This window comes from Allosphingosinicella deserti (assembly GCF_003012735.1).
In the GTDB taxonomy this organism is placed as follows: Bacteria; Pseudomonadota; Alphaproteobacteria; order Sphingomonadales; family Sphingomonadaceae; genus Allosphingosinicella; species Allosphingosinicella deserti.
The window spans coordinates 1-198,530 of the sequence record NZ_PXYI01000010.1 but is presented as its reverse complement, the minus strand read 5'-3'; the positions used below and the strand labels follow the sequence as shown (position 1 = coordinate 198,530).

Below are 198,530 nucleotides of genomic sequence, written 5' to 3'. Positions count from 1 at the left end.
CTCGCGAAGATCATTTGAATAAGGCCGCGTCATCCATGCTGGCCTCCTTCCAGCCAGCACCTTGAATCACGATCCAGGCCCTTTGGGAATCCCCTGCCAGATTCACAGAAAAATGATCATGCTCTAGTGCAGCCGTTCAAATCCACCCGGAACGGAGGAGGAGAACCGCTCGCGTCACCGAGTGGTGAGGGAGCCCCGCCCGGTCCCGAGGTGCAGACGCACATTGGGCCTTCGAACCTCCTCCACCGCCTCTTAGGAGGTTCCCCTCCCCGCCAAGTGGAAGGACTCGGGCTCCACCCATGCGCCGTTCTGAAACACGATCCGGTAGGCGTCGGGGTCTTCAAAGGTGACACCGTCGCGGTCCCAATAGGGATTGAACGACGCGATCGCCGCGTGGCCGGCGGCCTTCATCGCGGCCACGGCGGCGTTCCACTCTGCCCGATCCGGAAAATAGAGGACGAGCAGATTGTCCTGGGTCGGGGCACGGCCGGCAGGATAGCCTGTGCATCGGGTGAATTCGAGATGCCAGGCCGCGCCTGGCCGGCCAAGCATCACTCCGTCAAAGCCCTCATGATCCTCGAACCTGCCGAGAATCCGCAGACCCGCGGCCTGATAGAAGGCGACGATGGCATCGAGCCGATCGGTCGGACGCGAGACGCGGAGAACAGGCGCCGCAGCCGAAGTGACGGTCCGGTCATCGCTGCCGGCCGGCGCCGTCCCGTCGCGGGTCGAAGGATCGTTAGCCGTCGTGGCTGGCGATCCATTCCTCGACGACCGGCGCGATCTGGCCACGCCACTTGCTGCCGTTGAAGATCCCGTAATGGCCGACGCCCTTGGCGAGATGGTATTTCTTCTCGCGGGCTGGAAGCTTCACGGCGATGTCGAGCGCCGCTTTGGTCTGTCCGATACCGGAGATGTCGTCGCGCTCGCCTTCGACAGCGAGCAGGCCGATGTCGGTGATCGCCGCGGGGTCGACCCGGCGGCCGCGGTGCATCATCTCGCCCTTGGGCAACAGATGACGCTGGAAGACGACATCGATGGTCTGGAGGTAGAATTCGGCGGTCATGTCGCAGACCGAGCGATATTCCTCGTAGAAGGCCTTGGTCGCATCGGCGCTCTCGCCGTCACCCTCGACGAGGTGCTTGAACAATTCCCAGTGGCTGGTGAGATGGTTGCCGAGGTTCATCGTCATGAAACCGGCAAGCTGCAGGAAACCCGGATAGACCTGTCGCCCGTTGCCCGGATAAAGATAGGGCACGGTGGCGATGACGTTACGCTGGAACCAGGCATAAGGACGCTGGGTGGCGAGCGTGTTGACCGCGGTCGGCGCCTCGCGCGTGTCGATCGGCCCACCCATCAAAGTGAGCGTGCGCGGACGGCACGGATGCTTGTCTTCGCTCATCACGGCCGCGGCCGCGTAGCAGGGGACCGACGGCTGGCAGACGGCGAGCATGTGCGCGCCGGGGCCGATATGTTCCAGGAATTCGATGATGTAATCGACATAATCGTCGAGATCGAAGCGCCCGTCCTCGGCCGGCACCAGCTTCGCATCCCGCCAATCGGTGATGTAGACGTCGTGGCCGGGGAGCATGCGCTCGACCGTACCCCGCAGCAAGGTGGCGTAGTGGCCCGACATCGGCGCCACGATCAGCAGCCGCGGGCCGCCCTCAACGCCTTCACGAACGAAGCGTTTCAGCTGCCCGAACGGCTTTCGGAAGACGACATCCTCGTGAACCGCGACGGTTTTACCGTCGACCAACGTGGTTTCAAAGCCGAAGGCCGGCTTGCCGCGTGGAGCGGAAGCATGGGCGAAGACATCGAGCGCGGAGGCGACGATGGGTCCCATGTGGCTATAGGCGAACGGATTGGCAGGGTTCTGCATCCAGCCGGCGCCGATATTGGCGAGCGTGCTGGCTCCGGCGAGCAGCGACCGCTGCATTTCATAGGCGTCGTAGAGCATTTCGTCTCCAAGATGGGCCGCCCGAGAGGGGGCGTCAATCGCTAACAATTATTCCTGGTAAACCAACGGTATGGCCGAAGGCTCCGGCGGTGCGGTTGAGCGCGGCCCTCTGCACTGCTACGCGCGCCCCATGGCAGACGACAGCGCCCCCACCCCACGCAAGCTTTCCAACCTGGTGGTGATCTGGCGCTTCACCGGCCGCTACAAGGGCCAGGTCGTCGGCGCGCTCGCCGCCTTGCTCGTCGCCGCGGCCGCGACGCTCGCCATTCCCAACGCCTTCCGCCTGATCATCGATCGCGGCTTCAACAGCATCGGCGGCGATATCGGCCGCTGGTTCCAGTACCTCCTCGGTGTTGTGGTGGTGATGGCGATCGCCACCGCCTTCCGCTTCTATTTCGTCTCCTGGCTCGGCGAACGTGTCGTCGCCGATGTCCGCACGGCCGTGCAGCGCAATCTGCTGCGCCTCGCCCCGAGCTTCTTCGAAGAGAACCGTCCCTCCGAAATCGCATCGCGGCTCACGGCCGATACCACCATTATAGAACAGGTTGTCGGCACGACCATTTCGGTGGCGCTTCGCAATATCGTTATGGGTATCGGCGGCATCGCCTATTTGTTCGCCCTTGCCCCCAAGCTCGCGGCGTTGCTGATCTTCGGCATCCCAGTGGTGATCCTGCCGATCGTGTTCCTCGGCCGCCGGGTGCGAAAGGTCTCGCGCGAGAGTCAGGATCGGGTCGCCGAGGTCGGCGCCATGGCCGTCGAAGTGCTCGGTGCGATGAAGATCGTTCAGGCGTTCGGGCAGGAGGCGCGCGAGGCACAGCGCTTCCAGCAGATCGTCGACAGCGTGTTCGATACGGCGCGGCGGCGTATCCGCCTGCGGGCGGTGATGACTGCGATGGTGATCGCGCTCATCTTCGGCGCAATCACCCTGGTGATGTGGCAGGGCGCGCTCGACGTTCAGGCCGGACGCATTTCGGGCGGCACGATCGCCGCCTTCGTGCTGACCGGGGGCCTGGTCGCAGGCGCGTTCGGCGCATTGACCGAAGTCTATGGCGATCTGCTTCGCGGCGCCGGCGCCGCCGGCCGGCTGGCCGAGTTGCTGCGCGAGGAGCCGGCGATCGCACCGCCGGCGCAGCCGCGTGCGCTGCCGAAGCCGGCCCGCGGCGAGCTCGAGTTCCGGAACGTCCACTTTCGCTATCCTACCCGCACCGACATCAGCGCGCTCGCCGATTTCACGCTCACCGTCCGCCAGGGCGAGACGGTGGCGATCGTCGGCCCGTCGGGGGCAGGCAAATCGACGCTGTTCCAGCTTGCCCAGCGTTTCTACGATCCGGAGAGCGGAAGCGTCCTGCTCGACGGGATCGCGCTTCCGGATCTCGACCCCGCGGAGATAAGGGGCGCCATGGCGCTGGTGCCCCAGGAGACGGTGATCTTCGCCGCCTCGGCCCGGGACAATCTTCGCTACGGCCGCTGGCAGGCCGGCGACGACGAGCTCTGGGCGGCGGCCGAGGCGGCGAATGCCGCGACCTTCCTGCGAGCGCTGCCCGACGGGCTAGACACCTATATGGGCGAAGGCGGCGCCCGCCTCTCGGGCGGTCAGCGCCAGCGCGTCGCAATCGCGCGTGCCATCCTGCGCGACGCACCGCTTCTGCTGCTCGACGAGGCGACCTCCGCTCTCGACGCGGAAAGCGAGCGGCTGGTCCAGTCGTCGATCGAGCGGCTGATGGAGCATCGCACCACGATGGTTATCGCCCACCGCCTCGCCACTGTCCGCGCAGCCGACCGCATCATCGTCATGGAGGGCGGCCGCATCGTCGAGGAAGGCAATCACGACAGCCTGCTCGCCTCCGGCGGCCTCTACGCCCGCCTCGCACGGCTGCAGTTCGAGGGGCTTGCCGCCTGAGGCGTAGTGCCCCGCTGGCGGAGCGCCGGACGCTACGATCGCACGGTGCAGTCTGCACCGTGATCTTCCACGCACGACGCAGGTCGGCCGCGCGGGAAAGACGGAATAGACAGGGGATTGGATCCGGTGGGCGGTGGGTATCCTCTCGGCCAGCTGGGCCCGTAAGCGAGCCCTTGGCAGTCCTGAGTGGCGCGGACGCGTTCGAGCCTGATCATTTTGGATGACGTCCAGCTCGGGCTAGAGATGGCAGTGAGGCTTCACGTCGGGCCGAAAGCATCGGCAAGCGCTGATCCAGCCTCATCCAGTCACTTTCGGGAAGAGCTCGGGCCGGCGCCGCCTCGCCCCCCCCCCCGCGCCACGGTCGATACTCCTCCACCCGCGCAGCATATCAGACGGTTTCCACGCTGCGGCGCGTCGAGAGTGCATTTTGCGAATCACGACACCAGCCGCCGCGCCGAACGGGTGCTCCAAACGAAAAGGGCGGCCCCGCGGGACCGCCCTCTCCTGTTCTGCCGATCGGCTGTCGCTCAGAAGGCCTGGTAATAGGCCTCGTTGCCGACGAAACCCATCTTCTCGACGCTCGCCTGCTTGGTCACGGCCAGGACCTCGTCGACCAGCTCGTAGCGGGCCTGCGGATCCGGCTGCAGGTGCAGCTCGGGGATCGGGTTCATGGTCTGCGAGATATCGAGATACTGGCGCAGACGCACCTGATCCACCGTTTCTCCATTCCACAGGATCGCGCCCTGGGGCGTGATCACGATCTTGTTCTTCACCGGATCCACGGGCGGCGGCTCGTTGGTCGGCTGATCGACCGGAAGGTCCAGCTTCACCGCGTGCGTCTGGATCGGAATGGTGATGATGAACATGATCAGGAGAACCAACATCACGTCGATAAGCGGCGTGGTGTTGATATCCATCATCGGCTCGTCGGAATCGGCGTCGCCAACTGCCATTGCCATTGTCGTTACTCCTGATCTCTACTTACAGCCGGGTTACCGCGCCACCCGGCGGCGGCTCGGAGATGAAGCCGACACGGGCGAAACCGGCGCGCTGCATCGTGAACACGGCGCCGCCGATGCACTTGTACGGCGTGTTGACGTCGCCGCGGATGTGCGCCTCGGGCATGTTCTCTTCGGTGATCGCCTCGGGACCGCCGGCCTTCTTGACCTCGTCCTCGAGCTTCTTTGCGGCTCTCTCGAGCAGCTCCTGGGCGTTCACCTTCTGCAGGCCCCAATAGACCTCGCAGGTGTCGCCTGGGCCGCCACGCACCGAGAGCGAGACGTTTTCCGGCTTGGTGGTCGTCGCCTCGTAGCGAACCTTGGGCAGCGCGACCGGGACGGTCTGGATCACGACGGGAACCGTGATCAGGAAGATGATGAGAAGCACCAGCATGACGTCGACGAGCGGCGTCGTGTTGATGTCGGACATCGGGGTTTCATCGCCGCCTTCGCCGCCGACACTCATGGCCATTGCTTATTTCCTACTCTGTCTCAAAGCCTGCAGCGAAATCAGAGGGTGTCGGCGGAGCGAACGGGCCGTCCGCTCCGCCAATCAGCCCTTAGACCTTCTTGAGGCCCGGGGTGGTGGTGCCCGTCGCGCTGCCGGTCGCGGTCGAGCCCGCCTTCGTGGCGCCGGCGGCAGCCGTGGCGGCAGCCGGACGGCTCGCAACGGCCGGACGAACCGCGCCGCCCGACATCATGTAGCCGTGGAGGTCGTTCGCGAAGCGGGCGAGTTCCTCGACGATCGCCTTGTTGCGGCGCTGCAGCCAGTTGTAGGCAAGCACGGCCGGAACGGCGACGGCGAGACCGAGCGCGGTCATGATCAGAGCTTCACCGACCGGGCCGGCAACGGCGTCGATCGAGGCCTGACCGGCGGCGCCGATCTTGATGAGCGCGCGGTAAATACCGATAACCGTACCGAACAGGCCGACGAACGGAGCGGTCGAACCGACGGTTGCAAGCAGCGCGAGGCCGGTGCTGAGACGCGAGGTGATCGCACCCTGGCTGCGGCTGAGCGAGTTTAGCATCCAGTCGTGCTGGTCGATCGGGTCGGTCAGCTTGTCATGCTGCTCGAGCGCCAGGATGCCGTCGTCTACGATCTGACGATAGGCACTGTTCTTCTCGAGCTTGCTGGCGCCTTCGCGCAGATTGGCGGCCTGCCAGAACGAGGTGCGCGCGCGCTTGCCCTGATTGATGATCTTCTGCTGCTCGAACAGCTTCACGAAGAGGACGTACCAGGACGCCGCCGACATGATCACGAGGATGAAGAAGGTTGCGTAGGCGATCGTGCCGCCCTGCTCAAGCGCGGCCAGAAGGCCATACGGGTTGTCGCCGCCATGGGCTGCTGCTGGTTGGGCCATGATTGTAGCTTTCCTCTCGATTGGACTGAATTGGCGTGTGTAGGACGTTTACTGCAAGCGCCAGGTAATCGGCGGACTGGTGATCGTGTCGGCGGTCGCCGCACCGGTCTGGTCCTTGGCCGGCGTGAAGCGCGCGCGGCTCCTCAGGATCCGGCAAGTGGCCGAGTCCAGCGAAGACGAACCGCTCGACTGCGACACTTCGCACGACGTCACCCTGCCGTTGGCACCCACTCCGAGTCGGACTCGGACGGTCCCTTCCTCTTCGGCGCGGATGGCCGCGGCCGGATAGTCGGTGTCCGTGATCAGACCCGCGAGGCTGCCCTTGGCCGTGGCAGCCTGCACCACCTTGGGTGCGGGCGGCGGCGGCGGCGGCGGCGCCGGGGGTGCCGGCGGTGCCGGGGTAGCGATCGGTGTGATCACCTGTACCGGCGGCGGCACGTTCTGGGAGACCACCGGTGGCGGCGGGCTCGGCAGCCGCACCAGCGGCGGCGGGCTCACGACCGGCGGCGGCGGCGTTTCAACCGGCACGTCCGGCGGCGGGGGCGGCGGCTCTTCCTCGGGGGGCGGCGGCTCCTCGACGTTGAATGTCTTAAGGTCCTGCGCCACCTTCTTCGCGACCTTGAAGGCAAGGCCCGTGACGAAGGCGTAGCCGAGAAGAGCATGGAGTAGCGCAACGATCACGATCGCCGCGATCCGCCCCGAGCTCATCTTGTTGTCAGCATATGCCATTAACCAGCCACACTCCCTCTCTCAAACGGTTCCGGGGCCTAATCGTTAAGAACGCGTAACACCCCTCATCGGGTCCATTGATGTTTCAACATATCATCCGATATCGGGGTGTCTCTATCGTGTCCCAAACGCCTACGCAATCCTCCTGTGCTGCAGCGCCGAAATCGGGAAAAATGGCTGAAATCCGGCATTCATGTGGCTAGAGCTAAGGAGAATGGGGCATTTGCTTGCGGAGCGAGAATGAAAATTTACCTTCTTAATTACGCTACCGGCGTTGCCGGAGCGCTGCTCCTGAGCCTTGCTTCGGCGGCTGATTCGCAGGCGCCGCAGTCCGTTGCGACGGCCGTTCCCACCTATGCGGACCTCGCGGATCTCGCCCTTTCGGCACCAATCGCGGCCCATGTCCGGCTCGCCGATTCGACCCCGCTAAAAGGGGAGCAGGCTGTCGGGGTGAAGCCCAATTTGGCACGTTTCTACATTGAGGCGAGCATCGTATCGCTGATCCGCAGCCCCGAAGGCGTGCCGGCGCGGGTGCGTTACGTCGTCGACCTGCCACGGGATCCCAAAGGCAAGCCTCCGAAGCTTCGCAAGGGCACCGAGTTCCTCCTGTTCGCGCTGCCGGTCGCGGGCCGGCCGGGCGAAATCCGGCTTGCCGCTCCCGATGCGCAAATCTCGTACGTTCAGGCCCGGGCCGATCAGGTCCGCGCAATCCTGAAGGAGGCAGTGCAGCCGGGTGCAGCGCCGCAGATCACCGGGATCGGGCGCGCTTTTCACGTCCCCGGGGCGATTCCGGGCGAAAGCGAGACGCAGGTTTTCCTGCTGACGGCGGAGAACGAGCCCGTCTCCCTCACCGTGTTGCGGCGCCCGGGCGAGATGCCGCAATGGGCGGTGGCGCTGAGCGAGATCGTCGACGATTCCGCCGGCCCGCCGAAGCGGGACACTCTGTTATGGTATCGGCTCGCCTGCACCCTGCCGCGCGCGCTGCCGGCGCAGAGCATGGCCGAGGCCGAAGCAGCGGGCGTCGCCGCCATTCAGGGGGATTACCGCTATATCCTTTCGCAGCTCGGTCCGTGCGCACGGAACCGGGCGCGGCGCTGAACCGACGTCTCAGAAAGAGGCGATCTCGACCCCGACGCCGGCGCAATCCGGATAGATGTCGGGCTTGCGAGTCGACACGCGCAGCCCGGTAACCCCGCGGCGCGCGGCGACGAGGTCGTAGATCGCGCGCGCCAGCGTTTCCTGAAGATTGAACCGCTGGGCGCCGACGAGGATCGCTATCTCACTGCGCAGGCAATCATAATCCCACGCATCCTCGACCGCGTCGCTGGTCGGGAAGCAGGCGTCCTCGAGCCACACTTCCACCGTGATCGACAGGCGTTGAGGCGTCCCGATCTCGAATTCGTGGAAGCCGATATCGGCCGGCAGGACATAATCCTCGAGCACGATCTTGCGGGTTTTCGGCGCCAGCCGCTCGGGAACGAGACCTTCCAGCCTCGGGCGATCGTTCATTCTTCGGTCTCCAGGAACTGGACGTCGCGGGCAAGGCCGAGAAAGCGCTGCCCGCCGTCCAGCGTGATCGTTTGTCCTGTGAAGGTCGGCGTTGCCACGATGAAGCGCAAGGCGGCGACGATCTCCTCCACATGCACGCCGCGCTTCAGCGCGTTGAGCGTGTGGACGGCGGCGAAATTTTCACGGCTCTGCGGCCCCGACACCAGGGTCACCGACGGCGCGATCCCGCACACCCGGATACCGCGGCCCGCCCATGTCCGCGCGGTAAGCTCCGTCAGGGTGGCGAGGCCCCCCTTGGAGATAGTGTAGCTGAAGAAATCCGGGTTCGGCCCCTCGAGCTTCGCATCGAGCAGATTGACGATCAGGCCGCAGCCGCAGACGCGTCCGGCGAAGGCCTGGGACAGCAAGGCAGGCGCGCGAAGATTGACGTCGAGATGCCGATCCCACTGGGCGACGGTGAAATCATCACCGCTGTCATACGAGAATAGCGACGCATTGTTGACCAGCAGCCGCACCGGAGGGAGCGCTTCCGCGGCGGCGAAGATCGTCGCAACCGCTGCGGGATTGCCAAGCTCCGCCTCGACCACCGCGGCGTTGCCGATTTCGCCGGCAAGCGCGTCCGCCTCGGCCCGCGACCGGTTGCAGTGGATCAGGACATGCCAACCATCTTCGGAAAGCGCGCGGACGAGCGCCGCGCCGATCCTCTTGGCGCCGCCGGTGACGATCGCCGTACGGGGTTCCTGGAACTCGTGCGTCATGCTGAGGACCGTTAGGCGCGGCTCCGGCGAGCAGCAAGGCTTGCCGCTCCGGCGCCGCTTCGCCTAACGCGGGAGGATGCCGATGCCGCCCCCCTTGCCGGATTTGTCCAGTCTGTCGCTCGCCGACATCGCGAGGCTCGCCGAAGAGAAGAAGCTGCCGCCGGTGCATCTGTGGAACCCGGATCATTGCGGCGACAGCGAGATGCGAATCGCGCGCGACGGAACCTGGTACCACCAGGGCAGCCCGATTGGGCGCCCGGCGATGGTGCGGCTCTTCTCGACCATCCTGCGGCGCGAGCAGGACGGCAGCTTCGTCCTGGTTACACCTGTCGAGAAGCTTGCGATCGCGGTCGACGAGGCGCCGTTCGCCGCCGTGGAGCTTAAAACGGAGGGCACCGGCGCGGCCCGAAGCCTCGGCTTCCGTCTCAACACCGGCGATGTCGTGATCGCGAGTGCCGATCACCCGCTGCACTTCGAGGGCGGCAGCGAGGGACCCCGCCCCTACCTCGAAGTACGGCCGGGGCTCGACGCGCTTCTCACCAGGCCGGTCTATTACGAGCTCGTCGAAATCGCTCTTGCCGAGGGGGCCGAGCCGCTCGGGCTGTGGAGCGGCAAGGCGTTCTTCGCGCTGGAAGCCGGCGCATGAGTCTCGCCGAGCGGCTGCGCGACGCGCTCGATCAGGGCCGAGGCCGCACCCCTGTGCTTCTCGAAGGAGACGTGCTGGAGGATACCGGCCTGCCGATCGTGCCTGCCGCCGTGCTGGTGCCGATCGTCGACAGGCCCGAACCGACGGTGATCCTTACCGAGCGGCCGAAGACGATGCGCAAGCATCCCGGCCAGATCAGTTTTCCGGGCGGGCGCCGCGAACCTTCGGACGAAAGCCTGATCGCCGCCGCGCTTCGCGAGGCGGAAGAGGAAATCGGGCTGGCGCCGGCCGATGTGGACGTCATCGGCATCGCCGACGTCTACCGGACGATCACCGGCTTCGAAGTCACTCCGGTTGTCGGAGTCGTGCCGCCGGGGCTTGCCCTGAGGCCCGACCCCGGCGAAGTGGCGGGCATGTTCGAAGCCCCTTTGCACTTCCTCCTCGATCCCGATCGCCAGATCATCCGTACCGTCGAGTTTCAGGGCAGCGAGCGTTCCTATTACGAGATCATCTGGGACGGGCGGCGGATCTGGGGCGCGACGGCGGCGATGATCGTCAATCTCAGCCGCCGCCTGGAGCTCGCGGCATGAAGCTTCCCGACGTGGAGACCAGCGCCGGGACGCGGCGCCTGCTCGAGACGCTGGGATCGAAGCAGGGCCAGACCCGCTATGTCGGCGGGTGGGTGCGCGATACGCTGCTCGGACTGCCGGTCAGCGACATGGACCTGGCGACCCGCCATCGGCCCGAGGACGTCATTGCCCTGCTTCGCAAGGCCGGCATCAAGGCGGTGCCGACCGGGCTCGCCCACGGCACGATCACCGCGGTGGTCGAGAGCCGGCCGATCGAAGTCACAACCTTGCGCCGGGACGTTGCCACCGACGGGCGGCGCGCGACGATCGCCTACACCGACGACTGGGTGGAGGATGCGGCCAGGCGCGATTTTACCATCAATGCGCTCTCCGCCGATCCGGAAACCGGCGAGGTTCACGATTATTTCGGCGGCGAGGCCGATCTCGAGGGCGGCCTGGTGCGCTTCATCGGGGATCCGCTGATCCGGATCGCCGAGGACCATCTGAGAATCCTTCGCTTCTTCCGCTTCCACGCCCGCTTCGGCCGCGGTGCGCCGGATGAGGCCGCCCTGGACGCCTGCACGACACGCGCCAACGATCTGATGGCGCTGTCGCGCGAACGGATCGCCGACGAGGTCACCAAGCTGCTGTCGCTGGTTGCTCCGGCGGGTGCGATCCGTCTGATGATCGAGCGCGGCATCCTGAAGCCGGTGCTGCCGGAGATCGTCGACTGGGCGCCTCTCGAACGGCTGATCGCGCGCGAAGCACAAGCGGGACTGGCAGGCGATCCGATCCGTCGCTTCGCCGCACTGCTTCCCGCCGATCCCGACGTCGCCGGCGCGGTCGGCGCCCGGCTGCGGCTGTCGAACAAGGCGGTGAAGCGGCTCGTCTCCGCGGCGTCGCGTCAGATCGAGGCGTCGCCTGAGATACTCGCCTACCGGATCGGTCGCGAAGAGGCGGTCGACAGGCTGCTTCTCGGTGACGGCGATCCGGCGGCCGCGACGGGCCTGCTGGGGTGGGAGCGTCCGCAGCTCCGGGTCAGCGGTGGCACGCTCATCCGCATGGGGCTGGCGCCGGGACCGATCGTCGCGGCGACGATGGAAGACATGAAGCGGCTGTGGGCCGAGGCCGGCTTTCCCGGCGATGCCGATGCGCAAGCCCGGCTTGCCGAGCAGGCGGTGGCTCAGGCGCTGCGCGCCAGCCAGTAATCGAGCACCGCTTCAGGCGGCAGCGGACGGGCGAAGTAGAAGCCCTGGCCGTGGGTGCAGCCGAGGCGGGTCAGCGCCTTTGCGAGTTCCGGCGAATCGATCCCCTCGGCGGTCGTGTCCATCCCGAGCGCATCGGCGAGCGACAGGATCGCCCGAACGATGGCGATCGAATCGCCGTCGCCGAGCATCGCCGAGACGAAGCTCCGATCGATCTTCAGCACATCGATGGGCAAGCGCTGAAGATAGGCGAGCGAGGTATAGCCGGTGCCGAAATCGTCCATCGCAACCCGGGCACTGAGACCCTTCAGGTCTTCGAGGACCTGGGTCGCCCGGCGCGGATCCTGGATGATCGCGCTTTCGGTGAGCTCGAGGGTCAGCCGTTCGCCGCCGAGGCCGCTGGCCGCAAGCGCCGATGCGACGCAGGAGGCAACGTCGTCGCGGGCGACCTGGATCGGGGAGAGATTGACGCTGACCGAGAGCGGCAGCGTCCGGCCGACCTTCCGGTCCCAGCCCGCCAAGGTCTCGATCGCTTCTTCGAGCGCCCAGCGGCCGAGCGGGACGATGAGGCCGGATTCTTCCGCCACGGGGATGAATTCGACCGGCGAGATCGCGCCGCGCCGGCCGTTGTTCCAGCGGGCAAGCGCCTCGAAGCCGGAGACGCCGCCGGTCTTGAGATCGATCAGCGGCTGAAAGGCGAGCTCGAGCTCCCGGCCTTCGATGGCGCGGCGCAGTTCGGTCTCGATGCTGAACCGGCGCCGGGCGGCGCGCGCCTGATTCGGCTCGTAAAACCGCACCGCGCCCGTCGCCTTGGCGCGCTTCAGCGCGAACTGGGCGTTGCGCAGCACTTCCTCGGCAAGCTCCTCGGAGCCGCCGAGCAAGGCGCAGCCGATCGCGCAATCAACACGAATCTCAAGCTCGGACAGCTTGAACGGTGCGGAGAGGGCGGCGCGTATCCGTTCCGCGGCCTGAGTCGCGTCCTCGAGCCCCTTGTCGAGCCTGAGCAGCAGTCCAAACTCGTCGCCGCCGGTGCGGGCGAGGAAATCACCCCCGCGCAAGGACGAGAACAGGCGTCGCGCGAACGCGATCAGCAGTTCGTCGCCAGCGATCGAGCCGACACATTCGTTCACCCGGCTGAAGCGAGTCATGTCGACGACCAGCACGGCGTGGTTGCCCGGCAGGAAGGCCGGATCCTCAAGCACCTTCTCTACCCGCTCGTTGAAGGCGAGGCGATTTGGCAGTCCGGTAAGGCTGTCGCGCAGCATCTCCGCACGCAGGCTTCGCTCGGTCTCGACCTGGGCGGTGCGATCGATCAGCGAGACGAGACAGCGTGTGCCGAGCTGCGGGAACAATGTCAGCCGGGCCAGCCGTACGACGAAGTGGCGTGCCCCGACGACGCGGCCGTCGCTGCTCTCGAACTGGCGTGATTCCTCCTTGCTCTTTAGGAATTGCACGATCGTGTCGGCAAGGCCGCTGCCGTTGACGATGTCGGCCTCGGTCGCCGCCCGGCTGCGAGTGACGGCAGTCCAGCCGACAAGATCGGTGAACGGCTCGTTGGCGACATCCACCCACAGGAGGTCGGGTTCGTCCAGCCGGAAGATGGCCGCCGCGATCGGCAGGGCGTCGAGATATTCCTGACGGACGGCCGCGCGCAGAGACGCCTCGGCGTCCTCCGGCACCGCCGACGCGGCGATGGCTCTCTGACTCTGCACGGCTGCGGCAGCGGCTCTCATGCGGCTGCGATACCGGGGGAGAATTAACAGCCGGTTGACTAACCTCGCACCGCGCCACGATCGACCCAGGGTAAACATCCGGATCGGAGGTTACCCGGTGTCAGCAATGGCGGGAGCGGGTCAGGCCTGGAACTTGTTGTCCCGGGGGAAGCCGACCGGCGGCATCCGCCCACCCGCGCCACGCGCCGTGCGCCATGGTGACAGATCGGTCTCGGTGCGGGTGCGGCCGCTCGAGCCTCCCATGCCCCAGCTGAGGCCGTCGGCGAAGCGGAACGTCTTGGCGTCCGACAAGCCGCCGTCGCGGTAACGCTGGAGCTGCACGCCCTGGCCGCGGCCCATGTCCGGCAATTCGCCGATCGGAAAGACGATCATCTTGCGATTCTCGCCAACCACGGCGACATAATCGTCCTCCGCCGCGACCGGCTGGACGATGACCAGCCGGGCACCGGTTCGGACGTTGACCACCTGCTTGCCCTTGCGGGTTTCGGCGATGGCACCGGCGGCGGAGGTCAGAAATCCGCGGCCGTCCGATGTCGCCAGCAGCAGCTTTTCGCCGGACGTCGCCGGCAGCAAGGCGGCGATTTCGCCTTCGCCCTCGATATCGACCATCAGCCGCACCGGCTCGCCGAAGCCGCGGCCGCCCGGCAATTTGTCGGCGGCGAGCGTGTAGAACCGCCCGGTGCTCGACGCGAGCAGGATCTTGTCGGTGGTCTGGGCGTGGAAGAAGAAGCGCGGGCCGTCGCCTTCCTTGAACTTCATCGCATCCGGGTTGGAAAGGTCGACATGACCCTTCATCGCCCGGATCCAGCCGCGCTGCGACATGATCACGGTGATCGGCTCGCGCTCGATCATCGCCTCGAGGGGGATCTCCCGCGCCAGCGCCGCTTCCTCGATCAGGGTGCGGCGGCGGCCGAGCTCGGTATCCGGGCCGTACCGGGCGCGCAAGGCGGTGAGATCCTTCTGCAGGCGCCTGCGCTGCAGCAAAGGCGATCCGACCAGCTTGATCAGCTGATCGCGCTCCTTCTCCAGCGTCTCGCGCTCGCCGCGAATCTGCATTTCCTCGAGCTTGCGCAACGAGCGCAGGCGCATGTTGAGGATCGCTTCGGCCTGACGATCGGTAAGCTCGAACTCGGCGATCATCACCGCCTTGGGTTCGTCCTCCTCGCGGATGATCTGGATGACCCGATCGAGATTGAGATAGGCGGCGAGATAGCCGACCAGCAGTTCGACGCGATCCTCGATCTTGGCGATGCGGTGCTGCGAACGGCGGACGAGCACCTCGAACTGATGGGCGAGCCAGGACGAGATCACTTCCTTGAGGCCCATCACCCGCGGGGTATGATGAGCATCGAGGACGTTCATGTTGAGCGGGATCTTCACCTCGAGATCGGTGAGCCGGTAGAGGCTCTCCAGCAGCATCTGCGGATCGACGGTGCGGCTGCGCGGCTCGAGCACGATCCGGATCTGCTCGTCGGATTCGTCACGGACGTCGGCGAGGATCGGCAGCTTCTTGTCGGAGATAAGGGCCGCGATCTGCTCGATCAGCTTCGATTTCGGAACCTGGAACGGGATTTCGGTGATCACCACCGTCCACGTGCCGCGGCCCTGATCCTCGGTCGTCCAGCGCGCGCGAACGCGGAAGCTGCCGCGGCCGGTGCGATAGGCGAGCGCGATCGCCTCGCCACTGTCGACGATCACGCCCCCGGTCGGAAAATCGGGGCCCGAGACGAAGTCCATCAGCGCCGAAGGCTCGGCCTGGGGGTTGTCGATCAGGTGGATGGCGGCGTCGACCACCTCGGCCAGATTGTGCGGCGGGATCGAGGTCGCCATGCCCACCGCGATGCCGCTTGCCCCGTTGGCGAGCAGGTTAGGGAACAGGCCGGGAAAGACTTCCGGCTCTTCTTCCTCGCCATTGTAGGTCGGACGGTAATCGACGGTGCCCTCGTCGAGCCCTGCCATCAGATCGTTGGCTGCCTGAGTCAGCCGCGCCTCGGTATAACGCATCGCCGCGGCGTTATCGCCGTCGACATTGCCGAAATTGCCCTGACCGTCGACCAGCGGATAGCGCAGCGAAAAGGTCTGGGCGAGGCGAACCATCGCGTCGTAGACCGACTGATCGCCGTGCGGATGATATTTGCCGATGACGTCGCCGACGACGCGCGCGCATTTCTTGTAGCCGGACGCGGGATCAAGCCGCAGCAGCCGCATCGCCCAGAGCAGCCGCCGATGCACCGGCTTCAGCCCGTCGCGCACATCCGGAAGCGACCGCGCCGTGATCGTCGACAGTGCGTAGACCAGGTAACGCTGCGACAGCGCCTTGTCGAACGGGGTATTCTCGATCGGATCAATATCGTTGAGCGTGTCGGACATGGACGGGAGATAGCAACAGGCGGGTGCCGATGCGAGCCGCTATTGCCGGTTCTCTACCGGGTAGGTAGAGTAAAGAAGAAGCGGGAGGAGACGAAGGATGCGCAAGGCTTTCCCTGTGGTCGCGGCTCTTCTTCTGGTCGGCTGCGGCGGCCAAGAGACATCCGGGTCCGCGCCAAGCCAGGACGCGTTCGGCGCCGACGCCGACAACCAGCTTACCGCGACGGCGCCGCCCGAGGTCGGCCCCACCGCTGCGCCGGGCGTGGCCTTCAATTATCGTTATGCGTTCCGGCTTCCCGGCCTGCGCATCAGCGCTGTGCAGGAGCAGCACGCCGCCGCCTGCGAGAAGCTTGGCGTCAGCCGCTGCCGGATCACCGGCATGCATTATGCGCAGAACGGACCCGATGAGATCGAGGCGCAGCTCGCCTTCAGGCTCGATCCGGCCCTGGCCCGTGCTTTCGGCCGGGAGGGCATCGCGGTCGTCGCCCGGGCGAGCGGCGAACTGCGCAGCGCGGACATCACCGGCACCGACGTGGGCGCCGAGATCGAGGCGGGCAACCGGCAGGGCTCGGATATCGGCGACGAACTCGCCAGGATCGAGCAGCAATTGGCGCGTCCCGGGCTGAGCGCGCGCGAACGGACGGAGCTTCAGCAGCAGGCGCAGGCGCTCCGCCAATCGGCGCGGACGAACCAGAATCAGCAGACCGATCGGAGGGCGCAGCTTGCGACCACCCCGATGGTCTACGATTATCAGGCCGGCGACACCGGCGGGCCGATCGCCCGCGCGATGCGCGATTCCGCGAAGATGTTCGAACGCAGTCTCGCCTCGATGATCGTGGTCATTCTGACCTTGCTGCCGTGGATCGTGCTGGCATTGCTGATCTGGCTGCTTCTGCGCTGGATCAATCGGCGCTTCCTCGGCGGCGCGTTGATCGCAGCACCCGGCCCGAAGACTAATCCTCCGGAAGCGTGAAATCCTCGGCCGGCCCGACGGCGGCTTCGGAGGCGACGGCTCGCTCGAGCCAGGCACGGAATGCGCGGATCTTGGGCCGGGCGCGCTTGTGCTCGGGGTAGACGAGCCAGATCGGACTGCGTTCGTAGGCGACCGCGTCGAACAGGCGGACGAGCCGTCCGCTCGCGAGTTCGGCTTTCCAGAAGAGCGGTGTCAGTAGGGCAACGCCCTGCCCGGCGAGCGCCGCATTGCCTTCGGCGACCTGGGAATCGAGGCGTATCCCCCGGCGCGTCTCGCCATCCGGCTCGCTGAGACCCGCCACCCGCATCCACTCGCTCCACAAGGGATCGTCCGCGGTCAGCCGCTGCACCCGCAGCAGATCCCTGGGCGACTCGATGCCGTGCTGCGCCTTGAAATCGGGGCTGCACATCGGCGTGCCCGGTAACCGCATCAGGAAATGCTGGCAGAGGCCTGGCCAGGGCCCGACGCCGATGCGGATGGCGACGTCGGCGGCGTCGCGCGCGAAATCGACATAGGCGTTTGAGGTTTGCAGGCGGACCGCAAGCTCGGGCCGCTCGATCTGGAACGTGCCGAGCCGCGGTGCCAGCCAGTTCGATGCCAGGGTTTGCGGCGTGCTGATCGTCAGCACCCCGTCATCTTCCTGCGTCACGCTCTCGAAGGCTTCGGAAATCTCGTCGAAGGCGGCGGAAACCAGAGGAGCGACCTTCCGGCCCGGCTCGCTGAGCGTCACCCGCCGCTTCGACCGGACGAACAACGGCAGCCCCAGCCGCTCCTCGAGGAGGCGGATCTGATAGCTCACGGCCGCCTGAGTCATGCCGAGCTCGGCCGCGGCCTGGGTGAAGTTCTCGTGCCGCGCCGCGGCTTCGAAGACGCGAACGGCGGCGAGCGGCGGAAGGTGGCGCATGACGCTCATGATAAGGTGAGCTTATCAACCATGTCCAGCCTTTCGTTGGCGCAACAATGTCGAAGGCGCCATTCTGCTCCTGCAGCCGGACGTTCCGGCCCTCTGCCAGACGAGGAGAAGGACGATGCGGGATCGCTACGAAGCCGAGATGTGGCTCGCCCATCACGATCAGTTTTCCGAATGGTTTGAAGGCGTTCTGACCAGCGCCGGAAGGGCGCTCCGCCACCGGGTCCGATCGATTGGCGGCACTGGGCCGCAGCTGCTCGCCGCCGGGGCCGCGTCGAGCCTGGCGATGCTGACCTTCGCCGCACTGAGCGCCTGAGCGCGTCCACACCCATTCCAGCACCGAAGGAGAAGACGATGTCCAAACCGACCGAATCCGCCGGCCTGCTCGGCTGGCTCCGCCGCAGCCTGGAGGCGATCGATCTCGTCTTCTGCAAGCTCAACCGAATCCAGTTCGACGCCCCTTGGCGGCGCCAGCACGGCCGCTGCTGAGTTTGGGATGCAGGGTGCGGCGGGCACAGGTCCCCGCCTGCCGCATCCGGCACCGGTCGCCCGCCGCCGCACCTGCCTCTCGGCGGCGGCGGGCCCGGATTGCAGCTTGAACACATTGTACCGGGAGCACATCTCATCGGGACACTCGGGAACTGGCGCCCCCGGCTTCCATTCGCCATGAAGGCGCATGGTCCTTTCCCCGAAACCGCTTGCCGCCGCATTCGCGTTCGCGCTAGCCGCCTGCGCGGTGAACGACACGGCGCCCTCCGATCCTGCACCGCCCGCCGCGCTGATGACGTGGCCGGACCTGTTCGCGCGGGAGCGGCCCTCGCCCACGGCATCGATCCAATATGGCGACGACCAGATGCAGGCCGTCGATCTGTGGCTTCCCGCCGGATCTGGTCCCCACCCGGTCGTGCTGATGGTTCATGGCGGCTGCTGGCAGACCGAGATCGCCGATCGCCGGATCATGAACTGGATCGCCGAGGATTTGCGCGTTCGCGGGATCGCCGTCTGGAACATCGATTATCGCGGAGTCGACCGCGCGGGAGGCGGCTATCCCGGCACCTTCCTCGATGCGGCCGCGGCGGCGGACGCGCTCCGGACCCATGCGGACGAATATCGGCTCGATCTCGGCCGGGTGGTGGCGGTCGGCCATTCCGCCGGCGGCCATCTTGCCTTGTGGTTGGCGGGGCGACGGCGCCTCCCCCCGCGGAGCCCGCTGCGGACCGCCGGCGATCCGATCGCCATCTCCACTGCGATCAGTCTCGGCGGTTTGCCGGATCTCGAGGAAGCCGCGCGTCCGCCGGGAAGCGGCTGCGGCACGGAGGTGATCGGCAAGCTGACCGGCGGCCATTATGAGGACAGCTCGGTCCCGCGGCTCGCTCCGCTCGGGGTGCGGCAAGTGCTGGTCAACGGGCTCCAGGACGGCATAATCCCGTCTGTTTATGCAGAAGCTTATGCCGGTCAGATGCGCCGGAGCGGCGACGACGTCGAAGTACGGATGGTCGATCGCACCGGCCATGTCGAGCTGATCGTCCCCGATAGCGCGGCGTGGAAGGTCACCGTCGGCGAGATCGAGAAGGCGCTCGGCCGGTGAGCGTCGGCCTGGACGACGTGCGCGCACGCGACGCGGCCGACCCGCTGCGCGCGTACCGTGACCGGTTCGTTGTCCCCGAAGGCCTGATCTATCTCGACGGCAATTCGCTCGGCGTGCTGCCGCGGGCGACGATCGCCCGCCAGCGGGCGGTGGTGACGGAGGAATGGGGCACCAGCCTGATCCGCAGCTGGAACGATCATGGCTGGATCGACGCGCCCCAGCGTGTCGGTGCCAAGATCGCGCGCCTGATCGGCGCCAGGCCGCATGAGGTGATCGTTGCCGACAGCGTCTCGGTGAACCTGTTCAAGCTGATCGTCTCGGCCGCCACGCTTTCGCCCGAACGTCCGGTGCTGCTGTCCGAATCGGGCAATTTCCACACCGATCTCCACATCGCGTCCGGGGCGGCCGAGCTCGTGCCCGGCATGCGGCTTGAAGTCGTCCAGCGGGCGCAGCTGAACGAACGGATCGGCAGCGACACCAACCTGCTCCTGCTGACGCACGTCCATTTCAAGGCCGGGTACCGTTTCGACATGGCCGAGGTGACGGCGCGCGCGCACGCCGCGGGCGCCCGCACATTGTGGGATCTATCGCATAGCGTCGGCGCGGTGCCGCTCCACCTCAATCGTGACGGGGCCGAGCTCGCGGTCGGCTGCGGCTACAAATATCTGAACGGCGGGCCGGGCGCGCCTGCCTTCCTTTACGTTGCCGAACATCTGCAGGATCGGCTCGTCTCCCCGCTGCGCGGATGGATGGGCCATGCTGCGCCCTTCGCCTTCACCGACGATTATGTTCCGGCACCCGGCATCACGCGGTTTCTCGCGGGGACACCCTCGATCCTGGCACTCTCGGGACTCGAGAGCGGCGTGGACGCGTTCGACGGCGTCGAGATGGACGCGCTGTGGGCAAAGTCGATCGCCCTCTTCGACCTGTTCGCCGCCCGTGTTGCCGAACGCTGTCCCGAACTCATCTGCATCTCGCCGGCCGAACCCGAGCATCGCGGAAGCCACATTTCGTTCCGCCATCCTCATGCCTTCGAGATCTGCCAGGCACTGATTGCCGACGGCGTGATCGGCGATTTCCGGGCACCTGACGTGATCCGCTTCGGCCTGACCCCGCTCTACCTCGGTCATGAGGACGTCTGGCAAGCGGTCGAGCGCATGCGCACCATCCTGGAGAGCGGCCGCTGGCGCGAGGAACGATTCGCCGTACGCGGCAAGGTCACCTGATCGGCCGACACGGGCGGCATAAAACCCCTTGTGTGTTATGCGAATAAGACACATCCTTTCGTTGCGCGCCGCGATTCGCTGAAGCCGCGGCCGGAACCGTGGAAGGGTTATTGATGACCAAGTCCGTTCTGCTTGCCGCCGCCGCCTTGTCGATCACGGCCGCGAACACCGCCGCTGTTGCCCAGGACTCCGTTCCGCTGATCCCGCGCGAGAAGATCTTCGGCAATCCGAGCCGCATCGCCGGTCGGCTTTCACCCGACGGCAAGTGGCTGAGCTGGATCGCTCCGCGCGACGGCGTGCTCAACATCCATGTTGCGCCCGTGAGCGATCCCGCTGCCGCGAAGCCGCTCACCAACGAACGTCAAAGGCCGATTCGCCAATATTTCTGGTCGCCCGACAGCCGGCAGATCCTGTTCATCAACGACAAGGGCGGCGACGAGAATTTCCTGCTCTACGGAGTCGATGTCGTCAGCGGGGCGCAGCGCACCCTCACGCCCTTCGAAAAGACACGGGTGCAGGTGCTCGGCACGTCCAACGCGGTGAAGGACCGCATTCTCGTCGGAATCAACAATCGCGATCCGCGCTGGCACGACGTCCACAGCCTTGATCTTGCCACGGCGAAGCTGGTTCCGGTGCTGATCAACAAGGGAGAATATTCGGGCTTCCTGGCGGACGAGCAGCTTCAGATCCGTGCTGCGACCAAGGCGCGCGGGGATGGCGGCAGCGAATTCCATCGGGTCACCAACAATGTCGTCGAAGCGACGCCGTTCGAGCAGGTTACCCACGAGGATAGCCAGACGACCGCCCCGGCCGGCTTCACCAAGGACGGCAAGATCCTCTACTGGCTCGACAGCCGCGGCCGCGACACTGCGGCCCTGATCGCCCAGGATGTGTCCAGCGGCAGGAAGAGCGTCGTGGCGGAAAATGCCAAGGCCGACATCAGCAGCGCCCTCAGCAATCCGGCAACCGGGAGGGTGGAGGCCTACGCGGTCAATTATCTCAAGACCGAATGGACGCCGCTCGACCCGAAGGTCAAGACCGACCTCGATTTCCTGAAGACCCGCCTCAAGGGCGAATTCGCCGTCGTCTCTCGCACCGATGCGGACGACCGCTGGATCGTCGCCGACGATCCCGTCGTCGCGCCGGCGACTGCCCACCTCTATGATCGCAAGGCGAAGTCGCTGACGAAGCTCTATACGACCCGCCCGGAACTCGAGGGCGCCCCGCTCGCGGCCATGCATCCGCGCGAGATCAAGACCCGGGACGGGCTCACCATGGTCTCGTACCTGACGCTTCCGCCGGGTTCGGACAAGGACGGCGACGGGAGGCCCGAGAAGCCGGTGCCGCTCGTTCTGCTGGTGCACGGCGGCCCCTGGGGGCGCGACGCCTACGGCTATAGCGGCACCCATCAATGGCTCGCCAATCGCGGTTATGCCGTGCTCTCCGCCAATTTTCGTGCCTCGACCGGGTTCGGCAAGAAATTCATCTCCGCCGGCGATCTGCAATGGGGCACCAAGATGCACGACGACCTGATCGACGCGGTCGACTGGGCGGTAGCCGGCGGCGTCACCAGCGCCGACAAGGTCGCCATCATGGGCGGATCCTATGGCGGCTACGCCACGCTGGCCGGGCTTGCCTTCACCCCGGACAAGTTCGCCTGCGGCGTGGACATCGTCGGCCCGTCCAACCTCCAGACGCTGCTGCAGACCATTCCCCCTTACTGGACGGCACTGCGCACCCAATTCTACAAGAGGATGGGCGATCCGACGACTGCCGAAGGGCTCGCGCTGCTCAAGGAGCGCTCGCCGCTCTACAAGGCCGATCGGATCAGCAAGCCTCTGCTGATCGGCCAGGGCGCCAACGATCCGCGGGTCAACGTCAAGGAATCGGAGCAGATCGTCGAGGCGATGAAGGCGAAGAACATCCCCGTCACCTACGTCGTCTTCCCCGACGAAGGGCACGGCTTCGCCCGGCCCGTCAACAATATCGCCTTCAACGCGGTCGCCGAGAATTTCCTGGCGAAATGCCTCGGCGGGCGGGCCGAGCCGATCGGCGACACCCTCAAGGCCTCGACCGCACAGGTTCAGCACGGTGCGGAATTCGCGCCCGGCCTCGCCGACGCGCTGGCCGCGAGATAGGGGCCGTAAGCCTCCCCGACGCGATGCCGGGGAGGACGTTTCCGGCGAATTGCACCGCTTCCCCCCATCCGCTATAGGGCACGCCTCCGCCCCGCCCGCGCGCTCCGACAGGGAGACGCTGCGTCCGGGGCGCACCTTTTTCAGCCGGAGCGCACCACATGTCCCGCCGCCGTCAGATCTACGAAGGCAAGGCCAAGATCCTTTACGAGGGCCCCGAGCCCGGCACGCTGATCCAGTATTTCAAGGACGATGCGACCGCCTTCAACGCGCAGAAAAAGGGCACGATCTCGGGCAAGGGCGTGCTCAACAACCGCATCTCCGAGCACGTCTTCACCCTGCTCGGGACTATCGGCGTGCCGACCCACTTCATTCGCCGGCTCAACATGCGCGAGCAATTGATCCGCCAGGTCGAGATCATCCCGATCGAGGTGGTGGTGCGCAACGTCGCCGCCGGATCGCTGTCCAAGCGCCTCGGCATCGAGGAAGGCACCCAGCTGCCGCGGACGATCATCGAATATTATTACAAGGACGACGCGCTTGGCGATCCTCTGATCGCCGACGAGCATATCGCCTGCTTCGGCTGGGCGAGTCAGGAAGAGATGAACGACATCGCCGACATGGCGGTGCGCGTGAACGATTTCCTCTGCGGCCTGTTCGCCGCGATCGGTATCCGACTGGTCGACTTCAAGCTCGAGTTCGGCCGTATCTGGGAAAACGATTACGCACGCGTGATCCTTGCCGACGAGATCAGCCCCGACGGCTGCCGTCTCTGGGACATGCAGACCAACGAGAAGCTGGACAAGGACCGCTTCCGCCGCGATCTCGGCGGCGAAGCCGAAGCCTATCAGGAAGTCGCCCGGCGCCTCGGCCTGCTTCCGGAAGGCGAGAACAGCGTGCTCGATCTCGACCAGCACCGCCAGAAGCGCGGCAAGTAACGGAGAACGCCTTGGGCGCTGCTCGGGGCGGTGGCGACGAATAGGCCTGTCGCGACAATCCTGGACACTGCAGGGTCTCCGGACCACCTCCACCACTCGCTTCGCGAGCGGATCCCCTCCCTGGTCAGGGAGGATCTCAATCGAGCCGATGCGCACAAGCGCGCAGCGACAAAAAAAGGCCCCGCCGGTTTCCGACGGGGCCTTTGGCCTTTTGGCTCTCTCCTGAAGGGTTATTCGGCCTTGGCCGGGCCACCGATCGCGACGTTCGACACGCGACGCTGCACCGACTGAAGATAATCGGACGACTGCATGAACGGGATCGGGTTGACGGCCTTGCCGTCGATGCGGACTTCGTAATGGAGGTGGCTGCCGGTCGATCGTCCGGTCGAGCCCATCAGCGCGATCAGGTCGCCGCGCTTCACGCGCTGACCGGCAGCGACCATCGACTTGGAAAGGTGGCCGTAGCGGGTCTGAATGCCCCGGCCATGGTCGATCTCGACGAGATTGCCGTAGCCGCCATTATGATATTCAGCGCGCCCAACGATACCGTCGGCGGTGGCGTAAATCGGGGTGCCGATCGGGCCGGCGAGATCGATGCCGGCGTGCATCGCGGCACGGCCCTTGAACGGATCGGAGCGGACGCCGTAGCCGGAGGTGAAGCGCGTTCCCTTCACCGGCTCGAGCGACGGGATGGCGATCATGCCCTGCTCCAGGCTGTCGAGCTGCTTCCAGCTCATGAACAGCGCCTTGAAGTTCGGATCGGCGCGATTGCCGTCGATCGCCTCGTAGGGGCCGCCGACGCCGTTTTGATCCTGAAGACGGGCCGGATCGAGGCCGAGGCTGCGAACTTCGTGCGCGGTGATCTGGAACCGCTTCTGCGCGGCTTCCTTGATCGCGGCGACATCGGCCTGCATCGCGCGGACTTCGCGCTCCATGCGAACGATCTCGGCGCTCGACCGAACCGGCTCTGCTGCACCGAATTCGGCGGAGGCGAGCTGCGCGGCGGCGAACGCCGACCAGGACAGAGTGAGGGTGGCCGCAAACGCGGCGGACAACTGAACCCCGGCACCGACACGCACGCGGCGGAGCGTCGCACCGTCGTGGAAGAAAATGTCCCGCGAACGGAAGAGCTTGCGGAACTTGTTCCCCCAGCCGGCGTTGTTTGTCTTAGTCAGCACAGATCGGTCCCCGGAACGGTTGACCTCTACGAAGGCCGGCCGTCCAATTTCGCGTTCAAAACCAAAGCGCAGGGCGTGCTGCCCGGCCTCGTTACGTCAAGGAAGCTGCCCACCCCGCGACGTGTGGCCGGAGACTGTTAAACATAACCTTTCACCGCAAGAGCGGAGTAGAAATCCCGGGATAGACCGGCTTGACCGCGCGCTGAGTCGTTGAACGGCGGCTTCAGAACGCCGCGAAAGTGGGTGCGCACCAGTCGTTGCCAATGCGGAACGATGGCGAATCCCTGCGATTCACAGCCCTCTTCGAACCACTTTGTGCCGGCCCCGACATGCCGGATTTCATCCGTATATATACGGAGAAGAATGGCCGCGGAGCGCTCGTCCCCGGCAGCTCGGAAGCGCTCCACCGTCGCCGGGGTGACGTCCAGCCCCCGTGCCTCCAGCACCATCGGAACCACGGCGAGGCGGGCGAGCGCATCCTTGGCTGTGGCTTCCGCAGCTTCCCACAGACCGTCATGGGCCGGCATCGATCCGTAGGACGCGCCGAGGACTTTCAGCCGCCGGTCGAGCAAAGCGAAATGCATCGCTTCGTCGGCCCCCACCCCGATCCAGTCGTCGACGAAGTCGCGCGGGAACGCAGCGCCGAAACGGCCGACGATGTCGAAGGCGAGATCGATGGCGCCGAACTCGATATGGGCGAGCGCATGCAGCATTGCGACCCGCCCCCGCTCCGAGCCGCCCTTGCCGCGCTTCGGCATCTGCGAGGCCGGCAGCAGCTCCGGCCTTTCCGGCCGCGCCGGCCGATCCGGCATCGGCACGTCGAAGGCGTGCGCCAGCCGCCCGCGCCGCCAGGCGCGCGCCGTCTCGCGCGCCGCCCGCACCTTGTCGCGCGGCTTGGCGGCAAGCAGGACGGCGCGGCAGGCCTCGGCGATGCTGGTGTCGGTCATTTCAGCGGCCTAGCGCGGCGGCGGGCGGCCGTCATCCCCGCCAGGTCCTTGTCAGGCAGCCTGTTGCCGAACCGGCGCCGGTCGCAGCAGGATGTTGGCCAGAATCCGGTTGCCGAGGGGCGTGAGGATCGATTCCGGGTGGAATTGCAGGCCGGTCTGCAACGCCGCATCATCGCTGATCGCCATCGCCATGCCCTCTGTCTCGGCATGCACCGTGAAGCGACCGGGGATGTTGCGAGTGCACAGCGAATGGTAGCGGCCGATCTGTACCGGCCCGTCGATGCCCTCGAACGGCCCCTGACCGTCATGAACCAGCACCGACGTCTTGCCGTGCACCGGCGCCGGCGCCCGATCGACGTCCCCGCCGGCTTCAAGCACCATGGCCTGATGGCCGAGACAGACCCCGAGCACAGGCACGCGGCCCTTGGCGAGCGCGAGCAATTCCAGGCAGCAACCCGCATCCTCGGGGCGGCCCGGACCGGGCGACAGAATAAGATGCGATCCACTCTGCTCCGCGGCGGCGAGCGCATCGGCGGCGGGGATGCTGTTTCGCAGCACCCGAACCTTGGCGCCGAGGCGCTCGATCGCCTCCACGAGGTTGAAGGTGAAGCTGTCGAGATTGTCGATCATCAGCACGGACGCGGTCATTGGCTCTTCTCCGGGGCGCCGAGCGCCGAAAGGATGGCGGAGGCTTTCCGCCGGGTCTCGTCCGCTTCCTTTTGCGGATCGCTGTCGTGGACGACGCCGGCCCCGGCCCGGACATAAGCGACGCCGTCTTTCACCACCGCCGAACGGATAACGACGCCGGTGTCCATCAGGCCCTCGCCGTTGAGCCAGCCGATCGCGCCGCCATAGGGCCCGCGCTTGGTCCGTTCGGTGAGGCGCAGCAGCTCCGTCGCCTTGATCTTGGGCGCGCCCGAGAGGGTGCCGACGTTGAGACAGGCCTGGAGGGCGTGGAGCGCATCGTAGCCGATCGCCAGCGCACCCTTGACCGAGGAGACGAGGTGCATGACCCGGGCATAGCGCTCGACCGTCATCAGTTTGGCAACGCGGCGCGTGCCGGGGATGCTGACGCGTGCGACATCGTTGCGGGCGAGATCGACCAGCATCATATGCTCGGCGATCTCCTTCTGGTCGAGTCGGAGATCGGCCTCCATGCGATCGTCCTCGTCGGCATCGGCGCCCCGCGGCCGGGTTCCGGCGATCGGCTTGACCTCGACCATCGGCCATTTCTCCTCGCGGACGATGCGCACCGACGTCTCGGGCGAAGCGCCGAACAAGAGATGCTCCGGCGCTGCCATGAAGAACATGTAGGGCGACCGGTCGAGCCGGCGCACCGCCGCGAACGCCGCGATCGGATCCGCGCAGGGCGCGCGGAAGGTGCGCGACGGCACGATCTGATAGACGTCGCCCGCGAGGATGTGCTCCTTCATCCGCGCCACCACCGCGCCATAGGCTTGGTCGTCGAGATCGGTCTGTGCGGCCGCCGGATCGCTCCGCTGCGCCGGAGCGACCTCGTCGAGCGGCCGCTCGCACCGCGCGGCGAGCGACGCCAGCCGCTCGGAGGCGCCGAAATGCGCACGCGTGGTCTCTTCCGGATCCTCGGATCCGAAAGCGGTGCAGACGAGCCGCGGCGCCAGCCCCTGTTCGTAGACGATCAGGCTTTCGGCCAGCCAGAAGATGAAATCGGGAAAGCCGAGCCGATCGTCGGCCGGGGCCGGCAGATCCTCGAACAGATCGACATGATCGAAGGCCACGGTGCCGAGCAGCGCCAGGGTAAACGGCTCCTCGGGAGTCTCGCTGCGGGTGCCGGTCGACAGCGCACGCAGCACGTCGAACGGCGAGGCGGCGAGCAGACGAGCTTCGGCATCGTCGCCCGCCGGCGGCGCGAAGCGCAGCACCAGCCGCCGCTCGCCGCGCTCGGCGACACAGTGGCCGAAGCCGCGTTCCAGCGTGGCGAGGACGAGCGCTCCGCCGGGGGTGAGCGCTTCGATCAGCACCCGTTGGCCGCGGCATTCCACCCGAACCGCCGCCTGATCCATGATCAGGGTCGGACCGGCGAGCGTTTCGAGCAGCATGGTGTCGGTGCGGGCGCCGCGATCGCTAAGCGCGGCGTAGAGCGACAGCGGATCGGGCGAGCGATGAAGCCGACGGGTGAGCGCCTTGGCACTGCCGCCGGATAGCGGAGCAACGCTCACTGGATCTGCCTTCCGACGGCGGTCGCGATCGGTGCGAGGCTCGCCATCAGTCGCTCGAACCCTTCGGGATACAGCGACTGAGCACCGTCGGACCACGCCACCGCGGGATTTTCGTGCATCTCCACGAGGATACCGTCGGCGCCGCACGCCGCCGCAGCGAGGGCCATCGGAATGACGAAATCGCGCACCCCGGTGCCGTGCGACGGATCGACCAGGACCGGGAGATGCGTCTTCTGCTTGATGAACGGGATCGCGTTGAGATCGAGCGTGTTGCGCGTCGCGGTCTCGAACGTACGGATGCCACGCTCGCACAGGATCACCTGGTCGTTGCCCTCGGCCAGCAGATACTCGGCGGCGAGCAGCAGATCCTCGACCTTCGCAGCCATGCCGCGCTTCAGCACCACCGGCTTCTTCGAGCGGCCGACCGCCTTCAGCAGCGAGAAATTCTGCATGTTGCGGGCGCCGATCTGGAGGGCATCGGCATATTCGGCGACGATTTCGACGTCCGCCGTTTCCATGACTTCGGTGACCACCGGCATGTCGAACTCGTCACCGGTGGCGCGAAGCAGTTTCAGACCTTCGACCCCGTGCCCCTGAAAGGCATAGGGGCTGGTGCGCGGCTTGTAGGCTCCGGCGCGGATGCCGTGCGCGCCGGCCGCCTTGGCGGCACGTGCCGTGTTGCGCATCTGACTTTCGGTCTCGACCGCGCACGGCCCGGCGATGACGGTGAAGCCGCGCCCACCGACCGCGACCCTGCCGAGCCGCACGATCGTGTCGTGGGCCTGCATTTCCCGGCTGACCAATTTGTAGGGGGCGAGAATCGGCTTCAGCGATTCGACCATGGGATGGCCTTCGAGCGCGAGCTCGGCGAGCACCCGCTCGTCGCCGAGCGCCCCGAGGACGACTCGCTCGCTGCCCGGCATGTGGAGCGGCTTCAGCCCCTTCGCTTCGATCTGCGCGAGCAGCTCCTGCGCGGTTTCGGGGGAAGCTTCCGGCTTGAGAACGATGATCATCGATGGTTTTTCCGTGTTTGAAGGTCAAAAAAAAGCCCGCCTTGTGGGCGGGCCTCGGATCGGGTCTCACAGGAAGATCGATGTCTTCCGCCTACTCCGTCGACGGGCGCGCCAAATCAGTCTGCGAGGGCCAGCGCCACCACAGACCGAGGGTCGAACCGAAAGACAGAGCGGAATTGCCGGTCATTACGTGACGATAGCTAAACCGCCTTGGCAGAAGGGTCAACAGCGCTGTGCGCGTCAGACTCGGTTCATCGGGCCTGGCGCAGAGCGTTCAGCACTCGAGATTTGACAAAAGCCGCTTCCAAGGTCAGGTTCACACGATGATCGGCACTGCGCACATTCCGGCAACGAAGGCCTCGGCATCCGCCGCGCCCTCTGCCTGCGCGTCCGTCTACGCTTATTATTATCGCCCGGGGACGGGACCGATTTGACGCGCTGATCGCACCAGCGACGCTTCAATCGACCCCGTCCGGACATTCCGGGCGGGGTCTTTCTTTTTGCACGAGGAAGACCGCAGATGTTCAAGGATTTCACCGAAACCGCGCCGCCGTCGCCGGCCCCGCCTGCGGGCGCCGCCGCAGACTGGACGGTGCCGCAGCATTGGGACCGCTTCACCGCCGGCGACCATGCGACCTGGGACATCCTGTTCGCGCGCCAGCAGGAGATGCTCCACGGCCGCGCTGTCCGCGCGTTCGAGGAAGGGCTCGACGTGCTGCACCTGTCGCGGCCCGGCATTCCCGAATTCGGCGAGCTTAGCGACCGCCTCCGCGCGCGGACGGGCTGGACCGTGGTTTCGGTGCCGGGGCTCGTTCCGGACGACATCTTCTTCGAGCATCTTGCCAATCGCCGCTTTCCGGCCGGTAATTTCATCCGCAGCCGCGCCCAGCTCGATTACCTCGAAGAGCCGGACGTCTTCCACGACGTGTTCGGTCACGTTCCATTGCTCGCCCTCCCCGCGGTCGCCGACTTCATGCAGGCGCTCGGATCGAAAGGCCTGGAGGCGATCGCCAAGGGCGCGCTGCACCGCCTTGCCAGGCTTTATTGGTACACGGTCGAGTTCGGGCTGGCACGCGAGGATGGCGCATTGCGCATCTTCGGCGCCGGCATCCTGTCGAGCTTCGGCGAGTCCCGCTTCAGTCTCGACAGTGCCGAGCCGAAGCGGCGTCCGTTCGTGCTCCCGGAGGTGCTGCGCACCACCTATCGCAGCGACTCCTTCCAGACCGGCTATTTCGTCGTCGACAGCTTCGAGGCCCTGCTCGACGCCGTCCTGCGCGCGGATCTCGGCTCCTTGTACCGTGAAGCCGAGAGCTTGCCCGACCTCGATCCGGCCCGTCCGTGACGATCAGCCGAAGCTGCGCTTGAAGCGCAGATAGCCGGTGACGTGCGCGTTGCGCTCGCGGAATTCGAGCTCGTACGGATCGGGGTTGGAGCGATCCGGGGCGAAGAACAGGCGGGAGCGCGTGCCCGGCCGGTTGAACACATTGTCCGCGCCGAGGGTGATCGTCGTCGCCGGGTCCGGACGATATTCGACATAAGCGTTGATGAACGGGTCCCGCCCGTTCGGCGCGTCGATCTCGTCGCGCCAGTAATAAGGCTCCCGCGGGCTGCCGGCGTACGTCACGCTCCAGGCGTATTTTCCGAGGTCCTGGCGGAAGGTGAGATCGTAGGTCCAGCTGGTGAATCCCGAGAATCGCCGGTTGCGATGGGTGTACGGATCTTCGACGGAGGTGTCCTGCAGCCGATAATTCCAGGTCATGCGGCCGCCCTTGATGCCGATGCCGGCGAGCGGGACGTCGACCGTCGTTTTGACGAAGGCCTGGCGCCCGGTGCCGAGATTGCCCGGCGCATCGAACCCCTCGGGCGTAGGCACCCGGTCCTGGACCTTCTCGATTCGATTGTAGCCGAGTTCGATCTTTGCGAGACCGTCGCCGAAGATCGTGCGTTCGACGGTGAGCAGGCCTTCCCAGGCGCGTTGCGGTACGAGATCGGCATTGCCGGCATTGACCCGGTCGTTGGTCAGTTCGGCCGAGCTGATGAAATCTTCGAAATCGAGCTGCGCGACGGTGCGGATCAGCGAGAGCTGGGCATGCCACGCGCCCTTGGGCCGCCAGTCGAGCACGAATTTCGGCTTCAGGAAACGCAGGGTGCGCTCCGCCTCGGTATCGCCCCGCACCGTCAGCCGCGACGCTTCGAACGTGAAGCCGAAATCGAGCCGAAGCGTCGGAGACAGGCTGCGGCCGGCATTATAGAAGGCCTCGCCGCGCCATTCCTTGACCACCGCCTGATCGATTGGAAGGTCGACGCGGGTGCGGCCGCCGCTTTCGTCGACTTCAAACAAATTGACGTCGCTGTCGAGGCTGTTGAGCACGCCTTCGACGCCTGCCTCTACGTTCCAGCCCCCGGCATTCTGGGTCGACCAGACCAGCCGTGCGAGCGTCTCGTTGCTCTGGCTTTCGACCGTCTGCTCGTAGCCGCCGATCACCTCGCTCTTGATCCGGTTGAACGAGAATTCGTCCTCGTCCCGGTGAACCCGGGTGGCGAGGCCGATCAGCTTGATCGCCCCGCCCCACAGCGGCCGCGTGATGTCGCCGCCGAGCTCGAACTCGCGGGTGCGATAGTCCTGGCTGAGCCGGTCGTCCCGCACCGGCCCGTCGAGAGGGAAAACGTCGTTGGTCTGATCGAGTTCGAACCGTTCCTTTTCCGCACGGAAATTCAAATGCGCGACACGATTGACGCCGCCCTGATGCTCCCACGATCCGGACACGAAGCCCTCGCGCTCGGTGATGTCGTTGACCTTGCGGCGGCGCTCGGTAACGACGCCGCTCGAAAAGGCCGTCACGGTATCAGTGCCTTCTTCGGGCGTATGGGCGTTGTTATAGCCAGCCGACAGGTTGAAACTGGACGCGCCGCGGCGATAGAGCGCGGAGACGCTCCCTTCCGGTGTGACCTGTCCGGTGTAATCGCGCCGCGCGGTGGCCGTCACCGTTCCGGCGAGGCCGCCTGCGGACGTGAGGATCAGGTTCAGCACCTGCGCACGACCGGAGAATTCCGACCCGAACAGATCGCCGGTGCCGACTTCGACCCGGGCGACGCGATTCGCGGGAATTCGAGCGAGGATCGTCTCCAGCGTGTCGCTCTTCGAGCTCGGGCGATTGCCGTTGATGACGACGTTGCCCGCCGCCTGGCCGAACCCACGGACCTCCTGACTGCCGAGATCGAGGGTGAAGCCCGGCACCCGGCGCACGATCTCCAGCGCGCTCGATGGGGAATATTGGGTGAAGTAGGCCGCTTCGTAGACGGTGCGCCCACCCGCGCCGGCCTGCTGCGCCGCCACGGGCATGGCCGCGCCCAAGAGCCACGCCGCCGCCAACAGCCTCGCCTTCGTCCCCACGTCCTGCTCCCCTTCTCGCGGCTGCCCTTACACGATTGCTCGCGATGTCGCTGTCCCGCCCTTGCGCAAGATGCGTGCCACCTGCCTCAAGGCGGCGGCAGCCCGGATCGTGCGGCCGTTGCGTCCGCTTCCGGACGGCGGCTGTCCGATAGCGGACGCGCTTCAGCCCTGAAAGGCGGCGAGCACCTCGGCGATCATCGGCTGCTCGCCGAGCGTCTCGTAGCGCGGCGAGAAATGAAAGGGCTCAACCCGCCGCACTCCGGCTCTGCGGGCGATTTCGCCCGCGGCCGTCGTCGTAAGGTGCGCCCGCTGCTGCGCCTGTTCGCCATCCTGGGCCGAAAAGCGGCTTTCGATGAACAACGTGTCCGCGTCCTTGACAAGCTCTGCAATGTCGGAGCGATTGCGCGGCGTGTCGGCGACATCGGTGACGTAGGCGATCGTCTGCCCCGCGGTGACGCTCAGAAGATCCCGCAAGCGTCCGAGCGGCTCGGTGCAGCCATCGGGGAGTCGGATCGGCTGGTCGTCCGCGGCGCCTTCGAGCACCGCCTGCTTCAGCGCCTGCAGCCACGGACCGGTCGCAAGCCCCCGCGCCTCCAGCCGGTTGCGCCAGATGTTGACGTGCGTCGGCTCCCGCACCGCATAGCCGACCGACGGTCCGTGATGCTCCAGGATCCGGGCGCGAACGGTGAACCCGTCACAAGCGGCCACCACGCCGGCTTCCGCTTCGTCCACGTCCAATGGCTCGCGCGCGAAAGCACGCTTGAAGCGAAAGCGCGCCGCCTGCCTTTCGCCGCCGTCGTGAAGTTCGATGACGTCGAAGACCAGATCGCTTTCGTAGCGCTCGACCAGATCCCATTCGTAGGAGAGCAATTTGTGCTCGACCCGTTCGGCAAAGCCGCGCGGACCCACCATCGCCACCCGTTTCTCCCGCCCGACCAGCGCCCGCAGCAGCGCATCGAAGCCGATGAAATGATCGATATGGGCGTGGGTGACGAAGACGTGGGTCACGCGCAGCAGATCTCGCGCCGGCAGCCGCGACAGATCGCCCAGATCGAACAGCAACGCCTCCCGGCGGTGGAGCAGTTCGACGAACAGGCCGGGATCGCCGAACCGAGGGTTGATCAGCCGCGGATGGAAATTCGGCCGCATGCGCGAAGCCGCCGACGCTGCCCGTCAGGGAAGCGCGCGCGCCGCCTCGAGCACCTCGTCCGCGTGGCCGGGAACCTTAACCTTGCGCCAGACCTTCTGCACCTTGCCGTCGCGGTCGATCAGGAAGGTGGCGCGGTCGATCCCCATATATTTGCGGCCGTACATCGATTTCTCGATCCAGGTGCCGAACGCTTCGCAGACCGAGCCGTCGGCGTCGGTGGCGAGCTGGACCTTGAGATCGTATTTGTCGATGAACTTGGCGTGCTTCTTGGCATCGTCCTTGGAGATACCGAGGACCCAGGTATTCGCGTCCTCGAACGCGTCGGCAAGCGCGCTGAACGCCTGCGCCTCGGCGGTGCAGCCGGACGTATCGTCCTTGGGATAGAAATAGAGGACGAGCTTCTGGCTGCGGAAATCGGCCGGGCTGATCTCCTTGCCCTCGACGCTGACCAGCGTCACGTCCGGAACCAGATCGCCTTCGTTCACCATCGAATGTGCCCTTCCATCAGTCCTCCGCCGGAGCGGCGGCGGCGGAGACGCTCCGCCAAAGTTCCGAGACGCTCTGCCGCGCCTGCTCATGCGCTGCAAGCAGCGCATCCCAATCGGCCAGCCCGCAGGCCCGCGCGACCAGCGGCCGTGACGCCCCGGCCGGCTCCGCCGAATTTGGCGAGACCAGGCGGAACATCACCAGCATCGAGATCAGCAGGCGCAGGCAGTCCTCGGTCTCGACCGGGACCGAGCCAGCATCGCGAAGTGCTGCGATCGCGACTTCGAGATGCGGATCGAGCCCTATGCCGGTACGGAGCTGAAGCGTGTGGATCGCGAATTCCAGATCGACGAGCCCGCCCGCCCCGAGCTTGATGTCGAACGGCCCGCCGGAGCGCTTGTGCAGCGCGATGTCCCGGCGCATGCGCACCGCCTCGGCGGTGACCTGGGCGGCATCGCGGGGCAGCCGCAAGGTACGGTCGATCACCGCCTTGAGCTCCGCGCGCGCCGCCGCCGAACCGTAAATCGGACGCGCGCGCAGCAAGGCGAGATGCTCCCAGGTCCAGGCTTGTTCGCGCTGATAGCGTTCGAAGCTTTCGACGCTGACCGCGAGCAATCCGTCCTGGCCCGACGGCCGCAGCCGCGTATCGACCTCGTAGAGCGGCCCCGCCGCGGTCGGCACGCTCAGCGCGGCAGTCACCCGCGGCGCGAGGCGGTTGAAATAATCCGTGGCGCGAAGCGGCTTCTCGCCGTCGGATTCCGCCTCGTGCGTGCCGCTGAACAGATACACCAGATCGAGATCGGACGCATGGGTCAGCGCCTCGCCGCCGAACCGTCCCAGCGCAAGGATCAGCAGCTCCGATCCGGGCACCTTGCCGTGCCGCTTTTCGAATTCGGCGATCGTCGCATCGGCGAGGACGTTGAGCGCCGCCTCGGCCACCCGCGCATAGCCTTCGGTGATGTCGAGCGGCTGGCTGCGGCCCGTGACGAGCTGGACGCCGAGCGCGAAGCGTCGTTCGTTGACCAGCCGCCGCACGCGATCGAGGATCATCTGATAATCCTCGCCCTTGCGCTCGAACTGGACGAACTCGCCGATCTGGTCGGCGAGCGGCGGTGGCAGATCGAAGGCGGAGGCGTCGATCAGCCCGTCGAGCAATTCGGGACGGCGGGCGAGCTGATCGGCCAGGGTCGGGGCATGGCTGAGGATCTCGGCCAAGTGCGCGGTGAGGCCAGGCCGCGCCTGCAGCAAGCGATAGAAATTCACTCCGCTTGGCAGCCGCTCTAGGACATCCTCGAACCGATTCATCGCGCGCATCGGATCGGGCGCCCTCGCAAAGGCTTCGAGCAGCAACGGCAGCATCGCCTCGAACGCCTCGCGCGCCGGCGCGGTGCGCAGCGAGCGCGCCTTCCCCGAGCGCCAGCGTTCCACCCGCATCCGCGCTTCCCCCGGCGCCGCGAAGCCGATCTCGGCCAGCCTTGTCTCGAGCGCTTCCGGGATAAGCGGCAAATGCTCTTCCTGATCGCCCGCCATCGCCGTGTAGGCGGCGGCGACCCGATCGACATGGGGACGAAGCGCGTCGAGAAGCAGCCCCCCATCCTCGAGTCCATGGAGGCGCGCCACAGTATCGAGCGCGGCAGGATCGGTGGGCAGGCTGTGGGTCTGGCGATCGTCGACCATCTGCAGGCGATGCTCGATCGTGCGGAACAGCCGGTAGGCATCGGCCATGTTCAGCGCCTCCTCGCCCGAGATCCGCCCGTCGGCCGCGAGCGCCGCAAGTGCGTCGAGGGTCGCCCGGGCACGCAACGCGGGGTCGCGCCCGCCGTGGATCAACTGATGTATCTGGGCGAAGAATTCCACTTCGCGAATTCCGCCGCGGCCACGCTTCAGATCGTAACCCGGCCCGAATTTCTGCCCCTGCGAATAATGGTCGCGGATCCTGCGCGTGATCGACTGGAGCTCTCCGATCGCACCGAAATCGAGCGACCGCCGCCACACGAAGGGATGAATGGCCTCCAGGAAATAGCGGCCGAGCGCGGCGTCGCCCGCGGCATGCCTGGCGCGGATGAAGGCGGCACGCTCCCACGGCAGCGCGCTTGATTCGTAGTAGGAGATCGCGGCGTCGACCGGCAGCGCGATGGGCGTGACCTCCGACGAGGGGCGCAGGCGCAGATCGACGCGGAAGACATAGCCTTCGCCGTCGCGCTTCTGGATCAGTTCGAGCACCCGCTGGCCGATCCGCACCGCCCCCTGCCCGGCCTCTTCGCGCGGCTTGAGCGGCAGGGTCGTGGGATCGAACAGGAACAGCGGGTCGATATCGGACGAATAATTGAGCTCGCGACTGCCATGCTTGCCGAGCCCGATGATCGTGAAGCCGCGCGGCTCGGCGTCCGGCGTACGCTCCAGGATCGCCGCCTCGACGGCACGATGCAGCGTGCGATCGGCGAGATCCGAGAGTTCGGTGACGAGGGCTTCGAACGGTATCAGCCCAGCAAGATCACCAATGGCCAACGCCGCGGCCAGCGCGCTTCGCTCTCGCCGAAGCGCTGCGGCGAGATTCGGCGCTTCGGCACCGGCAGCACGCGCACGATTCAGCGCCTGTTCGAGTTCTCCGGCCTCCAGTGCCTCGGCGATCGCCGGGAACCGATCGAGCTGCAGCCGCAGAAAGGGCGAGCAGGCCCGGGCACGTGCCAATGCCCCGTCGATCGCCACCTTTGCCTCCGTGTTGTTCAAGCCACAATCCAGATCAGTTCCGTTGGGGGTGCGCAATGTTTGCAACTCTGCTCGCTTCCGGGCGTTCTCAGGTCGTGAATACAATGAATCCGAGACATGAAGCCATGGTCCATGCTTCCGAACGGCGCTTTGTGAAGGTCGCGCCGCCGACTGTTCATGCCGGCGTCGGCAGTGCGCTCCGTCAGGCTTTTGCGATGGACGGAGAAGTCCGGTCGCTCAAGACGTTCGAGGATCTGCTCGCCCGCCTCGACGACGATTGAGGCCGACGCGCGGTGAATCGCTGAACCCCTCCGGCGGTTCCGGAGGGGTTTGTTTTTGCGCGCGATAGATTTCAGCCGCCGGGTCTGTTCTTGCGGATGATCGCCACGAGGATCAACGCGAACGCCGCCAGCCGGAACAGATAGAGCCAGCTCCGCTCCTCCACCGGAATGTTCGCAAGGGCGAGCGCGGCCTGCCCGACGCCGAGCAGGAAGAAGGCGGCGGCGAACGACAGGAACAGACTGTCCGCGGTCTTCTTCCAGAATCGCAGGAAGAACAGGCCAGCGAGGAAGAAGCCGAAGGTCGCGGCCCCGGCGAGGAAATTGAGGATCGTCATCTCATTCCTCCTCCAGATCCCAGACAAACCCGAACAGCAGGATCGAAACCGCGGCGACGGCCAGCAATTGCCGGGCTATCCGCAGATCCACGTCCCTGAGGATCAGGAGATCGAACACCACAACCAGATTGTTGGCCGCCAGAAGCAGGAAGCAGAGCGCGCTCCACAGAAGCAGCCGCGCGCCGCTCTGCCGATAGGAGCGAATCAGCAGCCAGGCGCAAGCGGCACTGGTCGCGAAGCACAGCAGATAGACGATCGCCGGGAAGACCTCGTACATGGTCAATCCTTCCTGAGCCGGAACGCGTCGGCGAAAGCGGCGAGACCGCCGGTAGAGGCCGCCACGATCATCCGCCGCACGGCATCGGGACGGCGCGCGTAAAGGGCCTCCGTCGCTTCGACGAGCGCAGCAAGATCGTCCGACACCGGCCCGTAAGCGACGGCACCGTCATCCTCCTCGATCACCAGTCCGGCCGCGGACAACCACTCGACGCTCTGGCTGACCACCAGATCGCTTCCCCTGAGCGCCGATACCACCTCTGCATGGGTCCACCGCCTTGAATCCCGCTTCACCAGGAGAAGCAGCTCGAGCGACCAGACCGAGCGGAAGCTCGACCGGATGAAACGCGATAGTTCGTCCCGTGAGGCCATGTAAGCGGGACCCGTCCTTCTGCCGCCGCACTGGGGAACCCGTTAGTCGCCTTTTCCGAGGGCTGGCAATGCCTGCTTAAGGATTGACAGGGCATGGGAAAATTCTGGAAGCCATGCTGGCATCCTCTGCTATGTAGATCGCTGCCATCGCCGACCGGGGGGCCGGTGCAACATTCCACGGGGGGAACGACGCTGAACATGGAGCTCTGAGTGAACGCCGAACCCTGCCGCGAATCCCTCGACCGCCGCCAACTCGTCACCGCGCTCCGCAGCCTTCGCCGCGGCGATTTCTCGGTGCGCCTGCCCGAGGATCTCTCTGGCGTCGATAGCGAGATCGCGACCCTGTTCAACGAGGTCGTGTCGATCAACCAGGAGATGACGCACGAGTTCGAGCGTCTCAGCCAGGTCGTCGGCAAGGAAGGCAAGATTACCCAGCGCGGCGCCGTTCGCAGCGCCACCGGGGGCTGGGAAACTGCGATCCGATCGGTCAACGAGCTGATCGAGGACATGGTCCAGCCGACCGCCGAAGTCGCCCGAGTCATCGGCGCCGTCGCCAAGGGCGATCTGTCGCAATCGATGACGGTCGAGATCGACGGCCGCCCGCTGCGGGGCGAATTCCTGCGCATCGGCAAGATCGTCAACACCATGGTGGAGCAGCTCGCCTCGTTCGCGTCCGAAGTGACGCGCGTGGCGCGCGAGGTCGGCACCGAAGGCAAGCTCGGCGGCCAGGCCAATGTGAAGGGCGTCGCCGGCACCTGGAAGGACCTTACCGACAACGTCAACGCGATGGCGACCAACCTGACCGGGCAGGTCCGCAACATCGCCGAGGTGACCACCGCCGTGGCCTCGGGCGATCTTTCCAAGAAGATCACCGTGGAGGTGAAGGGCGAGATCCTCGAACTGAAGAACACCATCAACACGATGGTCGATCAGCTCAATGCCTTCGCCTCGGAAGTGACCCGCGTCGCGCGCGAGGTCGGCACCGAAGGAAAGCTCGGCGGCCAGGCGCAGGTGCCCGGAGTCGCCGGCACCTGGGCGGATCTCACCGACAACGTCAACCTGATGGCCGCGAACCTCACCGGTCAGGTGCGCAACATCGCCGAAGTGACCACCGCGGTGGCGCGCGGCGACTTGTCCAAGAAGATCACCGTCGACGTGAAGGGCGAGATCCTCGAGCTCAAGAACACCATCAACACCATGGTGGATCAGCTCAACGGCTTCGCGTCCGAAGTGACCCGCGTGGCCCGCGAAGTTGGCACCGAGGGCAAGCTCGGCGGACAGGCACAGGTGCCGGGCGTCGGCGGAACCTGGAAGGATCTGACCGACAACGTGAATCTGATGGCCGACAATCTCACCGGCCAGGTCCGCAACATCGCGGAGGTGACCACCGCCGTCGCCAGCGGCGATCTTTCCAAGAAGATCACCGTCGACGTGAAGGGCGAGATCCTCGAGCTCAAGAACACCATCAATACCATGGTCGACCAGCTCAACGGCTTCGCGTCCGAAGTGACCCGCGTGGCGCGCGAGGTCGGCACCGAAGGCAAGCTCGGCGGCCAGGCGCAGGTGCCTGGGGTCGCCGGCACATGGGCCGATCTCACCGACAACGTCAATCTTATGGCCGCCAACCTCACCGGCCAGGTCCGCAACATCGCCGAAGTGACCACCGCCGTGGCGCGCGGCGACTTGTCCAAGAAGATCACCGTCGAGGTGAAGGGCGAGATCCTGGAACTCAAGAACACCATCAACACCATGGTGGACCAGCTCAACGGCTTCGCGTCCGAAGTGACCCGCGTGGCGCGCGAGGTCGGCTCGGAAGGCAAGCTCGGCGGCCAGGCGCAGGTCGAAGGCGTCGCCGGCACCTGGAAGGATCTCACCGACAACGTGAATCTGATGGCCGGCAACCTTACCGGCCAGGTCCGCAACATCGCCGAGGTGACCACCGCCGTTGCGCGCGGCGACTTGTCGAAGAAGATCACCGTCGACGTGAAGGGCGAGATCCTCGAGCTCAAGAACACCATCAACGTGATGGTCGACCAGCTCAATTCGTTCGCATCGGAAGTGACCCGCGTGGCCCGCGAAGTCGGCTCGGAAGGAAAGCTCGGCGGCCAGGCGCAGGTGGAAGGCGTCGGCGGCACCTGGAAGGATCTCACCGACAACGTCAACGCCATGGCCGCGAACCTCACCGGCCAGGTCCGCAACATCGCCGAAGTGACGACCGCCGTGGCATTGGGCGATCTGTCCAAGAAGATTACCGTCGACGTGAAGGGCGAGATTCTCGAGCTCAAGAACACCATCAACACGATGGTCGATCAGCTCAACGGCTTCGCCTCCGAAGTGACGCGCGTGGCGCGCGAGGTCGGCACCGAAGGCAAGCTCGGCGGCCAGGCGCAGGTGCGCGGCGTCGCCGGCACCTGGAAGGATCTGACCGACAACGTCAATCTGATGGCCGCCAACCTCACCGGCCAGGTGCGCAACATCGCCGACGTGACCACCGCCGTGGCGCGGGGCGACTTGTCCAAGAAGATCACCGTGGACGTGAAGGGCGAGATTCTCGCGCTCAAGGACACGATCAACGTCATGGTCGATCAGCTCAACTCGTTCGCATCGGAAGTGACCCGCGTGGCCCGCGAAGTCGGAACCGAGGGCAAATTGGGCGGCCAGGCGCAGGTGCCGGGCGTCGGCGGAACCTGGAAGGATCTGACCGACAACGTCAATTTGATGGCGACCAACCTCACCAACCAGGTGCGCGGCATCGCTGACGTCGTCACCGCGGTGGCGCAGGGCAACCTCCGCCGCAAGCTGACCGTGGACGCCAAGGGCGAAATCGCCGCGCTGGCCGAGACAATCAACTTCATGATCGAGACCCTGTCGACCTTCGGTGACCAGGTGACCAACATGGCCCGCGAGGTCGGCATCGAAGGCCGGCTCGGCGGCCAGGCGCGCGTGCCCGGCGCCGCCGGCCTGTGGCGCGATCTCACCGACAACGTGAACCAGCTCGCCGCCAACCTGACCAACCAGGTGCGTTCGATCGCCGACGTGGCGACCGCCGTGACCAAGGGCGATCTTACCCGATCCATCGCGGTGGAAGCCTCGGGCGAGATGGCGGCGCTCAAGGACACGATCAACGAGATGATCCGCAACCTCAAGGATCAGACGCTCAAGAATGCCGAGCAGGATTGGCTCAAGACCAACCTCGCCCGCTTCTCACGCATGCTCCAGGGCGAGCGCGATCTCACCACCGTGTCGAACCTGATCATGTCCGAGCTCGCACCCCTGGTGAACGCCCAATATGGCGTGTTCTACGTCACCAAGCGCGAGGAAGAAGAAGCCAAGATGGAGCTTGTCGCCAGCTACGGCGCCGAGAATAGCGACGAGCTGAAGCGCGAGTTCAAGCTGCGCGAAGGCCTGGTCGGCCAGGCCGCCGCGGACAAGCGCCCGATCGTGCTCAAGGAAGTGCCGGGCGAATTCATCCGCATCGGCTCCGGCCTCGGCCACGCCAAGCCGGCCAGCGTCGCCATCCTGCCCGCTCTGTTCGAAGACGAGGTGAAGGCGGTGATCGAGCTTGCCTCGTTCAGCGACTTCAACGAGACCCACCAGAGCTTCCTCGATCAGCTGATGGAATCCGTCGGCATCGTGTTGAACACGATCGCCGCGACCATGCGCACCGAGGGCCTTCTCAAGCAGTCGCAGCTGCTCACTCAGGAGCTGCAGGCGCGCCAGACCGAACTCACCACCAAGCAGGAAGAGCTGCACGCCACCAACGAGGAGCTTCAGGAAAAGGCGCAGCTGCTCGAGAACGAGAAGAAGCAGGTCGAGGCCAAGAACATCGAGATCGAGATGGCCCGCCGCGCGGTGGAGGAGAAGGCCGAGCAGCTCGCCCTCACCTCCAAGTACAAGTCCGAATTCCTGGCGAACATGTCGCACGAGCTCCGGACGCCGCTCAACTCGCTGCTCATCCTGTCTAAGCTGCTGGCCGACAACCCGCAGGGCAACCTCAACGAGAAACAGACCGATTTCGCTCGCACCATCCACTCCGCCGGCTCGGATCTGCTCAGCCTGATCAACGACATCCTCGATCTGTCGAAGATCGAATCCGGTACGGTGTCGATCGAGGTCGGCGAGATGCCGATGAGCACGTTGAAACAGCATATGGAGCGGACCTTCCGCCAGCTCGCCGCCGACAAGAACCTCGACTTCAACGTCGATTTCGACGGCAGCCTGCCGTCGACGATCCGCACCGACGAGAAGAGGCTGCAGCAGATCGTGCTCAACCTCCTTTCCAACGCCTTCAAGTTCACCGCGCAGGGCAGCGTCACCCTTGCGGTCAAGGCTGCGAAGAGCGGCTGGAGCCCCAACCACCCGGTTCTCCGCGGTGCCGACAAGGCGATCTCGATCGCCGTCACCGACACCGGAATCGGCATCCCCGAGGACAAGCAAAAGCTGATCTTCGAAGCGTTCCAGCAGGCCGACGGCACCACCAGCCGCAAATATGGCGGCACCGGTCTCGGCCTCTCGATCAGCCGCGAGATCGCGCGCCTGCTCGGCGGCGAGCTTCAGGTGCGGTCGAAGCCCGGCGAAGGATCGACCTTCACCCTGTTCATCCCGATGCAGGCGGTGGCGCCGAATGTCGCCATCGCCGGGACCACCAGCGCCCGCTACGACAACAGCGGCGCGATGGTTCCGAGCGCCCTTCCCGCCGGCTTCGAGGTCAGCGACGATCGCGATTCGCTTGGCGAGGATCCGTTCGTGCTGATCGTCGAAGACGACGCGACTTTCGCGTCGATCCTGCTCGATCTCGCTCGTTCGGCCGGCCTCAAGGGGGTGGTGTCGACCGCCGGCGCGGGAACCCTGGCGATGGCGCGCAAGCTGCAACCCGATGCCATCACCCTCGATCTCGGGCTCTCCGACATCGACGGTTTCGTGTTGCTCGATTTGCTGAAGCACGATTCGCAGACCAGCCATGTGCCGATCCACGTCATCTCCGGTGCGGACAAGTTGAGTTCGGTGATCGACATGGGGGCGTTCGGGATCACCGAGAAGCCGGCCGATCAGGAAGCTCTCGCCCAGGTGTTCCGCGATCTTTCGGCGCATATCCGCACGGCGACTCCGATGCTCGAGATCCTGACCGATGAGGCACCGTCTTCGCGTGCCGTCTCGACTGCGCGCGCGGTTCCGGAACTCGCCGGCGCCAAGATCCTCATCGTCGACGACGACATCCGCAACATCTACTCGCTGACGAGCGTGCTGGAGAGCTACGACGTCGAGGTCCTCCACGCCGAGCGCGGCAAGGACGGCATCGTCATCCTGGAGCAGACGCCCGGGATCGACATCGCGCTGATCGACATCATGATGCCGGAGATGGACGGCTATGAGACCATGCAGCAGATCCGCAGGCGCCCGGCGCTGGCGGAAGTGCCGCTGATCGCCGTGACGGCCAAGGCGATGAAGGGCGACCGGCAAAAATGTCTCGACGCCGGCGCGTCCGACTATATTGCGAAGCCGGTCGATATCGATCTGTTGCTGGCGCTGCTTCGCGTCTGGATCGCGCGCTCGCGTGAAAACGTGCGGCCGGCCGGTGCCGACAGCCTGAACCCGGCGGAGTAGGATGAGCGTACGCATCTCCATCGGTTCCCCGGAGCCATTGCCGGCAAACGGCACGATTCTGCCCGGCGAGGAGCCGGCGGAGCGACCGCGTGTCCTCGTCGTCGACGACGACGAGCGCAACCTGCTCGCCGTCCGCACCGTGCTCGAGGATGTCGGCGAGATCGTCGAGGCCCGTTCCGGCGAGGAGGCGCTGCGGCACCTCCTCAAGGGCGATTTCGCGGTCATCCTGCTGGACGTCTACATGCCCGGCATCGACGGTTATGAAACGGCGCAGATCATCCGCAGCCGCGAGCAGACCAAGCGCATCCCGATCGTCTTCCTCTCGGCCGTGAACAAGGAAAACGAGCACCTCATCCGCGGCTATTCGATGGGCGCGGTCGATTACGTCTTCAAACCGGTCGATCCGGTCGTCTTGCGCTCCAAGGTGGCGGTGTTCGTCGATCTGTTCGCGATGCGAAAGGAGATCCAGCGCAAGGCGCGGCAGGAGCAGGCTTTGCTCGACGCCAATCTGCGCGCCAATGCCGAACGGCTTCGGGTCGAGCAGGAGCTCCGGCTTGCCGAGCAGCGTCAGGCCGCGATCATCCAGTCGCTGCCGATCGCGCTCTATCTCGAGGCGCTCGATGCGGCACCGCGCCGGCCGAAGTTTGTCGCGGGCAATTTCTCGGCATTGACGGGCTACCAGTTCGAAGAGCTGGAGAACAACCCGGGGCTCTGGATCGAGCGGCTTCATCCCGATGATCGCGATCGGGTCGTCGCCGCAATCTCTGGACGGCCGAATGGGCGTTCGCTGGCCGTCGAATATCGCTGGCAGTGCGCCGACGGCCAGTATCGTCACTTCCTCGACCAGGCAGTGCTGCTGCGCGGCCCCGAAGGCGCGCCGATGGAATATGCCGGCACCCTGCTCGACGTTACCGACCGCAAGGAGCTGGAAAGCCAGCTGGTCCAGGCGCGCAAGATGGATGCGATCGGCAAGTTGACCGGCGGCATCGCCCACGATTTCAACAATCTGCTGGCCGCCGTCCTCGGTGGGCTCGGTCTGATCGAGCGCCGCGTTCCCCTCGCGGAGGACCATCTTAAGATCCTGACGATGACCAAGCGTGCCGCCGAGCAGGGCTCCGACCTAGTCGGCCGTCTGCTCGCCTTTGCCCGTCGCCAGCAGCTTGAACCAGCGTGCATCGAAATCGAAAGGCTGGCCGAGGCGGTGACCGACCTCCTCGCCCACACGCTCGGCGGCCTCGTCGAGCTCGAATGGACAATGACCGACGATCTCTGGTGCGCGTTTGCGGACCAGGCGCAGCTCGAGCTCGCGTTGATGAATCTGATCATCAACGCTCGCGATGCAATGCCGGACGGCGGCACTATCTCGGTGCGTGCCGCCAATCGGATCACGTCGGCCGACCCGGACCACGGCCTCGCCCCCGGCGAATATGTTGTGCTGACGGTCTCCGACACCGGCTGCGGAATCACGCCCGAACTGCTTGAGCAGGTGATGGAGCCGTTCTTCACCACCAAAGAGGTCGGCAAGGGCACGGGCCTTGGCCTGTCGATGGTCTACGGGTTCGCCAAGCAATCCGGAGGTGCCTTTCGCATGGAGAGCGAGGTCGGTGTCGGCACCCGCGCTGAAATCTGGTTGCCGCGCGCCGCCGCCGAACGAATGTCCGCGGCTGACGATGGTCAGCACCGTACTGGCACCGAGAAGGCATCGAAGGCCTTGCGCATTCTGCTGATCGACGATCATGAGGGAGTTCGGGCCACCACCTCCGCCCTTTTGACTGATTTCGGACACCGGGTAGTCGAGGCCGCCGATGGCCGCGACGTCCTGGCTTTGCTCGACGAAAGCGGCGCAGACTATGATCTGCTGATCACCGATTACGCGATGCCGCATGTCTCCGGTGCCGAGGTCATACGCCAGGTTCGGGAGCGTCGGCCGGATCTGCCGGCGATCATCATCACCGGCTATGCCGACGCGCAATCGATCGCCAAGCGGCCGGACAATGTGCTGGTGCTATCGAAGCCGTTCACGCCGGATCAGCTCAGTAACGCGGTCGCAGGAACGATCGCCGGCGGCCCCCTTGTCGCAGCGCAGCCGATCGCCACGCACTCCTGAAAAGTGAAAAGCCCCAGCCCTTGTGAGGGCCGGGGCTGGTGGTGATCAGTGGGTGGGGGAGGTCCTGATCACCCGGGGGGGACTGGCTGAACGAAGCTTCTCAAAGAGGGTTCCAACGGGAACACCCCATCTGTGCCTTCCTTCGACTACGCGAGGAAGCTAAGATTTGGTCCGAATCGGAGGACAAGAGCCGAGCAAGGTGACCACGGAAAGTCGGAAAGAACTGCGCGCGCGGCAAGCCCGCGAGGTCGAGCAGAGCCAACGCGAACTGCGCGAAAGCATTGAAAAGACGCAGCAGCTTCTCGATCAGTCGGAAGACATGCTGAACCGCCATCGGCGCGAACGCGAAGGCGAAGACTGAGTCTCCACTTCGGACGAGATCGTTCGCCGTTGCACTGCCTCAATAGGCGACGGAGCGTAGCGGAACACGGAGGATTGTCTCGTGTCGCTCGTCCTCCACCTCGATCCAGCCGTGCTGGGGCAGGTCTTCGGCGAGCAGTTGCTTGCGAACGATGGCGCGCGCGGCGCGCAGCGCTTCCTGATGCGCAGCCCCTTGATCACGACAATATTCGCCCACCACGTCGGTGGCCTCGAAACGATCACAGCAGACGTTGAAATAATAACGCGGCACATGCTGCTCAACGCGCGGACGTGCCAAGTTCTCCATCACGCGTCGGCTACGGGCTTTGGACTGGGTACCGAGCGGATACGGATCGACACGCATGCGTCTTCGTTGGCAGATGAGACGGCAGCGGAACATCGTTCCGGCCCTACCAAACAAGGAAGATGCTCGATGACGCTGACGGCGATCGCCCTCAACTGCAGTCTCAAGCCACGCACCGACGAGGATTCGTCGACCGACAAGATGATCGGCTTGATCGCTTCGGCGCTCGCCCGCCACGAGGTAACCTTGACCGAAACCATCCGCCTCGTCGATCACGACGTGAAGCCCGGCGTCGAATCCGACGCCGGCGAGGGCGATGCCTGGCCCGACATCCGTCGCCGCATTCTCGCCGCCGACATCCTGATCTTCGGCACGCCGATCTGGCTCGGACAGATGTCGAGCGTCGCCAAGCGCGCGCTCGAGCGAATGGACGCCTTCTTGAGCGAAACCGACGACCAGGGCCGTACCCCGAGTTCCGGCAAGGTCGCGGTCGCCGCGATCGTCGGCAACGAGGACGGCGCCCATCGCATCACCGCGGATCTCTTCCAGGCTCTGAACGACGTCGGCTGGACGATCCCGGCCGCCGGCGCCTGCTACTGGGTCGGCGAGGCAATGGCGAAGACCGACTTCAAGGATCTGCCCGAAGTCCCAGAGGCTGTCGCCTCGACGGCCGCGATGCTGGCGTCGAACGCGGCGCATCTTGCGGGGTTGCTCAAGGGAATGCCGTATCCAGGCTCTTGAGCAGCACAGCCGAGATCAGATCACCACGACTCCGGCCTCGCCGAACTGCCGCTCCGCCTCGTCCACGGTCGTTCGCCCCTCGCCCGCAGGCATCGCGATCGCGCGGGTGAGGTTCTTGGCGATCGATGCGGCGAATCCCTCACGAACCGCATCGAGCGCGGAGTAAGCCACGCAGAAATCGTAGGCCAAGCCGACGAAGATGCAGCGATCGACCTTTTTGTCGCGTAAATATCCGGCGAGGCCGGTCGCAGTACGGCGATCGTTTTCGTAAAAGGCCGAATAGGAGTCGACGCCGGGATTATAGCCCTTGCGCAGGATCAAATGCGCCCGGTCGACGGCGCTTTTCAGCGCGGGATGAAAATCGGCTCCGGCCGTCGCCTGCACGCAATGATCGGGCCACAGCACCTGATTTCCGTAGGGCATCTCGGCCGTCCCGAACGGCACCCCGCCAGGATGGTTGCTGGCGAAGGATGTGTGCGTGCGCGGATGCCAATCCTGCGTGATCACGACCAGCGCGAAGCGATCGGCGAGCGTTGCGATGCCTGCCATGATCTCGTCGCCGCCGGCGACCGCGAGCGCACCTCCGGGGCAGAAATCGTTCTGCGGATCGACGACTACAAGCGCGTCGGTCGGGCGGACGTCTAGATCGATCACATAAGCTTCCTTGTTGGTCCAGGCTCCGCTTAGCGGCCCCGCGCGAGCCCCGCCAGCAGTGTACGCACTACCCCTTAGAGTAGATTTCCGCGCTTACCCGTTAACGGCTGAAAAGGCATCTAGCACCTCATCGGGAGTGATCGACCAGCCGGGTCGGGCTCCTCCAGAAACAAGTCGATCCCAGAGGTGCAAGATGCGTATACTTGTTGTCGAGCCCGATGCCGTGATGCGTAACCGTATCGAATTGTCGATGCGCGCCGAGGGATTCAATGTCGAGGCGGTCGCCGATGGCGAAGACGCTCTCGATCTCGCCCGCTCCTTCGAATTCAGCGTGATCGTCACCGAACTCAACCTCACCGATCTTCACGGGTTCGATCTGATCAAGAAGATCCGCGGCGCCAAGGTCAAGACCCCCATCCTGGTGCTGAGCGCGGTCGAGGCGACCGACGCCAAGGTCTCGGCCTTCGGTCATGGCGCCGACGATTATGTCGTGAAGCCGTTCCATCGCAGCGAGCTCGCCGCGCGCCTCCGCGCCCTGGTTCGCCGCTCGTCGGGCCATGCCGACCGCACCGTTCGCGTCGGCGGTCTTGCCATCGACCTCGACGGCAAGACGGTCGAGCTCGACGGCGCCCGCGTCGATCTCACTGCCAAGGAATATTCGGTGCTCGAGCTGCTGGCCCTGCGCCAAGGCCGCCCGATCACCAAGGAAACCTTCCTCGATCACGTGTACGGCCACATGGATGAGCCGATCAGCAAGGTGATCGACGTCTACATCTGCCGCCTGCGCAAGAAGCTCTCGGTTTCGACCAGCGGCGAAAGCTATATCGGCACCCTGCGCGGCCGCGGCTATGTGCTGCGCGAGCCGGAGCAGGAGCACCGGCTCCTCGCCGCCTGACCGGCCTTTCGGGGCACGCCGCAGCCGGCACGCCCCCGATCCTCGACCTCATCCGGCCGCTTCCGGCGGCCCGCCCTCAGAGGGAAATTTGACATGTTCGACATCGATCCTCGTCCGAATCCCCAGCTCTGCCCGCGCATCTGCGTGATCGGAGTCGGCGGCGCCGGCGGCAATGCCGTCGCCAACATGGTCCGCGGCGGCGCCGAGGGCGTCGATTTCGTCGTCGCGAACACCGATGCCCAAGCGCTGAACGTGTCTCCGGCCGACACCCGCATCCAGCTGGGTCGCGGCGCCACCCAGGGGCTCGGTGCCGGTGCCCAAGCGGAAGTCGGCCGCAAAGCTGCCGAGGAATCGCTCGACGAGATCGAGGATGCGCTGGAAGGTGCCCATATGTGCTTCGTCGCCGCCGGCATGGGTGGCGGCACCGGCACCGGGGCCGCCCCGGTGATCGCGGCAGCCGCCCGCGCCAAGGGCATCCTCACCGTCGGTGTGGTCACCAAGCCGTTCGCGTTCGAAGGCCGTAAGCGCAGCCAGGCCGCCGAGCAGGGGCTCGCCGAGCTCAAGAAGAATGTCGACACGCTGATCGTCATTCCCAACCAGAATCTGTTCCGCGTCGCCAGCCCCGACACCACCTTCCGCGATGCGTTCCGAATGGCCGACGAAGTGCTCGAGCATGGCGTTCGCAGCATCACCGATCTCATCATGACGCCGGGCGTGATCAATCTCGATTTCGCCGACATCCGCGCGATCATGTCGTGGATGGGCAAGGCGATGCTCGGCACCGGCGAAGCCAGCGGTCCGCACCGCGCGATCGAAGCCGCGGAAGCAGCGATCGCCAACCCGTTGCTGGACGGCGCGATCGACGGCGCCAAGGGCCTGATCATCTCGATCACGGGCGGTGACGACATGCGCCTGATGGAGATCGACGAAGCCGCCAACCACATCAAGAACGTCGTCGATCCCGATGCCGACATCATCTGGGGCTCCTCCTTCCTCCCCGAGCTCGAGGGCCGGATCCGGGTTTCCATCGTCGCCACCGGCATCGAAGCCGCAATTGTGCAGGCCGATGCCGCACCGGAATGCGCCTCCGATCACACGCCTACCAAGAGCTTCGTTCCCGCCAGGCCGGCGCCGGCACCGGCGCCCAAAGCGGTGCAGCCGGCGCCCCAGCCGCAACCCGCGCCCGCTTCGCGCGCCGTCCAAGCCCCTGCCGCCCAAGTGGCGCCGCTTGAGGAGGCTCATCCTGTTTCGGCCGCTCCGACGGCGCCGGCACAGCAGACGTCCGTGTTCGCACCGCCGGCGCATCGTCCGCTGACCCCCGCCGGACCTGCTGCCCCCGGGATCATCCGCGAGGCGGAAGCCCAGCGCGTGTGGGTCACTCCGGGCAAGATCGCTGCGCCCGCATCGCGACTCGATCCGAAGGAAGAGGGACGCGGCGCCAGCCTGTTCGAGCGGATGGCCGGTCTCGCCCGCGGCGGACGCCGGGTCTCGCCGGAGCCGGCGTCGGCGGCCGAAGAACCTGGCGTCTACCGCCGGAGGCCGCTGGTCCGGCAACAGGCTCTTTGAACAGACTTTGACGCTACGTCACTGCGATCAGAGCGGAAATTCGTTTCAGCCTGAAACGCCGCAGCTCAGGAATCTCTGGCACATTGCCCGCGACGCCGCTTATGGTTGAGCCGAGATTCACAATCGGCTTGCGGGGGGCAAGGTGCCGTTTTTCGAAAGCGTCGACGCTGGACGTCGGCTGACGATCGCCCTGCGCGCTCTTCGGAGCGCGCAGGGCGACGCCGGTTCCGGGGAGCACGTCCAGGAGCACATCTCCGCCGCCATCGATGCGCTGACCGAGCTCGAGCAATCGGCGGAGTCGCGCAGTGATCATCTCGCCTTTCTGTGGGAGCATAGTCCGCAGATCTGCTGGATCGCCGACGGTGAAGAGCGCGTCGTGAGCATCAGCAAGAGCTGGCACGAACTTACCGGGCGGCCCGACGAAGAGGCGCTCGGCAGCGGCTGGCAGAACTTCATCCACCCGGAAGATGCCGATCACTATCTGGCGGCGGCCCGCAAGGCCCGCCGGACGGGCGGCAACTACGATGTCCGGTTTCGCGGTTTGCGGAAAGACGGACGCCACCGCTGGCTTCGCACCCGCGGCTTCACCCGGCAGGACGAGACCGGACGCACCGTCTACACCTACGGCTTCACCGAAGACGTGGAAGATCAGGTCAATGCCGAGGCGCGGCTGCGCAGGCTGGTGGAGCGCTCTCGGCTCGCCTCTCTCGCCACCAACGACCTCATCTACGATCTCGACGTCCCGAGCGGCACGATCACGTGGAACGACGCCATCCGGGAATATTGTGGCGAACCCGCTCAGGCGTCGCTGGCGTGGTGGGGGCGGGCGATCCATCCTGACGACCGCGCCCACATCACCGAGAGCCTGGACGCGTTCCTTGCGTCGACATGCGGCGATCGCTGGCAAGCGGAATACAGACTTCGGAGGCTCGATGGTGCGTTTTCGCATGTCTACGAGCGCGGCTATCTGGTCCGCGGCGAGGATGGCGTTGCCGCAAGGATGATCGGTGCAATCACCGACCTCACGCCGCGCATCGAGGCCGAAGCCCGGGTGAAGCAGCTTCAGTCCGAGCTGATCCACGTCTCGCGCCTCAGCGCGATGGGTGCAATGGCGGCGACTCTCGCCCACGAGCTCAATCAGCCGCTCGCCGCGGCCAACAACTGGATCGGAGTCGGCCGCCTGCTGGTGCAGCGCGCGCCCGAGATCGCCGATGAGGCAGGTGAGGCATTGGAAGAGGCGCGATCATCGATCCTCCGAGCCGGCGAGATCATCCGGCGCATTCGATCGATGCTCTGGCGCGGCAACGAGAATCGCGAAATCCACGATCTTCGCGACATTGTCGATGAAAGCCTTCGGATCGCCCTGATTGGCACCAGCAGCTCCGGCATCGAATGCCGGCGCGAGCTTGAAAGCGCGCCGGTGCGCGTCGACCGCATCCAGATCGAGCAGGTGATCCTCAATCTGGTGCGCAACGGGATCGACGCAATGGCGGATCAGCCGCGCCGAGAGCTCCTCATCGCGGTCGTGCCGCACGGGACATCCGCCGAGGTCCGGGTTTCCGACACCGGCACCGGGATCGATCCGGATTTCGAGGAAAAGCTCTTCACGCCCTTCGAGACCAGCAAGAAAGCGGGCCTGGGCGTCGGCCTGTCGATCTCCCGCACCATCGTCGAGGCGCATGGCGGCAAGATCCGCGCGATACCGAACGAGGGCGGGGGCACGACCTTCGCCTTCACCTTGCCGCTTGCGCGTTGAAGCAGCGTCTCGACCAACGGAGAATGGACCGCGTCGGTCCTGCGGAAACCGGAAGTATTCAGCCACGTGTAGGTACGACTACCTAACGTGAATTACCGCAATCGAAGCAAGTAGCCGGTGGCCTTATTGAGCCGCCAGCCCGGGCGATCGTGATCGGCACCGGCCCTTTTTCCATCTCGATACACGGTCCGGTCTGCCATGCGCCTTTCCCAAACTCACGGCTCCGTGAGCCCGCACGAACTTTCCCGAGGCGTCGACCGACTGATGGCCGACGCGGCGTTCGCGACCATCGTCGGCACGCTCAACAGCGGCGTCGTCCTGGTTGCCTACGCGCTGTTTCTCGGCGCGTCGCCGACCGTGATCGGGATCCTCGCGGCCATTCCGTTCCTCTGCCAATTGCTCCAGGCACCGGCCATCCTGCTGGTGGAGCGCGCCAGCTCGCGACGCCTGATTTCGATCGGCGCGCTGTTCGTCGCACGCCTCGCTTTGCCGCTGATGGCCGCTCTGGCGTTCCTGCCGGACAAGAATGTGGCATTGGCCCTGCTCGTCATCGGCGAGACGGTGCATTGCGCCTTCAACTCGGTGGCCGGATGCTCGTGGAACAGCTGGATTCGCGACCTCGTGCCGTCAGAGACGCTCGGCAAGTTCTTCGCGCGGCGCACCGTGTGGGCGACCCTGCTCGGCGCTGCCGGCACCGCCGCGGCCGCCGGCGCGCTGGAACTCGCCAGCCGCGGCTATGCCGCCGCCGGCACAGTCTTCTTCGGCCTCTATGCGGCGGGCTTCCTGTCGAGCCTGATCAGCACCTGGCAGCTTGCCCAGGTACCCGAAACCAGGATGGTCCGCCCGGCGCATCGGCGCAGCCTCAAGACGTTGCTCGCCAAGCCGCTCAAGGATTCCAATTTCCGGCGGATCATCCGCTTCCTTGCGACGTGGCAGTTCGCGGTCAACTTCGCGCTGCCCTTCTTCACCGTCTACCTCGTCGAGCAGGCAGGCTACACCGCCGGTTTCGTCCTCGTGCTCAGCATCGTCAGCCAGCTCGCCAATCTGCTGGTTCTGCGCGGCTGGGGCGAGCTGTCCGACCGCTTCGCCAACAAGACCGTGCTCGCCGTCGCCGCACCGGGCTTCATCGCCTGCATCGCGTCGATGGCGCTGGTGCCCGAGCTCGATGCCGGTGCCCGCTCCGCCTATCTGATCGTCCTTCATGTGCTGATGGGCATGGCCTCGGCCGGGGTCGCGCTCGCCTCGAGCGCGATTACCATGAAGGCGGCGCCGCAGGGGGAAGCGCACGTCTATATGGCGACGAGTTCGCTGATCACCTCCGCCGCCGCCGGCGCGGCGCCGCTGATCGGGGGTCTGTTCGCCACGTTCTTCGCCCAGCGTGGACTGGACTTCGGCCTCACCTGGACGAGCCCCGACGGCGTCGCTCAAGTCGTCGCCTTGTCCTTCAGCTGGTGGCAATTCTATTTCCTGATCTCCGCGGCCATGGGGGCTCTCGCGCTGCGCCGCCTTTCGGCGGTGACCGAGCAGGGCGCCGTGCAGCCCCGCGAGATGATCGTGCACGTGTTGAACAGCGCACGGCGCGGCATCCGCAACGCCTCCCCGGTCGCAGGGCTGCGCGCCAGCGTCGCCTTCCCAGCCGCGGCTCTGATCGAGGCGCGGCGGCGTACCCCGATGCGCGAGGTCCGCGCACCCGGCCGCGTCCCGTCACGCACCGCAACGGCTGTCGCCCGCCGCTTCATCCGGCAAAAGCGCGCCGCGGCCAGACTTGCCCGCGCCTGATCGCGCGGGTCAAACGCGGCTCCTCGGATTGCCGTAATCGCGTTCGATCGCCGATGCAGCAGACAGCAGAAAAGGCGGCGAAGACTTGCTCCGCCGCCTTTCTTTAAACTTCTGATCGGACGGAACGGCCGATCAGAAGTCGACGGTCAGATCGAAGCCGGCATAAACGGTGTCGCCGGTATCCGGAGCATTGGGGGCATCGCGCAGGAACTTGCCCTTGGCCAGATACGCGACTGCCGTGTCGAGGCGGATCACCTTGGGCTTCAGCCAATAGCGGACGCGCGCTTCGGCCTGGGTGCCGGCATAGGTGCCGGTGTTCCCGGTGCGATCACGGACGCCGGTGACGCCGAAGCTGTCGGTGCTGGAATCGAGCCACAAGCCACGCGTCATCAGTCCGAGATCGAGCCGCTTGGTCGGCGCCGCCTCGACCCGAACACCGCCCGAGATGAGGTTGGCGCGGTTGACCGGACCGTAGAGGCCGACGGGGCCGAAATCGGTGCGGCGGGAGCCGAACAACGGATCGAAGCGGGTGTAAGTGTTGGGATTGGCGGTGTCGCCGCTCGCCTGATCATAATGAACCGAAACGCGCGGAGACCAGGCGCCGGCGAAGCTCTTGCCGAGCTCGGCGTGCACGAACCAGGCCGAGACGTCGAGAAAGCGGATGTCGGTCGGGGACTTGGTCGCGTGGACTTCGCCGAGTTGATAGGCGCCTTCCAGATCCCAATCGATCGTCGAGGTCTTGGGCGCACGGGAGAAACGCATGCCGGGCGTGAACAGGTGGCGATCGATCGTCGGACGCTTTTCGGAATCGGTTTCCCACAGGCGGTAGCCGTAGAATTCGACACTGCCGCCGAGCACGTTCGCCTTGGTGAAGCTGGCGCCGAAAAATTGGAGATCCATCGTTTCCGGATCCCATTTCACGCGATTGTGACGGATGTCGTGAAGCGTGGTCGGCTCGCGCAGATCCGGCATCGACCAGAAGGCAATCAGGCGGTCGCCGCCGGCGCTCTTCCAGTCGACATTGATACCCGTATAGGTCGGCACGCGATTGCCCGCGCCATAGGAATCGAGCAGGCGCTTGGAGCCGATTGCGAGCGTGTAGCGCCCCGCGGTGACGAGGCCTTTGGAGCCCTGTCCGAGCCTGTCGTCGAACTCGACGGCGACATAGGCTTGGCCGAGCTCGAGCGGATTGATCTCGGCGGTGCCGACGGAGCTGTTATCGGCCTGGCCGTAGCCGCGGGCGTCGATCACCTCGGCGCCGAAGCGGACCGGGCCGGCGTCATATTCCGCGAACAGAGTGCTGCGGAACGACTGGAAGAAGTCGTTCTCCGCGACGTTCGGACGAAACTGCCCATCGATCACCTCGGTGCGACTGCGAAAACTGCCGCGGATCTTCCAGGCGTCTCCGGCGCCGATCGCGTCCTGCAGAGGACCGGCATTGGCCGCCAGCGGCTGGCCGAGAAGAAGTGCAGCCCCCGAAGCGGCTATGCAGAAGCGCGCAGTGATCATCGTGGTCGTCCCTGAACTGGTTTGACCTGATTATAGGATCACTGCGGCTCCCGATCGGTGATTATAGAGCGTACTGTGGTATACCTTACGCTGCCTGCAAGTTTTCGTTCGCCAAACCGTCGATGATTGCGCGGTTGACACTGATGAGGTCTTCAATGCTGTCGCGACCTGCGACGACTTCGCTGGTGTAGCGGTCGACCCAAAGCGCGATCGAGATGATGCTCGCACGAAGTTCCGTCGGCAGCTTGTTGCCCGGCGCCGCGCACAGCGACGAGAAGGTGCTCCAGGCCTGGCGATTGCGGTGAAGGGAAGGAACCAGCGCAGCGCCGTTCAAGCCGGCATCGCGGGCGTGGATCATCTCTCCGGTGATCTGGCTCATCAGACGATATTCCTGCGCGCGCGGGGTTTCGGCGATCGTACGCACGCGGCGATAGGCGTCGAGCGACATTGATTACTCCTCGGGTCGTTTCCCCCCCATCATAGGATGGTCGCGGCAACCGACGGTTTTGCCCGGCAAATTTTTCCGGTGGCCACCGGCGCGCACGCACCGGCTCCTATAATGCGACCATGTATGCGGTGTGAGCGGGCCGGGCGCGGCCCGGCAGCCGCGTGCCCGCTTCCGTCCGCCGCCGCTGAATTAAGCACTTTTACGTGCGCAAGCGCCTGGGAGCCTCGGCGGAAATGAAGGGTGCGACGGCAGACCGGAAGATTTCCGGCGCATCGAACCCGGAGCGGCTGTCCCGCTCTATAAAGTAAAACAGTCAAGCTCCTGATCGGACCTTCAATGTTAAATGGTATCGGTTTCGTCGTCATTCTCGTCTGCGTGTTCGGAAGTTTCATCATTTCCGGCGGCAAGATGGACATCGTGCTGCACGCGCTGCCGCACGAAATGATGGCCATTGCGGGCGCCTCGGTGGGTGCCTTCCTCGTCGCCAATTCCGGCGGCACCGCGAAGAGCGCCCTTGCGGGCATCAAGCGCTCGTTCAAGGGCGGGCGCTGGAACGAGGGCGACTATCGCGACCTGCTCGCTCTGCTGTTCGGCTTGCTGACCACCTTCAGGAAGGGCGGCGCCACCGGCATCGAGAAGCATCTCGACGAACCGGCCGAAAGCCCGCTCTTCTCCAAATATCCGCGCCTGCTCGCCGATCACCACCTGATCGAGTTCATCTGCGACTATCTGCGGATGATGACCGTCAACTTCGAGGATCCGCACCAGATCGCCGAAGCGATGGAGAACGACATCGATCGGCACCATCACGAGGAGCTGCTGCCGCAACACGCCCTGCAGACGATGGCAGACGGCCTGCCGGCGATCGGCATCGTCGCCGCGGTGCTCGGCGTCATCAAGACGATGGGCTCGATCGATCAGCCGACCGAGATCCTCGGCGCGATGATCGGCGGCGCGCTCGTCGGCACCTTCCTCGGCGTGCTTCTGTCCTACTGCTTCGTCGGCCCGCTCGCCTCGAAGCTGAAGGAGACGATCGACTCCGATTGCCATCCCTATCAACTCGTGAAGACGGCGATCGTCGGTTACGCCCAGGGTATCCCGACGCAGGTCGCGATCGAGATCGCCCGGCGCATGACCCCCTCGCATCACGCCCCCACTTTCCAGCAGCTCGAGAGCGCTCTCGACGAGGCCAAGGATGAACTCAATGCTATCCCAATTTGACGCTGACGCCGGGGGACCGGTGAGCCTTCCGCCCCACGGATCGACCGTGTTGGCCGAGGATCTGCGCGTACAGCTCGTGCTCGCTTCGGATGTCGACGGCGATATCGTGATCGACGGCAGCGACGTGGAGAGTATCGGCCAGGCCGTCCTCCAGCTGCTGATCGCCGCCAAGGCCGAAGCCGAGCGCAACGGCCAGACCTTCACCATCGCCAATCCGAGCGAGGCGCTCCGCCGGCGAATTTCAGCTTGCGGCCTGAGCGATCATTTCGGGCTCGAAGAAGAGGACCAGGTTCAATGAGCAAACTCATTCTGACGGTGGACGACAGTGCGAGCATGCGCATGCTGCTCAAGACGTCGCTGACCGCCCAGGGCTTCGCCATCGAGGGCGCCAATGACGGCGTCCACGGGCTCGAGCGGATCCAGGAGGTCAATCCGGACCTGCTGATCACCGACATCAACATGCCGAAGATGGACGGCTTCGGGTTGATCGAGGAAGTGCGCAAGCTGCCGCAGTTCCGCGGTCTTCCGATCCTCGTTCTTTCCACCGAATTCTCGGACGAGAAGAAGGCGCGTGCCCGTGAGGCCGGCGCCACGGGCTGGATCACCAAGCCCTTCGATCCGACCAAGCTGGGGGCGGCGATCCGCCGGGTGTGCCCGTGAGCGACGAACTCGACGAAATCCAGGCGATCTTCTTCGAAGAATGCGCCGAAGGCCTCGCTACGGCTGAGGAAGGTCTGTCCGCAATGGCGGCCGGCGACGTGTCCTCCGAGGTCATCGCCGGCGTGTTCCGCGCCGTTCACTCGATCAAGGGTGGATCGGGCGCGTTCGGTCACGCGGCTCTGCTCGCCTTCTCGCACCGCTTCGAGAACGTCCTCGACGAAGTACGCGGCGGCAAAATCGAGCCGACGCCAGAAGTCACCAAGACGATGCTCGCCGCCTTCGACCTGCTCTCCGATCACGTCGCGGCCGCACAGGGCCAGGCCGGCCTCCCGAACGACGCCGAGATGCTCGCCGAACTCGACCGCATCCTCGAGACCAAGGGCGCGAGCGCCGGCGGTGCGGCGCCTGCCGCCGCGGCGCCTGCGCCGGTCGCTGCCGCAGCCCCCGCGGCCGACGAAATGGGCTTCGTTCCCGTCGTCGTCGAACTCGAGGATTTCGATGCCGATCCGTTCGGCTTCGAGCCGGTCGGCGTGAGCCTCGAGGACTTCGATGCACCGGCGCCGACGCTGGGCGGCTGGATCATTCGCTTCCGTCCGTCGCGCGCGGCGATGGCAAACGGCGCCGAGCCGATGTTCGTCATCCGCGAGCTCGAGGAATCCGGCGCGCGCGTGATCGACGTCGACAGCTCGGCTCTGCCCGATCTGCGCGATCTCGATCCGGAAGAAGGCTATCTGCAGTGGACCCTGTCGATGCCGGCCGAAATCGAAGAGAGTGTCATTCGTGACTGCTTCGACTTCGTGGCACCGGATTCGGTGATCGAGATCGAGCGCGAGGCACAGCCCGAGCCCGCTCCGGTGATCGAGGAAGCCCCGGCACCGATCGCCGAGGCCCCGGTCGTCGAGGCGGCGATCGCCGAAACCGTGGCTGCTACCCCGGTCGCTGCGCCGGCTCCGGCCGCCGCACCGAAGGCAGCAGCGCCTGCGGCCGAAGGCAAGGCGCACGAAGCCGCCCAGACCATCCGCGTCGATCTGCTCAAACTAGACCTGTTGCTCAACCTGGTCGGGGAGCTCGTCATCCGCGGCTCGATCCTCAACGACCGGTTGTCGCCGCGCGATCAGGAGCGGGTCGAGCTTCCGGAACTCGCGCGTCTGACCCGCGAGATCCAGGACAATGTCATGTCGCTGCGTGCGCAGCCGATCCGGCAGGCCTTCTCCCGCGTGCCGCGCATGCTGCGCGATCTCGCCACCGAGACCGGCAAGCAGGTAATCCTTGAGACGACCGGCGAGATGACCGAAGTCGACAAGGGTGTGATCGAGAAGATCGGCGATCCGCTCACCCACATGATCCGCAACGCGGTCGATCACGGCGTGGAAAGTCCGGCCGAGCGCATCGCTGTCGGCAAATCGCCCGAGGGCACGATCCGGCTGTCGGCGGAGCAGAAGGGTGCTCGCATCTTCGTCCGCGTCTCCGACGACGGACGGGGCATCAACCGCGAGCGGGTTCGCGCCAAGGCGGTCGAAAAGGGCATCATCTCGGCCGACGCAATCCTCTCCAACGAGGAAATCGATCAGCTGATCTGCGCCCCCGGCTTCTCGACCGCGGAGACGATCTCGAACATCTCCGGACGCGGCGTCGGAATGGACGTGGTGCGCAGCAACGTCGAAGCGCTCGGCGGCCGTGTCGAGATCCACTCGACGCCGGGCGAAGGCACCACCTTCACCATGGCGCTGCCGCTCACGCTTGCGATCCTCGACGGAATGATCGTTCGCTTCGCCGAACAGCGTTACGTCCTGCCGCTCGCCAACGTGATCGAAGCGGTGCGGCCGGAAGCCGGCCAGGTGCAGCCGATGACTCCGACGTCGGAAGTGATCGAACTGCGCGGCTCCTACCTGCCGGTGAAGCGCCTCAGCGAAATGTTCGGCCTTGCCGCCAATGATCCTCGCGACCCCGAGGACTCGCTGGTGATCATCGTCGACAGCGAAGCCGGCAACGTCGGCCTGATGGTCGACGCGATCGACGACCGCCGCGAGGTGGTGATCAAGAGCCTCGACGAGAACCTCCATCCGATCCGCGGGATCGGCGGGGCGACCATCCTTGGTGACGGATCGATCGCGCTCATCCTCGACATCGATGCCCTGCTTGCGGGCACCAGCCACAACAACACGAAATATGCTCCGAAAGGAATTGCAGCATGACCCCCACCAACGTTGAAGCGATCGCTGCAGCCGATCGCAAGATCGTTACCTTCATCCTCGGCAAGCAGGTGTTCGGCATCGACATGAAGGCGCTGATCGAGATCCGCGAATGGGAAGAGCCGACGCCGCTGCCGAGCGTCCCGCACTTCATCCGCGGCGTCACCAACCTGCGCGGCACCGTCGTGCCGGTGGTCGGCCTGTCCGAGCGGCTGGGCTGGGAGCCGAGCGTGCTTCACTCGCGCTCGTGCATCCTGGTCGTCAACATCTCGGGCAAGCGTGCCGGCTTCCTGGTCGATCACGTCGCCGACATCATCCCGATCAGCGACTCCGACATCCAGCCGGCGCCGGATGTCGAAGTCGGCGAGCAGGGAATCATTTCCGGCCTCGTCCAGGTTCCCAACAAGATCCAGGCCGGCGACGAAGCCGCGACCGAGAGCGGCACGATGGTGCTGCTGCTCGATCTGGAAGCGCTGAACGTCACCCGTCATCTGGATCTCGCGGCGTGAGCCTGTCCGGAGCCCAGGCCGTTTCCCGTCCGGGGGCTCCGGACGCGAACGGTGCCGGCGAACTCGGTGCAAGCGAGTTCGCCGCGATCGCGGCGATCATGCAGAGCGACGCGCGGATCCATCTCGCGCCGGGCAAGACGACATTGGTCCATTCGCGGCTCAGCAAGCGCGTGCGCAAGCACGGCCTGCAGACCTTCAAGGACTATGTGGAGCTGGTCCATTCGGATCCGGAGGAGCGGCGTGCGATGGTGGTGGCGCTCACCACCAATCACACCCACTTCTTCCGCGAGAACCACCATTTCGACCATCTGAAGGCAACCGCGATGCCGTGGCTGCAGCGCCAGGCCTCGACCAAGCCGGTCAGGATCTGGTCGGCGGGCTGCTCGAGCGGCGAGGAAGTCTACACGATCGCGATGTGCCTGCGCGGCCCGGACCGGGCGTCGGGAGCATGGATCGACCGCGCGGACGTCAAGCTGCTCGCCACCGATCTGTCGCCGCTGGTCGTCGAGACGGCGCGGCGCGGCGTCTATTCGGCAAGCACCGTACAGCCGATCCCGGCGCCGTACCGGTCGTCGTGGATCCGGCCGGAAGGCGCGGATTTCGTGGTCGCCGACGAGATCAAGAAGATGGTGACAGCCCGCGTGCTCAACCTCTTCGAGCCGTGGCCGATGCGCCAGAAATATGACGTGATCTTCTGCCGGAACGTCATGATCTACTTCGACGACGAAGCGAAGGCGGAGCTCGAGGCGCGCTTCGTCGACATGCTGGTGCCGGGCGGATACCTCTACATCGGCCATTCGGAGCGCCTGATCGGCGCCGCCGCGGCGCGGATGAAGCCGGCCGGGCACACCATCTACATCAAGGAAAGCTGAGCCATGTCGGCCCCCATTCGTGTCCTGATCGTCGACGACAGTCCGTCGATGCGGGCCGCGCTCGACCGCATCATGAGCCGCGATCCCGATATCGAGGTGATCGGCCACGCGCCCGAGCCGCACGCCGCGCGTCAGATGATCAAGGATCTCAATCCGGACGTCATCACGCTCGACATCGAGATGCCCGGGATGGACGGTCTGTCCTTCCTGGAAAAGATCATGCGGCTGCGGCCGATGCCGGTGGTGATGTGCTCGACGCTCACCGCCCGCGGCGCCGAAGCGACGATCGAGGCGCTGCGCCTCGGCGCGGTCGACTGCATCCAGAAGCCGAGCGGCAATGCGCAGGAGATGGCGCAGAATGCGGCCTTGCTCTGCGCAACGGTGAAGACCGCCGCCGGCTCGACCGTGCGCCGGGTCGAAGCGCCGACGATCAAGGCGGCGGCATCGACCGCCGCTCTCAACCGCGACGTCGTGATTGCCGTCGGATCGTCCACCGGCGGAGTCGAGGCGCTGTTCCAGGTGATCGGCTCGATGCCGGTCGACGCTCCGCCGATGCTGGTCGTCCAGCATATGCCGGCCGCGTTCACCGGCGGCTTTGCGGCGCGTCTCAACCGCGAGTGTCAAATTAACGTCGTCGAGGCGCGCCACGGCATGCCTGTGGAGCGTGGGACCGTCTATATTGCTCCTGGGGGCGAGAGCCACATGGAGCTCGTCGGAATTGGCGATCGTCGGATCCGGCTTACCCGGGCGGATCCGGTCACCGGTCATCGTCCGTCGGTCGACGTGCTGTTCCACTCCGTCGCGAAACTGGGTCACGCGGCCGTCGGCGCCATCCTGACCGGGATGGGCAGCGACGGTGCGGCAGGGCTGCTTGCGATGCGCCAGGCCGGTGCTCGTACGCTGGGCCAGAATGCCGCCACCTGCGTGGTTTACGGTATGCCGCGTGCCGCTTTCGAAAGAGGCGCCGTGGAACGAGAGGTAAGTTTGTCAGCAATGCCCGAGGCCATCCTCGCGGCATGCAGAAAGTAAGGTTGGAGCGAAATGCCAGCAGCGTCTGCAATTAAGGTTATGGTGGTCGACGATCAGGCGAGCATGCGCGCGATGATCCGGCGCGCGCTCCAGGATCTCGGCTTCAAGGATGTCCGCGACAAAGCGGGCCCTGTGGAGGCCCTGTCGGCCGTCCGCAGCGACCGCGTTCACCTGATCATCTCGGATTACAACATGCCGGACATGGACGGCCTGCAGTTCCTCGAGCAGGTCCGCAAGGATCCGGTGATCGGGAAGACCGTGTTCATCATGCTCACCGGCTCGGCCGACAAGGAGATCGTCCAGAAGGCCGCGGCCCTCGGCGTCAACAATTATGTCGTCAAGCCGTTCGCCCCGGCCGCCCTCAAGGAAAAGATCGAGCGCGTCTTCGGCGAGCTGACCTGAGCCATGAAGCGCCTTCCGATCATCCAAGGCGAATATCAGGTGGTGGCCGAGCCGGACGTGATGATCACGACCCTGCTCGGCTCCTGCATCGCCGTCTGCCTTCAGGACCGGCTGGCGAAGGTCGGGGGCATGAATCACTTTCTTCTCGCCGAGCCGTCGGGTGGTCGGCAGCTCAGCGCGGCGGACATGCAATGCTACGGCATTCACGCGATGGAGCTGCTGATCAACGAGATGATGAAGCGGGGCGCGATCCGATCGCGGATGAGCGCGCAGCTTTACGGCGGCGCCAACGTGGTGAGCGGTCTCGGCGCGCCGATCGGCACCAACAACGCCGCCTTCGCCCGGCGCTTCCTGGAAGTCGAAGGGATCGCCGTCGGCCACACCGACGTCGGCGGGCGCCAGGCGCGCAAGGTCGAATTCCTGCCGTATCTCGGCAAGGCGCGCTGCACTTATGTCGGCGACGCCGCGCCCGTCGCGCCGCCGATGCCGGTCGCTGCCGTTGCCGGCGGTGACCTCGAACTGTTCTGATCGCCGGGCCGATGTGCCTGAGGAGCCACGAAATGACCGTTGAAGACATCGAGCACCTCCGCGCCCTCAAGGCAGCTCTTGCCGAAGAGATTCGCGACGTGCGCCGGCTGATCGAGCAGATCGCCGAGGTCGTCGTCGCGGACGAGCAGTTCGCGATGGCCAATATCGATCAGCTGCAGGCTTTCGACATGGCCATCCAGCGCGCGGACGAAAGCGCCGACATGCTGGAACGCCTCTCCAACGGCGCCCCGGCCGGTTCGGCGGTCGACGCCGTCCGCCTCGGCTGCGTACAGGATCGCCTGCGGGCCGCGCTGAAGAAGGCGGCCTGACATGGCCAGCCGCAGGAATGAACCCGTCATCGTTATCCGCAAGGTCAAGAAGGGCGGCGCCGCTGCGCACCATGGCGGTGCGTGGAAGGTCGCCTATGCCGACTTCGTGACCGCGATGATGGCGTTCTTCATGCTCCTGTGGCTGCTGTCGACGCCCGACAAGGACAAGCTGAAGGGCCTCGCCGAATATTTCACGCCCGAGGAGCCGACCGCGACCGGGACCACCGGCGATGCCGGCGGCGGCGGACGCTCTCAGCGATCCCAGGCCGAGAGCCAGGATACCAACGGCAAGCCGACCGTCGAGGTCGCGACCGCAGGCACCGCCCGCGGCGGCGCCGCCAACGTGCCTGATTCCTCGATGCGGGTGATCGCAGCCGAGCTCCGCGTGGTGCTCGATTCGATCCCGGCCAAGGAGGCCAAGGACGCGGTGAAGCTCGAAACCAGCCGCGACGGACTGCGCATCAACCTGACCGACACGGCCAACCGGCCGATGTTCAAGGGCGCCACCGCCGAGCTCAACGATTACGCCCGCAACATGCTCGGACAGATCGCCCGGCGCCTGGTCAAATCCGGCGCAAGGATCGCGATCGAGGGCCATACCGACTCGATCGGCGGCCAGAGCGACCTCAACTGGCGCCTGTCCGGAGACCGTGCCCAGGCCGCGCGTTCGGCGATGATCTCCGCCGGCCTCACGCCCGATCGCTTCTCGGAAGTGGTCGCGCTCGCCGGATCGCAGCCGATCTACCCCGATCAACCGGATCGCGCGGAAAACCGCCGGATCACGATCGTGGTCCTCGCCGAGCCGCCGGCCCTGCCGCAAGACGTCAACTTTCAGTTCTAAGGTAACGCGCAATGCGCAAGCTTATCCTCATGCTCTCGGTGGCCCTGGCCGGCCTCGGCGTCGGCGGCGGCGCCGCTTATGCAACGTCGATGTTCCTCGCCCCACCGGCACCGGCAGACATTGCGGGTCCCGCAGCGTTCGTACCGGCGGGCAAGATTCTTGCGCCCCTGGTCCAGAAGGACGGACGCCTTTCGGGCTATGTTTCCTTCACCGTCGAGCTCGAGGTTGGCGCCGATACGGCCGAGGATGTCCAGGCGCGGCTTCCGCTGCTGCTCAACGCCGTCAACATGCGCACCTACAAGACTCCGATGGCGGCAGGCCCGGACGGCCTGCTCCCCAATATCGGCACCTTTCGCAAGGTGGTGATGGAGGCCGCCGACGAAGCGTTCGGCAAGGGCGTGGTGCGGCGCGCCGCGATCACCCAGGCGAACCCGGTCTGATGCTCAATCCCACCCATCCCGACCAGCCCGGCGGCGATGCGGACGAGGGCCGGGTGCATGTCCGGCGCGAAGGCCGCGTTGCGACCGTGATGCTGGTCGCCCGGCTGGTCAGCGATCGCCGCGACCAGCTTTGCCGCGTGCGCAACATCTCGGCCAACGGCCTCAAGGTCAACACCGCCTTCCCGCTTGCGGTCGGCGAGGAGATCCGCATCGAGCTGCGCAACGGCCGTGCCGTCGCGGGCAAGATCGTGTGGTCGGCCCCGCCCTTCGCCGGGATGCATTTCGACCGGACCTACGACGTCGAGGACCTGCTGTCCTCGATGCCCCCCGACGGCAATTCGCACGTGTCACGGCTGCCGCGGGTGCAGATCAACCATCCCGTTCTGATCCATGCCGGCCCCAAGATGCTCGGCGCCTCGATCGTCGATCTGTCGCAGGGCGGCGCCAAGCTTCGCCTGCGTGCAGCGCTCGAGCGGGGCCAGCAAGTCTCGCTCTCGGTGACCGGCCTCGGCGCCGTCAAGGCGACCGTGCGCTGGACTCGTGACGACGAAGCGGGGCTCGCCTTCCACGAGACCATCCCCTTCGACACCTTGTCCCGCTGGTTGTCCGAACGCGAACTGGGGTGATCCCGCGGGCCAGGGCAGGAGACGAAGAGGGGCGATCCGCACGTGCGGACCGCCCCTTTTTCAATCTGGTCCGGGCAGTGCCGGGTCAGCCGGTGCCGAAACTCTTCACCAGCGAGCCGGCAACCAGGGCCCAGCCGTCGATCAGCACGAAGAAGATGATCTTCATCGGCAGCGAGATCGTAGCCGGCGGCAGCATCATCATGCCCATCGCCATCAGCACCGCAGAGACCGCCAGATCGATGATCAGGAAGGGCAGCAGCAGCATGAAGCCGATTTCGAACGCACGGCGCAATTCCGAGATCATGAAGGCGGGCATCAACGTGGTCAGCGGGATCTCCGCGCGGCTGGCGGGGGGCTTGCCGGAAAGCTCGACGAACAACTGAACGTCGTCGTTGCGGACGTGCTTCAGCATGAATTCCTTGAACGGCGCCGACGTCCGCTCGAACGCCTGGGTCTCGTTGATCCGACCCTCATTGTACGGCGTGATCCCCTTGTCCCAAGCCACCTGCATGGTCGGCGCCATGACGAAGAAGGACAGGAACAAGGCCAGGCTGATGATCACCGGGTTGGGCGGCACGCCCGGCGCGCCGATGCCGGTGCGCAGCAGCGACAGCGCAACGACGATGCGGGTGAACGACGTCACCGTCATGAGGATGCCCGGCGCGAGGCTGAGCACCGTCAGCATCATAACGAGCTGGATGGCGCGGCCCGAGACCGAACCGCCTTCCCCCAGATTGACGCTCGCCGTCTGCGCGTAAAGTACCGCAGGCGTGGCGAGGGCGGCGGCGAAGGCCGCCAGCCTCAAGATCTTGCGCATTGGCTTTTGGCCTTTGTTCAGGCGGCCGCTTTGGCCGGATCAATGGTGGCAGCCGCCGACACGGGCTCGACGACGGTGCGCCCGTCGGGCGCGGTAACTTTGAGGCGGACCGGCTGGCGCTTCGGCTTCGGCGTGGCGATCAGCGCCTCCTCCGCCATCGGCAGCGGCTTGTCGCTCTTGACCAGCGCAGCCTTGGCCTTGGTGCCGGCGGCGCTGACCATGTCGACCAGGGTGGCGAAATCCTCCGCAACCTTGGCAGGCTTGGCCGCAGTCTTCGCGGGGACGCGGCGGGCGGCAACCGATTTGGCGGCCGGCTTGGCGGCGGGCTCAGCGGCAGGCGCGGCGCTCTCGACGAGCGCTTCCGCAGTGTCGGCGTCCTCGCGGACGATGCCGCTTTCGAGCACGATCTCGCCGCCGGGGCCGATCATCACCAGATGCTCGCGATCGTCGCGGCGCACCAGGACGATCGAGCGCTTGGCATCGATTCCGATCCGCTCGACCAGCGCGAGGCGCTTCATGCCGCGGTCGCCGATCTGGCCCGGAAGCACGATATTGTAGCGACGCACGGCCCACAGCGCACCGCCGAGTAGGCCGAGAACGGTGCCGAGTGCGGCGATCGTGCGCAGGAAGGACAGCAGATCCATGCTCAGCGGCTCTTCTTCTTGACGACTTCGCTGACCTCGAGCGACATCTGATCGCCGTCGACGGTGATCTTGCCGCGCGCGACCAGCTGGTTGTTCACATAGACTTCGGTCGGATCCTCATGGCCTTGGCTCAGCGGGATCATCGCGCCGCGGCTCATCTTCAGGATCTGGCGGATCGGCAGCTTGGCCGATCCCAGAACGATCTCGAGCTCGACCTTGATACCCTCGACAGCGGACATGCGTCATTCTCCTTCTTGCCCCCATCATAGGAGCGGATCGGGAGGCGGTTGGGCTCAGGTAGGAAAAAATTGCCTATCCGATTTTTCGCCGATCCGACGTCGCTAGGAAAAACTTGCCTATAAGATGGTGGGAGGCGGCAACGCCCCTTTCCGCCACGGAGACTTCAATGGATCTCAAGAACAGTGTCGAGGTTTCGGCCTCCGGTCTGCGCGCCCAGTCGCTGCGGATGCGGATCATCGCCGAGAACCTCGCCAACGCAGACAGCGTCGCGACGACGCCCGGCGGCCAACCCTATCGGCGCCGTGTCGCCACCTTCGAATCCGAGGTCGATCGCGCCTCGGGCGCGCAGGGTGTCAGCATCCGCTCCATCGAAGGCGACAAGAGCGCCTTCCAGCGCGTCTACCAGCCGGGCAACCCGGCCGCGGACGCTACCGGTTACGTGCTGAGGCCGAACGTCAATTCGCTCGTCGAGAGCGCCGACATGAAGGCCGCCCAGCGCGCCTACGAAGCCAATCTGAACGCCATCGAAGCCGCCAAGGGCATGACGATGCGCACCATCGATCTACTGAAATAAGGAACGACACCATGTCCATCGGAGCGCTCGACGCAACCTCGGCCTATGGCCGCATCCTCGGCACCGGCAAGACCGGCGGCAGCGCCGGCCTTGGCGGAACGGAAGAATCCGGCGAGACCAAGGGCGGTTTCGGCAGCATGGTCGAAAGCATGATCACCGACGCCGCGGGCTCGATGCGCACGGCCGAGGCCGCAAGCGCCAAGCAGGTCGCCGGCAAGGGCGATCTCATCGACGTGGTGACCGCGATCGGCGCCGCCGAAATGGCGCTCGACACCGTCGTCGCCGTCCGCGACAAGGTGGTCGGCGCCTATAGCGACATCATGCGGATGCAGATCTGACGATGAACGCGCTCGACGCCATGGAGCTGGCGAAAGCCGCCCTGATCCTCGTCCTCACCATCGCCGGGCCGATGCTGATCGCATCGTTGATCGTCGGCGTGGCAATCGGCCTGTTCCAGGCGTTGACCCAGATCCAGGAAACCACCCTCACGTTCGTGCCCAAGCTGCTCGTGATCGGCTGCGTCATGCTGCTTTCGCTGCCGATGATCGGCTCGGCGATGTCGAACTTCACGGCGCAGCTTTCGGCGCGGATCGTTTCCGGCTGATCCCGTGCAAAATCTCCCGGCCGATGCGACGGCCTTCCTGATCCTGTTCGCCCGCGTCGGCGCGGTGCTGATGCTCCTTCCGGTCTTTTCGGAGGAATCGGTGCCGCCCCGCGCCCGGCTGATGATCGCCCTAGGCCTCTCCGTCGGCATGTGGCCGATCATCTCGCCCAAGGTGTCGGCCGTCGCCGGCGCCGCCGAGGCGCTGCCGGCGATCATCATCGCCGAGGTGATGGTCGGCCTGGCCCTGGGGATGATCGTCAAGATCATGTTCAGCGCGGTCTCCATCGCCGGCGCGATCGTCAGCATGCAGGTCGGCCTGTCCTCCGCGCTGATCAACGATCCGGCGATGGGCGGCATGTCGCCGGTGCTGGGACGCTTCGTCGCGGTTGCCGCCGCCGTGGTCTGCATGTCGATGGGCGTGCACCATCTCTGGATCGCATCGATCGTCAAATCCTATGGCGCGTTCCCGATCGGCGGGCTGCCGCCGGCCGAGGATTTCGCCCGGCTCGCCGTGCAGACGACGACCAACGCGATGGCTTTGGCGATGAGCCTTGCCGCGCCGCTGATCGTCTACGGGATCATTTTCAACGTCTCGCTCGGCCTTGCCGCTCGGGTCGCACCGTCGATCCAGGTCTTCTTTATCGCCCAGCCGCTCAACCTGCTGCTGGGCATCGCGCTTTTCGCCGGCACGCTCGGCATCTTCCTCACCACTTTCGCCGAGACGATGGCGACGTGGATGCGGGCCAGTTGGGGCTGAGCGATGTCGGACGCACCGGACCAGGATCAGAAAACCCACGATCCAACAGGGAAGAAGCTCGACGAGGCCCGCGAAAAGGGCGACGTGCCGATGGCGTCGGAGATGCGCCACGCGGCCATGTTCATCGGCGCGGTGGTCATGCTCGGCGGCCTCGGTGCGATCAGTCTCCACGCGCTCGGCAAGATCTGTGTTCGCATCTGGGGGGGCGCCGACACGCTACGGCTGGAGCCCGAAGGCGCGCAAGGCCTGTTCACCGGACTCAGCCTGCAAATGGTGAGCGCACTCACCCCGGTGTTCGCCTTTCTGGTCGGCATGGCCGTGCTCGGCGGATTGATGCAGGGGCGTCCGACCATCGCCTGGGCGCGGGTCAGCTTCAAATGGTCCAAGCTCAACCCGATGGCGGGTTTTGGCCGCGTCTTCGGCAAGCAGGCGCTCGTCGAATTCCTGAAATCGCTCATCAAGATCATCGTCGTCGTCGGAATCGCGGTCATGGTCGTCTGGCCGAAGGCGATCGCGCTCGATCAGCTGATCGGCTCCGGGCCCGAGCGCATCGGGGCGACGACGCTCGAGCTTTGCTTCTCGCTGGTGAAGACGATCGCGATCCTTGTCGTGGTCATCGCCATGGCCGACTTCGTCTATCAGCGCCGCGCCTTCATGAAACGGATGCGGATGACGCTCCAGGAAGTGAAGGACGAGTTCAAGCAGTCCGAGGGCGATCCGAAGATCAAGGGCAAGATCCGCCAGATCGCAATGCAGCGCTCCCGCCGGCGGATGATGGCCGCGGTTCCGACTGCGAGCGTGATCGTCACCAACCCGACCCACTTCGCCGTGGCGCTGAAATACGAACATGGCGACATGGCAGCGCCGGTCGTGGTCGCCAAGGGCGTCGACGCGATGGCGCTCAAGATCCGCGCGGTCGCCACCGAGGCCGGTGTCCCGATCGTCGAGAACCGGCCGCTGGCGCGCGCCTTGTACGCGTCGGTCGAGATCGATCGCCCGATCCCCGCGGAGCATTATGCCGCGGTCGCCGAGATCATCAGCTTCGTGATGCGCCTGGCGAAGCGCCGCCGCGCCTGACGCGCCGCCCCCCGGAAGGACATGGTCCGCCGGGTGGGATCCGCTCCCACGCTCGATCCTGACCCCGATCCCGCTTGTCCGGCCCGGCGCTGGTCCAGTTAATACTGGTGGAATATTCAGCGCTGCCGACGAGTCATGCGGTCAAAAATGGCCCTAAGTAGTCACACGTAGCCGCCCTCGCTCACTGCAACCCGATCGCGAAGCCACCGCGCCCATCCTACTGCACCACACCGCTCAGGGTTAACTATTCTATTTAACTTCAATGGTTTGGAGATCATTGATCAACGTGGTTTTCAACATGCGCTTCCGACTGGTCGAGATTGCATTCGAATTTGAGATTGTTTCCCGGACGCCGGCGGATCCGATCGACGACTCCCAAGCCCGCCATTTCACTGCCGCTGCCGACGCTCGTCCCTGCATGTCTCTATAAAGCGAGGGAAGGAACCCCGCGTAAGACGGAGTCCGTCGGCCTTGTGACGAGACGCGCCCCTCCCCCGTGGCTGCGCTCTTGCGCTTCCGCCGTCCGGGACACCGCTACGCCCGCAACAGGAGCTGACAGATGACGCTTCGAATGAAATTGATAACGTGCCTTGGCGTCCTCGGCGCGTCGATCGTGTCGATCTGCGGCACGGCTTATTATGTCGGCCAGGCAAACGAAGCCGGCTTCGACAATCTGGTTCAGTCGCGCGTTGCGGCGCTTGGCGATCTCAAGGAGGCGCAGGACGCATTCGCGCTTGGCGTGGTCGAGGTCGGCCACAAGGTCCGCAATGAGGACATTTCCTTCGCCGAGGGCGCCAAGACGGTTCGGGAAAGCCGTGTCGAGGGCAAGAAGCATTTCGAGGCCTACCTCGCCACCGAGATGGCCGAAGACGAGAAGAAGCTTGCGCAAGAGGGCGCCGCAGCGATCGCCAAATCGCAGGGGGATCTCGATCAGCTCCAGACCATCCTCGACAGCGGCAGCATGGACGCTCTCAACGGCTGGGAATCCGAGACGGCCGCCGCGGTGGCACCGATCACGGCGATCACCGGCAAGCTCACCAAGATCAATATCGATGCGGCGCGCGCCGAGGCGGGCGACGCCAAGAGCTTCACGTCGGCGATGACCCTGGTGATGTTGTTCCTCGCTTTGGGCGCGCTTGCCGCGATCGCGGTTTCGTTCTTCGTGGTCACGCGCAAGGTGGCGGCGCCGATCGTGTCGCTGGCGGAGAGCATTCGCGGTCTCGCCAGGGATCCGGAAGCCGCCGTCCCGAACACCGATCAGCAAGACGAGATCGGCGACATCTCGCGCGCGGTCGACACCTTCCGCAGCTCGGTCGTGGAGAAGGAGCGTGTGCGTGCCGCCGAAGCGGCCGCCGTGCAGCAGCGCGTCACGACTGCGCTGGCTGAGGGCCTGTCGGCGCTGGCAGGGGGCGATCTCACCTACTCGCTCGACACGGCCTTCCCGCCGGAGTTCGAGAAGCTGCGGACCGATTTCAACGCCGCAGTCAGCGAACTTCAGGACGCCATGTCGACGATCGCGCGCGCCACTGCCAACATCCAGGGCGGGTCGGGCGAGATCAGCCAGGCCTCCGACGATCTGTCGCGCCGTACCGAACAGCAGGCGGCCTCGCTCGAGGAAACCGCCGCGGCGATGACGGAGATCACCGCCACCGTGCAGAACAGCGCCTCCGGTGCGAACGAAGCGAACAAGCTGGTTCGCGCCACCCAGGCGGACGCGCAGGAGAGCAGCAAGGTCGTCGGCGACGCGGTCTCCGCCATGGCCGAGATCGAGAAGTCGAGCCAGGAGATCACCAAGATCATCGAAGTGATCGACAAGATCGCCTTCCAGACCAATCTGCTTGCGCTCAACGCCTCGGTGGAAGCGGCGCATGCCGGCGAAGCGGGCCGGGCCTTCGCGGTGGTCGCCAACGAGGTTCGTGCTCTCGCCCAGCGCTCGGCGGACGCTGCCCAGGAGATCGGTACCCTGATTTCCAACAGCTCCAAGCAGGTCGAAGGCGGCGTGACCCTGGTCGGCGAGGCCGGCAAGGCGCTCGGCCGGATCATCGGCTCGGTCGACGAAGTCTCCGGGCTCGTCAGCCAGATCGCGATGGCGGCCGACCAGCAGAGCTCCGCGCTGGCTCAGGTCAACACCGCGATCACCGAGATGGACAAGGTCACGCAGCAGAATGCGGCGATGGTCGAGGAAAGCAACGCCGCCGCGCGCAGCCTGTCCGACGAGGCGACCGGCCTCGCCCGGCTGGTCGGCCGCTTCAACACCGGAACCGAAACGGCGCGCGTCGTGCCGCTCCCGACACGTTCGGCACCGGCGCCTGCCCCCCGCCAAGCGGTTCGCCAGCCCGCCCGGTCCATCGGCAACACGGCGTTGAAACCGACGCCGGTTGCTTCGGCCGAGGACTGGAACGAATTCTGACGCAGGCGGAAGCCTGAACAAGGCCGGCGGCAGCGATGCCGCCGGCCTTTTTGCCGCAGCTGTCCTCAACGCTTTGAAAAGTAGCCGAAAAACTGACGCCGCGGCGAAGAAGTGTCTACATCGGAAGAAAAGCTGCGGCCGGTGTCCGGAAGAGAGGATGCCGCTCGCTCGCTCAAGAAGGTTGTTCGGATGTTCGTCACATTGCGCGCGCGCATCGATGCGCTTGCTCTTCAGGCCAAGGTCACCTTGATGATCGTGCTCGCGCTGATCGCGCTGAGCCTGGCCAGCTTCGCCGCCACCGCCACTTTCCTCTATGCGGATGCCGAGGAGCGTGCGGTCGAGCGGCAGGAGACCAATATGCGGGTGGCCTGGGACGTGCTCGGCCGATATGGGCGCGATCTTCGTCTCGAAGGCGAGACGCTGTACGCCGGCAGTGTCGCGCTGAACGGCCGCTACGACGCCGTCGACCGGATCAAGCAACTGGTCGGCGGAACCGCGACGATCTTCGCGCACGACACGCGCATCTCGACCAACGTCAAGAAGGAGGATGGCAGCCGCGCTGTCGGCACCAAGCTCGCCGCCGGTCCGACCTATGACGCGGTTCTGAAACGCGGCGAGCCTTTTCGCGGCCGCGCCGAGATCCTCGGCACATCCTATTTCACCGCCTACGATCCGATCAAGGATGCCGGCGGCAAGGTCGTCGGCGTGCTGTATGTCGGAGTTCCCGCCGACGATTTCCTGTCGAACGTGAACACCATCGGCTTCAGCCTCGCCGGCATTGCCCTGCTCGTCACCCTGCTCGTAGCCCTTCTCTGCCGCCGTTTCGCCCGCGAGCTGTTCCAGCCGCTGGTCGGGATGACCCAGGCTGTGGACAAGCTCGCCAAAGGCGATCTTGCGGCAGACGTTCCCGGAACGGACCGCAAGGACGAAGTCGGCACCATCGCCCGCACCGTTCTCGTCTTCCGTGAGACGGCAATCCAGAAGGCCAAGTCCGACGAGGAACAGAAGGTCGGCGTCGCCGCAATTGCCGCATCGCTTCACCAGCTCGCACAAGGTGATCTCACCGCGCAGGTCGGCGACGTTCCTGCCGCCTACGCGCAGCTCAAGGACGATTTCAACGCGGCCGCCGATCAGCTTCGGGACGCGATGGGCGCGATCGTCGGAACCGCCGCTTCCCTCCACGGGGGCTCCGGCGAGATCAGCCATGCCGCCGACGATCTCTCCCGCCGCACCGAACAGAGCGCCGCCGCGCTCGAGGAGACCTCAGCGGCGATGACCCAGATCATGGAGACGGTCCGGGCCAGCGCTGCGCGGGCCTCCGAAGCGCAGAGGCTCGCCAATGCCGTCCGCAATCAGGCGGGCGCGAGCGAGAGCGTCGTCGCCTCGGCCGTCCAGGCGATGACCGGGATCGAGAAGAGCTCGCAGGAAATCACCAAGATCATCGACGTCATCGAGAAGATCGCCTTCCAGACCAACCTGCTTGCACTGAATGCCAGCGTCGAGGCGGCCCATGCGGGGGAAGCGGGCCGCGCCTTTGCAGTGGTCGCGAACGAAGTCCGCGCACTTGCGCAACGGTCGGCGGACGCGGCACGGGAGATCACCGCTTTGATCTCGACCAGCGCCGAGCAGGTCCAGTCCGGCGTCGGCCTGGTCGGCGAAGCCGGCCGCGCGCTCCATGCGATCATCGCCGAAATCGGCGATGTCAGCACGATCGTCTCGGAAATCGCGCACGCCGCCGATCAGCAGGCCTCCGCCCTGATAGAGGTCAATGCCGGCATTGCCGACATGGACAAGGTGACGCAGCAGAACGCCGCCATGGTCGAGCAAAGTACCGCGGCGGCCCGCAATCTCGCCGACGAAGCCAGCGGCCTCGCACGGCTTGTCGGCCAGTTCGAGACGGGAGCCGAGCCGATTCCGGTAGTGCATCATCCCGCCCGTACCGCCGCGGAAAAGCGCCATGCGCCGCGCGTGCTCGGCAACACCGCGCTCAAAGCCGACTGCGCCGAGGATGCCTGGAACGCGTTCTGAGCGCCTCATCAGCCAAAGTCCGGGAGCCGAGGGCAGCCATGCCTCCGGGCTCTTCTCGTTTGCGGGCCTTGCGAGCAGGCTCACAGCACTGATCACCAGAGCAACGCCGGGCTTCCGTCTGCGCCGCTCTTGCGACAGCGGCGCGAACATTCCGGGCGTCCCGCCTGCGGAGCCCCGATCCCATTCTATAAAATAGGGGACTTTCCTATGTGGGGCTTTCTCGTGAACATCAGCAACCTTCCCGTTTCGCGGAAGCTTACCCTCGGCTTTGCCGCGGTGATCCTGGCTTCGCTGACCTGCAACTACCTCGTCTACTCGAGCGCAACCTCGATCCAGGATGCCAGCAATTCGAACATCCGTTCGAACATGCTCAAGGGTCTGGCGCAGCAGGCGATGAGCGAAGCGGTGGAGCAGCAATCGGCGCTTCATGCTTACGCGGCGACCGGCGACGCGCGCTTCGCGGACCAATATCGATCCGCCAAGAGCGCGTTCGAGAAGGACCTGGCACGCTTCATCGAGACGACCACCCAAGACGCCCAGAAGGAGCGCGGCGCCAAGCTGCAAAAGGCGATGGACGGCTTCGCCGCTAAGGCGGACCGGCTCATCCAGCTCTCGTCGAACCCCGATGCCCGCGCCCAGGCGGCGGCGAACCTGTCGGATCTGGCCGACCTCGCCGAAGCGAAGGCAATCGGCAAGGAGCTGATCGATGCAGCGCAGGAGCGCATCGAAGTCCGCACCGGCGAACAGAATGACGCCTACAGCCTGACGATCATGACCCTGATCATCGGCGCGCTTGCCGCAGTCGCCATCGCTGCCCTGATGAACGTGCTCCTGGCGCGAATGATCGCAGTTCCCGTTCGCGGCATGATCGGCGTGATGGGCCGGCTCGCATCGGGCGACAACAAGGTCGACGTTCCCAATGCCGATCGCCAGGATGAAGTCGGGCAGATGGCCAAGGCCGTCCTCGTCTTCCGCGACGCCGCCATTGCGCAGGAAAAGCTCGCGTCCGAGAAGGCCATCTCCGACGCCGCCCAGGCCAAGGTCGTCGCGGAGCTCGCCGATGCGCTCGGCAGTCTCTCCCATGGCGATCTCACCGTCAGCCTCAAGAGTTTCCCGAGCGAGTACCGCAAGCTGGAGGAGGATTTCAACGCGGCGGTGAGCGAGCTCCGCACCGCTCTGACCGACATCGCGCGCTCCACCACCAACATCCATGGCGGATCGAACGAGATCAGCCAGGCGTCCGACGACCTCTCGCGCCGCACCGAGCAGCAGGCCGCCTCGCTCGAGGAGACCGCGGCGGCGATGACCCAGATCACCGCGACCGTGCAGAACAGCGCGGCGGGTGCGAACGACGCCAACAAGCTGGTCCGCGCGACACAGGCCGATGCCCAGGAGAGCAGCAAGGTTGTCGCCGATGCGGTCGCCGCGATGAGCGAGATCGAGAAGAGCAGCCAGGAGATCTCCAAGATCATCACTGTGATCGACAAGATCGCGTTCCAGACCAACTTGCTCGCGCTCAACGCCTCGGTCGAGGCCGCGCAAGCCGGCGAAGCAGGCCGTGCCTTCGCCGTCGTCGCGAACGAGGTTCGGGCCCTCGCCCAGCGCTCCGCGGATGCCGCGAAGGAAATCGGTCAGCTGATCTCGAACAGCTCGAAGCAGGTCGACGGCGGCGTCGCGCTCGTCGGCGAGGCCGGCAAGGCGCTGACCCGGATCATCGGCTCGGTCGACCAGGTCTCCGGTCTGGTCAGCCAGATCGCGATGGCTGCGGATCAGCAGAGCTCCGCCCTCGCCCAGGTCAACACCGCGATCACCGAAATGGACAAGGTCACGCAGCAGAATGCGGCGATGGTCGAGGAGAGCAATGCGGCCGCCCGCAGCCTTGCCGACGAGGCCACCGGTCTTGCCGGCCTGGTCGGCCGGTTCGAGACCGGCACGCAGGCGGCACCCGCCGCCGTTGTGCGGAAGGCCCGTCCGGCAGCCGTACCGCAGGTCCGCGGCAACACGGCACTTGCGCTTCAATCCAATGTTGCCAATGCCGTGGACGACTGGAACGCATTCTAAGTGAGCGTCCAGACTTCACGTCAATGCCGGCGGCAGCTGCCGCCGGCATTGACGTGCCTGCCCCCATGCCGTCTCTGAGCACGCTCCCGGCAGACTCCTCGTTCCGGCACATCAAGTGACTGAAAGAACGCAGTAAGATTACGGATTTACGTCACAAAGGCCGTGCAAACGAGGCTGCGCCGCCGCTTTTTTCCTAGAAGTCGATCTGAAGCAATGTTGTCCGAACCTTGGCACGGGTGTCGTCCGCGGCAATCCCACACGCGCCAATTCGACTGCTTCCATCATCTCGGGCCTCGGGGCTCGTCCCATCGCGGGAAGGCAGAAACGTGAAACAGCTCCTTCAGAATACCAAGATTTCGGCGAAGATCCTTGCCTTGCTTGGCCTCCTTGGCATCTTCTGCCTTGGAACGACCTTCTACTCGAGCAGTGTGCTCAAGGATGTGGACGCTCGCTATTCCGAACTCGTAAACAAGAGGATGGCTGGAACCATCCGGCTCGTTCGCTTCCACCGCTTCACTGCGGAAATCCGCGCGGCGGGCTTCCGAGCTATTGCCTATGATGGCGGCTCACCGGAATCGCGCGCGAACGTCGAATGGGAAAAGAAGACCTATGCCGACGCGAAGCAGGCGCTTTCAGAGGCCCGCGGACTTCGCCCGGACCTCGCCGAGACGCTCGATGAGATCGGCACCGAACTTGATGGCATTCACCAAACGGTCGGCCGTGCGATCGACCTCGGCATGCGTAATGACAAGGCCGCCGCAACCAATGTGATGCGGAGCGCGAAGCCGCAGTTCGACAAGTTCGAGCAGACCCTGCTTCCCCTTAACCGCAAGGCCGTGGCCGATGCGGAGAACGATTCCGCGGCCCTCAGCGAGGACGTCGCAGCGACCTCGACCACCAGCCTGATCGTCTCGATTTTCGGCCTGATTGCAGCGCTTGCCGGCGGCGTCTTCGTCGCTCGAAACGGCATCAGCGGACCGATCCTGCGCCTGCAGGAAACGATGCGCGCGCTCGCCGGTGGCAACAACAAGGTCGATGTCGCCGGCACCGATCGCGGCGATGAAGTCGGCGCGATGGCGAAGACCGTGCTCGTCTTCCGGGACGCTGCCGTTGCGCAGGAAGAGGCCGCCGCCGAAAAGGCACAGGCGGATGCGGCGCAGCAGAAGGTCGTCGCCGAACTTGCCGAGGCGCTCAAGAAGCTCTCGGATGGCGATCTCACCGTCAGCCTGTCGAACTTCCCCGGCGACTATCGCAAGCTCGAGGAGGATTTCAACGGCGCCGTCAGCGAGCTCCGCAACGCGTTGACCGAAATCGCTCGCGCCACCGGCAACATTCACGGCGGCTCCAGCGAGATCAGCCAGGCGTCGGACGACCTTTCGCGCCGCACCGAACAGCAGGCCGCCTCACTCGAGGAAACGGCAGCGGCGATGACGGAGATCACGACGACGGTGCAGAGCAGCGCCGCCGGCGCCAACCAGGCCAACAAGCTCGTCCTCGCCACTCAGGCGGACGCGCAGGAGAGCAGCAAGGTCGTCGGCGACGCCGTCGCCGCCATGGCCGAGATCGAGAAGTCGAGCCAGGAGATCACCAAGATTATCGAAGTGATCGACAAGATCGCCTTCCAGACCAACCTGCTCGCGCTCAACGCCTCGGTCGAAGCGGCGCATGCCGGCGAAGCGGGACGTGCGTTCGCGGTGGTCGCCAACGAGGTTCGTGCCCTTGCCCAGCGCTCGGCGGACGCTGCCCAGGAGATCGGTACCCTGATTTCCAACAGCTCCAAGCAGGTCGAAGGCGGCGTGACCCTGGTCGGCGAGGCCGGCAAGGCGCTCGGCCGAATCATCGGCTCGGTCGACGAAGTGTCGGGTCTGGTCAGCCAGATCGCGATGGCCGCCGACCAGCAGAGTTCGGCGCTGGCTCAGGTCAACACCGCGATCACCGAAATGGACAAGGTCACGCAGCAGAATGCGGCGATGGTCGAGGAAAGCAACGCCGCCGCGCGCAGCCTCACCGACGAGGCTACCGGCCTCACGCGCCTGGTCGGTCGCTTCGACACCGGCGCGCAGGCTGCCCCTGCCGCCGCGATCCGCAAGCCAAGGCCGGCCCCGGCGCCGAAGGTCCGCGGCAACACCGCTTTGGCGCTTCAGTCCAACCTCGCGACAGCGGTGGACGATTGGAACGAGTTCTGATCGTTCCTCCGGAACAATCGAGGGCCGGCGGCAGCGATGTCGTCGGCCCTTTCTCGTTCGCGTCTCGTCGCGGCTCCGCAATATCACGTACTGGGCCAGAAAGTCGTGCCGGATCGCGTGTGCCCAGCTCCCCGCTCCTAAGATTTAACTTGAACTATCGATCTTCTCGACTTGCGAAGGCTGAAAGCCGGCGAGAGCCTGAACGCCGCAGCTGGTCACTCGTGGTGACTGCGACGGGATCAGGCGTCCCGACAGCCCCGACACGCACCCTCATCGCCACATCGGCATTTCCAGGAACACAATGATGGAATTTTTCAATCGGATGCGGATACCCGTGAAGATCGCGACAGCGTTCGCGATCGTGATAGCCACCTTTATTGCCGCAGCGGTTTTCATCACGTCGAGCCTCGGTACGCTGACCGCCACGGCCGAGGCCAATGCCGTCTCCGTTCGTGTCTCCGGCCATGCTCAGGGCATGCTTGGCGCGATCATCCAGCAGGAAAATGCGCTGCGCGGCTATGCGATGCTCGGCAGATCCGAGCTGCTGGATGAATATGAAGAGAACAAAAAGGCCTTCGAGAAAGAAGCCGAAGGCTTTGCCACCACCCGCAAGGACGACCAGAAAGCGCGCCTGGCAGCCCTCAAGGATGAAGTACGCGATCTGAACGATAAGCGATTTGCCGAACTGATCAGCCTCGCGCGCGATCCGGCGACGCGGATGCGTGCGCAGGAGATCTCCGGACGAAAGCAGCTGTCGAAGGTCCGGCAGATCGTTGGCGAGATGCAAAAAGCCGCGAGTGGCTACATCGCCGAGCAGCAGGCTGCAATGGAGGCCGCGAACACATCCGCAATGACGACTTTGTGGGTCGGCGCGGCGTTTGCAATTCTCTGTGCCGGCGCGCTCGGATGGCTGCTTTCCAACGTCATCGCGCGGCCGATCACGAGCATGACATCGGTGATGGGCCGCCTCGCCGCAGGCGACACCAGCGTACAGATACCCGGCACCGGCCGTACCGACGAGATCGGCTCGATGGCCGTGGCCGTCAACGTGTTTCGTGACACCGCTATCGCTGAGGAGAAGTCCAAAGCCGAAAAGGCACGTGCCGAGGCCGAGCAGCACCGTGTCGTCTCCGAAGTCGGAGAGGGACTGGGTCGGCTCGCCGCTGGCGACCTCAGGGCCGAACTCAAGAACTTCCCTGCGGCCTATGCCAAGCTCCAGGACGACTTCAACGGCGCGGTGAGCGAACTGCGCTCGGCGATGACTTCGATTGCCGCGGCAACTGCGAACATCCATGGCGGTTCCGGCGAGATCAGCCAGGCGTCGGACGATCTGTCGCGCCGCACCGAGCAGCAGGCCGCCTCGCTCGAGGAAACCGCCGCCGCGATGACGCAGATCACCGCCACCGTGCAGAACAGCGCCTCCGGTGCCAACCAGGCCAACAAGCTCGTTCTCGCCACCCAGGCGGACGCGCAGGAGAGCAGCAAGGTCGTCTCCGATGCGGTCTCCGCCATGGCCGAGATCGAGAAGAGCAGCCAGGAGATCACCAAGATCATCGAAGTGATCGACAAGATCGCGTTCCAGACCAATCTGCTTGCGCTCAACGCCTCGGTCGAAGCGGCGCATGCCGGTGAAGCGGGTCGTGCGTTCGCGGTGGTCGCCAACGAGGTTCGTGCGCTCGCCCAGCGCTCGGCGGACGCGGCGCAGGAGATCGGCACCCTGATCTCGAACAGCTCCAAGCAGGTCGAAGGCGGCGTGGCCCTGGTCGGCGAGGCCGGCAAGGCGCTTGGCCGGATCATTGGCTCGGTCGACGAGGTCTCCGGGCTCGTCAGCCAGATCGCGATGGCGGCCGACCAGCAGAGCTCCGCGCTCGCCCAGGTCAACACCGCGATTACCGAAATGGACAAGGTCACGCAGCAGAATGCTGCGATGGTCGAGGAAAGCAACGCCGCCGCGCGCAGCCTCACCGACGAGGCCACCGGCCTCACGCGCCTGGTCGGTCGCTTCGACACCGGCGCGCAGGCAGCTCCGGCCGTTGCACGGGCGCCGCGCAAGGCCCCGGCCCCAGCGCCCAAGGTTCGCGGCAACACGGCGCTGGCGCTTCAGTCCAATCTCGCCACGGCGGTGGACGACTGGAACGCATTCTGAGGCTTTTGGACGCCGTACGAAAAGGGCCGGCGGCAGCAATGCCGCCGGCCCTTTTTCCTGCATTCCGCAGAAGCTTCGTCGCTGCGCCATGGCGCCCGCGCCGCCTCTGATCAGTCGCCGTCGCGCTCGATCTTGGCGATTTCGATCAGCGCACGAAGCTCGATCTGCCGAAGGATGCGGGTGATCTCCGGATGACCGTCCTCGGGGACACCTTGCGCCCATTCGGACAATTGCTCGGCTTTCTCCCGGCGGATCTCATCATCCTCCGCCTGATCCAGGGCTTCCAGGGCGTCGAGCCCGGCGGCGGCGTGCGAGGCCATCTGCCGGCGTCGCTCCGCCTCGTCGTCGACCGATGCGATCGCCAGCAGCATGTCGACCGAGGTGAGTGCCTGGAGCGCACCGGTCGCGCTCGGCGCACCGTCGTCGGTGGGCACGGTGAACCGCCCGCTGACGCCGCGCACCGGCTTCAGATCCTTGGGGCTGATCGGTGTCACGCCGTTGATGCGCACAATCATTTTCCTTTCGATCGGGCCGCGCCCTCTTAACCATCCTATAAAGAACTGAGCGGCTCATCGCCATTGACGAAGAGATTAATGCGCAAAATCCTATTCGCAGCCTGTCTGATCGCCGCTTCCGCGGCTGCCGCACCGGCCTTTGCCGGTCCGCGCGTCAAGGACATCGTGGACGTCGAGAACGTTCGCTCGAACCAGCTCGTCGGCTACGGTCTCGTCTTCGGCCTTGCGGGCACCGGAGATCGCACCCGCAACGCGCCGTTCACCGAGGAATCCCTGAAGGGAATGCTCGGGCGGATGGGCATCAGCGTCGAGGGAACGCAGATGCGCACCCAGAACGTTGCCGCTGTCATGGTGACGGCGACCCTGCCCCCGTTCGCCCGGAGCGGCAGCCAGGTCGACGTCCAGGTCTCCGCAATGGGCGACGCGTCCAGCCTGCAGGGCGGAACGCTGATCGTCACGCCGCTCAAGGCGATGGACGGCGAGATCTATGCGGTTGCGCAAGGCCCTCTCGCCGTGTCCGGGTTCAAGGCCCAGGGCGCCGGCGCCAGCGTCACCCGCGGCGTCTCGACCTCGGCACGGATCGCCGGCGGCGCGATCGTCGAACGCGAGGTGCCGTTCGCCCTCAAATCCGCGCAGACCCTGAAGCTCGCGCTCAAAAACCCGGATTTCACGACCGCCCGGCGGATCGCCGAGGCGATCAACGGCGAGGCTCCCGGCAGCGCCGAAGTGCTCGATCCCGCCACCGTGCAGCTGACGCCGCAGGGCGGCTCGGTTGTCGATCTGGTCGGCCGCATCGAAAATCTCGAGATCAACGCCGATCAGGCAGCACGCGTCGTCATCAACGAAGCCTCCGGCACGGTGGTGATGAGCGCCGACGTTCGCATCAGCCCGGTGGCGATCGCCCAGGGCGGGCTGACCATCAGCGTCTCGGAAAATCCGATTGCGTCGCAGCCGGAGCCCTTCTCCGAAGGCGAGACGGTGGTGCTGCCGCGCACCTCGGTGAACGTCGACGATGGCGGCGGCGCTTCGCTGGCGATGGTCGGCGGCGGTTCCTCGCTGCGTTCGCTGGTTTCCGGCCTGAACGCGCTCGGTGTCTCGCCCCGCGATCTCATCACCATTCTCCAGGCCCTGAAATCGGCGGGCGCGCTCCAGGCCGAAATCGTGGTTCAGTAAGGATTTGGCATGACCGACATCCAAGCCAGCCTCGCCGCGCCGACCGCGCGTAGCGCGATGCCCCAGAAGCAGCAGAATTCCGCCCAGGCGACCGCACGCGAGTTCGAAGCCGTGTTCCTCGGCCAGATGGCGAAGCTTATGATGGAAAGCGTCGAGATGGGAGACGAATTCTCCGGCGGCCATGGCGAGGAAATGTTCCGCGGCGTGCTCGCCGAGACGCTGGGCAAGGAAATGGCCAAGGGCGGCGGCGTCGGCCTTGCCCCGGCCGTGCTCGAACAGATGATAAAGATGCAGGGAGGATCCGGAAATGGTCAGTGAGCTCGTCGATCTCGTCCAGTCGCTGGCGGCGTTGATGCGCGAGGAGACCGAGATGCTCCGCACCGGCGGACGCTTCGGCGGCATTCACGAGATCGCCGGCGCCAAGGCGCGCCTGGTCGGTGCGCTGGAAAGCCGCACCGCCGAGCTCGACCGGATCGACTCCAATTGGCTCGACGCGCTCGAGCCGGATGCCAAGGCGGATCTCACCGTTGCGCTCGGCGAGCTGAAGGACGCCTCCGGCCCCAATGCCGAAGCGCTGGCACGGCAGATCGATCTCACCACCGAGATGATGGCCGCGGTCACCGCCGAGGCCAAGCGCATCACCGGCACCCGGCACAGCGTCTATGGCGCCCGCGGCGATCTGTCGCGGATCGACCTGCCGACCCCGATCTCGCATAATTCCCATTATTGATCACCGATCCGGTGAGCACCGGGCCATCGATCACCTGATCGGGCCGAGCCCGACCTGGATCTAACGCGCCGTCACGACATGGGCGGACATCGGCACCGATCGTCCGTCGAACGGCGCCAGCGCCTCGCGTGCAGCGTGCGTCGCTGCGGCAACGGCATCGGCGCCGCGCCGCGCCAGCTCGGCCCGCAGCGGCGTTCCCTGGCAAAGGCCCAATGCTGCCTCTTCCGCGATGACCAATGTTTCGCACGTGATCGTCTCGATCGAGACCGTCCCGAAGCCGGAGGCCCGCACGTCCGCCTCGATAACCGCAATGTCGTGATAGCCAAACGGCAGGCGGTCGAAAAAGTCCGGCGGATCCCCGGCGAACAGGTTCGCCACGGCAGCCGCGACTCGGTCGGTCACGGGATTGTCTTCGATCCTGTTCCAGGTGTTGAGCAGGCAGCGACCACCCGGCCTCAGCACGCGTAACGCTTCCCTCAACGCGCGCCTGCGATCCGGGAAGAACATCAATCCGAACTGGCAAACGACGAGATCGAAGCGCCCGTCCGCGAACGGCAGCGCCTGGGCGTCGGCCGTTTTGAAGCGGACATTGGATCTCCCTGCCCGCGCCGCGGCGCACTCGAGCATGGCGGCGCTGAGATCGGTTGCGACGATATCGGCGCCCGGAAGCCCTTCGGCGAGCGCCGCGGTCACGATCCCGGTGCCGGCAGCGACTTCGAGGATCTCGCGAGGGTCGAACGCGGCCGCGCGCCTGGCAAGGTCCGCCGCATAAGGCGCAAACAGCAGGGGCACCAGGCAGCGGTCGTACAGGATCGGGACGGGCCCATCGAAGGCGGAGTCGCCTGCGGGCGCTGGCGCGCCGATTCCGGCCTCTGCTTCCCTCATAACCCCTCCTGTCGAGCAACATGCGCCCGGACGGAGGTCTTGGAAAGAGTGCGCAGCGGCCGGATCAGGCGTGCGGCCGCATCAACGCGACCCGGTCGCGACCTTCAGCAGGCCGAGCTGCTTGCGGTAGAGATTGGTGAGCGCGGTGAAATCCGCCTGCATCTCGCCCATCTTGAGCAATTGCTCTTCCAAGGTGACGTTGTTGCCGTCCGGCTTGGTTTCCATCGTGTCGGGATCGAGCACGACACCGCTGCCGCCGCGCGGCTGACTGGCGCCGAGCGCGGCCATGCCGCTGGTAATGCTGATCCGCGGCCGGGCGACGCGCGGGCCGCCCTGCTGGACGGCGAGCAGATCGCTGAAATCCGGAGCTTCGACCTCGCGCGCCTTGAAGCCCGCGGTCTCCGAATTGGCGATATTCTGCGAGATCACCTTCTGCCGGCCGGAGAGGTGCTGCATCGCACGCTCGATGCCCTGGAAGAGGTTCGGGGTTCCACCCATGCCGCTCATGCGTCGTTCCTTAGAAGCCGGTGTAGGTGTTGGCGCTGGTCAGGCGGTTGAGCGCACTCTGGTAGTTTGCGAGCTGCGCCTTCTGGTAAGCGGACGCAGCGCCGACTGCCTTGGTGCCGTCGACCAGATTCGCCTTCATCTGATCCCAATATAGCGAGCGGAACGCCGTCTGGGTCATCGACGAGGCCGATTTAATCGCCGAAAGCGCGAACTTCGCGTCGTTGGCGGTGGCGATGCTGAGCGAATCATCGAGCATCAGACCGAAGGCGCCGCCCGGCTTGACCTTCTGCGCCTTCGGATCGATCGCAGGCACATCGAAGCGGCCCGGCTCGATCCCGAGTTTCTCGAGCGCGTCCTTGCCGGTGCCCCCCGCCAGCAGCGAGATCGAGTGCCCGGCCTTGGGCTCGATGCGCAAGGCGCTGCCGGTGCCGTTGCGGGGCGTCGTGACGGTGACGTTGGTGCCGGTGAGCTTGCGGATACGATTGGCCAGCGTCGTCAGCGTGTCGTCGGCCAGGATCGTGATCTTGCGTTCAGTGCCGCCATCGACCTTGAGCGAAAATTCGTCGCCGGCGCGCAGGCTGGTATTGGCGACCAGCCGCGCCGAGCTGGTCGGGTTGAGCTCCCCGCGATGAAAGCCAAGGGCGCTGGTGATGCCGGCGCCGCCGGTCGCTGCGGCGATCCGAACCGGCTCGGTGCGAAGCGCGGTCTGGCCGAACTGGTTGATATTCTCGATGGCGCCGGAGCCCGCATCGATCCGCGCCACGAAGCCGTCGACGGCACCCTGCCGGGCGGTTCCGGAAAGCGCACCGGTGGTGCGTCCGCCGGCATAGAGATCGTCGCCCATGAAGGCGATGCTGTCGACTTCGTCGCTTGCATCGGTGCCGAGATAGGAGACGCTGGCCTCCGTCAGATCGGCATCGATCCGGGCGACGAAGCCGTCTCGGCCGCCGCCGAGCCCGTTGACCTGGGTGCCGTTCAGGGCTGCACTGGTTGCGCCGCCGACCGCGATTTCCCCGGTCGCGGACACGGCGAGCACGCGCGCATCGGCGACGCCGAGATCAAGCGCCCCGAGATCGGTGGCAAGCGCCTGGGCGTCGAGCCGGCGCAGCCGCGCCGTACCGCTTTCACGGGTGAGTGCGAGCAACTCGCCATCGGCTCCGACGGCAAGCGCGGAGACCGTGTCGGATCCGCCGCTGTCGATGGTGCGGCGTTCCTTGAGCGAACCTGTCGCGTCGATCCGGGCGAGGAACGCATCGCCGCCGCCGCCTTGGGCCTTGCCGCCGACGAACACCGTGCCGTCTGCGCCGACCGCAACCGCCGTCGCTTCCTCGTTGCCGACGGCGCGGATCGCCGTGGCGAAGGTCTCGTCGCCATTGGCATCGAATTTGACGACGACGATGTCGCTGTCCTGATTGGTGGAGCCGTTGAACGGACCGGTGACGGTGCCCGCGACGACGATATCGCCGTTTGCGCCGACGGTGACCGCCGCGCCCTGCGCCGACGATGCCGCGCCGAGGGTGCGCTGCCAGACGACCTTGCCCTCGCTGTCGAGCTTGGTGAGGAACAGGTCTTCCGAGCCGGCAAGCTGGTTGCTGCCGATGTCGCCGGCGGCGGTGCCGACGACATAGGAATTGCCCTTGGCATCGGTGGTGATCGCCCGCGCCGTGGTGCTCGCGACGACGTCTTTCACCTTGCTCTCGTCGTCTGCGGCGAGCTTCGCACGGTCGGTCGCCTCGCCGTCGACCGCCGACAATGTGCCGAGCGTCTTGCGGGTCGCGGTGCCGGCCGGATCGTCAAAGCGCATGATCTGGGTGGTCGCCGGAGCATCGAGCGCGGTCTGGCCGGTGACGACCATCAAGGCGTCCTTGGCATTGACCTGGTCGAGCGAGATCTGCTCGACTCCGGAGGTGCTGAGCACCAGGCCCCATTTGTCGCCATTCTTCTCGACGAGGAATTTGGACGCGTATTTCGGCGTGGGATTGCCGTCGGCACCGTTGACGACGTTGCCGTCGATGTCGCGCATCGGAATGCTCGCAATGGCAGCGTTGAGCGCGGCGGTAACGCTGTCGAGGGTCGGCGGCTGGGTGGTGGTGGAAAGATCCGCCGTGACGGTCTCGGTCACGCCGTATTTCGACAGCTTGATCTCGAGCACCTCGTCGCCGGCGATGCCGACGAGCGGATCGGTGCGCGTTCCCAGCAGGCCGGTGCCGACCGTCTTTTCGGTGAACGCAGTGCCGAAGGCGACGCTTTCCGCGCGGCGCGCCGACGAGCCGAAGCTCAGCTTGACCTTGTCCGACGGCGCTTCCGCGAGGAAGCCCTGCAGGTCGTTGATCCCCTTGGCGAAGGCGGTCTGAAGAAGGGTGCGCTCGGCCGACGAGGTGGTCTTGGCGGCACCGGCCTCGGCAAGCATGCGAAGCCGCTCGAGCGCCTTGTAGGCGATGAACGATGTCTGCACGTCCTTGTTGGTGGTCGCATCCTTGGCAAGGGTCGAGCTGCTGCCGGACGAGGAGGTGGACGGCTTGTCGATGATCGTCGGCATGCGCTTGATGTTCGACACCTGCGTGCTGACGGGAATGCTGCTCGCCGCCTCCTGCCACGGGGCGACGACTGCCGGCAGGGTGAACTGCGCCCGGGCCTTCCGAACGGCGTTCGATTCGATCCTGAGCTCGGACGCAAGGCCGATCAGGCTGGTGTCTCCGGTCAGCATCGAAAGGCCGACCAGCCCGCTCGAAAAATTCACAGTCATTTGTTTACCAAACCCCCGCCACGCTCTTCTCTGATCCTATAATAGACGTGCGCCACTCGCCCGACGCGTTCGACATGCTGTTTTTTGGAGAGACCCCCTTGAGCGTGATGACCCCGATCGCAGAGCCTCCCGAGCTTAAGAGATATTCGGGCCTGCAGCGCGCGGCGATGCTGATGCTCGCCCTTGGTCAGGAACATGGCGCATCGATCTGGGAACAGCTCTCCACCGACGAGATCAAGGAACTGTCTTCGGCGATCGCGCAGCTTGGGCGGGTGCCGGCCAACGTCGTCGAGCATCTCCTGATCTCGTTCTCGGGCGAAGTCTCGTCGATGGCGTCGCTCCACGGATCGTACGAGACCACCGAGCGCCTGCTCCGCGGCGTCCTTCCTGGCGAGAAGGTGAAGGACATCATGGAGGACATCCGTGGTCCATCCGGCCGCACGATGTGGGACAAGCTGTCCAACGTGAACGAGTCGGTCCTCGCCGCCTATCTCAAGAACGAATATCCGCAGACCGTCGCGGTCATCCTCAGCAAGCTGTCGTCTGACCACGCCGCGCGCGTGCTGTCCGAGCTGCCGCAGGATTTCTCGACCGACGTCATCATGCGCATGCTCCGCATGGACACCGTCCAGAAGGAAGTGATTCAGGAGGTCGAGCAGACGCTGCGCACCGAATTCATGTCCAATCTGTCGCGCTCGCAGCGCCGCGATCCGCACGAGACCATGGCCGAAATCTTCAACGCCCTCGATCGCTCGAGCGAGGAAGCCATGCTGGCCGCGCTCGACGATCGCGCGCCGGAGGCCGCCGAGCGGATCCGCGCCCTGATGTTCACCTTCGACGATCTCGCCAATCTGCTGCCTGCGGCAATTTCGGCGATCGTCCGCAATGCCGACAAGCGCGAGATGGCGCTGGCGCTCAAGGGTGCCCCGGATCCGATGAAGCAGCTCTTCTTTTCGACGATGACGGAACGCGCCGCCAAGCTGATGAAGGAAGAGATGGGATCGATGGGCCCGGTTCGTGCGCGCGATTGCGAAGACGCGCAGACCGCAATGGTTCGGCTTGCCAAGTCGCTCGCGGACCGCGGCGAGATCATGCTCGTCGATCCGAAGAGCGACGACGGCCTGATCTACTGATCCGAAGGACGAAACCGGCATGGCAAGCGCTTCGAAGATCAAGCCGTTCGCGTTCGAGCGGGTCTTCTCCCAGCATTCGGCAGCGGACGCGGCAAAGCCCGATCCGCTGATCCTGCAGGGCGAGGTCGAGACCCTCCGCGCCCAGCTCGACCGCGTCGAGCTGGAGAAGGACATGGCGCTCGCCGAGGCGCGCAGCGCCGGGTTCGAGGCGGGTCTCGCCGAGGCGCGGGCGGAGCGTGAGGCGGCGATCCTGGCGGCGATCGACGCCTTGCAGGCCGGTATCGAGCAGATCGCCGAAGAGGTCGATCAGGCCGTCGCCAAGGCGACCGCAGAGGCCGCCGACCTGGCTCTTGCCGCGGCCGACCACCTCGCGGGCCGTGCGATCGCGGCGGCGCCTGCCGAGATGATCGATGCGGCGCTCGGCCGGGTGCTCGAACAGCTCGGGCGCAATCCGCGGCTCCAGGTCAGGGTCCATCCCGGGCTGGTCGAGGAAATGGAGCGCCTGATCGGCGTTCGACAGGCCGGCGACCGCCGCCGGATGCACGTCCATGTCACCGGCGACGAGACGATGCCGGTCGGCGATACCCACATCTCGTGGGACGAAGGCGGTCTTCGCCTGGATCTCGAATCGCGCCGCAGGGCCGTGCGCGAGGAGCTCGAAGGCGTTCTCGGCTAAGCAGCCAGAGCTGCCAGGAGCGATCGAATAGGGCGCGCTTGCAAGAGCTTACGGCTTGGCTATAAGCCCCCGCTTCCACGTGGGGACTTTCGATCATGCGTCTTGTTGCCTTGTCCGCGTTGCTCATCCTTTCCGCACCGGCTCTTGCCGCGGGGCAGGATGCCCCGGCTCCGCAGACCTCCGGGTCGAAGCCGGCCAAGGAAGAAAAGATCTGCAAGCTCGACGAGGCCGGCTCAATCTCGGGTATGCGCAAGTGCAACGGCGAACATTGACTTTTGCGACGATGCCGAGCGGGTTCTGATCACCGGCCACCGCGCAACGGCGTGTGACGGATTCCGTGTTGGCGACAGCAGCCTTTTGCCGGCCCGGCGTCCTATCTGATGTGAAGGTCGCCGCAGATCGGCGAACTCGAAACGTGGCCAACGTCGGCCGTCAACCCCGGGAATAGTATACTGCACAGCTCGGCGTTGGAGCTTGACTTAGCCAACGCATAATTAATAAATGGAATTGCTTTAATTACCGGCGCTTTGCCGAGGCCAAGCGGCGTGGAACCGCATGATGGGAGAAGGTTGATGAGGGTTAAGGGGAATTTGCGTTCCGGGCTCCTGGTGGCTGCGTCGGCCGCGGCGCTGATGGCACCGGGCTATGCGGCTGCGCAAGAGGCGCAAACGACGGCCGATCCGGTCGGCGGCGACCAGGGTGACACGACCAGCGAGGATCCAGCGGTGTCCGGCGAAGAGATCGTCGTCACCGGCATCCGCGCGTCGCAGGCGCGCGCGATCAACGTCAAGCGCAACGCCGACAGCGTCGTCGACGCGATCAGCGCCGAGGACATCGGCAAGCTCCCGGACGTCACCATCTCGGACTCGCTGCAGCGCATTCCCGGCGTGCAGGTGCGCCGCGAGGCGGGCGAAGGCGGCGCAATCAACATCCGCGGCCTGCCGCAGGTGACGACCTTGCTCAACGGCGAGGAATTCCTCGGCGCCAACTCCGTCACGACGGTCCAGCCGAACTTCAACGACGTTCCGTCGCAACTGTTCGCGGGCGCAACCGTGTTCAAGTCGCCGACCGCTTCGCTGCAGCAGGCCGGTCTGTCGGGCACCGTCGACCTGCTGACCCGCCGTCCGTTCGATCTGAAGCAGGGGCTTACGGCCGCCGGCAGCATCGAGGCGCTTTACGGCGACAAGACCGAGAAGTGGAATCCGTCTGCCAACGCGCTGGTCGCGTATAATGGCGGCCGTTTCGGAATCCTGATCTCCGGCGCGTACAGCAAGGTCGATCTGTCCAACAGCTTTCGTGGGATTCAGGATTATGGCGTCGCGCTTCGCAACGAAGGCGGCAGCGCGACCAATCCGGGTGATTTCGCCGTCGGCAATGGCGGCGTCAGCCGGGGCACCCCGGTGCTCCGGAACGGAGCCATTATCGGCTATGACGTCAACGGCGACGGCGATGCGAACGACGCCTTCGTTACCCCGCAGTCGCACACGGCCTGGAACCGGATCACCAGCCGTGAGCGCCTTGGCCTGAACGGCTCGCTGCAGTTCCAGATCAACGATGCGCTGACCTTCACTGCGGACGGCTTCTACACGAAGCAGACTCAATATGACCGCACCGCCGGGTTCCAGTTCCAGGATGTCGACTGGCAAACTGCTCCGTTCCTGCCGACGGCGTCGCGCGACACCGGCGCAGTGGTCAACGGGTTCAACCTCAACACCGTCCAGACCTATGATTACGACATGCCGAATTTCGACAGCTACGCGGAAACCTTCCGCGTCAAGTCGGAGTCGCAGAACTACAACGCGCAGCTGAAGTTCGACAATGGCGGCCCGTTGAAGGCGACGGTGCGCGGTCTCTACGGGAAGGCCAGCCGCAAGAGCGATCAGTCCTATCTGCAGTTCAACCTGACGAACGGCGCCCAATGGGCCTATTCGGGAGTCGGCAACTACCCGAGCGGGGATGTTCGCTTCAACCCGGGCGGCTATCCGGTGTACAGCCAGCCAGCGACGGTCGATTATTCGAGCGGCACGGTAAATTTCGGCTTTCCGCAGGCCTTCCTTACCCAGACCCAGGACATCTCTCGCTATGGCCTGAAGACGATCTCGTCCGAAAACAACGTCTATCGCAATGGCGATCTGTGGGCGGTCCGCGGCGACGCAGAATGGGAGCTGGGCACAGGCTTTTCGGTGAAGTTCGGCGGCCGCTACGGCGAGCGCAGCGTCGAGCAGTTCACCTTTGACCGCGTGTCGCCTTTCTATGCCGGCAACACCGACAATCCCGGCAATCCCGCCGCAGGCTGCCTGGTCAAGTGGAAGGCGTTCGACGTCAACCTCACCGATCCGAACTGCAGCGTGCGCGATGCCGCCGGCAATGCCTACACCGCCGGCTACACGCGTCTTGCCAATGATGCGATCTTCAACGGCCGCCTCAAGCAATATGCGCTGCCGGCAAAGGGTGCCCCGACCTTGTGGGTGCTCGATCCCAAGCAGATGGACAATTCGGAAGCGTTTCAGAACGAATTCTATCCGGGCAGCATCAACCTTGTGAACCCGGCGGATTCGTTCAGCATGGAGCTGCGCCAGACCTCCGGCTACGTCCAGGTCGATGGCGAGGGCGAGGTGTTCGGCCTGCCGTTCCGTGCAAATGGCGGCGTGCGCGTCGTCAACACCAAGTTCGATGTCCGCCAGAACATCGTCGGCGCCCCCCAGCCTTATGGCGTCTCCGGGGTCGATGCCGGTGACGTGGTCACCAAGCGCAGCTTCACCGACTTCCTGCCGGCCTTCAACGCGTCGCTGGATCTCAGCAGCAAGCTCCGCTTCCGCGTCGCCTATGCGAAAACGATGACCCTGCTCGACTTCCTGCAATGGGGTGGCGGTCTCAACATCAACTATGCGATCGACACGACCACCAATCCGCCGATCTTCGCGGCGCAGGGCGGCAACTCGCGTGGCAACCCGGCGCTCGAACCGTGGCGTTCCGACAACGTCGAAGCGAGCCTGGAACTGTATACTGGCCGCTCGAGCCTGATCGCAGTCGGCGCCTTCCATCTGAGCGTCGACAGCTTCATCGAGAACGCGACGATCGTTCGCAACGACATCCCGGACAATGACGGGGTGATCCGGCGCCCCGTGCCGATCAACACGGTCGTCCAGGGGGCCGGCGGATCGCTGAAGGGCATCGAAGTTTCGGCGCGTCAGTCGCTTACCGACTATGGCGTTGGCGGGTTTCTGGGCGGCTTCGGCATTGATGCCAACTACACCCTCTCGCTCGGTGACACCGGGCGCGTCGATCTGGCCGGCAACAAGCAGCCGTTCCAGGACAATTCGAAGCATCAGGTGAACGCGGCCTTGTGGTACGAACAGGGCCCGCTGCAGGCGCGCATCGCGTACAATTATCGCTCGAAGCGGCTGAATGCGTCCGATTACGGCGGGATCAGCGGCCTCGCCGTCTACCAGCGGCCGACCAGCTACCTCGACGCCTCGATCGCGTTCGACGTCAACGATCATGTCACCCTCTACGGCCAGGCGTCCAACCTGACCGGGGAATATGAGCGTTACTACCTGACCTTCCCGGATCAGGCCCTTTGGGACAATATCTACGAGCGGCGCTTCACCGCGGGCGTCCGCGCCCGCTTCTAACAGCGACAGGCTCGAACGACATCCTCCTTGCCCCTCCCCGCCACTGGCGCGGAGGGGCTTTTTCTGGGAGGAGCGCCAACGGGAGAGGGTGCGGATGAGCAATCGGGCACAGAACGAAGGCGACGGACCGGACGGCCCGATCCGCTCGATCGTTATCGTCGGCGGCGGCACCGCCGGGTGGATGTCCGCCGCCTTTCTGGCGAACAAGCTTCGTCACCTGCCGATCACGATCACGGTGGTCGACAGCGCCCAGATCGGCACGATCGGGGTCGGCGAGGCGACCGTTCCCGCGATCCGCGACTTCCTGTCCGCGGTGGCGCTCGGCGAGATGGACGTTCTTCGCGAGACCGAAGGTACCGTCAAACTCGGAATCCGCTTCGCCGACTGGGCAGAAGTGGGCCATGATTTCTTCCACCCGTTCGGCCTCTACGGCGTGCCGGCTCGCGGCGTCGCCTTTCATCATTATTGGCTGAAGCTGCGCGCCGCAGGCGACGCGCTGCCGCTCGCCGACTATTGCCTGTGCACGCAACTGGCGGAGCAGGGCCTGTTCCTCTCGCCGCCGGACCGTCCGACCAGCGATCTCGGCATCTTCAACTTCGCGCTCCATTTCGACGCCTCGAGATTCGCTGCGATGCTGCGGCGGCTGTCACTCGCCAACAAGGTCCGCCACATCGACGGCCTGATCGAACGTGTGGAGCAGCATCCGGAACGCGGCGACGTCACCGCCGTGGTGCTCGCCGGCGGTGCGCGCGTCGAGGGCGACCTGTGGATCGATTGCTCGGGCTTTCGCGGCCTGCTGATCGCCGGCGCCCAGGACGTGCCGTTCGTCGACTGGCGCCACTGGCTTCCCTGCGACCGGGCGGTGGCGATCGGCTGTGCCGAGGCGCAGCCGCACAAGCCGGTGACCACGGCGACGGCTCGGGAAGCGGGGTGGCAATGGCACATCCCGCTCCGCCACCGGATCGGCAACGGCTATGTCTACAGCTCCGATCACCTCGGCGACGACGATGCCGAAGCGGCACTCCGCGACCGGCTCGAAGGATCTCCCGTCACCGAGGCGAACCGGCTCCGATTCACCGCCGGCCATCGCGCCGAGACATGGCGCCGCAACGTCGTCGCCATCGGTCTGTCCGGCGGATTCCTGGAGCCGCTGGAATCGACCAGCATCACGCTCATCCAGTCCGGGCTCGAACGGCTGGTGCAGCTCTTCCCCGAGCGTGGCTGTGATCCGCGCCTCGCTGCGACCTACAATCGCCAGTCGACGCTCGAATTCGAGCGCATCCGCGATTTCCTGCTGCTCCATTATGTCGGCAATCGCAGGTATGGCGAGCCATTCTGGGACCGCATGCGTGCCCTGGATCTGCCGGAGAGTCTGCAGGCGAAGCTCGACGCCTGGCGCGCCCAGGGCGCCTTCGTCCGCTACGAATGGGAAACGTTCCAGGATCCGAGCTGGCTCAGCCTCTATGCAGGATTTGGCGACCTCCCCGGCCGCTACAACCTCCTCGCCGATCAGTTCAGCACCGAGGAGCTGCGCGATACGTTCGCGCGCATGCGTCAGGCGATCGCGGGCACGGTAAAGCTGGGCGTGCCGCACCGCTCGATCGTCGACTGAGCGCTACGCAGCGCGGCGCCCCTTTCCGGCAGTATCGGGCTCCTTCCACAATGTGCCGCTGCGCGGCAGCAGGAAGTGGCTGAACGGAAGGATTGCGCCGCCGACCGCCGGCGCGTCTTCGGAAAGTGCCGCGCGGAGGATCGGCGCAAGCGTCGGCGCATTGGTGGCGCAGCGCTGGAGCCGAGCCTGGCAACGCGCCGCGAGCGCTTCGACATAGCGCCTGGGGAGCCGCCCGCCGATCAGGATCGCCGCCGGGTTGATCAGGCAATTGACCGCCGCGAGCGCGCCCGTCAGCCGCTCGGCGGCAAGATCCATCCACCGTTCGACCACCGCATCGACCTCGGCCGACGCGCTCTCGCCCATCATCTCGGCGAGGCGGAAGCCCGCCGCCTCGAGCGGCACCGCGAGGCCGGAAAGCGAGACGCTCTGCTGGATCTGCTCGAGCCCGCCCTTGCCGTCGTCGGCAAGCAGGAAGCCAAGTTCGCCGCTGCGTCCGTCGGCGCCGCGGAAGTAATTTCCATCGATCACAAGACCGCCGCCGAGCGCCGACGAAACGAGGATGTAGAAGAAGCTCGAGTGGAACTGGCCCAAGCCCAATTGCATTTCGCCCATCGCGGCGGCGGCTGCGTCATTCTCCGTGAAGACGGGCAGATTGAGCGGCTCCGCGAACAGCGCCGGGAGATTGGCGTCGTCCCATTGCGAATAGTCCGGCGATCGGCCCGGCAGGTCGATGCGCCCCAGATCGTCTGGTATGGCGACGCCGATGCCCACGAGGCGGCTCGCGTCGATACCGGCATCGGCGATCATCCGCTCGATCGAGCCGCGGTACATGTCTCGCACTTCTCCGGGCAGGGCGAACGGCACTTCGCGCGACAGCCTTGCCACCGTCTCTCCGGCGAAATTCACGATCACGATGGTGATGTGATCACGATCGATGTTCACCCCGATCGAGTAGCAGGCATCGCGCGCCACCACGAACTTGGTCGCCGGCTGCCCGCGGCCGCCGCGAAGCTGCCCTGATTCCTCGATCAGCCCTTCGCCCAGCAAACGCCGGGTGATGTTGGCGATCGCCGGCGGGGTGAGCCCGGTGATGTTGGCGAGATCGACGCGAGTCAGCTCCCCGTTCACCCGGATGGCGTGCAGGGTGACCCGCTGGTTGTGATCGGCCGCCCGCTCCAAATTGGTGCCGGAGAGCCTTACCTTTTGTTTCGACGTCTTCACGCGTCTCCTATCCTCGTCTCGGCGATGATGGTGAGTGGGTCACGGGCGGGTTGCACACGGGAACAGAGGCCGGACGCCTGCCCTGCGCCATACTCAGGGCGACGTGGCATCGGACCGGCCCATGACGCTGTCCATCCGTTCCAGCGCCACCGAGCGGGTCTCCGGAAAGAAGCGCCAGACGACGACGAATTGCAACGCCATCGCGGCCGCGAAGACCCAGAAGGGCAAGGCGAGAGTGTGCGCTGCGATCACGGGAAAAGCAAAGGAGATGATCGCGTTCATCACCCAATGGGTGGCGCTGCCCAGGGCCTGGCCGCGCGCGCGCACCGGCGTCGGGAAGATCTCCGACAGGTAGACCCAGATCACGGCGCCTTGCGACAGAGCGAAGAAGAGGATGAACAGGATCAGCATCGGCAGCAGCAGAAACTCGCCGCGGCCGATCGCATAGATTGCGGCGACCCCGGCGAGCGCCGCGCAGGTGCCGGCCGCGCCGGTCATCAGCAACGGCTTGCGCCCGACCCGGTCGATCAGGCTGAGGCCGAGCATCGTCGCGGCGAGATTGGCGAGCCCGATTGCCACCGCCTGCACATCCGCGGACAGCGCGCTGAACCCTGCCGCCCGAAAGATATCGTTCAGATAATAGAGGATCGCGTTGATCCCGGAGAGCTGGTTGAACGCGGCGATGGTGAGCGCGAGCAGGATCGGCTTTCGATAGGCGCTCCATGTCAACCGCGACCCGGTCTCGGGACGCGATTGCTCGAACTCGGCGGCGACGCTCTCAGGCTCACCCATGCGGAGTCGGGCGATCGCCGCCAGCGCCTCGTCGCGCCGGCCCCGCTCCAGCAGCCAGCGCGGGCTCTGGGGGATACGGAGCAAGGCAAGCAGCAGGATCACCGACGGCACCGCCGCGACCGCGAACTTGGCGCGCCATGCCTCAGGATCGGCAAGCACCTGGGCGACGAGGAAATTGCTGAGGTAGGCGGCGAGGATGCCGATGACGATGTTGAGCTGGAAGAGGCCGACCAGCCGGCCGCGGCGCTCCGCCGGGCTGATCTCTGAAATGTAGACGGGCGCCAGCACCGAGGAGCCGCCGATCGCGAGGCCGCCGAGGAAGCGGAAGAAGAACAGGGATTCGAGGTTCCAGCTCAGTGCCGAGCCGACTGCGGAGAGGATGTAGAGCAATGCGATCCAGCCGAGTACGGCACGGCTGCCGAAGCGATCACCGGGAATCCCTGCGCCAAGCGCGCCGATCAAGGTGCCCCACAAAGCGGCGGAGACCACCGCACCGAGGCCGGAGGGAGACAGTGCGAATGCGTCGCGCAGCGCGCTCGTGGTGCCGGCGATGACAGCGGTGTCGAAGCCGAACAGCAAGCCGGCCAGCGCGGCAGCCACGATCGCGGCTCGATTATATGGCAGGTTTGCCTGCGTCATGCCCCTCCCCTATTTTCTAAATTTGTTGTATTTAATCATATCCCCGCCTTATGGGGAAGGGGTTAGGATGGCGTAGCCTGCAAAAAGCGGGAAGCCGGCAAGGGGAGAGACAATGCGCACGCTTCAAATCGGGACATCGATCGCAGCACTGGCCCTGGCGAGCGCAGCGCCCGCCGCCATTCCGGACAATGGCGGCCCCTTCAACGTCAGCATTCTCCAGGGTGGCATCGGGGTCGAGCGCGAGCTCAAGGGCGCCGACGCGATGCTTGGCACGGAGCGTCCATTCGGCCTGTCGAGCTGGGTTCGGCCGGATGCGGAGCGCAAGGGCCGCATCGTCCTGCTCGCCGCCGGCGCCGGCGACGACTGCCGCTGCCTGGTGATCGACGACGGTCGGCTCGCCTTCCGCAGCGGCGGGCGGACCTTGTCCTCGGGCGCCGTGATCGCCGCCGGCCGCTGGACCCATGTCGCCGCTTCGTCGGACGGACGCATCGTGTCCCTGTACGTCGGCGGACGGCGGGTCGCCTCGGGGCCGCTGCCGCAGCCGGCGATCGCCGCCCGCTTCGCGGTCGCGCCGCCGATCGAGGGCGAGCCGCATTTCGGTGGGAGCTTGGTCGGCGCGACGCTTCACGACAACGCGCTGAGCGCCGCCGCAATTGCCGCGGACATCCGCGCCCGCCCCGATTTCGATCTCGTGCAGATGTGGAAGGTCGGCGTCGGCTGGGAGTGGCAGAAGCAGGCCAATACAGGCTTGTGGCGGCAGCAGGATCCCTGGACCCTGCCGCAGGGTAAGGGTGGAACCACCCGGCCGGTCGCCAAGCCCATCGATGCGCAGCCGGTGATCGAGCGCATCGCCGACGATCGCTGGCAGGTGAACGGCTGGCGACTCGCCGCCGCACCCGACGTCAAGGCGGACGGCGCCCAGCTTTCGACCGCGCGCTTCGATGCCCGCAAATGGCATGCGGCGACGGTGCCGGGGACGGTGCTGACGACGCTTGTCGACCGCGGAGTCTATCCGGATCCCTATTACGGGCTCAACAACTTGGCGATCCCGGAAAGCCTGTCGCGTCAGGATTATTGGTACCGCACCAGCTTCGCGATCCCGCCCGAGGCCGCCGGCAAGCGGCTGACCTTGGTGTTCAACGGCATCAACTACGCCTCCGAAGTCTGGCTGAACGGACGCAAGCTCGGCGGCACCGTCGGCGCCTTCATCCGCGGCCAGTTCGACATCACGCCCGCCGCCGGCGAGAATGTGGTCGCCGTCCGGGTGTCGCCGCCGCCCCATCCCGGGATCCCGCACGAACAATCGATCAAGGGCGGCGTCGGTGAGAATGGCGGCCAGATGGCGATCGACGGCCCGACCTTCGTCGCCACCGAAGGCTGGGACTGGATCCCCGGCATCCGTGATCGCAACACCGGCATCTGGCTCCCGGTCGAGCTCCAGGCGCATGGTGCCGTGCGCATCCTCGATCCCCAGGTCGTCACCGATCTTCCGCTGCCGCGCACCGACAGCGCCGACCTGTATATCGAGGTGCCGGTCCGCAACGAAGGCGGCGCGCCGCGGCCGGTGACGGTGCGCGCCGCGTTCGACGACGTCGTAGTGGAGAAGACGATCACCGCGCCGGCCGGAGAGTCGAGCGTCCGCTTCACGCCCGCCGAATTCCCGGCGCTGCGGGTCAGCAACCCGAAATTGTGGTGGCCGAACGGCTATGGCGATCCGGCTTTGCACGTGCTGCGGGTGACGGCGCTCGACGGCGGTACCGCCTCCGACAGCAAGGACGTCCGCTTCGGCATCCGAGAGGTCAGCTACGATCTGTCGCTGTTCGACAGCAAGGGCCGGCTGCGCCGGGTCAACGTGCAGACCACCGACGGCAAGCTTGCCGGCGAGAAATTGATCGACGTCACCCATGAAGGGATCAAGCAGAGCCCCCGCGGTTTTGCCGAATCGCTGACGCCGGCCGGGGAGAAATCACGCGGCGTCACCGACATCGCCGAGACACTTCCGGAGCCGCACCTCGCCATCCGCATCAACGGCGTCAAGATCGCCGCGCGCGGCGGGAATTGGGGCATGGACGATGCGATGAAGCGCGTCCCGCGCGAGCGGCTCGAACCCTATTTCCGTCTCCAGAAGGAGGCGAACATGAACATCATCCGCAACTGGATGGGCACCAACACCGAGCCGCAATTCTACGATCTCGCCGACGAATACGGCATGATGGTGATGAACGATTTCTGGCAATCGACCCAGAATTTCCAGGTCGAGCCGCAGGATCCGCAGCTGTTCCTCGCCAATGCCCGCGACACGGTGTCCCGCTATCGCAACCACCCGTCGATCATTCTCTGGTTCGGCCGCAACGAGGGCGTGCCCTACCCGATGCTGAACGAGGGGCTGGACGACACCGTCGCAGCGCTCGACGGCACCCGCTGGTTCACCGGCAGCTCGAACGTCGTCAACCTGCAGGGCTCCGGGCCTTACAATTACCGGCCGCCGGTCGGCTATTTCACCGATCTCGCCACCGGCTTCTCGGTCGAGACCGGTACGCCGTCGCTTTCGACCCTCGAATCGGTGAAGAGCACCGTGCCGCAGGCGGATCTCTGGCCGCTGAGCGACACGCTTGCTTACCACGACTGGCATTTCGCCGGGAATGGCGACACCAAGACGTTCATGCAGACGCTGGACACGATGTTCGGACAGGCGACCAGCCTCGAGGATTTCGAGCGCAAGGCGCAGATGATGAACCTCGAGACCCACAAGGCGATGTACGAGGGCTTCCTCGGCCATCTGTGGACCAAGAATAGCGGCCGCCTGCTGTGGATGACCCATCCCGCCTGGCCCTCGAACGCGTGGCAGATCTACAGCTGGGATTACGACACCCATGCCGCTTACTACGGGGCCAAGAAGGCGACCGAGCCGCTCCACGTCCAGCTCAACCTGCCCGACAACGCTTTGGTCGTGCTCAACACCACCCGGGAGGATCGCCCTGGCCTGACCGCGACGACGCGCGTCGTCGGCCTCGACAATCGCGAGCTGTTCACACGTAGCGACAAGGTCGATGCGAAGGCGAACCGGGCGACCAGGCTGCCGGCAATCCCGCTCGATCCGCTGCTCGTCCAGAACGGAGTCGCTCTGGTGTCGTTGCGCCTCGTCGATGGCGGCGGGCAGCTCGTGTCCGAGAATTTCTACTGGCGGGGCAAGGACATTGCCGCCTACCGCGCACTCAACAACCTCGCTCCGGCCGCACTCGGGCTGACTGCGGCGGCGGGCGATGTCGTCGGCAGCGATCGCGTGGTCACTGCAACGCTGACCAACCGCACCGGCATCCCGGCGCTCAACGCCAAGCTTACCCTGGTAGATCCCAAGGGCGAGCGGATCCTGCCCGCATTCTACAGCGACAATTATGTGGCCTTGCTGCCCGGCGAGAGCAAGACGATCACGATCCGCTATCCCGCCACGGTCACCGCGCCGGCTGGCCTGACCTTGCGCGGCTGGAACGTGGTTCCACAGACGGTGCGGACGGGGCAATAACGAGCGGCACCCTTCCGGGTACGAAGCAGGCGGAGTCACAGATGAAGAAGAGCGTCGTTCTTGCTGCTTTCCTGGCTTCGGCGGCGACGCCGGCGCTTGCCGCCGATCTGCGGCTCGCCTCGCCCAGCGGCCGCGTGGAGATCGTCGTCGGCACCAGCCCCGAGCGGCAGCCGACCTACGCAGTCTCGTTCGACGGCAAGCCGGTGCTCGCGCCGTCGGGGCTCGGCCTGGATCTGGTCAAAGGCGGCCGCCTTTCCTACGGCCTCGCCGTGACCGGCTCCACGCGGCAGACTGTGAACCGCCGCTACACGCTCACCGCCGGCAAGGCCCGCGACGTCGCGGATCAATTCAACGAACTCTCGGTCGATTTCCGAGAGGGTGATGCCGGCGCGCCCGGGCGCACGCTCCGCATCGTCTTCCGCGCCTATGACGACGGCGCCGCCTTCCGCTACGTGTTGCCGGTGCAGCCGCAGACCGCCGGCACCGACATTGCCGGCGAAATGACGCGCTTCGATTTCCCGCGCGACTACCAATGCTGGGGCCTCAATCTCGGCAGATACGGATCGAGTCATGAGGGCGAATTCGATCCGGTGCGGGCCTCGTCGCTGCGCGAGCACAATCTCTACGACGCGCCGTTCGTCTGCAGCACGGGCGAAGGCGGTACCACGTTCGCGCTGGCCGAGGCGAACCTCAGAAACTATGCCGGAATGTACCTGCAGGGGCGCGGCGATGGCGGCGTCGGGACCCAGGTGAAGCTGTCGCCGCGGCTCGACGATCCGCTGGTTGCGGTGCGCACCCGGATCGGATCCGAGACGGTCTCGCCGTGGCGGGTGGTGATGCTCGCCGATGCGCCGGCAAGGCTGCTCCAGTCCAACTTGATCACCAGCCTCAATCCGGATCCGGATTTCGACACGTCGTGGATCAAGCCCGGCAAGTCGGCCTGGGACTGGTGGAATGGTCCGACCCTCGCCGGAGTCCAGACTGCGGGCACCAATGACGAGACGGTGAAGCGTTTCATCGATTTTGCTGCCGCATCCGGCCTCGAATACATGCTGATCGATGAGGGCTGGTACATGGGTGCCGGCGGCGGCGGTCTCGTCCGCCCCGGCGTCGACGTCACGCGGTCGATCCCGGAGATCAACCTCCCCGAGCTGGTGGACTATGGCCGCAAGCGCGGCGTCGGGCTGTGGCTGTGGCTCAACTGGAAAGCGCTCGACGCTCAGATGGACGAGGCGCTCGCCCTCTACGAGAAGCTCGGCATCAAGGGCATCAAGGTCGATTTCATGGACCGCGACGACCAGGCGATGGTCGACTGGTATCACCGCCTGCTGCGCGGCGCTGCCAAGCACAAGCTGATGGTCAATCTGCACGGCGCCTATCATCCGACCGGGCTTGCGCGCACCTACCCCCATTACCTCACTCAGGAAGGGGTGATGGGCGCGGAATATAACAAGTGGAGCCGCCGGGTAACGGCGCGGCACAATGTCACCCTCGCCTTCACCCGCCAGCTGCTCGGCCCGATGGACTATACGCCGGGCGGATTCCGCAACGTTCGGCCCGAAGAATTCACGATCCGCAACGCGCCGCCCTTCGTCCAGACCACACGTGGCCAGGCACTGGCCATGTACGTCGTCTATGAAAGCCCCTTCTCGGTTGTCGCCGATACGCCCGATGCCTATCGCGGCGAACCCGGGCTCGACTTCATCTCCGACGTGCCGGTCACCTGGGACGAGACCCGCGCCATCGCAGGGGAGATCGGCGAATATGTCGTCGTTGCGCGGCGCAAGGGCAGGGACTGGTATGTCGGTGCGATGACCAACGAGCAGGCACGGACCGTGACCCTGCCGCTCGATTTCCTCGGCGGCGGGCGGTTCGCGCTCACGTCCTGGGCCGATGGCGATGTTCCGACCGAGCTTAAGGTCGATCGGACATCGGTCGGCCGCGGCGCGCGCCAGCCGATCACCCTTCAGCTCGCGGCCTCCGGCGGCGCCGCCCTCCGCTTCAAGGCGGAGTAAGCGGCACCGATCCGGGGTTCAGAAGGTCTTGCGCAGGGTGACCCCGTAGGTACGGGGCTGGCCGATGTTGAAGCCGAGCCGCGCCCGTCCGCCGCGCTCGCGGTCGAACGACAGCAACGGATTCTCGTCGAGCAGATTGTGCACGTAGGCGGTGATGCTGGTGCCGTTATCCCACTCGACGCCGGCGCTGATGTTGATGAGCTCGTAGGCGGGAAGCTTCAGATCGACGATCGTCGCTTCGGCTCCGGTCGCCCCGCCGAACGGAAGACCCGATCGGAAGGTGCGGGGATTGTCGACCTGGTCGCTGGGCTGGGTGTAGCGGCTGCCGACATGCTGGAAGGATCCCGACACGAAACCTTCGGTGCCGCTTTCGTCGAGCGGGAAGCTGTAGGTGGAGCTCGCCGCCATCTGGAACTTGGGAACGCTCGGCAGTCGATTGCCTTCCTCGATCCCGCCGATCACGTCGCCGGCGCCGCTCAGCACCGTCGAGTCAAATTCGGCTTCGAGCAGGCTGGCGATCAGCGACACGTCGAGGCCGCGGACCGGCCGTGCCGACAGCTCGACCTCGACGCCCATCGTGTGCGCCTCCGGGACGTTGAAGACGATTCGCGACGAGCAGGAGCCGGCGTCGAGCGTCACCTGAAGGTTGCTGATGTCGGTGTAGAAGCCTGCGACGTTGAAGCTGATCGGCCCGAAATCGCCCTTCACCCCGGCTTCGTAGTTCCACAGGGTTTCGTCGTCATAATCCTGGAAGCCGCCGAAGATCGTCTCGTCCTCGGGCGAGCAGAGCGGGAGGTTCAGCGGATCGTTGACGCCGCCGAGACGGAAGCCCTTGGAGGCCTGAAGGTTGATCCGGATGTCCTCGCTCGCTTCGAAGTTCAGCAGGACGCGCGGGGTGAAGCCGCTCGAGCTGGTCTCGTCCGTACGATTGTCTCCGTTCGCGAAGAGTCCGCCCGACCGGAAGCTGCGCTCCTCCTTGAAATCATAATAGCGACCGCCCGCCGTCAGCTCGAAGCGACCGAAATCGTAGGTCGCCTCTCCGAACACGGCCTTCTGGGTGATGTCGTAGGGAAGCGAGCTATTGTAGGGGCTGTCGGCCGGGAAGCCGTTGCGGACCGAAACCGCGGTGCCGGCGCCAAGCGTGGCATCGGTCGCCGCATCATAGCCGGGAGTCGGCAGCCGTTGATCATATTGGCGGTCGATGCTCGAATAGAAACCGCCGAGCACCCATTGGAACGGACCGGTTCCGCCCGAGGAGAGACGGATCTCCTGGGTGAATTGCTCGAGCTCCGTGTTGTCCCGAAGGTTGGACGGAAGCGATACGGCCGCGGTCGGGAAGCCGAGATCGACGGAAACGCTGCCGCTGAGCGCGCTGGCATCGCGGCTGACCAGGATCGAGCGATCGATCCAGCTGGTGACCGAGGTCAGCACGACCGGGCCGAGATCGGCGCTTGCGGTCAGATCGGCGAGGAAGGTGCGATCGCGGAAGCGTTCCGGCAGCAGCAGGAATTGCTCGCGCTCGTCGAAAGTGACGGCGGGACGCGTGGTCGTGAACGGGTTGGCGAAGAGATTGTAGACCTCCTGCCGGTTGAACCCTTGCGCCTCGGTGACCTGGTAGACAACCCGCGGCGTGATCCGGATGCCAGCCGAGGGTTCGAACAGCAAGGCGAGGCGGCCGCCGGTACGCTGCCCCGTATTGACGTCCTCATCGACACCGCCGCCTTCCTGCCGCGCGTTGACGAAGCCGCCGTAGCGGGTCGAGTAGGCGACCGCGCGCACCGCCAGGTTCTCGCCGATCGGGCCGTTGACCATGCCCTTGAGGTGACCGCCGAGAGAATCGCCGTCGACGAGATTGGCATTGGCTTCGAACGACGCTTCGACGCGGTCGAGGCTCGGCTGGTTGGTGATGTAGCGGATGGTGCCGCCGACCGAGCCCGATCCGAACAGGGTGCCCTGCGGGCCGCGCAAGGTCTCGACGCGGTTGAGATCGAACAGATCCAGATCGGGCGTGAACAGCGACAGCGAGATCACGGATTCGTCCAGATAAACGCCGACCTGCTCCTTCACGCCCGGCTGATCGCGCACGACCTGTCCGGCGGAAACGCCGCGGACCGAAACCTGGCTTTGACCGGGCCCCAGATTCTGCACGGCGAGGCCGGCGACGTTGCGGGACAGATCCTCGATCGTCATCGCGCCCGAACGGCGGATATCTTCCTCCGTCTGGGCATTGATCGAGAACGGAACTTCGAGAAGGGTCTGCTCGCGCTTGGTCGCGGTAACGATGATCTCCTGCTCTTCCTCGGCAACGGTTCCGCCCGCCCCGGTTTGCGCCTGCGCTGGTCCGGCAAAGACGAGGAAGGCCGACAGAGAAGTAGTTGCAAACAGAAACGATCTACGAACGACGCCGAGCGGGATCCTATACGCCATCACCCATCTCTCCCTGTTCTGGTGGGCCACGGGTAATCCGCAACGATTACTTGGAACAAGCTGCGATGCAGCAAATCTGGCAGTTTGGTCACTGACTGTTGCAAGATTGTAACATGACAGCGTTGACTTCGATCATGCCGACCGGGATGGTCGCGCCGGGCCTTGTCGTCGAGGAGCAGCCATTGTGGCCGAACTTACCCGCCGGGATACGCTTGGCGCGGGCGTCGCCACGCTCGGCTGCGCGCTCGGGGCGCCCGCTTTGAGCCAAAGATCGACTGCGGACGTCATCGTGGTCGGGGCGGGCGTGTTCGGGGTGTGGACGGCGCACGCCCTGCAGGCGGCAGGACGCAGGGTGATGCTGGTCGACGCCTGGGCGCCCGGGCACGTGCGTGCCTCATCCGGCGGGGAATCGAGGATGACCCGCGGCAGCTACGGCGCCGACGAAGTCTATACGCGGATGGCCTGGGACTCGCTTGCGGAGTGGCGGGCTTTGTCGGCGCGCGCGGAACTGCCGCTGTTTCACCGCAGCGGCGTGCTCTTCTTCTTCCCGCGGATGGAGGAGTATGCGGTGAAGACGATGGAGGTGCATCGCCGGCTGAAGCTCCCCACCGAGTTGCTCGACAACAAGGCGATGGCGCGCCGTTTCCCGCAGATCGACTTCACCGGCGTCGAGATCGGCCTCTACGAACCCGAATTCGGCGCGCTGATGGCGCGGCGATCGGTCGAGACGCTCGCGGCCGAGTTCGTCGCCGCCGGCGGAGCCTATCGCCGCGCGGCGATCGCACCGCCGGATGCGGGCACGGGGCTGCTGGCACGAATCACCACCAGCGCCGGCGAGACGCTCGAGGCGCCACACTTCGTCTTCGCCTGCGGGCCGTGGCTGCCCAGGCTGTTTCCCGATCTTCTCGGCACCCGCATCTTCCCGACACGGCAGGAAGTCTTCTTCTTCGCGCCTCCCGCGGGCGAAGATCGCTTCACCGTCGGCCGTTTCCCCAACTGGGCGGACTTCAACGAAGGCGACATCTTCTACGGCTTCCCGGATCTGGAAGGGCGCGGAATCAAGATCGCCCATGACCGCCACGGGCCGCGCATGGATCCGGACGGCGGCGACCGCATCCCGTCCGCGGCCGCACTGGCCAATGTCCGCACCTTCCTGGAGCGCCGCTTTCCTGCGCTCCGCGGCGCGCCAGTCAGCGAGGCACGGGTCTGCCAATATGAAAACAGCGCCAATGGCGACCTGCTGATCGACTTCCATCCCGATCGCCCGAATCTGCTCCTCGTTGGCGCAGGATCGGGCCACGGCTTCAAGCACGGCCCGGCGGTCGGGCGCCACGCGGCATCCCTCTTGCTGCACGAGCACGCGCCCCGCGAACCGCGCTTCTCACTCGCCAGCAAGGGCGACCACAAAGCGCGGGCCGTTCACTGAAGTGGATCAGATCGTGAGGCCCGCCGGGCTGGCGTCCTCTTCTTCGGGCGCCGCTGCGACCTGGCCGGTCTCGGACCAGCGATCGGCCAGGCAATTGGCGAGCGCGGCCATGGCGAGATGCCCGCCGTCCAGCGGCAAGGTGTCGACGCTCTCTCCGCCCTGGCTGATCCGCATCCCGTCGGCGGTCGAGAAAGCGTCGAGAAAACCGTTGCCGGTGCTGCCGCCGGGTTCGACCGTGAAGAAGAAGCCGGGCCCGTCCTGATCGATCTCGCGGCGCGCGGTGGCGTTCACCGGCAGCGAGCGCACGCCGAGGAATTCGAGCTTGAGATCGTAATGGGCGCCGTCGCGCAGCGCGTTCCACTCACGATTCTGAAGCAGGAAGGCGAGCTTGTCCTCGCCCGCAAAGCCCCAGATGGACAGCATCGTGCCTTGCGGCGACGTCGCCTGCACCATGCAGCCATTGGGCATCGCGGCAAGCGCCCAATCACCCGTGTCTTCGCCTTGCGCCAGCGCAGCTCCGGTGGGGGCCGCGAGGAGAAAAGCAGCAATCAAATGCCGGAACATGCTGGGCTCCTTTACAGGCCCCACCCACATCAAATCCCGTTTGATCGCACAACAGACCCCGCGGCCATTTGTTGCAGCCGCTGCCGGGCTAAAGTGGACGCCCTGCGCTCCAGCGTCTCGAAATCAGGGCAGGCCGCACTCCGGGTTGAAGACGTAACCGGCGCCGCGCACCGTCTTCAGGCATTCCGGCTTGGACGGGTCGACCTCCACCTTGCGGCGGATGCGCGTGATTCGCGTATCGATCGAACGATCGAACGCCTCCATCTCCTTGCTGTGGGCGAGATCGAGCAACTGGTCGCGGCTGAGCACGCGCCGCGGATGCTCGGCGAAGCATTTGAGCAGATCGAATTCCATCGCGGTCAGCGGCACTTCGGTCCCGTCCGCCTCGAAAAGCTTGCGGGCATCGAGATTGAGCCTGCATTTGCCCATCTGGATCTCGCGCCCCATCGTCGCGGGCGCCTCGCCGCTGCGGTTGGCGCGGCGCAGCACGGACCGTACACGGGCGAGCAATTCGCGCGGATTGAACGGCTTGGTGACATAGTCGTCCGCGCCGATCTCCAGTCCGATGATCCGGTCGACATCGTCGCTCTTGGCGGTGAGCATGATGATCCCGGCTTCGCCCGACGCCCGGATCTCGCGCGCCAGCGTGAGGCCGTCGTCGCCGGGCATGTTGATGTCGAGCAGAGCGAGATCGATCGGCCGCACGCCCATGATCTCGCGCAGCGCAGCGCCGCCCTCCGCTTCGCTGACGGACAGGCCGTTGCGCCGAAGATATTCGGCAACGGTCGAACGGACGTCCTCGTCGTCGTCGACGACGACGATATGCGCCGGGCCGCTCATGCGTCGGCCAGCGCCGTGACGAGGCAGCGGACCCCGGCACGCGTGAACGGCTTCTCCAGCACGGGTCGGCCGCTTGTCCGCAGGAACTCGTCCATCGAGGCGCCGAGCGTATCGCCCGTCACGAACGCGATCCGCGACAGCAGCTGCGGCCGGATTTCGCGCAAGCGCTCGAACATTTCAGGGCCGCTGACGCCCGGCATGCGCAGATCGGAGAGGACGATGTCGAACTCGCCATGGTCGAGCGCCATGAGCGCCGCCGCCCCGTCGGACACGACGGTGACGTCGAAGCCTTCGCGCTCGAGCAATTCGCGGATCGTCTCGGCGATATCGGCCTCGTCATCGACGACCAGAGCCGTGCGGCGGACCTCGGCAACCGCATAGGCCGGCGCGGCAGGCTCGGCGACACCCTGCTGCGGCGGCGGATCGGAGGCCGGCAGCTCGATCCGGAAGGTCGCGCCGCGGGGGCTCGGCAGCACCTTGAGCGTGCCGCCATGGGCTTCGACGATGCCGTGCGAGAAAGACAGGCCGACGCCGGTTCCGGAGCCCTGCGGCTTGGTGGTGAAGAACGGCTCGAAGATGCGACCGGCAAGGTCCGCCGGCACGCCGGGGCCGTTGTCGATGATGTCGATGACGATCCGTCCGCCGCCGTTCGATCGGGTGCGGATGACGAGGCGCTTGTCGAGCACCTCGCCTTCTTCGAGCGCCTGCTGGGCGTTGATGATCAGGTTGACGAGCACCTGGTGGAGCTGGTCGCGGTCGCCGAGGATCGGGGGCAGATCGGGCTCGCATTCGAGCGACGCGGTGACTCCACCGGTCCGCAATCCATATTCGGCAAGCTGCAGCGCCGCGGAGACGAGATCGTTCGGATCGACCGGATTACGCTGCGGCTCGCGGCGGCGGGCCATGGCAAGGAAGGTCTGGACGATGCGCGCGCACCGGTCTGCGGCTGCGCTGATCTTCGTGGCGCGGGTTTCGAAGATGGTGCCGCGGCTGTCCTCCTCCAGCATCTCGGCCTGGCCGACGATCGCGGCGAGCGGATTGTTGAGCTCGTGACTGACGCCCGCAAGCAGCGATCCGAGCGCGGCGAGTTTCTCCGACTGGTGGAGTGCCTCGCGTGACCGCGCCAGTTCGACCTCGTTGCGCTTGCGATCGGTGATGTCGAGGTGGATCCCGCTCAGCGTGTGGACGATGCCGTCCTCGCCGCGGATCGCCCGGCCGATCGATTGTACCCACTTCACGTCGCCGTTGGGCCACACCAGGCGATGTTCGAAATTGACGGCATCGTTCGGGAAATCATCGCGGTAGGGCGTCAGCACGACGTCCCAATCGTCGGGATGGATATATTGCCGCATCATCCGGGCGTTGAGGTTGAGCTCCCGCCCGACGCCCCACAGATCGCGCGACCGATCGGAATACCAGGTGTCGCCGTTGCGCGGGTCGACCGTCCAGATGCCGAGCTCGGCGCCCTCGACCGCCATCTCCAGCTGATCGCGGGTGCGCTCCAGCGCCTCCTCGGCATCCTTGCGGTCGGTGATGTCGAGATGGATGCCATGCACCGAGATCGCGTTGCCGTCCTCGTCCCGGATCGCCGCGCCGAGCGAATAGATCCAGCGGATCGATCCGTTCGGGCAGCGGACGCGATATTCCGCTTCCACGCGATCGCGGTCACGGAAGCCATTCAGATAGGGGTCGGAGACCTCGTCCCAATATTCCGGCAACACCGCCGCCTGAATGACCTCGTTGGTCATCTCGGTTTCGGGCGGCAGGCCGTACATCTGCTTCGATCGGTCGGAATACCAGGTCTTCTGGGTGGCGAGTTCGAACGTCCAGGTGCCGAGCTTCGCCCCTTCGACCGCGAGCTCCAGCCGCCGGCGGGATTCGAGCAGGGCCTCGTCGTGCGATTGTTCGGGCGAAAGATCGCGCAAGGTGCAGATGAACCGCTTGGCGCCGCCGATCTCGAGGCCGGTGATCGTGACTTCGAGCGGCAAGGTGCCGCCCGCCTTCACCTTGCCCTCGACATGGGCGCGAATCGCTCCCGGGACGCTGCTTTCGTCCTGAATGAAGTGGAGGAGCTGGTCCTGCTCGTCGGCGCGATCGGGATCGGGAACGATGAAGCTGGTGATGTTGCGCCCAAGCATCTCGTCCGTCGAGTAGCCGAATGCCGCTACGGCAGCGGGATTGAAGGCATGGATCATGCCCCGCGCATCGATCATCACGATGGCGTTCAAAGAAGATTCGATTACCGTCGCCAGGGCGCACGGCAACTCGCCGTCCCGATTCACTGACTTCTCCCCCAAGAAGCATTCGCGTCCCGGCCTATAGCATGCTCCGCCTCCCGAGGCAGCACCAAGTGTAACATTCGAAACACAAAAGCTCCTGGCGCGGCATTTTGCTGCAACAGGCGCCCGCCAGAGGAGCGCCACCAGCCGGCAAGGCTGCGTCACACGGAGAAGACCATGTACGTTTACCAGAAGGCGAGCCTTCGCCTCCTCCTGGTTGCCGCGGCCGCCCTCGGCTGCAGTGCAACCGTTCTCAGCGGCACGCTGACGGCCCTCAGCCTCGGCACCGGCGGCTGAGCGGAGCGGCCGGGCCGCCCACGGGCGCCGGCCGCGCTTCGAACCACACACACATACACGGGGACGCACCGCCGGCCGGAAGGTCGCGGGCGCTCAAGGGAGTTTATCGTGAAGAAGTATCTTGTCGTTCTCGCCGCCACCACCGCAGTCATGATTGCCAGCCCGGCCTGCGCCGAAGGCATACGCGCGGAGATCCACGGCGGCTGGGACAATGTTTCGGCCGACGATCAGGGCGAGAGCGGAATCGTCTACGGGATCGGCCTCGGCTACGATCTTCCGGTCGGCGAGCGCGCCACGATCGGCCTGGATCTCAGCGCCGATCTCAGCAGCGTCGACGAATGCGAGACCGATGTCGTCCTCGCCAACGACCGCGCCTGCCTGGATGCCGGCCGCGATCTCGCCGCCGCGCTCCGCGTCGGCTACAAGGTCGGCGATCAGGGTACGCTTTATGCCCTTGCCGGCTACACCAATGCGCGCTTCAAGTTCGCCTACACCACGCCGGGCGGCGTCACGACCAGCGACGGCGCCAATCTCGACGGTTTCCGCCTCGGCGCCGGTTATCAGCATGGCTTCGGCGAGAAGCTCTACGGCAAGGTCGAGTATCGCTATTCGAACTACGAAGCGGACGTCACCCGCCACCAGGTTCTGCTCGGGGTCGGCGTGAAGTTCTGAATCGTTGCGCCGGGCGTCACGCCCCGGCGCAACCTCTTCCCGCACCCGAGCGGGTCCCTGCGGCTCCGGCGAACGTCCCCTCGCCGGAGCCGCTTTCTGGAACCCTCGAACCGGCGCGCCGACGGGTGGCCGCTGCGGCCGTCATCCCGGCGACCGGTGCCACCGCCCCGTGGCAGTTCTCGCGCCGCTTATCGTCGCCGCTCCTCGTCCGGAATCTGACGATGATCAGCTCAGGCGTTTGCTTCCCGATCCAGAATTTCTTCCGCGACGCGGTGGGTCCGCTCGTTGTCGACGTCAATGGCAAGGCGCCCGTCGGCGACGACCAGCGGCGTCAGGCGGACCCGGAAGCGCCGCGAGAAATGCCGGAACATCCCCTCGATCGTCACCAGCCGCGAAAGGTAGAGGAACAGGGCCGTGAGCCCGAGCGCGCGCACCGCATCCTTCTTGCGCTTGGCGAATTGGCCGCCGTAGCGAAAGCTTTCGGTGGCGTTGAGCGCGCGAGGGCTGCCGAGCCAGAACAGGTTGCAATTGGAATAGGCCCCGCCGCGAAAGCGGTAGAAGCGGCGCTGCCCGTCAGGATGCGCCGCCATGATGTCGGCGCGCTCGGCAAGCATGACGACCGCGTCCGCATCGCCCTCCAATCCCGCCGCGACCATCGCGCGCAGCCCTTCGGGGGTCATCAGGACATTGTCGGCGGTGGTGATGAGCAGCGGAAACCCGGTGCGCTCGCTCGCCGCGACGATACTGTCGACGATATGGTGCTGCGCCTCGACCATCGTCAGCCGCCCCGCCTCGTGCAGCCACTTCACCGTCGGCTCCTCGGAGATGACCGAGAAATCCTCGATGGAGACGAACAGAGGTGCGTCCGGAAACGTCTCCGCGGCAATGCGGAGCACGCGTCCGACCATCGCCTCGCCGCGCACCGGCACCAGCGCCTTGTGGCTCACCCCCATCGTGGCCGCGAGCGGATCCAGGGTCGACGAACGCCGCCCGGCGAGAACGAGAATGCCGGGAGTCACCTCAGCGCCAGCCGCTCGCTTGCGGCGGACGGTCGGTACCACCGAGCGCCTTCTGGCGGCGGCGCTGCACCGACGAGCCGATGCCAAGCGCCTCACGATATTTGGCGACCGTGCGCCGGGCGATGTCGAAGCCCTTGGCGCGAAGCAGCTCGACGAGCTGGTCGTCCGAGAGGATCGAGCCCGCGCTCTCGGCCGCGATCAGTGCCTTCAAATGGCTTTTGACGGCTTCGGCGGACACGGCATCGCCGCCATCGGCGCTCTGGATGCCGCTGGTGAAGAAATATTTGAGCTCGAACAGGCCGCGGTCGCAGGACAGATATTTGTTCGAGGTGACCCGGCTGACCGTCGATTCGTGCATCCCGATCGCCTCGGCGACGGCCCGGAGGGTCAGCGGCCTCAAATGGGCGACGCCATGGCGGAAGAACCCGTCCTGGTGCTTCACGATCTCGCTCGCCACCTTGATGATCGTGCGCGCGCGCTGATCGAGCGCCTTCATCAGCCAGTTCGCGCTCGCCAGGCATTCCGAAAGCCACGCTTTGGACTGCCGATCCTGCGCCCCGTCCGAAAGCTCGAGATAATAAGCACGGTTGACGAGCAGCCGCGGCAAGGTGCTGCTGTTGAGCTCGACGGCCCAGCTGCCGCCGCGCCGTCCAACGAAGACGTCCGGAACGACGCCCTCGACGCGGTCGCCGTGGCCGAACCGGCAGCCCGGCTTAGGATCGTAGGCGCGAAGCTCCCGGATCATGTCGCTCAGATCCTCGTCGTCCACGCTGCAAATGCGCCGCAACGCGCCGAGATTCCCCTTGGCGAGGTAATCCAGATTGTCGATCAGGCGCGCCATCGCCGGATCGTAGCGGTCGGCGTCCCTGGCTTGCAGCGCAAGGCATTCGGACAGGGATCGGGCGGCGACCCCGGGCGGATCGAAGGTCTGGACGATTCCGAGCACCCGCTCGACGTCGCCGAGCGGCGCGCCGAGACGATGAGCGATGTCGAGCAGGGAGGCGAAGAAATAGCCGGTTTCCTCGATCTGCTCGATGATCGCCTGCGCGATCAGCAGGTCGCCGCCGGACAGGCGCTCGCCCGCCTGGGCGACGAGATGCTCATGGAGCGACAGGTCGGCGCCGGCGAAGCTGTCGAAATCCGGACCTTCGCCGATTTCACCCGAGCCGCCGCCGATCCCGTCCAGGCCGAGGCCGCCATCCATGCCGACGCGGTCGGCCGAGCTGTCCTGATGCAGATTCTCGTCGTTGACGTCGAGATCGAGCGCGCTCTCGCCGGAACCGGAGACGACCAGCTCGTCCACGGTAGCGGGCTCGTCGCGTTCGCCCACCGGCGCTTCGGCGGCTTCGGACGTGTCGGGCCCGTCCTCCGCGGCTCCGGCGCTCTCTAGCAGGGGATTCTTGTCGAGCTCCTCGGCGATGAAGCTCTCGATCTCCAGGTTGGACAGCGCCAGCAGGCGAATGGCCTGCTGCAGCTGGGGGGTCATCACCAGCGATTGGCTTTGCCTGAGATCGAGGCGCGGCCCGAGCGCCATCGCTAAAGCTCGAAACTCTCGCCGAGATAGAGGCGGCGCACGTTGGGATCGGCGACAAGCGCCTCGGGGCTGCCGGCGAACAGCACCTGGCCGTCATAGATGATGCAGGCACGGTCGACGATGTCGAGCGTCTCGCGGACATTGTGATCGGTGATCAGCACGCCGATGTCGCGCTTCTTGAGCTCCTTCACCAAATCGCGAATGTCGGAGATCGAGATCGGATCGATGCCGGCGAACGGCTCGTCGAGCAGCATGATCGACGGATTGGCGGCAAGCGCTCGCGCAATTTCGCAGCGCCGGCGTTCGCCGCCCGAAAGCGCCATCGCCGGCGCGTCGCGGAGGTGGCCGATGTGAAATTCCTCGAGCAATTGCTCGAGCCGTGCGCGCCGCTGCACCTTGTCCTTCTCGGCAACCTCGAGCACCGCCATGATGTTCTGGGCGACGGTGAGGCCACGGAAGATCGATGTTTCCTGCGGCAGATAGCCGAGGCCGAGGATCGCGCGGCGGTACATCGGCAGGCCGGTAATGTCCTGACCGTCGAGGATGATGCGGCCGCTGTCGGGGCGCACCAGGCCCATTACCGAATAGAAGCAGGTGGTCTTGCCGGCGCCGTTGGGGCCGAGCAGGCCGACCACCTCGCCGCGATCGACGCCGAGCGACACGTCCTTCAGCACGATCTTGCGATCGTAGCTCTTGGCGATCGAGACCACGGACAGGCCGCGCGACGGATCGGCCGCAAAAGCGGAGCCTTCCGGTCGTTCGATCAAGCTAGCGTCGTTCATAGGTTCCTGTGTGTCTGGCTGACTTAAGCCACTCCCGGCTCCGTCTCAACCGCCAAGGCGTCCGCCCCGCCTCGACCATAGCGCTTTTCGGGTGGAGCGTGGTTCAGTCGCGTCGCTGTGGGACGGTGAAGGTGCCGGTGACGCGCCCCCCTTGCGATTTTACTCCGGCGGGCGCCCCTCCGTCCATGACAGCGGTACCGTCGCGCAGGTTGATGACCAGTCGGCCACCATTGACGTTGCTGTCCCCGCGGATGAGGTGGACGTTCCCGATCAGGGTGATCAGTCGGCTTTCGATATCGTAGATCGCGAACTGGCCGGACGCCGTCTCCGACGGGCTCTTGACGGTCACGCCGCCGCTCCCGTCGATGCGATCGATCTCGATCCCGCCGCTGTTCGAATAGGCGACGGTGAGGCGCGGTGCGGTGAGGGTCAGCTCCGCCTGCCTGACGACGACGTTGCCGGAGAAGACCGCACGGTCGGCGCGGTCCTGCACCTCGATGCGATCGGCGGCGACGTCGACCGGCGCGTTGCTGTTGTGACCTTTCAGCGCCGACGTCTGGCTTGCGGCGGGTGCGAACGCGATCAAAGCGGCGGCGGTCGCGCCGAAGGCAAGAAGGAAGGTCTTCATGCCGGTCATCTGAGCCCCCCTTGAACGATATGCAAGCGCGCCCTGCCCTTCAGGACGACGGTGCGCGAGGGCAGATCGGCCTGCATCTCCGCCGCCGTGAAGCGACCGAGCGGCATCTGCCCTTCGACGCCGCGATTGCTCTCCACCTTGTGCTGGTTGAGATCGACGCGGACGTCGCGAGTCTCCAGGCGATAGCCGTCGGCGGCGGTCACCAGAATCGGCCCCAGCACGTCGACCTTCTGCGCATCCATATTGTAGCGTGCCTTGGGCGCGGCGATCCGGGCGGGCCCGTCGCTGAGCTGGATGCCGGCCGACATGCCGTCGATGTCGACGAACGGATCCTTCGAGCTCGCCTGCAGCGCGCGCTTGGCGTTGATCGTGAACGGCCGCCCCTGATCATCCTGCCCGCGATATTGCGCGCTCTGGACCTTCAGCCGCTCACCGGCGACGTCGACCTTGTTCTTGTCGAGCAGGAAGCTGATCTCGCGATCCTTGCTGAGCGGCGACAGCAGCAGATAGGCGAGGAGCACGCCGATCCCGGCCGGAAGCAGGACCTTCAGGGCCTTGACCAGGACGTCGTGCAGCCCGCCGGGCGCAGCCCAGCTCCGCTTCACCACTTTCACCTGATCGCCGGCCTCCGGCATCGTTCCGCCTCGATCCGTCAGACGTGCGCGAAAATGTCGATTTCCGGCCAGCCGGCGAGATCGAGGCGCGCGCGGTGGGGAAGGAAATCGAAACAGGCCCGGGCCAGCGCCGCCCGGCCTTCGCGCTCCAGCCGCTCGTCGAGCTTCTCGCGCAGCTGGTGGAGATAGCGAACGTCCGACGCCGCATATTCCTTTTGTGCGTCGGACAGCTCGGGCGCACCCCAGTCGGACGATTGCTGCTGCTTGGAAATTTCGGTGCCGAGCAGCTCGCGGACCAGCTCCTTCAGGCCATGACGGTCTGTATAGGTGCGGATCAGGCGCGAGGCCGTCTTGGTGCAATAGACCGGGCCGGCGGTAACTCCGAGATAAGCCTCCATGATCGCGAGATCGAAACGCGCGAAATGGTAGAGCTTCAGCCGATCGGGATCGGCGAGGACCGCCTTGAGGTTCGGCGCCGAATAATCGCTCTTCGGGCCGAAGCGGACGAGATGCTCGTCGCCGCCGCCATCGGAAATCTGGACGACGCACAGTCGGTCGCGACCGGGGTGCAGCCCCATCGCTTCGGTATCGACGGCAACGGGCCCGTCGGCGAGAACGCCTGCGGGAAGATCTTCTTCGTGGAAATGAACAGCCATGGGGCCGACTTAGGCGCAAGCCGGCCCCGGCTCAATGCCCCGCTTAGTGGCGGATCGCGTCCTCATGCTGAGCCTTGCCGCGTGCCTTGCGTTTGCGCGCGAAGATATTCAGCGCTTCGACGCCGGCGGAGAAGGCCATTGCAGCATAGATGTAGCCCTTGGGCACATGCACGCCGAAGCCGTCGGCGATCAGCACCGCGCCGATCATCAGCAGGAAGCCGAGCGCGAGCATGACCACGGTCGGGTTCCGATTGATGAAATTGGCGAGCGGATCGGCTGCGACCAGCATCACCGCGACGGCGACGACGACCGCCACCATCATGATCTCGACATGTTCGGTCATGCCGACCGCAGTCAGGATCGAATCGACCGAAAAGACGATGTCGAGCATCAGGATCTGGACGATCGCCGCGCTGAAGCCGAGGCTCGCCTTCGCGGTGTCGAACACGTCCTCGTTCGGCGTCGGATCGACATTGTGGTGGATTTCCTTGGTCGCCTTCCACACCAGGAACAGACCGCCGGCGATCAGGATGAGGTCGCGCCAGGAAAATTGGGTCTCGAAAGCAGGCTCGCCGTGCGCCCCCGGCGGACCGGTGATTCCGAGATCGAAGACCGGTGCCTTGAGTCCGACCAGCCAGGCGATCGAGAACAGCAAGGCGAGGCGGAGAATCAGCGCCAGGCTGATTCCGATGCGGCGCGCTTTCTGGCGCTGGGCTTCGGGAAGCTTGTTCGACAGAATCGAGATAAAGATCAGATTGTCGATGCCGAGCACGACCTCCATCACGATCAACGTGATGAGTGCGGCCCACGCCGCTGGGTCGCCAAGAAGCGCAGAAATCCCGTCCATTTTCGTTCCCGTTGCTGCTTTTCTGACTGTTTCATTGCACGAGGAACGGCGCTGCTGCCACCCCCGTGACGCGCATGGGAGGTTTCAAGGGCCGCCGACTCGAATCCCCTCGCCCGCCGCGTCTTTTTGGGTTATTAGAGACGGTAGTGCGCCGAAGATTGGCGCAAAGGCCTTTGCGCGAGCAGCCCAGCGCGGTGGTTCTGGTGGAGAAGTTGGGGCGCTGGAAAGTATTAGACGGCATGGGTTTTGACAGAGGGCGCCGCGGTGAACGCGGCGGGCGCGGCAGAGACAAGCGGGACGGTTTCGGCGGCGACGATATCTACGGCGGCGGCGGCGGCGGTGGTTTCGAGGATCGCAGCAGCTACGGTGGTGGCGGCGGTGGACGCGGCGGCTATAGCGGCGGTCCGGGCTACGGCGATCGCGGCGGCTTCGGCGGCGGCGGCGGCGGGTTCGGTGATCGCGGCGGCGGCGGTGGCGGTGGCTATCGCGGCGGCGGCGGCGGATTCGGCGGCGGTGGTGGCGGCGGCTTCGGCGGCGGTCGCGGCGGCGGCGGCGGCATGCCCCCGCAGGTCGTCGGCCAAGGCAAGGGCGTGGTCAAATTCTTCAACGCCCAGAAAGGCTTCGGCTTCATCGTTCGCGATGATGGCGGCGAAGACGTGTTCGTGCACATCTCCGCGGTCGAGCAAGCGGGCCTCACCGGCCTCGCCGATGGCCAGCCGCTGGAATTCACCCTCGTCGATCGCGGCGGCCGGATTTCGGCCACCGATCTCAAGATCGAGGGCGAGCCGATGGCGGTCGAAGATCGCGCGCCGCGTGAGCCGCGTCCGGGTGGACCCGGCGGTGCGGCCGGCGGCTTCGGCGGCGGTCCGCAGCGTCAGCTGACCGGCGAAAAGGCGCAGGGCACGGTCAAGTTCTTCAACGCGATGAAGGGCTTCGGCTTCATCAGCCGCGACGACGGTCAGCCGGATGCGTTCGTGCACATTTCGGCGGTCGAGCGTGCCGGCATGAGCAGCCTCAACGAGGGCGACCGGGTAGAGTTCGAACTCGAGGTCGATCGCCGCGGCAAGACTGCAGCGGTCAATCTCCAGCCGCTTCAGTAAGACTGACGGCAGCCAAGACAGAGAAGCCCGGCCCCTCGGCAGAGGTGCCGGGCTTCTTTTTTTGGGTTTTGGCTTGATCCGTACCGAGCGTGGGCGCGTACCTGGAACGGTACGGACCGGGCGAATCAGCCTGATTGGCAAACCCTGCTCCCGTCACTGGTCCAGAGCCAAATCCATGGTTCAGGACGGAGCCAAGAGCATGATCGGATCAGGCTGAACCAGCCTGATCCGTGGATTCTGCTCTCATCCTTGGTTTAGAGCCTGATTCACATCTCAGGTCGGAGCCAAACGCGTCAACCTAAGGTGATCAGGCTCTAGCGTTCCGCCTTAAGTGATCAGGCTTCAGCCGGTCCCGCGTATCGCCAGCGAAGGGTCTCGCCGGCATGGAAAGGCACGAGGCTCGTGCCGCCTGCGGGAAGGCTGTCGGGGACCGCTTCCGAGGCGCGCTCCAGCGCGATACGCTCCTCGTTGAGCGGGAGTCCGTAGAAATTGGGACCATTCTCGGAGGCGAATGCCTCGAGGCGATCGAGCGCTCCCTCCTCCTCGAACACGGCCGCATAGCTTTCGATCGCGTAAGGTGCGTTGAAGATGCCGGCGCATCCGCAGCCGGATTCCTTTCGCTCGATGCCGTGCGGCGCACTGTCGGTTCCGAGGAAGAATTTGGGTGACCCCGATGTCGCCGCCCGCCGGACGGCGAGGCGATGTTCCTCGCGCTTGGCGACCGGCAGGCAATAGAAATGCGGCCGCAGCCCGCCGGCGAACAGGGCATTGCGATTGATGTGAAGATGCTGGGGGGTGACGGTCGCGGCCACGTTCGCGCCGCACGCCAGCACGAAATCGGCCGCGTCGCCCGTCGTGATATGCTCGAACACCATTTTCAATGCGGGGAAGTTGCCGACGAGATCGGTGAAGACCCGATCGATGAACGCCTTTTCCCGATCGAACACGTCGACCGCTGGATCGGTGACCTCGCCGTGGATCAGCAGCGGCATGCCGATCCGCTGCATCGTCTCCAGCGCGGGATGGATGTTGCGGATGTCGGTGACGCCGTGCGCCGAATTGGTCGTGGCATTGGCCGGGTAAAGCTTCGCCGCGGTGAAGACGCCGGCCTGGTGCCCGGCCTCGATCTCGGCCGGATCGGCATCGTCGGTAAGGTAGAGGGTCATCAGCGGGGTGAAGCCGGAATCGCCAGTCGCAGCCAGGATCCGGTCCCGATAGGCTTGGGCGGCCGCGACGCGGGTCACCGGCGGCGCGAGATTGGGCATCACGATCGCACGGGCGAACTGGTGCGCGGTATAACCCGCAACCGCCTTCAGCATCTCGCCGTCGCGCAGATGGACATGCCAGTCGTCGGGGCGGCGAAGAATGAGGCGGGTCGGATCGGTCATGGCGGCGGCCTTCAGTTTCGGTCGCGCCGTGCCTATCAAGGGAGCATGGCCGCGACCACCCTCCTCGACCGCTCCGTCCTTCGCCTGTCCGGCGAGGACGTTCCAGGCTTCCTCCAGGGCCTCGTCACCCACGATATGACGACGCTGACCACGGAAACACCACTGTGGGCGGGCTTGCTCACCCCTCAGGGCAAGGCCCTGTTCGATTTCATCCTGTGGCGAGACGGAGATGACGTGCTGATCGATTGCGAGGCGGATGCGGCGCAGGAGCTCTCCCGTCGCCTCACCCTTTACCGCCTCCGACGCAAGATTCGCATCGAGCCCGATCCGGCGCTCGCCGTCCACTGGTCGCTCGATCCGGCGGAGGGCGTTCCCGACCCGCGGCTTGCAGAACTCGGCTATCGCTGGCTCGCGACGGCCGCAGCGGCCGCCGAAGGCTGGCGCGCCCACCGGCTCGCGCTCGGCGTCGCCGAAGGGCGGGCCGAGCTCGGCTCCGACAAGACATTGTGGCTGGAATGCAACGCGGCCGAGCTCAACGGCGTCAGCTTCACCAAGGGCTGCTATGTCGGCCAGGAGAATACGGCGCGGATGAACTACCGCTCCAAGGTCAATCGGCGGCTGGTCGTCGTGCCGGCCGAGGCGCCCGGCGAGCGCACACGCACATATTATCCCGAGCTCGGGTTCGCGGTGGAGCATCGCCGCATCGACGATCTCGGCGGAGCCATCATCCCGAACTGGCTCGCCGCCGCTCTTGGCTGAAGAGCGCCGGAATTTCCGCTGCGGACGGGCGGATTTCCGGGTGTTTTCGCGGGCCGACTGGGGCTAACGTCGCTTCGTGGACATCTACCTTCCCGTCGCCGGGCTTTCCGTAAACGCGTTGGTGATCATCGCCCTGGGCGGCGTCGTCGGCCTGCTGACCGGCATGATCGGCGTCGGCGGCGGTTTCCTCACCACCCCGATCCTGATCTTCTACGGCATCCCGCCCGCGGTCGCCGTCGCCTCGGCGACGACTCAGATCACCGGCACCAGCGTCTCCGGCGTCCTCGCGCACCGGCGCCGCAAGGGCGTGGATTATCGCATGGGCGGCGTGATCATCCTCGGCGGGCTGATCGGCGCATCGGCCGGCGGCTTCCTCTTCCGCCTGCTCCAGCAGATCGGCCAGATCGATACCGCAATCGCGATCCTCTACGTGGTGCTGCTCGGCAGCATCGGCATCCTGATGGCCAAGGAATCCGGCACCGAGCTCCAGATCTTCCGCAAGAAGGCGACGGCCAAGCCCCCACGCCGGCACAATCCGCTGATCGCGATGCTGCCGCTGCGCTGGCGCTTCTATCAATCCGGACTCTACATCTCCCCGCTCGCCCCCCTGCTGCTCGGCATCATCGGCGGCATGCTGACCGTCCTGCTCGGCGTCGGCGGCGGCTTCATCATGGTTCCGGCGATGATCTACATGCTCGGCATGTCCGCCCAGGTCGTGGTCGGCACATCCCTGCTCCAGATCCTGTTCGTGACCGCGGCGACCACCCTGATCCACGCCACCACCACCAAATCCGTCGACATCGTCCTCGCCGGCCTGCTCCTGCTCGGCTCGGTGATCGGCGCGCAGTTCGGCGCACGCTTCGCGCAGAAGGTGAAGCCTGAGCTGCTGCGCATGTTCCTTGCGATCATCATCCTGGCCGTCGCGGCGCGGATGGCGATCGGCCTCGGCTGGCGACCCGAGGAAATCTACACGGTGCAGGCGCTGTGAGGGCCTTGCGCGGTGCCCTGCTTCTGCTGCTCGCGCCGCTTGCGCTCGGCGCGGCCGAGCCGAAGCTGGTCCCCGACGTTTCGCAGAGCCGGATCGACATCCAATATTCGTTCACCGGCGCAGAGCTGCTGCTGTTCGGCGCGATCGTCTATCCGGGGGGCAAGCCGCCGCGAGAAGGTGCGGAGATCGTCGTCGTCGTGAAAGGCCCCGTCCAGCCGCTCGTCCTGCGCGAGAAGCAGAAGGTGGCGGGGATCTGGATGAACGTCGAAAGCGCCCGTTTCCGCTCCGCCCCTGCTTTCTATGCCGTCGCTTCCTCCCGTCCGCTCGCCGAGATGGTAGATGAGCGCACCGCCGCAATCTACGAGCTCGGCCTGCAGAATCTGCAGCTCTCGCCGGGCACCGGCGCCGCGCCCGACGTCCAGCGGCGCTTCGAGGCCGGCCTGATCGATCTGATGCAGCGCCATCAGCTCTATTTCGAAGACCCCAAGGGTGTGCGGATCAGCGAAGGCGTGCTCTATCGCGCCCGCGTCAATATTCCCGCGCGGGTTCCCGTCGGCAATTACACAGCCGAGACCTTTTTGATCCGCGACGGCCGCGTGCTCGCCGGTGCGGTTCGGGAAATCCAGATCGAGAAACTGGGCTTCGAGCGATTCGTGGCCACCGCCGCCGACCGCTGGTCGCTGACCTACGGGCTCGTCGCCGTGTTGCTGTCGCTGTTTCTCGGCTGGTCGGCGAGCGCCTTCTTCCGCAAGGGCTAGCACTGCCCCGCCGCGCCCCGTCTGCGGATCGGCGCGGCTTTTCAGCCACATAGGATCGTCCGCCGCCGTCGCTGGTCCGGCGGATAGGCGCTGCCGAAATCAGTTGTTTACCCCTTCCAAGGTAGAGACGCCGCCTGAGACTCGGACGGAGCGCGCCTCATTTTATGACCGACATGATCCAGTTCAATCCCTTCCCGCATGCCGACGGCAGCGAGGATTCGGCGCCGACCATCCGTCCCGTGCTCCCGCAGCGCAAGCAGCAGGGGCCGGTCGGCCGGGTCGTGGAGATCGGCGGCGGCGGCGCCCGGCTCGAGCTCGAGCTCGATCGGCTCGGCCAGCTCGCCGTGGATCCGGATCCTTCGGTCGCCCTGTCCGGGCAGGTTGGCGGGCACGTCAAGGTCGAGGTCGCCTCGCGCTGGCTGCTGGCGGCCGTGCGAAGCCTCCGTCTCGGCAGTGCCGAGAGCGCATCGGTGATCGCCGATGTCGATTTCCTCGGCGAAGGCGAGGAGCATGAAGGCAGCGGCCGGCTCGTCAACTTCCGCCGCGGCATCACCGTCTATCCGACGCCGGGCTCGCGCGTTCATCCGGTGAGCGGGGACGACATGAAGCAGATGTTCGCCGCCGACGAGCGCGCACATATCGAGATCGGTACCGTCTATCCGACCAAGGACGTCCGCGGCGCGCTTTATGTCGACGCCCTGCTCGGCAAGCATTTCGCCCTGCTCGGCTCGACCGGCACCGGCAAGTCGACGTCGGCCGCGTTGATCATGCACCGCATCTGCGAGCTCGCGCCCGAAGGTCACATCGTCATGATCGACCCGCACGGCGAATATTCGGCCGCGTTCAAGGCGACCGGCGAGCTCTACAATGTCGACAATCTCGCAATGCCCTACTGGCTGATGAACTTCGAGGAGCATTGCGAGGTGTTCGTCACCTCGCAGGGCGCCGAGCGTCAGCGCGACACCGACATCCTCGCCAAGTGCCTGCTCATCGCGCGCGGCAAGAACCGCGCCGCCGAGGGCCTGAACAAGCTGACCGTGGATTCGCCGATCCCCTACACATTGTCGGATCTGACCAGCTCGATCACGAACGAGATGGGGCTGCTCAACAAGGCGACCGACACGGCGCCCTATATGCGCCTCAAGGGCAAGATCGACGAACTGAAGGCGGATCCGCGCTACCAGTTCATGTTCTCCGGTATGCTGATCGCCGATTCGATGACCGCGTTCATCGGCAAGATCTTCCGGCTGCCGGCGCGCGGCAAGCCGATTTCGATCATCGACGTCTCCGGGGTTCCGTCGGACATCGTCTCGGTCGTCGTCGCGATGCTGTCCCGGCTCGTCTTCGATTATGCGATCTGGTCGCGCAACGAGGTGCCGCGCCCGGTGCTGCTCGTTTGTGAGGAGGCGCACCGCTACGTGCCGTCGGACACGACGGGCGGCGGCCAGGCGGTTCGCAAGGTGCTGGAGCGGATCGCCAAGGAAGGCCGCAAATATGGCGTCGCCCTGGGCTTGATCACCCAGCGTCCGTCCGATCTTGCGGAAGGCGTGCTCTCCCAGTGCGGCACGATCATCGCGATGCGGCTCAACAACGAACGCGACCAGGCGTTCGTCCGGAGCGCGATGCCCGAAGGCGCGCGCGGCTTTCTCGACACCATTCCGGCGCTTCGCAACCGCGAGTGCATCGTCTGCGGCGAAGGCGTGTCGATCCCGATCCGGGTGTCGTTCGACGATCTGGAACGGGATCGGCGCCCGGCCTCCTCGGATCCTGCTTTCTCCGAATTGTGGAGCCAGAGCGGCGACGAGGAAGCGATGGTCCAGCGCGTCGTCAAGCGCTGGCGCAGCCAGGGCCGCTGACGCGCGAGCGTCGTCGCCGGTTTCCGGCGTCGGCGTAAGGCCAGACGCCCGGCGGGCTGACCTCGCGGGAGGCATGACGGCGTCGGCCTACCGGCCGTCAAATATTCACCCCTGACCGAGGATGTCCGCAGCCGGACGGACATGGGAATGTCGAAGGGCCGCCGGGTTGTTCCCGACGGCCCTTGCAGACATGGTCAGCGGCCGGAAGCTCCAGCCCGGAAGACTATGAAAAGCTTACGCTTTCATCCCCCGAACGAGCAGAACCGACCTCACTGCTGAACCATGAGACATCGGATCACCTCCTTTCGCTTGTTGAGAACGAGGCAAGGATGAATCATCCCGATTCGCGCTGCAAGACTTGAAATGATCTTTTTTGACGTTAGTATTTTCGCTTCGTGCCGAAAACGCGGCGCCCCAAGAACCCCTCAGATCCGGCAATCTTCGGTGACCCGCGCCGGCTCCGGCCAGGCGGGAATCACGAGTTCCGGCAGGCCGCTGACGTCGATCGTGAACCGTCCGCGGCTGAAGGCGATCTGATCGAGCAGCGGATCGCCTGCGGGCAAGGTCGCGGTCAGGCTCGGCAGCGGCTCCGTCCGCGCGGCGACGGGAAGCGCGCGGCGGCCGTAGGAGGTTCGCACCACCATCTGACCGCTGCCCGTGCCGGTACGCGACAGCAGCACCCGCCGGCTCGCCCGATCGCAGCGCACGACGAACAGCGGTTCACCGCCGGCCACACCGTAGGCCGCGCGAGGCCCGTCCGGCGCGCTGCTATAGACCCAGGTGCCCGGCGTGAGATCGAGATCCTCCCAGGCGCGCGGCGGCTGCGCCGTGGGCGGAGGAGCCGGCTGCGGGGCGGGCGCGGTAGGGCGCGGCGCCGGAGCCGGCTCCGGCTGCGGCTTGGGCACGCAGGCGGAAGCCAGCATCGCCGCGCTCAGTGCCGTCACTCGTCCGATCATCCGCATCCGCCGCTCCTCTCAGCACAATTGAGGGTCGCCACAAGCATGACGGCGCGGCCGATCCAAGCAAAAAGCCGATGGCTGGTGCTTTTCGAGCGCCGCCGTGGAGGATGACAGCCACGCGCCAATGCATTCACAGGCTGTTCAAGGGCGCGCGGTTATGCAAATCGCCAAGCAAATAGAGAAACTTGTTCGATGATTCTTCGTGCGTCCATGCTCTTTGCCCTCGCCCTCACCGGCCTCGCGCCGGCGAGCGCGGATTCGCGGCCGCGCGACCGCGAACAGGACGCGGCGTTCAAGGCGACCCAGGACGGCAGCTTCGTGCCGTTGCGGCAGATCGAAGGACGCATCGTCCCGCAGATGCGCGGCTTCACCTATCTGGGGCCGGAGCTCGATCCGTCCGCCGGCCGTTACCGGCTCAAGTTCATGCGCGGGCCGCAGGTCGTCTGGATCGACGTCGACGCCCGCACTGGGCAGGTGCTCGGCAAGTCCGGTTTCTGAATTCCCCTTGGCAAAGGCGCTTCCGCGCCGCATCTCCATGCTTTCGGTGATGAAACCAATTGGCGCTGGCGCTGGTTGGATGGCCTGGCTGTGCAGCATAGGGGAATGAAATGCGGGTTCTGATCGTCGAAGACGAACCTAATCTGGGACGGCAACTCCGCGCGACGCTGGAGGGTGCCGGCTATGCCGTCGATCTCGCCACCGACGGCGAGGACGGTCATTATCTCGGCTCGACGGAAACCTATGACGCGATCATCCTCGATCTCGGCCTCCCGGAGGTCGACGGTCTCACCGTCCTCGATCGCTGGCGCAAGGACGGCATGGTGGTGCCGGTGCTGGTGCTGACGGCGCGGGACAGCTGGTCCGACAAGGTCGCCGGTCTCGACGCCGGCGCCGACGACTATCTCGCCAAGCCCTTCCAGACCGAGGAACTGATCGCCCGCCTGCGGGCGCTGATCCGCCGCGCCTCCGGCAACGCCTCGTCGGAACTCACTGCCGGCGACGTTCGGCTCGATACGCGCTCGGGCAAGGTGACGCTGGACGGAGAGCCGGTGAAGCTCACCGCCCAGGAATATAAGTTGCTCTCCTACCTGATGCACCACAAGGGCAAGGTCGTGTCCCGCACCGAGCTGATCGAGCATATCTACGACCAGGATTTCGATCGCGATTCGAACACGATCGAGGTGTTCGTCACCCGCATCCGCAAGAAGCTCGGCCCGGACGTGATCACCACCATCCGCGGCTTGGGCTATTCGCTGGAAGAGCCGACGGGCTGATCTTGTCCGGCGGCCGTCCTTTTTCGCGCGGACAGACCGGCCGCAGGGGCTCCGAGCGGTGACCTCACGCGCGTTCAAGACCAAGACCTCGCGCGGTACCGGATCGCTGACCCGGCGCATGATCGTCGTGTCCGCGATCTGGATCCTGCTGCTGCTCGGCGTCGGCGGCTATGCGCTCGACCGAGTGCTGACCCGCGAACTCACCCGGTCGTTCGACGGCGGGCTCGAATATTCGTTGAATGCCCTGATCGCCTCGGCGGAGATCGGGCCCGACGGAGAGGCCTATCTCAACCGGCCGCCGGCCGACCAGCGCTTCATCGAGCCCAATTCCGGCCTCTATTTCCAGATCAGCGTTGCGGGCGGCAGCCCGCCGGGGGCCGCCACCACCGACCTCGATTTCCCCTCCCGATCGCTGTGGGACCGGCGGCTGCAGGTGAGCAGCCGGCACAATGATTTCGATGTCCACGTCTACAACAGCAAGGAATTCCCGGACGAATTGCTGCGCATCGTCGAGCGCGACGTGCAGATACCGGGATCGAAATTGCGCTGGCGCTTCCAGGTCGCGCAGAATCGCGACGTGCTCGACGAACAGATCGCCGAACTGCGCAGGACGCTTATTCGCGCCTTCGGCGTGCTCGGCTTCGGACTGCTCGTTCTCGCCGCCCTCCAGGCCGTCTACGGCCTGTGGCCGCTGCGCCGCGTCCGCCAGGCGATCGTCGCCATCCGATCGGGCGAGCGCTCGCGCATCGACGAAAGCTTCCCGCGTGAGATCGAGCCGCTCAAGGACGAATTGAACGCCTTGCTCGCCCACAATGAGCAGCAGGCGGAGGAGGCGCGAACCCATGCCGGCAATCTCGCCCATGCGCTCAAGACCCCGCTCACCGTGATCACCAACGCGGCGACGGCGCAGAGCGCGGACCTGCCGGAAACGGTCTGCCGCGAAGCGACCACCATGCGCCGCCAGGTCGATCACCACCTTGCCCGCGCCCGTGCGATCGGCCGCCGATCGAGCACCCAGGCGCGCTCCGAGGTCTGGCCGGCCTTGGTCTCCGTCGAGCGCGCGGTCAGCCGCCTCTACGAGAACGTGACGATCGACCTGGCCGGCGACAAGAAGGCTGCGGTGCGGGTCGAACGCCAGGATTTGGACGAGATGCTCGGCAATCTCATCGAGAATGCCGCCAAATATGGCGGCGGCCGGGTCTTCGTGACGGTGAAGACGACTCCGAAATGCGTCGAGGTCGAGGTCGAGGACGACGGCACCGGCATCCCCGAGCCGGAGCGAGTCTCGATCTTCGCCCGCGGCGCCCGTCTCGACACGGGTAAGCCGGGCACCGGCCTCGGCCTCGCCATCGTCCGCGACGTCGCCGAAATCTACGGCGGCGGAATCGTGCTCGAGGAAAGCGAGGATCTCGGCGGACTGCTCGCGCGGCTGAAGCTGCCGCTCTGCGCAGCGTAACGGCTCGTCCGTCGCGGCCCGACTTTCGGCCCACCGGTCTTGCCTTTTGCAAAGCCAGCGCGCACATCGCGCGCGTGAGCGCCACCGTCCATCCCATCGGTTCCGCACGCGCCCCGTCGCTCGATCCGATGATCCAGCTCGTCGCCGCGGACCTCCATCACGTCAACAGCGTCATCCTCGATAGGATGCAGAGCGACGTCTCCCTCATCCCCGAGCTTGCCGGCCATCTGATCGCCGGCGGCGGCAAGCGGATGCGGCCGATGCTGACCCTCGCCTGCGCGCGGCTGCTCGATTATGGCGGCGCCCGTCATCACAAGCTCGCCGCGGCGGTGGAGTTCATCCACACCGCGACCCTGCTCCACGACGATGTCGTCGACGGATCGGGCCTGCGCCGCGGCCGGCGCACCGCCAACATCATCTGGGGCAATCCGGCGAGCGTTCTCGTCGGCGACTTCCTGTTCTCCCGAAGCTTCGAGCTGATGGTGGAGGATGGCAGCCTCAAGGTGCTGCGGATCCTGTCGCGCGCCTCCAACGTGATCGCCGAAGGTGAGGTCAACCAGCTCACCGCGCAGCGCCGCGTCGAGACCACCGAGGATCATTATCTCGACATCATCAGCGCCAAGACGGCGGCCTTGTTCGCCGCGGCCTGCCGGATCGCCGCCGTCGTTGCCGAGCGCGACGATGCCGTCGAGCAGGCGCTCGACAGTTACGGGCGCAATCTCGGCATCGCATTCCAGCTGATCGACGACGCGATCGACTATGTTTCGGACGCGGAGACGATGGGCAAGGGCGTCGGCGACGATTTCCGCGACGGCAAGGTCACCCTGCCCGTCATCCTCGCTTATGCGCGCGGCGACGAAGCCGAGCGGCTGTTCTGGCGGCAGGCGATGGAAGGGAGCCGCACCAGCGACGAGGATCTCGCTGAAGCGACCTCCCTGCTGCGCCGCCACCGCGCCATCGACGATAGCATCGCGCGCGCCCGCACATATGGCCAGCGCGCGATCGACGTGCTCGGCCCATTCCCGAACGGAAGCGCCAAGGCGGCGCTCGTCGAAGCGGTGGAGTTCGCGATTTCGCGCGCTTACTGACCGCCCGCGGCGCGAAAATTCTACCGCGTCCCGCGCACAGGAAAAAGCCTCCGCCGCGGATAGCGGCGGAGGCTCGTTCAACCCTTCAGTATCGAGGCGTCCGCCCCAGTCAGTCGACGTGCTTGGCCGGGGCGGGATCGCTGGCCGGGAAGGTTTCGTCGATGGTCTCGTCGGTCGAGTTCCACCGCTCGGGCGGATCCCGCATCGCGTCGGCGCCGGCGTCGCGCGCGGCGCCCGAATGGCCGACCGCGCCCTCGGCACCGTCGCCCGACAGGGCCGCGCTGCCGGCGCGGTGGAGCGGGCGCCTGCCGTTCCACAGGTTGGACAATCCGCCGCGGCTGCGGACGAGCTGCACGGCATAATAACCGATGCCGGCGGCCGCTGCGGCCGCAACACCGACGATCGTACGATTACGGCTCCACGCCATGCTCAAACCTCCACTTCCGTCAAAGTCGCAAGCTGCGCGCACGGCAGCCCCTCGGCCTGCGCCTGCTGCATCAACTCGTTCCTCCTGGCAAGCACCTGCTCGCCGAGCCGGGTGGCGTCCTGTCTGTCGGCCATGTCATGGGTCCTCCTTGCCGCTGGGAACATTCGGGCTGAGCGCCGGGTTCCCTGACCCGAACGAGCCGGCGAGGATGCCTTGAACGACACCGAAACCCTCTCTCCGCTGCTGCCGGACGAGACCGAGGAAGGCACCCGCCGGCTGCTGGCCAAGGCGTGCGAGCGCGATCTGATGTTCGCCACCGCCGAAAGCTGCACCGGCGGGATGCTTGCGTCGCTGCTCACCGACGTGAAGGGCGTCGCTCATGCTTTCGACCGCGGATTCGTCACCTACACCAACGAAGCCAAGAACGAGATGCTCGGCGTGCCGCTGGATCTGATCGAAGACAAGGGCGCCGTTTCGAAGGAGGTCGCGATCGCAATGGCCGAGGGCGCGCTGGCGCGGTCGCGGGCCAATATCGCCCTTTCGATCACCGGCTTCGCCGATTTCGGCGACGAGCCGGGCCTCGTCCATTTCGGCTGCGCCCGGGCCGGCCGCACCACCCTCCACCGCGAGGAGCATTTCGGCCCGGGCGGCCGCGGTGCTACACGCGTCAAATGCATGCAGACAGCCATAGAGATGATGACGGAGATGCTGTGACCAACGCCGCCTTTGCCGCACTCCACCGCCACGGCTTCGTCCGGACCGCGGCCGCCAGCCCGACCGGCTCCGCCGGCGACGTCTCCTTCAACACCGACCAGACGATCGACCTCGCCAGGGATGCCGATGCGCGCGGCTGCGATCTCGTCGTCTTCCCGGAGCTCAACATCTCCTCCTACGCGGTCGACGATCTCCATCTCCAGGAGGCGTTTCTGGATGCCGTCGAGGCCGGGATCGCGCGCGTCTGCGCGGAGTCGGCAGCGCTCGCGCCGGTGCTGGTGATCGGCGCGCCGCTTCGGCGCAACGGGCGCCTCTACAATTGCGCCGTGATCGTCTCGCGCGGCGAGATCCTCGGCGTGGTGCCCAAGAGCTTCCTGCCCAATTACCGCGAATATTACGAGAAACGCTGGTTCGTCTCCGGCGTGGGCCTCGAAGGGCTCTCGATCGAGGTGGCCGGCCGCAACGTTCCGTTCGGGACCGACCTGTTGTTCGAGGCGGAGGATCTTGCCGATTTCATTTTCCACGTCGAGATCTGCGAAGATTATTGGGCGCCGCAGCCGCCCTCGACCCATGGCGCGCTCGCCGGAGCGCTGATCCTCTGCAATCTTTCCGCCTCCAACATCACCATCGGCAAGGCGGACGAGCGCAAATTGCTGTGCGCCTCGCAGGCGAGCCGCTGCTGCGCCGCCTACGTCTACGCCGCTTCCGGTCCCGGAGAGAGCACCACCGATCTCGCCTGGGACGGCCAGAGCGCGATCTACGAGCTTGGCGAGCTGCTGGCCGAATCGAACCGCTTCGACATGGAACCGGAGCTCTGCGTCGCGGACGTCGACGTGCAGCGCCTGCGGCTCGAGCGGATGCGGATGCCGACCTTCAACGACAATGCGGTCGCCGCCGGCCATCCGGAAAAACGGGTCCGCCGTATCCGCTTCGCCCATCATCCCAGCATGGAAGATGTCGGCTTCCAGCGGCTGCTTCGTCGCTTCCCCTACGTGCCCAACCGCATCGAGCAACTGGATCAGGACTGCTACGAGGCGTTCAACATCCAGGTGCAGGGCCTCGCCAAACGGTTCATGACGACATCGGGCAAGCATCTCGTCATCGGCGTATCGGGCGGACTCGATTCCACCCATGCGCTGATCGTAGCCGCCAAGATGTGCGACACGCTGAAGCTGCCGCGATCGACGATCCTCGGCTTCACCATGCCCGGCTTCGCCACCGGCGACACCACCAAGTCCAATGCCTGGGCGCTGATGAAGGCGCTCGGAATCGTCGGCGAGGAGATCGACATCCGGCCGGCGGCGATGCAGATGCTGACCGACATGGGCCACCCCTTCGCCAAGGGCGAGCGTGGCGAGGCGGTTTACGACATCACCTTCGAGAACGTGCAGGCGGGCCTGCGCACCGACTATCTGTTCCGCCTCGCCAATCAGCGCAGCGGTTTCGTCGTCGGCACCGGCGATCTGTCGGAAGTGGCGCTGGGCTGGTCGACTTACGGGGTCGGCGACCAGATGAGCCATTATGGCGTCAATGCCGGGGTCCCCAAGACGCTGATCCAGTATCTCGTCCGCTGGGCAATCAAGACCGGCCAGTTCGACGACGAGACCAATAGGATCCTCGACGCGATCCTGATGACGAAGATTTCACCGGAGCTGATCCCGGCCGGCGATGACGAGGAAATGCAGTCGACCGAAGACAAGATCGGCCCCTACGAGCTCCACGATTTCTTCCTGTTCCACATTCTGCGGTCCGGACAGGCGCCGTCCAAGGTCGCTTTCCTTGCGTGGCAGGCTTGGGGCGATGTCGAACGCGGCCTGTGGCCGGTCGGCTTTCCCGATCAGCTGAAGCGCAGCTACGATCTGCCGACCATTCGCAAGTGGCTGGAGGTGTTCCTGTTCCGCTTCTTCCAGATCAGCCAGTTCAAACGTACCGCAATCCCCAATTCTCCCAAGGTCTCGGCCGGAGGAAGCCTGAGCCCCAGAGGCGATTGGCGGGCGCCCGCCGACGGCACCGCCAAGCCGTGGCTGGACGAGTTGAGGAGCGCGTTCGAGGAACCCTGATTCGCCGGCCGATCTGGGTACGGTAACGAAACAGTCCAGCTTAGACCTGATCCAAATCAGCTTGAATCATGCTGCACTGCAGGAACTTCCTGCGGGTGAGGCACGTTTGTTCGAGGTGTCCAGAAACTAAGGGGAATCCTTCGTTGATCACCTTGTCCACCGCCTCCAAACTGGGGCAGAGCCAGCCCGCGCCCCAGATCGCCGATACCCACACGCTGATCTGTTTTTCTCATCTGCGGTGGAACTTCGTCTTTCAGCGACCTCAGCATCTCATGAGTCGATTCGCGGCCGATCGCCGTGTGATCTATTGGGAAGAACCCGAAACCGCCGCCGAGGGCTGCGAACCGGCCCTGGGTATCCGGACGTGCGCCGAGACCGGCGTCATCGTCGTCACGCCTTCCTTGCCCGAAGCGCTCGACGAAACTGGACGCGACGCTGCGCTGAAGACCCTGCTGAACGGCTATCTCGCCGGCGAGCAGGGCCCGTTCGTGCGCTGGTATTATACGCCGATGATGCTGCCCTTCTCGCGGCACGTCGAATCGATCTGCACCGTCTATGATTGCATGGACGAGCTTGCGAATTTCCGCTTCGCGCCGCCGCAGCTCCTCGCCCTCGAGCAGGAGCTGATCGATGCGGCCGACGTCGTCTTCACCGGCGGCTACAGCCTTTACGAGGCGAAGAAGGACCGCCACCCCAATATCCACCCCTTCCCGTCGAGCGTCGATCGCAAGCATTTCGCCCAGGCCCGCGCGATGGATGCGAGCCCCGACGATCAGGCGCCGATCGGCCGCCCGCGACTAGGCTTCTACGGCGTCATCGACGAGCGCATGAATCTCGATCTGATCGCCGCTGTGGCGGACCGTCACCCCGAATGGTCGATCGTCATGGTCGGCCCTGTGGTGAAGATCGATCCGGCCGAGCTGCCGCTGCGCGCCAACATCCATTATGTCGGCGGCAAGACCTATGACGAGCTTCCCGTCTATCTTGGCGGCTGGGACGTCGCCCTGATGCCGTTCGCGATCAACGAATCGACGAAGTTCATCTCGCCGACCAAGACTCCGGAATATCTTGCCGGCGGCCGCCCGGTAGTGTCGACTCCGATCACCGACGTCATCCGCCACTATAGCGATCTCGACGCGGTGTTCATCGCCGACGGCACCAACGCGTTCATTGCCGCCTGCGAGAAGGCGCTTGAGCTTTCGCGCACCGACGGCGAGTGGCTCGCCCAGGTCGATGCGAAGCTGGCCAACATCAGCTGGGACACGACCTATGCCCGCATGGCCGGTCTCGTCCGCGAGTCCATCAAGGTGCCGACCGCAGGCCCCAACATCGTCAAGGCGCACACCCGCAAGAAATACGACTATCTGGTGGTCGGCGCGGGCTTTGCCGGCTCGGTGCTCGCCGAGCGGCTCGCCAGCCAGCATGATGCCAGGGTGCTGGTGATCGACAAGCGGCCGCATATTGCCGGCAACGCCTACGATCATCTCGATCAGGCGGGCGTGCTGATCCATCAATATGGTCCGCACATCTTCCACACGAATTCGGACGAGATCGTCGATTATCTCTCCAAGTTCACCGCCTGGCGGCCTTATGAGCACAAGGTGCTCGCCGAGGTGCGCGGCAAATTGGTGCCGATCCCGATCAACCGCACCACCTTGAACGCGCTGTTCGATCTCGATCTCAAGACCGACGAGGACGCTGCGGCCTATCTTGCCTCCCGCGCCGAGCCGGTCGCGGAGATCAAGACCTCCGAGGACGTCGTGATCTCCGCCGTGGGACGCGAGCTCTACGAGCTCTTCTTCCAGGGCTATACCCGCAAGCAGTGGGGCATCGATCCGAGCGGACTCGACAAGGCAGTGACCGCCCGCATCCCCACCCGCACCAATACCGACGACCGGTACTTCGGCGACAAGCACCAGATCATGCCGAAGCACGGCTATACCGCGATGTTCAACCGGATGCTCGAGCATCCGAACATCGATGTCCTGCTGTCGACCGACTATAAGGACGTGATGAGCGAGATCGACGCCGGTCATATCGTGTTCACCGGCCCGATCGACGAGTTCTTCGATTTCCGCTACGGCAAATTGCCTTATCGGAGCCTCCGTTTCGAGCACAAGATCCTCGACAAGGAGAACTTCCAGCCGGTCGCCGTCGTCAATTACCCGAGCCCGCAAGTGCCCTACACCCGGATCACCGAGTATAAGCACTTGACCGGCCAGGAGAATGACAAGACCAGCATCACCTACGAATATCCAAGCGCGGAGGGCGATCCTTATTACCCGATCCCACGGGCGGAGAATCAGGAGCTGTTCAAGAAGTACGAAGCGCTCGCGGACGCGACGTCCAACGTCACCTTCGTCGGCCGCCTGGCGACGTACCGCTACTACAATATGGACCAGGTCGTCGGACAGGCGCTCTCCGCCTTCCGCAAGATCGACGCCAGGAAGAAGGCCGCTACTGCAGCCAAGGGTACGATCTGGACCGAGGCCGCCGAATAAGGCGGGCGCCCGGAACGATAGGAAAGGGCTCGCGAAAGCGGGCCCTTTTCTTTTGTCTCACGAGAGCCAGTTGGTGCTGATCCCGCCTCGGGCGTGTCGGCATGCGCCGCAGCGCAACGCTCAGTAGAAGCGCGGAATCGGCCCGAGCTGCGGCGTCGTGTCGCTTCCCAGATCGAGGAACAGCTCGTCGACATAGCACCAGCCCCAGCCCTCGGGCGGATCATAGCCCTCGATGATCGGGTGCCGACTGTGGTGGTAATGGGCGGTCGCATGCTTGTTCGGCGACTGATCGCAGCAGCCGACATGGCCGCACGAACGGCAGATGCGCAGATGCACCCACCAGTCGCCGGTCTTGAGGCACTCCTCGCACCCCTTCGCGCTCGGCGTGACCTTGGCCACCGTCATGAGGTGCCTGCACCCGTCCATATCGTCCCTCCCCCGGGGGTCATTGCATCCGCAACAACGGCTAGCCCGATCGGAGCCGCCGTTCGAGCACAAGATTTCAACGGCGCTCCACGGCAGGAGCGCCGTCGAATCTCTATTCGTCCCGCTTCCATCCGAGCGCCGACAGCATGACGTCGAACAGCCGGGTGTTGGGGAAGAAGCCCCGGACCTGCTCGGCGCCCGGGCCCGATGCAGCGGCGATCACCTCCTCGCCCGTATGGGTGTCATCGATCGAAATCACTTGGTTGTTGGCGACCGTCACCTCTGGCTTGGCAGCCTCCGCGGCATATTGCTGCGCAAGCGGGCTCTTGCGGTCGCCGCCGCCCATCCGCAGCCCGAAGCTGTGATCCGCGGTGAACAGGATCAACGTATCCTTGCCGGCGACGGCACTGATCCGGCGGATCATGTCGTCCATCTCGACGACGTGCCGAAGCCCCTTGTGCGGATCGTCGGTGTGCATGTCCCACTCGACCATCAGGAAATAGCCCTTGGGATTGCGGGCGAGCGTGGCGATCGTCGCCTCCACCGTCGGCAGGGGCGCAAACTCGTCGTCGCGAAGGACGGCAACGCGTCCGCCGCTGCCGACCAGCGCCGGATCGCTGCCGAACCGGTAGCCGGCGCCGGCAAAGGCTTTGTCCGCCGTCGTGCCGTGTGCCGCGAACGAGGCGACCGCATCTGCCCGGCCGTGGCCGACCAGCACGTCGATCCCGTCGCCGAAGCGCGGCGCGAGCAGCTGGCGGAAGATCTCGTCCTTGTCCTTGCGGGCCGGAACGTGCGCGTAGCAGGCGGCCGGAGTCGCGTCCCAGATCGGCATGTTGGTGACGATGCCGGTGGAAAGGCCGCGCTGCTCCGCATATTCCATCAACGTCTTGACCGGCGTCGGCGCGCCTCCGGCTGTCGACGGCACAACCGACACCATCGCATTGTCGGTCTTCTGCCCGGTCATGATCGCGGTCATGCCGGCGGCGGAATCGGTCACCCACTGGTTGCGCGCCGAGGTGTCCGATAGGCCGACATTGGGCATCGTGTGGAGGAACAGGGATTGCGGCCGATCATGCGCCATAATCCCCGCCGCGTTGAGCGTCGGCACGCCGCCGGCATCACCCAGGAAGACGATGACGTTGCGCGCCTGCTGCGCCCCCGCGGGTGCGGCGCCCAGCGCCAGCAGGACGATTCCGGCCATTGCGGCCACCCGCCTCGCCACGCCCGGCCGCATACCCGGCGCCCTGCTGCAACTCCCGCTCATTTCCGTTACTCCTTGATGCGATATCCGCTCGCCCGCTGCCGTGCGGCACGGGCGCTGCATGCCACGCTGGGGCAGGATTGCCATGGACCAGGCTGCAGAAGCGGCCCGTCGGTGCCGCCTGGACGAGCGCTACGAGCGCCGCTTTACACTTCTATGACCATTCGGGTGAACCTCGTGCACGCGAACACGCGGACGCTCGCTTCACTCGCCGACGACCTCATAGCCCAGCGGCCGCGGCGGCGCACCGTCGTTGCACGTCGTAGAGGGGCAGGCGGAGAGCGCCACAACCAGGTCCATCTCCGCACGCAGCAGCATCGCGGCGCCGGGCCGCGAACGCGGTGGAACGATGGTCAGATGCCCCGCCGCGCCGATCTCCACGTTCATGAAGAAGTTGAAGGTCTGCGGCAGGGGGTCCGGATCGATGCCGAGGGTCCGCAAGGCCGTGGAGAGGTTGTCGTGGCAGTTCGGATGATCCTCCAGGCCATATTGCATCGCGTACATTTCACGCGTGCAGGCCGCGTAGAACATGTCGTGCCGCCCGACCTCGTCATCGACGATGGTCAGCATCCGGTTGCTGCGATCCGACCACAGAACGGCCCCGGTCGAGAGCCGCACCGTCCCGTTATAATCGAAGCTCCGCCCGCTCGACAGGCGCTCGCGGCCGTCGGCGGAATAAGCGACGAGGTCGCCCGTCTGGCCACCTTCGACATCGACGAGCCGCAAGCTTTCGCCTTTGGCCAGTCGCAAGGCGATCCCGCTCGCCGGAGGCAACATCGTCAGCACCTTCACACGCTCCCGATCCAGGTGAGGAAAGCGTAAGCGGCGGGACCTAGCGCGTCCACACATACGGGCCGAAACGGGAGGGGCGACCTTCCACCCTCAGCTCCGCGCGGCGATCCAGGCGTCGACCTGCCGCTCGAGGATCGACAGCGGCAGCGAGCCCGATCCGATCAGGAGATCGTGAAACCCCTTGATGTCGAATCTGGCGCCGAGCGTACGTTCGGCTTTGGCCCGCAGCTCCATGATCTTGAGCATGCCGATCTTGTAGCCGGTCGCCTGTCCCGGCAGCGTGATGTAGCGGCGGACCTCGGATCGTGCCTGATCGGGCGAGGCACGGCCGGAGGTGGCCATATAGTCGACCGCCTGCTGCTCCGTCCAACCCTTGGCATGGATTCCGGTGTCGACGACCAGCCGGGCCGCGCGGAACAGCTCCGCGTCCAGGCGCATGAAATCGCTGGCGAGATCGGGATAGGCCCCCATCTCCTTGCACAAGGCTTCCGCGTACAGCGCCCAGCCTTCGCCGAAGGCGACGTACCGCGCCGACTGGCGGAATTTGGGCCCGGCGCTCTGCCGGACCTGGATGTCGCCCTGCATGACGTGGCCGGGCACGCCTTCATGGCACATCAGATCGACCGTGGCGTCGGGCGAGGGATCGCTGTCGAGGCCGAGCAGGTGGACATAGACCCGGCCTGGCCGCGCGCCGTCCGGGCTCGGTGCCGCAGCGTGCGCGGCGCCGCCGGCGACCTCGCTGAACGACGGCTCGCGCACCACCTCCATGCGATGCTCGGGAAGCAGGCCGAAATATTTCGGCAGCAGCGTGCGGTTGCGTGCGATCGCAGCATTGGCGTTGCGCAGATATTCGGCACGCGAGGCGTCGGTCCACGGCTTGGGCGGATTGCGGCGTTCGCGATCGGCATAATATGCCTCGCGATCCTTGAAGCCTGCCCGGCGCGCGAGCGAATCCATCTCGCCCTCGATTCGCGTTACCTCCTCGAGGCCGATCTGGTGGATCTGCTCCGCACTGAGATCGGTGGTGGTGTTGAGCTTCAGCGCTGCGGCGTACCAATCGGCGCCGCCCGGGAGCGAGATTGCGCCGACTCTCCCGCTCGGCGCCCTCGGCAACGCGCCCTCCGCCCATGCAATGACTTTGTCGTACGCTGGCTTCAGCGGCAGCAAGGCGGCGCGGGCATCGGCGAGCAATGCCTCTGCCTCGGCGGGCGTGGCCTTGCCGGCCGACTGCAGCCTGGCGACCTTGGCCTGTGCGTCCGCCCACAAGGGCGAGGCGGAACCGGAGTCGAACGGTGCGCCGGTAATCAGCGCCCGGCTGCCCGCGATCACCCGCTCCACCTGAAATCTGGGCGCATGCACCCCGGCCGCATCCGACGCGGCACTTTGCCGGATCGCTTCGTCGAGTACCGCCGGAATGGCGCGCAGGCGCGCGGCATAGGCCTTCATGTCGCCCTGATCCTGGACGTTGTGGGTGTTGATCAGGAAATCGGGCAGCCGCGCATGGACCGAGTAGAGGAAGGAATAGAAAGGCGGCGCATAGTGGCGGAAACGATAGCCGAGCTCGGCCCGTTCGAGCTCCAGCGCCCAAATGTCATAATTGGTCTGCGCAGTGGGTGAGAGCTTCGCGCGATCGAACTGCGCCTTCATCCGCGCGACGCTGCTGCGGCGCCATTCGAGGCGGCGCAACGTCGCCGCATCGCTGATGTCGTCGAGCCGATCCTGGCCCTCCTTCAGTCCGAGCTGGGTCGCAAGTTGCGGCCGGTGGCGCAGTTCCTCGGCGAATTCCTGGTCGAGAAAGGCATAGAGCCGGGTATCCTCCGCTGCGGGCGCGGTCTTCGGGGCCGCTTTCGCGGCCTGGGCGGCGGCGGGCGCCGCCGGCGGCAGAGCGAGGATGAAAGCGGTTGCCGCGAGCAGCCAAAAGGATTTGCGCATCTTTGTCCTTCCTCCAGATGCGGGCAGCCTAGACGAGGATGGTTTCAGGCCGAAACGTGAATCTTTGGCTTGAACGGACGGAGCGCGGGCGCCGGCACTCACGCGGCGGAGCTGGCGAATGCCCAGGCCCGGCCGACACTTACTCCAGACCGTTGGGGCCCAGCTGCATCCGTCTCACGTCGAAGCCGAAGGCAGCCTCCGCGCCCTTCGCGATCGCGGCTTTCACCGCCGGCATCGCGGACGGCTGCTTCTGCGCCGCCTGCACCGCCTGATCCGCGAGGACCGCCTGGACGAGCATCGATTCGGCAATTTCCTGCTTGAGCGCGTCGCTGGCAGCGGTGAAGGCCGGATCGGCGCTGAGCACCCGCGCCAGCTGCAGGCTGACCGCCTTGAACTCGGGAGTCTTGGCGTCGATGGAGCCTCGCACACCATGAAAGGCGGTGACCAGATAGGTCGCCATGGCATCGGCGACATTGCTCGGGTCGAGCCCCTCCGGCCGCATCAGCGCGCCCAGCTCCGCGATCACATCCCGGCTTGCAAACGTGCGCTGGAGATCGGCGGCGCCTGCCGCATCTACTCGGCGAAGGCGGGCGACGAACGCATCCAGGTTGCGCTTCCGGACCGCAAGGCTCGGACGATAGGTGATGGCCGCGCGATCGATCTTGGCGCTTGGCGGCGTTCGAGCAAGTGCCTGCGACATGTCAGCCGTGCCGGCGCGTGCTTCCTCGGACTGGATCAACGCGCCTTGCGACAGCGTGTTGGTGAGCATGCCCATATCGAACACGCCCTGGGCCGCCGCCGGCACGGACGCGGCGAGAGCGATCAGGCCGAGAAATCGAGCTTTGCGCATTCGGCATTTATCCCTGACCCGGGTGAAAGGAGTCAAGGTTACCGCGACGCAGATGCGGCGATCGCCATTCGGTCGGCACAGCCGACGACTTCGAAATCCGCGCACGGAAGCCTCTCGCGGTGCCCGGATAGAGGATAGTCGCCTATTCCGCGGCGAGGTCGATCGCGACGAGATCGTCTTCCGCCGCGATCTGGATCATCGCCTCGGACGGCGTCCCCGGCTGCGTGAGATCCGAATGGTTGGCCATCTCGCGCACATAGTCATCCAGCGCGTCGTCGAGCGCGCGCAGCGTGCCGCCGCGTTCGCTGGCGAGGACGTTCATGCCCGGCTCGACTGCCGCCTGAAGCGGGGTGACGAGGCCGGTGTCGAGCCCGGCGCGCTCGGCGATGCGCCGGGCGAATTCGTACCAGCTGACCCGGCCCTCGTTGGCGACGTGCCAGATGCCGTTTGCGCCGTCGATCAGCAGATCGAGCACCGCGTGGCAGAGATCGGGCACGTAGGTCGGCGAGACCTCGGTGCGCTCGCAGGCGGTGAACGCCTCTCCGCGGTTGAGCGCGCTGAGCACGTGCCAGGCGAAATTATAGCGGTCCCAGGGCCCGAAAAAGGCGCTGGTGCGCACGACGAGCGCGTCCGGCATCACCGCCTGCACCCGCTCCTCCGCACCGGCCTTGGAGATGCCGTAGACGCAGGCCGGACTGACCGGATCGCTTTCGACATAGGGACGGCCCAGCGTGCCGTCGAACACCAGATCAGACGAGAAGGTGACGTACTTTATGCCGGCCTCCGCGCAGGCGCGGGCGAGCTTCTCGGCACCGTCGGCATTGGCCGCGATGCACGCATCCTGTTCCCGTTCCGCATCGGCGACACGGACGAAGCCGGCGGTGTTGATCACCGCCCATGGCCGGTGGCGCGCGATCGCCGCGGCGATCGAATCGTCGTCGGTGATGTCGAGCTCGGCCCGGCTGGTGAGGCAGAAGGGCAGAGCGCGGTGCTCGCAGATGCGGGCGAGCGCATTGCCGAGCGTACCGGTGGCGCCGGTGATCAGAACCTTGCGGCCGTTCCAGGCGAGCGGCTGGCAGATGCCGTTCCAGGGATAGAGGCGCGGCGGCCGCCGCCACCAGCCCGGGCTGTCGAGCACCGGATGATCGAAGGGACGGCCATTGCCGAATGCTTTCGCGGCTTCGGCGACGATCGTCGGCCGGGGCGTGCCGGTGCGCACGTCGAAGGCGCCGGTGTCGTAAAAGCCGCGGCGCTCGGCGAGGAGGAATCGCCAGTCGACATTGCCGAACAGCGACCACAGGGTCACCGCGCGCAGGTCGACACCCTCGGCACGAAGCTGCTCCGCCCCCTTCCAGACCTCGACGAACCAGCGCACCTGCTCGTCGCGGTGGCAGCCGTGATGGACTTCGGTGATCGCCATCGGAATCCCGTAACGCGCCCAGGCCTCGTGCAGGCGCGGGACGATACCGGTCTCGTTCTCGAGCGCCGCGACACGGACGGCCTCGGCGTCGACATAGCGGTGGCGGCCGTTCCCGCCGACCTCATGACCAGGGTATAAATCGAGCCGGTGATCGAGGAAGCGTTCGCTGGTGAGATAATGGTTGATGCCGATCAGATCGGGTTTGGCATCCAGCGCCGCGAAGCCATCGATCTCGTCCTCGGCGATGCCGGCCTTGCGCAGCATGGGCCGCAGCGGGTGGGCACGGTCGACCATGCCGCATTGCAGATCCAGGCTCAGCCACCGGCGTTCATTCTCGAACCGCGCCTGGTAGGCGAGCGGCTCGGTGGAGAAGCATTTGCCGAGATCCTCGGTCTGGACGAGTTCGGCGTCCGGGATGATCGTTCGGATTGCGCGCATCGCCTCGGCGACGCCCTTGCACTCGTTGACCAGAGCGCGGAGGAAGGCGTCGTGATCATGCCTGTGCGGGTACCAGTGGCCGTAGAGCGCCGAAAAGCGCGCCGTGGTCAGCGGCTCGTTGACCGGAGTCCATTGCTCGATCCACGGATAACGCTGGGCGGCCTTGGTCGCGAATTGAGCGAGCTTCTGCGGAAATTCGGGGTCGAGCAGCTCGGTATATTTCGGGCCCGATCCGTGATGGGTAAGGCCGCCAATCACCTTGATGCCGCGCTCCCGAAGCATGCCCAAGCGCTCGTCGGTCCAGCGCCAATCGCACTGATCGAGACTGTCCGGCGCGATCGCTTCCCAGAGGATCGGGTAGCGGACGGTGGTGACGCCGAGGTCGGCGATGAGATCGATATCCTCCGGCCGATCGGAATGGCCCGTCTCGATGGTCTGATCGCGATAGTCGTCGCCAAGGCGGACGATGGTGCATTCGACGCCTCCCCAGAGTTCCAGCGGAGGTGCGGCGCGTTCGTCTTCAGTCATCCTGATTTCGGTCTCGCAATGAACGATACCGTCACGAACCCGCCGCCGCCGCGGCCGGTTCCCGCTAATTCCTCGCCCGCTGATACAGATTAACGAGAATCAGGGCTTGAATGCTGCTTTGCAACGAGAAGCAGCGCGAGCGGTTCGGCCCCCTTCGTGCGCGTCTGCCCGCTAAACATTCGGTAAACTCTTCGTGCCATTGTCCACGAGTCTCTGGGGAGGGAGTGAAGATGGCGTTTGGCGGAATGGCAGCGGAAACCGGGACGTTTCACGATCCTTGGGCGGACCGTCGCGGCGAGCCGCGGCTCCCCGACCTCGTCGACACCGCGCTTCTCCACTTCCGCGGCAAGCCCTACCGGGTGCCGGTGCTGAACATCTCCTCGCGGGGTGCGATGGTCGAGTGCCTGCTCGACACCCGACTGGGCGAGCCGGTGCTCGTCGAGTTCGACCAATGCAGCCGCATGCATGCCTTCGTCCGCTGGAACCGGGAAGGCCGTATCGGCCTCAATTTCGGCCACGAGCTCGTTCTGGGCAGCTGAGCCGCCGGCTCAGGCGGTGCCGTCCTCTTTCTCGTCGACGACTGCCGGGCCGGCCGCTGCGGTGCCTTGCTGCCGCTTGCGCAGCGCCAGCACGTAGATCACCGCCGCGGCGATGGCGAAGAAAAACCATTGCAGCGCGTAGAAGAGATGGTTGTTCGGCATCTCCGACGGCAGGCCGGGCCGGCTCGGCGGCAGGCCGGCGGGTGAATTCGTCGCGACCAGGCGGATCCGGTGCTGGCTGTCCGGCACGATCACGCCTTCGACCACACCGCCCCTCCATGCCGGCGCCTCGCCCGCCTTGGACCAGCCGACATCGACTTGCATGCCCGGCCCCTCCGCGCCGCCGGTGCGGCACGAGGCGATGTGACTCCAGCCCGGCTGGTCCTGGAGATTGCGACCGGCGGTGGCGCGCCACGCCACAGGCTGCAGGCAGAAGCCGTTGGCGCGGCGGTAGAGAAGGCTGCCGTCGGCAGGCGCCACGGCCGGCCAGGCGACCGGCGGCTTGCCGCGATTGGCCTCGAGTTGCGCAATCAGCCCCTGCTTCCACTGCAGGCGCTCGAGTTGCCAGACGCCGAGGCCGGTCATCGTCGCGACGGCGGCGGCGACAAGGGCGGTAGGGAGAATCGGCCAGCGCATCATTCGTCCACGATCTGCCCTTCCCGGGCGCGGTGAGCATATTCCAGCGCGAGCAGAACGCCCTTCGCCACGCGCAGCGATCCGATGACGAGCAGCGCGGCAAGCGGGACCCACAGCAGGACGTGGACCCAGAAAGGCGGGCCGGCGCCGAGCTCCAGCGCGATCGCGAGGCCGGTGACGATCGCGCCGACGATCAGGATGAGGAAGGCGGCCGGGCCGTCGCCGACGTTGAAGGCCCCGTAATCGAGGCCGCAGGCGCGGCATTTCGGCGCGAAGGCGGCAAGCCCCTTGTAGAGCGTCTTGGCGCCGCAGCGCGGGCACAGGCCGAGAAGGCCGGACTGAAGCGGAGTGGGGCTCATCTCGCCGCGCACAGGCATTGCGTACCTCCGGGGCGAACAAGAAGGGGAGCGGCTTCCCGCTCCCCCGTGTCGCTTAGTGAAGCGGAGCGCCCCAGCCGCCCCACACGTAGATGCAGATGAACAGGAACAGCCACACCACGTCGACGAAATGCCAGTACCAGGCCGCCGCCTCGAAGCCGAAATGCTGGCGCTGGGTAAAGTCGCCTTTGTAGGTGCGGATCAGGCAGACGATCAGGAAGATCGTGCCGACGATCACGTGGAAGCCATGAAAGCCCGTCGCCATGAAGAAGGCCGAGGTGTAGATGTTCTCGGAGAAGCCGAATGGCGCGTGGAGATATTCATAGGCCTGGACCGCGCTGAACACGAGGCCGAGCAGGATCGTCGCCCACAGGCCCTTCTTGAGGCCGTCGCGATCGCCGTGGATCAGCGAATGGTGCGCCCAGGTGACGGTGGTGCCCGAGCAGAGCAGGATCAGGGTATTGAGCAGCGGGAAGCCGAACGGATCGAGGACGTGCATGCCCTTGGGCGGCCACACGCCGCCGATCGAGTCGACCGCCGAGGGAAACAAGGCGGCGTTGAACCAGGCCCAGAACCAGGCGACGAAGAACATCACCTCCGACGCGATGAACAGGATCATGCCGTAGCGCAGGTGGAGCTGGACGATCGGCGTATGATCGCCGGCATTTGCCTCCCGGATCACATCGGCCCACCAACTGAACATCGTGAACAGAACCGCGATCAGGCCGGCGAAGAAGATGTAGCCGCCAAACTCGTAATCATGCATCCACATCACGCCGCCGACGGCCATCGCCATGGCGGAGAAGGAGCCCACGAAGGGCCAGATGCTCGGCGGCAGAATATGGTAGGGGTGGTTCTTCGCTCCGGCCATCGTTCGGCTTTCCCTCTGTCGCGCCGGCCCTGACCGGCATCCTTCCTGACGTGTCGCTCCGCCGAGGCAGGACGCCGCGGCAGCGGTTGCGGTTCCTCTAGCCTCAGCCCTTCGGCTGGTCCACCGGGTAAAAAGTGTAGGACAAGGTGATTTCGCTGACGTCCTTCGCGTCCGGATCCTGAAGGATCTTGGGATCGACGTAGAACACCACCGGCATGCGGACTTCCTCGCCGGCCTTCAGCGTCTGCTCGTTGAAGCAGAAGCACTGGATCTTGTTGAAATACTTTCCGGCCCAGATCGGAGTCACGTTGAACGCGGCCGATCCGGTGATCGGCACCGCGGAGAGATTCTTCGCGGTGTAGAAGGCGATTTCGCGCTCGCCGATCGATACGGTCTCGGTCGGCTTTGCGGGCTTGAAGTGCCACGGCAGGGTCGGCACGACATTGGCGTCGAAGCGGATCGACACCTGCTTGCCGGCAACCTTGCCGGGCGCATCCCCGGTGGCGCGCATCGTCGTGCCGTCGAAGCCGGTGACCTGGCAGAAGATGCGGTAGAGGGGCACGCTGGCAAACGCCAGGCCGACCATCGCCGCGACGATCAGAAAGCCGAACGCGGCCGTACGCGCGTTGCGCCGCGGATCCACAACCGCAGTCATTTGCCGGTCATCCGGACGATGGTGATCCCGTAGATCAGCAGCACGAAGGCGCCGAGCAACAGCGCCATGACGAGGGCCCGGCTCTTCTGGCGGCGACGAATCTCAAGGATGCGATCGTCTTTGAGTGTCATGCGAGGATCCATCGATCGAGGACGAGCGCGCCGAAGACGGCGAACAGATACAGCACCGAGTAAGCGAACAGGCGCTTCTCCGGCTTCATGCCGGCAGGCTCGGTCGCACGGTTGAAGAGCACCTGCAGCGACAGCAGGAAGAAGGCGGCGCTGAGCAGGCTTGCCGCGATCCCGTAGATCGCGCCGGCGAGGCCGAGCGGCCACGGGGCAATCGCGGCGGCGGCCATCGGGATGGTGTAGAGCGCGATCTGCTGGCGGGTCACGGTGGGTCCCGAAACCACCGGCAGCATCGGCACGCCGGCGGCGGCGTAATCCGATCGCACGAACAGCGACAGCGCCCAGAAGTGCGGCGGAGTCCACAGGAAGATCAAGGTGAACAGCAGGATCGGCAGCAGGGTGATGTCGCCCGTCACCGCAGCCCAGCCGATCACCGGCGGAAAGGCGCCGGCGGCGCCGCCGATGACGATATTCTGCGGAGTGCGGCGCTTCAGCCACACCGTATAGACGAGCACGTAGAAGAGGATCGAGACGGCCAGTACCGTCGCCGCCAGCCAGTTGGTGGCGAATCCCATCAGGATGACCGAGAAGAAGCTGAGACCGACCCCGAAATGGAGCGCGGACTGGCGATCCATGCGCCCTGCGGGCAGCGGCCGCGAGGCCGTCCGCTTCATCAGCGCGTCGAGATCGGCTTCGTACCACATGTTGAGCGCCGCCGCGGCGCCGGCGCCGAGCGCGATGCACAGGATGGCGGTGAAGCCGATGATCGGGTGGATCGGCGCCGGCGCGACGAGCAGGCCGCAGAGGCCGGTGAACACGACGAGGCTCATCACGCGCGGCTTGGTCAACGCGAGGAAATCGCGCCACTCGGCGGGAAGGCTCTGGTCGGCTTCGATCACACTAGCTGTCATGTCAGTCACTTCGACGGGACGCCAGTCCCACTAAACGATCAGGGGGCGGGGCGTCGGCGGAACGATCCGCGTCGACACCCCTGCCCCCCGGCATCCCTCCCGCAGGCGGAAGGGCCTTTTTTTCAGTCGATCTTCGGCAGAGTCTCGAACTGGTGGAAAGGCGGCGGGCTCGACAGCGTCCATTCGAGCGTCGTCGCGCCTTCGCCCCACGGATTCCCTTCCGCCTTCCGACCCGCGGCAAGCGAGTAGAAGATGTTGATGAAGAAGGGGATCATGCCCGCCGCCATGATCATGTACCCGATCGTGGCGACGTGGTTCCAGTGTGCATAGGCATCCGTGTAGTCCGGCACGCGGCGCTGCATGCCCTGCATGCCCAGGAAGTGCATCGGGAAGAACATCACGTTCACGCCGATGAAGAAGATCCAGAAATGGGCCTGGCCCAGGACTTCCGAATACATCTTACCGAACATCTTCGGGAACCAGTAATACCAGGCTGCGAACAGCGCGAACACGGCACCCAGCGAGAGCACGTAGTGGAAGTGCGCCACCACGTAATAGGTGTCGTGGACGTTGTTGTCGATGCCGCCGTTGGCGAGCACGACGCCGGTGACGCCGCCGACGGTGAACATGAAGATGAAGCCGATCGCCCACATCATCGGGGTCTGGAAGCTGATCGAACCGCCCCACATCGTCGCGATCCACGAGAAGATCTTGATGCCGGTGGGCACCGCGATCACCATCGTCGCCGCGGTGAAGTACATCTTCGTGTTCACGTCCATGCCCACGGTGAACATGTGGTGCGCCCACACGACGAAGCCGATCACGCCGATCGCCACCATGGCGTAGGCCATGCCGAGATAGCCGAACACCGGCTTGCGGCTGAAGGTGGCGATGATGTGGCTGACCATGCCGAAGCCCGGCAGGATCATGATGTACACTTCGGGGTGACCGAAGAACCAGAACAGATGCTGGTAGAGGATCGGATCGCCGCCGCCCGACGCATCGAAGAAGTGCGTGCCGAAATTGCGGTCGGTCAGCAGCATGGTGATCGCACCGGCGAGAACCGGGAGCGAGAGCAGCAGCAGGAAGGCGGTGACCAGCACCGACCAGACGAACAGCGGCATCTTGTGCAGGGTCATGCCCGGCGCGCGCATGTTGAAGATGGTGGTGATGAAATTGATCGCGCCGAGGATCGACGACGCGCCGGCAAGGTGGAGCGCGAAGATCGCGAGATCGACGGACGGGCCGCTCGAGCCCGACGTCGAGAGCGGGGCATAGGCCGTCCAGCCGATGCCGGCGCCGTTGCCGAGCCCGCCCGGCACGAAGGCCGATCCGAGCAGCAGCAGGAACGCAGGAACGATCAGCCAGAAGCTGATATTGTTCATCCGCGGGAAGGCCATGTCGGGCGCGCCGATCATGATCGGCACGAACCAGTTGCCGAAGCCGCCGATCATCGCCGGCATGACCATGAAGAACACCATGATCAGGCCGTGGGCGGTGATCAGCACGTTCCACAGGTGCGCCGCTTCGTCGATGTTCCCGCCGGCCCATTGCGGCAGGACCTGGAGCCCGGGCTCCATCAGCTCGGCGCGCATGATGCCCGAGATCGTTCCGCCGATGATTCCGGCGATGATCGCGAAGATCAGATAGAGGGTGCCGATGTCCTTGTGGTTCGTCGACATGAACCAGCGCGCGAAGAAGCCGGGCTTGTGATCGGCATCATGATGCGCGTCATGCGCCTCGTGCGTCTGGAAGTGAGTCGCATTTGCGGTCGTATCGGTCATGTCAGTTTCCGCGTCTGGATTCGGTGGCGCCCTGCGTCGAGACGGCCGGCGTCCCCGTGGCAGGATTGAGACCGGTCGGTTCCGGGCTGGTTTCGGTCGCGCTGCCGCCTGCGGTCGGGACAGGGCCCGCCGCGGCGGCTGCGGCCGCCGGATTGGTCACCGGCGAAGTCGCGGTTTCGTCACCCGATGTCGACTGCGGCGCACCCGGCATGGTGCCGCCCTTCGACGCCACCCAGGCGGCGAATTGCGCCCGGGACACCACCTCGACCGCGATGGGCATGTAGGCGTGGCGCGCGCCGCAGAGCTCGAAGCACTGGCCGTAATAGACGCCGGGACGATCGGTCTTGAACCAGGTTTCGTTGAGACGGCCCGGAACGGCATCGATCTTGGCCCAGAACGCCGGAACGCCCCACGAGTGGATCACGTCCGCCGAGGTGACGATCATCTTCACCGTCGCGCCGACCGGAACGACCATGCGCTCGTCGACCGCCAGCAGGCGCGGCTCGCCGCGCTTCTTGGCGTCCTCGTCCTTGAGGACGTTGGAAACGATCTCGAAGTCGCCATTGTCCGGGTAGGTGTAGGTCCAATACCATTGGTTGCCGGTCGCCTTGATCGTCAGATCGGCCTTGGGCGGCGAATATTGGTGGGCGAGCAGCCGGATCGAGGGCACCGCGATCGCCACCAGGATCAGCACCGGCACCAGGGTCCAGGCAATTTCCAGCACCGTATTGTGGGTCGTCCGAGACGGCACCGGATTGGCGCTGCGGCGGAAACGCACCATCACATAGATGAGCAGCGCCAGCACGAACACCGAGATGGCCGTGATCAGCGGCAGCAGGATATTGTTGTGGAAGCTCGAAGCCTCCTCGCCGATCGGAGTCACTTGCGGCTGGAAGCCGAGCGCGCCGGTCGGCTGGCCGACGGTCGCGTTCGGCAGGGTGCGCGTGACCGAGCTGCTCAGGACCGACGCGTTGGACGGCTCCTCGCTGCCGGTGTTGGCGAGGCTGATCTCGGCCGGCTGCGCGGGCGCGGCCTGCGAATTGGCACTGATCGCATCGGTGGGCTGCTGGGCAGGCGTCGTCGCAGCCGCAGCGGGGGCAGCCGCCGGCGCGGGCGCCGCCGCCTGGGCGAAGGCGCTTGCCGGGGCCATGCCGAAGGCGGCGGCGACGGCGAAAAGCTTGAGCGAAGTCTTCATCTAAACCCCTTGGACCCTCCGAGCGGAGCGGGACGGATTCGACGCCGGAGCGCGCGAATTGCGGCGGCTTATAGGCAGGGACGCAAGCGGTCTCAAGGCTCTTGGCGCGGGTTGATGAACCGAAGAGCGGGGCCTATCAGGCGGACAGCCAACGAAAAAGCGCGGGAGCCGATGACGCAGGACGAGATATTGGAGGAGTTCCGCGCCGCGGACGCCTTGCTCGAGGGCCATTTCATCCTCTCCTCCGGGCTGCACAGCCCGCGCTACCTGCAATGCGCGAGGGTGCTGATGGATCCGGCGCGCGCGTCGCGCCTCGCCTCGGCGCTGGCGCGAAGCCTGCCGATCGAGATCAAGTCGCAGATCTCGATGGTGGTGTCGCCGGCGATGGGTGGCGTGATCATCGGCCACGAAATGGGCCGATCGCTCGGCCTGGAAGCGGTGTTCGTCGAGCGTCCGACCGGTACGTTCGAGCTGCGGCGCGGCTTCCGCCTGAAGCCCGGCCAGAAGGTGCTGCTGGTCGAGGACGTCGTCACCACCGGATTGAGCTCGCGTGAGGCGATGAAGGCGGTCGAAGCCGCGGGCGGCCAGGTGGTCGCCGCGGCCTCGCTGGTCGACCGCTCCAACGGCCTCGCCGATCTCGGCGTGCCCTTCTTCCCGCTGATCCGCATCGACGTGCCGAGCTACGAGCCGGGTGCGGTGCCGCCGGAGCTGGCGGCGATCCCCGTCGAGAAGCCCGGGAGCCGCAAGGCAGCGTGAGCGGTCTGCTTCGCCTCGGGGTCAATATCGACCATGTCGCGACGATTCGGAACGCGCGCGGCGGCGATCATCCCGATCCGGTGCGCGCCGCCTTCGCTGCGGCGGCGGCCGGCGCCGACGGCATCACCGCCCACCTTCGTGAGGACCGGCGGCACATCCGCGACGAGGATATCAGCGCGCTGATGCGTCACCTGGAGGTGCCGCTGAACCTGGAGATGGCGGCGACCGAGGAGATGCTCGAGATCGCGCTGCGACACCGGCCGCATGCCGCCTGCATCGTTCCCGAGAAGCGGGAAGAGCGCACCACCGAGGGCGGGCTCGATGCCGCCGGCCAGTTCGATCATCTCGCGCCGATCGTCGCGCGTCTCTCCGACGCCGGAATCCGCGTCAGCCTGTTCATCGAGCCCGACGCGCGCCAGATCGACGCCGCGATCCGCCTGAAGGCGCCAGTCGTCGAATTCCACACCGGCCGCTACGCCCACCTCGAAGGCGAGGACTGCGCGATCGAGTTGCGCCGAATCGCCGACGCCGCCGCGCTCGCGTCCAAGAACGGGATCGAGCCGCATGCCGGCCACGGCCTCACCTTCGACAATGTCGTGCCGGTCGCCGCGATTCCGCAGATTCGGGAGCTCAACATCGGCCACTTCCTCATCGGCGAGGCGATCTTCATCGGCCTCGGCGAAAGTGTCACCCGGATGCGCACCCTGATGGAAGAGGCACGGGGGTGACCATACGCATCGCCCGGCATCCCCCTCTCCCCTATCTTTCTCCCGCGAGCGGAGAGGGAGAATATGATGTGGGTGGCCGGTCGTGAGCTTCATCATCGGCATCGGCTCCGATCTCTGCAACATCGAGCGGATCCAGAATTCGCTCGATCGCTTCGGCGACCGCTTCACCAACCGCGTGTTCACCGAGGCGGAGCGGCGCAAGGCGGAAGGCCGCCCGTTCACCAAGGCGGGCACCTACGCCAAGAGGTTCGCCGCCAAGGAGGCCTTCTCCAAGGCGGTCGGTACCGGCTTCAAGCGCGGGGTGTTCATGCGCGATATAGGTGTGGTGAACCAACCTTCCGGCGCGCCGACGCTCGAGCTGACCGGCGGCGCGAAAGCGAGGCTTGACGCAATGACACCCGAAGGCCACTTCGCACAGATCCATTTGACGATGACGGACGATCATCCGTTCGCCCAGGCTTTCGTCATCATTACCGCCAGCCCGATTCCGAGGAGCGAAGGGTGAGCAGCAGCGACCCCGCATTTGCCATGACCGACGAGAGAAAGCCGACGACAGTCGAGGCCCCTGCCGCCGCCGTGATCCCCGCCAAGAAGGAGGGAACCGACTGGTGGGGCGAAGTGAAGGCTATCTTCTGGCTCGTGCTCGCCGTGCTCGCCATCCACAGCTTCATCGCCAAGCCCTTCTACATCCCGTCGGAATCGATGATGCCGGGCCTGCTCAAGGGCGACCGGCTGGTGGTCACCAAATATCCGTATGGCTGGTCGTGGGTGTCGCCGAGCTTCCACATCCTGCCGCAGATGCAGGGCCGGCTGTTCGGGCGGATGCCGACCCCGGGCGACGTCGTCATCCTGACTCCGCCGGGCGAGACCTCCGACTACATCAAGCGTGTGATCGCCGTCCCCGGCGACACGGTCGAAATGGTCGCCGGGCAACTGTACATCAACGGCAAGGCGGTGAAGCGGGAGCGCCGTCCCGCGGTGCGCGTGCCCGTCGACGAGAACGTGCCCTGCGTGTTCGGCCAGGCCCAGGATTTCCGGGTCCAGGGCGAGGACGGCAAGCTTTATTGCGAGCTGCCGGTGGTCCGCGAGACGCTGGCCAACGGCCGCTCGTTCGACACCGTCGATCTCGAATATAATGCGATGGTCGACGACGTCCCCAAGATCACCATTCCCGCGGACCATGTCTGGGTGATGGGCGACAATCGCGACAAGTCCGCCGACAGCCGCGTGCCCGCCGCCGAGCAGGGTCTTGGCGGGCCCGTGCCATGGGAGAATATCGGCGGCCGAGCCGAATTCATCACCTTCTCGCTCGACGGCACCACCCAATATCTGAACCCGGTCAGCTGGTTCACCGCCTTTCGCGGCGGCCGCGCCGGCACCTCGCTTCGTCCCGCCGAAGGCAGCGCACGTTGAGCGACGAGCCCGGGCCTCATGTCGAGCAACCGGGTCCGACGGAGCTTCGCGATCCGATCATTCGGGAGGAGCTGAAACGGGCCAGCGTCTGGTTCGGCATGGGCCTGGCGATCCTGGCGGTCATCTTCCTCGCCCAGCCGCTGCTCCTGATCTTCGCCGGTATCGTGCTCGCCTCGATGCTCGACGGCGGCACGCGGCTGCTCGGGCGGGTGCTGCCGATCGGCCGCGGCTGGCGGCTCACCATCGTTACGCTGGCGGGCGTCGGGTTCATCGTCTGGACCTTCTACTTTGCCGGAAGCTCTCTCGTCGGCGAGGCCGAACGCCTGCGTGAGGTGATCACCTTCCAGGCCAACAAGATCCTCGGCTGGGGCAATTCGCTCGGCCTGATGCAGGGCGGCGCGAAGATCGACCAGCTGAGCGGCCAGCTCATGGGATCTCTGGGCCGGCTCGGCTCGGCGGTGAGCAGCGCGCTCGGCGCGGTCACCAGCTTCGTCATGATCCTCGTCATCGGCATCTTCTTCGCGGTCGAACCGCGGCTCTATCAGCGGGGCTTCGCCTGGATGCTCCCGCTGCGCTCCCGCGACAGCTTCTACACGACTGCCGAGACGATGGGCTTCACTCTGCGCCGGCTGATGGCCGGACGCCTGGTCGGCATGGCGGTGGAAGGTTTCGGCACCTGGCTGCTGCTGATGCTCGGGGGCGTGCCGATGGCGGCCTTGCTCGGCATCCTCACCGGCCTGCTCGCCTTCATTCCCAACATTGGCGCGATCGTATCGGGCGTGCTGATCGTGCTTGCCGGCTTCAGCGTCTCGACCAACACCGGATTGTGGGCGATCGCAGTCTACTTCATCGTGCAGACGGTCGATGGCTATCTGATCGTGCCCTACGTCGCCCGCAAGACCGTCGACCTCGCGCCCGCTCTCGTGCTCGGCGCACAGCTGCTCTTCGGTGCCCTGTTCGGCCTGATGGGCCTCGCGCTCGCCGACCCGATCATCGCGATGATCAAGGTGGCGCTGGAGCGGCAGTCGAAAGAGAATCAGGGGCAGCCCGCCAAGCGTCCGTGAGAGCGGTGCGGAGCTGCGGGTTCAGCGCGGCACCAGCTGCACCAGCGTTCTCCGCTCCACTCCTTCCCGTCGTAAGAAGCGAAGGGTTTCGACAAGCTCAACCCGAACGGAGTTCAGTTGGAAGAGCGTACCGGACACGTCATGCCCTAAATCGGCCTTCCGCCGGCGATCGCAGCCTGATCTCAGCGCGGACCACGATCGACGCGGCGTCCATCGCCCCTGCGCGACCGGCGCGAGCGAGAGGGAGCGCCGCGGGAGGGCGCCCCCGAGCCGATTACTGGCCGCCGCCGGGGCCGCCCGGGATGCCCTCGGGCCCGGGAGCGCCCGGAGCGCCACCCTGCATCTGCTGCATCTGCTGTTGCATCATCATCTGGCGGACTGTTGCTTCCGGCAGGAATTCTAGCAGCTCCACATCGAACTCGAGCGTCGAGTTTGCCGGAATCGAACCCTGCGCTTCGGCGCCGTAGCCAAGCTCGGGCGGGATCCGGAACTGGTATTTGGCGCCCTTCCGCATCAGCTTGAGGCCCTCTGTGAAGCCCTTGACGAGCGCGCCGTCGGCGAGTGGCATCGGCGTCGGCTGGCGGCCTTCATTGCTGTCGAACACGGTGCCGTCGGGCAGCCGACCGGTATAGGTGACCAACGCAATGTCGGTGGCCGTCGGGCTCGCGCCCTCGCCTTCCTCGATGACCCGGTACTGGAGACCCGAGGCCGTCTTCTGCAGGACCTGGTGCGCCGTTCCCGCCCATGCGACGCCGGCGGCGAGCAGCGAGAGCAGGATCAGTCCGAGCCAGAGCTTCAGGACCGAGCCCTTCCTGATCGGGCGGAGCGGAACGGCGGTGACGGACATGGAAGATCCCCGAAAATGAAGAAGGGCGGCGGTGGAAGGTCGCCATGCCACTGCACGACGGAGCGCTGCGCTGCAGCCCTCACCTACCCACTATCGCCGCCCTCGATCTTGGCAAGCCTGCTTCGGTCAGCCCGGACACGGCCGGGCCAACCGACTTGGCGCCAGTCGACTTAACGAACGCCGTCGCGCTCGGCGCGCTTGCGCTCGAGCTTGCGCGCCCGGCGGATCGCGGCGGCGCGTTCACGCGCACGCTTCTCGGACGGCTTCTCGTAGTGACGACGCAGCTTCATCTCGCGATAGACGCCTTCACGCTGCAGCTTCTTCTTGAGGGCGCGCAGCGCCTGGTCGACATTGTTGTCGCGAACGAGGATTTGCATAAGCGGTCGTCACTCTCCGTTAAATGGGTCAAGGCGGCGGCCCCGTACGACTCGCCTCCGAAAAAGCCATCAAAGCAATAAATAAGGTTCGCCACAGGACATATCCTGCGCCGCACGGGCCGCCCGTTACCAGCCACACCATCGGAATTCAAGCTTCGAATCCGCAGCCAAGCCCTTGATAAGGGAGTCGGATCGCCCGCCGCAACCCCGGCTCAGAGATCAAGATCCTCGAATCGGGCGACGCCCTTGCTCAGCCGCGCCTCCAGTGCGACGCCGAGATCGGCGCTGACCAGCGCGCCGGCATTCCACATCGCGACATGGCGCAGCCCCTCCTCGACGGTGCGGCCGCGGCTGTAATTCAGGCTCATCTTGGCGCCGGCGACTGCCAGCGGCGATTTCGCCGCGATGGTTCGCGCCATGTCGAGCGCAGCCGCGAGCAGCGATTCGCGCGATTCGAGGATCCGGTTGACGAGGCCCAGGCGCTCCGCCTCCTGCGCATCCATTCGCCGGCCGGTATAAGCGAGTTCGCGAACCATCCCCTGCGAAATCAGATGGGTGAGCCGCTGCAGGGTGCCGAGATCGGCCGTGATCGCGACGTCGACCTCCGCGATCTGGAAGTAAGCGTCGCTGGAGGCCAGCCGGATGTCGCAGGCGCTGGCAAGATCGACGCCGGCACCGATGCAGCCGCCTTGGATCGCCGCGATCACCGGCGGCCGTGCCGTCTCGAGCGCAGTGAACGCGTCCTGCAGCCGCTGAATATGGCGAAGGCGCGATTCGGTGCCACGGCCGTGGTCGCCGCCATAGGCGAACTGCCCCATCGCATAGTGAAGATCGATTCCGGACGTGAAGTGACGCCCCTCCCCCGAGAGGACGATGGCGCGCACCGTCGGATCGCTGCCGAGACGCTCGAACGTCTCGCCGATCGCGGCGAACATCGCGCCGTCCATCGCATTCATCCTGTCGCCGCGCGCGAGCATGACGTGGGCGACCCCGCCGTCCCGCTCGATCGCGATCCTTTCGCTTTCCATGGCCCGCTTTCTCCCGTTAAGACCCTGTCATGACGCGCTTCACCGTGAACGGCCAGCCCATCGAATATCGGCTGGATCCGGAAACGCCCTTGCTCTGGGCGCTGCGTGACGCCTCCAACCTCACCGGCACCAAATATGGCTGCGGCACCGGGCAGTGCGGCGCCTGCACGGTTCACGTCGATGGGCGCGCGGTGCGCAGCTGTCAGATACCGATCCGGCGCCTGGAGGGCAGCTTCGTCACCACCATCGAGGCCCTGTCCCCCGATCGTTCTCATCCGATCCAGCAGGCCTGGGTCGCCGAATCCGTGCCGCAATGCGGCTTCTGCCAGCCGGGGATGATCATGGCGGCAGCGGCCTTGCTGGAGCAGAGCGCCGCGCCGACCGATGCGGAGATCGATGCGGCGATCACCAATATCTGCCCGTGCGGCACCTTCCCGCGGGTGCGCGAGGCGATCCGGCGCGCAGGCCGTGTGCGCGGCGGCGAGGAGACGATATCGGCCGCACCGCCGCCCGGAATCGACCCCAAGGACGCGGCGCGCCAGGTTCCGGCGCTCGATCCCGGAGCAAGCGCGAAGCCGGACCGATGATGCTCGGACGGGGATTGCTTTCGATTCGTTGTCGAACCGGTTCACCCGCTGCTCATCGACTCTGGTGCACAACTCGTCATTATCGCGAGGCGGCTTCTCGCCGCGCGAAGACAGGAGTGTTCGATGCGTAAGGCATTGATCGGTTTGGTAATGTCGGCGACGGTGCTTACTCCCGTGGCCGCAGAAGCGCAGAACAGCCGGGCCGAGCGCGCCCAGCAACGGTACGAGCGGCTTGGCGAGCGCAATCAGGCGCGGGTCGAGCAGCGCCAGCAAAGGGAGGCCGTGCGCGAGCAGCGTCAGGCCGTCCGGCAGGAGCGTCAAAGCGTTCGTCAGGAGCGGCCGCAGCGGATCGAGGCACCGGCGCCGGCGCCGGTGCAGAGCGCCCAGGGCGTGGAACAGCGTTCGGCCGGCAATTGGCGGAGCGGCGATCGCCAGCGCAGTGGCGGCGACCGGAACTCCGGACGTGAGGCCTATCGCCAGCGCGTTCAGGAGACCCGCGAAGCCTCGCAGCGCAGCGCCGAGGGCCTCGATCCGCGCTACCAGCGTCAGGCCGTGCGGAATCAGCAGCGCTACGAGGAGCGCCTGCGCGATCAGCGGCGCGACGATCGGCGTGACCGGCGTGACGATCGCCGCGACTGGCGTGGTGATCGGCGCGACGACCGTCAGGATTACCGGCAGGCGCGGCGCTGGGATCGCCAGTGGCGCAACGATCGCCGCTACGACTGGCAGAATTATCGCTATGCCCACCGCGATCTCTACCGCGGCGGCCGCTATTATTCGCCCTACCGCAACCACAGCTACAGCCGACTTTCGATCGGCTTCGTGCTGGGTTCGGGCTTCTACGGCGACCAATATTGGCTGAACGATCCCTGGCAATACCGCCTGCCGGCAGCCTATCCGGGTACGCGATGGGTGCGCTATTATGACGACGTCCTGCTGGTCGACACCTATACCGGCGAGGTCATCGACGTGATCTACGACTTCTTCTGGTAACAGGCGGGTCGACAGGCCGATGCGCAAGAGCCCGGGGCGGAAACGCTCCGGGCTTTTTGCTTGCCAGCGCCGGGCGCCGAAAGCATGAAAAGCGCCTTGTTCGGAGGGTCTTTCGTCGATGCGCTTCCTTGTTCTCGCGGCCAGTCTCCTGGTCGCGGCGCCGGCTGCAGCCGAAACCATCGTCATCCATGCCGGCCGGCTGATCGCGGATCCGTCCCGTCCCGCGGCCGGCCCCTCCACGATCATTGTCACCGATGGCCGGATTACCTCGATCGCCGCCGGCCTGACACCGCCTCCGGCGGGCGCAAGGCTGATCGATCTGTCCGGCAAGACGTTGCTCCCCGGCCTGATCGACACCCATGTCCACCTCTCGGGTGAGCCCGGCTCCGATTATCGTGACGAGGCGGTCAACAGCGACGAATTCGCCACCCTGATCGGGGCCAAGAACGCGCGAATCACTGCGCGTGCCGGCTTCACCACGGTGCGCGACCTCGGCTCGCCGCCGCTGGTCGGCTTCGCGCTGCGCCGCGCGACGGCGGACGGCGACATTCCGGGGCCTCGCATTCTTTCGTCCGGGCCGGCCGTCTCGATCATCGGCGGGCATGGCGACGTGTCCGGCTTCCGCCCCGAGGTCGTCGCGGTTCTCGGCGGCGACAACACCTGCACGGGCCCGGAGCAATGCGCGGCGCGAGTCCGCGAATTCTCCCGCGCCGGCGCCGATCTGATCAAGATCACCGCCACCGGCGGCGTCCTGTCGCAGCAGGCCCGGGGCCTCGGCCAGCATTTCACCGATGCCGAGATGAAGGCGATCGTCGACACTGCCCACGGCCTCGGCCTCAACGTCGCGGCCCACGCCCACAGCGCCCGCGGCATCGAGGCCGCCGCCCGCGCGGGCGTCGATTCGATCGAGCACGGCACCTTTGCCGATGCCAAGGCGATCCAGGCGATGAAGGCGAGCGGATCGACTTTGGTGCCGACCTTGATGGCGTTCACCGGCATTCGTGAGCGGCTCGGCAAGGGGGTGTTCACCCCGGCGGTGGAGACCAAGGTGCGGATGACGCTCAGCGAGGTCGGCAAGGCCGCGCGTGCCGCCCGCGCGGCCGGCGTTCCGGTGGTCTTCGGCACCGATGCCGCGGTGTTCGAACATGGCCGCAACGCCCAGGAATTCGCATTGCTCGTCGAACAGGCCGGGATGAGCCCGGCGGAGGCGATCGCTTCCGCAACCACCGGCGCAGCCCGGTTGCTCGACATGGAGAATGAAATCGGCCGGATCGCTCCGGGCTATTCGGCGGACATCATCGCGGTCGGCGGCGATCCGCTGCGCGACGTGCGCGCGCTCGAGACGGTGGATTTCGTGATGGTGAGGGGACGGACGGTCGAATGAACAATGTCGTGAGTGATCCCTACGCGCTCTATCGGATGCAGATCGGGGCGTGGGTGAAGGAGCGGATGAAGCGGACTCCGAACGTCCTGCAGATCCCGGCCAAGGGTCTCGACATCTTCGTCGCGCGCGATCTGCTGACACGCGACGAATGCGAGCAGGTGATGGCGCTGATCGACAAGGACCGGGTCCCCTCCGGCCTGCTGTCGCCGAGCGGCGACCCTGAATTCCGCACCAGCGAGAGCTGCCACCTGCGGATGACGGACCGGGTCAACATCGTGGTTCAGGACAAGATCAACCACCTCACCGGTATCCAGCCGGCCCACGGCGAGACCATTCAGGGCCAGCGTTACGCCCCGGGCCAGCAGTTCAAGCCGCATAACGACTATTTTCATCCTAACACCGATTATTGGGAATCGATGCAGCGCAGCGGCGGCCAGCGCACCTGGACGGCGATGGTCTTCCTCAACGACGTCGAGGCCGGCGGCCAGACCTGGTTCCCCGACGCCAATGTCCGCGTCACCCCGCGCCAGGGCAATCTGCTGCTCTGGAACAACATGGACGAATACGGCCAGCCCAATCCTTATTCCCTGCACAGCGGCATGCCGGTCGAGGCGGGCGTCAAATATGTGATCACCAAATGGTACCGCGAACGGCCGTGGACTCCGGTGCCCGCCTGAGCAGGATCCCAAGAAGCGCTGGCGGTGCCGATGAGGTTGAACAGCCCGCACGTTTGTACCGATGAACCGGGCGGCGATTCGGGCCACCGACGAACTTGCGCGGATGCTGCCGTCCAGACGGCGGCTGGTTACCGGGATCGATGCTAGACGACCGACCAGCAGAGGCGGAACGGGCATGTTGCTGCCGTCAACCTGCAGGCTTCAGGACGGCATCGCCACCCGGAAGCTGATGTCCGGGGCATCGCGCATCCGGAGGAACAGCGCCCCGCCTTGCGGCCGCGCGATCGGGAGGCTGGTTCCGGTATAACCGGGCGGCACCAGTGCGGCGGCCGAGAAGCCGGCGTCGGCCGAGACGGAGTGGATCAGGTAGAGCTCCGACCCGGATATCGTGCAGGTGGGTTCGTCCCCCACGCAGGCAAGGCCTTGGAGCACGGGCAGACGAACCAGCGTGACGAGCGGCTGCCATTCCCCGGCGACGCCGTCCTGCAAGACGCGGTAGCGGAGCGGCCCGTAGGCGGCCGGGCCGAGCGTCTCCGCCTTGAACCGGGCGACGAGGGTCGTGGCGTCGACGAGCGTCACGCCCGCGCCTGGCTTGAGGGTCGCCGGAGCGAGGTTCGCTGCCGCGACCTCGATGACTTCGCCGCCCGTGAAGCGCGTGTCCGCCTGCGCCTTGATCGAGAAGGTAAGCACAGCGTTCTCTGCCAGCGCCTGATCGCCGACGTGCTGCATCGTCAGCGCGCCTGCCGACGTGCCGAGTTCGATCGTTTTGCCGGCGAGGATCGCCGATGGGCGCGCCTTGAGGACTTCGACGCGCGCGGGGACGATCCGCCCGTCCTTCAGCCTGACCTTGCCGGAAGCGGCCGCTGCCCCGGGCTGCGCTGCAGCGCCGGCCGGATCGCGGTCGAGCGTGAGCTCGTCGATGTCCCGCACCCGGCTCAGCGTGCCCGGCCGGAACAGTTGATCCTGCCAATCAAGGCTTTCGACCTGGTCGAGCCTCGTTCCCTTGAGGACGCCGGAGCGGTCGCCGGCATGGATGACGAAGCGCTCGATCCGGCTTGCTTCGGTAAAGGCGGTGACGCTCAGCCGCTGCGCGTCGGAACCGTAGCGCTTGACCCGGAGCTCGATCGGGCCGGGGCGCCCCTTCTCCAGCGACAGCGCGATCGCGAGCGATCCGGGGCCGGTTGCCTTCCACTGGGCAGCCACGGGTGAGCTACCCGCCTGCGCGTAGGAGACCTCTTCGACGCACGCCGAGGTTCCGCCTTCGAGTGCGACCTGGTTGGCGCGTCCGACCACGGGCGAAGCACCGTCCGTCACCCGCCATGCCGCACCCGGCATGGACTGGACATGGAAGACGGGCCCTTCGAGAGGCTCGAAGCCCCAGCGCCCGAGCACGCGCGCCTGGACGATCTGATGCCCGAGCGGCGGCGCGGCGGTGCCCGCGAGGACGAGCCCGCCCTGCCGGGGATCGGCGCGCAGCGGAAAGCGCAGCGTCTCGCCGGCGGCGGTGCGAACGTCGAGGTGCAGATCATGGGCGAAGTCGGTCGCGTAGAGAATCGGCGCGCCCTCGATCGGAAGGGTCAGATTCGGCCGATTGAGGCATGTAATCGCCTGCCCGGCGGCCGGCCTGAAGGCCGGCGGCTCCGGCGGCTCCACCGGCGGCAAGGGCACGACCATCACCGAATGGGGTTTGCGAAACGACGGCGCGGTGTTGAGCAGAAGCCGAAGCCCCTCGTTCCGCCCGAGCGCAAGCGCCGGAATATACTGATATTCCGCCGATCCAAACGCACCGAGCAACCGCGCCACGTCCCGCACGACCCCGATATAGGGGCTGTAATAGCCGGCGCCCGCTTCCGGCGTCGCGCTGACTCGGTAGGCGAGGTCCACCGGAGCGCCGGTCAGGGTCTCCGCCAAGGTCGGCTTGCGGCCGTCATTGAGGATCAGCGCCTCCCGGCTCTGGGTCAGGCACGCCGCCTGCAAAGCGGGCTCACGCTGCAGGCACTCGGCGCTGAGGCGGATCGCGAGGCTGCGCGCGAGGATCGGGGAGATCGTCTCCACGCTCTGCGGGCTGCTCACGTCGGCGGCGTTGACCCCGTCGAGAAACGTCTCGAGACGGGCACGGTCGAGCGACGCCTGGCCGAGATCGCGCGCCGCCCTGACGAAAACGCCGGGGCGGCCCCGTACCGCGCTGACGATCGCGCCGAAACCACCGCCGACCTCCGGCGCCAGCAGCACGATCGCCTGTTTCGCGCCTTCCGGCACGGTCGCGGTCAGAGCGCGCGCCTTGCTGGTCAGGGTCAGGCGCTCGAACCATTTCTTCGGCGGCGGCGATGCCGCATCACGCAGGAAGGCGATCACCAGCAGATGCTTGCCGGACCGGTCGGCGGGGAGCTCCGCCTCGACGTGGATCCGGTCGCCGGCCTGCAGCTGCGGCACCCGGCCGATCGGCAATGTTTCCGTGCCACGAGTCACCGTCGCCCTGAGCTGCGGACCGGCAAGATCGAACGCCCCGGTTTGCGCACGCGCGGAACCCACCCACAGCAGGGCGGCCGAGACTATCAGCAGGATGAACCGTGTGATCATGAACGGGAATCCGCGTGCGGTGGCGGCCTGATGCCCGCACCACTCCGGCTTGGCAAGCATCGCAGCGCCTCAACCACCCTCTCGAGAAGACGCGGCCGGCTGCACGTCGGGCGGGTGCTTCTCGTCATCGGTGATCCCGTCCAGCGCGAGCCCGGCAGTCAGGCCATGGACGATCGTCGACAGAAAGATCGTGAAGGCGATCGTCGCCCAGAGCTGATACTCGTCGACCAGTTTCACGTGGTGGCCGGCATAAGCGAGATAATAGATCGAGCCGATCCCGCGCACGCCGTAGAAGGCGACGACCAGCCGCTCCCGTCCCACAAGGCCGCTGCGCGCCAGGGAAAGCCATCCGGTCGCGGGGCGCACGACGAAGATCAGCAGCGCACCGATCGCCGCATTGGCCGGATCGAAATGCGGCCACAGAACCGGCAGCATTGCCCCGAGCCCGACCAGGAGCACCGCGGTCAGTGCGTGCTCGAGCGATTGCGAGAAATCGTGAAGCCGCCGGTGAAATTCGTGATGGGTCTCGGAGCGCCGCAGGCTGACGCCGGCCACGAACGCGGCGATGAAGCCGTAACCCTCGGCGATTTCGGTGATCCCGTAGGCGAGGAGAACGCCGGCCAATGCGATCACCCCCGATTCCGTCTTGGACAGACTGTTCTCGCGGGGGCAATCGAACAGGATCTTGCCGAGCAGCCAGCCGGTGCCCGCCCCGCTCGCCGCGCCGACGGCGATTCTGTACACTACGTCGACGGCGAACCATTCCGCGATCAGGCCGCCGGTAACCCCGCTTGCCATCGCGACGGCAATGCCGAGGTGGACGAACGGAAAGGCCAGTCCATCGTTGAGACCCGCTTCCGTGGTCAACGTGTAGCGAACCAGGTGCTCGCCGCCCTCCTGGGGCGGCCCGACCTGAACGTCGGAGGCCAGCACGGGATCGGTCGGCGCGAGGATTGCGCCGAGCAGCAGCCCGCCCGCCAGGGTCATGCCCGCCAGCACCCATCCGAACAATGCGATCAGCAGAATGCAGAGCGGCATCGCGATCGCGAGAAGCCGCAGCGTCGGCACCCATTGCGCACGCGCGGCGAGCCGGTCGATCCGCAGCCCGGTACCGAACAGACCGACGATGACGCAGATTTCGCTCGCGACTTCCCACGCGCGCGGCGATTTCACCGGATCCAGCGGCAGCGGCATCCCGGGAACGAGGGTGAACGCCCCGAGACCGGCCAGAATCAGCAGCGCCGACGTCGCAGGCTCCCGTCCAGAGACGAAGCGCGGCAGCCAGAAAGCGAGGATGATGCTGCCGCCCAGGGCTGCGAGGAGGATGTGATACGCTTCGAACCCGAACATCGCCGCGCCCCTTCGTCCGGCGAATGGACCGCTACGTCAGAGGTCACGGAGAGTTATTGATAACTATCGGTCGGCGGCGGCGTTCCGTCGCGATGGCAAGTTAAGCCGCGGCCCCGTGGTGAAACGGCCCGCGGGCTGCAACCGCTATGCCTGTTCGTTCTGGTTGTGCTCGATCGCATCGAGCACTGCTTCCGGCGCGACGTTGCGCTTCAGCTCTTCGACCTCACCACCGCGGCTGACGCCCAGATGATCGGCGATGGCCGCGACCATCTCTACGACTTTCGTGATCTCGTGCTCGGCAAGCAGGCTTATCTGCAGATCGAGCTCGGCACGCCGGTCGGCGATGGCAGCCATGCGATTCTGGCTGATCAGGATGAAGGTGGACAGAAAGATCGCCTCGACCGACGCGATCATCGCCAGCACGACGTAAGTCGCGTCCCAAGGCGTGATGCCCGGTATCCAGCCGCGGTTGGCGATGATCCAGAAGCCGTAGAGGCAGGCGTGGACATAGACGAACCGCATCGTCCCGCTGAACCGGGTGATCGCGCCCGCGATCCGCTCCTCGGCGCTTGCCGTTTTCTCTTCGTCCAAGCGGCGCTTGCGCAACGCTTCGATGTTTCGCTCCAGCGCGCTGTTGAGCGACTGCGGCTCGGGAGGCGGGACTGTTGGACCACCCATGTTCGTGTCTCGGCTCCTCCGGATGATCAGCGACGTGACTCGCCGACGCATGGTCCCGTCGCTTGTTCCCTGTCGCCGACGATGCCGGCCCGGGTGGACCTAAGCGGAGGCCATCACCCGATCGCCCCGGCATAATGGCCGTCGAGATACAGCAGGGGATCGACCTCGTCGCGCGCGACCGCGTCCTCGACCACGCCGATGAAGATGCTGTGGGTGCCGAAGCGGTGGTGGTCGATGCGGCGGCAGACGATCGAGGCCTGGGCATCGAGCAGGCGCGGCGGGCGTTCGCAGTCGACCGTCCAGCCGGAGACGAAGCGCAGGCCGTGCTGACGGCGATCGGCAAACATCTGGGCGATGTCTTCCTGGTCGCGGTGGAGGACATTGACGCAGAAGTGGGAGACGTCCTCCATCGAGCTGTGCATCGCCGCGAAGCGGTTGATGCAGACGAGCAGGCTCGGCGGATCCATAGCCAGCGACGACATCGCAGTGGCGGTGATTCCCATCGGCTCGCCGCCGACGCAGATCGTGATCACGTTCACGGTCGAGGCGACCCGGCGCATCGCCGCGCGGAAGCCGTCGGTAACCTGCGGATCGGTATCGCTCATCGCCGTTCCCATGGCGACTGCCGCCGCCGCTGGCAATCCGTGATGCGCATCGTCGGCTGCCTGCGCGTCTCCAGGAATCGCCTAACCTCCGGATTCGGGTTGGTTTCCGCTCTTTCCGAAGCCCGGCGAGCCGGCAGCAGCAGAGACAAACGTCGGATTTTGCTGGAATAATTCGCCGATTGGGATAGCATCATGCCCGTTGGGGAACGGGGGACGCATGATCGAGCTACTGACGGCGCCGGCGAATCTGCCGTTTTCGGTGGCGTTGATCGTCATGCTGCTGATCGGCCTGATCGAGGCTATCGGGCTCGGCGCGAGCGTCGCCCATCTCCACGTCGACGTCGATGCGCATGTCGACGGGATCGATCCCCTTGCGTGGCTCGGCATCGGCCGCATTCCGTTGCTGATGGTGATCGTCGTCTTCCTGGCCGTCTTTGGGTTGGTCGGATTGACGGTCCAGCATCTCGCCGCCGCGTTCGCCGGCGCCCCACTTTCGCCATGGCTGGCCGGACCCGCGGCGGCAGTCGCCGCCCTACCGCTGACCGGCTTCGGGGCGCGGGGCCTCGCCCACGTGCTTCCGCAGGACGAGACCACGGCGGTGAGCCTCGACACCTTGGTCGGCAAGCGCGGCACGATCACCATCGGCACGGCCCGCCGCGGCAGCCCTGCCCAGGCGCGGGTCCGCGATTCGTACGGCCAAGTCCACTACGTGATGGTCGAGCCGCATGACGAGGCGCACCCGCTCGAGGCCGGCGACACCATCCTCCTCGCCCGCCGCGAGGCCCATGTCTTCATCGCACTCGGGCAGGCCGACGGCCTCGACCCGCACGTCCACGAACAACGCAAGGTAGGCTGACGATGCTCAACGGAATGAATGGCCTGGTTCAGCTGGCGATCTATGCCGGCGTAGTGGTCGTGGTCTTGGTGACGATCGGCATCATGGTCACCCGCCTGTACAAACGGGCAACCAAGGAAATCGGCTTCGTCCGCACAGGCTTCGGCGGCGAGAAGGTGGTGATCAATGGCGGCGCGATGGTGCTTCCGGTCCTCCACGAAACGATGCCGGTCAACCTCAACACCGTCCGGCTTGCGGTCGAGCGCAAGAATAATGACGCGCTGATCACGCTCGATCGCCTGCGCATCGACGTGAAGGCCGAATTCTACGTCCGCGTCCGCCCGGACAGCGAGAGCATCGCCATCGCCGCCCAGACCCTGGGCCTGCGCACGATGCAGCCGGAGAGCCTCAAGGAGCTGATCGAGGGCAAGTTCGTCGATGCGCTACGCTCGGTCGCGGCGGGGATGACGATGGCCCAGCTCCACGAGCAGCGCGCCGATTTCGTTCAGAAGGTGCAGCAGGTCTCGGCGGCCGATCTGGCGATGAACGGTCTCGAACTCGAATCGGTGTCGCTCACCGGCCTCGACCAGACCTCGATCGAGCATTTCAACGCCAACAATGCGTTCGACGCGGAAGGCCTCACCAAGCTTACCGAGCAGATCGAGCTGCGCAAGAAGGCCCGCAACGACATCGAACAGGAAACGCGGGTCCAGATCGAGGCGAAGAATTTCGACGCCCAGCGCCGCAGCCTTGAGATTGCCCGCGACGCCGAATTCGCCCGCCTCGAGCAGGAGCGCGAGGTCGAAGTGCGCCGCGCCGCGCAGAATGCCGAAGTCGCCCAGGAACAGGCGCTCCGCCAGCGTGAGGCCGAGGAAGCGCGAATTGCCGCCAAGCAGCAGGTGGACAGCGCGCAGATCCAGGCCAATCGGCTGGTAGAGCAGGCCAAGATCGCCCAGATGCAGGCGCTCGAAATCGCCCGGCAGGAGCAGCAGATCGCGGTTCAGAACAAGAGCCGCGAGGAAAGCCAGGCCAAAGCCGAAGCCGACAAGGCGCGCGCCGCCGCCGTCGCGGCCGAGGAGCAGGTCGGCACCGCGCGCGAAACCGAAATTGCCGAGCGCCAGAAGAAGATCGAGCTGATCGACGCGGCCCGCGAGGCGGAGCGCGCGGCGATCGGGATCAAGGTCAAGGCCGACGCCGACAAGCAGGCCGCCGCCGACCGCGCCGAATCGCTGCGCCTCGCCGCGGAAGGCGAGGCCGAGGCCGAGAAGCTCAAGGCCGAGGCCGCGCGCATCCGCTTCGAAGTCGAGGCCGCCGGTCAGCGCGCGATCAACGAGGCTGCGAACCTGCTTTCGTCCGATCAGATCTCGCTGCAGGCCAAGATGGCGTTGCTGAAGGTGCTGCCCGAGATCGTCCGCGAGGCGGCGAAGCCGATGGAAGCGATCGACAGCATCAAGATCGTCCAGGTCGATGGGCTGACCAACGGCCAGGGCGGCGGCGGAGGACTCGCGGGCGCATCCGGAGGCGGCGAGACCAACCTTGCGTCCAGCGCAGTCGCCGCGGCGCTGCGCTACCGCGCGCAGGCGCCGATCGTCGACGGGCTGATGAAGGAGCTCGGGTTCGACGGATCGACGCTGGAGAATCTCGTTGCAGGTGCCGGCGACGCCGGTGCGGCGTCATCCGCCGAAGCGCCTCTGGTGGCGGTGCCGGTCGCACCGGCCAAGGATTGATCGTGGCTGCACGCACCGCGCCGGGCGGCGGGGTGCGTGCACCGTCATGCGGAACAAGCGGGCGCGGCCGGCGCTCGGCACGCGCATGATCAGCGTTTCCCGCCTCAACCGCCTGCTCGAACGCGCCTGGGCGCGCAAGATCCTTCCCGAGCCGCCCTTCGAAGCTGCGCTCGCACGCTGGCAGGCGGAGGGCGATCCCCGCTGGACGGCGCCGTTGACGGTGCTGGTGCGCAGCCTTGAACGGGAGGCCGATCTCAATCCGCTCGGCCGCACGCTGGCTTACGGGCAGATCTCGCGGGCGGTGGCGGCACGGCAGCGGGCGGAACGGCTTTGGCGCACGCATCCGGAGATCCTCGAGACCCGGCTTCGCGCGCCGGTCGTCGTGCTCGGCCAGATGCGCTCCGGAACGACGCGGATCCACCGCCTGCTCGCGTGCGACCCGCGCTTTCGTTTCACCCGCTTCTTCGAAACCATGGCGCCGATTGCGCCGCGGAGTTTCGACACGCGCCGGCTTGCCGCCGCTGCCGGGCTGCGCTTCCTGCACAGCCTCAATCCGGATTTGCAGGCGGTCCACCCGACATCGGCCACGGCCGCGGAAGAGGAATTCGGGCTTTTCAGCCTGTCCTTCCACGGCGCCCAATTTGAGGCGCAATGGCGCATCCCCGCCTTCGTTCGCTGGTGGGAGGAGGCGGATCGGCGCCCGGTCTATGCCGATTTCCGCAGGCTGATGCAGACGCTTGCCTGGTCGCGCCCGGGGGACGGCGGTCCATGGCTGATGAAGGCGCCGCAATTCCTCGAGGATCTCGATCTGCTGCTCGAGCAATTCCCCGATGCCCGCCTGATCTGCCTCGATCGGGACCCGGCGGCGGTGGTCGGATCCTCGGCCTCTCTGGTGTGGAACCAGATGAAGCTGCAATCCGATACGGCGGACAAGGCATGGATCGGCGGCGAGTGGCTGCGCAAGACCGTGCGCCGCGCCGAGGCCTCCTCCCTGGTCCGCCGGGCGCGACTCGACGTCCCGCAGATCGAGATCGGGTTCGACGAGGTCGACCGTGACTGGCGCGCCGCGATGCGGCGGATCTACGGCTTCCTCGGCCTCGCTCTTCCATCCGCTACCGAGGAGAGGATGGCCGGCTATCTCGCCGACGCCGATCGCAGCGGCTTTCGCGGACATCGTTACGGCCTGGCCGATTTCGGCCTCGATGCCGACGAGGTCCGCAACTTTGTTGGGACCGCCCCCGCTTACGCGCTATAGGCCTGGTATGACCTGGTATTCCGGCCTTTTGCTGTTTCTCGCCACCGTCGCCGTAATGGAGGGCGTCGCCTACGGCGCACACCGCTGGATCATGCACGGCCCCGGCTGGTTCCTCCACAAGAGCCACCACCGGCCGCGCACCGGCGCCTTCGAGGCGAACGATCTCTACGCGGTGATCTTCGCCTTGCCCTCGATCACCCTGATCTTCGGCGGGGTGAATCTCGGCTGGGGCGCCTGGACGATCTGGGTGGGTGCCGGCATCGCCGCCTATGGCGCGATCTATTTCGGGTTCCACGACGTCATCGTCCACCGCCGGCTGGCGCACCGCTATCTGCCCAAGTCCGACTATATGAAGCGGATCGTGCAGGCGCATCGCCTGCACCATGTCACCGAAAGCCGCGAAGGCTCGGTCAGCTTCGGATTCCTCGTCGCCCCGCGTCCCGAGGCCCTCAAGGCCGAGCTCAAGCGGCGCGGCTACGAAGGCGTGCGAGCACCGAGGGCCTAGCCCTCTCCCCTGAAGGGGCGAGGGTGTGTCACCGCGGCCGCGTCCAAAGGTCCTGCCGTTCGACCTCGCTGCCGCTGCCCGACGCGCGGACGAAGGCCAGGCCCACCGACGCGAGCTTCCGCCGTTTCCGAATCACCACCCGCGAATCGAGCGCGGCAGCGCCGCGCTGCGCGACCTTGCGGCCGATGGCGCCGTAGATCGAAGCGGCAGCGAGCACCGCCCAGCGGGCGCGGAACGGCAGGCGGGAGGCGCCGGCGCGGCCGGATTGCTCGTAGCGTTCCGACAGCGATGCCAGCCGCGCGGCAATAGCGGCGACCTTTTCGCGGTGGACAGGCGAGGCGAGATCCTCCGCCGTCAGCCCGGCCTCCTTCAGCCATTCCGCCGGAATGTAGCAGCGGCCGGCAAGACTATCCTCGGTGATGTCGCGCGCGATGTTGGCAAGCTGGAAGGCAATGCCGAGATCGGAGGCGCGGTCGAGGGTTGGCTCGTCTTCGGGCGAGACGCCCATCACCACCGCCATCATGCAGCCGACCGCGCCGGCAACATGGAAGCAGTAACGGAGCAGATCGCGTTCGGTGGCCGGCTGCCAGCCGGCCGCATCGAGCGCGAAGCCGTCGAGATGGGCACGGATGAAGCCGTGCGGGATCGCGCATTCGGCGGCGACGATCCCGAGCGCGTCGAACGGCGGATCGCCTACCGGCTCACCGGCCAGGGCGCGGCCGGTCGCCTCGGCGATCGCCTGGAAGGCCTGCTCCGGCGCGTCCACTTTCCTGGTGTCGTGGCCGAGCGTCTGGCCGTCGGTGCGATCGTCGCACGCCCGGCACCAGGCGTAGAGCAGCCAGGCCCGCTCGCGAGTTTCCCGATCGAACAGCCGGCTGGCGAGCCGGAACGACTTGGAGCCGCGGCTGATGATCGCCGCCGCTTCGGCGACCAGGGCGGCACGATCAGGCGGCGAGATCATCGATCATCAGCCCGGCCGTGGCCTTGGCGCTGCCGACGACGCCCGGGATCCCGGCGCCCGGATGGGTGCCCGCCCCGACGAAATAGAGATTGCGGATGACGTCGTCGCGATTGTGGACGCGGAAGAAGGCGCTCTGCGTGAGCAAAGGCTCGAGGCTGAAGGCGGAGCCGAGATGCGCACCGAGATCGGTCTCGAAATCCTTGGGCGTGTAGTGGAAGCAGGTCTGGATCGCGGCGCGAACGCCCGGCAACGCCCGGTCCTCGACGATCTCGAGGATGCGGTCGCGGTAGCGTGGCCCCTCGACCGCCCAATCGACATCGTGATTGCCGAGATGCGGCACCGGGGCCAGCGCGTAGAAGGTCGAGCAGCCCGTCGGGGCCATCGCCGGATCGGTCGCGGTCGGATGGTGGAGGTAGATCGAGGGATCGTCGGCGAGCCGGCCCTTGCCGTAGATGTCGCCGAGCAGCCCCTGATAGCGGGGCCCGAACAGGATCGAATGGTGCGGCAGCTGCGGCCACAGGCCGCGCGCGCCGAAATGAACGACGAACAAGGACGGCGAGAAACGGCGCTTTCGCAGCCGCCGCGCGGCCGCCTTGCCCCGCTTGTTGTCGCCGAGCAGATCGTACGTCCCAACGACGTCGCCGTTCGAGGCGACCGCATCGAACTGGCCTTCCCAGCCGCTGCGCGTGCGCACCGACCGTGCCGCGGCACCGTCCGCGGCGATCGAGTCGACCGGATCGGCGAGCCGTAGCGTGCCGCCGAGCCGCTCGAACAGCCGCACCATGCCGGCGATCAGCGCGTTGGTGCCGCCCTTGGCGAACCACACGCCGCCATCCCGCTCCAATTTATGGATCAGCGCGTAGATGGCGCTGGTCGTCATCGGATTGCCGCCGACGAGCAGGGTGTGGAAGGACAAGGCCTGCCGCAACTTCTCGTTGCGGACGAAGCTCGACACCATCGAATAGACCGAGCGCCAGGCCTGGTAGCGCGCCAGCGCCGGCGCCGCGCGCAGCATCGACCGGAAGTCGAGGAACGGAACGGCGCCGAGCTTCTCATAGCCTTCATGATACACGCCGGCGGCATAATCGAGGAATCGGCGGTAGCCGGCGATGTCGGCCGGATCGAGCGCCTCGATCTGGGCGAGCAGAACGGGATCGTCGTTGGAATAATCGAAGATCGTCCCGTCCGGCCAGGACAGGCGATAGAAAGGGCTCACCGGCACCAGCTCGACATCCTCGGCGATGTCGCTGCCGGACAGCGCCCACAATTCCTGGAGGCAGGCGGGATCGGTGATCACCGTCGGACCGGCGTCGAACGTATAGCCCTCCTTGTGCCAGACATAGGCGCGGCCGCCCGGGCGATCGCGGGCTTCGATGATCGTCGTCTCGATGCCCGCGGATTGCAGGCGGATCGCCAGCGCGAGGCCACCGAAACCGGCGCCGATGACGGCAGCGCGTTTCATGCAGTCGGCTGTCCTTCCTTGTTGGCAAGAGCGGAGATCGCTCTGCCGATCCGCACCGGCGGTCGCCCGCTCAGGATGCGGGCCTTGTCGACGACGGTGGTACGCCCGGCATAGAAGCGCTCGACCACCGGCTCAGCTAGACGGTAAAAGTGCTCAAGCACCCGGTAGCGCTCCGGGCCCGGCGCGGCGCGGAACAGCATCCGGTTGAGCAAGCGATAGAAGCCCCTCTCCCGCCAAACGCGGCGCGCCTCGCCGTGAAACAGGTGGCGAAGCGCCGCACTGCCGAAATCCTGCTGCTCGGCGAGCAGCAAGGCGTTGCGCGCCGCATCCGGCAGCGAATAGCCGGTGGTCGGGTGGAAGAAGCCGCCGCGCAGGCCGAGCTGGGCGACCGATGCGCCGGCCCACAAGGCTTCGACGTCGCCGCCCATCGCGACCGGGAGCACGCCATGCTCCTCCCGCACAAGCGTGGACGCGCCCCAGCCATACGCTTCGACATAGGCGTCGATCCTGGCTCCGAGCACCGCGACGTCGAACTCGGGCGTCAGCCGATAATAGGTGTCTTCGACCAGCATCTCGGTGGCCGAGAAGGGCAGGCAATAGACAAATCGATAGCCGTCCTGCTGGTCGACGGTCGCGTCCATGATGATCGGCCGCCCAAGGCCGTGCGGCCGCGTGAAACGCAGCTCGCGACCGAGGAAATATTGCCAGCCGAGATCGAGCGCCGAGAAGTCCGTAGGGCCGCGGGCGTCGATTACGCCATCCGCCTCGATCCGCGCGCCACCCGCCAGGGTTACGGCATCAGGAGCGACAGCTTCGATACGCGCGCCCAGCCGGAAGCTTCGTGCCGGTACGCCGGCCCGCATCGCCGAGTCGAGCCGCTCGGCGCTGACGCTGTTATAGCCGGTGGAAAGGATCCGGCGGCGACGCGGAAAGCGAATCTCGTGGCTGTCCCAATGCGCGGCGCGCAACGGCTCGACGATCGGCCGCGCCGCCGCCTCGAGATCGGCGTCGAAATAGGACCAGGTGTGATTGCCGCCGAAGCGATCCGCCCCTTCGAGCAGCAGGAAATCGACGTCAGGCCGGGTCCGCGCCAGCGACAGGGCGGCGAGGCAGCCGGAAAGACCGCCACCGGCGATGATCAGTCTTGGGGCTGCCATCGCCCAGCCATACGCATCCGCATCGCGCGGCGCCAATGGTTCGTGTAGGAGGCACCGCATGGCCGCTGCTCTCCCCATGTTCGTCGCGATGCTGGCGATGACCGCGATCGTCGCGATTCGCTACGCTGCCGTCAGCGGCGCCTTCGCCTGGGTGACGGAGCGGCGCGTGCCCGGCCTGTATGCGGGCCGCGCCCGGCAGATCCGCAAGGAAATCGGCTGGTCGCTGGCGAGCGCCGCCATTTACGGACTTCCCGCCGGCTTGCTCGCCTGGGGCTGGCAGGAACGCGGCTGGACCCGGATCTATTCGGACGTGTCGGATTATCCCCTGTGGTGGCTGCCGGCCTCGATCCTCGTCTATCTGCTGCTCCACGACACCTGGTTCTACTGGACCCATCGCTGGATGCACCGCCCCAGGCCGTTCAAGCTCGCCCATGCCGTCCATCACGCCAGCCGCCCGCCGACGGCGTGGGCGGCAATGAGCTTTCACCCCATCGAAGCGCTGACCGGGGCTGTGGTGATTCCGGGGCTCGTCCTTTCGGTCCCGATCCATTATGGTGCCCTTCTCGTCGTTCTGACTGTCATGACGGTGATGGGGGTCACCAATCACATGGGCTGGGAGATGTTTCCCGACCGGCTCGTGCGGGGGCCCGCGGGAAAGTGGCTGATCACGGCGTCGCATCACGAACGGCATCACCGCGCGTACAGGTGTAATTATGGGCTCTATTTTCGCTTCTGGGATCGGCTCTGCGGCACGGACGATGGCCTCGGCACGTTCGATGCCGGCGCGCGCGATCGCGGCCGCACTGCTGCTGCCGACGTTGGGCGGCGCGGCGGCGCCCAATCCGGCGGAGCTCGACATCACGCTGACGCTGCGTAACGCCAACGGGCTGGTCCAGCTCTGCCTGACCGAGCGCCCCGCCAACTTCCCGGCCGACTGCAAGGCCGATCCGCGCGCGGTTCGCAAGACGGTCGCGGCGTCGAAGACGCTGATGGTGCGGATCCCCGGCATCGCGCCCGGCACCTACGGCCTGTCGCTGATCCACGACGAGAATGGCAACGGCAGGCTCGACAAGTTCGGTCCGGTCCCGACGGAAGGGTTCGGCTTCTCGCGCAACCCGACGATCCGCTTCGGGCCGCCGGCGTTCAAGGATGTGAGCTTTCCGATCGGCGGCGGAAAGACCGTCCAGACAGTGCGGGTTCGCTACCTACTTTAGCCTAGGTGGACCCCAATGCTGTCACAGGATAGCCTCGCTACACGGTGGGGCCGAGGAGAGAGCGTTGATGGTCCACGGCCCAAGCCTGGAGTGCGATGTCGAAGAGCCTGCGTCTCCGCACCGTCCGATGCGGGTAGTGCTGGCGGCCCCGCGCGGCTTCTGCGCCGGCGTGCGCCGCGCGATCGACGCGGTCAGCGACGCGATCGAGCGCCATGGGCCGCCGGTCTATGTTCGCCGCGCGATCGTCCACAATCTCGCCGTCGTCCGCGAGCTGGAAGCCAAGGGCGCGATCTTCGTCCAGGAGGTCGACGAGGTTCCCGCCGGCGCGGTGCTGATCCTTTCTGCCCACGGCGTCTCCCGGAGCATCGCCAATGATGCGGAGGATGGCGGCCGCCGAGTGATCGATGCCACCTGCCCGCTGGTCGCCAAGGTCCACCGAGAGGTCGTCCGCCACCACCGCGACGGCCGCCACGTCATTCTGATCGGCCATGCCGACCATCCCGAGATCGAAGGCACGCTCGGCCAGCTGCCGGGCGATGCCGCAAGCGTGATTTCCACGCAGGGCGACGTCGCCGCGCTCACCTTTCCGGCCGAGACGCGGGTCGCATTCGCCGTCCAGACCACTTTCTCGGTCGAGGAGGCGGCCGGCATTGCCGACGCCCTCAAGACCCGCTTCGCCGATCTCGCCGGGCCGAACGGCAGCGACATTTGCTACGCGACGAGCAACCGGCAGGCGGCGCTGCGCGCCATCGTTCCGCAGGTCGATGCGATCGTCGTCGTCGGCGAAAGCTTCTCGTCCAACGCCAACCGGCTCGTCGAAGTCGCCGCCGCCCAGGGCTGTGCGTCGGTCCAGCTGGTGGCGGGGCCGGAGGATCTCGACTGGAGCGCGTTCCAGGCCGCCGCGTCGATCGGTGTCACCGCGGCAGCCTCCACGCCCGAAAGCTCGGTTACCGCCGTGCTCCAGTCGCTGCGCGATCGCTTCGCGCTGCTGGTCGAGGAAGTCGGCAGCCCGATCGAAAGCATCTACTTCCGCCCGGTGCAGGTGGCATGACGACGGTGACACTCGGCCACGACGAAGGCCTGCTCGCGCCGTCGCTCCGCCTGATCGCCACCGAGGTGGATCGTGCCTTCGACCTGCTGCTCCCCGAGCCTGCCGATGGCCGGATCAAGCTCTATCAGGCGATGCGCCATGCGGCGATCGGCGGCGGCAAGCGTCTGCGACCGCTGCTCGTCATCGCCGCCGCCGAATTGTTCGCGGTTCCGCGGGAACGGGCGTTCCGCGCCGGGATGGCGGTGGAGTGCATCCACGTTCACTCGCTGATCCACGACGATCTGCCGTGCATGGACGACGACGATCTCCGCCGCGGCAAGCCGACCGTCCATTGCGCCTTCGACGAGGCGACCGCCGTGCTCGCCGGCGACTCGCTGCACGCGCTCGCCTTCGAGCTGCTCGCCGACCCGGCGACCCACCCCGATCCGTCGGTGCGCGCCGAGCTCACCTTGTCGCTGGCACGAAGCGTCGGCGCCTCGGGCATGGCGGGCGGCCAGATGCTCGATCTGATGCCCGAACCGTCGATCGGCGATCTCGAGGCGATCGCGCGCCTGCAGCGGCTCAAGACCGGGGCGCTGATCGGCTGGTGCCTCGATGCCGGCGGCGCGCTCGGCCAGGCCGGCGAGGAGGCGCGGCGGAGCCTGCGCGGCTATGCACGCTGCGTCGGCCTCGCCTTTCAGATTGCCGACGACCTCCTCGACGTCGAAGGCTGCGAGGCTGCGGCGGGAAAGCGTCTGCGCAAGGACGATGCCGCCGGCAAGCCGACCTTCGTTTCGCTGCTCGGCGCACCCGCCGCGCGCGCCCAGGCCAATCTGCTGTCGAGCCAGGCGATCGACCATCTCGCCGATTTCGGCCCCCGCGCCGACCTGCTCCGCGCGGTCGCCCGGTTCGCGGTCGAGCGCGACCGGTAAGCGCCCTGCCCGCCCCCGCAATTCACAAGATGCTCCGTTCGGGTGAGCCTGTCGAAGCCATTTCCTTCTCCGGACGCAGGCTAAAAGTGAGGGCTTCGACAAGCTCAGCCCGAACGGAGACTTACAACAGGTGCTGACGAGCCAAGCAGCCCCCTCACAGCCCCGCTTCGACCGCCAGCCGAACCGCGTCGGCGGACGTCGACGCGCCCAGGCGGACGAGCAGGGCGGCGCGGTGCATCTTCACCGTTTTCTCGTTGATGCCAAGCGAGGCGGCGATCTGCTTGTTGCGGAGGCCGAGCGCCATCTGCTGGAGCACTTCGCGCTGCCGCTCGGTCAGCGACCCAAGCCGCGCGCGGGCCATGTTCGCGCGGTCGATCGAATCGCGGGCAGCACCGCTGGTGACGTCCATCTGCGAGCCGATGAAATAGGCCACGTGCCCGTCGTCGCCGAACAGGGGCGCCACCATCACCGCGTTGCGGAACGGCGTGCCGTCGCGGCGGTAGTTGAGCAATTCGGTCATCACCGGCCGCGCGTCCCGGATCGCCTGGCGCATGGCCTCGGTGGCGCTCTCTTCGGTTCCGGCACCGGCGAGGATCCGGCAATTGCGGCCGATGAGCTCCTGTTCCGAATAGCCGGTGAGCGCCACGAACGCGGCGTTGACCGCCCGGATCGGATTGTCCGGCAGACGAGGATCGGTAACGATCGAGGCGATCGGGCTCAGGCGGATCGAGGCGAACAGCGCCTCTTCGTCGTCGGCAGCGGGCATGCGGTTCCTTTAGCCTCGATGTCCGGCCGCGGACAAATCGCTGGGATTGTTAGCCACAATGCGCTCGACAAGGGCAAGGTCCGATGGCTTGTCGACGTCGATCGCGGCCTCCGCGAACGGAAGGCGGACCGGCCTGACCGCCAGCCCGAGCGCCCGGCCGACCTTGAGCGCCGCCGTGTCGAGGGAAATGGTGCGGGTGACCGCGCGCAGGAAGATCATCGGGCCGAAGAAGGTCAGCATCTTCAGCGCCTTCTTGCGATCGCGCTCGGCTTTGGCCCAGAAATCGAGTGCCCCACGCGCGGCCGGCGTCGCAAGCGCGAACAGATTGGCGCCGGAATAATGGCCGTCGGAGAATTTGAGCCAGGTGCGCTTGGTCTCGGGATAGCCGCGCTCCACGGTTGCGCGATCGGCGACGGCGAAGGCGGCATCCGCACCGGCCGCGCCGGCGACGAAGCACTCGACCATCTCGGCGGTGAGCAAAGCATGATCGGCGGTGGCGATCAGTACCGGCCACGGCGCGGCCGCAGTGCCCGCCACCGCGGCGATGCTGCTGGAAATCCCGTCGCCGGCGCGGGCGGTTGAGACGCGCGGATCGGCGGCGATCCAGGCCGGCGCATCGGCGAGCAACGCCTCCGGGGCCTGGGCCAGAACGACGACACGCGCCACCGAGGGGCTTGAAAGCAGGGTACGCACGACGCGGGCCAGCATCGGTTCGCCGCCGATCGCGATCAGCGCCTTGGCACGGACGCCCTGACTCTCAGCGAAGCCGGTCTCGCCGGGGCGCTCGCCGGCCAGGACGATCGCGGTCCAATTCGGCATCAGGACGGCCCCACCGCCGGCAAAGTCACGAGATGATCAAAAAAATGACGCATTTAGCTGCACAAGCACGCATGTTGCGCTAGCGCAACGCCTCTTTCCGGACTGGGACATGTCAATCTCCAAAGCTGTCATTCTAAGCGCGGGCAAAGGCTCGCGCCTTCTTCCGCTCACCGCGGAGCTGCCGAAATGCCTGATCGATCTGGCCGGCAAGAGCCTGCTCGAGTGGCAGCTCGACGTGCTGCAGGGCGCCGGTATCACCGACATCGTCGTCGTGACCGGCTTCCGTGATCATCTCGTCGACGCAATCGCCGCGAAACGACGCGGCGTGCGGACGCTGTTCAATCCCTTCTACCATGTCGCCGACAATCTCGGTTCGGTATGGATGGCGCGCGAGGAGTTCGACGGCGATCTGCTGCTGCTGAACGGTGACACCTTGGTGTCGGATGCACTGGTCGCCCGCGTTGTCGCGGCGGAGACGGGCCCGATCGCAGTGACCGTCGACGAGAAGGAAAGCTACGATTCGGACGACATGAAAGTGCTGCGCGACGGCGATCGCCTGCGCCGCATCGGCAAGGCGCTGGAGCCGGGCGAATATAACGCCGAATCGATCGGCCTGCTCGCATTCCGCAACGGCGGCGCCGCGGCCTTCATCCGCCAGGTCGAGGCGATGATGCGCACTCCGGACGGTACCCGCCGCTGGTATCTGCGCGCGATCGACGAGTTGGCGCGGGCCGGCGCCGACGTTCGCACCGTGTCGATCCACGGCGAGGAATGGCAGGAAGTCGACTTTCCCGAGGACGTGGTCAAGGCGACCGCGCTCACCGAGCGCTGGGCGGCCGCAGCGAAAGCGGCCGCCGCCTAAGCGGGCCAGGCCGCCTTCAGCCAGGCGACCAGATTCCGGATCTGATCGCCATCGAGGTCCACGGCCTCGCCGAGCGCGGGGGCCTTGGGCCAGCCGGCATCGGCGATGGTCAGCCCGCAGGCGGTGCGTTCGCCCGCGTAGCGCGGAATGACGTGGAAGTGGACGTTCGGGTCCACCATCATCAGCATCAGGTAATTGATCTTCTCGTAGCGGACGGCGACGCCGAGCGCCCCCTCGACGTCGGCGATCGCCCGCTGCAGGCCAGCAAAGGCCTCGGCGGGGAGATCGGAGAAGGCGGTCGCCTCGCCTTTCGCCGCAAGCACCAGGCTGCCGAGCGTCGGTTGGGAGGGGCGCAGGAGGACCACCCAATCGGCATATTCGGCAACGAGCGTGTCCGGATGTCCGAAGCGAAGGATGGTCTCGTTCATGCTCTTCTCCTCAGGCGAGCCAGGAGGTAACCGGGCGGCCGCGGGCCGATGCCGCGAGCGCCTGCACCAGCTGCCCCGCATGCACGACAAGCGAGATCAGGGTCCAGGCCGCAACCGCGATCAGCCCCCAGTCCGGCCGTCCGACGGCAAGGAAGGCGAGCAGGATCACCATGTTGGGATTGCGCCGCGCGGTGATCAGGCGGAACTGGCTATCGAAACGGCGCCACACATGGATGTGCATCTTGTAGCGGCGCATGAAGAAGCCCTCGATCACGCGCTGGACGACATAGCCGCCGACGATCACGATCAGCAATTGGGCGAACGTCTGCTCGGACAGGGGGCGGCCATAAGCATGGAGGCCGACGCCCCACGCCCACCACCAGAAGGGCGGGTGGACGAGATCGATGCCGTGATCGAAGATGTTGCCGAGCCAGGACGAGGTGATCGTGCAGCGGGCGAGCTTGCCGTCCACCGTGTCGAGCACCATGAAGCCGAGGCCGACGACGAGCCCGGTCCAATACCAGCCCTCGTAGAACAGGAAGGTCGCGGCGACGCACATCAGGGCGCCGACCGCTGTCACCTGATTGGGCGTGATCCCGAACCGCGCCGCCCAGCGGGTCAGCACCAAAGCCCACTCCGGCCAGAGATATTTGGTGAGCAGATCGGTGACGCCCTTGTAGGCGCCGAAATAGCTGGCGCGCTCCAGCGCCGGCACCGTTTCCGGAGTCAGCCGGCCGAGGAACGGCTTCTCGCGCTTGCGCAGCGCCTCGTTGCCGAGGCTGCCGAGGTCCTCGTAAGCGACGATTGTGAGAGGTCCCGGCGGCGGTGTTTCGCTCTGCGCCATCGCGTGGGTGACGGCGAGACGCGTGTCGAGATCGACGACATGGGCAAGGACCGGCACGCCGCCATGGGTCAGCACGTGATCGGGGCGCTCGGCGATCCAGCGCAGCCAGGCCGGATCCCAGACGAAATCGAGATTGGAGACGAGCGGCCCGCCGCCCGCACCGGAGGCGAATTCGATGTCCTGTGCCCCGGCGATTCGCGCCAGCCGCTCGCGCGGAGTCAGGCCCCACAGCCGCGTTCGATTTGTCCCCGCCGGAAGAACGGCATTCATCAATCAGCTTCCTTCGAAATATCGGCCGCGATGCCAGCGTCGGCGCGTCCGTGACAAGCGGTCAGAACAGATCGCCGATCAGGGCGTGCGAGAATGTCCCGGTCAGCACCGCCGATTTCGCCCAGGCGAGATCGTCCGCGAAATAACGATCGACCGCATAATGCGGCACATCCGCCCGGATGTCGCTGCGCACCTGCTCGAGCTGCGGCGATGTCTTGAGCGGCGCGTGAAAATCGATCCCCTGGGTGGCGGTGAGCAATTCGATTCCGATCACCCCGGCGGCATTGCCGGCGATGCGGCGCGCTTTGGTCGCGGCATGGGTCGCCATCGACACATGATCTTCCTGGTTGGCGGAGGTCGGGATCGAATCGACGCTCGCCGGGAATGCCAGGCTCTTATTTTCCGACACCAAAGCGGCGGCGCTGACCTGGGCGATCATGAAACCGGAATTGACCCCGCTGTCGCGCACCAGGAAGGGCGGCAGGCCGCTCATCTTGGGATCGACGAGCACCGCGGTGCGACGCTCGGAGATCGAACCGGTCTCGCACATCGCCATCGCCACTATGTCGGCGGCAAAGGCGACCGGCTGGGCGTGGAAGTTGCCGCCGGACAGCGCCTGATCGGTGTCGGGAAAGACGACGGGATTGTCGGTCACTGCATTGGCCTCGATCTCGAGGGTGCGCGCGGCGTTGCGGATCAGGTCGAGACACGCCCCCATCACCTGCGGCTGGCAGCGGAAGCTGTAAGGATCCTGGACTCGCGGGCAATCTTCGTGACTGTGCCGGATCTCGCTGCCGTCGAGCAGCCGCTTGAGGGCAGCCGCGACGGCGATCTGCCCAGGCTGGCCGCGCGCTTCGTGGATTCGCGGATCGAAGGCGGCATCGGTTCCCTTCAGCGCATCGACCGAGAGCGCACCGCCGATGAGGGCCGAGGCGAACACCCGCTCGGCCGTGAACAGCGCATCGAGCGCGATCGCCGTCGATACCTGGGTGCCATTGATCAGCGCCAGCCCTTCCTTGGGGCCGAGCACCAGAGGCGCGAAGCCGAGCCGGGCGAGCGCCTCGCCCGCCGGCAGAGCCTCGCCGCGGAGCAGTATTCTGCCCTCACCGAGCAACGCCGCGCTCATATGGGCGAGCGGGGCGAGATCCCCGGAGGCGCCGACCGACCCCTGGCTCGGGATCACCGGCAGGGCGTCGGCGTCGAGCATCGCCAGCAGCCGCTCGACGACGATGCGGCGCACCCCCGAATGGCCACGGCCGAGGCCGATCGCCTTCAGCGCCATGATCAGCCGCACCACCTCGCGCGGCAGCGCCTCGCCGAGGCCGCAGCTGTGCGACAGGATCAAGTTGCGCTGCAGCTCCTCCAGCCGATCGGCGGGAATGCGGGTCTGGGCGAGCAGCCCGAAGCCGGTATTGACGCCATAGACGGTGCGCCCGGACGCAACGATCCGTGCCACCGCATCGGCGGCGGCATCGATCGCCGCCCAGCCCGCAGCCGCGAGCGCGGCCGGCGCGCCGCCCCACACCCTGCGAAACGCGGCCAGCGTCGTTGCGCCCGGATCCAGTTCAATCGTCAAAGGCCGGCTCCATCATGGCAGCATCTGTCCAGGCGCGCCGCTGTCATTCCATCCCACCTATCGAGCCGGCCGATCATCGTCCGACCATCGGCAGATCGAGTCCCTGCTCGCGCGCGCAATCGACGGCGATGCCGTAGCCCGCATCGGCGTGGCGCATGACGCCGGTGCCCGGATCGTTCCAGAGCACCCGCTCCAGTCGCCGGGCCGCGGCCTCGGTACCGTCCGCGACGATCACCATGCCGGCATGCTGCGAATAGCCCATGCCGACCCCGCCGCCATGGTGGAGCGAGACCCAGGTTGCGCCCGAGGCGGTGTTGAGCAAGGCGTTGAGCAGCGGCCAGTCGGAGACCGCATCCGATCCGTCGCGCATCGCCTCGGTCTCGCGATTGGGGCTTGCGACCGAGCCGCTGTCGAGATGGTCGCGGCCGATCACGATCGGCGCCTTGAGCTCTCCGTTGGCGACCATTTCATTGAACGCCATGCCGAGCCGGTGGCGCTGCCCCAGCCCGACCCAGCAGATCCGCGCCGGCAGCCCCTGGAAGGCGATACGGTCGCGGGCCATGTCGAGCCAGCGGTGCAGATGGGGATCGTCGGGGATCAGCTCCTTCACCTTGCGGTCGGTGCGGTAGATGTCCTCGGGATCGCCGGACAGCGCCACCCAGCGAAACGGACCGATCCCGCGGCAGAAGAGCGGGCGGACATAGGCCGGCACGAAGCCCGGGAAATCGAACGCATGGGCGATGCCCTCGTCCTTGGCGACCTGGCGGATGTTGTTGCCGTAATCGAAGACCGGGATCCCCATCGCCCGAAAGGCGAGCATCGCCTCGACGTGAACGGCCATCGATTCGCGCGCCGCCGTCTCCACCGCCTGCGGATCGCGCGCCCGCAGATCGAGCCATTTCTCGACGCTCCAGCCGGCCGGCAGATAGCCGTTGACCGGATCGTGCGCCGATGTCTGATCGGTCACCGCATCGGGGCGGATGCCGCGCTTCACCATCTCGGGAAGGAGCTCGGCGGCATTGCCGAGCAGGCCGACCGAAATCGGCGCCTCGGCGCTGCGGATGATTTCCAGCGCTTCGTCGAGCGAGGCGGCACGGCGATCGAGATAGCGGGTCTCGAGCCGTTTCTCGATCCGGCTTTCCTGGCATTCGATGGCGAGGCAATGGGCGCCGGCCATGACGGCCGCCAGCGGCTGGGCACCGCCCATGCCGCCGAGCCCGGCGGTGAGGATCCAGCGGCCCTTGAGATCGCCGGCATAATGCTGACGGCCCATTTCGGCGAAGGTCTCGTACGTGCCCTGCACGATACCCTGGGTGCCGATGTAGATCCACGAACCGGCGGTCATCTGGCCGTACATCATCAGACCCTGGCGATCGAGGGCGTGGAAATGCTCCCAGGTCGCCCATTTCGGCACAAGATTGGAATTGGCGATCAGCACCCGCGGCGCATCCGGATGGGTGCGGAACACGCCCACCGGCTTGCCGGACTGGACGAGCAGGGTCTGATCCTCCTCGAGCCGCTCGAGCGTCTCGACGATCCGATCGAAGCTCTGCCAGTCGCGCGCGGCACGGCCGATGCCGCCGTAGACGACCAGTTCCTCGGGGGCTTCCGCAACCGCGGGATCGAGATTGTTCTGGAGCATGCGCACCGCAGCCTCGGTGGCCCAGCTCTTCGCCGTGAGATCCGGGCCGGTGCGCGCCCGGATCGATCGGCTGTTGTCCCGCCTGTTCAGCATCCTCGATCCCTACATTGCCGCCGGCCCGCATCGCAGTCGGGCGCCGTCTCCGATCGCGCGGTAGAAGCTGGCAGGCGCTTCGACAAGCCGGGCTCAGGCGTCCTCGCCGGCGACGATCCGGCGCTCCGGTCCGGGATGGCCGATCCAGTAGCAGAGCTCGGCCGGCCGGCCGATCCGCCAGACGCACAGATCGGCGGCAAGCCCCGGTGCGATCGTGCCGACCTCGTCGTCGAGCGCCAGGGCCTTGGCAGCATGGCGCGTCATGCCGAGCAATGCCTCTTCCGGGGTCAACCGGAACAGGGTGCAGGCCATGCTCAGCATCAAGGTCGGCGACAGGATTGGCGAGGTGCCCGGATTGAGATCGGTGGCGATCGCCATCGGCACCTTGTGCTTTCGCAGCAGATCGACGGGCGGTTTGCGGGTCTCGGCAAGCGCATAGAAGGCGCCGGGAAGCAGGACTGCGACCATGCCCGCGCGCGCCATCGCGGCGACCCCCGCTTCGTCGGCATGTTCGAGATGATCGGCCGAAAGTGCGCCGAACTCCGCCGCAAGCGCCGCGCCCGAGAGATTGCTGAGCTGCTCCGCGTGCAATTTGACGTGCAGGCCATGCGCGTCGGCGGCGTGGAAGAGCGCGCGGACTTCCGCCGGGGTGAAGCCGATGCCCTCACAGAATGCGTCGACGGCGACGGCGAGACCGGCTTCGGCGGCGGCGGGGATCATGTCCTCGATCGCGAGCTCGACATAGGCGTCCCGGCTCTCACGATGCTCGGGCGGAAGCGCGTGCAGGGCCAACAGGGTGGGCACCACCCGCACCGCCTCGCTGTCGCCGAGCCGCTTCGCCGCCTGCAGCATCTTGAGCTCGCTCGGCGTGTCGAGGCCGTAGCCGGATTTGATCTCGACGGTGGTGACGCCGCCGCGCATCAGAGCGTGGAGCCGCGGCCGGGCTTCCTCCACGAGTTGCTCCAGGCTGGCCAGCCGAGTCGCCTTGACCGACGACAGGATGCCGCCGCCGGCACGCGCGATCGCCTCGTAGCTGGCGCCGTTGAGGCGCTGCTCGAACTCGCCGGCGCGGTTGCCCCCGAAGACCAGATGGGTGTGGCAGTCGATCAGCCCCGGAGTTACCCAGGCGCCGCCGAGCGTCTCGACGCGCGCGGCGCGGTAGCCGGCAAGATCGATGCGGCGGCCGACCCCGACGATGCGGCCGTCCTGGATGCCGATCGCGCCGTCTTCGATCGCGCCGAAGGCACCCGCCACGGCCGGATCCATCGTCGCGATGTTGCAGTTGGTCAGAAGCCTGTCCCACATGGCTCGCCTTCATGGCGGAGGACGGTGTAAGGGTCAAAGCATGGCGTGGCGTTCGATCGCAGATCTGGTCTCACATTCGGGAGAGGTGGCGCTGCTCGGCGCGCCGATGGAGGCGGGTTCGGTGACGCCCGGCCGCTGCGACCTTGCGCCCGCGACCCTGCGCAGGACGCTGAAGCGATTCAGCACCTATGACGTCGAGACCGGGGCCGAGCTCGATCTCGCCCTTGCCGATCTCGGCGATGTTCCGGTCCAGGGTTTGATGCCGGCCGACGGCTACGAGCCGATCCGCAGCGCCGCGTCCGAGGCGGTTGCCGGCCATGGCCTCACCCTGCTGATCGGCGGCAACAATGCTGTGACCCGCCCGGCCGCGCATGCCTTGGGCGTGCCGATCGAGCGCGTCGGCCTGATTACGCTCGACGCGCATTTCGATCTGCGCGAGACCGATCAGGGTCTGCTCAACGGCAATCCGATCCGCGCATTGCTCGAAGATGGCTTGCCCGGTCGCAACATCTGCCAGGTCGGCCTCGCCCCCTTCGCCAATACCCGCAAGATGCACGATGACGCCAAGGCGGCGGGCATCGGCGTTTACGCGATCGGCGCGTGCCTCGAGCGCGGCATCGTCGCGGTGCTCGAGGAAGCGCTGGCGCGGCTCAGCCATACCGAGGCTGTCATGATCGACTTCGACATCGACGTCATCGATCGCAGCCAATGCCCGGGAGCCCCGGGCGCGCGGCCGGGCGGCATGCCGGTTCGGATGTTCTTCGAGGCCGCACGCTTTCTCGGCGCGCACGAGCAGGTGAGGCTCGCCGATCTCACTGAATTCGATCCGAGTCTGGACGTCGGCGAGATCACCGCTCTGACTGCCGGGCGCTGGGTCTGCGAGATGCTCGCAGGTTTCGCGCAGCGCGCACCCTAGCCGAGCATTTCCTTGAGCGGCACGGACGCGTCGGCGAGCCGCTCCGGATCGATCACCGCCCGTTCGAGGACGAGCTTGCGGCCCTGAACGTAGTCGCGGATGGTGTTGACGCAATCGAGCGCGATCACCCGCCCCTCGAGCAGATAGAGGAGCGAAAAGCTGCGTTCTCCGGGGGCGCCGCGGACCAAAGTCCGATCGTAGCCGATCGACAGGCCGACGGTCTGCAGCTTCAGATCATATTGGTTCGACCAGAACCAGGGGATCGCGGCGTAGGGCTCGGCCTGGCCGAGGATCGCCTTGGCGGCGACCGCGGCCTGATCATGGGCGTTCTGCACCGATTCGAGGCGGATCCGCAGGCCGCCGGCATAGCCGTTCTCATGCGCGGCGCAGTCGCCGATCGCATAAACGTCCGGCAGGCCGGTGCGGCAATAGGCATCGACATCGACTCCGTTTGCGCCCTCGGCGCCGGCTGCGAGCAGCGGCCCCACCGCCGCCTCGATGCCGATGCCGACGATGATCATGTCGGCCGGGATCGTCTCGCCGGATTGCAGCACGACCCCGGTTGCCCGGCCGCCCTCGCCGTCGATCCGCGCGACCGCGGCGCCGAGGCGGATGTCGACACCCTGCGCGCGATGTTCGGCGGCGTAGAAGGCTGAGATTTCCGGGCCCGCAACGCGCGCGAGCAGCCGATCCAGCGCTTCGATCAGCACCACCTCCTTGCCGAGCTTGCGGAGCACGGCGGCGCTTTCCAAGCCGATATAGCCGCCGCCGATCACCGCCACCCGGCGCACGCCATCGAGCTCTGCGCGAATCGCATCGACCTCGGCGCGGCAGCGGACGACATGGACCCCGGAGAGGTCGCCGCCCGCGCACGCCAGTCGGCGCGGACTGCCGCCAGCCGCCCAGATCAGATGCGTGTACCCGAAGTCGTCACCCGCGTCGGAGCCGATCGTCTTGGCCGCCGGATCGACGGACTCGATCCGCGTGCCGAGGTGAAGCGCCACGTTGCGTTCGGCCCAGAACGCCTCCGGGCGAATCAGCAGCCGATCGAAATCCTTCTCACCGGCGAGATATTCCTTCGACAGCGGCGGCCGCTCGTACGGCAGTTCGGGCTCGGCACCCACCAGGGCGATCGAGCCGGGAAAGCCGAGCTGGCGGAGCTGGATCGCAGCCTGCGCCCCGGCGTGGCCCGCTCCAACGATGACGATATCGTAATGCTTCATAGCAATCTCCGTACCGGCCTGCACGTTCAAAGCCAATGGCTGTTGCCGCCGCAAGACGCGTCGGTCTACGTATTCTCCCGGATGCAGAATATCCTTCACCCCCCACATCAGCATAACCAGGGATCGAGGGAGTGCCGCGTGCGCATCAAGTTCGACAGGGTTTCGGAAGCGGAGATCGGCGTGCTGATCGAGGCCTTCTACGCGCGCGTTCGCCAGGATCCGCTGATCGGGCCCGTCTTCAATGACGCGATCCACGATTGGCCGCACCATCTCGAAAAGCTGCAGGCCTTCTGGTCTTCGGTGATGCTCGGTACCGGCCGATACAAAGGGCGGCCGATGCCGGCGCATGTCCAGCACGGCGATCGCATCTCGCGCGCCTCGTTCGACCGCTGGCTCGCGCTGTGGAGGGCGACGACGGCCGATCTGTTCGAGGACGGTCCGGCCGCCGTGTTCGCCGAGAAAGCGGAGCGGATCGGCGAGAGCCTGCTGATGGGCATCCTGTTCCACAAGGATCGCGCCGCATTGCTGCGGGCGGAGCAGGCCGCTGCAGCCTCGCCGGCCTGGAGCCCCGATACGGCCTGAGGGATCGGGCCGATACGGCCTGAGATCAGCGGCTCGGCGGCCGGCTTTTGGGCACGGCGTCGGACTGGCGGCGGATCAGCTCGAAATCGAGTAGACGGTGCGGCGGCTCCTGCTGTCCCCCTTCCCGCTGTTCGCGGATGAGATCCGTCAGCATCGTCACCGCTTCCTCCGACATGGTCGAGACCGGCTGACGGATCGTGGTGAGCTCCGGCCAGATCGTCGTCGCCAGCGGCGTGTCGTCGAAGCCGCAGACGGAGAGATCGGCAGGAACGTCGAGGCCGCGGCGATGCGCGACCGCGACCGCGGCCGCGGCCATGTCGTCGTTGCTGGCGAAGATCGCCGTCGGCTGCGGATCGGCGGCGAGCAGCCGCTCCGCGGCATCGAGGCCGCTATGATAGGTGAAGGTGCCGCCGGCGATCAGGCGCTCGTCCACGGTCAGGCCGGCCTCGCGCATCGCGGTGCGATAGCCGTCGAGGCGAAGACTGCTCGAGGCATGTTCGGGCCGGCCGGTGATGAACCCGATCCGGCGGTGGCCGAGCCTGACGAGGTGCCGGGTCATCGACTGGGCCGCGGCGAAATCGTCGATGCCGATCGAGGCGAGCGTGTTCGACGGGCGCATCGATCCGGTCGCGATCAGGGCGACCCTGGCGGCCCGGAGCCGGGCGACCAGAAGCTCGGCATCGCAGACCGGCGGCGGCAGGATGGCGCCGTCGAGGCGAGCATCGATCAGCATGTCGGCCGCCGCGTCGAGATCCTCGCCGGGCATGTAGCGCTTGACGATCAGCTGCGCGTTGACTTGGCTGCAGCGCTCGAGCGCGCCGACCAGGAATTCGCTGAGATAGGCGGCGTTGGGGATGCTGCAGAGCAGGCCGATACGCACCACCGAGCCGCCGGCGAGCGTCCGCGCTGCCGGGTTGGGCGCGAAATTCAGTGCGCGGATCGCATCGTCGACGCGCGCGCGGGTTGCCGGTCGGACGCTCTTCTCGCCGTTTATCACCCGAGAGACGGTCATCGACGACACGCCGGCCTGCCGAGCAACATCGTGAATGGTCGCCGCGCCCTTCGGGCGGCGCGCGAAATCCTGTTCCACCTGGCGCTGTCAACCTAGAGAGGGGTCAGCCCGGAGGGATAGCCCCCGAAGGGAGCGTCACGCAACCAAGCCGAGTAGGGGCGGCCGGACGAACCGGCCTCGCCGGAGAAAAAGGGCGGCCGGACGAGCCGGCCGCCCAGGGGAGGAGATCAGAAGCGGCCGCGCAGGCCCACCATGATCGTGCGTCCCGGATTATATTGGGTGAAGGTCGCATTCTCGAACTGGAAGTAGGAACGCTGGTCGGCCTTGAACAGGTTGATCACGTCGAACGTGACCTCCGGCAAATGCGGCCTGCCGAAGATCTCCTCCAGGTTGAGGCTCGAGGAGAAATCCCATTGCTGATAATCGTCGGAGAACAGAGCGGCCAGCGGGATTCCGTTCTGGTTGGTTCCGGAGACCTGCGAGCCCTTGTTGAACGTCGTCGAAAGACGCGCGCTCACCCCATGGTTCTCGTAATATGCGGTCAGATTGTAGGTATATTCGGCGACCCCGAGCGCGGTCGCCGGTGCGGCCCCGGTGCCCTTCTGGTCGATGATGGTGAGGTTGCCGCTGACACCGAAGCCGTTGATCCCGAGATAGCGGCCGAGCAGGAAGTCGAGCGGCTGGACGATGCCGAATTCGAGGCCGTTGACGGTCAGCGTACCGGTCGCGTTGACCTGCTGCTGCAGCACCACGGTCGCCGCGCCCGGCCCGCCCCGCGCATTGATCGCAGCCTGTTGTGCCGGGGCCAGGGTGTCGAAGGTGATTCCGTAAACCGAAAGCGCCGAGAAGGGCACGGTCGTGGTGCCGTTGGTGGTGAAGCCGGTGAGCTTCTTGCGGAACGCGGCGACGCTGATGATGCCTTCCCCGCCGGTGAAATAATCGAGCCCGAGATCGATATTCTTGGACACGTAGGGATCGAGCGCCGGGTTGCCGATCGAACCGACGTCTGCCGACGGGGTGCTGAAATTCACGCCCGGCAGCTGCGCGTTGGGATCGGGCCGGGTCATCGTCTTGGAAAGCGCGACGCGTGCGATCGCCTTGCCGCCGATATTGTAGGCCAGGGTCAGCGACGGCAGCCAATTGTTGTACTTGTTGTTGGTGGTCACGAAGTTCGTGATGTTCGGATAGCGGGAGCCGTCGGCGATCTGGGTCTGGCCTGGCGGGATGTTCGCCGGAACGACGTTGCGCGGATCGGGCAGCGACACGAGGCCGCCGATCGTCTGATCGGTGCGGACGTAGCGCACGCCGACATTGTAGCGCAGCTCGTTGCCGCCGAGCTCGAGCTTGCCGTTCGATTCGATGAACAGGCCGGTATTCTTCTCGCGGACATAGCCGCCGCTGGCACCGGTGTTGGCGGAACCGGCTTCGGGGGCGTTGTCGTGAAAGCTGTCGTAATTGGTCGCCTGCTTGAACCTGTCCCAGTCGAGCCGGACGAATCCGTTCGGCCCCGGCACCAGATAGGAGGGAACCGCCGCGTTGGGCACGAGCGAACCCTGATAGACGACGGGCCCGGCGATGCCTGACGAAAAGCCGGTGCCGAGACCTGGATAGGTGGGGTAGCCGGGGGGTGCGGCGCCGGGCTGATTCAGGCCCTGGCACGGGGGCTGGGTGTTGGGGGAGGGCAGGAAGACGTTGGGGTTGTTGCCGCACACCGCATTCTGCCACGCCTGGCTGTTGTCGAAGGCCTGGATCCTGCGCTTGATGTCGTCGAAGGCGCCGCCGACCCGAACGTTGAAATCCTCGTCGCCGTAGGTGAGGCTGCCGCGCACGCCCTTGCTCTCGGTCCGCCGCCGCTCGTCCTGAATGTTCACGCGGCCACCGTTCCAGCCGTAATTGGCGGGGTCGTTGAGGTCGATGTTCGGCACGATCGAAGGGATTCCGCCGTCATTGCTGTATTCGACGGTGACGCCTGAACTCGGCGCCGTCTGGAACAAGGCGGTCGGCGATTCGCGATGGAAGCGGCTCTTGTTATAATTGCCCTGCAGATCGAGCTTGATGTCGTCCGCGAGCTGCCATTCGATCCCCGGGTTCACGCCCCAGAAGGTCGTGCGCTCGATGAACGGCCGATATTCGAGAAAGAATTGCGAGTTGGCGAAGGTCCCGCCGGTGACGACGCAGCCTTGCGCGCAATCCTCCCGATCGACCGTCATGTTGAGCGGAACCGCCGCACCGTTGCGGACGATCCAGTTCACGTCGATGCGCTGGAGATCGTTCTTGCGCTTGCCGTACATCGAATCGACATAGAAATGCAGCGCGTCGCTCGGCCGCCACTCGAGCGCGACGATGCCGTTGTAGCGGGCACGCGTGCCGAAATTCTCGGAGGGTCGGCCAAGACGCGGTAGCAGCCCGTTGTCGAGCTGTTGGATGGTCAGCCCCGGGTTGCGTGCGAGCAGGAAGTCCTGATTGATCTGGGTGCCGGGGATCAGTCCGTTGCCGGCATTTGCGGGCACAGCGCCGGGGATCGTCCAGTTGCCGCCGCCCGTGGTATTGCAGGGGGTGCTGCGGCATTGCGCGGCGAGGATGTTCGCGGCGGTCGGTACATTCGGCACATTCCCGGTCGACCCCGCCAGGCTTTGCGGCGTGCTGAGATTGGGGTTGGTCCAGCCGATCGTCTCGAAGCCGGTCGTGTTGACCTTGTTGCGGACGCCGGCGGCGCCCACGAGAATGCCGAAATTTCCCATCGTGGTGCTGGCGATGATCGAGCCGCGCTGGCCCCAATCGTCGGCTTCGCTGTTCTTGGTGCCCTGGAAGGAATAGGTCAGCCGCGAGCCCTTGCTGTCGAACGGACGGGCGCTGCGCATGTTGACCGTGCCGGCGGCGCCGCCTTCGACCATGCTCGCCAGGGGGCTCTTGTTGACGGTCAATTGGGTGAACAGCTCGGTCGGCAGGAGATCGAGGTCGACCTCGCGGTTGGTGCTCTGGGCATCGGTGCGGCCGCTCGAGGCGATCGCCACGGGCGCACCGTTAAGCAGCACCCGGGTGAAATTGGTGCCGAGGCCGCGGATCGCGACGTTGAGACCTTCGCCGGTGACCTCGCGGCTGATCGTCACGCCGGGGATGCGGTTGAAGCTTTCGGCGATGTTGGTGTCGGGGAACTTGCCGATATCCTCGGCGAAGATCGAGTCGCTGAACCCGACCGATTCCCGCCGAGCGTTGGTCGAGCTTTGCAGCGAGCGCCGGAAGCCGGTGATGACGATGTCCTCGCCCGCCTCCGCACCCGGGGTGCTGCCGGCATCTTCGGGGCTGGTCTGGGTGATTGCGGCCGGACCATCCTCGGTCAGCGCGCCCGCACCCTGGTTCTGGACGGTGCCGGTCTGGTCGGGTGCGACGTCTGCGGTCGACTGCGCAATCGCCGGCCAGGCCGTGCCGGCGAGCAGAAAGGTCCCGGCAAGCAATGCGCGGCGCAAGACGACCGGGCGTGCGGATTCGGTGTTCATCTGTTCCTCTCCCGTCGCGGCTTCGCATGTCCAAGCTGCGAATGTTACCGCTCACATGGAATGCTATGCCGCACTGTGCGGGATGTCAATTCGCTGAGCGCGGCGGGATTTACCCGTGGAATCGCCTTGCCGGAGAGCGCGCGATCGGTCCTTCCTCGCAACCGAGTGATACCGATAACATAATTTCACAGGTACCGGTCACCGCAGGGATGGTCGCGGGTTTTCGGAACGGTGAGGCGGAGGACGGGCGGGACGTAGCGACCGCGAGGGGCAGCCTTATCCCGCCAGGGGTCCGCTGGTTTGCGCGTGGCCCAAGGCTTGCGAAATCCGGCGCGCGCTGCTTGCGAGCAGGTCCTGCACCGCATCGAAGCCGACCGCTTGCGACCCATCGATGAATTCGAGGAAGGGGATGGTGAGCGCTGCCGCGACCCCACCGTCGAAGCCGAAAATGGGATAGCTGATGTCGCGGACCCCGGCGGCCTTGGCGCTCGGCATCAGTTCGAAACCGCGGCTACGGACTCGCGCGAGCACGGTCCGCAACGCCTCTTCGCCGAGATGGTCAGGGTAGCGGCAACGCGCCAGCGTCGCCTCGAGCGCGTCCGAGCTCGCGAACGCAAGCAGGACATGTCCGGAGCTGCTGGCGACGAGATCGACCATGGTGCCGAGCCGGACCGAGAGGCCGATCGGCCCCGGATTTTCCTGCCGGAGCAGGATCATCGCTCGGTCGCCGTGCTGCACGACCAGATGGCAGGATTGCTCGGCCGCCTCGGCGAGGGCGTGCATGACCGGGGTTGCGACGTGGGCAAGCTGCTGCGCCGGCGTGGCGCGATAGGCGAGCTCGAGGACCTTGTAGCTGACCCGGTATCGGTCCGATCCGCCATCCTTGAACAGCCAGCCGCGCCGTTCCATGACGACGATCATCCGGAAGATCTGGCTGATGGTGAGGCCGAGCCGCACTGCGATCTCGCTGATCGTCAGGCCGCCGGGCTCGCCGGCGAGCAGTTCGACGACGTCGAAACCCTTTTCCAGCGCCGGCGCCGAATATTTCGTCGAGCCGGTCGGCGGCTCGCCCTGCATGTGATCGGCATCCGCCATGCGAAAACGGTTATCCGGCCGTCGGACGGGGTGCAAGAAGACCAATTCCCGGCTCCGGGTGGTCGCGCCCAAAAAGAACGCGCGCCGAAGCGCGCGTCAGGGGAGGCTCGTTGTCGGGCGACATTCGCCGCCCAAGGCCGACGCTAGCTTCGAATGCGGATGCTGAAGCCGATCCTGCGATCGTCGAGCTGATATTCGCGCGGATGCTCCGGGATGTTCTGATACTGGACCTTGCGGGCGTTGCGCAGGTTCACCACGTCGAGGACGAGGCTGATGTTCGGCGTGACGTCGTAGGAAATCGAAGCGTCGATCTGGCCATAGGCCTTGTAGTAGATCGGGATCGCGCCGGTGCCGTTGCCGGTGATCGTATCGAGATAATCGTCGCGCCAATTGTAAGCGGCGCGGAATCGAAGACCGTTCTTCTCGTAAAGTCCGACGAGGTTGTAGCTCCACTTCGACAGCCCAGGGAGAGTGGTCGGAACCCTGGTACCGTTCGGCAGGGTGCCGACCGCGCCGGGCGCCGAGCTGTCGACATAAGTGACGTTTGCCTGCACCCCGAGCCCGTCAAAGGGCTCCGGGAGGAAGGTGAAGAAGGTGTTGCCGCCGATCTCGAATCCCTTGGCAGTGCCCTTGGTGCCGTTGACCAGCGAGGTGACGGTGAAGGTCTGCACCCCGGCCCCTGGCACCTCCGCCTCGAACGGGTAGACCGATGTGGTGAGGAAGTTTCTCAGCTGCTTGTAGAAGACGGTTCCGAACAGCAAGCTGCTGCCATTCGGGAAATATTCGATCGCGGCATCGGCCTGATTCACGGTGAGCGGCTTCAAGGACGGATTGCCGCCGGTCCCTGTCCGGTCCCGGAAGGACGGCGGATCGCCGGGATTCGCAGTCACGTAATTTTCGGAAAGGTTGAAGATCGCGCGCAGATCGTAGAAAGGCGGGCGCGACAGGCCCTTCGACGCGGCGGCGCGCAGCTGAAGATCGGGTCTCAGCCTGTACTTGAGGTTGAGGCTCGGAAGGGCCTTCGTGTAGCGCTGCGAGATGTCGATCGGGCTTTGCACGATGATGTCGGACCCGGTCGGGGTCGTCCGATAGCTAAGCCTGGTCTGGCCGGTCGCCCTGTTCTCGGTGCGGACGACCCGTACCCCGACATTGCCGCTGAGAGCATCGTCGTGGCCGAAGCGAAGCATCGCATAGCCGGCGTAGGTCTTCTCGCTCTGAGTGTTGATGTCGTTGCCGGTATAGTCGATCAGCGGGCGCCCGGTGCCGGACGCGCGCTGATAGAGCTCGTCATACAATGTCTGCGGATAGAATAAGCGGTCGAAATCCAGCGACGGCACGCTCTGCACATCCGCTTTTCCGCCGAAGAAGTTGTCTGCGAACGGATTCTCAATCGCATAATCGCTGAACGGCACCGCATTGCCCGCCCACGGCGCCGACAGGAAGGTCCAGTTGTAGGGCGTCGAGCGATTGACGGCGGAGCGATCGGTGTAGCGGACTCCGGCGGTGAATGACCGTAGCGCGCTCTCGTCGTCGAAATCCCATTCGAGATCGGCGCGCGCGGTCTTCTGGTCGGCGTCGCTGTCCTCGAGGTGATCCATGACCGCGTTGATGTAGAAGTTGCGGGGGTCTTCCGCTCCCGCAGGGCCAAAGCTCACACGCGGTGTCTTGCCGGCGAGATCGAGGAAATAGCTGCCGGCGTCGCGCTGGCCGAAGGCCGAGTAGCTGCGGTTGACCGAGGTCGACTTGATATATTGCAGATCGGCGCTGAGGTGCAGGCGATCGCTCGCCTGCCATTTGACACCGCCCGCCCAGTCCGTGGTCTTGTTGTGGGTGAACGCGACCTGGTTGTTGCTCGCCGTGGTGATGCCGTCATAGCCGCCGGCGACGAAGGTTCCGTCGTCGTCGAACGCAAAGCCGGGCAGAGGGGTGAGCCCGTTGACGCCGTTGACGTCGGTGCCACGCGTCACGAAGTGGCTGAGGTTCGAGGCTTCCTGGTAGTAATTGGTCTGGAAGACCTGAGCATAGAGTTCGACGTCGGTCGACGGGGCCCACTGGATCGCGCCATACAGTCCCTGACGGTCGCGGTCGCCGAAGAAGGTCGCGAAACCTGCGCCGTCGGGTACCGAGCGCGGGCCGGTGAGGCCTGCCGGCAGGTTGGTGGTTTCGACATAGGGTTCAACGACGATCTCGTCGGATCGGTAATTGCCCTGGAACCAGGAAAAGTTCAGCAGCACGCCGATCTCGCCGATGCCGGTATCCCAGCGATTGCTGGCGAGGAGCGATCCGTTGAATTTCCAGCTGTCGCTGAGGCTGTAATTGTTCACGCCCACCGATCCTGCGACCAGAAATCCCTTTTGGTCGAAGGGCATCCTTGTCCTGAGGTTGACGAGGCCGCCGATCGCCCCTTCGATCATCTCGGCGGATGGGTTCTTGTAGACGTCGACTCCGGCGAGCAGTTCGGACGGCACGTCCTCGAAGCCGAGCGCCCGGCCACCGCTGGCGCCGAAACTGTCGCGGCCGTTCACTTCGGTGCGCACCTGGGTGAGGCCGCGGATGGCGATGCCGGAGCCCTCGCCGCGATTGCGGGTGATCTGGATACCGGAAATGCGCTGAAGCGCTTCGGCGACGTTGCGGTCCGGGAGTGCACCGATGTCGACCGCGGTGATCGAATCGACGAATTGATCGGAGTTGATCTTGATCGCCTGTGCCGAGGCGATGCTGGCCCGAAGCCCAGTGACGACGATCCCCGCATCGGGCTGGTCGGCGCCGGTTGGATCGGGTTCGCCGGCCGGAACTCTTGGGGCGCTTTGATTGGCAGCGTCGGCCGGAGCATCGCTCGGCGCGACTTGCTCCTGTGCCAGCGCGGGGCTGGCGAGCAGGCCGGCAAAGCCGACCGCGAACAGAGAGACGCCGGATTGCAGACCGGCGTGCTTCAGGGAGCCCCTCATCATTCTCTTCTCCTGTACGGCGTTCTTGGACGCCTTTTCGCGGGCTCAGCCCGTCACTGATGAAAGGTATTATCAAATATGAAAGCGACTTTCAAATTCTTTTCTGATACGGCGGTGAACAAGAGGTTCGATCAGAAGCCTGGAGGGGAGTGACGCCTGTGGATCCGGTTCGCAGCATTCTGATCGTCGGCGGCGGCACTGCGGGCTGGATGGCGGCGGCGGCGCTTTCGAAGGTGCTCGAGCATACGAACGTGGACATTGCGCTCGTCGAATCGCCCGACATCGGCACGATCGGGGTCGGCGAGGCGACGATCCCGCCGATCATCGAGATGAACCGGCTGCTCGGCCTCGAGGAGAACGCTTTCGTGCGAGCGACCCGCGCGACCTTCAAGCTCGGCATCGCGTTCGAGAATTGGGGCGCCATCGGCGAGCGCTACATGCATCCGTTCGGCCGCTATGGCGGCGACATCGGGACGCTCGACTTCCACCATTATTGGCGCCGGTTGCGGGCGATCGATCCGCAGGCGGCCGGCGATATCGCCGACTACTCGCTGCCGATCGCCGCCGCCGGCAACAACAAATTCCAGCGCCCGGATCCGAGCCCGCGCAATGTCCTTTCCAACATCGCTTACGCCTTTCACTTCGACGCCGGCCTTTATGCCGGTCTGCTACGGCGAGAGGCGGAAGCGCGCGGCGTGCGCCGGCACGAACGTCGCATCGACGACGTGCGGCTGCGCGAGGACGGCCATGTCGCGGCATTGCTGCTGCACGGCGGCGGCGCCCTGAAAGCCGACTTCTTCATCGATTGCTCGGGCTTCCGCGGCTTGCTGATCGAGGGCGCGCTCAAGACCGGCTACGAAGATTGGTCGCATTGGCTGCCGTGCGACCGCGCGATGGCGGTGGCTTCCCAACGTGCCGGCCCGCTGCCTCCGTATACGCGTTCGACCGCACGATCCGCAGGATGGCAATGGCGGATCCCGCTCCAGCATCGCACCGGCAACGGCTACGTCTACCATAGCGGCAGCATTTCGGACGACGAGGCTGCAGCAACTCTGCTCGCCAATCTCGACGGGGCCCCGCTCGGCGATCCGAAGCCGCTGCGTTTCACCACGGGCGTGCGCCGCAAATTCTGGAACCGGAACGTGCTGGCGCTGGGGCTCGCGGCCGGCTTCATGGAGCCGCTGGAATCGACCAGCATCCATCTCGTCCAGGCAGGCCTCTCCAAATTGTTCAATCTGTTCCCGGATCGCAGCTTCGCCCAGGCGGACATCGATCTCTACAATCGAACCTTCCGGGAGGACTGGGAGCGCATCCGCGACTTCCTGATCCTCCATTACCATGCGACCCGGCGCGACGATTCGCCGCTTTGGGATCATGTCCGGACGATGGCCGTTCCGGACGCCCTGCAGGAGAAGATCGCTCTCTTCGAAAGCCGCGGGCGGATCTTCCGGATGTCCGACGAACTGTTCGCCGAGTCCAGCTGGCTGGCGGTGCTCGAAGGACAAGGCGTTCGCGCCCGAAGCCACGATCCTCTTGCCGAAGCGATGCCGGAAGATGTTCTGCGCACCAAGCTTGCGCGGCTGCGCGCCGTCATCGCACGCGGCGCCGACGCGATGCCGATGCATAGCCGCTTCATCGCCGACCATTGCGCCCATGACGGGCCGGTGCCAGCAGCCGCTTCAGGCCCGATCGTCAGCACGCGGGTGCGTTGAACGATCATCCTCATGGATTTGCAGGACGACATGACCACGGCCGACGGCCCCGAGACGCTCGCTACGTCACGCCCGAACGCGGCGCGGCTGCTCCTCCTCGACGCTCGCGACAACGTTCTCGTCTGCACCACCCCCATTGCAGCCGGCGATCCGCTGCCGATCGGCGATGAGACCGTCGTCGCCCCGGTCGCGATCGCGGTCGGCCACAAGGTCGCCCGTCATGCGCTGGCGCCAGGCGACAAGGTGATCAAGCATGGCGCACCCATCGGCTCGGCTAACCGCGCCATTGCTCCGGGCGATTGGATCCATCTCCACAATCTCGACAGCGACTACATCCCGACTCATTCGCGGAAGACAGTGAGCACGGAAGAGTAGGACATTGGAGGATAGCGCCCTGCGGCGGGGTGCCGGACGCGCGGCGCGTCACCCAGGCTGCCGTCCTTCTGCATCGGCTCTCCCGGACCGTACGTCGCCACCGTGCTGCGGGCCCTGCCGGTTCTGCCCGTCTATTCCTGCCGCCGTCCTCGCCATTCTTCCACCGCTCTCCTGCTCTCCCGCTCTCCTGCTCCTATCCCGTCAGCCCGACGAAAGCCGAGATCTCGTCACGCAAAAGGCGCGGCAGCGTCTCCGGGCTGAGCTCGGACCGTCCGCCGGCGAGAGGGATCGTGAGGGATTCAGCACGCCGGGGCTGTCATCACCCGGCCAGCGGTCCGCCGGCTCCGGCACGAACGGCGGAGCCTGGCGCACCGATCGCTCCTACTTGCGCTCTTACGAGCACCATCAAGAGCGCTCACGCACACCCGAGCCGTGTAGGATGCCGAGACGCCTTCCGTCATCCCAGCGAAGCTGGGATTTCGGCGAAGAGGAGTCGTCGACGTTTCCGCCGGGCTGAGATCCCGGCGTTTCCCGGATGCTGCCGAAGCCCGCTTTCGCCGAGGCGGTGTTGGGCCAGGCGCCATCGTTGCCCCCGGCGACCGCTCCCCCGGCGCCTGCCGTCCTGCGATCGAGGTCCAGCCTGTCGGGCTGTCGCGCCTGCGGGCGTCCTTACGAGCTCTCTTAAGAACGACTCGCCCGCGTACCGGGCTGGCTGGTCTTCTCCTCCCGTCGGCGAGGGACAGGATCCCAGGGGAGGAGACACGGCGCCCTATCCGGCCTTGGATCCAAGCTTCCGATGAGATGAGGATGTCTGAGGGCGCTACCGGCCTTGCATCTGCTCCGGGCACAAAAAAACCGCCGAGGCTTTCGCCTGGCGGTTGTGGTTGGTTGCGGGAGTAGGATTTGAACCTACGACCTTCAGGTTATGAGCCTGACGAGCTACCGGGCTGCTCCATCCCGCGTCACCAACGATCGGGCGCTTGTGCGGCAACCCGGGAGCTGTTTGTTTCCCGTTTCGCGGTGCGAACCGGCGGCGGGCTGCTCCATCCCGCGTCACCAACGACTGCGGCCGCCTTTGCATGAAGCTCGGGCGGCCGGAGTGTAAACATGTGAATGGGTTCTTCTTGGCGCAGGTCGCAAAGCCTGGCGACGACCTACTCTTCCATCGCTTAAGCGATAGTACCATCGGCGCT

The 198,530-nt window shown here is 66.0% G+C and carries 178 protein-coding genes and 1 tRNA gene; 91 read left to right on the top strand and 88 right to left on the bottom strand.

Annotation, left to right across the window (positions count from 1 at the left end):
- Positions 1 to 252: 252 nt before the first annotated feature.
- Together C7I55_RS24095 and C7I55_RS24090 are read right to left on the bottom strand one after the other, a co-directional pair.
- Entirely contained in the window at positions 253 to 792 is a 540-nt protein-coding gene (locus tag C7I55_RS24095; RefSeq protein ID WP_199193035.1) for a VOC family protein, read from the bottom strand.
- Positions 740 to 1,960: a polyhydroxyalkanoate depolymerase gene (locus tag C7I55_RS24090; protein WP_106515584.1), complete on the bottom strand. Its 1,221-nt coding sequence runs from the start codon at positions 1,958 to 1,960 to the stop codon at positions 740 to 742. Before C7I55_RS24090 ends, C7I55_RS24095 begins: the two co-directional genes overlap by 53 nt.
- 130 nt (positions 1,961 to 2,090) lie before the next feature.
- Here C7I55_RS24090 and C7I55_RS24085 point away from each other — a divergent pair, with 130 nt between their 5' ends.
- Positions 2,091 to 3,860, top strand: coding sequence for an ABC transporter transmembrane domain-containing protein (locus tag C7I55_RS24085; RefSeq protein WP_106515583.1), 1,770 nt, complete (start codon positions 2,091 to 2,093; stop codon positions 3,858 to 3,860).
- 527 nt (positions 3,861 to 4,387) lie between these two features.
- Here the strand turns inward: C7I55_RS24085 and C7I55_RS24080 are convergent.
- From C7I55_RS24080 to C7I55_RS24065, 4 genes are all read right to left on the bottom strand, one after another.
- Complete coding sequence (locus C7I55_RS24080) at positions 4,388 to 4,819, bottom strand: ExbD/TolR family protein (RefSeq protein ID WP_106515582.1); 432 nt, start codon at positions 4,817 to 4,819, stop codon at positions 4,388 to 4,390.
- A gap of 22 nt (positions 4,820 to 4,841) precedes the next feature.
- Positions 4,842 to 5,330 (bottom strand): ExbD/TolR family protein, encoded by a 489-nt coding sequence (locus C7I55_RS24075; RefSeq protein WP_106515581.1) that lies wholly within the window; start codon positions 5,328 to 5,330, stop codon positions 4,842 to 4,844.
- Between the two features lie 88 nt (positions 5,331 to 5,418).
- Positions 5,419 to 6,219 (bottom strand): MotA/TolQ/ExbB proton channel family protein, encoded by an 801-nt coding sequence (locus C7I55_RS24070; protein ID WP_106515580.1) that lies wholly within the window; start codon positions 6,217 to 6,219, stop codon positions 5,419 to 5,421.
- A 48-nt stretch (positions 6,220 to 6,267) separates the two neighbouring features.
- Positions 6,268 to 6,948: a TonB family protein gene (locus tag C7I55_RS24065; RefSeq protein WP_106515579.1), complete on the bottom strand. Its 681-nt coding sequence runs from the start codon at positions 6,946 to 6,948 to the stop codon at positions 6,268 to 6,270.
- Between the two features lie 240 nt (positions 6,949 to 7,188).
- Here C7I55_RS24065 and C7I55_RS24060 point away from each other — a divergent pair, with 240 nt between their 5' ends.
- Entirely contained in the window at positions 7,189 to 8,046 is an 858-nt protein-coding gene (locus C7I55_RS24060) for a hypothetical protein (protein ID WP_106515578.1), read from the top strand.
- 9 nt (positions 8,047 to 8,055) lie between these two features.
- On the opposite strand, the gene C7I55_RS24055 is transcribed toward C7I55_RS24060, so the two are convergent.
- Positions 8,056 to 8,457, bottom strand: coding sequence for a dihydroneopterin aldolase (locus C7I55_RS24055; RefSeq protein ID WP_106515577.1), 402 nt, complete (start codon positions 8,455 to 8,457; stop codon positions 8,056 to 8,058).
- Positions 8,454 to 9,215 carry an SDR family NAD(P)-dependent oxidoreductase gene (locus C7I55_RS24050; RefSeq protein ID WP_106515576.1) on the bottom strand — a complete coding sequence of 254 codons (762 nt, stop codon included), beginning with the start codon at positions 9,213 to 9,215 and terminating at the stop codon, positions 8,454 to 8,456. Before C7I55_RS24050 ends, C7I55_RS24055 begins: the two co-directional genes overlap by 4 nt.
- Positions 9,216 to 9,291: 76 nt before the next feature.
- On the opposite strand from C7I55_RS24050, the gene C7I55_RS24045 reads away from it, so the two are divergent.
- From C7I55_RS24045 to C7I55_RS24035, 3 genes are read left to right on the top strand one after another with little or no spacing between them, the layout of a single operon-like run.
- Positions 9,292 to 9,861, top strand: a complete 570-nt coding sequence (locus tag C7I55_RS24045) for a DUF1285 domain-containing protein (RefSeq protein ID WP_106515575.1) — start codon at positions 9,292 to 9,294, stop codon at positions 9,859 to 9,861.
- Positions 9,858 to 10,451, top strand: a complete 594-nt coding sequence (locus C7I55_RS24040; protein WP_106515574.1) for a CoA pyrophosphatase — start codon at positions 9,858 to 9,860, stop codon at positions 10,449 to 10,451. Before C7I55_RS24045 ends, C7I55_RS24040 begins: the two co-directional genes overlap by 4 nt.
- Positions 10,448 to 11,638 (top strand): CCA tRNA nucleotidyltransferase, encoded by a 1,191-nt coding sequence (locus tag C7I55_RS24035; protein WP_106515573.1) that lies wholly within the window; start codon positions 10,448 to 10,450, stop codon positions 11,636 to 11,638. The genes C7I55_RS24040 and C7I55_RS24035 overlap by 4 nt, the downstream gene beginning before the upstream one ends.
- Here C7I55_RS24035 and C7I55_RS24030 read toward each other — a convergent pair.
- Entirely contained in the window at positions 11,614 to 13,368 is a 1,755-nt protein-coding gene (locus C7I55_RS24030) for a putative bifunctional diguanylate cyclase/phosphodiesterase (protein WP_106515572.1), read from the bottom strand. The genes C7I55_RS24035 and C7I55_RS24030 overlap by 25 nt on opposite strands.
- Positions 13,369 to 13,488: 120 nt before the next feature.
- Entirely contained in the window at positions 13,489 to 15,738 is a 2,250-nt protein-coding gene (parC, locus tag C7I55_RS24025; protein WP_106515571.1) for a DNA topoisomerase IV subunit A, read from the bottom strand.
- Positions 15,739 to 15,835: 97 nt separating this feature from the next.
- On the opposite strand from parC, the gene C7I55_RS24020 reads away from it, so the two are divergent.
- Positions 15,836 to 16,708, top strand: a complete 873-nt coding sequence (locus tag C7I55_RS24020; RefSeq protein WP_106515570.1) for a DUF4349 domain-containing protein — start codon at positions 15,836 to 15,838, stop codon at positions 16,706 to 16,708.
- Here C7I55_RS24020 and gcvA read toward each other — a convergent pair.
- Positions 16,689 to 17,621, bottom strand: coding sequence for a transcriptional regulator GcvA (gene gcvA, locus C7I55_RS24015; RefSeq protein WP_332888439.1), 933 nt, complete (start codon positions 17,619 to 17,621; stop codon positions 16,689 to 16,691). The two genes, C7I55_RS24020 and gcvA, sit on opposite strands and share 20 nt — an antisense overlap.
- Positions 17,622 to 17,736: 115 nt before the next feature.
- Here gcvA and C7I55_RS24010 point away from each other — a divergent pair, with 115 nt between their 5' ends.
- From C7I55_RS24010 to purC, 6 genes are all read left to right on the top strand, one after another.
- A complete protein-coding gene (locus tag C7I55_RS24010) occupies positions 17,737 to 17,934 on the top strand; it encodes a hypothetical protein (protein WP_106515569.1) in 198 nt (65 codons plus the stop codon).
- A gap of 38 nt (positions 17,935 to 17,972) precedes the next feature.
- Positions 17,973 to 18,107 carry a hypothetical protein gene (locus C7I55_RS29330; RefSeq protein ID WP_269845236.1) on the top strand — a complete coding sequence of 45 codons (135 nt, stop codon included), beginning with the start codon at positions 17,973 to 17,975 and terminating at the stop codon, positions 18,105 to 18,107.
- 187 nt (positions 18,108 to 18,294) lie between these two features.
- Entirely contained in the window at positions 18,295 to 19,206 is a 912-nt protein-coding gene (locus C7I55_RS24005; RefSeq protein ID WP_106515568.1) for an alpha/beta hydrolase, read from the top strand.
- Positions 19,203 to 20,432, top strand: a complete 1,230-nt coding sequence (gene kynU / locus C7I55_RS24000) for a kynureninase (RefSeq protein ID WP_106515567.1) — start codon at positions 19,203 to 19,205, stop codon at positions 20,430 to 20,432. Before C7I55_RS24005 ends, kynU begins: the two co-directional genes overlap by 4 nt.
- A 113-nt stretch (positions 20,433 to 20,545) precedes the next feature.
- A complete protein-coding gene (locus C7I55_RS23995) occupies positions 20,546 to 22,570 on the top strand; it encodes a S9 family peptidase (protein ID WP_106515566.1) in 2,025 nt (674 codons plus the stop codon).
- 158 nt (positions 22,571 to 22,728) lie between these two features.
- Positions 22,729 to 23,505 (top strand): phosphoribosylaminoimidazolesuccinocarboxamide synthase, encoded by a 777-nt coding sequence (gene purC, locus C7I55_RS23990; RefSeq protein ID WP_106515565.1) that lies wholly within the window; start codon positions 22,729 to 22,731, stop codon positions 23,503 to 23,505.
- Between the two features lie 230 nt (positions 23,506 to 23,735).
- On the opposite strand, the gene C7I55_RS23985 is transcribed toward purC, so the two are convergent.
- From C7I55_RS23985 to aroF, 5 genes are all read right to left on the bottom strand, one after another.
- Positions 23,736 to 24,683, bottom strand: a complete 948-nt coding sequence (locus tag C7I55_RS23985) for a M23 family metallopeptidase (protein ID WP_106515564.1) — start codon at positions 24,681 to 24,683, stop codon at positions 23,736 to 23,738.
- A 137-nt stretch (positions 24,684 to 24,820) separates the two neighbouring features.
- Entirely contained in the window at positions 24,821 to 25,630 is an 810-nt protein-coding gene (locus C7I55_RS23980) for a ferritin-like domain-containing protein (protein WP_106515563.1), read from the bottom strand.
- Positions 25,631 to 25,681: 51 nt separating this feature from the next.
- The gene (locus C7I55_RS23975) at positions 25,682 to 26,278 is read right to left on the bottom strand and encodes an anthranilate synthase component II (RefSeq protein WP_106515562.1); all 597 of its coding nucleotides are present in this window, start codon (positions 26,276 to 26,278) and stop codon (positions 25,682 to 25,684) included.
- Positions 26,275 to 27,828: an anthranilate synthase component 1 gene (locus C7I55_RS23970; RefSeq protein ID WP_158266566.1), complete on the bottom strand. Its 1,554-nt coding sequence runs from the start codon at positions 27,826 to 27,828 to the stop codon at positions 26,275 to 26,277. The genes C7I55_RS23975 and C7I55_RS23970 overlap by 4 nt, the downstream gene beginning before the upstream one ends.
- Positions 27,825 to 28,841, bottom strand: coding sequence for a 3-deoxy-7-phosphoheptulonate synthase (gene aroF / locus C7I55_RS23965; RefSeq protein WP_106515560.1), 1,017 nt, complete (start codon positions 28,839 to 28,841; stop codon positions 27,825 to 27,827). Before aroF ends, C7I55_RS23970 begins: the two co-directional genes overlap by 4 nt.
- Before the next feature lie 520 nt (positions 28,842 to 29,361).
- Here aroF and phhA point away from each other — a divergent pair.
- Positions 29,362 to 30,183 carry a phenylalanine 4-monooxygenase gene (phhA, locus tag C7I55_RS23960; protein WP_106515559.1) on the top strand — a complete coding sequence of 274 codons (822 nt, stop codon included), beginning with the start codon at positions 29,362 to 29,364 and terminating at the stop codon, positions 30,181 to 30,183.
- A gap of 3 nt (positions 30,184 to 30,186) precedes the next feature.
- On the opposite strand, the gene C7I55_RS23955 is transcribed toward phhA, so the two are convergent.
- The 4 genes from C7I55_RS23955 to glnE all read right to left on the bottom strand — a co-directional run bounded on the left by C7I55_RS23955 (position 30,187) and on the right by glnE (position 36,601).
- The gene (locus tag C7I55_RS23955) at positions 30,187 to 32,235 is read right to left on the bottom strand and encodes a TonB-dependent receptor (protein ID WP_106515558.1); all 2,049 of its coding nucleotides are present in this window, start codon (positions 32,233 to 32,235) and stop codon (positions 30,187 to 30,189) included.
- Positions 32,236 to 32,397: 162 nt separating this feature from the next.
- Positions 32,398 to 33,384 carry a ribonuclease Z gene (locus C7I55_RS23950; protein WP_106515557.1) on the bottom strand — a complete coding sequence of 329 codons (987 nt, stop codon included), beginning with the start codon at positions 33,382 to 33,384 and terminating at the stop codon, positions 32,398 to 32,400.
- 24 nt (positions 33,385 to 33,408) lie between these two features.
- Positions 33,409 to 33,873 (bottom strand): peroxiredoxin, encoded by a 465-nt coding sequence (locus C7I55_RS23945; protein ID WP_106515556.1) that lies wholly within the window; start codon positions 33,871 to 33,873, stop codon positions 33,409 to 33,411.
- 16 nt (positions 33,874 to 33,889) lie between these two features.
- Positions 33,890 to 36,601, bottom strand: a complete 2,712-nt coding sequence (glnE, locus tag C7I55_RS23940; RefSeq protein ID WP_233222388.1) for a bifunctional [glutamate--ammonia ligase]-adenylyl-L-tyrosine phosphorylase/[glutamate--ammonia-ligase] adenylyltransferase — start codon at positions 36,599 to 36,601, stop codon at positions 33,890 to 33,892.
- 83 nt (positions 36,602 to 36,684) lie between these two features.
- Between glnE and C7I55_RS27865 the strand changes: the two genes are divergently transcribed.
- Positions 36,685 to 36,861: a hypothetical protein gene (locus tag C7I55_RS27865; RefSeq protein ID WP_158266565.1), complete on the top strand. Its 177-nt coding sequence runs from the start codon at positions 36,685 to 36,687 to the stop codon at positions 36,859 to 36,861.
- Between the two features lie 71 nt (positions 36,862 to 36,932).
- On the opposite strand, the gene C7I55_RS23935 is transcribed toward C7I55_RS27865, so the two are convergent.
- Genes C7I55_RS23935 through C7I55_RS23925 form a run of 3 tightly spaced genes read right to left on the bottom strand, consistent with a single transcriptional unit; the run spans position 36,933 to position 37,844 of the window.
- Entirely contained in the window at positions 36,933 to 37,196 is a 264-nt protein-coding gene (locus C7I55_RS23935; RefSeq protein WP_106515555.1) for a DUF5985 family protein, read from the bottom strand.
- A gap of 1 nt (position 37,197) precedes the next feature.
- Complete coding sequence (locus C7I55_RS23930) at positions 37,198 to 37,473, bottom strand: DUF5985 family protein (protein WP_106515554.1); 276 nt, start codon at positions 37,471 to 37,473, stop codon at positions 37,198 to 37,200.
- A gap of 2 nt (positions 37,474 to 37,475) precedes the next feature.
- Positions 37,476 to 37,844: a hypothetical protein gene (locus C7I55_RS23925; RefSeq protein WP_106515553.1), complete on the bottom strand. Its 369-nt coding sequence runs from the start codon at positions 37,842 to 37,844 to the stop codon at positions 37,476 to 37,478.
- Between the two features lie 210 nt (positions 37,845 to 38,054).
- On the opposite strand from C7I55_RS23925, the gene C7I55_RS23920 reads away from it, so the two are divergent.
- The 3 genes from C7I55_RS23920 (at position 38,055) to C7I55_RS28320 (ending at position 45,916) form a co-directional block, all read left to right on the top strand.
- Positions 38,055 to 43,448, top strand: coding sequence for a HAMP domain-containing protein (locus C7I55_RS23920; protein ID WP_106515552.1), 5,394 nt, complete (start codon positions 38,055 to 38,057; stop codon positions 43,446 to 43,448).
- A gap of 1 nt (position 43,449) precedes the next feature.
- Entirely contained in the window at positions 43,450 to 45,555 is a 2,106-nt protein-coding gene (locus C7I55_RS23915; protein ID WP_106515551.1) for a response regulator, read from the top strand.
- 199 nt (positions 45,556 to 45,754) lie between these two features.
- Positions 45,755 to 45,916, top strand: coding sequence for a hypothetical protein (locus C7I55_RS28320; RefSeq protein WP_158266564.1), 162 nt, complete (start codon positions 45,755 to 45,757; stop codon positions 45,914 to 45,916).
- Positions 45,917 to 45,955: 39 nt separating this feature from the next.
- On the opposite strand, the gene C7I55_RS23905 is transcribed toward C7I55_RS28320, so the two are convergent.
- On the bottom strand, positions 45,956 to 46,279 hold the full coding sequence (locus tag C7I55_RS23905; protein WP_106515549.1) for a DUF6894 family protein: 324 nt from the start codon (positions 46,277 to 46,279) through the stop codon (positions 45,956 to 45,958).
- Positions 46,280 to 46,348: 69 nt separating this feature from the next.
- Between C7I55_RS23905 and C7I55_RS23900 the strand changes: the two genes are divergently transcribed.
- The gene (locus C7I55_RS23900) at positions 46,349 to 46,960 is read left to right on the top strand and encodes a flavodoxin family protein (RefSeq protein ID WP_106515548.1); all 612 of its coding nucleotides are present in this window, start codon (positions 46,349 to 46,351) and stop codon (positions 46,958 to 46,960) included.
- 15 nt (positions 46,961 to 46,975) lie between these two features.
- Here C7I55_RS23900 and pncA read toward each other — a convergent pair whose 3' ends face one another.
- Entirely contained in the window at positions 46,976 to 47,614 is a 639-nt protein-coding gene (gene pncA / locus C7I55_RS23895; RefSeq protein WP_106515547.1) for a bifunctional nicotinamidase/pyrazinamidase, read from the bottom strand.
- 193 nt (positions 47,615 to 47,807) lie between these two features.
- Here pncA and C7I55_RS23890 point away from each other — a divergent pair, with 193 nt between their 5' ends.
- The 4 genes from C7I55_RS23890 (at position 47,808) to C7I55_RS23875 (ending at position 53,610) form a co-directional block, all read left to right on the top strand.
- Positions 47,808 to 48,509: a response regulator transcription factor gene (locus tag C7I55_RS23890; RefSeq protein ID WP_106515546.1), complete on the top strand. Its 702-nt coding sequence runs from the start codon at positions 47,808 to 47,810 to the stop codon at positions 48,507 to 48,509.
- Between the two features lie 93 nt (positions 48,510 to 48,602).
- Positions 48,603 to 50,075, top strand: a complete 1,473-nt coding sequence (ftsZ, locus tag C7I55_RS23885) for a cell division protein FtsZ (RefSeq protein WP_106515545.1) — start codon at positions 48,603 to 48,605, stop codon at positions 50,073 to 50,075.
- Positions 50,076 to 50,217: 142 nt separating this feature from the next.
- Positions 50,218 to 51,831 (top strand): PAS domain-containing sensor histidine kinase, encoded by a 1,614-nt coding sequence (locus C7I55_RS23880; protein ID WP_106515544.1) that lies wholly within the window; start codon positions 50,218 to 50,220, stop codon positions 51,829 to 51,831.
- A gap of 264 nt (positions 51,832 to 52,095) precedes the next feature.
- Positions 52,096 to 53,610 (top strand): MFS transporter, encoded by a 1,515-nt coding sequence (locus C7I55_RS23875; RefSeq protein WP_158266563.1) that lies wholly within the window; start codon positions 52,096 to 52,098, stop codon positions 53,608 to 53,610.
- Positions 53,611 to 53,742: 132 nt separating this feature from the next.
- On the opposite strand, the gene C7I55_RS23870 is transcribed toward C7I55_RS23875, so the two are convergent.
- Together C7I55_RS23870 and flaF are read right to left on the bottom strand one after the other, a co-directional pair.
- On the bottom strand, positions 53,743 to 55,119 hold the full coding sequence (locus C7I55_RS23870; protein ID WP_106515542.1) for an alginate export family protein: 1,377 nt from the start codon (positions 55,117 to 55,119) through the stop codon (positions 53,743 to 53,745).
- Between the two features lie 85 nt (positions 55,120 to 55,204).
- Positions 55,205 to 55,567, bottom strand: coding sequence for a flagellar biosynthesis regulator FlaF (gene flaF / locus C7I55_RS23865; RefSeq protein WP_106515541.1), 363 nt, complete (start codon positions 55,565 to 55,567; stop codon positions 55,205 to 55,207).
- Between the two features lie 336 nt (positions 55,568 to 55,903).
- Here flaF and motA point away from each other — a divergent pair, with 336 nt between their 5' ends.
- Genes motA through C7I55_RS23800 form a run of 13 tightly spaced genes read left to right on the top strand, consistent with a single transcriptional unit; the run spans position 55,904 to position 65,216 of the window.
- Positions 55,904 to 56,788, top strand: coding sequence for a flagellar motor stator protein MotA (gene motA, locus C7I55_RS23860; RefSeq protein WP_106515540.1), 885 nt, complete (start codon positions 55,904 to 55,906; stop codon positions 56,786 to 56,788).
- A 19-nt stretch (positions 56,789 to 56,807) separates the two neighbouring features.
- Positions 56,808 to 57,086, top strand: a complete 279-nt coding sequence (locus C7I55_RS23855; protein WP_233222387.1) for an STAS domain-containing protein — start codon at positions 56,808 to 56,810, stop codon at positions 57,084 to 57,086.
- Entirely contained in the window at positions 57,083 to 57,448 is a 366-nt protein-coding gene (locus C7I55_RS23850) for a response regulator (protein WP_106515538.1), read from the top strand. Before C7I55_RS23855 ends, C7I55_RS23850 begins: the two co-directional genes overlap by 4 nt.
- Positions 57,445 to 59,643 (top strand): chemotaxis protein CheA, encoded by a 2,199-nt coding sequence (locus C7I55_RS23845; protein WP_106515606.1) that lies wholly within the window; start codon positions 57,445 to 57,447, stop codon positions 59,641 to 59,643. Before C7I55_RS23850 ends, C7I55_RS23845 begins: the two co-directional genes overlap by 4 nt.
- Positions 59,640 to 60,149, top strand: coding sequence for a chemotaxis protein CheW (locus C7I55_RS23840; protein WP_106515537.1), 510 nt, complete (start codon positions 59,640 to 59,642; stop codon positions 60,147 to 60,149). Before C7I55_RS23845 ends, C7I55_RS23840 begins: the two co-directional genes overlap by 4 nt.
- A 2-nt stretch (positions 60,150 to 60,151) precedes the next feature.
- Complete coding sequence (locus C7I55_RS23835; protein ID WP_233222394.1) at positions 60,152 to 61,021, top strand: CheR family methyltransferase; 870 nt, start codon at positions 60,152 to 60,154, stop codon at positions 61,019 to 61,021.
- 3 nt (positions 61,022 to 61,024) lie between these two features.
- The gene (locus C7I55_RS23830; protein WP_106515536.1) at positions 61,025 to 62,050 is read left to right on the top strand and encodes a protein-glutamate methylesterase/protein-glutamine glutaminase; all 1,026 of its coding nucleotides are present in this window, start codon (positions 61,025 to 61,027) and stop codon (positions 62,048 to 62,050) included.
- A gap of 12 nt (positions 62,051 to 62,062) precedes the next feature.
- Positions 62,063 to 62,452 carry a response regulator gene (locus tag C7I55_RS23825; protein WP_199193033.1) on the top strand — a complete coding sequence of 130 codons (390 nt, stop codon included), beginning with the start codon at positions 62,063 to 62,065 and terminating at the stop codon, positions 62,450 to 62,452.
- A 3-nt stretch (positions 62,453 to 62,455) separates the two neighbouring features.
- The gene (locus tag C7I55_RS23820; RefSeq protein WP_106515534.1) at positions 62,456 to 62,980 is read left to right on the top strand and encodes a chemotaxis protein CheD; all 525 of its coding nucleotides are present in this window, start codon (positions 62,456 to 62,458) and stop codon (positions 62,978 to 62,980) included.
- A 32-nt stretch (positions 62,981 to 63,012) separates the two neighbouring features.
- Positions 63,013 to 63,309 (top strand): hypothetical protein, encoded by a 297-nt coding sequence (locus C7I55_RS23815; RefSeq protein WP_106515533.1) that lies wholly within the window; start codon positions 63,013 to 63,015, stop codon positions 63,307 to 63,309.
- 1 nt (position 63,310) lies between these two features.
- Positions 63,311 to 64,150, top strand: a complete 840-nt coding sequence (locus C7I55_RS23810) for a flagellar motor protein MotB (protein ID WP_106515532.1) — start codon at positions 63,311 to 63,313, stop codon at positions 64,148 to 64,150.
- Between the two features lie 11 nt (positions 64,151 to 64,161).
- Positions 64,162 to 64,590, top strand: a complete 429-nt coding sequence (locus C7I55_RS23805; protein WP_106515531.1) for a hypothetical protein — start codon at positions 64,162 to 64,164, stop codon at positions 64,588 to 64,590.
- Positions 64,590 to 65,216, top strand: a complete 627-nt coding sequence (locus C7I55_RS23800) for a PilZ domain-containing protein (protein ID WP_106515530.1) — start codon at positions 64,590 to 64,592, stop codon at positions 65,214 to 65,216. Before C7I55_RS23805 ends, C7I55_RS23800 begins: the two co-directional genes overlap by 1 nt.
- Positions 65,217 to 65,301: 85 nt before the next feature.
- Here the strand turns inward: C7I55_RS23800 and fliP are convergent, their stop codons facing one another.
- From fliP to C7I55_RS23785, 3 genes are read right to left on the bottom strand one after another with little or no spacing between them, the layout of a single operon-like run.
- Entirely contained in the window at positions 65,302 to 66,033 is a 732-nt protein-coding gene (gene fliP, locus C7I55_RS23795) for a flagellar type III secretion system pore protein FliP (protein ID WP_106515529.1), read from the bottom strand.
- A gap of 17 nt (positions 66,034 to 66,050) precedes the next feature.
- Positions 66,051 to 66,677, bottom strand: a complete 627-nt coding sequence (locus tag C7I55_RS23790; RefSeq protein ID WP_106515528.1) for a flagellar biosynthetic protein FliO — start codon at positions 66,675 to 66,677, stop codon at positions 66,051 to 66,053.
- A 2-nt stretch (positions 66,678 to 66,679) separates the two neighbouring features.
- Positions 66,680 to 66,916 carry a FliM/FliN family flagellar motor switch protein gene (locus tag C7I55_RS23785; RefSeq protein ID WP_106515527.1) on the bottom strand — a complete coding sequence of 79 codons (237 nt, stop codon included), beginning with the start codon at positions 66,914 to 66,916 and terminating at the stop codon, positions 66,680 to 66,682.
- A gap of 167 nt (positions 66,917 to 67,083) precedes the next feature.
- Between C7I55_RS23785 and flgC the strand changes: the two genes are divergently transcribed.
- The 10 genes from flgC to C7I55_RS23735 all read left to right on the top strand — a co-directional run bounded on the left by flgC (position 67,084) and on the right by C7I55_RS23735 (position 80,760).
- Positions 67,084 to 67,491 (top strand): flagellar basal body rod protein FlgC, encoded by a 408-nt coding sequence (flgC, locus tag C7I55_RS23780; protein WP_106515526.1) that lies wholly within the window; start codon positions 67,084 to 67,086, stop codon positions 67,489 to 67,491.
- A gap of 11 nt (positions 67,492 to 67,502) precedes the next feature.
- Complete coding sequence (locus C7I55_RS23775; protein ID WP_106515525.1) at positions 67,503 to 67,829, top strand: flagellar hook-basal body complex protein FliE; 327 nt, start codon at positions 67,503 to 67,505, stop codon at positions 67,827 to 67,829.
- A 2-nt stretch (positions 67,830 to 67,831) separates the two neighbouring features.
- Positions 67,832 to 68,095, top strand: a complete 264-nt coding sequence (locus C7I55_RS23770; protein ID WP_106515524.1) for a flagellar biosynthetic protein FliQ — start codon at positions 67,832 to 67,834, stop codon at positions 68,093 to 68,095.
- Between the two features lie 4 nt (positions 68,096 to 68,099).
- Positions 68,100 to 68,852, top strand: coding sequence for a flagellar biosynthetic protein FliR (gene fliR / locus C7I55_RS23765; protein WP_106515523.1), 753 nt, complete (start codon positions 68,100 to 68,102; stop codon positions 68,850 to 68,852).
- A 3-nt stretch (positions 68,853 to 68,855) separates the two neighbouring features.
- Positions 68,856 to 69,929: a flagellar biosynthesis protein FlhB gene (flhB, locus tag C7I55_RS23760; RefSeq protein ID WP_106515522.1), complete on the top strand. Its 1,074-nt coding sequence runs from the start codon at positions 68,856 to 68,858 to the stop codon at positions 69,927 to 69,929.
- Positions 69,930 to 70,488: 559 nt separating this feature from the next.
- Positions 70,489 to 72,339 (top strand): methyl-accepting chemotaxis protein, encoded by a 1,851-nt coding sequence (locus C7I55_RS23755; protein WP_233222386.1) that lies wholly within the window; start codon positions 70,489 to 70,491, stop codon positions 72,337 to 72,339.
- Between the two features lie 189 nt (positions 72,340 to 72,528).
- Positions 72,529 to 74,367: a methyl-accepting chemotaxis protein gene (locus tag C7I55_RS23750; protein ID WP_106515521.1), complete on the top strand. Its 1,839-nt coding sequence runs from the start codon at positions 72,529 to 72,531 to the stop codon at positions 74,365 to 74,367.
- A gap of 222 nt (positions 74,368 to 74,589) precedes the next feature.
- Entirely contained in the window at positions 74,590 to 76,428 is a 1,839-nt protein-coding gene (locus tag C7I55_RS23745; protein ID WP_158266562.1) for a methyl-accepting chemotaxis protein, read from the top strand.
- A 326-nt stretch (positions 76,429 to 76,754) separates the two neighbouring features.
- Positions 76,755 to 78,614, top strand: coding sequence for a methyl-accepting chemotaxis protein (locus C7I55_RS29325; protein WP_106515519.1), 1,860 nt, complete (start codon positions 76,755 to 76,757; stop codon positions 78,612 to 78,614).
- A 304-nt stretch (positions 78,615 to 78,918) separates the two neighbouring features.
- The gene (locus C7I55_RS23735) at positions 78,919 to 80,760 is read left to right on the top strand and encodes a methyl-accepting chemotaxis protein (RefSeq protein WP_158266561.1); all 1,842 of its coding nucleotides are present in this window, start codon (positions 78,919 to 78,921) and stop codon (positions 80,758 to 80,760) included.
- 110 nt (positions 80,761 to 80,870) lie between these two features.
- Here C7I55_RS23735 and C7I55_RS23730 read toward each other — a convergent pair whose 3' ends face one another.
- Positions 80,871 to 81,269 (bottom strand): flagellar assembly protein FliX, encoded by a 399-nt coding sequence (locus C7I55_RS23730; protein ID WP_158266560.1) that lies wholly within the window; start codon positions 81,267 to 81,269, stop codon positions 80,871 to 80,873.
- An 84-nt stretch (positions 81,270 to 81,353) separates the two neighbouring features.
- On the opposite strand from C7I55_RS23730, the gene C7I55_RS23725 reads away from it, so the two are divergent.
- The 3 genes from C7I55_RS23725 to C7I55_RS23715 are packed head-to-tail and all read left to right on the top strand — an operon-like array spanning position 81,354 to position 83,178.
- Positions 81,354 to 82,448: a flagellar basal body P-ring protein FlgI gene (locus C7I55_RS23725; protein ID WP_106515516.1), complete on the top strand. Its 1,095-nt coding sequence runs from the start codon at positions 81,354 to 81,356 to the stop codon at positions 82,446 to 82,448.
- 9 nt (positions 82,449 to 82,457) lie between these two features.
- On the top strand, positions 82,458 to 82,766 hold the full coding sequence (locus C7I55_RS23720) for a rod-binding protein (protein ID WP_106515515.1): 309 nt from the start codon (positions 82,458 to 82,460) through the stop codon (positions 82,764 to 82,766).
- Positions 82,756 to 83,178 (top strand): hypothetical protein, encoded by a 423-nt coding sequence (locus tag C7I55_RS23715; RefSeq protein WP_106515514.1) that lies wholly within the window; start codon positions 82,756 to 82,758, stop codon positions 83,176 to 83,178. Before C7I55_RS23720 ends, C7I55_RS23715 begins: the two co-directional genes overlap by 11 nt.
- 60 nt (positions 83,179 to 83,238) lie before the next feature.
- Here the strand turns inward: C7I55_RS23715 and C7I55_RS23710 are convergent, their stop codons facing one another.
- From C7I55_RS23710 to C7I55_RS23700, 3 genes are all read right to left on the bottom strand, one after another.
- The gene (locus tag C7I55_RS23710; RefSeq protein WP_106515513.1) at positions 83,239 to 84,063 is read right to left on the bottom strand and encodes a class I SAM-dependent methyltransferase; all 825 of its coding nucleotides are present in this window, start codon (positions 84,061 to 84,063) and stop codon (positions 83,239 to 83,241) included.
- Positions 84,064 to 84,144: 81 nt separating this feature from the next.
- Positions 84,145 to 84,561, bottom strand: coding sequence for a flagellar basal body protein (locus tag C7I55_RS23705; RefSeq protein ID WP_106515603.1), 417 nt, complete (start codon positions 84,559 to 84,561; stop codon positions 84,145 to 84,147).
- Between the two features lie 19 nt (positions 84,562 to 84,580).
- Positions 84,581 to 87,316: an NHL repeat-containing protein gene (locus tag C7I55_RS23700; protein WP_106515512.1), complete on the bottom strand. Its 2,736-nt coding sequence runs from the start codon at positions 87,314 to 87,316 to the stop codon at positions 84,581 to 84,583.
- A gap of 107 nt (positions 87,317 to 87,423) precedes the next feature.
- On the opposite strand from C7I55_RS23700, the gene fliG reads away from it, so the two are divergent.
- The 4 genes from fliG to C7I55_RS23680 all read left to right on the top strand — a co-directional run bounded on the left by fliG (position 87,424) and on the right by C7I55_RS23680 (position 94,372).
- On the top strand, positions 87,424 to 88,449 hold the full coding sequence (gene fliG / locus C7I55_RS23695; protein WP_408640630.1) for a flagellar motor switch protein FliG: 1,026 nt from the start codon (positions 87,424 to 87,426) through the stop codon (positions 88,447 to 88,449).
- Positions 88,450 to 88,468: 19 nt separating this feature from the next.
- Positions 88,469 to 89,125 (top strand): FliH/SctL family protein, encoded by a 657-nt coding sequence (locus C7I55_RS23690; RefSeq protein ID WP_106515510.1) that lies wholly within the window; start codon positions 88,469 to 88,471, stop codon positions 89,123 to 89,125.
- A gap of 572 nt (positions 89,126 to 89,697) precedes the next feature.
- Complete coding sequence (locus C7I55_RS23685; protein ID WP_106515509.1) at positions 89,698 to 92,760, top strand: TonB-dependent receptor; 3,063 nt, start codon at positions 89,698 to 89,700, stop codon at positions 92,758 to 92,760.
- Positions 92,761 to 92,854: 94 nt separating this feature from the next.
- A complete protein-coding gene (locus C7I55_RS23680) occupies positions 92,855 to 94,372 on the top strand; it encodes a tryptophan halogenase family protein (RefSeq protein ID WP_106515508.1) in 1,518 nt (505 codons plus the stop codon).
- Between the two features lie 3 nt (positions 94,373 to 94,375).
- Here the strand turns inward: C7I55_RS23680 and C7I55_RS23675 are convergent, their stop codons facing one another.
- Complete coding sequence (locus C7I55_RS23675; protein WP_106515507.1) at positions 94,376 to 95,593, bottom strand: ROK family transcriptional regulator; 1,218 nt, start codon at positions 95,591 to 95,593, stop codon at positions 94,376 to 94,378.
- Positions 95,594 to 95,686: 93 nt separating this feature from the next.
- Positions 95,687 to 97,024 carry a sugar porter family MFS transporter gene (locus C7I55_RS23670; protein ID WP_106515506.1) on the bottom strand — a complete coding sequence of 446 codons (1,338 nt, stop codon included), beginning with the start codon at positions 97,022 to 97,024 and terminating at the stop codon, positions 95,687 to 95,689.
- Positions 97,025 to 97,136: 112 nt separating this feature from the next.
- Here C7I55_RS23670 and C7I55_RS23665 point away from each other — a divergent pair, with 112 nt between their 5' ends.
- Both C7I55_RS23665 and C7I55_RS23660 read left to right on the top strand, forming a co-directional pair.
- Positions 97,137 to 100,547, top strand: coding sequence for a glycosyl hydrolase 2 galactose-binding domain-containing protein (locus C7I55_RS23665; RefSeq protein ID WP_106515505.1), 3,411 nt, complete (start codon positions 97,137 to 97,139; stop codon positions 100,545 to 100,547).
- A gap of 41 nt (positions 100,548 to 100,588) precedes the next feature.
- A complete protein-coding gene (locus tag C7I55_RS23660) occupies positions 100,589 to 102,562 on the top strand; it encodes a glycoside hydrolase family 97 protein (protein WP_106515504.1) in 1,974 nt (657 codons plus the stop codon).
- A gap of 18 nt (positions 102,563 to 102,580) precedes the next feature.
- Here the strand turns inward: C7I55_RS23660 and C7I55_RS23655 are convergent, their stop codons facing one another.
- Entirely contained in the window at positions 102,581 to 104,989 is a 2,409-nt protein-coding gene (locus C7I55_RS23655; protein ID WP_106515503.1) for a TonB-dependent receptor, read from the bottom strand.
- A 184-nt stretch (positions 104,990 to 105,173) separates the two neighbouring features.
- Between C7I55_RS23655 and C7I55_RS23650 the strand changes: the two genes are divergently transcribed.
- Positions 105,174 to 106,415, top strand: a complete 1,242-nt coding sequence (locus C7I55_RS23650) for an FAD-dependent oxidoreductase (protein ID WP_158266559.1) — start codon at positions 105,174 to 105,176, stop codon at positions 106,413 to 106,415.
- Positions 106,416 to 106,421: 6 nt separating this feature from the next.
- Here the strand turns inward: C7I55_RS23650 and C7I55_RS23645 are convergent, their stop codons facing one another.
- The 3 genes from C7I55_RS23645 to C7I55_RS23635 form a co-directional block, all read right to left on the bottom strand.
- On the bottom strand, positions 106,422 to 106,979 hold the full coding sequence (locus tag C7I55_RS23645; protein ID WP_106515501.1) for a hypothetical protein: 558 nt from the start codon (positions 106,977 to 106,979) through the stop codon (positions 106,422 to 106,424).
- Positions 106,980 to 107,102: 123 nt separating this feature from the next.
- Positions 107,103 to 107,819, bottom strand: a complete 717-nt coding sequence (locus C7I55_RS23640; protein ID WP_106515500.1) for a response regulator — start codon at positions 107,817 to 107,819, stop codon at positions 107,103 to 107,105.
- Positions 107,816 to 110,101 (bottom strand): hybrid sensor histidine kinase/response regulator, encoded by a 2,286-nt coding sequence (locus tag C7I55_RS23635; RefSeq protein ID WP_106515499.1) that lies wholly within the window; start codon positions 110,099 to 110,101, stop codon positions 107,816 to 107,818. The genes C7I55_RS23640 and C7I55_RS23635 overlap by 4 nt, the downstream gene beginning before the upstream one ends.
- Before the next feature lie 402 nt (positions 110,102 to 110,503).
- Here C7I55_RS23635 and C7I55_RS23630 point away from each other — a divergent pair, with 402 nt between their 5' ends.
- The gene (locus C7I55_RS23630) at positions 110,504 to 111,067 is read left to right on the top strand and encodes an outer membrane protein (protein WP_106515498.1); all 564 of its coding nucleotides are present in this window, start codon (positions 110,504 to 110,506) and stop codon (positions 111,065 to 111,067) included.
- Between the two features lie 230 nt (positions 111,068 to 111,297).
- Here the strand turns inward: C7I55_RS23630 and C7I55_RS23625 are convergent, their stop codons facing one another.
- The 7 genes from C7I55_RS23625 to C7I55_RS23595 form a co-directional block, all read right to left on the bottom strand.
- Positions 111,298 to 112,086, bottom strand: a complete 789-nt coding sequence (locus C7I55_RS23625; RefSeq protein ID WP_233222385.1) for an NTP transferase domain-containing protein — start codon at positions 112,084 to 112,086, stop codon at positions 111,298 to 111,300.
- Position 112,087: 1 nt separating this feature from the next.
- Positions 112,088 to 113,620 carry an RNA polymerase factor sigma-54 gene (gene rpoN / locus C7I55_RS23620; protein ID WP_106515496.1) on the bottom strand — a complete coding sequence of 511 codons (1,533 nt, stop codon included), beginning with the start codon at positions 113,618 to 113,620 and terminating at the stop codon, positions 112,088 to 112,090.
- A gap of 2 nt (positions 113,621 to 113,622) precedes the next feature.
- Positions 113,623 to 114,402, bottom strand: a complete 780-nt coding sequence (lptB, locus tag C7I55_RS23615; protein WP_106515495.1) for an LPS export ABC transporter ATP-binding protein — start codon at positions 114,400 to 114,402, stop codon at positions 113,623 to 113,625.
- 103 nt (positions 114,403 to 114,505) lie between these two features.
- Entirely contained in the window at positions 114,506 to 115,030 is a 525-nt protein-coding gene (locus tag C7I55_RS23610) for an LptA/OstA family protein (protein ID WP_106515602.1), read from the bottom strand.
- Between the two features lie 5 nt (positions 115,031 to 115,035).
- Entirely contained in the window at positions 115,036 to 115,674 is a 639-nt protein-coding gene (gene lptC, locus C7I55_RS23605) for an LPS export ABC transporter periplasmic protein LptC (protein ID WP_106515494.1), read from the bottom strand.
- Between the two features lie 17 nt (positions 115,675 to 115,691).
- A complete protein-coding gene (locus tag C7I55_RS23600; RefSeq protein WP_106515493.1) occupies positions 115,692 to 116,309 on the bottom strand; it encodes a ribonuclease D in 618 nt (205 codons plus the stop codon).
- A 43-nt stretch (positions 116,310 to 116,352) separates the two neighbouring features.
- Positions 116,353 to 117,156 (bottom strand): TerC family protein, encoded by an 804-nt coding sequence (locus tag C7I55_RS23595; protein WP_106515492.1) that lies wholly within the window; start codon positions 117,154 to 117,156, stop codon positions 116,353 to 116,355.
- Between the two features lie 239 nt (positions 117,157 to 117,395).
- Between C7I55_RS23595 and C7I55_RS29320 the strand changes: the two genes are divergently transcribed.
- Positions 117,396 to 118,256: a cold-shock protein gene (locus C7I55_RS29320; RefSeq protein WP_106515491.1), complete on the top strand. Its 861-nt coding sequence runs from the start codon at positions 117,396 to 117,398 to the stop codon at positions 118,254 to 118,256.
- Positions 118,257 to 118,591: 335 nt separating this feature from the next.
- Here the strand turns inward: C7I55_RS29320 and pyrC are convergent, their stop codons facing one another.
- Positions 118,592 to 119,644 carry a dihydroorotase gene (gene pyrC, locus C7I55_RS23585; RefSeq protein WP_106515601.1) on the bottom strand — a complete coding sequence of 351 codons (1,053 nt, stop codon included), beginning with the start codon at positions 119,642 to 119,644 and terminating at the stop codon, positions 118,592 to 118,594.
- 45 nt (positions 119,645 to 119,689) lie between these two features.
- On the opposite strand from pyrC, the gene ygfZ reads away from it, so the two are divergent.
- From ygfZ to C7I55_RS23565, 4 genes are all read left to right on the top strand, one after another.
- Positions 119,690 to 120,403: a CAF17-like 4Fe-4S cluster assembly/insertion protein YgfZ gene (gene ygfZ / locus C7I55_RS23580; RefSeq protein WP_106515490.1), complete on the top strand. Its 714-nt coding sequence runs from the start codon at positions 119,690 to 119,692 to the stop codon at positions 120,401 to 120,403.
- 76 nt (positions 120,404 to 120,479) lie between these two features.
- Positions 120,480 to 121,391 (top strand): sulfite exporter TauE/SafE family protein, encoded by a 912-nt coding sequence (locus C7I55_RS23575; RefSeq protein ID WP_106515489.1) that lies wholly within the window; start codon positions 120,480 to 120,482, stop codon positions 121,389 to 121,391.
- Entirely contained in the window at positions 121,388 to 122,149 is a 762-nt protein-coding gene (locus C7I55_RS23570; RefSeq protein WP_408640629.1) for a TIGR02186 family protein, read from the top strand. Before C7I55_RS23575 ends, C7I55_RS23570 begins: the two co-directional genes overlap by 4 nt.
- A gap of 164 nt (positions 122,150 to 122,313) precedes the next feature.
- A complete protein-coding gene (locus C7I55_RS23565; protein WP_408640628.1) occupies positions 122,314 to 124,005 on the top strand; it encodes an ATP-binding protein in 1,692 nt (563 codons plus the stop codon).
- 425 nt (positions 124,006 to 124,430) lie between these two features.
- On the opposite strand, the gene C7I55_RS23560 is transcribed toward C7I55_RS23565, so the two are convergent.
- A complete protein-coding gene (locus C7I55_RS23560; RefSeq protein WP_106515487.1) occupies positions 124,431 to 124,967 on the bottom strand; it encodes a hypothetical protein in 537 nt (178 codons plus the stop codon).
- 189 nt (positions 124,968 to 125,156) lie between these two features.
- Here C7I55_RS23560 and C7I55_RS23555 point away from each other — a divergent pair, with 189 nt between their 5' ends.
- The 4 genes from C7I55_RS23555 (at position 125,157) to C7I55_RS23540 (ending at position 128,782) form a co-directional block, all read left to right on the top strand.
- Entirely contained in the window at positions 125,157 to 125,462 is a 306-nt protein-coding gene (locus tag C7I55_RS23555; RefSeq protein ID WP_233222384.1) for a PepSY domain-containing protein, read from the top strand.
- 110 nt (positions 125,463 to 125,572) lie between these two features.
- Complete coding sequence (locus tag C7I55_RS23550) at positions 125,573 to 126,238, top strand: response regulator transcription factor (protein ID WP_106515486.1); 666 nt, start codon at positions 125,573 to 125,575, stop codon at positions 126,236 to 126,238.
- A 118-nt stretch (positions 126,239 to 126,356) separates the two neighbouring features.
- Positions 126,357 to 127,694 carry an ATP-binding protein gene (locus C7I55_RS23545; protein WP_106515598.1) on the top strand — a complete coding sequence of 446 codons (1,338 nt, stop codon included), beginning with the start codon at positions 126,357 to 126,359 and terminating at the stop codon, positions 127,692 to 127,694.
- Positions 127,695 to 127,768: 74 nt separating this feature from the next.
- Positions 127,769 to 128,782 carry a polyprenyl synthetase family protein gene (locus tag C7I55_RS23540; protein ID WP_233222383.1) on the top strand — a complete coding sequence of 338 codons (1,014 nt, stop codon included), beginning with the start codon at positions 127,769 to 127,771 and terminating at the stop codon, positions 128,780 to 128,782.
- 109 nt (positions 128,783 to 128,891) lie between these two features.
- Here C7I55_RS23540 and C7I55_RS23535 read toward each other — a convergent pair whose 3' ends face one another.
- Together C7I55_RS23535 and C7I55_RS29315 are read right to left on the bottom strand one after the other, a co-directional pair.
- A complete protein-coding gene (locus C7I55_RS23535; protein ID WP_106515485.1) occupies positions 128,892 to 129,209 on the bottom strand; it encodes a hypothetical protein in 318 nt (105 codons plus the stop codon).
- Between the two features lie 2 nt (positions 129,210 to 129,211).
- On the bottom strand, positions 129,212 to 129,343 hold the full coding sequence (locus tag C7I55_RS29315; RefSeq protein ID WP_269845235.1) for a hypothetical protein: 132 nt from the start codon (positions 129,341 to 129,343) through the stop codon (positions 129,212 to 129,214).
- Positions 129,344 to 129,422: 79 nt separating this feature from the next.
- Here C7I55_RS29315 and C7I55_RS23530 point away from each other — a divergent pair, with 79 nt between their 5' ends.
- From C7I55_RS23530 to glf, 3 genes are all read left to right on the top strand, one after another.
- Positions 129,423 to 129,923: a CinA family protein gene (locus C7I55_RS23530; protein WP_233222382.1), complete on the top strand. Its 501-nt coding sequence runs from the start codon at positions 129,423 to 129,425 to the stop codon at positions 129,921 to 129,923.
- Positions 129,881 to 131,983: an NAD(+) synthase gene (locus C7I55_RS23525; protein WP_106515484.1), complete on the top strand. Its 2,103-nt coding sequence runs from the start codon at positions 129,881 to 129,883 to the stop codon at positions 131,981 to 131,983. The genes C7I55_RS23530 and C7I55_RS23525 overlap by 43 nt, the downstream gene beginning before the upstream one ends.
- Before the next feature lie 272 nt (positions 131,984 to 132,255).
- Entirely contained in the window at positions 132,256 to 134,484 is a 2,229-nt protein-coding gene (gene glf / locus C7I55_RS23520; protein WP_106515595.1) for a UDP-galactopyranose mutase, read from the top strand.
- A gap of 120 nt (positions 134,485 to 134,604) precedes the next feature.
- On the opposite strand, the gene C7I55_RS23515 is transcribed toward glf, so the two are convergent.
- The 6 genes from C7I55_RS23515 to C7I55_RS23490 all read right to left on the bottom strand — a co-directional run bounded on the left by C7I55_RS23515 (position 134,605) and on the right by C7I55_RS23490 (position 142,131).
- A complete protein-coding gene (locus tag C7I55_RS23515; RefSeq protein ID WP_233222381.1) occupies positions 134,605 to 134,889 on the bottom strand; it encodes a UBP-type zinc finger domain-containing protein in 285 nt (94 codons plus the stop codon).
- Positions 134,890 to 135,022: 133 nt separating this feature from the next.
- Positions 135,023 to 136,174: an alkaline phosphatase gene (locus C7I55_RS23510; protein ID WP_233222380.1), complete on the bottom strand. Its 1,152-nt coding sequence runs from the start codon at positions 136,172 to 136,174 to the stop codon at positions 135,023 to 135,025.
- 201 nt (positions 136,175 to 136,375) lie between these two features.
- Positions 136,376 to 136,948: a DUF1989 domain-containing protein gene (locus C7I55_RS23505; RefSeq protein WP_233222391.1), complete on the bottom strand. Its 573-nt coding sequence runs from the start codon at positions 136,946 to 136,948 to the stop codon at positions 136,376 to 136,378.
- Between the two features lie 105 nt (positions 136,949 to 137,053).
- Positions 137,054 to 138,895, bottom strand: coding sequence for a DUF885 domain-containing protein (locus C7I55_RS23500; protein ID WP_106515480.1), 1,842 nt, complete (start codon positions 138,893 to 138,895; stop codon positions 137,054 to 137,056).
- Between the two features lie 139 nt (positions 138,896 to 139,034).
- Positions 139,035 to 139,745 (bottom strand): DUF6683 family protein, encoded by a 711-nt coding sequence (locus C7I55_RS23495; RefSeq protein ID WP_106515479.1) that lies wholly within the window; start codon positions 139,743 to 139,745, stop codon positions 139,035 to 139,037.
- A gap of 142 nt (positions 139,746 to 139,887) precedes the next feature.
- A complete protein-coding gene (locus C7I55_RS23490; RefSeq protein WP_106515478.1) occupies positions 139,888 to 142,131 on the bottom strand; it encodes a family 1 glycosylhydrolase in 2,244 nt (747 codons plus the stop codon).
- Positions 142,132 to 142,361: 230 nt separating this feature from the next.
- Here C7I55_RS23490 and C7I55_RS23485 point away from each other — a divergent pair, with 230 nt between their 5' ends.
- Positions 142,362 to 142,670 carry a PilZ domain-containing protein gene (locus C7I55_RS23485; RefSeq protein ID WP_106515477.1) on the top strand — a complete coding sequence of 103 codons (309 nt, stop codon included), beginning with the start codon at positions 142,362 to 142,364 and terminating at the stop codon, positions 142,668 to 142,670.
- A 9-nt stretch (positions 142,671 to 142,679) separates the two neighbouring features.
- Here the strand turns inward: C7I55_RS23485 and C7I55_RS23480 are convergent, their stop codons facing one another.
- From C7I55_RS23480 to coxB, 8 genes are all read right to left on the bottom strand, one after another.
- Positions 142,680 to 143,306 (bottom strand): SURF1 family protein, encoded by a 627-nt coding sequence (locus tag C7I55_RS23480; protein WP_332888438.1) that lies wholly within the window; start codon positions 143,304 to 143,306, stop codon positions 142,680 to 142,682.
- Positions 143,306 to 143,683: a DUF983 domain-containing protein gene (locus tag C7I55_RS23475; RefSeq protein ID WP_106515475.1), complete on the bottom strand. Its 378-nt coding sequence runs from the start codon at positions 143,681 to 143,683 to the stop codon at positions 143,306 to 143,308. The genes C7I55_RS23480 and C7I55_RS23475 overlap by 1 nt, the downstream gene beginning before the upstream one ends.
- A gap of 55 nt (positions 143,684 to 143,738) precedes the next feature.
- Complete coding sequence (locus C7I55_RS23470; RefSeq protein ID WP_106515474.1) at positions 143,739 to 144,554, bottom strand: cytochrome c oxidase subunit 3; 816 nt, start codon at positions 144,552 to 144,554, stop codon at positions 143,739 to 143,741.
- Between the two features lie 103 nt (positions 144,555 to 144,657).
- Positions 144,658 to 145,209: a cytochrome c oxidase assembly protein gene (locus C7I55_RS23465; protein WP_106515473.1), complete on the bottom strand. Its 552-nt coding sequence runs from the start codon at positions 145,207 to 145,209 to the stop codon at positions 144,658 to 144,660.
- Positions 145,206 to 145,340: a hypothetical protein gene (locus tag C7I55_RS29310; protein ID WP_269845234.1), complete on the bottom strand. Its 135-nt coding sequence runs from the start codon at positions 145,338 to 145,340 to the stop codon at positions 145,206 to 145,208. Before C7I55_RS29310 ends, C7I55_RS23465 begins: the two co-directional genes overlap by 4 nt.
- The gene (locus C7I55_RS23460; protein WP_106515472.1) at positions 145,337 to 146,248 is read right to left on the bottom strand and encodes a heme o synthase; all 912 of its coding nucleotides are present in this window, start codon (positions 146,246 to 146,248) and stop codon (positions 145,337 to 145,339) included. Before C7I55_RS23460 ends, C7I55_RS29310 begins: the two co-directional genes overlap by 4 nt.
- Before the next feature lie 122 nt (positions 146,249 to 146,370).
- On the bottom strand, positions 146,371 to 148,032 hold the full coding sequence (ctaD, locus tag C7I55_RS23455) for a cytochrome c oxidase subunit I (RefSeq protein WP_106515471.1): 1,662 nt from the start codon (positions 148,030 to 148,032) through the stop codon (positions 146,371 to 146,373).
- A gap of 1 nt (position 148,033) precedes the next feature.
- Positions 148,034 to 149,227: a cytochrome c oxidase subunit II gene (gene coxB, locus C7I55_RS23450; protein WP_106515470.1), complete on the bottom strand. Its 1,194-nt coding sequence runs from the start codon at positions 149,225 to 149,227 to the stop codon at positions 148,034 to 148,036.
- Between the two features lie 171 nt (positions 149,228 to 149,398).
- On the opposite strand from coxB, the gene pyrE reads away from it, so the two are divergent.
- The 5 genes from pyrE to C7I55_RS23425 all read left to right on the top strand — a co-directional run bounded on the left by pyrE (position 149,399) and on the right by C7I55_RS23425 (position 153,188).
- Positions 149,399 to 149,983: an orotate phosphoribosyltransferase gene (gene pyrE / locus C7I55_RS23445; RefSeq protein WP_106515469.1), complete on the top strand. Its 585-nt coding sequence runs from the start codon at positions 149,399 to 149,401 to the stop codon at positions 149,981 to 149,983.
- On the top strand, positions 149,980 to 150,711 hold the full coding sequence (locus tag C7I55_RS23440; RefSeq protein WP_106515468.1) for a pyridoxine 5'-phosphate synthase: 732 nt from the start codon (positions 149,980 to 149,982) through the stop codon (positions 150,709 to 150,711). The genes pyrE and C7I55_RS23440 overlap by 4 nt, the downstream gene beginning before the upstream one ends.
- An 82-nt stretch (positions 150,712 to 150,793) precedes the next feature.
- Entirely contained in the window at positions 150,794 to 151,216 is a 423-nt protein-coding gene (gene acpS / locus C7I55_RS23435; RefSeq protein ID WP_233222379.1) for a holo-ACP synthase, read from the top strand.
- A 23-nt stretch (positions 151,217 to 151,239) separates the two neighbouring features.
- The gene (gene lepB / locus C7I55_RS23430) at positions 151,240 to 152,124 is read left to right on the top strand and encodes a signal peptidase I (RefSeq protein WP_106515593.1); all 885 of its coding nucleotides are present in this window, start codon (positions 151,240 to 151,242) and stop codon (positions 152,122 to 152,124) included.
- Positions 152,121 to 153,188: an AI-2E family transporter gene (locus C7I55_RS23425; protein ID WP_233222377.1), complete on the top strand. Its 1,068-nt coding sequence runs from the start codon at positions 152,121 to 152,123 to the stop codon at positions 153,186 to 153,188. Before lepB ends, C7I55_RS23425 begins: the two co-directional genes overlap by 4 nt.
- Positions 153,189 to 153,462: 274 nt before the next feature.
- On the opposite strand, the gene C7I55_RS23420 is transcribed toward C7I55_RS23425, so the two are convergent.
- From C7I55_RS23420 to C7I55_RS23410, 3 genes are all read right to left on the bottom strand, one after another.
- Positions 153,463 to 154,035: an FKBP-type peptidyl-prolyl cis-trans isomerase gene (locus tag C7I55_RS23420; RefSeq protein ID WP_106515467.1), complete on the bottom strand. Its 573-nt coding sequence runs from the start codon at positions 154,033 to 154,035 to the stop codon at positions 153,463 to 153,465.
- A 170-nt stretch (positions 154,036 to 154,205) separates the two neighbouring features.
- Positions 154,206 to 154,412: a 30S ribosomal protein S21 gene (rpsU, locus tag C7I55_RS23415; RefSeq protein ID WP_106515466.1), complete on the bottom strand. Its 207-nt coding sequence runs from the start codon at positions 154,410 to 154,412 to the stop codon at positions 154,206 to 154,208.
- Between the two features lie 212 nt (positions 154,413 to 154,624).
- Positions 154,625 to 155,440 carry a crotonase/enoyl-CoA hydratase family protein gene (locus C7I55_RS23410; protein ID WP_106515465.1) on the bottom strand — a complete coding sequence of 272 codons (816 nt, stop codon included), beginning with the start codon at positions 155,438 to 155,440 and terminating at the stop codon, positions 154,625 to 154,627.
- A 29-nt stretch (positions 155,441 to 155,469) separates the two neighbouring features.
- Between C7I55_RS23410 and C7I55_RS23405 the strand changes: the two genes are divergently transcribed.
- The 4 genes from C7I55_RS23405 to C7I55_RS23390 all read left to right on the top strand — a co-directional run bounded on the left by C7I55_RS23405 (position 155,470) and on the right by C7I55_RS23390 (position 159,081).
- Positions 155,470 to 156,027, top strand: coding sequence for a (2Fe-2S)-binding protein (locus C7I55_RS23405; RefSeq protein ID WP_106515464.1), 558 nt, complete (start codon positions 155,470 to 155,472; stop codon positions 156,025 to 156,027).
- Positions 156,028 to 156,150: 123 nt separating this feature from the next.
- Positions 156,151 to 157,020, top strand: a complete 870-nt coding sequence (locus C7I55_RS23400; RefSeq protein ID WP_106515463.1) for an RcnB family protein — start codon at positions 156,151 to 156,153, stop codon at positions 157,018 to 157,020.
- Positions 157,021 to 157,138: 118 nt separating this feature from the next.
- Positions 157,139 to 158,404 carry a metal-dependent hydrolase family protein gene (locus C7I55_RS23395; RefSeq protein ID WP_106515462.1) on the top strand — a complete coding sequence of 422 codons (1,266 nt, stop codon included), beginning with the start codon at positions 157,139 to 157,141 and terminating at the stop codon, positions 158,402 to 158,404.
- Positions 158,401 to 159,081, top strand: coding sequence for a prolyl hydroxylase family protein (locus C7I55_RS23390; protein ID WP_106515461.1), 681 nt, complete (start codon positions 158,401 to 158,403; stop codon positions 159,079 to 159,081). Before C7I55_RS23395 ends, C7I55_RS23390 begins: the two co-directional genes overlap by 4 nt.
- A 201-nt stretch (positions 159,082 to 159,282) precedes the next feature.
- Here the strand turns inward: C7I55_RS23390 and C7I55_RS23385 are convergent, their stop codons facing one another.
- The 4 genes from C7I55_RS23385 to C7I55_RS23370 form a co-directional block, all read right to left on the bottom strand.
- The gene (locus C7I55_RS23385) at positions 159,283 to 161,661 is read right to left on the bottom strand and encodes a hypothetical protein (protein WP_146151122.1); all 2,379 of its coding nucleotides are present in this window, start codon (positions 161,659 to 161,661) and stop codon (positions 159,283 to 159,285) included.
- Positions 161,662 to 161,730: 69 nt separating this feature from the next.
- Complete coding sequence (locus C7I55_RS23380) at positions 161,731 to 163,011, bottom strand: cation:proton antiporter (protein WP_106515459.1); 1,281 nt, start codon at positions 163,009 to 163,011, stop codon at positions 161,731 to 161,733.
- A gap of 144 nt (positions 163,012 to 163,155) precedes the next feature.
- A complete protein-coding gene (locus C7I55_RS23375; protein ID WP_106515458.1) occupies positions 163,156 to 163,689 on the bottom strand; it encodes a DUF1003 domain-containing protein in 534 nt (177 codons plus the stop codon).
- A gap of 113 nt (positions 163,690 to 163,802) precedes the next feature.
- Positions 163,803 to 164,294 (bottom strand): flavin reductase family protein, encoded by a 492-nt coding sequence (locus C7I55_RS23370; protein ID WP_158266556.1) that lies wholly within the window; start codon positions 164,292 to 164,294, stop codon positions 163,803 to 163,805.
- A gap of 217 nt (positions 164,295 to 164,511) precedes the next feature.
- Between C7I55_RS23370 and C7I55_RS23365 the strand changes: the two genes are divergently transcribed.
- The 4 genes from C7I55_RS23365 (at position 164,512) to C7I55_RS23350 (ending at position 168,616) form a co-directional block, all read left to right on the top strand.
- Complete coding sequence (locus tag C7I55_RS23365) at positions 164,512 to 165,150, top strand: YqiJ family protein (RefSeq protein WP_106515456.1); 639 nt, start codon at positions 164,512 to 164,514, stop codon at positions 165,148 to 165,150.
- Positions 165,151 to 165,152: 2 nt separating this feature from the next.
- A complete protein-coding gene (locus tag C7I55_RS23360; RefSeq protein WP_106515455.1) occupies positions 165,153 to 166,856 on the top strand; it encodes a flotillin family protein in 1,704 nt (567 codons plus the stop codon).
- Positions 166,857 to 166,941: 85 nt separating this feature from the next.
- Positions 166,942 to 168,111, top strand: coding sequence for a sulfotransferase family protein (locus tag C7I55_RS23355; protein ID WP_158266555.1), 1,170 nt, complete (start codon positions 166,942 to 166,944; stop codon positions 168,109 to 168,111).
- A gap of 7 nt (positions 168,112 to 168,118) precedes the next feature.
- A complete protein-coding gene (locus C7I55_RS23350; protein WP_106515453.1) occupies positions 168,119 to 168,616 on the top strand; it encodes a sterol desaturase family protein in 498 nt (165 codons plus the stop codon).
- A gap of 28 nt (positions 168,617 to 168,644) precedes the next feature.
- Here the strand turns inward: C7I55_RS23350 and C7I55_RS23345 are convergent, their stop codons facing one another.
- The 3 genes from C7I55_RS23345 to crtY are packed head-to-tail and all read right to left on the bottom strand — an operon-like array spanning position 168,645 to position 172,196.
- Entirely contained in the window at positions 168,645 to 169,577 is a 933-nt protein-coding gene (locus C7I55_RS23345) for a phytoene/squalene synthase family protein (protein ID WP_199193031.1), read from the bottom strand.
- Positions 169,561 to 171,039 carry a phytoene desaturase gene (locus C7I55_RS23340; RefSeq protein ID WP_106515452.1) on the bottom strand — a complete coding sequence of 493 codons (1,479 nt, stop codon included), beginning with the start codon at positions 171,037 to 171,039 and terminating at the stop codon, positions 169,561 to 169,563. Before C7I55_RS23340 ends, C7I55_RS23345 begins: the two co-directional genes overlap by 17 nt.
- Entirely contained in the window at positions 171,036 to 172,196 is a 1,161-nt protein-coding gene (crtY, locus tag C7I55_RS23335; RefSeq protein WP_106515590.1) for a lycopene beta-cyclase CrtY, read from the bottom strand. The genes C7I55_RS23340 and crtY overlap by 4 nt, the downstream gene beginning before the upstream one ends.
- Before the next feature lie 58 nt (positions 172,197 to 172,254).
- Between crtY and C7I55_RS23330 the strand changes: the two genes are divergently transcribed.
- The 4 genes from C7I55_RS23330 (at position 172,255) to C7I55_RS23315 (ending at position 175,372) form a co-directional block, all read left to right on the top strand.
- Positions 172,255 to 173,073 carry a sterol desaturase family protein gene (locus C7I55_RS23330; protein ID WP_106515451.1) on the top strand — a complete coding sequence of 273 codons (819 nt, stop codon included), beginning with the start codon at positions 172,255 to 172,257 and terminating at the stop codon, positions 173,071 to 173,073.
- Entirely contained in the window at positions 172,973 to 173,410 is a 438-nt protein-coding gene (locus tag C7I55_RS23325) for a DUF2141 domain-containing protein (protein WP_106515450.1), read from the top strand. Before C7I55_RS23330 ends, C7I55_RS23325 begins: the two co-directional genes overlap by 101 nt.
- A 67-nt stretch (positions 173,411 to 173,477) precedes the next feature.
- Positions 173,478 to 174,461, top strand: a complete 984-nt coding sequence (gene ispH, locus C7I55_RS23320) for a 4-hydroxy-3-methylbut-2-enyl diphosphate reductase (RefSeq protein WP_106515449.1) — start codon at positions 173,478 to 173,480, stop codon at positions 174,459 to 174,461.
- Positions 174,458 to 175,372, top strand: coding sequence for a polyprenyl synthetase family protein (locus C7I55_RS23315; RefSeq protein ID WP_106515448.1), 915 nt, complete (start codon positions 174,458 to 174,460; stop codon positions 175,370 to 175,372). The genes ispH and C7I55_RS23315 overlap by 4 nt, the downstream gene beginning before the upstream one ends.
- 154 nt (positions 175,373 to 175,526) lie before the next feature.
- On the opposite strand, the gene C7I55_RS23310 is transcribed toward C7I55_RS23315, so the two are convergent.
- A complete protein-coding gene (locus C7I55_RS23310) occupies positions 175,527 to 176,138 on the bottom strand; it encodes a PAS domain-containing protein (RefSeq protein WP_106515447.1) in 612 nt (203 codons plus the stop codon).
- A gap of 9 nt (positions 176,139 to 176,147) precedes the next feature.
- Positions 176,148 to 176,957 carry an NTP transferase domain-containing protein gene (locus tag C7I55_RS23305; protein WP_106515446.1) on the bottom strand — a complete coding sequence of 270 codons (810 nt, stop codon included), beginning with the start codon at positions 176,955 to 176,957 and terminating at the stop codon, positions 176,148 to 176,150.
- 109 nt (positions 176,958 to 177,066) lie between these two features.
- On the opposite strand from C7I55_RS23305, the gene C7I55_RS23300 reads away from it, so the two are divergent.
- Positions 177,067 to 177,819, top strand: coding sequence for a phosphocholine cytidylyltransferase family protein (locus C7I55_RS23300; protein WP_106515445.1), 753 nt, complete (start codon positions 177,067 to 177,069; stop codon positions 177,817 to 177,819).
- Here the strand turns inward: C7I55_RS23300 and C7I55_RS23295 are convergent.
- From C7I55_RS23295 to hutI, 5 genes are all read right to left on the bottom strand, one after another.
- Entirely contained in the window at positions 177,816 to 178,247 is a 432-nt protein-coding gene (locus C7I55_RS23295; protein ID WP_106515444.1) for an HIT family protein, read from the bottom strand. The two genes, C7I55_RS23300 and C7I55_RS23295, sit on opposite strands and share 4 nt — an antisense overlap.
- Positions 178,248 to 178,257: 10 nt before the next feature.
- On the bottom strand, positions 178,258 to 179,361 hold the full coding sequence (locus C7I55_RS23290) for a CDP-alcohol phosphatidyltransferase family protein (protein WP_106515443.1): 1,104 nt from the start codon (positions 179,359 to 179,361) through the stop codon (positions 178,258 to 178,260).
- Positions 179,362 to 179,422: 61 nt separating this feature from the next.
- Positions 179,423 to 180,937, bottom strand: coding sequence for a histidine ammonia-lyase (gene hutH / locus C7I55_RS23285; protein ID WP_106515442.1), 1,515 nt, complete (start codon positions 180,935 to 180,937; stop codon positions 179,423 to 179,425).
- Positions 180,938 to 181,010: 73 nt separating this feature from the next.
- Positions 181,011 to 182,669, bottom strand: coding sequence for a urocanate hydratase (gene hutU / locus C7I55_RS23280; protein WP_106515589.1), 1,659 nt, complete (start codon positions 182,667 to 182,669; stop codon positions 181,011 to 181,013).
- A 96-nt stretch (positions 182,670 to 182,765) separates the two neighbouring features.
- A complete protein-coding gene (hutI, locus tag C7I55_RS23275) occupies positions 182,766 to 183,977 on the bottom strand; it encodes an imidazolonepropionase (protein WP_106515441.1) in 1,212 nt (403 codons plus the stop codon).
- A gap of 40 nt (positions 183,978 to 184,017) precedes the next feature.
- Between hutI and C7I55_RS23270 the strand changes: the two genes are divergently transcribed.
- Entirely contained in the window at positions 184,018 to 184,893 is an 876-nt protein-coding gene (locus C7I55_RS23270) for an agmatinase family protein (RefSeq protein WP_199193029.1), read from the top strand.
- On the opposite strand, the gene C7I55_RS23265 is transcribed toward C7I55_RS23270, so the two are convergent.
- Complete coding sequence (locus tag C7I55_RS23265) at positions 184,890 to 186,116, bottom strand: NAD(P)/FAD-dependent oxidoreductase (protein ID WP_106515439.1); 1,227 nt, start codon at positions 186,114 to 186,116, stop codon at positions 184,890 to 184,892. The two genes, C7I55_RS23270 and C7I55_RS23265, sit on opposite strands and share 4 nt — an antisense overlap.
- A 138-nt stretch (positions 186,117 to 186,254) precedes the next feature.
- On the opposite strand from C7I55_RS23265, the gene C7I55_RS23260 reads away from it, so the two are divergent.
- Complete coding sequence (locus C7I55_RS23260) at positions 186,255 to 186,698, top strand: group III truncated hemoglobin (protein WP_233222376.1); 444 nt, start codon at positions 186,255 to 186,257, stop codon at positions 186,696 to 186,698.
- Positions 186,699 to 186,723: 25 nt separating this feature from the next.
- On the opposite strand, the gene C7I55_RS23255 is transcribed toward C7I55_RS23260, so the two are convergent.
- From C7I55_RS23255 to C7I55_RS23240, 4 genes are all read right to left on the bottom strand, one after another.
- Positions 186,724 to 187,788 carry a LacI family DNA-binding transcriptional regulator gene (locus tag C7I55_RS23255; protein ID WP_106515438.1) on the bottom strand — a complete coding sequence of 355 codons (1,065 nt, stop codon included), beginning with the start codon at positions 187,786 to 187,788 and terminating at the stop codon, positions 186,724 to 186,726.
- 149 nt (positions 187,789 to 187,937) lie between these two features.
- Positions 187,938 to 191,207, bottom strand: a complete 3,270-nt coding sequence (locus C7I55_RS23250) for a TonB-dependent receptor (RefSeq protein ID WP_106515437.1) — start codon at positions 191,205 to 191,207, stop codon at positions 187,938 to 187,940.
- A 276-nt stretch (positions 191,208 to 191,483) separates the two neighbouring features.
- Positions 191,484 to 192,302 carry an IclR family transcriptional regulator gene (locus tag C7I55_RS23245; RefSeq protein WP_233222375.1) on the bottom strand — a complete coding sequence of 273 codons (819 nt, stop codon included), beginning with the start codon at positions 192,300 to 192,302 and terminating at the stop codon, positions 191,484 to 191,486.
- A gap of 143 nt (positions 192,303 to 192,445) precedes the next feature.
- The gene (locus tag C7I55_RS23240) at positions 192,446 to 195,253 is read right to left on the bottom strand and encodes a TonB-dependent receptor (RefSeq protein WP_106515436.1); all 2,808 of its coding nucleotides are present in this window, start codon (positions 195,251 to 195,253) and stop codon (positions 192,446 to 192,448) included.
- Between the two features lie 146 nt (positions 195,254 to 195,399).
- On the opposite strand from C7I55_RS23240, the gene C7I55_RS23235 reads away from it, so the two are divergent.
- Complete coding sequence (locus C7I55_RS23235; RefSeq protein WP_233222374.1) at positions 195,400 to 196,962, top strand: tryptophan halogenase family protein; 1,563 nt, start codon at positions 195,400 to 195,402, stop codon at positions 196,960 to 196,962.
- Between the two features lie 12 nt (positions 196,963 to 196,974).
- Positions 196,975 to 197,337, top strand: coding sequence for a UxaA family hydrolase (locus C7I55_RS23230; protein WP_233222373.1), 363 nt, complete (start codon positions 196,975 to 196,977; stop codon positions 197,335 to 197,337).
- 885 nt (positions 197,338 to 198,222) lie between these two features.
- Here C7I55_RS23230 and C7I55_RS23225 read toward each other — a convergent pair.
- Positions 198,223 to 198,299 (bottom strand) — tRNA-Met (locus C7I55_RS23225).
- Positions 198,300 to 198,530: the final 231 nt, after the last annotated feature.

Coding starts and splice junctions, on each gene's coding strand:
- C7I55_RS23875 (WP_158266563.1), top strand. CDS start 52,096: ATGGCCGACGCGGCGTTCGCGACCATCGTCGGCACGCTCAACAGCGGC.
- C7I55_RS29315 (WP_269845235.1), bottom strand. CDS start 129,343: ATGGCCGACAGACAGGACGCCACCCGGCTCGGCGAGCAGGTGCTTGCC.
- C7I55_RS24080 (WP_106515582.1), bottom strand. CDS start 4,819: ATGGCAATGGCAGTTGGCGACGCCGATTCCGACGAGCCGATGATGGAT.
- C7I55_RS23485 (WP_106515477.1), top strand. CDS start 142,362: ATGGCGTTTGGCGGAATGGCAGCGGAAACCGGGACGTTTCACGATCCT.
- C7I55_RS23670 (WP_106515506.1), bottom strand. CDS start 97,024: ATGACGCAGGCAAACCTGCCATATAATCGAGCCGCGATCGTGGCTGCC.
- C7I55_RS23375 (WP_106515458.1), bottom strand. CDS start 163,689: ATGGGTGGTCCAACAGTCCCGCCTCCCGAGCCGCAGTCGCTCAACAGC.
- C7I55_RS23350 (WP_106515453.1), top strand. CDS start 168,119: ATGACCTGGTATTCCGGCCTTTTGCTGTTTCTCGCCACCGTCGCCGTA.
- lptC (WP_106515494.1), bottom strand. CDS start 115,674: ATGCCGGAGGCCGGCGATCAGGTGAAAGTGGTGAAGCGGAGCTGGGCT.
- C7I55_RS24045 (WP_106515575.1), top strand. CDS start 9,292: ATGCCGATGCCGCCCCCCTTGCCGGATTTGTCCAGTCTGTCGCTCGCC.
- C7I55_RS23295 (WP_106515444.1), bottom strand. CDS start 178,247: ATGAACGAGACCATCCTTCGCTTCGGACATCCGGACACGCTCGTTGCC.
- C7I55_RS23395 (WP_106515462.1), top strand. CDS start 157,139: ATGCGCTTCCTTGTTCTCGCGGCCAGTCTCCTGGTCGCGGCGCCGGCT.
- C7I55_RS23770 (WP_106515524.1), top strand. CDS start 67,832: ATGAACGCGCTCGACGCCATGGAGCTGGCGAAAGCCGCCCTGATCCTC.
- C7I55_RS23250 (WP_106515437.1), bottom strand. CDS start 191,207: ATGAACACCGAATCCGCACGCCCGGTCGTCTTGCGCCGCGCATTGCTT.
- C7I55_RS23560 (WP_106515487.1), bottom strand. CDS start 124,967: ATGCGGATGATCGGACGAGTGACGGCACTGAGCGCGGCGATGCTGGCT.
- C7I55_RS23475 (WP_106515475.1), bottom strand. CDS start 143,683: ATGCCTGTGCGCGGCGAGATGAGCCCCACTCCGCTTCAGTCCGGCCTT.
- C7I55_RS24005 (WP_106515568.1), top strand. CDS start 18,295: ATGGTCCTTTCCCCGAAACCGCTTGCCGCCGCATTCGCGTTCGCGCTA.
- C7I55_RS24085 (WP_106515583.1), top strand. CDS start 2,091: ATGGCAGACGACAGCGCCCCCACCCCACGCAAGCTTTCCAACCTGGTG.
- purC (WP_106515565.1), top strand. CDS start 22,729: ATGTCCCGCCGCCGTCAGATCTACGAAGGCAAGGCCAAGATCCTTTAC.
- ispH (WP_106515449.1), top strand. CDS start 173,478: ATGGTCCACGGCCCAAGCCTGGAGTGCGATGTCGAAGAGCCTGCGTCT.
- C7I55_RS23800 (WP_106515530.1), top strand. CDS start 64,590: ATGCTCAATCCCACCCATCCCGACCAGCCCGGCGGCGATGCGGACGAG.
- C7I55_RS23890 (WP_106515546.1), top strand. CDS start 47,808: ATGCGTATACTTGTTGTCGAGCCCGATGCCGTGATGCGTAACCGTATC.
- C7I55_RS23725 (WP_106515516.1), top strand. CDS start 81,354: ATGCGCAAAATCCTATTCGCAGCCTGTCTGATCGCCGCTTCCGCGGCT.
- C7I55_RS24050 (WP_106515576.1), bottom strand. CDS start 9,215: ATGACGCACGAGTTCCAGGAACCCCGTACGGCGATCGTCACCGGCGGC.
- C7I55_RS23905 (WP_106515549.1), bottom strand. CDS start 46,279: ATGCGTGTCGATCCGTATCCGCTCGGTACCCAGTCCAAAGCCCGTAGC.
- C7I55_RS23390 (WP_106515461.1), top strand. CDS start 158,401: ATGAACAATGTCGTGAGTGATCCCTACGCGCTCTATCGGATGCAGATC.
- coxB (WP_106515470.1), bottom strand. CDS start 149,227: ATGAAGACTTCGCTCAAGCTTTTCGCCGTCGCCGCCGCCTTCGGCATG.
- C7I55_RS23830 (WP_106515536.1), top strand. CDS start 61,025: ATGTCGGCCCCCATTCGTGTCCTGATCGTCGACGACAGTCCGTCGATG.
- C7I55_RS23710 (WP_106515513.1), bottom strand. CDS start 84,063: ATGAGGGAAGCAGAGGCCGGAATCGGCGCGCCAGCGCCCGCAGGCGAC.
- rpoN (WP_106515496.1), bottom strand. CDS start 113,620: ATGGCGCTCGGGCCGCGCCTCGATCTCAGGCAAAGCCAATCGCTGGTG.
- C7I55_RS23820 (WP_106515534.1), top strand. CDS start 62,456: ATGAAGCGCCTTCCGATCATCCAAGGCGAATATCAGGTGGTGGCCGAG.
- C7I55_RS23265 (WP_106515439.1), bottom strand. CDS start 186,116: ATGAAGCATTACGATATCGTCATCGTTGGAGCGGGCCACGCCGGGGCG.
- pyrC (WP_106515601.1), bottom strand. CDS start 119,644: ATGACCGATCCGACCCGCCTCATTCTTCGCCGCCCCGACGACTGGCAT.
- C7I55_RS23410 (WP_106515465.1), bottom strand. CDS start 155,440: ATGGAAAGCGAAAGGATCGCGATCGAGCGGGACGGCGGGGTCGCCCAC.
- C7I55_RS24040 (WP_106515574.1), top strand. CDS start 9,858: ATGAGTCTCGCCGAGCGGCTGCGCGACGCGCTCGATCAGGGCCGAGGC.
- C7I55_RS23290 (WP_106515443.1), bottom strand. CDS start 179,361: ATGAATGCCGTTCTTCCGGCGGGGACAAATCGAACGCGGCTGTGGGGC.
- pyrE (WP_106515469.1), top strand. CDS start 149,399: ATGACGCAGGACGAGATATTGGAGGAGTTCCGCGCCGCGGACGCCTTG.
- flgC (WP_106515526.1), top strand. CDS start 67,084: ATGGATCTCAAGAACAGTGTCGAGGTTTCGGCCTCCGGTCTGCGCGCC.
- C7I55_RS23995 (WP_106515566.1), top strand. CDS start 20,546: ATGACCAAGTCCGTTCTGCTTGCCGCCGCCGCCTTGTCGATCACGGCC.
- C7I55_RS23465 (WP_106515473.1), bottom strand. CDS start 145,209: ATGACTGCGGTTGTGGATCCGCGGCGCAACGCGCGTACGGCCGCGTTC.
- C7I55_RS23935 (WP_106515555.1), bottom strand. CDS start 37,196: ATGACGATCCTCAATTTCCTCGCCGGGGCCGCGACCTTCGGCTTCTTC.
- C7I55_RS23805 (WP_106515531.1), top strand. CDS start 64,162: ATGCGCAAGCTTATCCTCATGCTCTCGGTGGCCCTGGCCGGCCTCGGC.
- C7I55_RS23515 (WP_233222381.1), bottom strand. CDS start 134,889: ATGACGGTGGCCAAGGTCACGCCGAGCGCGAAGGGGTGCGAGGAGTGC.
- C7I55_RS29310 (WP_269845234.1), bottom strand. CDS start 145,340: ATGACACTCAAAGACGATCGCATCCTTGAGATTCGTCGCCGCCAGAAG.
- C7I55_RS23790 (WP_106515528.1), bottom strand. CDS start 66,677: ATGGATCTGCTGTCCTTCCTGCGCACGATCGCCGCACTCGGCACCGTT.
- C7I55_RS23345 (WP_199193031.1), bottom strand. CDS start 169,577: ATGATCTCGCCGCCTGATCGTGCCGCCCTGGTCGCCGAAGCGGCGGCG.
- flhB (WP_106515522.1), top strand. CDS start 68,856: ATGTCGGACGCACCGGACCAGGATCAGAAAACCCACGATCCAACAGGG.
- C7I55_RS23755 (WP_233222386.1), top strand. CDS start 70,489: ATGACGCTTCGAATGAAATTGATAACGTGCCTTGGCGTCCTCGGCGCG.
- glf (WP_106515595.1), top strand. CDS start 132,256: ATGAGTCGATTCGCGGCCGATCGCCGTGTGATCTATTGGGAAGAACCC.
- C7I55_RS23815 (WP_106515533.1), top strand. CDS start 63,013: ATGACCGTTGAAGACATCGAGCACCTCCGCGCCCTCAAGGCAGCTCTT.
- C7I55_RS23400 (WP_106515463.1), top strand. CDS start 156,151: ATGCGTAAGGCATTGATCGGTTTGGTAATGTCGGCGACGGTGCTTACT.
- C7I55_RS29330 (WP_269845236.1), top strand. CDS start 17,973: ATGTCCAAACCGACCGAATCCGCCGGCCTGCTCGGCTGGCTCCGCCGC.
- C7I55_RS23470 (WP_106515474.1), bottom strand. CDS start 144,554: ATGGCCGGAGCGAAGAACCACCCCTACCATATTCTGCCGCCGAGCATC.
- lepB (WP_106515593.1), top strand. CDS start 151,240: ATGACCGACGAGAGAAAGCCGACGACAGTCGAGGCCCCTGCCGCCGCC.
- C7I55_RS23700 (WP_106515512.1), bottom strand. CDS start 87,316: ATGACTGTGAATTTTTCGAGCGGGCTGGTCGGCCTTTCGATGCTGACC.
- C7I55_RS23565 (WP_408640628.1), top strand. CDS start 122,314: ATGACCGACATGATCCAGTTCAATCCCTTCCCGCATGCCGACGGCAGC.
- C7I55_RS23355 (WP_158266555.1), top strand. CDS start 166,942: ATGATCAGCGTTTCCCGCCTCAACCGCCTGCTCGAACGCGCCTGGGCG.
- C7I55_RS23380 (WP_106515459.1), bottom strand. CDS start 163,011: ATGTTCGGGTTCGAAGCGTATCACATCCTCCTCGCAGCCCTGGGCGGC.
- C7I55_RS23655 (WP_106515503.1), bottom strand. CDS start 104,989: ATGGCGTATAGGATCCCGCTCGGCGTCGTTCGTAGATCGTTTCTGTTT.
- C7I55_RS24060 (WP_106515578.1), top strand. CDS start 7,189: ATGAAAATTTACCTTCTTAATTACGCTACCGGCGTTGCCGGAGCGCTG.
- C7I55_RS24055 (WP_106515577.1), bottom strand. CDS start 8,457: ATGAACGATCGCCCGAGGCTGGAAGGTCTCGTTCCCGAGCGGCTGGCG.
- C7I55_RS23775 (WP_106515525.1), top strand. CDS start 67,503: ATGTCCATCGGAGCGCTCGACGCAACCTCGGCCTATGGCCGCATCCTC.
- C7I55_RS23325 (WP_106515450.1), top strand. CDS start 172,973: ATGCCGGCGCGCGCGATCGCGGCCGCACTGCTGCTGCCGACGTTGGGC.
- motA (WP_106515540.1), top strand. CDS start 55,904: ATGTTAAATGGTATCGGTTTCGTCGTCATTCTCGTCTGCGTGTTCGGA.
- C7I55_RS23555 (WP_233222384.1), top strand. CDS start 125,157: ATGATTCTTCGTGCGTCCATGCTCTTTGCCCTCGCCCTCACCGGCCTC.
- C7I55_RS23705 (WP_106515603.1), bottom strand. CDS start 84,561: ATGGGTGGAACCCCGAACCTCTTCCAGGGCATCGAGCGTGCGATGCAG.
- C7I55_RS23385 (WP_146151122.1), bottom strand. CDS start 161,661: ATGATCACACGGTTCATCCTGCTGATAGTCTCGGCCGCCCTGCTGTGG.
- C7I55_RS23600 (WP_106515493.1), bottom strand. CDS start 116,309: ATGGCTGTTCATTTCCACGAAGAAGATCTTCCCGCAGGCGTTCTCGCC.
- flaF (WP_106515541.1), bottom strand. CDS start 55,567: ATGTCGCTCGACGCCTATCGCCGCGTGCGTACGATCGCCGAAACCCCG.
- C7I55_RS23370 (WP_158266556.1), bottom strand. CDS start 164,294: ATGAGCGATACCGATCCGCAGGTTACCGACGGCTTCCGCGCGGCGATG.
- C7I55_RS23495 (WP_106515479.1), bottom strand. CDS start 139,745: ATGCGCAAAGCTCGATTTCTCGGCCTGATCGCTCTCGCCGCGTCCGTG.
- C7I55_RS23925 (WP_106515553.1), bottom strand. CDS start 37,844: ATGGCCTCACGGGACGAACTATCGCGTTTCATCCGGTCGAGCTTCCGC.
- C7I55_RS23480 (WP_332888438.1), bottom strand. CDS start 143,306: ATGCGCTGGCCGATTCTCCCTACCGCCCTTGTCGCCGCCGCCGTCGCG.
- C7I55_RS23525 (WP_106515484.1), top strand. CDS start 129,881: ATGCATGCAGACAGCCATAGAGATGATGACGGAGATGCTGTGACCAAC.
- C7I55_RS23690 (WP_106515510.1), top strand. CDS start 88,469: ATGGCAAGCGCTTCGAAGATCAAGCCGTTCGCGTTCGAGCGGGTCTTC.
- C7I55_RS24030 (WP_106515572.1), bottom strand. CDS start 13,368: ATGAGAGCCGCTGCCGCAGCCGTGCAGAGTCAGAGAGCCATCGCCGCG.
- lptB (WP_106515495.1), bottom strand. CDS start 114,402: ATGAACGACGCTAGCTTGATCGAACGACCGGAAGGCTCCGCTTTTGCG.
- C7I55_RS23850 (WP_106515538.1), top strand. CDS start 57,083: ATGAGCAAACTCATTCTGACGGTGGACGACAGTGCGAGCATGCGCATG.
- C7I55_RS23505 (WP_233222391.1), bottom strand. CDS start 136,948: ATGTTGCCTCCGGCGAGCGGGATCGCCTTGCGACTGGCCAAAGGCGAA.
- aroF (WP_106515560.1), bottom strand. CDS start 28,841: ATGATCATCGTTCTCAAGCCGGAAGCTTCCCCCGAAACCGCGCAGGAG.
- C7I55_RS23510 (WP_233222380.1), bottom strand. CDS start 136,174: ATGAGCGGGAGTTGCAGCAGGGCGCCGGGTATGCGGCCGGGCGTGGCG.
- C7I55_RS29320 (WP_106515491.1), top strand. CDS start 117,396: ATGGGTTTTGACAGAGGGCGCCGCGGTGAACGCGGCGGGCGCGGCAGA.
- C7I55_RS23460 (WP_106515472.1), bottom strand. CDS start 146,248: ATGACAGCTAGTGTGATCGAAGCCGACCAGAGCCTTCCCGCCGAGTGG.
- C7I55_RS23270 (WP_199193029.1), top strand. CDS start 184,018: ATGGCGTGGCGTTCGATCGCAGATCTGGTCTCACATTCGGGAGAGGTG.
- fliG (WP_408640630.1), top strand. CDS start 87,424: ATGACCCCGATCGCAGAGCCTCCCGAGCTTAAGAGATATTCGGGCCTG.
- ygfZ (WP_106515490.1), top strand. CDS start 119,690: ATGGCCGCGACCACCCTCCTCGACCGCTCCGTCCTTCGCCTGTCCGGC.
- C7I55_RS23870 (WP_106515542.1), bottom strand. CDS start 55,119: ATGATCACTGCGCGCTTCTGCATAGCCGCTTCGGGGGCTGCACTTCTT.
- C7I55_RS23715 (WP_106515514.1), top strand. CDS start 82,756: ATGGTCAGTGAGCTCGTCGATCTCGTCCAGTCGCTGGCGGCGTTGATG.
- hutI (WP_106515441.1), bottom strand. CDS start 183,977: ATGTGGGACAGGCTTCTGACCAACTGCAACATCGCGACGATGGATCCG.
- C7I55_RS23365 (WP_106515456.1), top strand. CDS start 164,512: ATGATCGAGCTACTGACGGCGCCGGCGAATCTGCCGTTTTCGGTGGCG.
- C7I55_RS23610 (WP_106515602.1), bottom strand. CDS start 115,030: ATGAAGACCTTCCTTCTTGCCTTCGGCGCGACCGCCGCCGCTTTGATC.
- C7I55_RS23750 (WP_106515521.1), top strand. CDS start 72,529: ATGTTCGTCACATTGCGCGCGCGCATCGATGCGCTTGCTCTTCAGGCC.
- C7I55_RS23735 (WP_158266561.1), top strand. CDS start 78,919: ATGGAATTTTTCAATCGGATGCGGATACCCGTGAAGATCGCGACAGCG.
- C7I55_RS23840 (WP_106515537.1), top strand. CDS start 59,640: ATGACCCCCACCAACGTTGAAGCGATCGCTGCAGCCGATCGCAAGATC.
- C7I55_RS23980 (WP_106515563.1), bottom strand. CDS start 25,630: ATGACCGACACCAGCATCGCCGAGGCCTGCCGCGCCGTCCTGCTTGCC.
- C7I55_RS23950 (WP_106515557.1), bottom strand. CDS start 33,384: ATGCGGCCGAATTTCCATCCGCGGCTGATCAACCCTCGGTTCGGCGAT.
- ftsZ (WP_106515545.1), top strand. CDS start 48,603: ATGTTCGACATCGATCCTCGTCCGAATCCCCAGCTCTGCCCGCGCATC.
- C7I55_RS27865 (WP_158266565.1), top strand. CDS start 36,685: ATGAATCCGAGACATGAAGCCATGGTCCATGCTTCCGAACGGCGCTTT.
- C7I55_RS23825 (WP_199193033.1), top strand. CDS start 62,063: ATGCCAGCAGCGTCTGCAATTAAGGTTATGGTGGTCGACGATCAGGCG.
- C7I55_RS24035 (WP_106515573.1), top strand. CDS start 10,448: ATGAAGCTTCCCGACGTGGAGACCAGCGCCGGGACGCGGCGCCTGCTC.
- fliP (WP_106515529.1), bottom strand. CDS start 66,033: ATGCGCAAGATCTTGAGGCTGGCGGCCTTCGCCGCCGCCCTCGCCACG.
- C7I55_RS23900 (WP_106515548.1), top strand. CDS start 46,349: ATGACGCTGACGGCGATCGCCCTCAACTGCAGTCTCAAGCCACGCACC.
- C7I55_RS23720 (WP_106515515.1), top strand. CDS start 82,458: ATGACCGACATCCAAGCCAGCCTCGCCGCGCCGACCGCGCGTAGCGCG.
- gcvA (WP_332888439.1), bottom strand. CDS start 17,621: ATGAGCGTCATGCGCCACCTTCCGCCGCTCGCCGCCGTTCGCGTCTTC.
- C7I55_RS23660 (WP_106515504.1), top strand. CDS start 100,589: ATGAAGAAGAGCGTCGTTCTTGCTGCTTTCCTGGCTTCGGCGGCGACG.
- C7I55_RS24010 (WP_106515569.1), top strand. CDS start 17,737: ATGCGGGATCGCTACGAAGCCGAGATGTGGCTCGCCCATCACGATCAG.
- C7I55_RS23310 (WP_106515447.1), bottom strand. CDS start 176,138: ATGCCCGCTGCCGACGACGAAGAGGCGCTGTTCGCCTCGATCCGCCTG.
- ctaD (WP_106515471.1), bottom strand. CDS start 148,032: ATGACCGATACGACCGCAAATGCGACTCACTTCCAGACGCACGAGGCG.
- C7I55_RS23420 (WP_106515467.1), bottom strand. CDS start 154,035: ATGTCCGTCACCGCCGTTCCGCTCCGCCCGATCAGGAAGGGCTCGGTC.
- C7I55_RS23305 (WP_106515446.1), bottom strand. CDS start 176,957: ATGCCGAATTGGACCGCGATCGTCCTGGCCGGCGAGCGCCCCGGCGAG.
- C7I55_RS23230 (WP_233222373.1), top strand. CDS start 196,975: ATGGATTTGCAGGACGACATGACCACGGCCGACGGCCCCGAGACGCTC.
- C7I55_RS23240 (WP_106515436.1), bottom strand. CDS start 195,253: ATGATGAGGGGCTCCCTGAAGCACGCCGGTCTGCAATCCGGCGTCTCT.
- crtY (WP_106515590.1), bottom strand. CDS start 172,196: ATGGCAGCCCCAAGACTGATCATCGCCGGTGGCGGTCTTTCCGGCTGC.
- C7I55_RS23810 (WP_106515532.1), top strand. CDS start 63,311: ATGGCCAGCCGCAGGAATGAACCCGTCATCGTTATCCGCAAGGTCAAG.
- C7I55_RS24065 (WP_106515579.1), bottom strand. CDS start 6,948: ATGGCATATGCTGACAACAAGATGAGCTCGGGGCGGATCGCGGCGATC.
- C7I55_RS23315 (WP_106515448.1), top strand. CDS start 174,458: ATGACGACGGTGACACTCGGCCACGACGAAGGCCTGCTCGCGCCGTCG.
- C7I55_RS23645 (WP_106515501.1), bottom strand. CDS start 106,979: ATGTTCCGGCATTTGATTGCTGCTTTTCTCCTCGCGGCCCCCACCGGA.
- C7I55_RS23490 (WP_106515478.1), bottom strand. CDS start 142,131: ATGACTGAAGACGAACGCGCCGCACCTCCGCTGGAACTCTGGGGAGGC.
- C7I55_RS23340 (WP_106515452.1), bottom strand. CDS start 171,039: ATGAAACGCGCTGCCGTCATCGGCGCCGGTTTCGGTGGCCTCGCGCTG.
- C7I55_RS23405 (WP_106515464.1), top strand. CDS start 155,470: ATGACGCGCTTCACCGTGAACGGCCAGCCCATCGAATATCGGCTGGAT.
- C7I55_RS23330 (WP_106515451.1), top strand. CDS start 172,255: ATGGCCGCTGCTCTCCCCATGTTCGTCGCGATGCTGGCGATGACCGCG.
- C7I55_RS23360 (WP_106515455.1), top strand. CDS start 165,153: ATGCTCAACGGAATGAATGGCCTGGTTCAGCTGGCGATCTATGCCGGC.
- C7I55_RS24075 (WP_106515581.1), bottom strand. CDS start 5,330: ATGGCCATGAGTGTCGGCGGCGAAGGCGGCGATGAAACCCCGATGTCC.
- C7I55_RS23680 (WP_106515508.1), top strand. CDS start 92,855: ATGAGCAATCGGGCACAGAACGAAGGCGACGGACCGGACGGCCCGATC.
- C7I55_RS24020 (WP_106515570.1), top strand. CDS start 15,836: ATGCGCAAGGCTTTCCCTGTGGTCGCGGCTCTTCTTCTGGTCGGCTGC.
- C7I55_RS23640 (WP_106515500.1), bottom strand. CDS start 107,819: ATGAGCGGCCCGGCGCATATCGTCGTCGTCGACGACGACGAGGACGTC.
- C7I55_RS23785 (WP_106515527.1), bottom strand. CDS start 66,916: ATGTCCGCTGTCGAGGGTATCAAGGTCGAGCTCGAGATCGTTCTGGGA.
- C7I55_RS23930 (WP_106515554.1), bottom strand. CDS start 37,473: ATGTACGAGGTCTTCCCGGCGATCGTCTATCTGCTGTGCTTCGCGACC.
- C7I55_RS23685 (WP_106515509.1), top strand. CDS start 89,698: ATGAGGGTTAAGGGGAATTTGCGTTCCGGGCTCCTGGTGGCTGCGTCG.
- C7I55_RS24090 (WP_106515584.1), bottom strand. CDS start 1,960: ATGCTCTACGACGCCTATGAAATGCAGCGGTCGCTGCTCGCCGGAGCC.
- C7I55_RS23665 (WP_106515505.1), top strand. CDS start 97,137: ATGCGCACGCTTCAAATCGGGACATCGATCGCAGCACTGGCCCTGGCG.
- C7I55_RS23535 (WP_106515485.1), bottom strand. CDS start 129,209: ATGGCGTGGAGCCGTAATCGTACGATCGTCGGTGTTGCGGCCGCAGCG.
- C7I55_RS24070 (WP_106515580.1), bottom strand. CDS start 6,219: ATGGCCCAACCAGCAGCAGCCCATGGCGGCGACAACCCGTATGGCCTT.
- rpsU (WP_106515466.1), bottom strand. CDS start 154,412: ATGCAAATCCTCGTTCGCGACAACAATGTCGACCAGGCGCTGCGCGCC.
- C7I55_RS23545 (WP_106515598.1), top strand. CDS start 126,357: ATGATCGTCGTGTCCGCGATCTGGATCCTGCTGCTGCTCGGCGTCGGC.
- C7I55_RS23945 (WP_106515556.1), bottom strand. CDS start 33,873: ATGGTGAACGAAGGCGATCTGGTTCCGGACGTGACGCTGGTCAGCGTC.
- C7I55_RS23500 (WP_106515480.1), bottom strand. CDS start 138,895: ATGCGCAAATCCTTTTGGCTGCTCGCGGCAACCGCTTTCATCCTCGCT.
- phhA (WP_106515559.1), top strand. CDS start 29,362: ATGTTCAAGGATTTCACCGAAACCGCGCCGCCGTCGCCGGCCCCGCCT.
- C7I55_RS23915 (WP_106515551.1), top strand. CDS start 43,450: ATGAGCGTACGCATCTCCATCGGTTCCCCGGAGCCATTGCCGGCAAAC.
- C7I55_RS23595 (WP_106515492.1), bottom strand. CDS start 117,156: ATGGACGGGATTTCTGCGCTTCTTGGCGACCCAGCGGCGTGGGCCGCA.
- C7I55_RS23245 (WP_233222375.1), bottom strand. CDS start 192,302: ATGGCGGATGCCGATCACATGCAGGGCGAGCCGCCGACCGGCTCGACG.
- C7I55_RS23550 (WP_106515486.1), top strand. CDS start 125,573: ATGCGGGTTCTGATCGTCGAAGACGAACCTAATCTGGGACGGCAACTC.
- parC (WP_106515571.1), bottom strand. CDS start 15,738: ATGTCCGACACGCTCAACGATATTGATCCGATCGAGAATACCCCGTTC.
- C7I55_RS23300 (WP_106515445.1), top strand. CDS start 177,067: ATGTCAATCTCCAAAGCTGTCATTCTAAGCGCGGGCAAAGGCTCGCGC.
- C7I55_RS23975 (WP_106515562.1), bottom strand. CDS start 26,278: ATGACCGCGTCCGTGCTGATGATCGACAATCTCGACAGCTTCACCTTC.